We start from the raw sequence: 226,910 nt of genomic DNA on the forward strand, positions 1-226,910 counted from the left end.
TGGTCGGCGCCGTCGAGCAGGTCGTGCACCCGCCCCACCCCGGCGCCGGTCGGCCGGTCCCACGCGGTGGCCGCGTTCGCCTCGACGGCCGCCTCGATCCGCTCCTCGATCTCGTCGGGCAGCTTGTGCCCGCCGGAAGCGAACAGCTTGATCCCGTTGTCCGGCATCGGGTTGTGCGACGCGGAGAGCATCACGCCCAGGTCGGCCTTGGTCTCGGCGGTGAGGAACGCCACGGCCGGGGTGGGCAGCACGCCGACCCGGACCACGTTGGCGCCGGCACTGGTGAGCCCGGCCACCACGGCGGCCTCCAGCATCTCGCCGCTCGCCCGGGTGTCCCGGCCGACCACCGCCAGCGGCGGATGGCTCCGGTCCGTCTCGGCGAGTGTGTGGGCGGCGGCGACCGCCACCGCGAGTGCCAGCTCGGGAGTGAGATCCGCGTTCGCCCGCCCGCGTACGCCGTCCGTGCCGAACAACCGGCCCATACCCGCCAACCTCCGAGGAAATGGTGCACAACAGGAAAGCGAAACGGCCGGGCCACCTCCCGTCGAGGGGAGGTGGACCCGGCCGTTCGTCAGAAGTACAACGTGCCGCTGATGATCAGCGCTTCGAGTACTGAGGAGCCTTACGGGCCTTCTTGAGGCCGTACTTCTTGCTCTCCTTGACCCGGGCGTCACGGGTCAGGAAGCCGGCCTTCTTCAGGGCCGGGCGGTCGTCCGGCTCGTTCACGATCAGCGCCCGGGCGATGCCCAGCCGGAGCGCGCCGGCCTGGCCGGTGGTGCCGCCGCCACGCAGGTTGGCGATGACGTCGAAGGTCTCGGGCTTCTCGGCGGTGACCAGCGGGTCCTTGATGAGCTGCTGGTGCACCTTGCTCGGGAAGTACGCCTCGAGGTCACGGCCGTTGCAGGTGATCTTGCCGCTGCCCGGGACGATGCGCACCCGGACGATGGCCTGCTTGCGCCGGCCGACGGTCTGGATCGGCCGGTCGCCACGGGGGGCGCGGGCGACGGGCGCCGGCGCCTCGGTGGCCTCGGGGGCAACCTCGGTCTCGGTGATGTCGGTCATGCTGCTTCCTTCGCCCGCGCTCACTGCGCGATCTGCTTGATCTCGAACGGCGCCGGCTGCTGCGCGCCGTGCGGGTGCTCGGCACCGGCGTAGACCTTCAGCTTGTTGATCAGCTGACGGCCGAGCTTGTTGTGCGGGAGCATCCCCTTCACGGCCAGCTCCACGGCCCGCTCGGGACGCTTGCTGAGCAGCTCCTCGTAGCCGACCTGCTTCAGGCCGCCCGGGTAACCCGAGTGGCGGTAGGCGACCTTGGTCTGACGCTTGTTGCCGGTCAGCGCGACCTTGCCCGCGTTCACGATGACGACAAAGTCGCCCGTGTCGACGTGCGGCGCGAAAGTCGGCTTGTGCTTACCACGCAGCAGCGTGGCGGCGTGGGTCGCCAGGCGGCCCAGCACGACATCAGAGGCGTCGATAACGTGCCACTGACGCTCGATCTCACCCGGCTTCGGGCTGTACGTACGCACAGGTCTACCTTGTCTCGTCGTCGGTCTGGGGTCGCGCGCCGAGGTGACCAGGCGCGCACGAACGACCAAGCGTACCTGATGCGGCACGCCTCTGGATGTCGTACAACAGCAGGCAACGATACTCGGGGGTACCTCCGCAGGTCAAAACGGGGGGGGCGTTCCCACTCTCCCACACCGCCGTCATGATCTCGGTCACACGTGCGGCGCGCGTTGTTCCTGGCGGCGCGCGGAGCCCCGGTCAGAGCTCCTGGAGGATGCGCAGTGCGCGCCCCACCCGGAGCATCGTGCCGGTGTCGGCCACCTCGACGCACTCGGTGAACCACTTCTTCATCGGCGAGGAGAGCCGGTCGGGCATCACCACGTACCCGCCCATCGGCACGGCCAGCGGGGAGTCGCGCAGCAGCACCGTCTCGACCACCTCGGCCACGATCACGATCGGCACGTCGGTGGAGTTGTAGACGTCGGAACTGAGCACCAGACCGAGCCGCTCCCGGGCGCCCTCGATGCGCCAGACCTCTCCCCTACGCAGCACGTGGACGCCCGCCGAACAGCGCGTCGTCGACCATCGCCACCTCGCGGGCGTCCGCCAGGGCGGCCGTCTCCAGGTCCAGCCCGGCGCGACCGACGGCGGCGGCATGCGCGGTGAAGACCTCGCGCAGCGCCTTCTCACGGGCGGCCTGGTCCATCCAGGCGGAGAGCGACAGCCCCTCCCGCTTGGCGAACCGGCGCGCCTCCTCGATCGTCTCGTCCGAGAACGACAACGTCACCTTGGCAGTCATGCCGCCCAGACTACCCCCGGTATGACCACTGGTCATCCCATCCCCCCACCACCCACCGCCCACCGCCCAACCCCCCAAACCACCACACCACACCCCCACCCACCCCACACCCCCGACCTCCGCGCAGTTTCGGGGAAAGTGTTGCCTCCTCACGCTCCAAGGCCACACTTTCCCCGAAACTGCGCGGGCTTTGGGCGGTCGTCGGGCCCGGGGGGGTAGGCCGGGTCGGGAGGCGGTGGCCGGGGGGACGCGGGTGGGGCGTGTGAGGTGCTCTTGACAGGACCGAAACAAACGGGACCCGGAGCCGAAACTGCCCGGCGGCACGCTTTCCCGACATGACAGACGGTGAACGGCCGGCGACTCGACCGGGGAGCCGAGCCCGGGAGGCGGCGCCACACTGCCCGCACTTCGCCCTCCAGTGCGGGATGTCGCTGCGCGAGACCGCCGGCCGGGGCGAGGGCGGGCTCCGCCGGGAGGGCCGGACCGTCGCCGAACTGCTGGACCGTCCCGGCCGGCTGACCACCCCGCTGAAACGCGACGCGGTCACCGGCGAGCTGCGCCCGGCGGGCTGGGACGAGGCCGACGGGGCGTACGCGCGGGCCCGGAGGACCCTGGCCGGCCCGGGCGGGGCACCCACCGTCGCCTCCCCCCTGCACAGGCGGGCGTACGAGCTGCGTACCGGCGCCTGCCTCGACCTGCCCGGGGTGTCCGTCGCCCGGCACGACGGGCGGTGCCGTGACGTCCTGGTCGAGGCGCGGCTGAGACGGGAGGGGTGATGCCCCACGAACTGGCCGGCTTCACCATCGGGGTGACCGCCGACAGCCAGCGCGACGAGTTGGCCACGCTGCTGCGACGGCGCGGGGCGCGGGTGGTGATCGCGCCGGCCCTGCGGATCGTGCCCCTGACCGACGACACCGAACTGCGCGAGGCGACCCGCGCCTGCCTGAGCCGCCCGCCGGACGTGCTGGTGGCCAACACCGGCATCGGAATGCGCGGCTGGCTGGAGGCGGCCGAGGGCTGGGGGCTGAGCGAGCCGCTGCGTGGCGTGCTGTCGCGGGCGTACGTGGTGACCCGGGGGCCGGAGGCGCGGGGTGCGATCCGCGCCGCCGGCCTGCGCGACCGGTGGTCACCGGGCGCGGAGAGCTGCGAGGAGGTCGTCGAGCACCTGGTCCGGCGCGGGGTGGCCGGGCAGGTGGTCGTCGTGCAGTTGCACGGTGACCGGCAGCCCGAGTACGCCGCCGCGCTGGAGGAGGCCGGTGCCACGGTCATCGAGGTGCCGGTCTACCGGTGGGCCCCGCCGACCGACCCCGCGCCGCTGCACCGGCTGATCGACCTGGTCGCCGGGCGGCTGGTCGACGCGGTCACCTTCACCTCCGCCCCGGCCGCCGAGGCGCTGCTGCACGCCGCCGGGGACCGCACCGAGACGGTGCTGGAGGCGCTGCGGGGCGACGTGCTGGCGAGTTGCGTCGGTGCGGTCGCCGCCGAGCCCCTGGTCCGCCGCGGGGTGCCGGTCAGCGCGCCGAGCCGCGCCCGGCTCGGCGCGCTGGTGCGGACAATCGTGGACGAGCTGCCCCGGCGCACGGTCACCATCAGGGCGGACGGGCACCTGCTGACCCTGCGCGGGCACGCGGCTGTGATCGACGAGGAGCTGCGTCCGCTGGCCCCCGCCCCGATGGCGGTGCTGCGGGCGCTGGCCACGTCACCAGGGCGGGTGCTCTCCCGTACCGCCCTGCTGCGGACGCTGCCGCGCGGCGCGGACGAGCACGCGGTGGAGATGGCGGTGGCCCGCCTCCGGGCCGGCCTGCGCGCCCCCCGGGTGGTGCAGACGGTGATCAAGCGCGGCTACCGGCTCCGGGTGGACTGACCCCTGCGGCAGGTGACCCGGCGTGCCCCAGTGCGCGCGGTCGGCAGCCGGGCCGTTGACGACGACCACGCCGGCAGGTGGGCCGTGGACGAACGACCACGCCGGTAGCCCGGCCGTGGACGACCAGGTCGGCGGCCGGCCGTGGACGATCACGCCGGCGGTGGCCCGGACTGTCCGGGCCACCGCCGACATACGTCAGCCGACCGGGGTCGGGTAGCCGCGACCGTGCTCGGCCTGGAGGCGCAGCATCGCGTGCTCGACGACCGTGACCAGCACCTGCTTCACCGAATCCCGGTGCCGGGCGTCGGTCATTATCAACGGTACGTGGGGCGAGATGGCGAGGGCCTCGCGGACCTCCTCCAGCTCGTACTGCGGCGCGTTGTCGAACCGGTTCAGCGCCACCACGTAGGGCAGGCGGCGGTTCTCGAAGTAGTCCAGCGGGGCGAACGCGTCGGTGATCCGGCGGGTGTCGACCAGCACCGCCGCGCCCACCGCGCCTTTGATGATCTCGTCCCACATGAACCAGAACCGGGTCTGGCCGGGTGTGCCGAAGAGATAGAGGATCAGGTCCTCGGCCATGGTGATTCGGCCGAAGTCCATGGCGACCGTGGTGGTCTGCTTCCCCGGCACCTTCGACGGGTCGTCGATCCCGACGCCGGCCGCAGTCATCACCGCCTCGGTGGTCAGCGGAGTGATCTCCGAGACCGCGCCGACCAGGGTCGTCTTGCCCACGCCGAAGCCGCCCGCAACCACGATCTTCGCGGAGGTGATCCCGCGGTTGCGGCGTGCCCCAGCGGGGTCATAGCCTGCGAAGTCCACTTAGCACCCTTCCAAGAATTTCCATCCGCTCCTCGTACCCTTCGGGCGGAGCGGCAGTGTGTAGCGTCAGCAGGCCCTCGGCCACCATGTCGGCGATGATCACCCGGGCGACGCCCAGCGGCATCCGGGTGTACGCGGCGACCTCGGCCAGCGACTGGGGTCGGCCCTCGCAGATCGTGGCGATCCGGTGCTTGTCGTGGCCGGCGAACCGGGACTCGGCGACCGCCGTGGGGCTGGCCGTCAGCACCGCCTCCAGCGCGATGTCCTGCCGTGGCTCGGTACGGCCACGGGTGACCGCGTACGGACGCACCAACGCGCCGCGCGGGTCTTCCCGTCGTTGGTCCATCCGCGATCACCTCCTCGGGCGGGTGCCGTCCCTCGACACCCGGTCAGTCCGTCCGTGTGGCCAGGCGCGCTAGGAGCGCACCGCGTCCCGCCGCAGCGGCACCAGTGCGGCGCCCACCCGTTCGACCAGCAGTGCCATCTCGTACCCGACCTGGCCGACGTCGCAGCTGCGGGCGGCGAGCACGGCCATCGACGAGCCGTCGCTGATCGACATGAGGAACAGGTAGCCGCTGTCCATCTCGATGACTGTCTGGAGCACCCCGCCGGCGCTGAACATGCGGGCCGCGCCCTCGGTAAGGCTCACCACACCGGAGGTGATCGCCGCGAGCTGGTCGGCCCGGTCCGTGGGGAGGTCCCGCGACGAGGCCAGCAGCAGCCCGTCCGCGGACACCGCCACCACGTGGGCGATGCCCGCCACGCTGTCGGCGAAGTTGGTGAGCAGCCAACCCATGTCCTGCATGGCCGCTGGCCTGTTCATCGGCTCGTCTCCTTGGTCGGGGTGCTGTTCTGGTCCGCGCCGACCGTCCGTCCGCGCTGTACGCCGCGGTGGTATGCCGACAGCAGGCCGCGTACTTCGTCGGGGGTGCGCCGGCTGCGGTCCTTGCTGCTCTTCTGTTCGATCCCGCCGGGAACGAGCTGCGCCTGCGGGACCCGCTTCGGCAGGCCGGAGCGGGTGGTCCCGGACGCGGTCGGTTCGGCCGCCCGACTGGCCCGCGACCAGCCATCGTCGGCGGCTGTCCGCCAGGCCTCGGGGTCGGTCGCCGGCGGGGTGGCTGCCGCCGGCCCGCTCGGCACGGTCGGCCCGGTCGGCCGGGTCGCGGCGGGCGGGGCCACCGGCGGGGTGTACGCCGGCGGCGGAGTCGCCGTGGCCGTACCGTCCGCGGGGGTGGCCCCCGGCGTACGGGTGGGAAGCGGTGGCCGGGGCGCGGCGGGAACCTTGGCCGGCGGCGGCTCCTCGTCGAACTTGGGCCGCTGGAAGATCGCGGTCACGTCGTCGCCGTGCGACCGGAACCAGACCGCCTCCATCTCCCGGAAGATCGGCGCCTCGGCCGGCTGGGCCGGACGGGCGACCACCGGGGTGGCCGGGGCTGCCGACACGACGGGAACGGTCGGCGTCGTCCCGGCGACCGGGCCACCGGGCAGCACCGGCGGGGCGGGGGCCGCAGCGGTGGGGGTTGCCGGCTGGGCGGCCTCCCCGCCGGGGGTCCGCCGGGGCAGCGGATCGATCGTCGGGAACGCCACGGTCGGGCTGCCCACCGAGAACCCGCCGCCGGGCGTGAACGCCGGCTGCGTCGGGGCGGGCGGCTGCGTCGGGGGTGCCGGCGCGATGGCCGGTGCCGCCGGCTGGGCGACGGCCGGCATGCCGAACGGCGTGGCCGGCGCGGCATCCCGGGAGTCGCCGGGCACCTGCCAACGGGCCGGCGTCGGGGCGGAGGTCCGCCACTGGTCGTTCAGCGTGGCGGTGCGGCCGGCACCGGTGAGCGGCGAGTCGAGGCCCATCGGGGTGAGCGGCGTCTGCTCGATCTGGGCGGGCTGGCGCGACGGGGTCAGCGGCGCCGGGGCCGGCTCGCGACCACGCAGCGACGGCAGCACCACGGTCGAGCTGGGCAGCGTCACCTGGGCGACGGTGCCGCCCTCCACGTTGCGCCGCAGCTCCACCCGGATGCCGTACCGGGACGCGAGGCGGCTCACCACGGCCAGACCCATCAGCCGGAACGCGGCCACGTCGACCGTGGACGGGCCGGCGAGCCGGCGGTTGAGCGAGTCGAGCTGCTCGTCGGTGAGCCCGAGGCCCCGGTCCTCGACCTGGATCAGCACGTAGTCGCGGATCCGCCGGCCGTCGGCGACCACCACCGTGTTCGGTGGCGAGAAGCGGGTGGCGTTGTCGAGCAGCTCGGCGACCAGCCGGACGACGTCGTTGACGGCGTGCGCGGCCACCGAGATGTCGGTGTCGACGGTGCCGAACTCGATGCGGTTGTACTGCTCGACCTCGGACTGGGAGGCCCGCAGGACGTCGATCAGCAGGGCGTCGTCGCGGCGCGGCACCGCCGAGTCCGCACCGGCGAGCACCAGCAGGTTCTCGTCGTTGCGGCGCATTCGGGTGGCCAGGTGGTCGAGTTCGAAGAGCTGGGCGAGGCGCTTCGGGTCCTCCTCGCCGCGCTCGATCGCGTCCAGCTCGCCGATCATCCGGTCGACCAGGGTCTGACTGCGCCGGGCCAGGTTGAGGAACATCGCCGAGACGCTGGTCCGCAGCGCGGCCTGCTCGGCGGCCACCCGGACCGCCTCCCGGTGGACGACGTTGAACGCCAGCGCGACCTGGCCGATTTCGTCTCGGTTGTTGAGTTTGATCGGGTCGCGGACCTGCCGGACGATCTCCTCCACGCCGCCGTCGCCGACGCTGCCGATGTTCTGCAGTCGGGCGACCGCGTCGGGCAGGTCGTGGTTGGCCACCGACAGGGCCCCCTCGCGCAGCCGGCGCAGCGAGTGGTTGAGCGACCGGGCCAGCACCACGGCCAGCGTGACGGCGACGATCAGGGTCAACAGCACCAGCACCGACTCGATGATCGCCTGCTGGATGACGTTCGAGCGGGCTTCCTCGGTCTGGGCGAGCAGGCGGTCCTGGAGCCGGATCTCGGCCCACCGCATCAGGTCGTTGACCGCACCGATGGAGGCGGTGGCGTCGCTGGGGGAGACCAGCGGGGCCTGCCCGACCGACCGGGTCAGGTCGGCGGCCACCCGGTCGGCGAGCGTCACCGCGTCACCGGAGACCGTGCTGTCGACGAGGGCCCGCTGGCTCGGGTCGGCGGCCAGCGAGAAGGAGAGCAGGGCCTCCTGCTGGCTGGTCAGGGTGGCCACGAACGAGGAGAACTGCTCCTCGTCGAGGCTGCCGGCGGTGAGCGCGGTGTAGGCGACCGCCTCTTCCTCGGCGACCGCCGCCTTGGCGTGGGCGAACGCGGCCACCGCCCGGCGGGTGTCCGCCAGGCTCTCCTGACCGGGAAGCTGGGCCAGCGTGTCGCCGTAGGAGACCAGGTCGGTGAGGATGACCCCGTAGCGCAGCGCGGCCTCGGCCACCGCCATCTGCTGACGGTCGAGGACCTCCTGCCGGGTGCTGTTGAGCGTCGTCAGGTGGTCCTCGATGACCTTGAGCCGGTCCCGCACCGTGGCCGGGACGTCGCCGACCCGTCCGCGCTCGGCCTTGTACTCCTCGATCCGGGCGTCCGTGCTGCGCACCAGCAGGTTGTACGTGTCGGGTCGCAGCCCCGGCGTGGCCAGGTAGCTGGCTGCGGCCATCCGTTCCTTGTGCAGGTCCTGGGTGAGTGCGGAGACGTCGATCGACAGCTCGGTCAGCGACCGCAGCCGGGTCGCCTCGATCGCGCCCTCACCGGTCGAGATCAGCCGAACGGTGGCGAGCGCGATCACCGCCGCGACCGGCACCACCAGGATCAGCGCCAGCTTCGAGCGGATCCGGGCGTCGCGTAGGCGCGGCAGCCGACGACGTCGACTCCGCTCGTCCGACTCGCTGCTCTCGGGCAGGGTCGTAGGTCCGGTGCTCACGACATCGCCTCCGTCGTATCTTCCACGCCTGAACCGCCGACCCGTGGCCGGTGCAGCGGACAGCGCCGCGCGCGGCACGGCCGCGATTTCATCAGAGATGATCGTGTTTGGGAAGCCGCGGTGAGGTAGGAAACGGTCGCACGGCACTCATCGCGTGATCCGGTCAACTAATACCTTCATTTTCTCAAGCCCCTGATCAGGGCATGTAACTCCAAGGTGGTCACGTGCTTATGCAAAGTAAGCGTTTGCAAAGATTGGGTTACCCCAGCATGTGGGACGGCAGTCCCGAAACGCTTCGGCGCATCCGCGCTTGACCACAGGGCCCGGCATTGGCAAGGTTTTGCAGGCTTCGCGCATACCGTACGGCAGACCAATCCCGTTTCTCCACTGAGGACGGAACAAGCGGCGGTGACCGGGCAGCCGCCCGCGCCGCACCTGGAGGACTGAGTTGATCACCATCCGCTCCGTGACCATCACGGCGCTCGCCTCGGCCGTCCTGGCCACCTCGCTCACCGGCTGCCAGTTCGGCGAGGCGGAACAGGACACGAGCCCCATCGTGATCGCCGTGGACCTGGAGCTGTCCGGCTCCGCGGCCCCGGTCGGCAAGGCGTACCAGCGCGCCCTGGACCTGAAGGTCGAGCAGCTGAACGCCTCGGGCGCCCTGGGCGCCCGGAAGATCAAACTCAAGGTGAAGGACAACCGCTCCGACGCGAGCGAGTCGCTACGCAACGTGGACGACTTCAGCAACGATTCGCAGGTCAGCGCGCTCATCATGGGCGGCTGCAACGAGTGCGCCGTCCGCGCCGTCCGCACGATCAACGAGAAGAAGCTCCCGACCGTCGTGCTCGCCCCGTCCAGCGCCGTCGCCAGCCCGGTGGCCGACCGCCGGTACGTGTTCAAGCTGGCCCCGAACGCGGTGGACAGCGCCGCCGCCCTCACCGGTGAGCTGCGCCGACGCAGCATCAAGAAGGCCTCGGTGCTCAACAGCGAGGACAGCTACGGCCGGGAAGGGCTCGCCGCCCTGCGCAGCGAGTTCGCCAAGGCCAACATTCGGCTGATCAACGACCAGGGGATCAAGGCCACCGAGACCGACGTCAGCCAGCCGGTCAAGGCGCTGACCGACGACAAGCCGGGGGCGCTGGTCGTGTGGACCCCGCCGGAGCAGGCGATGCTCGCCGCCGCCGCCGCCCAGCAGGCCAAGTTCAAGGGCGCGCTCTTCTTCGACGCGGTGGCTGCCGGGGACCTCTTCCTCGGCGCGTCGGCCCGGTCGACCGAGCAGGCAACCCTGATCTTCACCCAGACCATGGTGATCGACGACGTCATCGCCACCACCCCCGCCAAGGCGGCCCGCCGCCAGTGGTTCCAGAACTACACGGCGCGGTTCGGCGGCTACAACGGTTTCTCCTCGTTCGGCGCGGACGCCGTGCAGCTCATCGTCGACGCCGAGCTGCGGGCCGGTGGCGAGGCCGGCAAGGCCGGCCGGGACGACCTGCGCGACGTGCTCGAGACGTCCCAGATGGACGGCCTGTCGGGCCCGATCCGGATGACCCCGGACAACCACTCCGGGCTGATGCCGCAGGCCCTGACCACCCTGGTCGCTCGGGGCGGCCGCTGGCGGCTCGCCGGCTGACCAACGGTTTGCCGTGACCGGCGTCGTCGGGCCCGGGCCCGACCCGGTCACCGCGGCGAACCGGTCGGCCGACCAGGTGAGCCTGGTCGGCCGACCGGGCTCACCTGGTCGAGGTGGTCTCCCTGACCCACGGCAGGGCCAGCCGCTCCAGGAAGACCAGCGCCGAGTACAGCAGGATGCTGATCAGCGCCACCAGCATGATGGCCGCCCACGCGGTGGCGGTGTCGCCCATGCCGGCATACTGGGTGATGACGTATCCGAGCCCGCCCTCCCCGGCCTGGAACTCGCCGATCACCGCGCCGATCGCGGCCAGCGGCATGGCCACCTTCAGGCCGACGAAGATCTGCGGCAGCGCGGCCGGGAACCGCACCTTGCGGAACGCCTGCCACCAGGACGCGTTCCAGGAGCGGACCAGCTCGGCGAGGTCCGCCGGGGTGGTGGTCAGGCCGGTCGCCGTGGACAGCACGATCGGGAAGAAGCACAGCAGGAAGACCATGGTCAGGATCGGCTTCTGACCCCAGCCGAGCGCCACCACGAGCAGCGGCCCGAGGGTGATCTTCGGGACCGCGTTGACCGCGACGAGCAGCGGGGTGAACATCCGCTCAACCGTTCGCGATGCGGCCAGCGAGAGCCCCAACAGGACCCCGGCCGCGGCGGAGAGCGCGAAGCCGATCACGATCTCCAGCAGGGTAGCGGCGGTGTGTTCGAGCATCTTGGCCGGTTTGTCGGTGAACGCCGACAGCACCGAGCCGGGGGTGGGCAGCGCGGCGGGGTGCACCAGCTCCAGCCGGGCGGTGACCCACCAGACCGCGAACGCGATCAGCAGGCCCGAGGCGGGCAGCAGGGCCCCGTTGAGTCCGGACCGCACCCCGGCGTTGGGGCCGGAGTGACCAGGCGTGGGGACGGGAGCGGCGGGCCGGTGCGCGACCGCCGGCTCCGGTGACCGGAGGTCGGTCATCTTCTCCTCCTCTCCTACCGGCACGGTGGCCGGGGATGGAACGGGGGTACGCCCCGCCGGAGGCCGGCGGGGCGTACCCCTGGGACAGTCGGACCGGTCAGGCCTTCGGCGCGAGGTCGAAGTCGATGATCTGGTCGGGGGTGAGGTTCTGCTTGAGCTGGCCCGCGCCCTGGAGGATCGCGATGCTCTTGGCGACCCGCCCGCTGTCCAGCGTGCCGATCTGGGTGCCCGAGTTGCTGGACCGGACGTACCCGGCCATGAGCTGGAGCTCGGCGGCGGCGGCCGCGGGGTTGCTGGCGTCGACGTTCTTCTTCAGGATGTCGCCCGCCTCCTGCGGGTTGGTCAGCGCGTGCTCCAGGCCCTTCATCAGGGCGGCGGAGAACCGCTTGACCATGTCCGGCTTCTCCTTGGCGATCTTGCTGGAGGTGATCAGCACGTTGCCGTAGAGGTCCTGCATCACGTTGCTGTAGGGCAACATGACGGCCTTCTTCTTGGTCACCGCCTCGATGGTCGGCTGACCGACGACGAACTGGCCGATGCCGTCGACCTTGCCGGCGGCGAGCGTGCCCATCAGCTCCTGCGCCTGGCCGTTCTGCCAGGTCACCTTGCTGGCGTCCACGCCGGCCAGCTGGGCGTACGTCGGGAAGAGGTTGCGGACGACGGAGCCGGGGGTGTCGGCGAGCTTCTTGCCCTCCAGGTCCTTTGGAGAGGCGATGCCGGTGCCCTCGACGGTCGCGATGCCCGCCATCGTGCGCTGCTGGATGGCGGCCACTGCGACAAAGTCCTTGGCCTGGCCGTTGCCGAGCTGGAGCAGACCACCAGTGAGGTCGATCGGGCCGAACTGGGCCTGGCCGCTGACGATGGTCTGGATCACGGAATTGGTGCCCTGCCCGGGCTTGATCTCGACGTCGAAGCCGGCCTCCTTGAAGAAGCCCTTCTCCTTCGCCACCCAGGCATAGGAGTCACGCCCGAAGTTGCCGAACGAAGTGAGGTACGTCACTTTTTCCAGCGACTTGCCGTCGCCGCCCTTGGCGCCGGACGAGTCCGCGTCGCTGCTGCACGCGGACACCAGGGTGAGTGCGGTGGCCAGAGCGGCCGCGGCGACCGTGCGGGTCAGCCTTTTCATCTGTGCACCATGTCCTTTCCGACCGGGGGCGATGCGCCACCGGAGGGGTTGTCGAGAGGGACGGCGTCGACAGAGGGGGGAGTCGACGCCACCGTCGTGAGGGGACTTCTCGCCGGCACAGACTACGCAAGGGACCTGCCGGTGTAGCCAGGAGTGTCGGTTGCGGAACGGAAACGAACTGAAGTCCACCCCGGACCCCCCGGGCCGCAGCGCGGCGGGCTACCCTAGCTGCGCTCCTGACCGCTTACTCAGGGAGAACACCGGCGATGATTCGACTGTCCGGCGTGTCCCGCACCTTCGACGGCCGCTCCGGCCGGGTCGAGGCGCTGCGGGGCATCGACCTCGACGTGGCCGACGGCGAGTTCGTCGCCGTGCTCGGCCGCTCGGGCTGCGGCAAATCCACCCTGCTGCGCATGATCGCCGGGCTGCTGCCGGTCACCGCCGGGCAGATCACCGTTGCCGGTACACCGATCACCCGCCCCCGCCAGGACATCGCCATGCTGTTCCAACGGCCCGCCCTGCTGCCGTGGCGCTCGGTGCTCGACAACGTCCTGCTGCCGGTGGAGATCTTCGGCTGGAAGCGGGCCAGGCATCGCGCCCGCGCCCGGGAGCTGCTCGAACTCGCCGGGCTGGCCGGGTTCGAGAAGCGGCTGCCGCACGAGCTGTCCGGCGGCATGCAGCAGCGGGTTTCGCTGTGCCGGTCGCTCATCGGCGACCCCCGGGTGATGCTGATGGACGAGCCCTTCTCCGCCCTCGACGCGCTGACCCGGGAGGAGCTCTCCGGCGAGCTCCAGCGGGTGCACACGACCAGCGGAGCCACCATCGTCTTCGTCACCCACTCGATCGACGAGGCCGTGCTGCTCGCCGACCGGGTGGTGGTGCTGAGCCCCCGCCCCGGCCGGATCCGCTCGGTGGTCGAGGTGGACATCCCGCGTCCCCGCACCCTCGGCCGCAACGCCCACCTGGCCGACGTGGCCCGGGTCAGCGCCGAGCTGCACGAACTGCTGATGGAACGTGACGCCCCGACCGGGCCGGCTCCGGTGCCACTCGGCCCCGGCACCCACCGGCAGTCCCCGGCGCGGGCCGGCGCGGAGGGCCGCTGACCGTGCGGGTGGCCGTCTTCACCGAGCCGCACCGCGGTGCCAGCTACGACGACCAACTCCGCTTCGCCCGGACAGTCGAGGCGGGCGGCTTCGAGGGCTTCCTGCGGGCCGACCACTATCAGGCCATGGACGCCGACTCCGGGCTGCCCGGCCCCACCGACGCCTGGCTCACCCTCGCCGCGCTGGCCCGGGAGACCTCCCGGATCCGGCTCGGCACCCTGGTCACCTCGGCCACCTTCCGGCTGCCCGGGCCGCTCGCGGTGATGGTCGCCCAGGTCGACCAGATGAGCGGCGGCCGGGTGGAGCTGGGCATCGGAGCCGGCTGGTACGAGCGGGAGCACACCTCGTACGGCATCCCGTTCCCCGCCGTCGGGGAGCGTTTCGACCGGCTCGACGAACAGCTCGAAGTGATCACCGGCCTGTGGCGAACCCCGGTCGGCGAGACCTACAGCTTCCTCGGCGACCACTACCGGCTGGTCGACGCGCCCGCCCTGCCCAAGCCGGTGCAGCAGCCCGGCCCGCCGGTGATCGTCGGCGGGCGCGGCCCCAAGCGCACCCCGGAGCTGGCCGCCCGGTACGCCGACGAGTTCAACCTCCCGTTCAAGAGCGTCGCCGAGACGGCCGCCGCATACGACCGGGTCGTCGAGGCGTGCGACCGCCACGGCCGTACGGACTCGGGGCGGACGCCGCTGGTGCTCTCCGCCGGGATCGTGGTGGCCATCGGGCGCACCGACGCCGAGGTGCGGGAGCGGGCCGCGCCGCTGCGCCGCAAAAGCGCCCTGCCGCCGGAGGACCCGGTGATCGGCTCCCCCGCCCAGCTCGTCGACCGGATCGGCGAGTTCGCCGCGGTCGGGGCCACCCGGGTGCACCTGCGACTGATCGATTTGGCCGACCTGGACCACCTGGAGCTCATCGCCGCCGAGGTGCTCCCGCACCTCTAGACGGGCCGGCATGATCGGCGGACCGTGCCGGGTGGACCACGCCCGGCGCCGACTAGCCGGCCGGTGGGGTGGTGGTCCGCCACGGCACCGGGGCCGTCCGCCCCTCACCACTGTCGGAGACACGACGTACCTGGGCCGGCTGGTCGGGCTGGAGTAGTCGCAGGTCGGGCGCGTCGCCGCGCCGCGCTGTGCCAAGGTGGCGATCGGGGGCACCGGGCCGTAACGTGCCCGACATGGCCTTTCGGACGTGGGGCAAGCTGCTGCTCACCGCGCTCGGGGTGAGCGTGCTCGCCGGGGCCGGTCAGCTCGGCGTCGCGTACGGGTTCGGCATCGTCCGACTCGCCGGCGACTTCACCGACGCCACCGTCAACCGGTGGCCGGCCCAGTTGGTCTGGGTGAGCTGGTTCGCGACGGTCGCCGCCGTGGTCGGGGCCGTGGTGGCCGAGCGTATCGCCCGCGCCGAACCCGTCGCGGCCACCACGACGGGGCGGCTCGGAATGGCCGGCGCGGCGGCGCTGGGCGCGACCGTCGTCGCCCCGCTGTGCATGCAGCCGGCCCGCGCCACCGAGCTGAGCGGCGTCGACCCGGTCTGGGCGGTCGGCATCTGCGCCGTCCTCGGCGCGGTGGCCGGCGCCGGGGCGGCGCTCGCCGTGCTGCTCCGCCCGCCGCTGGGCTGGAACCTGACGATGGTGGCCGGCGCGGTGTGGCTGGTCGCCCTGTTCTCGTCCCTGCCGGCCCTGGTCGGCACCGGCCCGCTGCCGACCATGCGGCTGGGGGTGTTCGAGCCGGGCTGGCTCGACGCCGCCGCGGCGCAGCGGCTGGCCATGGTGCTGCTGCCGCTGGTGGCCCTGCTCGCCGGCGCGGCCTCGGGCGCACTGGCCCGCTGGCGGGGCCACCCGCCGCTGATCGGCGGCGCGTCCGGCGCGTCCGGCCCCGTGCTGGTCGCCTTCGCCTACCTGGCCGCCGGCCCGGGAGACTCCGTCGACCGGTACCAGCTCGCCCCCTACTACGGCGCCCTGATCGCGGTCGCCACCGGCGTGCTCGGCTCCGCCGCCGCCACCCTGGCCCGCTGGCCGCTCGTCACCTCCGGCCACCCCACCGACCAGCCGGCCGACCGACCCGCGACGCCGGTCGAGGCCGTCGGCGACCCGGCGATCGAGCCCACGGACATCCTCCGGCCGCTGCCTGCCGGCCCGACCGTGCCGGTGACCGGCGACGCGGACGGCGCCGACCCCGTCGGCCCGCCCGCCTCGGACACCGCCTCGGCCCGTCGGGTCCCCGCGACCGTCGGCGATCCGCTGCCGGACGGCCGCCCTGCGCCGGGCACGCCGGCCGGCGGGAGCACGCCGGCGCACTGGGAGTGGCCGACGGCCGCCGGCACGGCATCCTCCGCCCAGGGCGCCATGCCCCGCACCGCCGACGGGCCCGCCACCGCCGACGGGCCCGCCGTCTCCGGGACCCCCGACGCGCCCCGCACCCCCGACACCTCCCCCGTCGCCGAAGCCCTCCCCGCCGAGGCGCCTCCCGCCACTGACGCCTCCCGCCCCGGCGGCGATGACGCCGGGGTCACGGTCGCCCCGGTGCCCCGGCCGAAGCGGGCCCGGAAACCGAGGGCCGGCACCCCACCGGCGCCGGCCACCGAGACACCCCCGCCGGCCGACAGCCCAGATCCGGCCGGCACCCCAGACCCGGCAGCCTTGACGGGTCGGAGCGCCGCCGGCAGTGCGGGCGCGAGCCGCCCCCGCGCGGCCGACACCGCCGACACGACGGACAACGCCCGCCCCGGCAGCCCTCGGGACAAGGGAACCGCCGCCGACCCGACGGGTCCGGCCGGCCCCGGGAGCGTGCCGGGGGTGGAGGAGGTCACCGACGGCGCCTCCGGTGGCTCCGGAACCGCCGCACCGGCGGCCACCCCCGCCCGACGGCAAGCCAGGCCCACGTTCTTCGAGGCACCCTCGTTCGAGGACATGGTGCAACCCGCCCCGCCGGAGCCGACCTGGACGAGCGACGCCACGCGCGACTGGTCGCCCCCGGCCGAACCGGACAGCCGGCCGGCCCCCGCCGATGCCGACCCGCGGCCCCGGCCCCGGCGGCCCCTGCCCGACCTGGGCCGGGTGGCGAGCTGGGACGCTTTCGGCAACACCGTCCGGCGGGCCGGCCCCACGGCGACCGTCGGCCACGGCGGGGTCGGGCCACAGCCTCACGCCCCCCGGCCGGCCGATCCCGGGCCGAGCGAGCTGGACCGGACCGACAGCGGACAGACCGACAGCGGACGGACCGACAGCGGACGGACCGCCGGCCGCCCGCCTGTCGACGGCGGCCGAACCGACACCGGGCCGAGCGACACCAGGCCGGCCAACACCGGGCAGGGCGACGGCGAGCCGGGCACCGCGACCCCGGTGGCGGCCGGTGACGCGATCGAGGACCCCGCCACCGGCCGGTCCCGCCTACGGCGCGCCCTGTTCCGGCGCAACCGGGCCCGGACCCCCGACGACGCGGCGCCCACGGCCGAGCGGGACGACCGCCGGGAGCAGCAGGACGAGGAGTACGTCGACTGGGTCACCGGCCTGGCCAGTCCCGTGCCGGACCAGGACGGCGGGCCGGAGAACGCCGGGCAGCGGTCGCTGCGTCCCCCCGGCCGCCACCACCGGGACTGACGGCGAGGTTCGACGACGGAACGCCGACGTGGCGGGGTCTCGCCCACCATGCGCCGCGACGTCGCCGGCCGGAGGCGACCCGGGCCCGCCGGCCCGGAGGTGACCCGGGGCCGGTCGCGGCTCAGAGGATCGCGTCGAGGGCGTCGAGGTCCGCGTCGGTGGGCTGCCAGACGCCGGCCTCCGCGTTGGCCCGCACCTGCTCGGGCGTGGTCGCACCGGCGATCACCGAGGTCACCGCCGGCCGGGCGGCCAGCCCGCCGATGGCCACCTGGAGCAGGGACAGCCCTCGCTCGGCGGCGTACGCCTCCAGCGCCTCGATGACGTCCCACCGCGCGGCGGCCAGGCGCTCGGCGTACCGGCCGCCCCCGGAGAGCCGACTGCCGGCGGGTGCCGCCTCGCCGCGCTTGTACTTGCCGGTGAGCAGCCCGTTGGCCAGCGGGAAGAACGGCAGCATGCCCAGGCCGAACCGCTCGCAGGCTCCGATGACCTCGGCCTCGACGCCCCGCTCCAGCAGCGAGTAGTGGTTCTGCGCGCTGATGAACCGGGCCCGCCCGCTGGACGAGGCGACCCAGTCGGCGTCGGCGATCTGCCAGCCGGCGAAGTTGGAGTTGCCGAGGTAGCGCACCTTGCCGGCGCGGACCAGGTCGTCCAGGGCGGCGAGGGTCTCGTCGATCGGGGTGCCCGGGTCCGGCTCGTGCATCTGGTACAGGTCGATGTGGTCGGTGCCGAGCCGGCGCAGCGACGCCTCCACCGCCCGGGCGATGTACCGCCGGGCGCCCCGGGCCCCGTGGTCCGGGCCGTTGCGCCCCTGCATGTCCATGCCGAACTTGGTGGCCACCACCACGTCGTCCCGGCGGCCCTTGAGCACCTGGCCGAGCAGCTCCTCGGAGCCCCCCGGCTCATCGCCGTAGATGTCGGCGGTGTCGAAGAGGTTGATGCCGGCGTCGAGGGCGGCGTCGACCACCACCCGGGTGCCGTCGAGGTCGAGCTTACGGCCGAAGTTGTTGCAGCCGATGCCGACCACGGACACCACGAGCCCGGAGTCGCCCAGCCGGCGATAGGTCATCTCAGTCACGTGATCCACCCTATGCCCGCCCCGGTGGGGCCACCGGTCGGACGCCCCACCGCCCCGGCGTAGCCCGCCCGCCCCGGCAACAGCGGCTCACCCCGGGTGCCGCCGGAGAGACGGCCACCCCGGCTCAGCGGGGCGACCCGGCACGGCCCCGTCGAGCGGCGGATCAGCGGAGCGCCTCGGCGACCAGCCGATGCGCGTCGGCGACGGTGGCGGCCAGCTCGGCCGGGGTGCGGCCGACCGCGCCGAGTAGCCCCTGTGCCCGGCGGGCGAAGTCCACCGGGGCGCCCGGCAGCCTGCCGGCCGAGGCGATCATGCCCTTCTCGTTCACCAGCCACCGCCCGGCCCGGCCGTGCAGCGCCTGGACGACCACGCCGACCGCCCGAAACAGGCAGCCGGCCACGTAGCCGCCATCCCCCGCCGCCGCGCCCTTGGCGGCTGCGTCGAGCAGGAACCCCGCCTCCCAGCCCCCGGCCAGCAGGGCGGTGGCCAGCGCAGCCGGGTAGCACCCGGTCTCCGCCCGCAGCGCGGTCAGCTCCCCGGTCGGGTCGCCGAGCACCCGGCACAGCGCCACCTCGCCGGCGTAGGCGTGCGAGTAGAAGCCCAGCGGGTGACCGGCCTGCACCTCGACGGTGTACCGGCCGGCCCGGCAGTCGGCCCAGACCCGGCCCACCCGGTCGAGGTCGCGGTAGATCCAGTCCACCGCCACCCCGCCGACGCGCAGCCAGCCGCCGCCGTCCACCCACGGCCCCCAGCCGCCCGGCGCGGTCAGTTCCGCCTCCGCCCCGGCCACCGAGGCGGCGACGGCGCGCAGCGCCGGCACGTCCAGGCCACCCCGGTAGTAGAGGCCCACGTCCCAGTCGGAGTCGGGCCGGTGTTCGCCCCGGGCCCGGCTGCCGCCGAGAGCCACCGCGACCACCCCGTCCACCCCGCAGAGCCGGTCGACCAGCTCGTCGCCGATCACCCGACGTCCCAGACCGGCTCCGGCGTCTGCACCACCTCGCCGTCGCTGCGGAACAGCACGAACCGGTCGAAGGAACGGGTGAACCACCGGTCGTGGGTCACCGCGACCACCGTCCCGGCGAACGCGGTCAGGCCCGCCTCCAGCGCCTCCGCGCTGGCCAGGTCCAGGTTGTCGGTGGGCTCGTCGAGCAACAGCAGCGTCGCCCCGGACAGCTCCAGCATCAGCACCAGGAAACGGGCCTGCTGGCCGCCGGAGAGGGTGCCGAACCGCTGGTCGCCCTGCCCCGGCAGCTCGTACCGGCTCAGCGCCGCCATCGCGGCGTGCCGGTCCATTCCGGCCCGGTGCTCGTCGCCGCGCCAGAGGATGTCGACGAGCGTGCGGTCCACCAGCTCGGGGCGGTCGTGGGTCTGGGAGAAGTGGCCGGGGCGGACCCGGGCGCCGAGCCGGACCGTCCCGCCGTGCGCCACCGGGGCGAGCGCGGCGGCCCCGTCGACCGGGCCGTTGGCCGGCTCCGGGTCGGTGCCACCCCGGGCCAGCAGCCGCAGGAAGTGCGACTTGCCGGTGCCGTTCGCGCCGAGGACCGCGACCCGGTCGCCGTACCAGATCTCCAGGTCGAAGGGGTAGGTCAGGCCGTCCAACTCGAGCTGCTCGGCGACCACCGCGCGCTTGCCGGTCCGCCCGCCGGTCAGCTTCATCCGGATGTCCTGGTCCTTCGGGGGTACGGGCGGCGGCCCGGCCTCCTCGAACTTGCGCAGCCGGGTCTGCGCGGCCTGGTACCGCGAGGCCAGCCCGTCGTTGTACGCCGCCTTCTGCTTGTACATCAGCATCAGCTCGCGCAGCTTCTGGTGCTCCTCGTCCCAGCGGCGGCGCAGCTCGTCGAGGCGGGCGTGCCGGGCCACCCTGGCCTCGTGCCAGCTCGCGAAGCCGCCGGGGTGCACCCAGGCGCTGCCGCCCTCCACGGCGACCACCCGGCCGGCGGTGCGGGCCAGCAACTCCCGGTCGTGCGAGACGTAGAGCACCGACTTCGGCGACTCGCGCAGCCGGTCCTCCAACCACCGTTTGCCGGGCACGTCGAGGAAGTTGTCGGGCTCGTCGAGCAGCAGCACCTCGTCGGGGCCGCGGAGCAGCAGTTCGAGGGCGAAGCGCTTCTGCTGGCCGCCGGAGAGGGTCCGCACCGGACGGTCCCGGGCGGCGTCCCAGGGCAGGTCGAGCACGATGGTGGTGACGGTGTCGAAGAGCACCTCGGCGTCGTACCCGCCGGTCTCGCCCCAGGCGGCAAGCGCGTCCGCGTACGCGAGCTGGGCCCGGCCCGCGGCGGTGCTGAACTTGCCGCGGGCCTCGGCCGCCCGCATGGCCGCCTCGGTCTCGGCGAGCCGGCGGCCGGCGTCGCGCAGCGCGGGCGGGGCGAGCGACAGGGCCAGGTCGGCGAGGGTGGAGTCGTCGCCGATCATGCCGATGAACTGGCGCATCACGCCGAGGCCCCCGGAGCGGGAGACGGCACCGGTCCGCACCGGCAGGTCGCCGGCGACCATCCGCAGCAGGGTCGTCTTGCCGGCCCCGTTCGGCCCGACGAGAGCGACCTTGGCACCCTCTCCGACCCGGAACGACACGTCGGTGAAGAGTTCCCGACCGTCGGGCAGGATGTGCCCGACCATTGCCACGTCCACGTATCCCACGTCGGCATCCTGCCCGAGCAGCCGGCCGGGCGACACTCGATTACCGGGTGACCCGCAGCACCCGGAAGCCCTTCTGGCTGGCGTGCCGCCACACCTGCCAGCCCTGCTCGACCAGCCAGCGTTGCAGGGAGTCGCCGCCGAGGTGGCGGGCCACCACCAGCCAGGCCACGCCGTCCGGGGCGAGCCGGGGCAGCCAGCGCAGCAGCAGCTCGTGCAGGCCCTCCTTGCCGATCCGGATGGGCGGGTTGGACCAGATCTGGGCGAAGGCCAACTCGGTCGGCACGTCGTCCGGGGTGGCGACCCGGACCCGGTCGGCGGCGCCGACCCGCTCGGCGTTGACGGTGGTGAGCGCCCGGGCCCGTTCGTTGACGTCGACCGCCCAGACGGTGGCCGCCGGAGCGCTGTCGGCCAGCACGCAGGTGATCGGGCCGAAGCCGCAGCCGAGGTCGAGCAGCGGGCCGGCGACGTCCGGCGTCGGCAGGTCCGCCTTGCGCAGCAGCACCGCCGTGCCCGGGTCGAGGCGGGCGGCGGAGAACACCCCACCGGCCGAGGTCAGGGTGTACTCGCGCCCGGCGGCGGTGAACTCGACCTCCCGGGGGCGGGCGTCGGTTCCGGGTTCAGCGCTGAAGTAGTGGTCGCCGGTCACGTCCGGCATTCTCGCACCGCCGTTCGGGCCGGCGATGGCGCGGTGGGCGGCGGCGGCGACCCGGCACCGCGATATCCCGTTATTACCCCCTAAAGGGACAATAGGCCCTAGTCTGGGCGGCATGGTGTACCGGTACGAATCCGATGAGGACGCATTCGAGGGACGCCCTCGGCCCGGCTCGGAACTGTCGACGGTCGGCGACGCCGGCCCCGCCCATACCGGCCCCTCCCCGTCCCGCTTCCCGACGCCGTCCCTGCCCCGGGCCACCCGCCCCGCGCCGCCCGCCCCACCGCCGGGCCCGGTCCCGTCCCGCGGCGCACCCCCGTTCTCCCCGCCGCCCACCCGGGCTGCCGCCACCACCCAGCCGCTGGACCTCCCCCGCAGCCGGCGAGCCCCGGAACCCGGCCGAAGTGGCGGCCGGCTCTGGCAGGTGCTGGTCGGCGGCGCGGCGGTCCTGGTGCTCCTCGCCCTCTGCGGGCTGGCCGGCGCCGCCCTGCTGCCCGACGGGACCTCGCAACCGAAGGTCACCCCGAGCCTGCCGGCCGCCGCCCCGTCGCCGTCGCGCACCGAACGGCAGGACATCGACTCCCGGGACACCGACCCGGCGCCACTGACCGCCAAAGAGGTCTTTTCCGGCCGGAAACTGACCATCGGCGACGGCGAGGAGCCGTACGCGGTACTCAAGACCCAGTCGAGCGCCAGCTGCCCGACCGCCGCCACCGGCGAGGTGGCCGACCTGCTCGTCCAACTCGGCTGCAACCAGGTGGTCCGGGCCACCCTGCGCTCCCCCGACGAGGAGCACCTGCTCACCGCAGGGCTGTTCAACCTGACCGACGTGGCCACCGCCCAGCGCGTCCGGGACCGCCTACGGGAGTTGCTCGACGGGCGGGAGGGCCGGTTCCGCGGCATGCCGGCCGGCGACGACACCGAGGCGCTCACCGACGCACCCTCCCGGGTCGGCTGGCAGGTACGCGGCCACTACCTCGCGTACTGCCTGGTGGTCCGGGCCGACGGCAAGCCCGTGAAGGCCGGCGACCCGAAGGTCCGCGAGGTCCTGTACGACCTGATCGAGCTGCACCTGGACAAGAAGGTGCTGGAGCGTCGCGCGACCGGAGGCTCGACCGGACAGGCCACGGCCGCCCCCGGCGGAACCAACTGACCGGCCGCCCGGGGAACCTGCGGCCTCAGGCCTGCGTGGGGACGCGGAGCCGGCGGGTGAGGTCGGAGCGGCGGGCGTACTCGGCCGGGTCGTCGGGGTAGCCGACGGCGACCAGGGTCAGCCCGTGCGCCGGGGCCACCGTCACCTCGCTGGACCGGTCCCGCCGGGCCAGCAGGCCACCCGGCCAGTCCACCGGGCGCCGGCCGTCCCCGGCGACCAGCATCGCCCCGACCAGGCTGCGGACCATCGCCTGGCAGAACGCGTCAGCCTGGACGGTGGCGACCAGGATTCCGTCCGGGTCGCGCCGCCAGTCCAGCCGGGTCACCTCCCGCAGTGTGGTGGCGTTCTCCTTGCGCCGGCAGTACGCGGCGAAGTCGTGTTCCCCCACCAGCCCCGACGCGGCGGCGTTGAGCAGGCCCGGGTCGAGCGGCCTCGGCCAGGCCAGCACCTCGTGCCGGCGCAGCGGCTCGGCCCCGAACGGCGCGTCGGTCACCCGGTACTCGTACCGGCGAAAGGTCGCCGAGAACCGGGCGTCGAATTCGGCCGGCACCTCGGTCATCGTCCGCACCCGCATGTCGGTGGGGAGCAGCCGGGCCAGCCGGTGCAGCAGCGAGCCCTCCCACTCGTGCCACACGGCGGTGGGCAGATCGAGGTGGCAGACCTGGCCGGTGGCGTGCACCCCGGCGTCCGTCCGCCCGGCCACGGTCAGCCCGGCCGCCACGCCCGCCCCGAGGACCAGGTCCAGGGTCTGCACGAGCACGCCGGCCACCGTCCGCCGGGTCGGCTGGGCCGCCCAGCCGGAGAAGTCCGTGCCGTCGTACGAGACGTCCAGCCGCAGCCGGGTCCGCTCGTCCACCTCGCGTACCTCCTCATGGGTCGGGCCCGGCATCCCCGTGGGGGTGCCGGGCCCGAAGGTGCCGTTGATCAGGCCTTGTTCTCGGTGGCCTCGTCGCTGTCCTCGCGGGCGGTGTCGGTGTCGCCGGACGCCGACACCGGCGCCTCGGCGTCCTGGTCGTCGGACTTCGCCTGCGGGGTCTCCTCCGCGGGGGCGAGCGCCTCGACCTTGTCCTGCTGCGCGGCCTTGCGAGCGGCGGTCTTCTTGTTCGCCTTCGGCTCGGCGACCTGCAACTCCTCGACCAGCTCGATGACCACCATCGGAGCGTTGTCACCCTTGCGCGGGCCAGTCTTCACGATCCGGGTGTAGCCACCGTTGCGGTTGGCGTACCGGGGCGCGATCTGGTCGAACAGGGAGTAGACCACGTCCTTGTCCTTGACGACGCCCAGCACCCGCCGCCGCGCGGCGAGGTCGCCCCGCTTGGCCTTGGTGATGAGCTGCTCGGCCAGCGGACGCAGCCGCCGGGCCTTCGTCTCGGTGGTCTTGATCTTGCCGTGCTGGAACAGCGCAGTGGCCAGGTTGGCCAGCATCAGCCGCTCGTGCGCGGGGCTGCCGCCGAGGCGGGGGCCCTTGGTGGGCGTGGGCATGCTTGGTGCTCCTCAGGTGTGGCGGCAGCGGGGACTAGAGCTGCTCGGTCTCGCGGTAGTCGTCGGTGTCGTAGTCGGCCTCACCGAAGGCGTCCACGACGTTCGCCGGGTCGAAGTTCGGGGCCGAGTCCTTCAGCCCCAGACCCATCCCGGCCAGCTTCATCTTGACCTCGTCGATCGACTTCTGGCCGAAGTTACGGATGTCGAGGAGGTCGGCCTCGGTGCGCCCGATGAGCTCACCGACGGAGTTGATGCCCTCGCGCTTGAGGCAGTTGTAGGAGCGGACGGTGAGGTCCAACTCCTCGATCGGCAGAGCCAGGTCCGCCGCCAGCTGCGCGTCCTGCGGGGACGGCCCGATGTCGATGCCCTCGGCGGTCTCGTCCAGCTCCCGGGCCAGCCCGAAGAGCTCCACCAGCGTCGAACCGGCGGAGGCCAGCGCGGTGCGCGGGCCCATCGACGGCTTGGTCTCGACGTCAATGATCAACCGGTCGAAGTCGGTCCGCTGCTCGACCCGGGTCGCCTCGACGCGGTACGTCACCTTCAGCACCGGCGAGTAGATCGAGTCGACCGGGATCCGGCCGATCTCGGCGCCGGACTGCTTGTTCTGTGCCGCGGTCACGTAGCCGCGACCCCGCTCGACGGTCAGCTCCATGTCGAGCCGGCCCTTGCCGTTGAGGGTGGCGAGCTTCAGGTCCGGGTTGTGCACCGAGACGCCGGCCGGGGGCTGGATGTCGCCCGCCGTCACGTCGCCCGGGCCCTGCTTGCGCAGGTACATGCTGACCGGCTCGTCGTGCTCGGAGCTGACGCACAGCTCCTTGATGTTCATGACGAGCTCGACCACGTCCTCCTTGACACCGGGGATCGTGGTGAACTCGTGCAGCACGCCGTCGATCTTGATGGAGGTGATCGCCGCACCCGGGATGGACGACAGCAGCGTACGCCGCAGCGAGTTGCCCAGGGTGTAACCGAAGCCCGGCTCCAGCGGCTCGATGGTGAACCGGGACCGGGTCTCGTTGATCGACTCTTCGGACAGAGACGGTCGCTGGCTGATGAGCATGTCTTCTCTTCTCTTCCGGGACGCCCGCTATTTGACGTCCGCGACACAAACTGTTCCGGTGGCCCGCCCCGCAGGACGGACCACCGCAACGAGCCCGACTACTTGGAGTAGAGCTCGACGATCAGCTGCTCCTGGACCTGGGTGTCGATCACCTGGCGGGCCGGGAGCGAGTGCACGAGAACCTTCATCTGGCTCGGGATGGCCTCCAGCCACGCCGGGACAGTCTTCGAGCCGGCCTGAGCCTGCGCCACGATGAACGGGGTGAGCTCCTTGCTCTTGGCCCGAACCTCGATGATGTCGTGCTCCTTCACCCGGAACGACGGGATGTCGACCTTCTTGCCGTTCACCGTGAAGTGGCCGTGCTTGACCAGCTGACGGGCCATGTCACGCGAGTGCGCGTAACCAGCCCGGTAAACGACGTTGTCCAGCCGCGACTCGAGGATCTGCAGGAGGACCTCGCCGGTCTTGGCCTGCTTGCCCACGGCCTCCTCGTAGTAACCGCGGAACTGCTTCTCCAGCACGCCGTAGACGCGGCGGGCCTTCTGCTTCTCGCGGAGCTGGAGCAGGTACTCCGTCTCCTTGGTGCGGCCGCGGCCGTGCTGCCCGGGCGGGAACGGCCGGGACTCGAACGGGCACTTCGGGCCATCGCACTTGCTGCCCTTGAGGAACAGCTTCATCTTCTCCCGCCGGCAACGGCGGCAGTCAGCACCGGTGTAACGAGCCATCTCTCTCTACCTCTCAGACCCGGCGACGCTTCGGCTGACGGCATCCGTTGTGCGGCTGCGGGGTGACGTCGGCGATCTGGCCGACCTCCAGCCCGACGGCCTGCAGCGAACGGATCGCGGTCTCCCGGCCGGAACCGGGGCCCTTGACGAACACGTCGACCTTGCGCATGCCGTGCTCCATCGCCCGACGCGCGGCGGCCTCGGCGGCCAGCTGTGCGGCGAACGGAGTCGACTTGCGCGAGCCCTTGAAGCCAACCTGGCCGGCGGAGGCCCAGGAGATGACCGCACCGGTCGGGTCCGTGATGGACACGATGGTGTTGTTGAAGGTGCTCTTGATGTGCGCCTGCCCGTGGGCGACGTTCTTGCGTTCCTTGCGCCGGACCTTCTTGACAGCGGCTCCGGCACGAGCCTTCGGTGGCATAAGTCTGTGCGCTCCTAGTTACTTCTTGCCGGGCTTCTTCTTGCCGGCGACGGTCCGCTTCGGGCCCTTGCGGGTCCGCGCATTGGTCTTGGTCCGCTGGCCACGCACGGGCAGACCCCGGCGGTGCCGGATGCCGGCGTAGCAGCCGATCTCGACCTTGCGGCGGATGTCAGCGGCGACCTCGCGGCGCAGGTCGCCTTCAACCTTGTAATTGCCCTCGATGTGGTTCCGGAGCTGGACCAGCTCCTCGTCCGTGAGGTCCCGAGCGCGCTTGTCCGGCGAGATGCCGGTGGCGGCGAGCGTCTCCAGGGCGCGGGTACGACCCACGCCGAAGATGTAAGTGAGCGCGATCTCCATCCGCTTTTCGCGGGGGAGATCCACGCCGGCTAGACGTGCCATGTGCGGGCGTACTCCTTGTGGTGTTCTGCGGAGGTCTGAACCCGTCCCACCCCACTCCGGTCGGCCCAGCGCCGTGGCGCCGGGAGGATCGACCGCTGCCCGAGCGGGCCCCGGCCTCCGACCGGGGGTCAACCACGCAGAGGTACGCGCTACGCGCACCGCTCGTGGCTGGGACGAGCTGATGATGTGTTGGCTGGACCTGCTGCCCGGACCGGTTCGACTGGCCGTGACCAGTAGGTCACGGTCGATCGGACTAGTTCAGCCCTGGCGCTGCTTGTGACGCGGGTCGCTGCAGATGACCATGACCCGGCCGTGCCGACGGATCACCCGGCACTTGTTGCAGATCCTCTTGACGCTCGGCTTGACCTTCACGGTTGCCTTACTTCCCATCCGGCCCGGAGACGCGACACGCGCGACGCCGGACGTCGAAGACGGACACGGGGACTACCCGGCCGCCGTCAGGTCGCTTACTTGTAGCGGTAGACGATGCGCCCGCGGGTCAGGTCGTACGGCGAGAGTTCGACGACGACCCGGTCCTCCGGCAGGATGCGGATGTAGTGCTGCCGCATCTTGCCGCTGATGTGAGCCAGCACCTTGTGACCGTTCGCGAGCTCCACCCGGAACATGGCGTTCGGCAGGGGCTCGATGACCCGACCCTCGATCTCGATGGCTCCGTCTTTTTTCGGCATGTCCTCCGCTGTCCTGACGTCGGTTGCTCCGGACGGCCCACAACGTCTTACACGGGCCCCGAAACGGGACCCGAGCCAGCCGCGGCTCCGACTCCCACCGAAGCGCAGGATGGGCATGCCGGAGTGGACGCTGTGCGCCGATCAGAAAGTCTACGCCCGCTTGCCGGCCGTCGCCAAACCGGGCTCGGTTCGGTGCGCCGGACCGGACAGAACCGGCCGTTCAGACCTCGGCATCGGCCTCGCCCCGCCGGCGTTCCCGCTCGCCGACCGGCAGCTCCCCCGTCGGCCCCCGAGGGTCCTCCCCGCTCGACGGCCCCAGGCCCGGATGCTGCGGATTCCCGGCGGCCGACGGCCACCGCCGCTCGTGCTCCTCGGCGGCGGCAGCCAGCTTCCGCGCCCGCTTGCGGGCCCGCTTCGCGAGCCGGTACTCACGCCGTCGCTCCTGCTCCACCGCCCACCGCCGCGGCTCCCCGGCGGTGAGGCCGGCGACCGTGCGCACCAGGAGCACCGCCCCCCACGGCCCGGCCACCCAGGCGGGCCAGAAGTAGAGCAGGTCGGTGGCGAGGGTCGAGGTCACCGCCCAGACGGTCACCACGATCGCGACCACCCGCAGGTACGGAAGCCAGACCTCGGCCAACCACCGGACGGTCACCGACGACTGGGCGCGTTCCGCCGCCGAAGGGACCGCGGCCGGCACCGTTGCTAGTTCCGACGCCGCCGGGGCGGCCGGCATCGGCAGATCGGTCACCAGCGCGTCCAGTTCGCCGTACGTGCGCGAGGTGTACGCCCGCTGCAACCGCTCGTCGTACTCGTGCAGGTCGAGCCGGCCCTCGTCGACTGCCGCCCGCAGTTGGTCCGCCACTACCTGCCGGTCCGTGTCGGCGGCCCGCATTCCGTCGCGTCCCTCCATGCCCGTAAGCATGCCACCGCCCCACCAGCACCGTCCGCCGCTACCGGCTCCTCGCGTCGGGCTGGAGCCGGGCCGGCACCCCGTGCCGGCGTCCGGGACACCTCAAGAGGCCACCGCGCGAGCCTCAGGCGGGGCGGTGGGAGCCGTAGCGGCCCGGGTGCGCGGACGCCCCAGCGGGACGCGGAGGAGGGCTCAGCGGGTCGGAGAGCCCGCGGGCTGGCGGGAGGTGACCAGGTCGCCGAGCCGCCCCCGGCCCCCGTCGAACGCGGTCAGCACCCACACCCCGTCGGGCAACAGCGCCATCGTGTGCTCGACGTGCACCGCCATCGAGCCGTCCCGGGTGACAACCGTCCAGCCGTCGGCCAGCTCGGCCGTGCGCGGCGAGCCCTTGGTGATCATCGGCTCGATGGCCAGCGCCATGCCCGGCACCAGCCGGGGGCCCTTGCCGGGTCGGCCGTGGTTGAGCACGTGCGGGTCCTGGTGCATCTCGGTGCCGATGCCGTGCCCGCCGTACCCGTCGACGATGCCGTACCGGCCGCCCTTGCGGACCGCGTTCTCCACCGCGTGCGAGATGTCGGTCAGCCGGCCTTTGCCGCTGGCAGCCCCCCGCGCCGCAGCGGCGATCCCGGCCCACATCGAGTCCTCGGCCACCGCGGCCATCTTCAGCAGCGCCGGGTCGACCTCCCCCACGCCGACGGTGATCGCCGCGTCGCCGTGCCAGCCGTTCAGCACCGCGCCGCAGTCGATCGAGATCACGTCGCCGTCCTGGAGCACCTGGGCGGGCGACGGGATGGCGTGCACCACCTGCTCGTTGACCGACGAGCAGATCGAGGCGGGGAAGCCGTGGTAGCCCTTGAACGAGGGCACCGCCCCGGCCTCCCGGATCGTCGACTCGGCGATCGCGTCCAGGTCTGCGGTGCTGACCCCGGGGGCGACCGCCTCTCGCATCCGGCGCAGCGCCTCGGCGACCACCAGCCCGGCGGCGCGCATCATCTCGATCTGGTCGGGGGTCTTCAGCTGGATGTCCAGCTGGGGACGACGCATGGAGCAGTTACCTTTCGTCGCGCGGATCAGCGGGGCACGTCACACGTACCCCGCTGTTCGCACTCTATCCGCCGGAGCCCCGGCGGTCGTCAGCCGCCGTATGAGCGGAGGGCGTCGATGGCGCGGACGGTGACGTCCTCCACCGGGCCGGTGGCGTCGATGCCCACCAGCTTGCCCTGGGCGCCGTAGTAGTCCACCAGCGGCGCGGTCTTCTCGGCGTACTCCCGCAGCCGGGCCGCGATGGTCTCCGGCTTGTCGTCGTCGCGCTGGAACAGCTCCGCGCCGCAGCGGTCGCAGATGTCGTCCCGGGTCGTCGCGTCGAACTCGACGTGCCAGATCTTCCCGCAGCCCCGGCAGGTACGCCGGCCGGAGAGCCGCCGGATCACCTCGTCGTCGTCGACGACCAGCTCCAGCACCAGGTCCAGCGCGGTGCCGAAGTCGGCGAGCAGCTTGTCCAGCGCGGCGGCCTGCGGCGTGGTGCGCGGGAACCCGTCGAGCAGGAAGCCCTCGCTGGCGTCCGGCTCGGCGAGCCGGTCCCGGACCATGTTGATGGTCACCTCGTCCGGGACCAGCTTGCCGGCGTCCATGTACCGCTTGGCCTCGATGCCCAGGGGCGTGCCCTGGGAGACGTTCGCCCGGAAGATGTCACCGGTCGAGATCTTCGGCACCGAGAGGTGAGCGGCGACGAACTCCGCCTGTGTGCCCTTGCCCGCGCCCGGCGGGCCAACCAGAACGAGTCGCATCTACCGCAGGAACCCTTCGTAGTTCCGCTGCATGAGTTGGCTCTCGATCTGCTTCACGGTCTCCAGACCGACGCCGACCATGATGAGCACAGCGGTGCCGCCGAACGGGAAGTTCTGGAACTGCTGGCTGTTCAGCCAGATGAAGAAGAAGTTCGGCAGGACCGCCACGATGCCCAGGTAGAGCGCGCCCGGCAGGGTGATCCGGCTGAGGATGAAGTCGAGGTAGTCGGCGGTCGGCTTGCCTGGGCGGATGCCCGGCACGAAGCCGCCGTACTTCTTCATGTTGTCCGCGACCTCGGTCGGGTTGAACGTGATCGACACGTAGAAGTACGTGAAGAAGATGATCAACAGGAAGTAGGTCACGATGTACAGCGGCTTCGACGGGTCCACCACGTTGTTCTGGATCCAGGCCTGGGTCTTGCCAGGGTTGTTCTGGTCGAAGAACTGGAGCGCCAGCTGCGGCAGGTAGAGCAGCGAAGAGGCGAAGATGACCGGGATGACACCCGCCTGGTTGACCTTCAGCGGGATGTAGGTCGAGGTGCCGCCGTACATCCGCCGGCCGATCATCCGCTTGGCGTACTGCACCGGGATCCGGCGCTGTGCCTGCTCGATGAAGGTGACGGCGGTGATGACCACCAGGACCAGCGCGAGCACCAGGAAGAACTTGCCCCAGCCCTGCTGAGTCTTGATCTTCCAGCCCTCGCTGGGGAGGCGGGCCGCGATCGAGGTGAAGATCAGCACCGACATGCCGTTGCCGACGCCCCGGTCGGTGATCAGCTCGCCGAGCCACATCACCATGCCCGTGCCGGCGGTCATCGTCATGACCAGGATGGTCAGCGTCAGCCAGTTCGGGATGCCGGTGCCCTCGGGGACAATCGGGAACTGGTCGCACTTGTTCTGGAAGAGCTGCCCGGAGCGGGCCAGCGCCACGAACGCCGACGACTGGAGGATGCCCAGGCCGAGGGTGAGGTAGCGGGTGTACTGGGTGATCTTCGCCTGGCCGGCCTGACCCTCCTTGCGGAGCTGCTCCAACCGCGGGATGACCACGGTGAGCAGCTGCAGGATGATCGACGCGGTGATGTAGGGCATGATCCCCAGCGCGAAGACCGAGAGCTGGAGCAGCGCCCCGCCCGAGAAGAGGTCGAGCAGGTTCAGCACCCCGGTGGTGTCCCCCTGGATGCTGTCGAGACACTTCTGAACGTTGCCGTACGAGACACCCGGGCTGGGCAGGGTCGCGCCGAGCCGGTAGACCGCGATGATGCCTACCGTAAACAGCAGCTTCTTGCGCAGGTCAGGCGTACGGAACGCACTGAGAAAGGCGGACAGCAACTTTCTTCCTCCTGCGCGAGGCGGGCCGCCGGTGGTGGTCCCTGGCGGTCGGGGTGGGTGCCGGGCGAGCGCCCGATATCCATAGCTGGGATGGGACTCTAACAGCCCGATCCCGGTCTGGGCAGGTGTGCCCAGCTACATAAACCGAATCCGATATTACCCGGTGCACACGTTCGGGGTAGACCGTGGCGCCCGCCCAGTCACAGACAACTGAGCGGGCGCCACAGGTTCTGCCCTACAGCTCGGTGACGGAGCCACCGGCGGCGTTGATCTTCTCCTTGGCCGACGCGCTGAACGCGTGCGCCGACACCTGGATGGAAACGCCGCTCAGGTCGCCGGTGCCGAGGACCTTGACCGGCTGGCCCTTGCGGACCGCGCCGGCCTCGACCAGCTCCAGCGGGCCGACCTGGCCGCCGTTCGGGAACAGCTCGGCGAGCCTGTCCAGGTTGACCACCTGGAAGACCACCTTGAACTTGTTCTTGAAGCCCTTCATCTTCGGCAGGCGCATGTGGATGGGCATCTGCCCACCCTCGAACGCCGCCGAGATGTTCTTGCGGGCCTTGGAACCCTTCGTGCCGCGACCGGCGGTCTTGCCCTTGGAGCCCTCACCGCGACCCACACGGGTCTTCGCGGTCTTGGCACCGGGCGCCGGGCGCAGGTGGTGGACCTTGATCGTCATTACTCGACCTCCTCGACCTTCACGAGGTGGTTGACCGCGAAGATCATGCCCCGGATCTCCGGCCGGTCCTCCTTGACCACCACGTCGTTGATCCGCTTGAGACCAAGCGAACGCAGCGACTCACGCTGGTTGTGCTTGGTCCCGATCACGGACCGGAGCTGGGTGACCTTCAGGCGAGCCATCAGGATGCCACCCCCGCCCGCGACGCGAGCATGGCGGCCGGCGCGACGTCCTCGACCGGCAGGCCACGACGGGCCGCGACGGCCTCCGGGGACTCGAGCCCCTTCAGCGCCGCCACCGTGGCGTGCACGATGTTGATCGGGTTCGACGAGCCGAGGCTCTTGGAGAGCACGTCGTGAATGCCGGCGCACTCCAGCACGGCACGCACCGGGCCACCGGCGATGACGCCGGTACCGGCCGAGGCCGGCTTGAGCAGCACCACGCCGGCGGCGGCCTCACCCGTGATCGGGTGCGGGATCGACTTACCGATCCGCGGCACCTTGAAGAAGTGCTTCTTGGCCTCCTCGACGCCCTTGGCGATCGCCGCGGGCACCTCCTTGGCCTTTCCGTAACCCACGCCGACGGTGCCGTCGCCGTCGCCCACGATCACCAGGGCGGTGAAGCTGAAGCGACGACCACCCTTCACGACCTTGGCGACGCGGTTGATCGCGACGACCCGCTCGAGGTGCGGGGTCTTCTCGACGGGCGCGTTTCCGCGGCCGCCCTCACGGCGGTTGTCGCGGCGACCACCCTCGTTGCCACCGGACCCGCCGCCACGGCGCTGTTGACCTGGCATCAGCAGCCTTCCTTCTCTCTCGTGACGGGGTTTCTAGAACTCGAGCCCGGCTTCGCGGGCGGCGTCGGCAAGCGCGGCGACCCGCCCCGCGTACCGGTTGCCACCGCGGTCGAAGACGACCTTCGAGATGCCGGCAGCCTTGGCCCGCTCGGCGAGCAGGGTGCCGACCTTGCCGGCCAGGGCGCTCTTGTCGCCCTCGGTGCCGCGCAGCGAGGCGTCCAGGGTCGAGGCCGACGCCAGGGTGTGACCCTTGGTGTCGTCCACGATCTGGGCCACGACGTGGCGCAGCGACCGGGTGACGACCAGACGGGGACGCTCGGTGGTGCCGCTGACGTTCTTGCGGACCCGGAAGTGCCGACGCGCACGGCCGACGGCGCGCTTGGCGGCAACGCCGCGGCGGCGCTTGAGCAGCGTGGCGCTCACTTCTTACCTGCCTTTCCAGCCTTGCGGCGGATGACCTCGCCCTGGTACTTCACGCCCTTGCCCTTGTAGGGCTCCGGCGGGCGGATCTTCCGGATGTTGGCGGCGACCTCGCCGACCTGCTGCTTGTCGATGCCGGCCACGTGGAACACGGTCGGCTTCTCCACCGTGAAGGTGATGCCGTCCGGCGCGGGGACCAGCACCGGGTGCGAGAACCCGAGCGCGAACTCCAGGTCCTTGCCCTTGGCCGTGACCCGGTAACCGGTGCCGGCGATCTCCAGGCTCTTACGGTAGCCCTCGGTTACGCCGACGATCATGTTGGCGACCAGCGTACGGCTCAGGCCGTGCAGCTCCTTGGCCTTGCGCTCGTCGTTGGGCCGGTTGACGTGCAACTGGCCGTCCTCGGCGCGCTCCGCCTTGATGGGCTCGGCGAGCGTGTGCGACAGCTCGCCCTTCGGGCCCTTGACCTTGATGGTCTGGCCGTCGATCGTGATGTCGACGCCGGCAGGCACCGGGATCGACTTACGTCCAATACGCGACATTTCTACCTGTCTCCCGTTACCAGACGAAGGCGAGGACTTCCCCGCCAACGCTCCGCTTGCGGGCCTGCCGGTCGGTGAGCAGCCCCTGGGACGTCGAAATGATCGCCACGCCCAGCCCGCCGAGCACCCGCGGGAGCCCGTCCGACTTGGCGTACACCCGGAGACCGGGCTTGGACACGCGCTTGATGCCGGCCAGGCTCCGCTCGCGGCTCTGGCCGTACTTCAGCTCGACGACCAGTCGCTTGCCGACGGCGCCCTCCTCGGGCTCCTCGACCGACCAGGTGGCGATGTAACCCTCGGTCTTCAAGACCTCGGCGATGTTCGCCTTGATCTTGGAGTAGGGCATCGTCACCCGGTCGTGGTACGCCTGGTTGGCGTTACGCAGACGCGTGAGCATGTCTGCGATCGGGTCGGTCATCGTCATGGATTTCGTCAGCCTTTCTCGCCGGGGTTCCCGGGGCGGTGAGCCCCGGGCCTACGGCGAAGAGCAATACATGATCGGTGCAAGGGGCCCCGGCCGGCAGCCGGGGCGCGGTCGCCCTTACCAGGAAGCCTTGGACACGCCCGGCAGCTCACCGCGGTGGGCCATCTCCCGGATGCAGATCCGGCAGAGACCGAACTTGCGGTAGACCGCCTTCGGACGCCCGCACCGCTGGCAGCGGGTGTACGCGCGAACCGAGAACTTCGGCTTCGCGGCCGCCTTGAGGATCAGCGCCTTCTTGGCCATCTCAGTTCTCCTTGAACGGGAAGCCCAGGAGCTTGAGCAGCGCCCGGCCCTCGTCGTCGGTCGTGGCGGTCGTGACCACCGTGATGTCCATGCCCCGCTGGCGATCGATCTTGTCCTGGTCGATCTCGTGGAACACCGACTGCTCGGTCAGACCGAACGTGTAGTTGCCGTGCCCGTCGAGCTTGCGCCCGTCCAGACCGCGGAAGTCCCGGATACGGGGCAGCGCGATGGACAGCAGGCGGTCCAGGAACTCCCACATCCGGTCGCCGCGCAGGGTGACCTTCGCGCCGATCGGCATGCCCTCGCGGAGCTTGAACTGCGCGATGGACTTGGTCGCCCGCCGCACCTGCGGCTTCTGGCCGGTGATGGTGGCCAGGTCCCGGACGGCGCCGTCGATCAGCTTGGCGTCCCGGGCGGCCTCGCCGACACCCATGTTGACGACGATCTTGACCAGCCGCGGCACCTGCATGGGGTTGCCGAAGCTGTGCTGCTCCTGCAGCTTGGCCACGATCTCGTTGCGGTACCGCTCCTTGAGGCGCGGCATGGTCTTGGTTTCGGTAGCCGTGGTCATCACAGGTCCTTACCGGTGCTACGCGCGATGCGGACCTTCTGGCCGTTGTCGTCGAAGCGGTACCCGACGCGGGTCGGGTTCCCCTCGGAATCCAGGACCTGCACGTTGGAGACGTGGATCGGGGCTTCCTGGGTGACGATGCCACCGGTCTTGGCGCCACGCTGGGTGGTGCTGATACGGGTGTGCTTCTTGACCCGGTTCACGCCCTCGACCAGGATCTTGTCCTGCCGCGGGTAGGACGCGATCACCTTGCCCTTGGCACCCTTGTCCTTGCCGGCGATGACGACGACCGTGTCGCCCTTCTTGACCTTCACGGTCACAACACCTCCGGCGCGAGGGAAATAATCTTCATGAACCGCTTGTCCCGCAGCTCCCGGCCCACCGGGCCGAAGATACGGGTACCGCGCGGGTCCCCACCGTCCTTGATGATGACGGCGGCGTTCTCGTCGAAGCGAATGTACGAGCCGTCCGGCCGCCGCCGCTCCTTGGCGGTGCGGACGATGACGGCCTTGACGACGTCGCCCTTCTTCACACCGGCACCCGGGATCGCGTCCTTGACCGTGGCCACGATGACGTCGCCGATGCTCGCGTAGCGCCGACCGGAGCCCCCGAGAACCCGGATGCACAGGATCTCCCGGGCACCCGTGTTGTCGGCGACGCGCAGTCGCGACTCCTGCTGAATCACGTCTATCTCCTATGTCTGCCGGTTCTCCGGCCGCACTGCCGCGGCCGGAGCCTGGCGGAACCCGCGCCCGACTGAAGCCGGGCGAGATCGAGCCTTCGCTACTTGGCCTTTTCCTGGATCTCCACGATCCGCCAACGCTTCGTGGCGGACAGCGGCCGGGTCTCCATGATCAGAACCCGGTCGCCGATGCCGGCGGCGTTCTGCTCGTCGTGCACCTTCAGCTTGCGGGTACGGCGCATGATCTTGCCGTACAGCGCGTGCCTGACCCGGTCCTCGACCTCGACCACGACGGTCTTGTCCATCTTGTCGCTGACCACGAGGCCCTCACGCACCTTGCGGCGGGTCCGCGCTTCGGCGGTGGTGGTGGTGTTCTCGCTCATGATGCAGTCACCTCAGTCGGCGCGGCGGAGAGACCCAACTCGCGCTCACGCATGATCGTGTAGATCCGGGCGATCTCCCGACGGATGACCTGCAACCGCCGGTTGTTGTCCAGCTGCCCGGTTGCGCCCTGCACGCGGAGGTTGAACAGCTCCGCCTTGGCCTCGCGCAGCTTCGTGACCAGCTCCTCGTCGGAGAGCTCACGCAGCTCGGAGGCCTTAACGCCCGCTGCCATCAGGATTCACCCACTTCGCGCGTAACAATGCGGCACTTCATCGGGAGCTTGTGGATCGCGCGACGCATCGCTTCTCGCGCGGTCTGCTCGTTGGGGAACGACATCTCGAAGAGGATCCGTCCCGGCTTGACGTTGGCGACCCACCACTCGGGCGAGCCCTTACCGGAACCCATCCGGGTTTCGGCCGGCTTCTTGGTCAGGGCCTGGTCCGGGAAGATCGAGATCCAGACCTTACCGCCACGCTTGATGTGGCGGGTCATCGCGATACGCGCCGACTCGATCTGCCGGTTCGTCACGTACGCCGGCTCGAGAGCCTGGATCCCGAACTCGCCGAACACCACGCGGTTGCCACCCTTGGACGCGCCACTGCGGTCCGGGTGGTGCGGCTTGCGGAAGCCCTTCGGGGGCTTGCGCGGCATCAGCATCTGTCAGCCCTCCTGCTGCGTTTCTGCCGGAGTCGAAGCGACCGAGGCGACAGCAGCGCTGTCGATCGGCTCGCCGCTCGGCGTCTCAGCCTGCTGCGCGATGGTCGTCGCTGCAGCCCGGCCGGCCTCGGTGCCACCGGCGGTCGTGCCGGACGAACCGGACCGACCACGGCGCGGACGCTCCGGACGGTCGGCGCGCTCACGACGCGGGCGCGACGGCGCCTCGGCCGGGGTCTCCCGACCCGGCACCGCGTCACCCTTGTAGATCCAGACCTTCACGCCGATGCGGCCGAAGGTGGTACGGGCCTCGAAGAAGCCGTACTCGATGTTGGCCCGCAGCGTGTGCAGCGGGACGCGACCCTCGCGGTAGAACTCGGTCCGGCTCATCTCGGCGCCGCCGAGGCGACCCGAGACCTGGACCCGGATGCCCTTGCACACCGGGTTCTTCATCGCCGACTGCATCGCCTTGCGCATCGCCCGACGGAAGCTGACCCGGCTGGAGAGCTGCTCGGCGACGCCCTGGGCGACCAGCTGCGCGTCCGACTCGGGGTTCTTCACCTCGATGATGTTCAGCTGCACCTGCTTGCCGGTGAGCTTCTCCAGCTCGCCGCGGATCCGGTCGGCCTCCGCACCCTTCCGGCCGATGACAATGCCCGGCCGGGCGGTGTGGATGTCGACGCGGACCCGGTCCCGGGTGCGCTCGATGTCGACCTTGGAGATGCCGGCGCGCTCGAGGCCCTTGGACATCATCCGGCGGATCTTGACATCCTCGCCGATGTAGTCCTTGTAGAGCTTGTCCGCGAACCAGCGGGACTTCCAGTCGGTCGAGATGCCGAGCCGGAACCCAGTGGGGTGAACCTTCTGACCCATTACTCGGCGCCCTCCGTCTTGCTCTCCGTCTCAGCGGCCTCAGCCTGCTTCGCCGGGGCGACCTTCTTCGCCGCGGACTTCTTCGGCGCAGCCGGCGCGACCGCCTCGACCGCCACAGTGATGTGGCAGGTCCGCTTGCGGATCCGGTACGCCCGGCCCTGCGCCCGCGGCCGGAACCGCTTCATCGTCGGGCCCTCGTCGACGAACGCCTCGCTGACCAGCAGCGCGTCGGGGTCCAGCCGCTCGTTGTTCTCCGCGTTCGCGATCGCGCTCGCGAGCACCTTGTACACCTGCTCGCTCGCAGCCTGCGGCGCGAACTGCAGCACCGTGAGCGCCTCCTTCGCGGGCAGGCCGCGGACGAGGTTGACCACCCGGCGCGCCTTCATCGGCGAGATGCGCACGTGCCGCGCAATCGCCCGCGCGCCCGGAAGCACCGGAGCGTCGCCCTTTCCTGGCATCGCTGTAACCCCTTGTTCCTCTATCCGTATGCCCGCGGCGTCAGCGCCGGCGGCTCTTCCGGTCGTCCTTCTCGTGACCCTTGAACGTGCGGGTCAGCGCGAACTCGCCGAGCTTGTGCCCGACCATCGCCTCGGTAACGAACACCGGGACGTGCTTGCGTCCGTCATGCACGGCGATCGTGTGGCCGAGCATCTCGGGGATGATCGTCGAGCGCCGCGACCAGGTCTTGATGACGTTCTTCGTGCCCTTGTCGTTCTGCGTCTCCACCTTCTTGAGCAGGTGGTCGTCGACGAACGGGCCCTTCTTCAGGCTGCGAGGCATGTCTTATCTCCCTCAGCCGCGCTTACGCGTGGCGTAGCGGCGGCGAACGATCAGCCGGTCACTCGGCTGGCCCTTGCGACGGGTGCGGCCCTCGGGCTTACCCTGCGGGTTGACCGGGTGACGGCCACCTGAGGTCTTACCCTCACCGCCACCGTGCGGGTGGTCGACCGGGTTCATGGCGACACCGCGGACGGTCGGGCGCCGGCCCTTCCACCGCATCCGGCCGGCCTTGCCCCAGTTGATGTTCGACTGGTCGGCGTTGCCGATCTCGCCGACGCTGGCGCGACACCGCACGTCGACCCGCCGGATCTCACCGGACGGCAGACGCAGGGTGGCGTACACGCCCTCCCGGCCGAGCAGCTGGACGCCGACGCCGGCCGAGCGGGCCAGCTTGGCGCCGCCGCCCGGACGCAGCTCCACGTTGTGGATGGTGGTACCGACCGGGATGTTGCGCAGCGGCAGGTTGTTACCCGGCTTGATGTCGGCGCCCGGGCCGGACTCGACCGCGTCGCCCTGCTTCAGGTCCTTCGGCGCGAGGATGTAGCGCTTCTCGCCGTCGGCGTAGTGCAGCAGCGCGATGCGCGCGGTGCGGTTCGGGTCGTACTCGATGTGCGCGACCTTCGCCGGGATGCCGTCCTTGTCGACCCGCTTGAAGTCGATCAGACGGTACTGGCGCTTGTGGCCGCCACCGTGGTGCCGGGTGGTGATCCGGCCGTGGACGTTACGCCCGCCCTTTTTCGGCAGCGGCGCGAGCAGCGACTTCTCGGGCTTCGACCGGGTGATCTCGGCGAAGTCGGCGACGCTCGAGCCACGCCGGCCCGGCGTCGTCGGCTTGTATTTACGGATAGCCATTGTCTACACCCCTCAGCTGACCGGGCCGCCGAAGGCCTCGATACGGTCACCGTCAGCCAGCTTCACGATCGCCCGCTTGGTGGCCTTGCGCTGACCGAAACCGGTCTTCGTGCGCTTGCGCTTACCCTCACGGTTGAGCGTGTTGACCGTCAGGACGCGGACGTTGAAGATCTGCTGGATAGCGATCTTGATCTCAGTCTTGTTGGCGTCCGGGCGCACCAGGAAGGTGTACCAGTTCCGGTTCAGCTCGCTGTAGCTCTTCTCCGAGACGACCGGCGCGACGATGATGTCCCGCGGATCGGCGATCGTGCTCACTTGCCACCCTCCTCGGTGGTCTCGGCGGGCTCGGTCGCCCGGCCGACTACCGTCGGCAGCCCCAGGAACTCGTCCAGGGCGTCCTTGGTGAAGACCACGTCGTCGGCCACCAGCACGTCGTACGTGTTGAGCTGGCCGGCCTCGATCAGGTGCACCCGCGGCTCGTTGCGCAGCGACACCCAGTTCAGCTCGTCGGTGCTGCTCAGCACGACCAGGACCCGGTTGGCCTCGGTCAGCTTGACCAGCGTGGCCAGTGCGGCCTTGGTCGACGGCTTCTCGCCCGAGACGAAAGCCTCGACGACGTGCACCTGGCCAGCGCGGGCCCGGTCGGAGAGAGCGCCACGCAGGGCGGCGGCCTTCATCTTCTTCGGGGTCCGCTGGCTGTAGTCACGCGGCACCGGGCCGTGCACCACGCCACCGCCGGCGAACTGCGGCGCGCGGATCGAGCCCTGACGGGCCCGACCGGTGCCCTTCTGCTTGTACGGCTTCTTGCCGCCACCGGCGACCTCGCCGCGGGTCTTGGCCTTGTGCGTGCCCTGGCGGGCCGCCGCGAGCTGAGCCACCACGACCTGGTGCATCAGCGCGACGTTGGCCTGGACGTCGAAGATGTCGGCCGGCAGCTCCACGGAGCTGCTCTTGGCGCCTTCGACGTTGAGGACGTCAACGGTGGTCACTTGGCCACACCGCCCTTCTTCACCTTGGTCTTGGCCGCGCTGCGGACCAGGACCAGCGCGCCCTTGGGACCGGGAATGGCCCCACGGACGAGCAGGAGGTTGTTCTCGGTGTCGACCGCCTGGACGGTCAGGTTCTGGACGGTGTAGCGCACGCCACCCATCCGGCCGGCCATCCGGGTGCCCTTGAAGACGCGACCCGGGGTGGCGCAGGCGCCGATCGAGCCGGGCGAGCGGTGCTTGCGCTCGACACCGTGGCTGGCGCGCAGGCCGTGGAAGCCGTGCCGCTTCATCGGGCCGGCGTAGCCCTTGCCCTTGGTCTTGCCGGTGACGTCGATGCTGACGCCGACCGGGAACTCCTCGACCGTGACCTCCTGGCCCAGCGAGTAGTCCGCGGCGTCCGCGGTGCGCAGCTCGACGATGTGTCGGCGCGGCGCCACGTCCGCCTTCGCGTAGTGCCCGCTGACCGGCTTCTTCACCTTGCGCGGGTCGATCGTGCCGTAGGCGAGCTGGACCGCGGAGTAACCGTCCTTCTCGGCGCTACGAACCTGGCTGATGACGCACGGGCCGGCCTGAACCACGGTCACCGGGACAACACGGTTGTTGTCCCAGACCTGGGTCATGCCGAGCTTTGCGCCCAGGATCCCCTTGACTTGCCTGTCCATTTGTCCGGTCCCTACAGCTTGATCTCGATGTCGACGCCAGCCGGCAGGTCGAGGCGCATGAGCGAGTCGACCGTCTTCGGAGTCGGGTCGATGATGTCGATCAGCCGCTTGTGCGTGCGCATCTCGAAGTGCTCGCGCGAGTCCTTGTACTTGTGCGGCGAGCGGATGACGCAGAAACGGTTGATCTCCGTGGGCAGCGGCACCGGGCCAGCGACCTGCGCCCCGGTACGCGTCACCGTCTCGACGATCTTCCGCGCCGAGGAGTCGACGACCTCGTGGTCATAGGCCTTGAGCCGGATGCGGATCTTCTGTCCCGCCATGGTGGCTTCTGTTCCTTCTCTCGATGCCGCTGTGTCGCGGGCACCTGCACCGGCTGGCACAGGCCCACTTCCGCCGACCCCCGCGGTCGGGCGTGTCGCGCCCTCGGACCAGGCTCCGCCCCGGGACTCCGGAGCTCTGCTGACCGCGCGGTGGGTCATGGCGCCGATCGCGTCACCGCGACCTGGGCGCCGTGCGAGGGTGGTTGGCCGCCAGGGACAGGCCAACCACCCTACGCGCGACTGTTCAACGACCCGGAGGTCCAGCGGACGCCGGACACGGGCGACGAACTGTCGTTACGCAACCTGACTAGTATGCCCCACTACCGGCAGCAACGCTAATCGGGGTTACCCAGCTCACTTGAGGATCTTGGTGACGCGACCCGCGCCGACCGTACGGCCACCCTCCCGGATCGCGAACTTGAGGTTGTCCTCCATCGCGATGGGCTGGATCAGCTTCACGGTCATCGTGGTGTTGTCGCCAGGCATGACCATCTCGGTGCCCTCGGGCAGCGTGACGACGCCGGTGACGTCCGTGGTCCGGAAGTAGAACTGCGGACGGTAGTTCTGGAAGAACGGGGTGTGCCGCCCGCCCTCTTCCTTCGAGAGGATGTAGACGGTCGCCTCGAAGTCCGTGTGCGGGGTCGTGGTGCCCGGCTTGACGACGACCATGCCGCGCTCGACGTCCTCGCGCTTGGTGCCACGCAGCAGGAGGCCGACGTTCTCGCCTGCGCGGGCGTCGTCCAGGGTCTTCCGGAACATCTCGATCGCGGTGACCTTGGTCTTGAAGCCCTTCTCGCGGATGCCGACGACCTCGACGTCCTCGTTCGGGAGCAGCACGCCACGCTCGACACGACCGGTGACGACGGTGCCACGACCGGTGATCGTGAACACGTCCTCGACGGGCATGAGGAACGGCTTCTCGGTCTCGCGCTCCGGCTGCGGAATCGCGGTGTCGACCGCGTTCATCAGCTCGAGCAGCTTCTCGGTCCAGACCGGGTCGCCCTCGAGCGCCTTCAGCGCGGAGACCTGGACGACCGGCAGGTCGTCACCCGGGTACTCCTGCGTCGAGAGCAGCTCGCGGACCTCGAGCTCGACGAGCTCCAGGAGCTCCTCGTCGTCGACCATGTCGCTCTTGTTGAGCGCCACGACGATGTACGGCACACCGACCTGACGGGCCAGCAGCACGTGCTCGCGGGTCTGCGGCATCGGGCCGTCGGTCGCCGCGACCACCAGGATCGCGCCGTCCATCTGCGCGGCACCGGTGATCATGTTCTTGATGTAGTCGGCGTGCCCGGGGCAGTCGACGTGCGCGTAGTGCCGAGACTCGGTCTGGTACTCGACGTGCGCGATCGAGATCGTGATGCCGCGGGCCTTCTCCTCCGGCGCCTTGTCGATCTGGTCGAACGGCGTGTAGGGGTTCAGGTCCGGGTACTGGTCGTGCAGGACCTTGGTGATGGCCGCCGTCAGCGTCGTCTTACCGTGGTCGATGTGACCAATGGTGCCGATGTTGACGTGCGGCTTAGTCCGCTCGAACTTAGCCTTCGCCACTGGTGTCCTCCTGTGGACTTCTTGGTTCGTTCGCCCCGGCGCGCCAGGTCGGCGCTTAGGACTCTGTCGACAGCCCTTCCGGCCTCGCGGCCGGATAGCTTTGGTGGGTTCTGCGGCGATGAAGCCTACAGGCCCGGTCTCACGCAACCCGACCGAGGTGGCCGCGGGCGGGGATACCCTCCCGCGACCAGCCCCGGTTCATCCGGTCAGCTCAGGTGAGCGTCACTCACCCGTCGCCTTGGCGATGATCTCCCTCGCCACGCTCTGCGGAACCTCGGCGTAGGAGTCGAACTGCATGCTGTAGCTAGCCCGGCCCTGGGTCTTCGACCGCAGGTCGCCGACGTAGCCGAACATCTCCGACAACGGCACCAGAGCCTTCACGATGCGGGCGCCGCTGCGCTCCTCCATCGCCTGGATGATGCCACGGCGGGAGTTGAGGTCGCCGATGACGTCACCCATGTTCTCCTCAGGAGTGGTGACCTCAACGGCCATCATCGGCTCGAGCAGTGCGGGGTCGGCCTTGCGGGCCGCCTCCTTCATCACCATCGAGCCGGCGATCTTGAACGCCATTTCCGAGGAGTCGACCTCGTGGTACTGGCCGTCCAGCAGCGTCAGCTTGACACCGACCAGCGGGAAGCCGGCCAGGATGCCGTACTGCATCGCGTCCTGGGCACCCGCGTCCACCGACGGGATGAACTCCCGGGGGATACGGCCACCGCTGACAGCGTTGGCGAACTCGTACGTCGGGGAGTCGTTGTCCAGCGGCAGCGGCTCCACGCTGACGATCACGCGGGCGTACTGGCCGGAACCACCGGTCTGCTTCTTGTGGGTGTACTCGATCTTATCCACCTTGCGGCGGATCGTCTCGCGGTACGCCACCTGCGGCTTGCCGATGTTCGCCTCGACGTTGAACTCGCGGCGCATCCGGTCGACCAGGATGTCCAGGTGCAGCTCGCCCATGCCGGAGATGACCGTCTGACCGGTCTCCTCGTCCAGCTTGACGCGGAAGGTCGGGTCCTCCTCCGCCAGCCTCTGGATGGCGGTGCTGAGCTTCTCCTGGTCGGCCTTGGTCTTCGGCTCGATGGCGACCTCGATGACCGGCTCCGGGAAGGTCATCGACTCCAGGATGACCGGGTTCGCCGGGTCGCACAGCGTGTCACCGGTGGTGGTCTGCTTCAGACCCTGCACCGCGATGATGTCGCCAGCCTGGGCAGAGCCGCGCTCTTCCCGCTTGTTGGCGTGCATCTGGTAGATCTTGCCGATCCGCTCCTTGCGGTCCTTGGTGGAGTTGACCACCTGGTTGCCGGTCTCGACCACGCCGGAGTAGACCCGGACGTAGGTGAGCTTGCCAAGGTGCTTGTCGGTCTGGATCTTGAAGGCGAGACCGGCGAACGGCTCCGACTTCGACGGCTTCCGCTGCAACGGCGTCTCACCGTCGGTCGCGGTGCCCACGATCGCAGGGACGTCCAGCGGCGACGGCAGGAAGTCGACCACGGCGTCGAGCATCGGCTGGACGCCCTTGTTCTTGAACGCCGAGCCGCAGAGCACCGGGTTGGCCTTGCTGGCGATGGTCGCGCGCCGGATGGCGGCCTTGATCTCCTCGACGGAGATCTCCTCGCCCTCCAGGTACTTCTCCATCACCGCGTCGTCGACGTCGGCCAGGGTCTCCACCAGCTTCTCGCGCCACTCGGTCGCGGAGTCGGCCAGGTCGGCCGGGATCTCCTCGATCGCGTAGTCCTCACCCTTCTGGGTCTCCCCGCGCCAGGTGAGGGCGCGCATGCCGATCAGGTCGACGACCCCGATGTGGTCGCCCTCGAGCCCGATCGGGATCTGGAGCACCAGCGGGGTGGCGTTGAGCCGGTCGATCATCATCTGCACGCAGCGGAAGAAGTCCGCGCCGGTCCGGTCGAGCTTGTTGACGAAGCACATCCGCGGGACGTCGTACTTGTCAGCCTGACGCCAGACGTTCTCCGTCTGCGGCTCCACGCCGGCCACACCGTCGTAGACCGCGACCGCACCATCCAGCACCCGCAGCGACCGCTCGACCTCGACCGTGAAGTCGACGTGACCGGGCGTGTCGATGATCTGGATCGTGTGGTCCTTCCACTCACACTTGGTAGCAGCGGAGGTGATGGTGATACCACGCTCCTGCTCCTGCTCCATCCAGTCCATGACGGCAGCGCCCTCGTGGACCTCACCGATCTTGTACGTGATACCGGTGTAGAAGAGGATCCGCTCGGTGGTGGTGGTCTTACCGGCATCGATGTGAGCCATGATGCCGATGTTGCGTACGTTGGCGAGCGCGTCTGCGGCGGCCACTTCAATCCCTACTTATCGTCGTCTCGACACAACTGGTGGCGGTTCCGGCGCCGCCAGGGCGCCGGAACCAGGGTGTTACCAGCGGTAGTGCGCGAAGGCCTTGTTCGACTCAGCCATCTTGTGCGTGTCCTCGCGCCGCTTCACGGCGGCACCCAGACCGTTGCTCGCGTCCAGCAGCTCGTTCATGAGCCGCTCGACCATGGTCTTCTCGCGCCGGGCCTTGGAGTACGTCACCAGCCAGCGCAGACCGAGGGTGGTCGCGCGGGTCGGGCGGACCTCGACCGGCACCTGGTAGGTGGCGCCACCGACACGGCGGCTGCGCACCTCGAGGGTCGGCTTGACGTTGTCCATCGCCCGCTTGAGGGTGACGACCGGGTCGGTGCCGGACTTCTCGCGGCAGCCCTCCAGGGCGGCGTACACGATACGCTCGGCGAGCTGGCGCTTGCCGCGCATGAGGATCTTGTTCACCAACTGGGTGACCAACGGCGAGTTGTACACCGGGTCAGCGACCAGCGGCTTCCGCGGAGCGGGTCCCTTACGCGGCATCTCAGCTCTTCTCCTTCTTCGCGCCGTAACGGCTGCGCGCCTGCTTGCGGTTGCGGACACCCTGGGTGTCCAGCGAACCGCGGACGATCTTGTAACGCACGCCAGGGAGGTCCTTCACGCGGCCGCCGCGGACGAGCACGATCGAGTGCTCCTGCAGGTTGTGACCCACGCCCGGGATGTAGGCGGTCACCTCGATCTGGCTGCTGAGCTTGACACGAGCGACCTTGCGGAGCGCCGAGTTCGGCTTCTTGGGGGTGGTGGTGTACACGCGGGTGCACACGCCGCGCCGCTGAGGGGAACCCTTCAGCGCCGGGGTCTTGGTCTTGGTCGTCTTGGCCTGGCGGCCCTTTCGGACCAGCTGCTGAATCGTGGGCACCGGGTTTCTCCGCTCCCTTCGGCCGCCATCCGGCGGCCGCGCCGTCTACTCGTAACCAACCCTGATGGGGAGGCTCTCCTACATTCCGGCCAGGCCCACCTTGCGGAGGTCCCGGCACCCGCGGTCGGGCGTGTCGCCCAGCCCACGGCCCCGGTGCCGTCGCTCGCGCGCGCACCGGATCGTCTGTCACCGGCATGCGATCACCCGCGCCGGGTCTTTGGCTCTGTCGTGTCGCCGCATGATCACCAGGTCGCCCGGGTCCAGCGCACGCACGAGTTGCCCGGGCAGGCCCGGGCACAAGGGGAAAGAGTACCTATCACAGCCGCACAGGTCAAAACGGAGGGGCCCGGAGATCGGCGTCACCGCCTGCCGGCCGAACCGTCGTGCCTGCCCATCCGCGATGAGCACCTACGGAAACAAGTGTAACGGCTTCCGCCGGGTACGCCCCGGTCGCCCCCGCCCGCACCCGCCGTCGGCCGCCCGGCGGGCCCGGGCGCCTCTGGCCGGACGTCTGACGCCGTCGATCACCGGGCCCGGCAGGCCGCAGCTCAACCGAGGCCGAGAAGCAGCGCCAGGCCCAGACCGAGCAGGCTGAGCGCCAGGCCCGTCGCGCCGCAACTGATTCCGGCCAGGGCCAGGCCCCGGCCGGTGAAGCGCACTGCGGGCGGCGGCGCGGGCCGCCGGATCTGTCGCCTGCCGAGCAGACCGGCCACCACGGCCGCCGCCCCGGCCAGCACCCCGAGGAACGTGAACACGCCGGCGGCCCAGACCCCCTGCGAGTCCGCGGTCACCCCCAGGCAGATCACCAGGACCGAGACCAGGGCCGACACGATCCCGGCCACCAACGAGCCGACCGCAAGCCCGGAGGTGACCGGGGGGACGTCGAGGTGCACCACGCCGAACGGGGTGCCGGGCACCCGGTCGACCCGCTTCGGCGGCCGGGGGGCCTCCCTGGGCGGCGGGGGCACCCGCCCCCAGCCGGCGCCCGGCCCGCCCCAGCCGACACCCGCCTGCTGGCCCGGGTACCCCGCCGGCCCCGCCCCGGGATGAGCCCCGGCCGGCTGCCCGGACCAGGGTGCCTGCGTCGGGTACGGACCGGCCGGCGACGACCAGCCGGCCGGCGGCGCGGTGCCCGGGTGCGGCGCGGGACCGGCCGGCGGGAACGGGCCCTGAGGAAGACCCGCGCTCCCGGCCCCCGGGGGCGGGGAGACCGGCGGGGGCGCGTACTCCACGGAGGCGACCTCCGGGACGATGCGGGGCCCGGCGTCCGCGTCGGCAGCCGGCCTGGCCCACAGGCTCTCCCCCGGCGAAGCGGGAGGCCCGGTCGGGTCCGGGGGCGCGGCGGGTCGCTCCGCCGAATCGCCCGAGGGCCGCGCCGGTTCCGTCACGAGGGCCTCCTGTCGCCGGTCGGTGTCCACCGCCGCGCGACGGACACCGGTCAGGCTACCGCCGCCGCCCCAGCCCTCGTGGGTGGGCGGGGACGCATCCCCCGGGACGGTCAGTCCACGTTCGGCGCGTAGTCGTGCCCGAACGGCTGCCCGGCCAGCCGGACCAGCCCGATCACCACCGCCACCACGACCGTCGTCGCGACCAGGACCAACCCCGTCCAAGCCAGCCGTTCCCCCCGCCGCAGCCAAACGCCGCCGGTGAGGAACCCCCCTGAGGCGTACGCCTCCCGGCGGGCCTGACGGGCCAGCACGAGGGCGAGCGTGGCCGGCACCACCCCACCGACGAAGAGCCCGGTGAGCGCGCCCATCAGGCCGAGGGCGAAGACCGCGCGGGCCTTGCTGGACCGGACCGGGTCAGGATCGAGCGGATGACGCGGCCCCTGCTGCGCGACGGGCACCTGCCCGGGTGCGGTCGTCATGCCCACCATCATGCCCCTCCGGCCCGGCCGCTCTCTTCCCCCACCGGAACCACGGCCGGCGGGACGGGGGTTTGGCGCACGACACGACACCCGGCCGAGGGATTCCCTTCATCGATTCTCGGTCCGAGACGCGACGAGGCCCCCGGCGGCTGCCGGGGGCCTCGTCGTTCCTACTGCTTAGCGGTACGACCCGAAGTCGAAGTCGTCCAGCGGCACGGCCTGCCCGCTGGCCGGCCCGAAGCCGTAGTCGCTCTCCGGGTAGCCGGTCATCGAGTAGACCTTGGCCTTGGCCTCCTCGGTCGGCTCGACCCGGACGTTGCGGTACTTGCTGATGCCCGTACCGGCCGGGATGAGCTTACCGATGATCACGTTCTCCTTGAGGCCGACCAGCGAGTCGCTGCGCGAGTTGATCGCCGCGTCGGTCAGCACCCGGGTGGTCTCCTGGAAGGAGGCCGCCGAGAGCCAGGAGTCCGTGGCCAGCGAGGCCTTGGTGATACCCATCAGCACCGGACGACCGGCGGCGGGCTCGCCGCCCTCGGAGACGAGCCGGCGGTTCTCCGACTCGAACAGCGCCCGGTCGACCAGCACGCCCGGCAGGAACTCGGTCGAGCCGGAGTCGATGACCGTCACCCGCTTCAGCATCTGGCGGATGATGATCTCGATGTGCTTGTCGTGGATGAGCACACCCTGCGAGCGGTAGACCTGCTGGACCTCCTGGGTCAGGTGGACCTGGACCGCGCGCGGGCCGAGGATGCGCAGCAGCTCGTGCGGGTCGATGGTGCCCTCGGTGAGCTTCTCGCCGACCTCGACGTGGTCGCCGTCGTGGGCCCGCAGACGAACCCGCTTGGAGATCTTGTCGTAGACGATCTCCTCGCTGCCGTCGTCCGGCACCACGATGATCTTCCGCGACCGCTCGCCGTCCTCGATCCGGATCCGGCCCGGGGTGTCGGCGATCGGCGCCTTGCCCTTCGGGACCCGGGCCTCGAAGATCTCCTGGACACGGGGCAGACCCTGGGTGATGTCCTCACCCGCGACACCACCGGTGTGGAACGTACGCATCGTCAGCTGCGTACCGGGCTCACCGATCGACTGGGCGGCGATGATGCCGACCGCCTCGCCGACGTCCACGGTCTTGCCGGTCGGCAGCGAGCGGCCGTAGCACGCACCGCAGACGCCCAGCTTCGACTCGCAGGTGAGCACGCTGCGCACCCGGATCGTCTCCACCCCGGCGGCGACGATCCGGTCGACCCCGATGGAGTTGACGTCCTGGCCGCGCTCGGCGACGACGTTGCCGTCCGGCCCCTTGATGTCGTCCGCCAGGGTCCGGGCGTGCACGCTGGTCTCGGCGTGCTCGTGGACGTACAGCTTGCCGTCGCGCCGCTCGCCGATCTGCATCGGGATGGCCCGGTCGGTGCCGCAGTCCTCCTCGCGGATGATGACGTCCTGCGACACGTCCACCAGACGACGGGTCAGGTAACCCGAGTCGGCGGTCCGCAGCGCGGTGTCGGCGAGACCCTTGCGGGCACCGTGCGTGGAGATGAAGTACTCCAGCACGGACAGACCCTCCCGGTAGCTGGCCTTGATCGGCCGGGGGATGATCTCGCCCTTCGGGTTGGCCACCAGACCACGGATCGCGGCGATCTGACGGAGCTGGAGCAGGTTACCGCGGGCACCCGAATTGATCATCTTCCACAGCGGGTTCTCCTGCGGCAGCGCGGTGTCCATCTCCTTGGCGACCTCGTTGGTCGCCTTGGTCCAGATCTCGATGAGCTCGCCGCGACGCTCCTCGGCGGTCATCAGACCCCGCTGGTACTGCTTGTCGATCCGGTCGGCTTCCTTCTCGTACTTCTCCAGGATCTCCCGCTTGCGCGGCGGAGCGATGACGTCCTCCATGCCGATCGTCACGCCGGACCAGGTGGCCCAGTGGAAACCGGCCTCCTTGAGGCCGTCCAGGGTGGCGGCCAGCGCCACCTTCGGGAAGCGCTCGGCCAGGTCGTTGACGATCGCGGAGAGCTGACCCTTGCGGATCTCGTAGTTCACGAAGCGGTAGCCCTGCGGCAGCGTCTCGTTGAACAGCACCCGGCCCAGGGTGGTCTCGACGGTGAGCGGGTCACCCTCGACCCAGCCCTCAGGCGCGACCCACGGCTCGGCGCCGGCGCCGTTGTCGACCCCGACCAGCCCGCGCAGGCGGATCTTCACCGGCGCCTGCAGGTGCAGCTCGCTGGCGTCGAAGGCCATCCGGGCCTCGGCGTCCGAGCTGAACGGCCGGCCCTCGCCCTTCTCACCGGCCCTGAGGTGGGTGAGGTGGTAGAGGCCGATGACCATGTCCTGGGTGGGCATGGTGACCGGCTTGCCGTCGGCCGGCTTGAGGATGTTGTTCGACGACAGCATCAGGATCCGCGCCTCGGCCTGAGCCTCGGCGGACAGCGGCACGTGCACCGCCATCTGGTCACCGTCGAAGTCGGCGTTGAACGCGGTGCAGACCAGCGGGTGGATCTGGATCGCCTTGCCCTCGACGAGCTGCGGCTCGAAGGCCTGGATGCCCAGTCGGTGCAGGGTCGGCGCGCGGTTCAGCAGCACCGGGTGCTCGCCGATGACCTCTTCCAGCACGTCCCACACGACCGGCCGCTGCCGCTCGACCATCCGCTTGGCGGACTTGATGTTCTGCGCGTGGTTGAGGTCCACCAGCCGCTTCATCACGAACGGCTTGAACAGCTCCAGCGCCATCTGCTTGGGCAGGCCGCACTGGTGCAGCTTCAGCTTCGGGCCGACCACGATGACCGAACGGCCGGAGTAGTCGACGCGCTTGCCGAGCAGGTTCTGCCGGAACCGGCCCTGCTTGCCCTTGAGCATGTCGGACAGCGACTTGAGCGGGCGGTTGCCCGGACCGGTGACCGGCCGGCCGCGGCGGCCGTTGTCGAACAGCGCGTCGACGGCCTCCTGGAGCATCCGCTTCTCGTTGTTGACGATGATCTCGGGCGCGCCGAGGTCGATCAGCCGCTTGAGGCGGTTGTTCCGGTTGATCACGCGGCGGTACAGGTCGTTCAGGTCGGAGGTCGCGAAGCGGCCACCGTCGAGCTGCACCATCGGGCGCAGGTCCGGCGGGATGACCGGGACGCAGTCCAGCACCATGCCGAGCGGCGAGTTGCGGGTGTTCAGGAACGCCGCGACGACCTTGAGCCGCTTGAGCGCCCGGATCTTCCGCTGGCCCTTGCCGGAGCGGATGGTCTCGCGCAGGCTCTCGGCCTCGGTGGCGAGGTCCATGTTCTGGACCAGCGCCTTGATGGCCTCGGCGCCCATCGCCCCGGTGAAGTACTCGCCGAACCGGTCGCGCAGCTCCCGGTAGAGCAGCTCGTCGGTGACGAGCTGCTTCGAGTCCAGCTTGCGGAAGGTGTCGAGCACCTCGTCCAGGCGGTCGATCTCGCGCTGGGCCCGGTCGCGGATCTGGCGCATCTCGCGCTCTCCGCCCTCCTTGACCTTGCGCCGGACGTCCGCCTTCGCGCCCTCGGCCTCCAGCTCGGCCAGGTCGGCCTCGAGCTTGGCGGCCCGCTTCTCGATCTCCGAGTCGCGGCTGTTCTCGGACTGCCGCTTCTCGGCCAGGATCTCGTTCTCGATGGTCGAGAGGTCGCGGTGACGCGACTCGGCGTCCACGCTCGTGATCACGTACGAGGCGAAGTAGATGATCTTTTCGAGGTCCTTCGGGGCGAGGTCCAGCAGGTAACCCAGCCGGCTCGGCACGCCCTTGAAGTACCAGATGTGGGTCACCGGAGCGGCCAGCTCGATGTGACCCATCCGCTCCCGGCGGACCTTGGAGCGGGTCACCTCGACGCCGCAGCGCTCGCAGATGATGCCCTTGAACCGGACCCGCTTGTACTTACCGCAGTAGCACTCCCAGTCCCGCTGCGGGCCGAAGATCTTCTCGCAGAAGAGCCCGTCCTTTTCCGGCTTGAGGGTGCGGTAGTTGATCGTCTCAGGCTTCTTGACCTCGCCGTGCGACCACTGACGGATGTCGTCGGCGGTGGCGAGACCGATGCGCAGCTCGTCGAAGAAGTTGACGTCGAGCACTATGTCCCCTATGTCGTCGTCTGTACTGCTTAGCTATTGGGTGGGGTCGGGAGCCGGCGGACCGGCTCCCGACCGCTCACCTCAGACCTCTTCGACCGAGCTCGGCTCGCGCCTGGACAGGTCGATGCCCAGCTCCTCCGCGGCCCGGAACACCTCGTCGTCGGTCTCGCGCATCTCCAGGGCCACACCGTCGCTGGAGAGCACCTCGACGTTGAGGCACAGCGACTGCAGCTCCTTGAGCAACACCTTGAACGACTCCGGAATGCCCGGCTCCGGGATGTTCTCGCCCTTGACGATCGCCTCGTAGACCTTGACCCGGCCCAGGACGTCGTCGGACTTGATCGTGAGCAGCTCCTGCAGGGCGTACGCGGCGCCGTACGCCTGCATCGCCCAGCACTCCATCTCACCGAAGCGCTGGCCACCGAACTGCGCCTTACCACCCAGCGGCTGCTGCGTGATCATCGAGTACGGGCCGGTCGACCGGGCGTGGATCTTGTCGTCGACCAGGTGGTTGAGCTTCAGGATGTAGATGTAGCCGACCGCGATCGGGTCCGGCAGCGGCTCGCCCGAACGGCCGTCGAACAGCTGCGCCTTGCCGGAGGAGCCGATCAGCTGCTTGCCGTCCCGGTTGGGCAGGGTCGACGAGAGCAGGCCGGAGATCTCCTCCTCGCGGGCGCCGTCGAAGACCGGCGTGGCCACGTTGGTGTCCGGCCCGGACTCGTGCGCCTCGATGGAGCGCAGCTGGCGCTTCCAGTCGGTGTCGTCGCCGTCCACGCTCCAACCCGTCTTGGCCACCCAGCCGAGGTGCGTCTCCAGCACCTGGCCGATGTTCATCCGGGACGGAACACCCAGCGGGTTCAGCACGATGTCGACCGGGGTGCCGTCCTCCAGGAACGGCATGTCCTCGATCGGCAGGATCTTCGAGATGACGCCCTTGTTGCCGTGCCGGCCGGCGAGCTTGTCGCCGTCCTGGATCTTCCGCTTCTGGGCGACGTAGACCCGGACCAGCTCGTTGACGCCCGGGGGCAGCTCGTCGCCGTCCTCCCGGGAGAAGGTACGCACGCCGATGACCGTGCCGGTCTCACCGTGCGGCACCTTCAGCGAGGTGTCCCGGACCTCGCGCGCCTTCTCGCCGAAGATCGCGCGGAGCAGCCGCTCCTCCGGGGTCAGCTCGGTCTCGCCCTTGGGCGTGACCTTGCCGACCAGGATGTCACCGGGGACGACCTCGGCGCCGATCCGGATGATGCCGCGCTCATCGAGGTCGGCAAGCATTTCCTCGCTGACGTTCGGGATGTCGCGGGTGATCTCCTCCGGGCCGAGCTTGGTGTCCCGGGCGTCGACCTCGTGCTCCTCGATGTGGATCGAGGTGAGCACGTCCTGCTGCACGAGGCGCTGCGACAGGATGATCGCGTCCTCGTAGTTGTGGCCCTCCCAGCACATGAACGCCACCAGCAGGTTGCGCCCGAGCGCCATCTCGCCCTCGTCGGTGCACGGACCGTCGGCGATGACCTGACCGGCCTCGACGCGGTCGCCCTCGAAGACGACCGGCTTCTGGTTGACGCAGGAGCCGGCGTTGGAGCGGCGGAACTTGTGCAGCAGGTACGTCCGGCGGTGGCCGTCGTCCTGGTGGATGGTGACGTAGTCGGCGCAGAGGTCCTCGATGACACCGCCGACCTCGGCCACGACCACGTCACCGGCGTCGACGGCGGCGCGGTACTCCATGCCGGTGCCGACCAACGGCGACTCGGCCTTGACCAGCGGCACCGCCTGGCGCTGCATGTTCGCGCCCATCAGTGCCCGGTTGGCGTCGTCGTGCTCAAGGAACGGAATCATCGCGGTCGCGACCGAGGTCATCTGCCGCGGCGACACGTCCATGTAGTCGACGGCGGCGGGAACCACGTCCTCGGTCTCGCCACCCTTACGGCGACACAGGACCCGGTCCTCGGCGAACGTGCCGTCGGCCTTCAGCCGCGCGTTGGCCTGCGCCTTGACGAACCGGTCCTCCTCGTCCGCGGTCAGGTAGTCGATCTGGTCGGTGACCCGACCCTCGACGACCTTCCGGTACGGCGTCTCGATGAAGCCGAACGGGTTGACCCGGGCGAAGGTGGAGAGCGCGCCGATCAGGCCGATGTTCGGGCCTTCCGGCGTCTCGATCGGGCACATCCGGCCGTAGTGGGACGGGTGCACGTCGCGGACCTCGAAGCCGGCCCGCTCCCGGGACAGACCACCCGGGCCGAGCGCGCTCAGCCGGCGCCGGTGGGTCAGGCCCGCCAGCGGGTTGGTCTGGTCCATGAACTGGGACAGCTGCGACGTGCCGAAGAACTCCTTGATCGCCGCCACGACGGGGCGGATGTTGATCAGGGTCTGCGGCGTGATCGCCTCGACGTCCTGGGTGGTCATCCGCTCGCGGACGACCCGCTCCATCCGGGACAGGCCGACCCGGACCTGGTTCTGGATCAGCTCACCCACGGTACGCAGGCGCCGGTTGCCGAAGTGGTCGATGTCGTCGGCCTCGTAGCCGTCCTCGCCGGCGTGCAGCCGGCAGAGGTACTCCACGGTGGCGACGATGTCGTCCTCGGTCAGGGTGCCGGTGGTGATCGGCACGCCCACTTCGAGCTTCTTGTTGAACTTGTACCGACCGACCTTGGCGACGTCGTACCGCTTCGGGTTGAAGAAGAGGTTGTCGAGCAGGGTCTGGGCGTTCTCGCGGGTCGGCGGCTCGCCAGGGCGGAGCTTCCGGTAGATGTCGAGCAACGCCTCGTCGGCGCCGGCGATGTGGTCCTTCTCGAGCGTGGTCATCAGCAGCTCGGACCAGCCGAACTTCTCGCGGATCCGCTCGGCGGACCAACCGATGGCCTTGAGCAGGACCGTGACGGCCTGCCGGCGCTTGCGGTCGATGCGGACGCCGACCGTGTCGCGCTTGTCGATGTCGAACTCCAGCCAGGCACCCCGACTCGGGATGACCTTGACGCTGGAGAGGTCGCGGTCGGAGGTCTTGTCCGGCTCTTTCGAGAAGTACACGCCCGGCGAGCGGACGAGCTGGCTGACCACGACACGCTCGGTGCCGTTGATGATGAAGGTGCCCTTCGGCGTCATCATCGGGAAGTCACCCATGAACACCGTCTGGCTCTTGATCTCGCCGGTGGTGTTGTTGGTGAACTCCGCGGTCACGAACAGCGGGGCGCAGTAGGTCAGGTCCTTCTCCTTGCACTCCTCGATCGAGGCCTTGACCTCGTCGAAGCGCGGTGCCGAGAAGGAAAGCGACATGGTGCCAGAGAAGTCCTCAATGGGACTGATCTCTTCGAGGATTTCCGCGAGACCCGAGCGTGGGTGCGGGTCGTCCGCCGACCGGCCCTGCCAACCCTCGTTGCCGACGAGCCAGTCGAAGGACTCGTTCTGGATGGCGAGGAGGTTGGGGACCTCGAGGTGTTCGGTAATCCTGCCGAAAGAGACTCGGCGGGGAGCGAAAGCGCTCGACGTACGACTGGTCTTCGCAGGGCGGGAAGCTGCCAAGATGCGTCCTTCCGAGGACCGGTGCTGCAGAACGGCTGGTACGCGTGCACTCCAATATCCCCACCAGAAATACCCGCAATCGGACATTTCTGCGCAGGGGTCAAGTCGGAAGGCAGCGCAAACTAGCAGTGTAGCCGAGAGGCTAACCGCTGTCCAGCCCAGCCCGCAGGTCGTCGCGGAACGCGCCTCGGCATCCCTCGAAAGAGGGACAACCGGGCCGCTCGGAACGCGGCGGACCTACGGATCCGCTCGGGTGCGGCGGCCGGTGGTGGTGCCGCTGCCAATACCCAAGAGGTGGCCGTTGCAAGCGCGGAAGGTCTTGCAGGTGTCAGCGTGCCTGGCGGCCCGGGGCCGCGTCAAGGGCCGGTCTCGCTGGCGACACGTGTTTCCCACCGACGGGCGACCTCCGCTCCGGCCGTACCGCCGGGCGCCGGGCGCCCGAGCCCTGCTCAGAACGTTGCTGGCGGTCCCAGCACGAACACGGCGGGCGACGATCCAAAATTTGGATCGTCGCCCGCCGTGTCGGAGTGTGCCCCGGCTCACGTGCACCTTGAGCCGGGCGCGCGCCCGGTCAGCCCCAATTACTTGAGGGTGACCTTGGCGCCTTCGCCCTCGAGCTTGGCCTTGGCCTTCTCGGCGGTCTCCTTGTTGACCTTCTCCAGGATGGCCTTCGGCGCGGACTCGACCGCGTCCTTGGCCTCCTTGAGGCCCAGGCCGGTCAGCTCACGCACGACCTTGATGACCTGGATCTTCTTGCCACCGTCGGCCTCGAGAACGACGTCGAACTCGTCCTTCTCCGGCTCGGCCTCGGCGGCGGACGGGGCAGCGCCCCCGGCGGCGACGGCGACCGGAGCCGCGGCGGTGACCTCGAAGGTCGTCTCGAACTGCTTCACGAACTCGGAGAGCTCGATCAGCGTCATCTCCTTGAACGCGTCAAGCAGCTCGTCGGTGCTGAGCTTCGCCATATCTGGCGTCCTTTCCTAAGGTTTGACTAAGAACGTGGGTGCGCCGCGGGGCCTCAGGCCGCCTCGGCGCCCTCCTTCTCGCGCTTGTCCTGCAGGGCTGCCGCCAGACGGGCGGTCTTCGACAGCGGGGCCTGGAACAGGGCCGCGGCCTTGCTCAGGTTGCCCTTCATCGCGCCGGCCAGCTTGGCCAGCAGCACCTCACGGGACTCCAGGTCGGCAAGCTTCGTGACCTCGGCCGCGGAAATGGCCCTGCCCTCGAAGACGCCGCCCTTGATGACAAGCTTCGGGTTGGCCTTCGCGAAGTCGCGAAGCCCCTTCGCCGCCTCGACGACGTCGCCCGAAACGAAAGTCAGCGCGGTAGGACCGGTGAACAGCTCGTCGAGCCCGGAGATCCCCGCGTCGGTCGCGGCACGCTTCGCCAGCGTGTTCTTCGCGACCGTGTAGGTGGTCTCCTTGCCGAGCGAGCGCCGCAGCTGGGTGAGCTGGGAAACCGTCAGACCACGGTACTCGGTCAGCACCGTAGCTCCCGCGTTGCGGAAGTTCTCGGTCAGCTCGACGACGGCCGTGGCCTTGTCGGCCCGGATCGGCTTGTCCGCCATGTCCCTCCTCTCTCGTTGCTCCAGGCTGGTCGACCGGGAAGCCAGCAGGCTTCCGCGGTACCGGAGGGCCGCGACAACGAGAAACGCCCCGGCGCAGGGCGCACGGGGCGAGGGTCGGCCGATCCCACCGCAGTCGGCGGACCACGGGAACACGGCCAAGTTTCGCTTGCCGCCCTGCGCGGGTCGCCCGTCGAAGCGGGACCTTCGACCGTGCCGAAGCACGGTGACCAGCGGTCTCTGGGTGTTACTTCGTCCCAGAGGTTACGCGACACGCCCCGTGACCGCCAAATCGCCCCCGGGTGCGCCCCATCACTCCCCCGCCGGTGATCGACCCGTTCACCAGGCTCCGGGCCCTCAGCGGCACGGAGGACGCAACGTGCGGCGCCCGGCGGCCGCCGGTCAGACGCGGACCCGCCGGCGCCAGGCGTACGCGGCCAGGGCCGTCGCGCTCCAGGCGACCCCCCACCCGCTGAGCAGGGCCAGGGTGCCGCCGGACGGTCCGGCGGCGGCAGCCCGGGCAGTGGACATCACCGGCGGCGCCAACCACGGGATCACCGAGTCGGAGAGACCCAGGACCAGCGTGCCGACCACGCCGAGCGCCAGCACCGCGACGCCGTACCCGGCGCTGCCCGTGACGGCCCGGCTGGCCAGCGCGCCGAGCGCCACGGCTGCCGGCAGGGCGAGCAGGTGCGCCCAGACGCCGAGAGCGACACCGGCGGCCAGCGACCGGCCGCCCGGCGTCACCTGGCTGGTCACCCCGCCCACCAGCCACGGATAGACCAGCCCGGCGGCGACCGTGCCGAGCCCGGCAACGACCGCCGCGAGCAGCCCGGCGGCCCGCTCCCGGGCCGCCCCGGCGAGCACCAGGGCCAGCCGGCGCTGGACGTCCGGCTCGACGTCGAGCAGGATCTTGGTCTGCCAGGCCAGCACCGGGAACAGCACCACCGCCGAGACGCCGTACGCCTCGCCCGGCTGGGCTCGCCCGCCGCCGTAGAGGACACCGAGGGCGAGCAGGCCGGCCAGCAGGGGCGCGACAGCCCGTCCGGTACGCAGGAAGCCGGCCAGCCTCATCCGGACCAGCGCGCTCACCGGCTCACCCGCCCTGCCGGCCCCGAGGCCGGCACGCCCCCGCCCGCCCCGTCGGCAGGGCCCGGCGGACCACTGATCGGGAGCGCGACGGGTACGGCCGCCCCGTCGGCAGGGCCCGGCGGACCGCCGATGGGCGCGACGGGTACGGCAGACGCGCCGGCGACGGGAGCCGCCGGCCCCCCGACGGCAGCAGCGCCCGGCTCTCCGGTGCCGGAGGCGGACGCGCCACCGGCGACGAGGGCGGCCGGCTCCCCGGCAACCGGTGCGACCAGTTCCCCGGCGACGAGGGCAGCCGGCGTCCCGACGGGCGGGGCGGCGTCGGAGCGTACCCGTAGGACGTGGTGGCCGTCGGCGCGCAACCGGGCGACGGTGCCGGCCACCCGCGTGGCCGACACCGCGACCTCGACCACGACGAGCGCGTCGGCCGGCGGGGCGGCCGACGCCTGCGCGGTGACGGTGCCGTCGGCGACGGCCCAGCGGGCCGCGCCCGGCAGCCGTGCCGTCTCGCCCCGATGATCGCTGACCAGCACCGACCCGCCGGACGCCAGCACCTCGCCGATCAGCCCGGGGACCAGTTCCCGGGCGGCGGCGTCGAGGCCTTCCCACGGCTCGTCGAGGATGAGCAGGTCGGGCCGGCGCAGCATCGCCTGGGCCAGGCCCACCTTCTGGGCCGTGCCCTTGGACAGCTCGGGAAGGCGCACGCCGTGGAACCGCGTCAGGCCCAGCCGCTCGGTCCACCGGTCGACCGCCAGGTCCGCCTCGCTACCACCCAGCCCGGCAACCCGGGCCATCCCGGCCAGGTAACGCCTCACGGTGAACGGCTGGTCGACGGGGAACCGCTCCGGCACCCAGCCGACGTGCCGCGGGCGGTCGACGACCCGGCCCCGGGTCGGCCTGAGCACCCCGGCCGCCAACTGGAGCAGAGTGGACTTGCCGACGCCGTTGCGGCCGAGCACCACGGCCGCCTCGCCCGGGTCGAGCCGCAGGCTGGCCTCCCGCAGCACCCACGGACCGCGCCGGTGGTACCGCAGCCACACGCCCTCCCACCGCATGCCGCGAGCCTGCCACACCCGTGAGACGGAAAGGGCCCCGCCACGAGAGTCGTGGCGGGGCCCCGTCGAGGCAGCGGTGCTCAGGCCTCGGTCGTGCCCTCCTGGAGGTTCTTGACCAGGTTCGGGTCGACCGGAACGCCCGGGCCCATCGTGGTGGTGAGGGTGACCTTCTTGAGGTACTTACCCTTCGACGACGACGGCTTGGCCCGCAGCACCTCGTCGAGGACGGCGGCGTAGTTGTCGATCAGCTGGGACTCGGAGAACGAGGCCTTGCCGATGATCAGGTGGAGGTTGGAGTGCTTGTCCACCCGGAAGGTGATCTTGCCGCCCTTGATGTCCGCGACGGCCTTGGTGACGTCCATCGTCACCGTGCCGGTCTTCGGGTTCGGCATGAGGCCGCGCGGGCCCAGGATCCGCGCGATCCGGCCGATCTTGGCCATCTGGTCCGGGGTGGCGATCGCCGCGTCGAAGTCGAGCCAACCGCCCTGGATCCGGGCGACGAGCTCGTCGGTGCCCACCTCGTCCGCACCGGCGGCGGCGGCCTCCTCGGCCTTCGCGCCGGAGGCGAAGACGATCACGCGGGCGGTCTTGCCCGTGCCGTGCGGCAGGTTGACCACGCCACGGACCATCTGGTCCGCCTTGCGGGGGTCGACGCCGAGGCGCATGGCGACCTCGACCGTGGCGTCGAACTTGGCGTTGGTGGTGTCCTTCGCGACCTTGACAGCCTCGGCCGGGGTGTAGAGCTTCGACCGGTCGATGACCTCGGCGGCCTTGCGGTAGGTCTTGCTGCGCTGCATTTCTAGCTACTCCTGTGGTCTATGGCGGGCCGCGGTGACCGCGCGCCCTCCCACGAAATGACGGGGAAGCGGTGACCGAGGTCAGTCGGCGACGGTGATGCCCATCGACCGGGCGGTGCCGGCGATGATCTTCTGAGCCTGGTCGATGTCGTTGGCGTTGAGGTCCGACATCTTCTTCTCGGCGATCTCGCGCAGCTGAGCCCGGGTGACGGAGCCGACCTTCTCGCTCTGCGGCACGCCGGAACCCTTCTCGACGCCGGCGGCCTTGATCAGCAGCCGGGCGGCGGGCGGGGTCTTCAGCACGAAGCTGAAGGTGCGGTCCTCGTACACGCTGATCTCGGCGGGGACGATGTCGCCCCGCTGGGACTCGGTCTGCGCGTTGTAGGTCTTGCAGAACTCCATGATGTTCACGCCGTGCTGGCCGAGCGCGGGGCCGACCGGCGGCGCCGGCGTGGCCTGGCCCGCCTTCAGCTGAAGCGTGAACGTCTTGACGAGCTTCTTCTTCTTCGGAGGCATGTCACTTCCTGGGGCTTGGAGCTGGGAAAGGTGCCGGCCGGGGGCGCGCACGGTCAGCGCGATGCGACAGCCGACGTTCTAGAGTAGCGCAATGCTCCGCCGCCCCCTACGCCGAGGTCCGGCGAGGGGGCGGAATGGATACGCCGGCGGCAGGCTGCTGCCCCACCGCCGGCGCCCGGGAACGTCAGATCTTGGTGACCTGGTTGAAGTTCAGCTCGACCGGGGTCTCCCGGCCGAAGATCGACACCAGCACCTTGAGCTTCTGCTGGTCGGCGTTGATCTCGCTGATCGTCGCCGGCAGCGAGGCGAACGCGCCGTCGGTGACGGTGACCGAGTCGCCCACCTCGAAGTCCAGCACCCTGATCTCGGTCTTGGCCTTCTTCTGCCCGGTCTCGACCGCCGGGGCGAGCCACTTGAGCACCTCGTCGAGGCTCAGCGGCGCCGGCCGGTCGGCCCGGTCGGTCGCCCCCACGAACCCGGTGACCCCGGGGGTGTTGCGCACGCAGGAGTAGGACTCCGCGGTCAGCTCCATCCGGACCAGGATGTAGCCGGGGAACACCTTGGCCTGGATCTGGGACCGCTTGCCGTTCTTGACCTCGATCTCTTCCCGGGTCGGCACCTCGACCTGGTAGATGTAGTCCTCCATGTCGAGGGAGGTGATCCGGGTCTCGAGGTTGGTCTTGACCTTGTTTTCGTAGCCGGCGTACGAGTGCACCACGTACCAGTCGCCCGGCGCGTAGCGCAGCTTCTGACGCAGCTCCGCGACCGGGTCGAAGTCCTCTTCCGGGGCGGGCTCGGTGGTCGGAAAGTCCGGCTCGCTGGCGGCCTCGACCGACTCATCGTTGGCCGCCGTCGCCACCGCGGACTGCTCGTCCGTGGTCTCGGCGGTCTCGTCGTACTCAGGCACGCTCGCTCACTTCCGTCACTATCGGCTTGAGTCAGCCGGTCAGCTGGGGTTGCCGAAGACCCACAGCACGCCCTTCGCGAAGGCGTAGTCCAAGCCGGCCACGATCGTCAGCATCACCGCGACGAAGGTGACGACCACGGCGGTGTAGGTCAGCAGCTCCTTGCGGGTAGGCCAGATGACCTTACGCAGCTCGGCCACGACCTCGCGGAAGAACCGCGCGATGCGGGCGAACAACCCCACCCGCTCGGTGTCCTTGCGGGTCTTCCTCTCGTCGGCCGACTCAGCCTTGGCCCGCGCCCGGGTCGCCGTGCCGCCACGGGAGACCGGCTCGTCCGCGTCGGTGGCGTCGTCGGCGGCCACGTCGTCAACGACATCGTCGTTCAGACGATCGTCGTCGCCGGCGTCTTCGCTGTGCCGCTTGTTCTCGGCCACTTCGCCCTCCGTCGCGGGAATCGGGTCACACGCCGGTGCGGCGTGCGCGGCGCTGGTCGCGCCGGCCGGACCAACCGTCCCGCGACGGGCCGCGGGCCGGCGGATCGACGGACGGGCCCGATGCCTCGGAACCACCCCGCCGATGCCACCACCACGGGCCGGACACCGCCGGTTGGCGGCGCGACCCACGGGAACGGTCAGGCCTGAGGCGCAGGGGTGACAGGACTTGAACCTGCAGCCTGCGGTTTTGGAGACCGCTGCTCTGCCAATTGAGCTACACCCCTATGCGGCAACGCTCGCCCGACCCGGTCGTGCAGCACCGGGCGGGGTCACTTGCCCCACGGCGGACCAGTGTACGGGTAGCAAGGCCACTTTCCCAACTGGTCCGCCTCCTCGCGTGGCGGAACCCCCTCAGCGGGGCGTCCGGATCACTGCCCGGGCCTGCGAGAGCACCTTCTCGCCACGGCACTTCACGGTGATGTCGAGCCTGGTCAGGCCCTCTTCGGTGGTGTCCTTGACCTTGGCGGTCACCTCGACCTCGGTGCCGTCGTCATCGTCGGGAACGGCCACCGGACGGGTGAACCGGACCCCGTAGTCGACCACCGCGTCGGGCGCGCCGGCCCACTCGGTCACCGCCCGGCCGACCAGAGCCATGGTGAACATCCCGTGCGCGATCACCCCGGGCAGGCCGACGCCGGTGGCGAACCGGTCGCTCCAGTGGATCGGGTTGAAGTCGCCCGAGGCGCCCGCGTAGCGGACCAGGTCGGCCCGGGTGATCCGGAAGGTCTTGGTGGGCAGCTCCATGTCAGGCCTCCCCGCGTACGACGAGCTTGGACCAGACGGCGACCACGGGGTCGCCGGCGGCGGTGGTGACGTCGGTGCGGGTGGTCAGGAAGTCGTGCCCGCCCCGGCTGCTGATGTCCTCGATCGTGTTCGCACAGACCAGCTCGTCACCGGCCACCACCGGGCGGGTGTAGGCGAACCGCTGGTCGCCGTGGACCACCCTGCTGTAGTCGATGCCGATCGCCGGATCGTCGATGATCTGCCGGCTGGCGGCCATCGTCAGCACCACGGGGAAGGTCGGCGGGGCGACCACATCCGGGTGACCGAGCGCCCGGGCGGCCTCGGGGTCGTGGTACGCGGGGTCGGTGGCGCCGATCGCCGTGGCGAACTCGCGAATCTTCTCTCGGCCCACCTGATAGGGGGCGGTCGGCGGATAGGTTCGGCCGACGAAGGACTGGTCCAAGGGCATGCCCGAGAACCTACACGGGAAGCACGAAAGCCGACCCGGGGGCGGACGTGCGGCAGAAGCCGCGCATCCGTTCCGGATCGGCGATCGAGTGTCGTGCGGCCGGCTCGCGCCGGCGACGGGTCAGCGGGTCTCGCGGTGAGCCGTGTGCCGGCCGTCCCGGGGGCAGAACTTCTTCAGCTCGATGCGGTCCGGGTCGTTGCGGCGGTTCTTGCGCGTGATGTAGTTGCGCTCCTTGCACTCCACACACGCCAAAGTGATCTTCGGCCGGACATCGGTAGCCTTCGCCACGGCGGAGTGCCTTCCTCGCTAACGGTCAACAACTACAACGCCTCAGCCTATGTGCTGGAAGCGCGAACATGCAAAGTGGGCGCCTATGGCGCCCATCCCAACGTCCACCGGGAACGAGCCCGAGGGACGAGAGTAGCGGTGGCCGGAATTGAACCGGCGACACAGCGATTATGAGCCGCTTGCTCTGCCATCTGAGCTACACCGCCGCGGCGGGCCCAACCGGACCCTTTGAGCCCCCTTACGGAATCGAACCGTAGACCTTCTCCTTACCATGGAGACGCTCTGCCGACTGAGCTAAGGGGGCCTGCACGATCACCCGGTGGCCGCGCAGAGGTAAGACTACACGGCCCCGCCCCGGAGGTGAAATCGGATCCCCCCGCCGTCAGACAGGTAAACGTCCGCCCAGGTCAGCGGCTTCGGGCCGGCCCGTCAGGGGACGACGCGCAGCCGACGGACGTCCGGGCCGACGAGCGCCTCGGACTCCAACTGGGCCCCGAACCACGCCTCCAGCCGCTCGTACGGCAGCGGGCGGCTGAACAGGAAACCCTGGCCGATCTCGCAGCCGATGTCCTGGAGCAACTCCAGGGTCAGCTCGCTCTCCACGCCCTCGGCCACCACCGCCAGGCCGAACTGCTGGGAGAGGGTCACCACCGCGTTGACGATGGCCAGGTCACTCGGGTCCGTCGCCATTCCTTGCACGAACGACCGGTCGACCTTCACCTCGTGCACCGGCAGCCGGCGTAGGTAGGCCAGCGAGGACGACCCGGTGCCGAAGTCGTCCACCGACAGGCGGACGCCGAGGTCGCGCAGCCGGTGCAGGGTCGGGATCGGGCGGTCGGTGCCGTCCAGCACCCCGGCCTCGCGGATCTCGAACGTGAGCAGCTGCGGCGGGACGTCGTACTCGGCCAACAGCTCGCGCACCTGGTCGGGGAAGTGCCGGTCGGTGAGCGTACGGGCGGAGAGGTTGACCGCGACGGCGAGCGGCTGCTCGGTGTGCGTCCAGTCCCGGCTGCGCCGCAGCCCCTCCCGCAGCACCACCTCGGTGAGCCGGCCGAGCTGGCCGGTGTGCTCGGCCACCGCCACGAAGTCCTCCGGGGCGACCTCGCCGTGCGCGGGGTGCTCCCAACGGGCCAGGCACTCCACCCCGACCAGCCGGCGGTCCCGCAGCGTCACCTTGGGCTGGAAGTAGACCTCCAGCGCGCCGTCGTCGAGGGCCTTGCGCAGGTCGCCGGCGAGGCCGAGCCGGCGCAGGGACCGGGACTCCAGGGCCGGGTTGAACAGCTGGATGCTGCCGGGCATGGACTTCGCCGCCGACGCGGCCAGGTCGACCCGCTGCAGCAGGGTCGCCGCGTCGCTGCCGTGGTCGGGGTGCACGGCCACCCCGACCGCGGTGTCCACGTCGAGGGTGAACGCGTCGAAGACCATCTCGGCGCGGATCTCCTCGCGCAGTCGCGCGGCCAACTCCAGCGCCGCCTCGGCGTTCTCCAGCCGCAGCGTCACCAGGAACTCGTCGCCGCCGGCCCGACCGACCAGGGCCGACGACGGCGCGGAGGCGCGCAGCCGGACGGCGACCTCGGCGAGGACCTGGTCCCCGGCGGCGTGGCCGAGCGACTCGTTGACCTGACGCAGCCCGTCCACGTCGAACAGCAGCACGGCGACCACCTCGCCCGGGGCCCGGATCTTCACGGCCTCGTCGAGCGCGCCGCTGATCCGCCGCCGGTTGGGCAGCTTCGTCAGCGTGTCGTGGTACGCGTCGTGCCGCAGCCGGTCGACCAGCCGGGAGTTCTCCAGGGCCACCGCCGCGTGCGCGGCCACCGTCTCGATCACCGGCACGTCGGCCGGGGTGAAGTGACCGAGGCTGCTGAGCCGGTTGACCACCTCCAGGGTGCCGATCACCGCCTCCCCCGAGCGCAGCGGCACGATGATCGCGTCCTTCGCTGACGCGGCCCGCAGCATCGTCAACTGCTCCCGGTCGCCGCCGAGCCGGGCGCCGAGCGCGGCGGTCTGTCGCTGCTGCACGACCCGCTCCCGGACCGCCCCCGGGATCTTGGAGAAGTCGAGCAGGCCGCGCCCGTCGACCCGGGCGGTCAGCAGCACCTCCGGGTGCCGGCCCTGGGCGGGGAGCCACAGGGTGGCGTACTCGGCCTGCATGAGCGCGCGGACCCGGCCGAGCAGCGCATCCGGCAGCGTGCCGTCCTGGCCGCTGCGGGTCATGGCCCGGGTCAGCTCGTAGATGTCGGCGAGGGTGCGGTGCTGCCGGAGGAAGTGGGCGTAGGCCCGGTAGACCACGGCCACCGTCACCGCGAGCGCCCCGAGCACCAGCAGCGACCAGTAGGTGGCGGTCAACGCGAGCAGAATGATCAGGCCGACGGTGGCGTTCACGCCGGCGACCAGCAGCGGCACGGTGGACGTGCGGACCACTTCGAGCCCGGCCTGCCAGCCCTGGAGCAGGGTGATCACGCCGACCACGGCGGCGAGGGTGACCAGGGTGATGGTGCTGACCGCCGCGAAGAGGATGCCCCAGGTGCCGGGCCCCACTCCCCGGATCGGGGGGAGCGCCAGCAGGACCAGGGCGGCGAGGGAGGTCGCTGCGGCGGAGCGGGCGACGTTGAAGGCGAACTTGGCCGGACCGAGTCGGCGCCGGAGCTGGGCGATCAGCGCGGCGAGGGTGGCAACCAGCACCAGGGTCAGCGGCGGCAGATAATACAGCGCCAGGACCAGCGGAATCTCGGTGATCGTGACCGAAAACGTCTGACGCCGGACGACGAAGCTCAGGACCGGCAGGTGGGCGGCGACCAGGGCGGTGAGTAGCAGCAGGCCCAGGCCCCACTCGCCGTATGGCTCCCGCTCGACCAGCGCGACCAGCAGGCAGCAGACGACAGCCAGGAACGCCAGAGGCCCGGTTATCAACCAGGCGAGGTCAGTCCCGCGTCGTCGCACGGCTGTCGCACGGCTCGTCATCCTGCTCCCTTGTCATCACCGAGAGTGAACTCCGCGCCGATGCCCGGTCGCTACCGCCGTCGCCCGGGTCCCCGGGCGACGGCGGGTGTCAAACGAACCGCGAAGAACCTAGTTCCACTCGAACTCGAGGGTCGCCCGGTCACCGGCGGCCGAGTCACCGGCGGCGGAGGCGGCCGAGGCGGCGCCGGAGGCGAGCGCGAAGAGCATCAGGGTCATGCCGAGCAGCCGACCCAGCTTTTGAGTAGGCATCTGTGGGGCTCCTCTGTCACGAAACGGGCAGCACGGGGGGCGTGAAGATTCCATGATGGTGCCACACGCACTGAGGGCAACAAAGCCCTCGGTGCCCTGACTCCGCCTGGACGGCAGCAAGTCCGACCGATCGGCAGGACGCCCTGCCTGGCGGGGTGATACCCCCGCGTTCCCGGGTTCCACGCCCTGCTTCATTTGGCGAACACTCGGACCAAGTGCGCCAATCACGGAAACACATTGAGTGCGTCTAAAGTCGCATGGCGTTTTACTTCGGGACAGCGCACCACAGTGGAGCAGATATCGAAAGGGACCTTCATTTCCCGGACCCCCACCCGGTCGTTCCCCACCCCTGGTCGGCGGTCCGCCCCTTTCAAGGCGCTGACGGGCCATCGACGCGATCGCCCCCGGCCGACTCGAAAGCCAGGCCGACGGCCGCCGCGCATCCCAGCTCAGCTTCACGACATCGCAGTCTCTCAGTCGTCCTCCGGCATGGGCCGCTGTCTCACCGACGGCTTGGCTCGGGCGGTCGGGCGTGCACCATCGACGGGCCGCGTGCGCCGTACTGCCGGACTGACCGGCCTCCCCCGTCACCTGCTGATCGTCTCCAGCCGGGCCCGGACGCTGCCCTTCTCGTCGGCGACACCGACCCGGCCGCCCGACCGGGGGTAGTTCAGGCGCGCGACCGGGTCGAGGTCGGCCAGTCGGCGGTAGGGGTTTCCCCACCACCGAGATCATGGGTCGCCGTGTGTTCCGGAAACGCCGCCTCGACCAGGCTTTCCGCTATGCGAAACAGCGATGTGACCCCCGCTCGCGGGCCGGTCGTCGAGGTGCTCGACGTGACGAAGACCTATGCCGGCGGGGGCGGTGTCCGGGCGTTGGACGGCGTGTCGGTCGCCTTCGAGGCCGGTTCGTTCTGCGCGGTCATGGGCCCGTCGGGCTCGGGGAAGTCGACGCTTCTGCACTGCGCGGCGGGCCTGGATCGGCCGGACAGCGGACGGGTGCTCCTCGCCGGTCAGGACATCGGCGGGCTGAGCGAGCCGCGGCTAACCCAGGCACGGCGGCAGCGGGTCGGGTTCGTCTTCCAGTCGTACAACCTGATGGACTCGCTGTCGGTCTGGCACAACGTCCTGCTGCCGCAGCGGCTGGCCGGGGTACGACCGGACCGGGACTGGGCGCGGGAGGTGATGTGCCGCGTCGGGCTCACCGGACGGGAGAACGACCGGCCCGGCCAACTGTCCGGCGGTCAGCGGCAGCGCGTCGCGCTCGCCCGTGCCCTGGCCGGCCGGCCGGAGGTCATCTTCGCCGACGAGCCGACCGGGGCGCTGGACCTGTCGACCGGCCGCGAGGTGCTCGGGCTGCTGCGCGAAGCGGTGGACGGCATCGGCACGACGATCGTCATGGTGACGCACGACCCGGCCGCGGCGGCGTGGGCCGACCGCGCGGTGTTCCTCGCCGACGGGCGGATCGTCACGGAGCTCGCCGACCCGACCGCCGAGAAGGTCGCGGCGCAGATGATGGCGGTGACCGTCCGATGATCCGGCTCGCTCTCGGCACCCTGCGCCAGCACCGCGGCGCCTACGCCGGCACGTTCTTCGCGGCGCTGCTGGCCGTGGCCCTGCTCGCCGGCGGCGGTCTGCTGCTCGCCTCCGTGCTCACCGCGAAGCCGCCGGCCGACCGGTTCGCGGCAGCGCCGATCGTCGTGTCGGGCGACCGCGACGTCACCCTCGAGATGGTCACCACCAAGCAGAAGAAGGACAAGGTCAAGCGCAAGGTCAAGTCCGAGCGGCTCACCGGTGCCGGCTCGCTGCCGGCGGACCTCGTCGGCCGGCTGGGCAACCTTCCGGGTGTCGCGGCCGCGGTCGCGGACGTCGCCTTCCCGGTCCAGGCGGATACGCCGGACGGACGTCAACTGCGTGGTGCCGACGACGCTCCCGTGATCGGACACGGGTGGGCCTCCGCGCCGCTGACCCCGTACTCACTGCGCACCGGCGAGTCACCCGGTTCGGGCCAGGTCGTCATCGACGCCGATCTTGCCAACCGCTCGGGAACCACGGTGGGCGGACGTCTCGTCGTCACCACGAAGACCGGCGTCCGCACCATGTTCGTGTCCGGTGTCGCCGCACCGGCCGGGCGGGACGGGCTGCCCGCCCAGGGCGCGCTGTTCGTCGCCGACAGCGAGGTGGCATCGGTGTCGGGGCTGTCCGGCCCGACCGCGGTGGCCGTCCTGGCCAGACCCGGCACCGACCCGGTCGCGCTCCGCAATGCCGTCGAAGGGGTCGCCGGGGAAGCGCCCGTGCTCACCGGCGCCGACCGGGTCCGGGCCGACCTGCCCGGCGCCCTGCCGGACTACATCGGTCCCATCTCGATCTTCGGCTTCGTCATCGGCATCACGGCGTTCGCGGCCGTCTTCGTCCTCACGGGCACGGTCACGCTCGGCGTACGCCAGCGCCTGCGCGAGCTGGCACTGCTGCGCACCGCCGGCGCGACCCCCGGTCAGCTGCGCCGCCTCCTCGGCGTGGAAAGCCTCCTGCTCGCCGGGGTCGCCGCGCTGCCGGGCGCGCCGCTGGGTGTGGTGTTCGCCCACGTGGTGGCCGCCCGGTTCCGGGAGCTGGGCGCGGTGCCGGCCCAGTTCGTCGTACGGACCAACGTGATCGTACTCATCGCCGCCACGGCGGCCGGGATGCTGGTGACCTTCGTCGGTGCCCGGATCGCCGGCCGCCGAGCGGTGCGGATCGCCCCGACGCAGGCACTCGCCGAGACCGCGAACGCACCGACCGGTGGGTTCGCCCTGCGGACCGCCGTCGCGGTGGTGACCACGGCCGGCGCGATCGCCCTGCTCGTCTTCGTTCCGCTCGACGGGCCGCTCGGGATGGGCATGAGCTTCGTGTCGTCCGCCCTGTTGCTGTGCACGGTCGCGGCCCTGGGCCCGCTGCTGGTCCGGGTGCTGACGGCGCCGGTGTCCCGCCTCGTCGGCGCCGGCGGCGCGATCGGCTGGCTGGCCGGCCTGGTCACCCGGGCCGAGCGGCGACGGGTCGCGGCGGTCGCGGTCCCGCTCGTGCTCATGTTCGCGATCAACGCCACCATGCTGCTCAACAGCGCCCTGCTGGACGAACTGACCGCGCAGGAGCAGGCGGACCGGACGGCAGCCGCGACGGCGCAGGTGACCGCACCGGGCGGGCTTCCGCTCAGTACCGTCGAAGGGCTCGTCGCTCTCGACGGGGTGACCGGCGCGTCGGCGACGTTGCCGACGCGGGCGATCGTCGAGCAGGGTGGCAAGCCCGAGGACTACGTGGCGCAGGGTCTGCTGGTCGCCGGCACCGAGGCGGCGCTCGATCTCGATCTCCGCGCCGGGACGCTGCCGGGCACGGGCACGTTCGCCGCCAGCGAGTACGTGACCGGCCAGTACGGCTGGCGGGTGGGCGACGACGTGCGGATCTGGCTCGCCGACGGCCACCATGTCCAGCTGCGCCTCGCCGGGGTGTACGCCCGCGCCCGGGGCTTCGGCGACCTGGCGCTCCCCGCGGACCTGGTGGCGGCACACGACCCGCGCGGACTGGTCAGCACGGTCGGGCTGCGCTACCACGGCGACGTACCGGACCGGATCGCCGCCTCGTGGCCCGGCCTGCGGCTGACCCCCACGCTCGGTGCGGCACCCGCCGGTGACGCGCAGAACCAGCAGGGCGCCTGGGAGCTCATGGTCATCATCTCCCTCGGCTTCACGGCGATCGCGGTCGTCAACACCTTCGCCATCGCCACCGCCGCGCGCCGCCGCGAGTTCGCCGACCTGCGGATGGCCGGGGCGACGACCGGGCAGCTCCACCGGCTCGCCGGACGCGAGGCGATGATCACGGTCACCGTCGGGCTCGTGCTGGGCGTCCTGGTCACCGCGATCGTGGTCGGCGCGTTCAGTACCGCGCAGGACGGCACGTTGCGGGTGTTCGTCGACGCTGGCACGTACGCGGGGATGCTCGGCGGTGTCACGGCACTGGGACTGGTCGCGGGTGCCGTGCCGGCCCGGGTCCTGCTTGGGCGGCGCAGCCTGCCGGCCCTGAGCGACGGGCGCTGACCGTACTCACGGCCGGATCGCCGCTCGGACCCGTCCTCCGGATCGCCGAGGGCCGGGTCCGGTCGGCGGCCGCCGTCCGGTGCCTGCGCGCCGCCGGTACGATCGCCGCGATGATCCGCACAACGGCGTCGGCGCTGGCGTACCTGGTCAGCAGCCTCGTCGCCGGTGTCGTCGGCCTGGCCTGGGCCCTGGCGTCCACCCTCGGCGTCGGTCTGCTGGCGATCACACAGCTCGGCGGCCCGGCGTTCCTCGGCGCCGCCTGGGTGACCCGGCACCTCGCGGACCTGGAGCGGCACCGGGCCCGTTGGGTGCTCGGAACCGCGATCGCCGCGCCGTACCTGCCGATCGAGGGCGGCACCGTCCGGCAGCGGGTCAGCGCGGTCGCCGTACAACCGGCCACCTGGCGCGACGTGGCCTGGCTGCTCGCGCTGTTTCCGCTGGGCCTGGCAGGCGGGATCGCCGCCATGGTGGTCACCGTCGTCGATCTCGCCGCCGTCGTGGCGCCGGCATGGGCGTGGGCGGTGCCGAACCCGCACGCACCGTTCCCGATGCGTCCGCTCATGACGACGGTGTCGGGCCGGTTCGGCCTGACCGTCCTCGGCGTGCTGCTGTTGCCGGTCACCGCGTGGTTCCTGCGGACCGCCGGACTGGCCCAGGCCCGTGCGGCCCGGGCCCTCCTGGCGCCCGGCGCACACCGGCACCTGGTCGAGGAAGCCGACCGCCTCGCGCAGACCCGCCGTCGGGTCGTCGATGCCCAGGCGGCGGAGCTGCGTCGGATCGAGCGGGACCTGCACGACGGCGCCCAGGCCCGGATCGTGGCCGCCGGCATGACGCTGGCACTGGCCGCCCGCAAGCTGCGCAACGGTGCGGCCGCCGCATCCGACGTCGACCTCGCCCGCCGGCAGCTCGACGACGCCCTCACCGAGCTGCGCCGGCTGGTACGCGGCATCCATCCACCGATCCTCACCGACCGGGGGCTGCACGCCGCTGTCGCCGCCCTGGCCGGCGACAGCCCACTCGCCGTCGAGATTCGGGGCGCCCCGGACGACCGCTACCCGCCGGCGGTCGAGTCGGCGGCCTACTTCGTCATCGCCGAGGGTCTCGCCAATGCGGGCAAACACGCCGACGCCCGGACCTGCGTCGTCACCCTCGCCCGAACCGCCGGCACGGTCACCGTCACGCTCGCCGACGACGGACAGGGCGGCGCCGACCCGTCCGGCTCCGGGCTCGACGGTCTGCGCCGCCGCGTCGAGGCACTCGACGGCCGGCTCACCATCACCAGTCCACCCGGCGGTCCCACCGTCCTGTCCGCGGAGCTGCCCCACTGATGCGCATCGTGATCGCCGAGGACCTGCTGCTGCTCCGGGAGGGCATGGTGCGGCTGCTGACCGACACGGGCCACACCGTCGTCGCCGCCGTCGACACCGCACCCGACCTGCTGGCGGCCGTCACCGAACACCGACCCGACCTGTCCATCGTCGACGTTCGGCTGCCACCCGGCTTCCGCGACGAGGGACTCCGCGCCGCTCTGACGCTGCGTGCCACGGACCCGGACACCAAGGTGCTCATCGTCTCCCAGTACGTCGAACGGGCCTACGCCGTGGAACTGCTCGCCGACGGCCGGGGCGGTGTCGGCTACCTCCTCAAGGACCGCGTGACCGCCCTCGATGATTTCCTTGACGCGGTGGAACGGGTTTCCAACGGTGGCACCGCCCTGGACCCGGAGGTGGTGCGGCAACTGTTCACCCGCAACAGCCGCAACCACGGGGTCGACGGGCTCACCGCACGGGAACGGGAGGTGCTCGGCCTCATGGCCCAGGGCCTGTCCAACGCGGCCATCTGCGCGGCGCTCGTCCTGGCGCCGGTGTCGGTGGAGAAGCACATCACCAACATCTTCGCCAAGCTCGGCCTGCCGCCGGCCGAGGACGCCAACCGGCGTGTCCGTGCGGTCCTCGCCTACCTCAACCACTAGCGGCTCCCACAGCCCACCGCTTCATCGAAATTTTCTGGTGCTGACCCCTCGCACCTGCCCTCGCAGAGCGGATTCCTGGACGTAACGTATTTGCCGATCGACCCCTACGTCGCCAGTAGCGCGACCCGGACGCCGGTCTTCACCGTGGTGCCCGTCGGCGCACGGCGGTAGTGGAACGCACCGGCGAGCCCACCCGCTCACCGGTGCGCCAGCCGTCCTGACTGCGCTGAAGCGACAGGCTAATCCGCAGCGTCGCCCCAGGTGAGCCGGCCGGCGGCAAACCGCCCCCCGGTTTGCCTTCGGAGCCGGACCGCCGCCCCGAGCCCGCTGGTCCAGAGCGGCCGATTGCGGACAGGCGGCACGGAAGCCGAACGGGTCGGCCAAATCACGCCTCAAGCTTCCGACTGCCACGCCAGTCCAACCCCCGGGACTGGCTTGCCACCGGCCCCACCTGCCGCAGGCGAGTCAAACCGGTGCGCCCCTCAGCCGCCCACAACCAGTCGTCAACGGCTGGAACGAGCCGGACCCCGCCGGACAAACGAAAGCAGCCCCGATCAGCATCTCTGCTGGTCAGGGACCGTTTTCGCACCTGGTGGCGGGTGAAGGATTCGAACCTTCGAAGCTTTCGCGACGGATTTACAGGACGCCCGTGATCTCACTGCGATCGGTGGCGCTGAGCTGCTACTTCTTGTCGCCAAGCCCGAGCCATCCGACCAGCCGCCCGCCATCTGCCCATGCTCACAGGAACAGCCCGTCGGGAGGATAGGCAACAGGCAAAGCGACGAACTCGAACGGCAGGACGATAGCCGCCCTATCAAGCCGCACCTGCCCCCCACTGAATCTCGTCCCGTCGAAGGAGACCTCCCCGCCACTGAACTCCGCCCCATCGAAGACCACCCGCCCGCCACTGAACGCCGCCACGAAGAAGGAGACCCGCCCACCACTGAACCTCGCCCATTGGAAGGACACCACCGCGCCACTGAACTTCGCCTCGAGGAAGACCACCCGCCCGCCACTGAATCTCGTCCCGTCGAAGGAGACCTCCCCGCCACTGAACTCCGCCCCCTCGAAGGACACCTCCCCGCCACTGAACTCCGCCCCGCCGAAGGACACCTCCCCGCCACTGAACTCCGCCCCGCCGAAGGACACCTCCCCGCCACTGAACTCCGCCCCGCCGAAGGACACCTCCCCGCCACTGAACTCCGCCCCGCCGAAGGACACCAACCCGCCACTGAACCTCGCACCGTCGAAGGACACCAACCCGCCACTGAACTCCGCCCCGCGGAAGGACACCAACCCGCCACTGAACCTCGCACCGTCGAAGGACACCAACCCGCCACTGAACTCCGCACCGCGGAAGGACACCAACCCGCCACTGAACTCCGCCCCGCGGAAGGACACCAACCCGCCACTGAACGTTGCATTTGAAAAGTCGGCACCGTCGAAAACGGCACCAGTGAAGTCAAAGTCGAGGCCGCCCCAGGATGTTGTTTCCTCCGCAGAACTTAGATGGCTGCCGATGAGTCGGGTAACCGTATGACGCACCTCTCGCTCCTCCCGAGCGGCCCGGGTCGCCTCCGCGTCCGCGATCGGCACTTGGTCGTCAGCCTGCGTTGGCCCCTCGCTCAGAGTCTTTGGCGGCGGCGTGTAGGGCAATCGGAGGTACCCGCAGAGGACGTCGATGCAGGTCTGCCGCCCCTCCCGCCAGTCATCTGCGAGACCAGCCATGGCGTAAACCCCGGCCAGTCGGACCGCCGCCTTCTCCGACCCGAGCTGCTCGGACGCCTTGGCGAAGCGTTCGTTGAACAGGCGGACAACGTTGCGGTCAGTCTCGACCTTTGCCCGTTCGTCGGCCGCCTCTGCGAGAGCCTTGGTCACTTCGGCACGCAGATCAGCGGCCTGCGCCAGTTGATGAGCGAATTCCGCCAGCGCGTTCGTGTGCTCCGCTACCCGCTGCCGACGGTAGGCGACCACCAAGGCGGCGACACCACCGATGCCCGCCACAACGGCGAAGACGAGCTTCAAGAGGTCGAACAGCGTGGCCGCTGTGACGCTTGCACCCGCTCAAGGCCAGGCCAACCGGCGAAGCCGAGCGCCGCAGCAATCAGGCCACCGACTAGCAGCAAGGCAGTTGCGACAGCCAAAGCGATTGACCGACGGATACCCCAGAGGCGCAGCTCTGGCACGCGACTATCACTGGCTGGAATCGAACCAACCGTGACGCGGACCTCGGACCGGGTTGAGTCATGCGGTGCGGGCAACTCCACCCCCTCCTTTTAGCGCACCTCGTCCACAACAGTTCTCAGCGGGACGCTGTCCAGGCCAACAACAACGTCATCCGAGGGCATCGCCGATTTTGTCGTTCATGGTGTCGTCGCCGCCGTCGATGCAGTTGGCGTAGACGCGGAGCAGGACGGCGACGCCGTGGCCCAGGCGCCGGGCGACCTCGGTCGGTGGGACGCCGGCATTCAGCCAGAGCGAAGCCGCCGCGTGGCGCAGGTCGTAGGGCCGGCGGACGAGCGGCGAGGCGACCTGCGATTCGGTCAGCGCCTTCTCGCGGGCGAGCTTCCACCACCGGTCGTAGACCGACTCAGAGAGCGGCCCCCCATGCAGCCCCCGAAAGAACCGACCATCCTGACCAACGCCGTGATTCTCGACGTGCGCGCAGAGCAGCTCGACCAGTCGGGGCGGGATCGGGACCGTACGGGTCTCCGACCTACCCCGATGTTTGAGTCCACGCCGCTCGTGGGAGCCACCGTCGTCGGTCCAGTGCGACCCGGCGCGCGGCGAAGTGCCGGCCAGCACCAGGCGGCCCCAGCGGTATTCAATTTTCTCGTGGTCGCATGACCGGGAAGGCTTCACCGCCGCCAGGTCGTCGAAGTCAGTACCGCAGTCGGCGCACCGGCCGGGAAGGTCGCAGTCTTCCCGCCGTAGGTCTGCGGCTTCCGAGGGACGCATGCCCGCGTAGTAGAGGCAGCCGAAGAAGGCCGTGACCTTGTCGGCGCGTTTGCCGAGAGATTTCACCGCCTCCAGCAGCATGGCGACCTGGGCCGGGTTCGCCACCACCCGCCGGTCGATCGACTGCGCCACCTCGGGGGCGGTCCACTGGACCCGGTCGACCGGGTTGGAGGCGATCAGCTCCAGCTCGACGGCGTACCCGAGGGCGTTGTAGAAGGTGGCCCGCTTGCGCTGGACGGTGGAGGCAGCCGCGGGCTTGCCGTCGAGGCGTACGCACAGGCTGTCGAGGAGCCGGCGGATCATTGCGGGCGAGTCCAGCTCGACGACCGGGAGCGAGGCGGTTTCCAGCCAGGCGAGGGCCGCCGCGTGGGCGGGCGGGATCTCGTCGGACCAGCGGCGCGGGTTGAGGCCGTAGAGGTACAGCGCCTCACGGAGTAGGGCGGCATCCGGTCGGCCCCGCTTCGTCGGCCGGGTCAGGGTCACCGTGATCGAGGTCAGCGCCTCGACGATCGACCGCCGGGTCTTGGCCGCCGCCCGGGGCCACTTCATCTCGACGTACGCGCGGCTGTGCGCGTACCAGGTGGTGGGGTTCTTGGTTCTCGCCTCGGAGACCGGGCGGCCGGTGGCCGGGTCGAAGGGCTCCCCCGCGTTGGCCGCCTGGACCAGATCGGCGCGGAACGAGTGCGCCAGGGCCTTGGTACGGAACATTTCCTCGAAGCGCTGGTTGCTCACCGCCCAGCGGACCCGCCAGGGTCGAGCCTTCCGGTCGGCGCGCTTGCCGATCTCCCAGATCTGGACCTCGTAGCTCTTCACGCCGCGTCCTGCTCCAGGTCCCCGAGCCACCGGCCCAGCGCTGACCGGCGGACCCGCAGTTGCCCGTTCGGGAGCTTGATGACCCGTGGTCCCTTGCCGGTCTGCCGCCAGTAGAACCAGGTCGAGCGCGGTACGCGCAGCTCGGCGAGCACTTCCGGCACGGTCAACAGCTCCTCGTTCAACGTGATCCCTCCCCGTGGTGCTGTGCGCTGTGCTCAGTTGCCGAAAGATCTGGTGGACCATGGGCGGCCCGGTCCTTTGCGGCGAGCAGTTCGGACCGCCAGCGGGCGCGTTCGCTGATCGACCGCATGAGCCGGTGGGACAGGGGTCCCACGTCGGGGTCGTCGGGTCGGGCGAGTTCCCAGGCGTGCCGGACCCGCTCGGGTGTGTCGGCCTGGTCGTCGACGAGCTGAGCGCCGTCGGTGGTCGTGCCGAGCAACGCGCGGACCCAGGCGCGGGCGTCGTGCTTGTGGTCGGCGAGGGTCTTGCCGGACCAGTCGCGGGAGACGAGGATGCGCCGGCCGCCGATGCCAAGGGTGTCCCGCTGATGGACCTTTCCCTTGCAGCGCCCCGGTTTGAGCCTCGCGTGTGCCTTCTTCGGCTGGACGCCGTAGAGCAGCCAGTTGGCGCACCGGTCGGTGCACGGGGTGACCCGCAGCGCGTGCCAGAGCCGGTCGAGGTGCTTGCGCTGCCGGTCGGTGGTGGCTTTGTGGCAGTCGCCGGTGTGCTTGGTGATGTACTTCGTGACGTACCGGATGGTGCGCTCTGCGTCGGCGGTGCCGGGCATGACGCCTCGGGCGTCGACCTGGGCGCCGAAGCGGGCGACGTGCGCGGGTTCGGCGTCCGGGTCCTCGTCGAGGGCGTCGAGGGCTTCCGTCCAGGTGGTCAGCGGGTGGTGGGTGTCCGGGTCGACCCACGTGGAGGCGTCCGCGTCCCAGACCGGGGGTCGGTCGGCGGTGTACCGCTGGACGTCCACGCTCGGCCACCACACCTGGTGGTAGGTGGCCGCCGCCACGGTGCGCAGGGTGTCGCGGGGAATGGTGCCCCGGATGGCGAAGTGCGCGTGTGGGGCGAGGCGGCGTTGGGGCTCGACGCAGCCGGCGTACTGGACGTTCCAGCCCTCACAGCGACGCAGGTTCTGCCAGAACCGGTCGAGGAGCCGGGGGAAGTGGACGGCGTCCCAGGCTGCGCGGCGGTAGTCGTACCGGTCGGGGTTGACCGGGGTGCCGTCGGGGCGGACCGGGCCGTAGGAGTCGAGGGTGAGCGTGAGCCACATCGACGGCCGGTAGGTGGAGCCGTCCGACGCGGTGTAGGTCTTGCCGACGGTGCGCCGCTCGACCTTGCGCCGGGGCAGCTCGGGGGCATCCTGGCGCCGCTTGGTGGAGCGCTTGCGCCGGCGGCCGGTGTCCTCGTCGCCCTGGTCCTCGTTGACGGCCGCGTGGGGTGGTCCGACGCGACCGCGTAGACCTTCGGCGGCGATGGCTTCTTCAACCTCGCGGATGGCCTCGTCGAGGTCGGCGACTTGGTCCCACTGGCTCGCTCGTACCGCCTCGTCGCGGGAGAACTCCAGGTGTGCCCGGAACAGGATCAGTGACTTCTGCGCCTCGGTGGCGGGTTGCGGGCCGGGTAGCGGTTCGTCGTCGCGGTGCCAGCCCTCGCGGATCTGGGCCTGCCGCAGCCGGCGGTTCTTCTTGGCGCACGGCGCACACTTGTCCTCGCGGGTGGCGCCGCAGGGCAGGTCGATGACTTCGGTCAGGCCGGTGTCGAGGTCGGTGCGTCGCATGGCCAGGGGGCGGACGCAGACGCCGTACTCGGCGGCGATCTGCTTGAGTACGTCGACCGAGCGGGGTAGCGCCATGCGGGCCGCCCGCGACCCCGGTCGGGGAGCAGCAGCCGGGGTCGGGGCGGGTTCGAGGCCGGGCAGGGTTGCGGCGGTCATCGGATGATCCCGACGACGTGTGGCCGGTTCGAGTGGATGACGCCGCGTGGAGGCAGCACCACTGCCGGGGCGGGGACGACAGCCGGGGCCGGGACAGTCGGCGGCGCGGGGGCGGCCGGACGCTCGGGTTCGGGGTCGGTGGTGACCTGCTCGGGCACCTCGTACCGGTCGGCCGGAGGTTGGTCCGGTTCGGGAGCCGGCGGGGTGGCCGGGGTGTTGGACAGGACGACCTTGACCAGGGCGAGGAACGCCAGGGAGGGCACGGCCGCCACGGTCCAGCCCCACACCGAGGGTTCCGCTTCGGCGACCTGGGCGGCGAGGGAGAGCAGCGCGAACCCGACGAGCAGCGAGGCGACCAGGCCGACCGGGCGACGTGCACGGCGGCGGGCGCGGAGTTCCAGGCCGAGGTAGATGGCCATCAGTTCGACGGCGACGGCGTTGGCCCAGCCGATCCAGTCGGGTTGGCCGTGGGCTACGGACAGGTCGTGGACGTGGGTGAAGGCGGCGGCGCCGGCCATCGTGCCGATGGCGAGCAGGATCACCAGGCGTACGGCGGATTCGGTGCGCTCGGTCATCGCCACTCCTGCAACGGCTTCTCGCGGATGGTCAGGTCGATGCGGATGCGCCGGTCGGCCATGTCGGGTCGGCGGTTGACCATGTGCGCCAGGCCGTGCAGGGCGGCGGCGGTCTGGTCGGCGGGGCCGACGAGCCGGATGCGCAGCGGACGCCGGAGCCGGTTGATGAGGCGGGTGAGGGGGTTCATGGTGGTTACCTCCGGGCCGGTCGGATGTCGGTGCGGATGTAGTCGGGAGGGGTGCCGAGGGCGGCGACGGCTTCGGAGAGGCAGCGCCACAGTGCCCACGCCTCGTCGGGGGTCAGGGACATGCGGCGCCGGCCACCGCCAACGGCGAGATAGACCGGGTACGGGTCCGGTCGCTCGGGGTCGACGCGCACGGAGACAGCCGTACTGCTCGCTCCGTCGGTGGCGGGGGCACGGAGCCGGTAGAAGGTCGAGGTGGTCACTGCGGCTCGCCCCCGTCGGCGTCGAGGATGTCGCGCAGCGCGTCGGGCAGCAGTGGCCCGCGATGTGGCCGGGGCAGTGGCCGGCGGATCGGTTCGGGGGTCGACTCGCGGGCGACCTGGGCGAGGATGTCCGCCGCGTCGACCGGGGCCGGGTACTGGCGGGCGAGGTCGCGGATGTGGTCGTCGGTGACGTACGAGAACCGGACCCGCAGGGGTTCGGGGGTGCCGTCGAGGATCACGTAACCGACGCCTTTGGCCCAGCGGGGCATCTGGTCGGCCAGGGCACCCCGGTTGCGGGCGCCGTCGCCGAGGACCATGTCGACCTGAGACGCCTCGGTCAGCCCGAGCGCGATGCGGGTCGGGAACAGGTCCCGGAACGGCAGCACCTCCTTGCGCGGGTCCTGCAACGCGGCCACCACCAGGACCCCGACCCCGGCCCCCTGCGACAGCAGCAGCCCCAGCGAACCGGCGATGCGCTTGCGCAGGTCGACGTCTTGCAGGTACGCGGTGAGCGCCGCCATCTCGTCGATGACGACCACGACCAGGGGGTCAGCCTCGGTCGGGGTGTGGACGCGGACCGTTCCGGCGAGCCGGGCCTGACGTTCCCGCATGACGGTCACGGCCTCGTCGAGGAGGTCGGCCATGGCCTCGAAGGACTTGCAGGCGAACCGGGCGAACATCGGCCGGCCCATGGCAAACTCCATCCCGCCCTTGGGGTCGATCACCCAGAGCCGGACCAGGCCGGAGGTGATGCCGCCGGTCAGCGAGCGGACCAGGGACCAGAGCACCGAGCCCTTACCGGAGCGGGTGGCCCCGCCGATGAGGACGTGTGTGGCGAGCAGGTGCAGTGACCATGTGCCGAGGTCTTCCCGCCGGGCCAGGGGCAGGGCGGTGAGGTCGGGGACGGCCGGGGCGTCGAACGGTGCCACGACCGGCCGCAGGGCATCGGTGCGGACGAGCACCAGGTAGACCACGGTCGGCCGGTCCCGGAACCGGACCCGGTCGACCAGGCCGAGCAGCAAAGCCCCGTAGCCGGTACGGGTCGGCGGGTCGTCGGGCCGCTCGGAGTAGACGCGGGCGTGTCGTCGGCCGAAGGCGTACGCGAGGTTCGCCGTGACCTTCTGGAAGTTGGCCGGGGTCTGACCCCGGACCATGCGGATGGTCAGCACGTCGAGGGCCTGATCCGAGCGCACGCGCAGCAGCTCGGGCAGGACGGCCCGATGGTCGTACGTCTCGGCCAGGCCGCACAGGGTCATGGCCTCGTGCCACGCCCGCCGGTACACGAAGACCTGCCGGAACCGGCCGAGCAGCGGCCCGGCGCACCACCGCCACCAGGACGCCTCATCACGCCACCGCCAGATGGCTGACACAGCCGAGGCCAGGGCCAGCGGCACGACCAGGCCCGGCCAGCCGTGGTCGGCGTAGAGGACGACGGCGAGCACGGCCAGGGCGACGGTGAGCGGGTGGCGCAGGCACCACCAGCAGCCCTGGGCCAGCCAGCGCAGCACCAGGGCGAGCACGACCAGCCACCTGGGCAGCGCGATCCGCTTGGGCCGGATCACCAGCAGATCCCCAGCGGTCGTCATGAGCACCTCACCGCGAGGCCGACGCATCATCGCGCACCCCGCAGCGACACGAACCGGCCCGACGAGTCCCGGACCGGGGGAAACGGGAGGACCAACTGCCCGATACAGCCGTCACACCGGCCGTCGGCACCGGTGGCCGGGTCGAACCGGGACTGACACACGCCGCACCGAGGCTGGGCCGGGGCAGGCGAACGCCTACGCTTGGACACGTCACTACCTCTCTCGTCAGAGCAGGGGGAAGAGACAGAGGGCGGGGCTGCCGTCCGCCAAGACCTGACAGCCCCGCCCCCACCTGATGCGGCTACGCCGCCGCCTTGTTGGTCACGCCCGCCGGGGCGCGCATCCCGGTCGCCCGCAGCGAGTACGCCATCCGGCCGGTGTTCGACACGTACGGCGTGACCGTCATGCCCTCGAACTCGACGCCCTCGAACGGGGCGCCCGTCGGCGGGACCGGCTGGTAGTCCGCCGAGATCTTCACCGTGGTCTCCCGGGAGCGCTTGCCGAGGTCCGGGTCTAGGTCCATCACCCGCACCTGCCACACCCGCTGGCCGGTCAGCTTGTCCTTCGCCGGGGACCGCCGGCCCGTCTTCTCGTCGTAGTCCTCCACCTCGCCCAGGGACTCGGGCACCAACGCGCACCCCGCCGGGAACACGTCCTCACAACGCACGGCGAACCTCGTACCGCCACGCAGAGCCATCGCTCAACCTCCAGGTCGTTGACATGTCTGCCAAGTTGAGACTCCAAGGTAGACGGCACTTGGCAGACAAGTCAACAACCTTACTGGCGACGCTTTGCCCGAATAGAGCATGATGCGCCTATTGCCTGCTATTCTCAAACTTCAGCAGCTAAATAATGAGACCGTGAGGTATCGCATTCGCGTCGACCGAGAGTAGAAATAGCGGGTTCGAGTGCCGACAATCCGCTACCCAAATGACAGTCATCAATCTAATTGATGCCGAGTCTGGCACTTGCGCTCGAATCGACTACCCCTGTACCTTCCTGGGTGTCGCAGGGGCGACGTTATCGGAGTTCCACGCAAGGGAGAGTTACATGCTTTCGGTCAACGTCTCGTTTACCGCGCCCATCATTGTCGTGGTTTGCATTCTGTTGCTGCTCATCAGCCTGTGGCCGGCAGCACATGGGGCCATCTAGGCGGCAGGTTGGGCGTTCCAGAGGTGGGTAGGGATAAGGCATGGAGAACGGCAAGAATGAGGACCACTCACGCCCGGTCGGAATGAGCGATAAGACTGTGGAGGCGCTGGGCGAGTTGAGTAAGGCGCTGGAGACGATTCACCGGGTGCGCGGGCACTTGTACTCGGCGCACCAGCTCGTTGGCGGCGCGGATCTCACCCTCGATCGGGTGGTAAAGCTGCTCCGCGAGGCAGGACACGACGAGGTGGCCGACCGGGTTAAGCACGAACTGTTGGGGCGCAACGTGCTACCGGGCCGGTGGACGTTCCAGATCGTGGAGGAGTTCGACGACGGGTACTACGCGGCGTTCCAGGAGATCGAGCGGGACGCCCGAGAGAAGCTAGCCAGCGGACGGCGGCACATCTACGAGGCGGAGATGAAGGAGCGGCGGCGTACCCACGGGATGCCGGGGCACGAGGCTACGCCGTAGCGCCGCGCTCGAAGCCGTTCGGGACCATCGAGGCCAGGGCGTTGGCTCTGGCCTCGATGATCCTCATCCGCGCCTGATACTCAGCCGGTTCCCGGTGCGCGGCCTGGCTGGTCACCTGGCCGGGCCACTTGCGGTAGAGCAAGCCGTACTCCCGAGTGAAGTAACCCTCGCTGACCGCGTTGGCGGCGAGCAGAAGGCCGGTGTCCTCGGAGGCGGGCAGGGCCATCCAGCCGCCCAGGGCGAAGACGAGATCCCGGCGCAGGCACAGCGTCGCCGGGTGCACCGATGCCCGGTAGTCGTTCGCCTGCCAAAACGACAGGACCGCACCGCGGTCGATGAGCCCGCCAGCGGGGTCCTTGTCCCAGCCGGCGGTAGACCCGTCGGGCAGCAGATCGAGTACCCGCGAGGTGGTCCAGCCGATCTGCGGGTGCGCGTCGAACGCCGCGATGTCCCGGGCGAACGAACCGGGGGTCAACTGGTCGTCAGCGTCCAAGACCTTGATGAGTTCCCCGGACACTCGGGAAAGCGCGAGGGTACGAGCAACACCAGGCCCACCGGGACGGCCAGTGCCGAGACTGATCCGGGGATCATCGGGCAGCGCGTCGACCAGTGCGCCGGTCTGTCCGTCTTCCTGGACGAGCCATTGCCAGTCCCACCCGGCCGGCATCTCCTGCGTGACCAGGGAGGCGTACGCGCCAGCGAGGTACTCGATGCTGGGCACGTGGACGGGGGTGATGACCGAGACGAGCTGCGTCAAGCTTTCCACCGCTGAAGTTTGTGGGAGTAGACAAGCTCGGTGCGGTCACCCGGCATCACCACGTCGGCGACCTCGACGACCCGGCCGGTGGTGTCGACCGAGGTCTTCCGCACGGTGAGCACGGAGACGCCCGGGTCGATGTCCAGCAACTCCGCCTCATCGGGCGACGGCGGACGCGCCCGGATCTCGTCGTCGATCCGATCCAACTCGATGCCGAGCGTGTAGAGCTGATGTTGCGTCCCGCCCGGCCACGGTTCCTTGCCCTCGTCGAGCAGGTCGGGGTTCGCGGCCACCAGGTCGTACGGCAGGTAGGAGTACGACACGGTCAGCGGCGCGTTCTCGTGCCGGGAGGACGTCCAGTAGACCCGGCGCAGCAACGGCGTGCCCGGCTCGACGTGCAGGGCCGCCGACATCTCCGCATCCGCGTCCACCCGGGAGTACTCGGCGTGGAACTTGAGGTCATCGACGGTCAGGCCGGTGTCGTGCTCGGTGGCGCCGGTCTTCAACCGCTCGGCCTCGTCGAGCAGGACCCGATCCTTCTCCCACTGGTACCGCTCGGTGTTGCGACGGCGTACCCGCTGGCGGGGTGCCCGCACGTAGGTGCCGCGCCCCTGCTCCGCCCGGACCAGGCCCCATTCCCGGAGCTGCCGGATCGCATTGCGCACGCTCGTGCGGGACAGGCCGGACGACTCGGCCAACTCAGTCTCGCTCGGCATCAGGGTGCCGGGCGCCATCTCCCCGCCCATGATCTTTACCCGCAACTCTTCCGCGAGTTGCAGGTAGCGAGGGCGCCAGTCCCGGCCATGCACACCGGCCACCGTACCGCCTAGACGTTCCAACGTCTGCCAGGCGGTCCCCCCGGCCGGCCGCTCGGGAACCGGAGGAACCGTTACCGCTGCTCGCGGTGACTGCGCCCGGCGTGGGCCAGGAGTACGAGGGGCAGCTACACCCCGGCGGTTGCTCGCGTTCACCGCGTCTCCCCCGTCTGTCCGCGACCACCGGCCGGCGCCCGCATCATCTGTCGCGCGTGCGTCAGCTCCTCGATGAGCCGGTCTACCTGCGCCGCCGACAGGAGGACGGCTTGGGTTGCGCCGTAGCGGGTCGCGTCGAGCTTGACCGCCAGGTCCCGCCGCGCGAACCGGTCGACGAGCAGTTGAACGCTGATCCAGCCGGTCCGCTCCCGCCCGATGGTCGCGAGAAGCCCTCGGTGCATCGGGTCGTTCGGCCCGCAGCCCCGGCACCACACAGGGCACACGACCGGCGCGATCGACGACGGCGGCCGGCCCTCCGTCACGGGCTCACCTTCACTCATCGTCGGCCCCCTGGTGGCTGGCGGCTTGCGCTAACAACCCGCGAAGCTGCTCGACAAGCTCAGCCGCTTGGAGCAAGGACAACTCCGCCCAGGCGTTCCCGCCCCGGCACGTCGCGTGAACCCCAACCATGGGACCCAGAGCATCGCAACCGATGAGGTAGGTAGCGACGAGTCCGCCTGCCCGTTTGTCGCCGACGCGGTGCATCGGGCCGCGATGACGGCGGGCCATGTGCGCCATCACTGGCGGCACCAGGTAGCCGCAGCGATCCGGGGTGCACCAGTCAGGGTGGCTCGTGACATCGGCCGGCTTACTCGTGCGCCTCATCGCGGCCACCGCCCACCGTTGCCCCGCTCAGCCTGGGCCAACGTCATCAGCGGCGCGTACCGCAGCACGGGCAACTCACGCGTAGGACCCACGGACCACCACGGCGAGGGCAGGACGGAAGCCGTGCGTGGACTTGACGGGGTGTTGCTTGCGGCCCGGATCGGCGTACGTCTCCGAGGCCACCAGGACGAGAGCCAGCCGCGCCGACGATGAGAGCCGGACATCGCACCTCCACAGGTAGGGGGGCCGGTGGCCAGTCACGGGGGAGGCGGCCGGCCACCGGCCCGGATGAAGGCACGGCGCACCGTCCGACACAGACGGGTCGGGTATCGCCGAGCCAACTTGTACGCGCGGCTACCGCAACCGGTCCAACAGGACGCCGCGCATCAGATGCGACCAGGGCCGGCACGAGGCCACCCCTGACACGAGCCGTCACCCTGGCCGCACACCAGGAAACGTACCTACAAGTGGATGAGTTGTCCATACAACAAAACGGGTGGCTTGGTTGGCACTTGGTAAGACAAGTGCCAGGTACGGTAAGCAGGTGCCCACCCCGCACTACGGACAACCCCGCTACCGGGTAATCGCCGACGAGCTCAGGAAGCGCATCGAGAGCGGCGCCATCCCGCCCGGAGCTCTTTTGCCCGCCGAGAGCATGCTCACCGCCGAATTCCGAGCAAGTCGCGGCACAATCCGGCAGGCCATAGCCGTTTTGCGAGAGGATGGCGTGGCGACCACCGAACACGGTAGGGGCACTTACGCAAACGCCTACACCTACGATCACAGCCCGGATCGAAGTAGCGACCTAGAAACCAGGCAACGCGAGGTTGCTGCCAATGCAGAGCTAGCAGCCCTATTCGGTGTCGAGGTTGGAGCGGCTTTGATCGAGCGCGAAAGTGTTAGGCGGAATGGAACAACGGTGGTAACGGTCGTCAGGGCCTATCGGCCGCGTACGACAGGTCATTAGAAGTATCGGGTCTCAGCAACCTCCGTAACAGCTCATCTGGGTTTCGTGAGCATCTTCCATACGTTGTCAGGGGCGACCGACGCCCGGGCCGATCGAGCCACCGCTAGGGCGGGGCCCGCACTCCCCTGCGCTCCGCTTCGGCCAACGCAACAAGCCCAGCGGCTGGCGCAGACAGGCAGGGAAGCGCGCGCCGGCCGCGTCAGCGAACGGGTAGGCAGTCACGGAAGTGCCGGCGGGGGTGTCCCGCATCCAGGATGGCGGAACACCGCAGGCTGTCGCCCCTCATGGATGGCCATCCCGCCGCCAATGCCCGGGACAAGTCAAGCAAACCACCGCCCAGCCAACCAGCCTACAAACCTGCGCCAATGCCCGCTTAACATGGCGGAGGGGGCGGCGGCCCGCTCCCGATAGGGCGGGTTGACGGCAGACAGGGATGACTAGGTTGCGACTAGGTGAACACCTAAGGCGCGATTGATGATACCTTGGGAGGCCGCTGTCCACTTCGGACCATTCCAAGCGTGAAATCTCCCGCCAACCTCATGGAGGATCTCGTGAGTGAGAGTGCCATTCAGCAGACGTCGCTCTGGAAGCACTCCTTTGAATCGGACACATACTCGGCTTCCCAGGAGGCTGCGAACCGCCTGCGCCAGGGCTTCACCGACATGCGCATCAAGGCCCGACTGCTGGCCAACGAGATAGCTCGGGATCTGCCAGACTTCACCGGCCACGACATCGATCACATCGACTCAATATGGGAGACTGCGGACACCCTAGCAGGACAATCGGTCGAGCTTAACCCTGCGGCTGCGTTCGTATACGGTGCGGCAGCACTGACACATGATCTAGCAATGAGCCGTGCTGCATACGTAGTGCTGGGAGAGGGTCTCAGAACTCAGCCTGAGTGGCCTGACCGCTTAGCATCCAAGCTGCGACAGGAGTACGGTCGTCCTCCGCATCCCTTTGAGTTAGTGCAGCCACCAGAAGAACTTGCTAAATCTGCTGAGAACGGCATGCTTCGCGAACTTCACGCGAAACAAGCGGAGAATCTACCGCTGGGCCACTGGCGAGGACTCGATGGGTCCGAGCATTACCTCATCTCTGATTCTGACCTTCGATCGACCTTCGGGCGCCTAATTGGCCGACTCGCCGCCAGCCATCATTGGCCCCGCGACATAGCAGTCAAAGAATTCTCCAAATTTGTCGGGGCACCTGCCTTTGCTCCCGCTGGCTGGAAAGTTGATCCACTGCTAATCGCGTGCATGCTGCGTACCGCTGACGCAGCGCACCTCGATGCCTCAAGAGCCCCGGACATTCTTGCGGCCGTGAGGGGGGTCGCCGGCAGCAGTCGCGATCATTGGATCTTTCAGCACAAAATGCAGAAACCGTACCTAGAGAACGGGAAGCTAATCTTCACCGCTCCCGCAGGGTTCAGTGACGAGGAGATAGACGCTTGGTGGCTAGCCTTTGACATGATCCGCATAGTGGATGAGGAACTACGCGGAGTGGATAGCATTCTGGCGGCAAGCGGAAGGCCCCGACTCTCAGCGAACGCGGTCGTTGGCGCAGACTCTCCCCGGTCCTTTGGAGAGCTAGCAGAATGCATAGGCTGGGAACCTGTTGAAACGCATGTCCAAGTGACGGACGTAGCTGGTCTTGTGCGCCGTCTAGGGGGCACGGAACTGTACGGACAGGACTCTCTCGCGCCACTACGAGAAATTCTGGCTAATGCGTGCGACGCGGTAAAAGCTCGCGAGGCGCTTCAGAACTATCGTGGCGGCCATTTTGGCCAATCGCACGTCCGAATCAGTCTAGAGTCGGCCGAGGACGAAATTTGGCTAGAGATTCGAGACAACGGTATCGGGATGTCGCCAGAGGTGATGAGTGGCCCGCTACTAGATTTCGGGTGTTCGTCGTGGCTCTCTCCCACCGTGACGCGAGAGAATCCCGGCCTACTTGCGAGCAGATTTGCACCAACCGGCCGATTCGGTATTGGGTTTTTCTCGGTCTTCATGTTGGGAAACAGAGTGAGAGTCGTCTCCCGTTCGCTTTCGGCGGCGCGAGAGTCAACGTGGATCCTAGACTTCGGCAGCGGCCTGGACAGACGGCCAACGCTCCGTATAGCAAAAACAACAGAGGTCCTCGACGAGCCGGGAACACTGATTCAGGTACTGCTCGACGGTGATCTACTGGATGAGGAGGGGCGGCTTACATTTGAAGTTGAGCGTACATTTGACGAACACGTGTTTACATCTATTGCGGGAGGATCATTAGCGAGAATCGTGCGCTACGTAATGCCAGCTCCCGAGGCGAACATTTGGGTTAAAGAGCGCTCTTCCGGTCAAGCAGTTCAAATTATGGCAGCTAATGACTGGACCGCTGTAGATGGCGAGACGTTGTTGTATCGAATCTTAGGTGGTTGGGCTGACGTAGACGAGATGACAGAGGATAATAGCGATAGAAAGCTCGTTAGCGTAGTCAAACGTTACGGTTCGATGCTTGAAAACATTGCTAACCCAGACGGCACGGTAGTCGCACGCATTTGCGCCGTAGATGAGATCGCGATATCGGTTATCGGGTGGGCCGGTCCGCAGTTGTCATGTGTAACTGCCGGGGCAGCGAGGACCGCGACCGGAGCATTCGGCATTGTGGGCCTGATGCTAGGGTCACCGACGCGCGCGGCTCGCGACTCTGCCCTCCCTGTGATCTCGACCGAGCGAATAGCGGAGTGGGCGTCACAAGAAGTCCAGAAGGTGGAGACTCGGCACCTCGATCGCCGGCAATTGTGGTGGATCGAAACCTTTGCTGAGGCTATGCGGGTTCTGGGCGGAAGTTATGAGTCTCTTCCGTTCTGGAAAGTATGTCAGGATCGACTTAACGAAGAAGAGCTACGCCATTGGCTGCGCTCCCGTAACGATATTTACGTCGTACATCCTGTGCACAAGTTGATCAGGGTCGGGATGACGGACCAATACGCCGACCCAATCTCTGGGACAATTTGGTTTGAGGATGGGTCGCGACCGGCATTGAGGAATGCCACACGTCGCTGGCCCCTCCCGAACGCAGACGAAACCCTCGATCCTGGAACGCTTTTTGAAAGAGCAGTATCGGACGCTTGGGGCATATCTTTGGGAACCGTCGCCGCCTATCGCAAAAAGCTCGAAGCTGTAATAGTCAAAGTAGCCGAGCACGACGGAAAGGACATCGTCGGCGAGGCAGAGCATCTTGTCCGGAGTGACCTTGTGGAAGCCGATGCTAGTACTGAAGAACACGTCTCTGTCCAGGAGAGGCGGCAGTAATGCCATCCGACGCTTCGAATACAACCGAGTTTCAGGTTGAACGCTACAGGTTCATTCTGCAACAAATTCATGCAATCAATGAGAACGTCTATCGCTTCCTAGCAATCTACCAAGCGCTTACAGTCAGCCTTGCCTCTGCCGCTCTCGCGCTTATGATTGGATACAAGAAATGGGGCATCGATGCCGGGTTAGCCAGAAAGGGGGTCGTCGGCCTGGCCGCACTGGTCACAGTGGTCGCATTATTTGTGATCTTTTTGATTGTCGTTGGTATCGCATCGTGGATTGATTATCGGCGCGAGGAGTGCACTCTCTCAGAGAAGGTGGTTGGGCCAGGCTTCCGCGCTGCCCCGAGTCTTCGAAACTGGTACAGGTGGTATGAAACCTTTGTAGTTCTGTTCGTACTCACCACGACGCTGTCAGCCTGGATCGGTGTACTCGCTTTCATACTGCCTGCAATGAAATGAGGTATTGTTGCTTTCGGTTAGGACGGCCGCAGGAACAACTCTCGCTGATGCGGATATCAGTATCCAAAGTGCGGGTGGGGGTAGCGGACGTAAAAGAGGATTAGTTTAGGGCGTCACTTGTTGCTCCCTAAACGGGCAGCAGGGGCCCGGAGGAACTGCTGCGCCTCGCCTGCCCGGAGGAATTGACGGACGGCAGCCGGTTGACGAGACCTAGGCTAACCAGATCGCACCAGCGGACCCAGAGGCTGCCATCAGGTGCCCCGCTGTTTGTACAGCTCGGAGAGCCGGATCTAACGTTTTTCTGGAAAGGCCGATAGGCTGGCAAAAGCTCATCGGTATATGCCGATCACGCGTCGCATTCTTTGCCGGAAGTCCATAGTATTCAGGTAGAGATGTGCGTCTAGTCCCACCACACTGCTGCCGATTTCTTCTGTTCTGGATCAAGGCGCCGCGCTCCGCGCGGCGCGGGCGGGAAGCCGGCCGGCGGCAATCCGCCCCGGCCGCCTCCGGCACCGGGGCGGTGAGCCACCGACACCCGCCGGCCGCCGCCCCGTACGGCAGCACAGACGCCTCGACGACCACCAAGCGGTACGGAAGCCGAAGCGGTCGGTCTGATCGACGGTCGGGGCTTCCGACTGCCGCGCCAGTCCAACCCCGGGACTGGCTTGCCACCGTCCCGCCCACCGCAGCCGAGTCGCACCGACGCGCCCCTCAGCCGCCCACAACCCGCCCGGGGCGCGCAAGCCCACACGCTCCCACCAACCCCGGCCGAAGAAGCCTCAGCGGCAAGATCGACCTGCCCACTATCTGCCCACAACCAGTCGTCGATGGCTGGACTCAGCCGGACTTCGCCAGACAAACGAAAACGACCCCCGATCAGCATCTCTGCTGGTCAAGGGCCGTATTCACACCTGGTGGCGGGTGAAGGATTCGAACCTTCGAAGCTTTCGCGACGGATTTACAGTCCGCTCCCATTGGCCGCTCGGGCAACCCGCCAGGGCGTCACCACCACGCTATGCGCGGCAGCGGAGCCAAGGATAGCGGTTGCTCCCGGGTCCGGCGCAACCGGGTACCGTCAGGGCGTCGTGCCGCTGGTCGGCGGGCGACGCGTACGAGCACTGACCGCCCGGACAGCAGGAGCATGAGCATGGCAGCGAATCCGTCGTTCGACATCGTGAGCAAGGCCGACCGGCAGGAGGTCGACAACGCCCTCCGCCAGGCGGAGAAGGAGTTCGCGACGCGGTTCGACTTCCGGGGCACCGGCGCGGAGATCTCCTGGTCGAGCGAGGAGGCGATCAGCCTCCGGGCAGAGACCGAGGAGCGGGTCCGGGCGGCCCTGGACGTCTTCAAGGAGAAGCTGGTCAAGCGGAACATCTCGCTGAAGTCGCTCGACGCCGGCGACCCGCGTCCCTCCGGCAAAATCTTCAAGATCGACGCCAAGGTGATCCAGGGCATCGACTCGGACAAGGCCAAGGTGATCAGCAAGAAGATCCGGGACGAGGGCCCCAAGGGCGTCCAGGCGCAGATCCAGGGCGACCAGCTCCGGGTCACCGCCAAGAAGAAGGACGACCTCCAGGCCATCATCACCCTGCTCAAGGGCGATGACTTCGGCGTCGCCCTTCAGTTCACCAACTACCGCTGACGCGGTGGCGACCGGCCACCACCCTCGGGGGCCGGCCGCCATCGGTACGCGGCGACAACTGCGCGCCCGGTAGCCGCCAAAGGCGTGGCTCGCGAGTACCGCATCCCGTCCGATCCAGGTTCTGAGCCGAAGCGGCACGGGTCGGGACGGAGGCCGTAGCCCGTAGCCCGTGTCGCCGGTCCGGGGCCTCGGGGGCCTTTGGTCCGGTGTCGACGGGCTCGCCGCGCACGAAAAGACTCACGCGGGCCGTCGTCCTCGGGACCTGGATGGGGTAGCCGAGGCGATTTGGTGGCAGAAGCGCACCTTTTTCCATCTAGCGGGGGATTTCACCTTCCCCTGCGTGACGCGCATCTTTTACTACTCGTTGCCCCCCTTGTCAACAGTCCACGACACGGGGGAACACATGAGCAAGACCTCTTCGCCGCGCATACGAGCCGGCGTCCGCGTACGACTGGCCGCCTTCACGCTGCTGGCCGGCGGCCTGCTGCTCGCGGCCGGCTCGCCGGCCGTTGCGGCGCCGCCGATCAACATCGACCCGGGCAACGTGCCGACGACGGCAGCCCAGTTCACCCAGAACTGCGACCCCAAGCTCGGTGGTGGGCCCTTCCCGAACGAGGACGCGTGGGTCTTCAACCTGCCGGGCAACCCGCACACCAGCGGCACCTTCCAGTCGGTCACGGCGACGTTCAGCACGCCGAGCGGCACCGTCACGAGGACGATCCCTGCCGCTCCCGACAGCGGCATCGTCAATGACATGGGCACCAGCAAGGCGTGGGTCCGGCTCCCGGCTGGTGGGACGCTCACCGGCGCCAGCGCGGTGCTGGTCTCCGGAGGCGCACGCTCCTTCGAACTGGTCAGCACCTGTGGGGCGAGGCGACCGGCGGACCTGAAGCTGGGGCTGACCAAGACCGGAACCCCGTCCACCGGCGTACAGGCCGGTGACAAGGTCACCTACACCTACACGGTGACGAACCAGAACACGGGTATGACCTACCCGATCACCGTCACCGACATCACTGTCACCGACGACACGGTCACCGGCATCACCTGCAAGGCCACGTCGCTCAAGCCGGGGGAGAGCACCACCTGCACCGGCACGTACACCGTCACGAAGACCGACGTGACCAAGGGCAAGATCGTCAACACCGCCCAGGCGACCGGGTTGTTCCACCGGCAGAAGGTGCTGTCCGACTACGCGACGTTCACCGTGACCACCGAGCGGGTCGCGCCGAAGCAGAGCAGCCTGTCGATCGACAAGAAGGCTCGGGTCGAGTCGGACTGCCGCAACAAGTGTGAGAACGACGGCTTCGCGGCGAAGGGCGACAAGATCTTCTACACCTACCGGGTGGCCAACACCGGCACGGTCGCCATCACCGACGTAGCCGTTTACGACCGGAAGGCCGGTCGGGTGGTCTGCAACAGCACCACGCTGGCACCGGGCACGAGCACCGACTGCCACGCCGTCAAGCCGCATGTGGTGACCTCGGCCGACGTCAAGGCCGGAAAGGTGGTCAACACGGCCCGCGCCATCGGCAAGTTCTACCGCAAGGTCGTGGTCTCCGACCCCGTGACCGTCACCGTCTGCATCCGGGATGGCAAGTTCGACCACCGGCACGACGGCAAGGACGACGACCACGGCAAGGACGACGACCACGGCAAGAACGACGACCACGGCAAGAACGACAAGGGCGGCAAGGAACTGCCGGTCACCGGTGACAGCTCCGCCGGTGTTCTCTCCCTGGGTGGCGGCCTGCTGGCCGCCGGCGCGCTCCTGGTCGGGGCCAGCCGGATCCGCCGCAGGGTGGGCATCCAGGTCTGACCGGTACGTCAATCAGGCACTCCGGGCACCGCACGCGGTGCCCGGAGTGTTTCCTGGGGGATCGAGGCGGGGAGGGTCAGGCGGCGAGGGTCTGCTCGACGCGTACCGCCGTGGCCTCGGCCCGGGCGATCGGGCCGGCGGGGAGCGCGGCGACCGTGGCCCCGACGGCGACCGCGGCCCCGGCGAAGAGGAACGCCCAGGACACGCCGCCGCTGTGGTCGACGATCAGCCCGGCCACCGCGCCGCCGGCGGCGCTGGCCGCCACCGACATGGTGACCACCCAGGTGTACGCCTCGTTCAGCATGCCGGCGGGGGCGATCCGCCCGACCAGGGTGTTCTCCAGGGTCAACGCGGGCGCGATGGTGGCCCCGCCGATGATCAGGGCCACGCCCAGCGGCAGCGGCCCGGGCATCACCGCGAACACGGCGAAACTGCCGGCGACGGTGGCGAGCAGCCAGGCGAACTGGCGGGTCATGTTCGCCGCCGGCTTGCGGACGCCGAACCAGAATCCGCCGGCCGCGCTGCCGATCCCCCAGACCGCGAGCAGCAGCCCGGCCAGGCTCTCCGGGTCGTCGGTCGGCTGGCTACCGGCGAAGGCCGGCACGATCACTCCGGCGGCGCCGAACGCGATGCCGAGGCTCGCGACGCAGAGCAGCAGTGCGGGGAAGCCGCCGACCCGCAGCGGGCCGAGCCCCTTGGCCTGGTGCTCGTGCGCGTGCGGGCGCCAGCCGCGCATCACCCGGCCGAGCGCCACGGCGGTGGTGCCGGCCAGGGTGACCACCGCCGCGCCGATCAGGGCGGCCGTCGCGTCGGCGAACAGGACGAACGCGGCCACCAGCAGCGGGCCGAGCACGAAGACCACCTCGAAGAGCGTGGTCTCCGCGGCCAGGGCGGTGTTGCGCAGGTGGTACCGGCCGGAGGCGGGGCCGGTCAGGTCGTTCCAGGCGCCCCGGATCGCGGCGGTCAGCGGCGGATATGTGGCGCCGGCGACCCCGGCGGCCACGTAGATCAGGGCCAGGTTGGCAGCGTCGGAGCGGCTCGCCATGAGCAGGCCGGACAGCGCGAGGGGGTGGGCGACGGCGGTGGCCAGCAGCACCGGTGTCGGGCCGACCCGGTCGGCGACCCGGCCGGCGATCGGGCTCAGCGCGGCGCTGGAGAGGGCGTAGATGCCGCCGGCGACCGCGGCGAGGGAGTACCGCCCGGTCACCTGTTCCACGACGAGCAGCAGCGCCAGCGGCGTCATGCCGATCCCGAGCCGGCCGAGGACGCCGAGGACGAGCAGCATCGGCGCGCCGGGGATCCGCCAGACGCCCAGGTACTGGCGCAGTCCGGCCACGGGGAACCTCCAGAGATGTAATGAGCGGAAGACGTTGCGACCCTAACGCCGCGACTGCCGGGAGTGAACCGGATATGGCCGGAGTCTCGTCGCGTACACGACGATCCGCCCGGGCCCGGTGGGACCGGGCACGGGCGGATCGGGTGGTGCGGGCGCCAGGTACGGGCGTCAGCGCTGGAACTGCACCGGGCCGGCGCTGGCGGCCATCTGCTCCAGCCGGGCGACCCGCTCCTCCATCCGGGGGTGGGTGGAGAAGAGGGCGGCGATGCCGCCGCCCCGCTTGAACGGATTGTCGATCATCAGGTGGGCGGTGCTGGTGAGCTGCCCCTGGGCCGGCAGCGGGCGGGCCTGCGTGCCCATGTGGATCTTCTTCAGGGCGCTGGCCAGGGCCAGCGGGTCCCCGGTGAGCCGGGCTCCGGACGCGTCGGCCTGGAACTCCCGGCTGCGGCTGATCGCGAGCTGGATGATGCTGGCCGCGATCGGGCCGAGGATCAGGGTGAGCAGCAGCACGGCCGGGTTCGGGCGGTCGTCGTCGTCGGAGGAACCCAGCGGGATGAACCACGCCAGGTTGGCCAGCATGGTGATGATGCCGGCCAGACCGGCCGCCACGCTGGAGATGAGGATGTCCCGGTTGTAGACGTGTGACAGCTCGTGCCCGATCACCCCGCGCAGCTCGCGGTAGTCGAGGACCTGGGTGATGCCCTGGGTGACGCAGACCGCCGCGTGGGCCGGGTTGCGGCCCGTGGCGAACGCGTTGGGCTGCGAGGTGGGGCTGACGTAGAGGCGGGGCATCGGCTGCCGGGCCTCGGTGGCCAGCTCGCGGACCATCCGGTACAGCTCGGGGAACTGTGCCTCGCTGACCGGTTGCGCCCCCATCGAGCGCAGCGCGAGCTTGTCGGAGTAGAAGTAGGTCACGCCGTTCATCACCAACGAGATGACGACGGCGATGACGAGCCCGCCGCTCCCGCCGAACCAGTAGCCGACCGCGAGGATCAGCGAGGTCAACAGGCCGAGCAGCGCTGCGGTCTTCAGACGGTTGTGATGCACGATCGCTCCTTCGGTGCGCGGATCACGCGGGACCCGCTGACCGGTCCAACAAACCGGTACCCACCAACCATCCGCCTAATGACTGTGAGTTACCTGAAAAGCTGAGCGACGACTGAGCCCCAGGTCAGGAGCGATCCGGCCGGGCCGCTCCCGGGGGCGCGATCTACGCAGGGTCAGCGGGCCGCGAGGTCCAGCAGGAGCTGCGGGGCGAAGCCGACGACCACCGCGACGCCGGTGGCGGCGGCGAGCGCGACGGCGACCGCCCCGGCCGGGCGGGCGAGGACGGGCGGGGCGTCGGCCGACGGGGCGTACAGCAGGGCGGCGACGCGGAGGTAGTAGGCGAGGCCGATCACCGCGTTCACCGCCACGACCAGGGCCAGCCAGGCCGCGCCCCCGTCCAGCAGGGCCCGGACCACCGTCACCTTCGCGAAGAGGCCGGCCAGCCCCGGCGGGAGACCGGCCAGCCCGACCAGGGCCAGCGCGAATGCGGCCCCCACCCAGGGCCGCCGCCGGGCAGCGCCGCGCAGCTCGACGAGGGCGCCGCCGTCGGCGTCGGCCGGCCGCAGCGCCACCAGTGCCGCGAACGCGGCCAGCTCCAGCACCACGAAGAAGACCGCGTACGCGACGGCGGCGGCGTACGCGGCGGCACGGGCGTCCGCGGTGCGGCCGGCGGCCAGCGCGAGCGCGCCGAGCGGGGCGAGAATGTAGCCGGCCTGGGCCACCGACGACCAGGCGAGCAGCCGGACCGCCCGGCGCTGGCGCAGCGCCACCAGGTTGCCCACGGTCATGGTGAGCACGGCGAGCACGGCGAGCACCGGGCCGGTCACCTCCGTCGGCAGGGCCCGCTGGACCACCGCGAGCAGGGCCACCACCCCGCCGAGCTTCGAGGCGGTCGACAGGTACGCCGCCACGGGCAGCGGAGCGCCGTCGTAGGTGGCCGGGGCCCAGGCGTGGAACGGCACGGCGGCCACCTTGAACGCCAGCCCGAGCAGGACCAGCGCCACGGCCGCCGTGGTCAGCGGCACGTCCAGCAGGTCGGGGCGCTCGGCGAACAGCGCGCCGACCCGACCCAGGTGCAGTCCGCCGGTGACCGCGTAGAGCAGGGCCGCGCCGAGCAGGGTGAGGGTGGTGGCGACCACGCTCACCACGAAGAACGTCACCGCCGCCTCGGCGCTGGCGAGGCTGCCCCGGCGCAGGCCGACGAGCACGTACAGCGGCAGGGTCAGCGTCTCCAGCGCCACGACCAGGGTGATCAGGTCGCCGGCCGCGCCGAGCACCACGCCGCCGGTCATCGAGCAGGCGAGGAGGAAGCAGTACTCGCCCACCGGGGACCGGCCGGCCCGCAGCAGCGGCCCGGACAGCGCCAGCACCCCGAGGGTGAGCAGGGCGAACAGCGCCCCGACCAGGGCCGCCCGGCCACCGAAGACGTACGAGCAGTCGGCGCCGACGCAGAACGTCGAGCGCTCGCCGCCCGCCCCGACGACGGCGCAGCCGACTGCGGTGGCGGCCGACCCGGCGGCGGCCACCGCCACCGTCGCGGCGGCCCGCGCCACCAGCAGGTCGGTCAGCAGCACCAGGACGGCGGTGCCGGCAGCGAGGTACGCCGGGAGCAGCGCCACGCTGTCGACGCTCTGTACCACGCTCATCTGAGCCCGCTCTCGTTCACGACTTCCGCCACGGGGCTCATGGGAGGACCGCCACCAGGGCGGCCACCGGGTCGGCGGCGACGCCGAGGACCAGGGCGGGGGCCAGGCCGACGGCGAGGGCGAGCAGCACCAGCGGGGCCCAGGCGGCCAGCTCGGCGGCGGCGAGGCCGGGGGCGACCCGGCCGACCGCGGGGCTGGGCCGACCGTGGGTGACCCGGCGCAGCAGCCGCAGCAGGTACGCGGCGGTCAGCGCGCCGCCGATCGCCGCCAGCACGCCCAGGACGGTCCAGAACACTCCGCCCCGCCCGATCGCGGCGACCACGGCGAAAGCCTCGCCCCAGAACCCGGCCAGGCCGGGCAGGCCCAGCGAGGCGACGGCGGCGAAGCCGAGCAGCCCGGCGAGCCGGGGCGCGGTCTCCCGCAGCCCGGACAGCTCCGCGAGGGCCCCGGTGCCCGCCCGGTCCTTGACCGCCCCGGCCAGGAAGAAGAGCAGTCCGGTGATCACCCCGTGCGCGATGTTGCCGATCAGCGCGGCCTGGATGCCGGTGGCGGTGAGGGTGGCCACCCCGAGCAGCACGAACCCCATGTGCCCGACGCTGGAGTACGCGATCAGCCGCTTCAGGTCGCTCTGCGCGAGGCAGACCAGGGAGCCGATCGGGATCGCCGCGACGGCGAGCACCCCGAGCACCGGGGCGGCCCAGCGGGCCCCCTCCGGCGCCACCCCGACGGCGACCCGCACCAGCCCGTACGTGCCCATCTTGAGCAGCACCCCGGCGAGCACCACGCTGCCGACGGTGGGTGCCTGGGTGTGCGCGTCGGGCAGCCAGGAGTGCAGCGGCCAGAGCGGGCTCTTCACCGCGAACGCCAGCCCGAAGAGGGTGAACGCGGCGAGCTGGGTGCCCCGGGGAAGCCCGGCCCCGCCGGTCAACGCGACGAGGTCGGCGGTGCCCGCGGCGGCCACCACGACGTACACGCCGACCAGCAGCAGCACCGAGCCGAGCAGGGTGTAGAGGACGAACTTGCGGGCCGCCCGCCGCCGGTCCGGGCCGCCCCAGCCGGCGATGATCGCGTACATCGGGAGCAGGACGACCTCGAAGAAGCAGAAGAACAGCACCAGGTCGAGGGCGAGGAAGGTGCCGAGGATGCCGACCTCGACCACCAGCAGCAGCGCCACGAGGGCCCGGCCGCTGCCGCCGCCGGCGGGCACCTTCCACACCGTGTACGCGCAGCAGAGCAGGGTGAGCAGCGCGGTCAGCACCACCAGGGGGTACGAGATGCCGTCCACGCCCAGGTGGAAGCGCAGGTCGAGGCCGGGCACCCAGGACAGGTCGAGCTGGTGCCAGGGCCGCACGGCGGGCGGCGCCCCGTAACCGGTCCAGAGCTGGTCGCCGGTGACCAGCGCCACCGTGACCGCCAGGGTCAGCCCGGCCGCCGCCGTGCCGACCAGGCGGGCCGCCCGGTCGGCGGGGACGGCGGCGACCACGGCCGCGCCGACCGCCGGCACGGCCAGCGCCGCGACGAGCAGGATCTGTCCGAGCGTCATGCGGCCCCTCCGATCAGCACGGCGGCCAGCCCGATCAGCAGCGCGCCGGCCAGCACCCCCGCCACCGCCCGGGGCAGCGCGGCGCGGTGCAGCCCGGCCAGTGCCCCGCCGAGGCCGCGTGCGCCCCGGGCGGTGCCCTCCACCGCGCCGTCGATCACCAGCTCGTCGCCCGCACGGGCGACCCGGGCCAGGGCGGCCACCGGGCGCACCACGAGGGCACGCTGGACGTCGTCGAGCCGGAAGCCGGCGGCGAACAGCGGCCCCAGCGGGCCCAGCGCGCGGGCCGGGTCGGCGGTCCGGTCCCGCCGCCAGCCGGCCCAGGCCAGCCCCGCGCCGAGGGCCAGCAGGGCCAGCGGCAGCAGCAGGGCCGGGCCGAGGTGCACCAGCTCCCCCTCGCCGACGGCGAGCCGGTCGGTGAACGGGGGCAGGAACGCGGCCAGCCCGAGCAGGGCGGCCGGGACGGCGAGCAGCAGCACCGGCCAGCGCATCAGCGCGGGCGGGTCGTGCGGGTGGACCAGCGGCATCCGGGTCTCGCCGAGGAACGCGCGCAGCAGCAGCCGGGTGGCGTACCAGGCGGTGACCGCGACGCCGGCCAGCCCGGCCAGCCAGACCAGCCAGCCCACCCAGGCGGGGGCCGGGCCGGCCCCGTCCAGCGCGGCGGCCTCGGCGGCGGCGAGCACGCCGTCCTTGCTCCAGAAGCCGGACAGCGGGGGGACGCCGGCCAGCGCGCCGAGGCCGACCACCGTGCACCAGAAGGTCACCGGCATGGTGGCGCGCAGGCCGCCCATCCGGGACATCAGGGTGGTGCCGACGGCGTGGATCACCGCCCCGGCGGCGAGGAACAGCAGCGCCTTGAACGCGGCGTGACTGAGCAGGTGGAACAGCGCGGCGGTGGGTGAACCGACGGCGAGCGCCCCGGTCATGTACCCGATCTGGGAGACCGTGGACCAGGCCAGCACCCGCTTGAGGTCGTCCTGGGCGGTCGCGGCGAGCGCGCCGAGCAGCAGGGTGACCGCGGCCATCACCCCGAGCACGGCGAGCGCGGCCGGGGCCCGCTCGAACAGCGGGTAGAGCCGGGTCACCGCGTACACGCCGGCCGCGACCATGGTGGCGGCGTGGATCAGCGCGGAGACCGGGGTCGGGCCGGCCATCGCGTCGGGCAGCCAGGTGTGCAGCGGGAACTGGGCGCTCTTGCCGGCCACCCCGGCGAGCAGCAGCAGGCAGGCGGTGGTCAGCAGGCCGGCGGAGTAATCGTGGGCGAGCACGTCGGCGATCCGGAAGCTGCCCGCCGAGACGCCGAGCAGCGCGATGCCGAGCAGGAAGCCGACGTCGCCCACCCGGGTGACCAGGAACGCCTTCATCGCGGCGGCCGGCGCCTCGGGCAGCCGGCGGTCGTGGGCGATGAGCAGGTAGGAGCAGAGGCCCATCACCTCCCAGCCGACCAGCAACATGATCAGGTCACCGGCGACCACCACCAGCAGCATCGCGGCGGTGAAGAGGCTGATCTGCGCCGCGTACGGCGGGTAGCGGTGGTCGACCTCGACGTCGTCGTGCGGGCCCCGCCTCAGGTAGCCGACGGAGTAGACCTGCACCGCGAGGGCCACCGCCGCGACGGCGACCGCGACCAGGGCGGCGGCCCCGTCGAGCCGGACCCCGAGGGTGACCCGCAGCCCGCCCAGGTCGACCCAGGTGGTCGAGGTCTGCACCGGCTGGCCGACGCGGACCAGCAGGACGACCGCGATCAGCAGCGCCCCGGCCGCCCCGGCCACGCCCAGGCCGATCGCCGCCCGCCGGGCCGGGCCCTCCCCGGCGGTCGCGCCGCGCGGCGAGGGCGGCAGCAGCAGCCCGACCAGGCCCGCCACCAGGGGTACGGCCGGCAGCAGCACGCCGAGCAGGCCGGTCACCGGGTCACCTCGCCGGCCGACCCGCCCGGGGACGCCGCCGCGCCCGCCCCAGCCGGCGGCCCGGTCGGAGACGGCCCGGTCGGAGACGGCCCGGTCGGAGACGGCCCGGTCGGAGGAGGCTCGGCCAGCGGCACCTCGTCGACGGCGACGCTGGCCCGCATGCGGTAGAGCTGGAGCACGATCGCCAGCCCCACGCCGATCTCGGCGGCGGCCAGGACGATCACGAAGAGGGCGAAGACCTGGCCGGCGTGCGGAAGCTGCGCCCGGACCGTGGTGTCGGCGGTGACCAGGACCAGGTTGACCGCGTTGAGCATCAGCTCCACCGCCATCAGCACCAGCACCGCGTTGCGGCGGCGCAGCACGCCGTACACGCCCAGGCCGAACAGCAGGGCGGCGGTGACGTACGGGATGACCGGTCTCACCGGCGGCCCCCCGGTGCCGGCCGGTCGGCCGCAGGGCGGCCGATGTCGGGGCGGGAGAGCACGATCGCGCCGACCAGGGCGGCCAGCAGCAGCACGGAGAGCACCTCGAACGGCAGCACCCACCCGCCGAACACCTGCTCGCCGAGGCGCTCGGCGGTGCCCGGCTCGGGCAGGTCGACCCGCGTCCAGCGGAACGCGTCGACCAGCAGGGCGGCCAGCCCGAGGCCGGCGCCGCCGCCGATCAAAGCGGCCGGCCAGCCGGGCCGGTCCAGGTCGTCGGAGACGCCGATCGGGGCGCGGGTCAGCATCACCGCGAACAGCAGCAGCACCACCACGGCGCCCACGTAGATCAGCACCTGCACCCAGGCCACCAGCTCGGCGGTGAGCACTAGGTAGAGGCCGGCCAGGGCGCCCAGGCAGACCACCAGGTAGAGCCCGGCCCGGACCAGGTGCCGGGTGGTCACCACGAGCACTCCCGCGCCGACCGCCACCGCGCCGAGGGCGAGCAGCAGCGCGTCCACGCCGGTCACAAGGCGGCACCCGGCTCGGCCGCGCCCGGCCCGGGGTCGAAGCCGGGCTCGGGGCGTACCCGTGTGGGGGCCGGACGGGCGGCGGGGGCGGCCGGGACGGCGGCCTTGCGCGCGGCGGTGGCCTCCTCCTTCGCCGGCTCGCCGTTGCGGTCGTGCGCGGGCGGCGGCGGGACGGTGCCCATCCACTCGCCGAGGTGGTCCTTGTCGTGCAGCAGGTTCCTGATGTCGTACTCGGCGTACTCGAACTCCGGCGACCAGTAGAGCGCGTCGAACGGGCAGACCTCGACGCAGATGCCGCAGTACATGCAGAGCGAGAAGTCGATGTCGAACTTGTCGAGCACGTTGCGCTGGCGGGGACGGGCGGCGCCGGGCACCGCCACCTCCTCCTTGTGCGAGTCGATGTAGATGCACCAGTCCGGGCACTCGCGGGCGCAGAGCATACAGACGGTGCAGTTCTCCGCCAGCAGGGCGATCACGCCCCGGGACCGGGGCGGCAGCTCGGGGGCCACGTCCGGGTACTGCTGGGTGGTCGAGCGGCGGGTCATCGTCTTCAGCGTGACGGCCAGCCCCTTCGCCAGCCCCTCGCCGGGCACGCTCCGCTCGCTCACGCCGCCACCCCACTTCGCCCGCCGACGCCGTGCGGCACCCTCCCGCCGAGCTGGCCGACCCGCTCGCTCCGCTCGCTCATGCCGCCCATCCTGCCCTGTGCCCCCGGTGCGCGCGACCACCACCCGGCGCGTTGCGTTGGTACGGTGACCGCGGGGAGAACGACGCACCGGGAAGGACCTTTCCCATGACCGCCGCGCTGCAGAGCGACCAGCCGCCCGAGGGCGGGTGGACGACCGACGACCTCGACGCGCTGCCCGAGGACGGTCGCCGCCGCGAACTGCTCGATGGAGTGCTCCTCGTGTCCCCCTCCCCCACCCGCGTCCACCAGACCATCGCCGGCCGGCTCATGGTCGCGCTCGAAGAAGACTGCCCCGACGAGTACGACGTCACCCAGGGCGTCGAGGTGCGCATCAACCGCACCCGCTCCTTCATCCCGGACGTGCTGGTCACCACGTCGGTCGCGGCGCGGCGTCAGCCGTCGCGGTACGAGGCGCACGAGGTCGTGCTCGCGGTCGAGATCGTCTCCCCCAGCACCCGCTCCATCGACCGGGTGCTCAAGCCCGCCCTCTACGCGCAGGCCGGCATCCCGTACTTCTGGCGGATCGAGGTGGAGGACGACGGGTTGGTCGTCCACACGCACCGGATCGACCCGGTGGACGAGGTCTACACCGAGACTGGGCGCTGGACGAAGGTCGTGGACACCGGCGAGCCGTTCCCGGTCAACCTGCCGGTCGGCCGGATCACGCCCCGGCACCTGTGACCGGCGGGAGCACCTCGACGCCGAGCTGCTGGAGGAGCTGGAACAGCTCGGTGCAGTGCCACACGTCGGCGATCCGCCCCGCCGGGTCGAAGCGCAGGAACGACGCCCCCGAGAAGCTGACCACCTGGCCGGTGGGCGGCACCGGCCCGAACGCGCCGGCCTGGGTGCCTGCGGCCCGCCAGTGCACGGCCACCCGCTCCTCGGACGCCACCACGTCCACAATCTTGTAACGCAGGTCCGGGAAGGCCGCCCGCCGCTCCCGGTGCCAGGCCAGCACGGCCTCCGGGCCGGTCCCACCCAGCCCCGGGCACTCCGCCGCGACCAGCTCGTGCGCGGACTCCTCGCGCCGGCCGTTCCACACGTCGGCGATGAAGCGTCGGGCCGCCGCCTCCACATCGTTCACCCGGGCAGCCTAGCCACCGGGGACCGGGCCGCCCCGGGGCACGCGCGCGGGCCTCCGGAGGGCCGCCCGCCGACCGGGCCCCGCCCGCGCGGGCCGGAGATCGGCCAAGATGGGACGGACGGAGACGACCGGCGGACACCAGGAGGCGACGTGGGCGACGAGGCAGAGGCGACGACCGGCGGGAAGTACGTCGAGCCCGGCAGGGAGTTCACCCGCGACCAGCGGTACATCGCCACCCGGATCACCGCCGACGAGCGGGACGGCTGGCCGGTCGAGCCCGGCCGGTACCGGCTGGCGGTCAGCCGCGCCTGCCCCTGGGCCAACCGGCTGATCATCGTGCGTCGGCTGCTGGGCCTGGAGGACGCCATCTCGATGGCCGTGGCCGGGCCGACCCACGACGCCCGGAGCTGGACGTTCGACCTGGACCCGGGCGGGCGGGACCCGGTGCTCGGCATCGAGCGGCTGGCCGACGCGTACTTCGCCCGGTTCCCCGGGTACGAGCGGGGCATCACCGTGCCGGCCATCGTGGACGTGCCGACCGGGCAGGTGGTCACCAACGACTACGCCCAAATGAGCCTGGACCTGTCGACCGAGTGGACGGCGTACCACCGCGAGGGCGCGCCGGAGCTGTACCCGGAGCGGCTGCGCGACGAGATCGACGAGGTCAACGCGGTGGTCTTCGCCGACGTCAACAACGGCGTGTACCGGTGCGGCTTCGCCGGCAGCCAGCAGGCGTACGAGAAGGCGTACCACCGGCTGTTCGACCGGCTGGACTGGCTGGCCGAGCGGCTGGCCGGGCAGCGGTACCTGGTCGGCGACACGATCACCGAGGCGGACGTGCGGCTGTTCACCACGCTGGTCCGGTTCGACCCGGTCTACCACGGCCACTTCAAGTGCAACCGGCAGAAGCTCGCCGAGATGCCGGTGCTGTGGGCGTACGCCCGGGACCTGTTCACCACGCCCGGCTTCGGCGACACGATCGACTTCGACCACATCAAGCGGCACTACTACGAGGTGCACGGGGACATCAACCCGACCGGGATCGTTCCGCTCGGCCCCGACCTGGCGAATTGGCTCACCCCGCACGGCCGCGAGCAGCTCGGCGGCCGCCCCTTCGGCGACGGCACCCCGCCCCCACCCCCACCCCCCACCGAACGGGTCGCCCCGCCCCACACCCCACTCCCCTAACCTCCCTCCCCTCCCCCGCTCCCCGCCCCCTCTCCCGCGATCTTGCAGTTGCGGCCCCGACACAAGGTGCGAAAGGTGCATCACGGGGGCCCAAAGTGCAAGATCGCGGGGAGCGGGAGGGGGAGGGGAGGGGAGTGTGAGAGGCGGGGTGGGGAGCGGGGGGCGGGGGGTGGGGTTAGAGGGTGAGGCGGATGGCGGCCGTCAGGACCAGTTGGGCCAGGGAAGCGGGGACCAGGACCAGCCAGCAGAGGCGCTGGAGCTGGTCCTCGCGCAGCCGGGGGTACGCCACCCGGAGCCAGATGATCACGAACGCGACGGCGAAGACCTTGAGCAGCGTCCACAGCCAGCCGAGGTGCTCGTCGGCGAACGGGCCCCGCCAGCCGCCGAGGAAGAGCACGGTGGTCAGCGCGGCGATCACCACGATGCCGACGTACTCGGCGAGCAGGAAGAACGCGAAGCGCAGGCCCGTGTACTCCGTCATGTACCCGAAGACCAGCTCGGAATCGGCGATCGGCATGTCGAACGGTGGCCGCCGGATCTCGGCCAGCCCGGCGACGAAGAAGACGATCATCGCGGGCGCCTGCCAGAGCAGCCACCAGGGCCGCCACGCCTCGACGATCCCGGACAGGCTCAGCGTGCCCGCCGCCATGGCCACCGACGCGGCGGCCAGCACCAGCGGCAGCTCGTAGCCGAGCAGTTGGGCCGCCCCGCGCAGCCCGCCGAGCAGGCTGTACTTGTTGGCCGACGCCCACGCCGACATCAGCACCGCCAGCACGCCCACCCCGACCACGGCCAGCACGAAGAACAGGCCGATGTCCAGCGGCTGCCCGACCAGGTCACCGGGGCCGAGCGGGATCACCAGCAGAGCGAGCAGGTACGGCACCAGGGCCACCACCGGGGCCAGCCGGAACACCGCCCGGTCCGCCTCGCGCGGGGTGACGTCCTCCTTCTGCACGAACTTGACCCCGTCGGCGACGAGCTGAGCCCAGCCGTGGAAGCCGCCCGCGTACATCGGGCCGAGCCGGCCCTGCATGTGCGCCATCACCTTGTGCTCGGCCTGCCCCACGACCAGCGGCAGGACGAGGAAGGCGGCCAGCACGCCGACCACCCGCAGGACTGCCTCCAACCAGTCGGGCATCAGGCCGTACCCCCGTTCCCGCCGGCGTCGTCGCCCGCCGAGCCCGGAGCCTGATCCGGGTGGGCCGGTGGCTCGGCCGGGGTGGGGGGGTCGGGACGCTCGGCGGGGGCAGGGCGGGGCGGGCGTTCCCGGGCCGGTCGGGCGGGCGTGCCGCCGCGCGGCCCCTCGCCGGCCCCGGCCGCGCCAGCCGGCGTCGGCGTCGTCCCCCACTCCCCCGGAGCCGGTACGCCCGGCGGGCGGATCGGGCGCCGGCCGCCGCCGGCCCCGGACTCGCCGGGCTCCTTCGCGCCCGGCCAGGGCTTCGCCACCCGGGAGGCGAGCACGAACTCCTTGCGCAGCGGGTGCCCCTCGAACTCCGGCGGCAGCAGCAGCGGCCTCAGCTCGCCGTGCCCGGGGAAGTCGACGCCGAACATCTCGTACGTCTCCCGCTCGTGCCAGGCCGCACCCGGGTAGAGGTCGACGACCGAGGCCACCTGTGGCTCGTCCCACGGGACCCTGGTGCGCAACAGCAGGCCGTGCCGGTGGCCGGTCGACCAGAGGTGGGACACCACCTCGCAGCCGTCGGCGAGCTGGTCGACGGCGGAGAGCCAGTCGAAGAAGTCGCAGGCCAGGTCCGCGTCGTCCCGGGCGGCGGCCAGCGCGTCCCGCCAGCTTGCCGGGGGTACGTCGACGGTGGCCCGGGCGTACGCCTGGCCGCCGGAGACCGACGCGGTGGCCTCGACGGGGGCGAGCAGCGCCACCAGCCGCCGGCCGACCTCTTCCGGAGTCATGCCGCTGATCCTATGGCCGACGCCGGCCCCACGCGGCGGCCCGCCCCCGCGACGGGCCGCGCGGAGTCCGCGTGCGCGCGGCCCGACGGACCGGATGACCGCTTTGCCCGACGGCGGTGGACCGGATGCCGCTTTGCCCGGCGGCGGCCGGCCCGGCGGGGAAAGATGAGGTCGTGCGCGCCGTGACTGTCACCCCCGGGATCCCGAACTCACTGTGCCTGGTGCACGACCATCCCGAGCCGCCCGCCGAGGAGGGCGCGATCCTGGTCGAGGCGCTCGCCGTGGGGATCTGCGGCACCGACCACGAAATCATCGCCGGGGACTACGGCGAGGCCCAGCCCGGCGCGTCGACCCTGGTGCTCGGGCACGAGTCGCTGGGCCGGGTGCTGGAGGACCCGAGCGGCACGCTGCAACCCGGCGACCTGGTCGCCGGCATCGTCCGGCACCCCGACCCGGTGCCCTGCCCCAACTGCGCGGTCGGCGAGTGGGACATGTGCCGGAACGGCGAGTACACCGAGCACGGGATCAAGGCGCTGCCCGGCTTCGCCCGGGACCGGTGGCGGGTGCAGCCGAGGTTCGCCGTCGGCCTGGACCCCGCCCTGGCCCCGGTCGGGGTGCTGCTGGAACCGACCGCGGTGGTGGCGAAGGCGTGGGACCACATCGAACGGATCGGCGCCCGCGCCGAGTGGCAGCCGCAGACGGTGCTGGTCACGGGGGCCGGGCCGATCGGCCTGCTGGCGGCGCTGCTGGCCGCCCAGCGCGGGTTCTCCGTGCACGTGCTCGACCGGGCCACCAGCGGGCCGAAGCCGGACCTGGTCGGGGCGCTCGGCGCGACGTACCACACGGAGTCGGTGGCGCAGCTCGACTTCGACCCGGACGTGATCGTCGAGTGCACCGGCGCGCCGGTGGTCGTGCTGGACGCGATGTGCAAGGCCGGGCCGACCGGGATCGTCTGCCTGACCGGGGTGTCCAGCGGCGGCCGGCGCATCGAGTTCGACGCCGGGGCGCTCAACCGGGAACTGGTGCTGGAGAACCACGTGGTGTTCGGCTCGGTGAACGCCAACCGCCGGCACTGGGACCTGGCCGCCGAGTCCCTCGCCCGGGCCGATCCGGCCTGGCTGAATTCGCTGATCACCCGACGGGTGCCGGTGGAGGCGTACACCGAGGCGTACACCTCCACCCCCGACGACATCAAGGTGGTGCTCGACTTCACCGCCTGAGCGGCGGCCGACCGGGCTCAGATGCCGGGGAGGCGGCCGTTGCGGAACAGGTCGACGAAGAGCTGGTGGTCCTCGCGGGCCCGCAGCCCGTACGCGTGCGAGAACTCGACTAGCCCGGTGACGAACCCGTCGGGGTCGGCGTCCACCGCGGCGACGATCGCTTCCTCGGTGGAGTAGTCGACCAGGTCGTGGCTGGACTCGTCGTCGGCCACCGAGTGCATCCGGGCAACCGCCCGACCCAGGTCGGCCAGCACCCCGGCCAGTTCCTCCGGCTCGTTGACGTCCGCCCAGTTCAGGTCGGCCGCGTACGGGGAGACCTCGGCGACGAGCTGCCCGGCCCCGTCCAGCTCGGTGAAGCCCAGCCACGGGTCGGCGTGCGCCTGGAGCGCCCGCTGCGACTCGGCCGTACGGTGCCCCTGGTGCCGGAAGTAGCCGCGCACCCGCTCGTCTTCGATGTGCCGGGCCACCGCGGGCACCTGGGCCTGCTTCATGTAGATGACGACGTCGTTCTCCAGCGCCTGGGTGTGCCCCTCCAGCAGCAGGTTGTACGACGGCAGCCCGGCCGAGCCGATGCCCACCCCCTTGCGCAGCACGACGTCCTTGATGTGCGCGGCGACCGGGCGCAGCCGGGCCGAGGACTCGGGCAGGGTGCCCAGGTAGTCCTGGAAGGCGGCGCAGACCTTGGCCCGGGTGTCGTCGTCGATCTCGAAGACCCCGTCGCCGAGGGAGAACCGGCGCTCGTAGTTGTCGACGGTGGTCTGCGCGGTGAGCAGGTCGACCCGGGTGTTGAGCCGGGCCTGCTGGAGCACCCGGCGCAGCACCCCGTCGGCGTTGTCCAGGGTGATCGAGCCGATCGCGTCGTCCCCGCCTGCGGCGATCGCCCCCAGCTCGGTCAGGTACGAGCGGGCGAAACCGGTGACCAGGTCACTGATCGCCCGGTCGGAGAGCGCCTTGGCGTACCCGAGCAGGGCCACGCTGGCGGCGAGCCGCCTCAGGTCCCAGGAGAACGGCCCGACGTACGCCTCGTCGAAGTCGTTGACGTTGAACACGAGCTGCCCGGAGGCGTTCATGTAGGTGCCGAAGTTCTCCGCGTGCAGGTCCCCGTGGATCCACACCCGGCTGGTGCGCTCGTCCAGGAACGTGTCGTCGGCGAAGTCGCCGCGCTGGTCGGCGTAGAAGAGCGAGGCGCTGCCCCGGTAGAAGGCGAACGGTGAGGCGGCCATCTTGCGGAACTTGCGGCGGAACGCCGCCGGGTCGAGCGCCATCGACGCGCCGAACTCCTCGGTGAGCACGTCGACGATGAAGGCGGAACGCTGGTCCGCGGACTGGGTCATGGACCGCAGGCTAGCCCCCGGTCGCCACGAGGCGGCCTACCCGCGGGCGCGTGCCCAGCCGGTGAAGCGTTCGGCCAGCCTGGCGGGCGGGACGACCTCAGCCAACTCCCGGGCCGCCTCCACCTGAAGGGCGGCGAGGTGGACCAGCAGGCCGGCGCGATCCTCCCGGTACTCGCCGAGGAGGCGCAGCTTCGACGGGGAGCGGGGCCAGGCGATCCCGCACGCCCGGCAGCGCCAGGTGGGCCGGCCCGGAAGGTGCTCCCGCCGTCTCATGCCGGCACCCGCGCACCGCGAGCGGCCGAGTTTTGACGGCGGGTCGCCGGGGCGGGCGGACCGGGGGTCAACCAGCGCAGCCCGGCGCGCAGGACGAACAACTCACGCTTGGCGACCGCCAGGCCCCGGGGGTCCAACTCGTACGCCTCGATCCAGGTCCAGCCGTAATAGGTGTGCCGGTCCGCCAGTTCCCGGATCACCCGCACGACGATCGGGTGGACGAACTGCGGGCTCGCGGCGCGGGTCAGGTGCAGCAGGTCACCCGCCCTGATCGCGCGCTCCGTCACCAGCCTCCCCCGTTCCTGGGCCGACACGAGGTGGACCCGTGCGGCATGGACCCGTGCGGCATGGACCGGCACGGGGTGGACCCGGTCGCCAGCAACGTGGAGCGAGCTGGCACGGACGCGAAGCGGTCTGGGCAGGGCGCTGGCAGGCCGCACGAGCAGCGACGCCAGAACGAGCGCCACGTCCGGCGGTGGCGAGGGGCGAGGGGCACAGGTTTGGGAACACGGCGGCTGACCATGCGAGCAAACTCGCGGATCGGCGGCAGACAGGTCGTCAACACCTCCGGTGACAGGTTGCCTACCCATGGCACCGAGACTGCGCCGGTGCGAGTCGTGGCGCTGTCCCAGGTCGCCGCCCATCTGGGCGTCTCGCGCCAGCGCGCCGCGATCCTGGTCGACCGGCCGGACTTCCCCGCCCCCATCGACACGCTCACCGTCGGCCGCATCTGGGATGCCGCCGAGGTCCGGGCGTACACCGAACGGCGCAGCCGGCGACTGGCAGACGAAGAACCCACCTAACGGCGCGACCACACCCACTCCCACACGCCGTCGCCGCACTCCGATGCGCCGATCTTGCACTTACGGCCCCCGGCATGGGCGTTTCACCCCCTTTGCCCGGGCCATAACTGCAAGATCGCGCAGAGTGGGGTGGGGTGGGGTTGAGGCCTGCGTCGGAGTCATCGTTGCAGCCACCCCTTAGCGGCGACGATGTGCGCGGCGGTGGCGGGGTGCACGGCAGGCTGTCGTGATCGTCTGCTGATTTATGAGACGACACGCCGGGCGAGGTCTCCAAAATCAGCAGACGATCATGAAGTCCCACCTTAGGGGCGGGAACGCCGACGTCGTCGCCGGCCGGCGGGCAACACCGCAGCGCCCCCTTTGCTCTGCTGCCCCCGGTGCAACGCTCGCGGAGCGTGATGGTTCTGCCGACCTCTCATGCCGGCACCCGACGCGAAGCGGCTGCGCGATGCTGGTGCTGGTGCTGCACGGCGGTGCCGGTGTTGCGGTGGCGGCAGCAGAGCAAAGGGGCGAGGTGGCGTTACCCGCCTGGCACCCCGGCCGGACCCGCCTGGCACCCCGGCCGGACCCGCCCGGCACCCAGGCGCATGGACGGCTGGCCCGCTGTCCCACCTCACACGCCCACCCACATCGGCCAGGGCCTGCAACATGGTCAGGGCCTTCGCCGCAATCTATCGATCAAGCCGCAGCCACGGCACTCACACCCATGACGGTGGATGTCACTACACCTAGCCGGCCGGCGGACGGACCGGCGGGGCGGTCAGCGACTCCACCGGGCGTGGCGGGTGCGCGCCGGCCGGGGAGGCGGGAGCGCCGGCCGGGGAGGCGGGAGCGTCGGCCGGGGAGGCGAGCGGGTCGGTGCGGGGGACGCCACCGATGCCGGACTGCTCGGCGGCGATCTTCTCCTGGAGGCGCAGGATGGCGTGCAGCAGCGCCTCCGGCCGGGGCGGGCAGCCGGGCACGTAGACGTCGACGGGGATGATCTGGTCGACGCCCTTGGTCACCGAGTACGAGTCCCAGTACGGGCCGCCGCAGTTGGAGCAGGCACCGAACGAGATGACGTATTTCGGCTCGGGCATCTGGTCGTAGAGCCGCTTGATCGCCGGGGCCATCTTGTCGGTGACCGTGCCGGAGACCACCATCAGGTCGGCCTGGCGTGGGCCGTGGGCGAACGGGATCACCCCGAGCCGCATGAAGTCGTGCCGGCCCATGCTGGTGGCGATGAACTCGATCGCACAGCAGGCCAGGCCGAAGTTGAACACCCAGAGCGAGTAGCGGCGGCCCCAGTTCAGCACGAACCGGATCGGCTCTCCCAGCACTGCCGGCAGTTGCACGACCGGCCCCCTCTCTCCCAGCGCCAGTCAACCACAGCCACCGGACGGCCCGGCCGGGCCGCTCAGTAGGTCGGGCGTTGCAGCAGGCCGACGAACTCGACCAGCAGCCGCTCCCGCAGGGCCGGCGGGGCGGCGTCGAGCAGGGCGTTGACGGTGGCGTCCGGCGCGAAGGCCCCGGGGCCGGACGGCGCACCGCCGGACGCCGCGCCGCCCGGGCCGGACGGCGTACCGCCGAGGCCGAGGCCGGCGGCCAGGCCGGCGACCAGCTCCGGGGTCAGGGCGTCCGGGGTCAGGGTCGCGGCGAGCGCGGTCAGCTCGGGGGGCAGCTCGACCGGCCCGGCGGCCCGGGCCGCCGCCACCGCGTCGGCCAGGTCGGGGCCGAACTCCGCCACCCGGGGGGCCACCGAGGCGGTCACCGTGAGGTGCACGCTGGCCGGCAGTTCGCCGTACGCGAGCTGGGGCTGGGTGTGCCAGCCGCGCACGGTCAGCTCGTCGACCAGTACGAACAGGTCCAGCCCCGGGTCGACGGAGGTGAAGCAGACCACCGTCGACTCGGGCTCGGCCATCAGCCGCAACCCGTCGACGCCCCGCACGGCGTCGGCGAGCCCGGCCACCGCGTCCCGGGTGGCCCCGGCCAGCCGCAGGTAGCCGTCCTCGCCGAGGTGACGCAGGGTGGCGTACGCGGCGGCGATCGGCCCGCCGGAGCGGGTGGAGGCGATCACCGGGTTGATCATGGTGTACCCGGGCCAGTCGGCGTACGCGAAGTACTGCGGGGCGCGCAGCGCCGGGTCGCGGTGCAGCAGCACCGAGACGCCCTTCGGGGCGTACGCGTACTTGTGCAGGTCGACCGAGATCGAGGTGACCCCGTCGACGGCGAAGTCGAACGGCGGCACCGGGGCGCCGAGCCGGCGCAGCCAGGGCAGGGTCCAGCCGCCGAAGCAGGCGTCGACGTGGCAGCGCACCCCAGCCGCCTCCGCCACCGCCGCGATGTCGGCGACGGGGTCGATCACGCCGTGCGCGTACGAGGGGGCGGAGCAGACCACCAGCACGGTGTCGGGGCGGATCGCGGCGGCCACGTCGGCGGCCGACGGGCGCAGCGTGTCCGGGTCGACGGGCACCGGGTCGAGGGCCACCCGCAGGTAGTGGGCCGCCTTGGCGAACGCCGCGTGCGCGGTCACCGGCACCGCGATCCGAGGTTCGGCGACGTCGGGGCGGGCGTCCCGGGCGGCCTTCACGGCGAGGATCAGCGACTCGGTGCCGCCGCTGGTGACGCTGCCGACGACGTCCGGGGCGGTCGTGCCGGGGCCGCCGCCGAGCAGCCGGGCCGCCGCCCCGACCAGCGCGTTCTCCATCGCCAGCAGAGACGGGAAGGCGGTCGGGTCGAGCCCGTTGACGTGTGCGCTCCCGGCGTGGGCGGCGGCGGCCAGCTCGTCCAGCCCCGGCACGGCGGGGTCGTACACGTACGCGAACAGCCGCCCCCCGTGCGTCGGCCGGTCCCCCTCGCGCAGCCCCCGGATCTCCCGGAGCACCCGCTCGGCCGGCACCCCGCGCTCCGGCAGCGCCCGGCCGGTGTCCTGGTCGTCGATCATCAGGTGGTGGTGCCCTTCTCGTGGCGGTCAGCGACTTTTCTCCCCCAGCACAACTCCATGATCGGCGGAGCGGTGCTGGGGGGCGGCGGTGGTCAGGTCGGCCGGGGTGAGGGTGTAGTGGCGCAGGAGGAGCAGGGGCGGGGCCACCAGGAGGGCCGGCAGGATCGTGAAGCCGAGAAGGACGCCGAGACGGGCGGTGCCGGACTGGGCGGCCGCCGCGCCGGTGTCGGACGAGACGTAGCCGCTGAGCTGGAGCACCAGGCCGTAGATGCCCGGGCCGAGGGCGAGGCCGAAGGTCTCCCCCGCCGTCCACAGGCCGGTGAACACGCCGGCCTGCCGACGGCCGGTGCGGGCGGTGTCGTACGCGATGCAGTCGGGCAGCATGGCCAGCGCGAAGACCTGCTGGCCGGCGTACCCGACGCCGATCACCGCGACCACCAGGTAGACCGCGACGGCCGGCAGCACCGGCGCGGCGACCAGGACGATCGCGCCGGCCGCGAGCAGCACCGACGCGGCGACCAGGGCGGCCCGCTTGCCGACCCGGGCGCCGACCCGGGTCCACAGCGGCATCACCAGCAGCGCCGGGCCGACGAAGCAGGCGAACAGCACGGTCGGGCCGGTGTCCGGGTCGCGCAGCACCTGGCCGGCGAAGTAGCTGACCCCGGCCAGGATGGTGGCCACCCCGGCCGACTGGATCACGAAGCAGACCAGCAGCGCCCGGAACGGCCGGTTCCGCCCGGCGACGGCGAGCTGGGCGCGCAGGGTCGGCTCGCTCTCGCCGACCGTGCCGGTGGGCGCACCCCGGGTGCCGAGGAACGCCCCGACCGCGCCGAGCACGATCAGCGCGGCGACGAACAGGCCCATCCAGCGGTGCCCGGGGACGCCGTCGCCACCGGCGGTCACCACGGCCGGGGCGACCGCGCCGGAGACCAGGATGGCCACCGCCAGCACCGCGATCCGCCAGCTCATCAGCCGGGTACGTTCCGCGTGGTCGTCGGTCAGTTCGGCCGGCATCGCCACGTACGGGACCTGGAAGAAGGCGAACGCCGTCGCGGTGGCCAGGAACGCGACGGCGACGTACCCGGCGGCGGCCGGGCCCGACCCGAACGGGGCGGCGAAGATCGCGGCGAACAGCACGGCGAGGGCGAGCCCGCCGAGCAGCAGGTACGGCCGGCGGGCCCCCCAGCGTGACCTGGTCCGGTCGGAGATCCGGCCGACGACCGGGTTGACCAGCACGTCCCACGCCTTCGGCAGGAGCACCAGCAGGGCCGCCGCCCCGGCGGCGACGCCCAGGGTGTCGGTCAGGTACGGCAGGAGCAGCAGCCCGGGCACCGTGCCGAAGGCCCCGGTCGCCAGGGAGCCGAGCGCATAGCCGAGGTGCACCCGGCGGGGCAGCCCGCCGTTCGCCCGGTGGGTCGGCTCCCCGGGCGGCGTGCCGGGTCCGGCCGGCGGCAGCGTCATGACGCCGAATGTTACTCACGTTATGGCCGAGGTCACATCCCCTCTTCCGGCGACCAGCTCGCCGCCATGTCCACCCCGGAGGGACGCAGCGGGGCGCCCTCGGCACGCAACCGGGCCCGCGCCTCGACCTCGTGGCCGGGCGGCAGCCGGCCGGCGGAGTTCACCACCCGATGCCACGGCACCCCGCCCCCGTGCCGGGCCATGATCGACCCGACCAGCCGCGCCGACGCCCGCCCCGAGCGCTCGGCGAGCGCGTCGGCGACCGCGCCGTACGACATCACCCGGCCCGGCGGGATGCGCTCGACCAGCTCCAGCACCGCCTCGACGTACTCCTCAGGTGTCACCCGCGCCACTCCTCAGCTGTCCCGACCGGCCAGAGTATGGGAACGGCCACGGGGGCGGCGGGACCGACCGCGCAGAATGGGCGGGTGCGCGAAGCAGTCACCTCGGCCCGGCGGATCGTCGTCAAGATCGGTTCGTCCTCGCTGACCACGGCGTCCGGCGGCCTCGACGACGACCGGGTCGACGCGCTGGTCGACACCCTCGCCGCGCTCGCCGCCGCCGGCCGCGAGGTGGTGCTGGTCTCCTCCGGCGCGATCGCCGCCGGGCTCGCCCCGCTCGGCCTCACCCGACGCCCCCGCGACCTGGCCACCCAGCAGGCCGCGGCCAGCGTCGGCCAGGGCCTGCTGATCGGCCGGTACGCGGCCGGCTTCGCCCGGCACGGCCTGACCGTCGGGCAGGTGCTGCTCACCGTCGACGACGTGACCCGGCGGGCGCACTACCGCAACGCGTACCGGACCCTGCGCAAGCTGCTCGACCTGCGGGCCGTGCCGATCGTCAACGAGAACGACACGGTGGCCACCGAGGAGATCCGGTTCGGCGACAACGACCGGCTGGCCGCCCTGGTCGCCGCGCTGGTCCACGCCGAGCTGCTGGTGCTCCTCTCCGACGTCGACGCGTTGTGGACCGGCGATCCGGCCCGACCCGAGTCGACCCGGATCACCGAGGTCCGCGACGAGCGGGACCTGGCCGGCGTGCAGGTCGGCGGGGCCGGCCGGGCCGGGGTCGGCACCGGCGGCATGGTCACCAAGGTCGAGGCGGCCCGGATCGCCACCGGCTTCGGCATCCCCGTCGTGCTCACCGCCGCGCCGCTGGCCGCCGGGGCGCTGGCCGGCGAGGAGGTCGGCACCCTGTTCCACGCCGGGCGGCGGCGCCCCACCGCCCGGCTGTTCTGGCTGGCCCACGCCACCACCCCGCGCGGGCGGCTGCACCTCGACGAGGGTGCGGTCGCGGCCGTGGTGGGCCGGCGCAAGTCACTGCTGCCCGCCGGGATCACCTCCGTCGACGGGACGTTCACTGCGGGCGACCCGGTCGACCTGGTCGACGCCGGGGGCGCGCCGGTCGCCCGGGGACTGGTCAACTACGACGCCGTCGAGCTGCCCGGCCTGCTCGGCCGGTCCACCGGCGAACTCGCCGCGGCCCTCGGCCCGGCGTACGAACGTGAGGTCGTCCACCGCGACGACCTGGTACTGCTGTAGACAGGGGCCTTTCCCCCACACCGTGAGGAGTACGTGATGAGCGTCGACGAGCAGGCCCGGCGGGCCCGGGGCGCGGCGGAGGCGCTGGCCGTCGCCACCCGTACCGTCAAGGACGGCGCGCTGGCCGCGATGGCCGACGCGCTGGTGGCGCGTACCCCCGAGATCCTGACCGCGAACGCGGCGGACCTGGCGGCCGGGCGTGCGGCCGGGCTGAGCGCGGCCGTGCTGGACCGGCTCGCCCTCGACGCGGGCCGGGTGGCCGGCATCGCCGACGCGCTGCGCGAGATGGCCGCCCTGCCCGACCCGGTGGGCGAGGTGGTCCGCGGTTCGACCCTGCCCAACGGCCTGGAGCTGCGGCAGGTCCGGGTGCCGTTCGGGGTCGTCGGCATCATCTACGAGGCCCGCCCGAACGTGACCGTGGACGCCGCCGGGATCTGCCTGAAGTCCGGCAACGCGGCGCTGCTGCGCGGCTCCTCCTCGGCAGCGAACTCCAACGCCGCCCTGGTCGCGGTGCTCCGCGACGCCGTCGCCGACGCGGGCCTCCCCGCGGACGCGGTGCAGCTGCTCGACGCCACCTCCCGCGACTCGGTCAAGGAGCTGATGCGCGCCCGCGGCCTGGTCGACGTGCTGATCCCGCGCGGGGGCGCGTCGCTGATCCGCACCGTCGTCGAGGAGTCGACCGTGCCGGTGATCGAGACCGGGGTGGGCAACTGCCACGTGTACGTCGACGCCGCCGCCGACCTGGCCAAGGCCGTCGCGATCACCCTCAACGCCAAGACCCAGCGCCTGTCCACCTGCAACACCGCCGAGTCGCTGCTGGTGCACGCCGGGATCGCGGACGCGTTCCTGCCGGCGGTGCTGGCCGCGTTCGCCGAGGCCGGGGTCACCGTGCACGGCTCCCCCGAGGTCGCCGCGCGCTCCGACGCGGTGGTGCCCGCCACCGACGAGGACTACGCCACCGAGTACCTGTCGGCCGACATCTCGGTCGCCGTCGTCGACTCGCTCGACGCGGCGGTCGCGCACATCCGCCGGTACGGCAGCGGCCACACCGAGGCCATCGTCACCGACTCCCAGTCGGCGGCCCGGGAGTTCGTGGCCCGGGTGGACGCGGCGGCGGTCATGGTGAACGCCTCGACCCGGTTCACCGACGGCGGCGAGTTCGGCTTCGGCGCGGAGATCGGCATCTCGACGCAGAAGCTGCACGCCCGGGGCCCGATGGGCCTGCCCGAGCTGACCAGCACCAAGTACGTCGTCACCGGCGACGGCCACCTGCGGGGGTAGGCACGGGTGCCGGCCCGGTCAGCGACGGCGACGGCGACCCGACCGGCGGGGCTTTTCGCGCTGACCGCGGGGGCGTCGCCGGCCCGGTGTACCCCCGGCCGGCGGCAGCGCGCCCTCGCCCCAGAACCGCAGCGCCACCAGCGGAGCGGCGACCACCAGGAAGACCAGTATCTGGAACCAGCCGTACTCCAGCAGCTCCACGTCCCAGGTTCGCCAAACCACCAGCAGGACGACGGCGAGCACCGCGAGCACCAGGAACATGAGCAGGTCGCCGTACCGGCCGACGAACCGCCGGAAGCTCCCGCCGTGGGCGGCGGGCGGGTCAGCGGCAGGCACGGATGGCCGCGAGGGTGGTGTGCACGTCGAAGTGGTGGCCGTCGTCGCTCTCCCAGCCGCCGTCGCTGCGCTGGGTCCCGGCCAGCCGGCGCCGCGCCGCGACCAGGGTCCAGTGCTGCTCCTCGACGCCGACCCGGCGCAGTGCGGCGGCCAGCCAGGCGGCGTCGGCCGGGGAGATCCCCGGCATCCGGTCGGCGAGCACCACCTGGATCCGGGCCGACTCGTAGAACATCTCCTGCCGGTGGAACACCGCCGCGCTGAGCCAGCCGACAGCCAGGTACGACGGCCAGGTGCCGTCCGGCTTCAGCTCGGCGCCGAGCGCCTGGGCGGCGGTGTGCACCACCCCGGCGTACCCGCCACCGACCCGGTGGTCCAGCGGCCCGGCGGCGCGGGCGTCCAGGCCGGCCACGGTCAGCCAGAAGGCGGCGGTGGCGGTCAGATAGAGGCGGGCCTCGGGGTCGCCCGGCCGGGCCCACGCCGGGGAGGCCTCCGCCAGCGCGGGAGCCTCCTCCCAGCAGCCGTCGGCCTGCTGCCGGGACGCCAGCCAGTCCAGCGCCCGGCGGGCGGCAGGACGACCGAGGGCGCCCAGGTCGTCCAGCTCGGCGAGGCGGAAACAGGTGGCGTCGACCGAGGCTACGTCGCCGCCCCAGACCGCCGGCCAGCCGCCGTCGGGGGTCTGGCCGACCTCGGCGATGTCGAGCAGTTCCGGCGACGGTGCGGCCCCGGCGCGCAGCCAGGACAGCCGGGCGCGGTCCACCGCGTCGCCGTGCGCCACCACGAAGCCGATCGCGGCTTCCAAGTCGACCACGGCAGCCACGCTACCGGCGCAAACGCGATCACGCCTCGGACGGTCGGCCTAGCGACAGGAACGGGTAGGTGCCCCTTCCGTCGGGAAGGGGCACCTACGCCAGGCTCAGTACGCGGGGAGCGAGGGATCGATCTGCTTGATCCAGGACAGCACGCCACCCTGGACGTGCACCGCGTCGCCGAAGCCGGCCGCCTTGAGCGCGGCGAGCGCCTCGGCGGACCGGACGCCGGACTTGCAGTGCAGCACGATCTGCTTGTCCTGCGGCAGCCTCGCCAGCGCCTCGCCGGAGATGATCTCGCCCTTGGGGATCAGCGTCGAGCCGGGGATCCGGACGATCTCGTACTCGGCGGGCTCGCGGACGTCGACCAGGAAGAAGTCCTTGCCGGCGTCCTGCCACTCCTTGAGCTCGGCCGCGGTGATGGTCGCGTCGACGACGGCCTCCTGGGCCTCCTCGGAGACCCCGCCGCAGAAGTCCTCGTAGTCCTCCAGCAGGTCGGTGACCGTCGGGTTCTCGCCACAGAGCACGCAGTTCGGGTCCTTCCGGACCTTGATCTTGCGGTACTCCATCTCCAGGGCGTCGTAGACCATCAGCCGGCCGACCAGCGGCTCCCCGATCCCGGCGAGCAGCTTGATCGCCTCGTTGACCTGGATCGAGCCGATCGACGCGCAGAGCACACCGAGCACGCCGCCCTCGGCGCAGGAGGGGACCATGCCGGGCGGCGGGGGCTCCGGGTAGAGGCAGCGGTAGCAGGGGCCGTGCTCGGCCCAGAACACCGACGCCTGGCCGTCGAACCGGTAGATCGACCCCCAGACGTACGGCTTGCCGAGCAGCACCGCCGCGTCGTTGACCAGGTACCGGGTGGCGAAGTTGTCGGTGCCGTCGACGATCAGGTCGTAACTGGAGAAGATCTCGCGGACGTTGTCCCGGTCCAGCGCGGTGTTGTGGATCTCCACGTCGACCAGTGGGTTGATCTCGCGGATCGACGCGGCGGCGGACTCGGCCTTGGACCGGCCGATGTCGGAGACGCCGTGGATGATCTGCCGCTGGAGGTTCGACTCGTCGACGGTGTCGAAGTCGATGATGCCGAGCGTCCCGACGCCTGCGGCGGCCAGGTACATCAGGGCCGGCGAGCCGAGGCCGCCGGCGCCCACACAGAGCACCCGGGCGTTCTTCAGTCGCTTCTGCCCCTCGACCCCGACGTCGGGGATGATCAGGTGGCGGGAGTAGCGACGGATCTCGTCAACGGTCAGCTCGGCGGCGGGCTCGACGAGCGGGGGCAACGGCACGGTGGACTCCCCGGGATCGGCGGTGGCAACCGCGCCATTGTTGCTCGCCGCGGCGGCTTCGGCCATGAGCAGGGCCACGTCGCCCGAAATGCGGGAGCGGGAATATCTCAGACGCCCGGGATCGGCTCCCCGGCGTACCGGTCCCCGTCGAGGTAGGGCCAGGCGTTGGCGACGCAGCCATCCAGGCCGTACGTCTGCTGCTGCATCACCGGCGCGGCCTGGCCGGGCCCGGGGCAGGCCTCGTGCAGCTCACCGAACTCGTGCCCGACCTCGTGGTTGACCACGTAGCTGCGGTAGACCGCCAGCGGCGCGCCGTAGTCCGGGACCGCCTCCATCCAGCGGGCCAGGTTGATGATCACCTGGCCGGGGAGCCGGCAGGAGGTGTACCGCTCGGTGCTCAACCCGCCGAGCGCGCACATCCGCTCGGAGGTGACCGGGGTGGCCAGGTAGACGGTGAAGTCGGCGTCGGCGGCCTCGGCCACCCGCTGCACCCGCAGTTCCCCGGAGGCGATCCAGCTCCGCGGGTCGCCGAGCGCCTCGTCGACGGTGGCCGCGAACGCGTCCGCGTCCTGGCCGGTGCCCTGCTCGACGAGCACCTGATAGCGGCGCACCGGGCCGTCCGCGCCCCGGACCGGGGTCTGGCCCGCCGCCGGGGCGAACCGGCCGGGGCCGCTGCTCGGCCAGCCGGCCGACGCGGCCGGGCCCGCCGGAACGCCCTGGTCCCCCGCGCCGCCGCCGGGCAGGACCCACCTTCCGCCGGTGCCGGCGGGGCCGGCCGCAGGACCGCCGCCGAGGACCAGGGCCGCCGCCCCGACGAGCGCCACCAGCCCGGCGAGGCCGCCAAGACCGGCGAGCAGCGTACGCGGGCGGAGCCGACCCGCCCGCCGCCCGGCCATGTCGGGACACGGACGGGCGGGGCGGGACGACCCGGAAGAGGACGCCGAAGTCACGCCACCAGCCTGCCAGACCAGCGGGCCATTTCCGGGCATTTACCGCATCCACCGTGAAAAGCCCTCGCGTTGCCGGCTCGCGTCGCCCGGTCGCCGGCCCCCGGTCAGAGCGGTGGGCCGGAGTACCGGCGGCCGTCCAGGTACGGCTGCGGGTTGGCCACGCACCCCCGCAGGAACAGGGTCTGCTGCATCATCACCGGCGCGGGCCGGCCCGGCTTCGGGCAGCGCTCGTGGTGGTGCCCGAGCTCGTGCCCGACCTCGTGGTTCACCACGTACGTCCGGTAGACCGACAGCGGTACGCCGGCCGACACGAAGTGCGGCACCGAGTTCCGCCACCGGTCCAGGTTGATGATCACTTTTCCGGGCGCCCGGCAGGAGGTGTACGGCCGGCCGCCCACCCGGATGTCGACGCCGCCGGCCGCGCACATCCGGCCCGCGGTGCGCGCCGTGGCCAGGTAGACCGTGAAGTCGTGCGGGGCCCCGCCCGGCACCCGCTGCAACCGCAGCCGGCCGCCGTCCACCCAGCTCCCCGGCCCGGCCAGCGTCTCCTGCACCGCCGTGCCGAACGCCGACGCGTCCTCGCCCGTCTCCGGCTCCACCGCCACTCGGTAGCGGCGCAGCCGGCCGGACGTGCCGAGCACCTCGCCGGCCCGGTCGTCGTACCGGAAGCCACCCCGGCCGGCCGACGGCACCGGGCCGGGCAGCCGCAGCACCGGCGACGCGGAACCGCCGGAGGTCGGCGTGGCCGGGTGGGTCGACACCGCCCCGGAGGACGCGACGGCCGGGCCGAACGGGTCGAACGGGCCGGCCGGGCCTGAGGGGTCGGCCGGGGCGGAAGGGTCGGCCGGGGCGGTCGCCGGCTGGTCCATGGCCGCCCCCGCCACCCTGCCCGCCGACCGCTGCACCGGGCCGGCCGTCGGCTGCCCGATCAGCCCGGCCAGCACACACCCGGCGAGCGTGACCAGCGAAAGGACCGTCCGCCACCGGCGACCGGCCGGGCGCGCGAGAGGAGCCGCCGGGAGGCTCGTACGAGGAGCGCGGCGGGAGAGGGATCGGGGCATCCCGGTCAGCCTGCCATGTCGCGGCGGGCCACGGCGTCCTCCGTTTCGGCGAGGAGCCCGAGCACCGCCCGGGCCACCGTGCGGGGCACCTCCATCTGGGCCACGTGGCCCACCCCGTCGAGCATCAGCAGCCGGCTGTCCGGGATCACCCGGGCGGCCTGCGGCGCCACCCGCACGTCGACCAACCGGTCGTGGGAACCGCCGATCACCAGCGTCGGAGTGGGCACCGCCGCGGCCATCCGCCACAGTGACTCCGACCCCCGCAGGTACGAGCGCAGGAAGCTGGACACCAGTCCCCGGAAGCTGCGCACGTACGCGGCGGCGTGGTGCTCGGCGTGGTAGCGCGCCCGGATCTCCTCCAGCGCCTCCCGCCGACGCTGCTCGCTGATCCGGGTCAGGTCGGCCACAGAGGACTCCATCATCTGCTGCTCCATCACCTCGGGGGCCACCCGGGCCAACTGCCAGCCGACGAGGCGTTCCCCCCGGGGGATGGCCAGCACCGGCAGCATCCGCCCCTGCAACGACCGGCGGAAGTCGAGGAAGGGCAGCGCCGGGGAGACCAGCGTCAGGGTGCGCACCAGATCGGGGCGCAGCGCCGCGACCCGTACCGAGATCGCCCCGCCGAGCGAGTTGCCGAGCAGGTGCACCGGCCCTCGGCCGGCGTGCTCGATCAGGCGGACCAGCCGGTCGGCGAAGGCCGGGATCGTGTACCGGCGCCCCGGCTCGCTGTGCCCGAACCCGGGCAGGTCGATCGCCTGGCCGTCGAGGCGGTCGGCGAGGAGCCCGGCCAGGTCGGTCCAGTTCTGCGACGAACCGCCGAGGCCGTGCACGTAGAGCGCCGGCTCCGCGCCGGGGGCGGTGGCCGGGGTGTCCCGAACGTAGGTGACCGAGCCGTCGAGGCGTACCTCCCGGCCTGGCCACGGCGGCGGATCCTCGTGCCCGGGTAGGAGGTGGTCCGGCCCGAGGGTGGCACGTTTCATGGCTCAATTCTGCCCGGCCCGGCACCGGGTGGCAGCGGACCCGAGGTGTGTGCCACGCCCCAACCTTCGCGCCGTCGCACCTGGACCCTCGCACCGGCCCGCCCACCTTCCAGCCCGGTCAGGCCAGCCGCGTGACCGGTCAGGCCAGGCCAGGCCAGCCGCGTGACCGGTCAGGTCAGGCCAGCCGCGTGACCGGTCAGGCCAGCAGTGCTTCGAGCCGCCGGTTGACCGCCGCCAGAGTCGCCCGGACCACGGCCTGCCGCGGATCGCCGGCGACCAGCGCCGACCCGGCGAGCTGCTCGACCCAGCCGTCGCAGACCAGCAGCACCACGACCGTCGCCACCTCGCAGTTGCCGAACGGCACCACCGCCGCGTGCTCGACGAAGCACCGCCCCTGATCGGCGTCCTGCTCCTCGCCACGCAGCAGCTTGTCGACCGCCGCTGCGGCGGCGACCGCGCAGAGCCGCAACACGTAGCCGTCCACGGCCGGCCCGGTGGCGTGCCCCGCCGCGCTCTCCGCGCCGGCGAAGAGCCGTACCTCGACGGTGGCGTCGAGGCCGAACGTGCTGACCTGGACGTGGTCGATCACCACTCGGGGGCCCGGCACGCCGCCGGTGTCCAGCGGTCGCGACGGCGCGGTCTCCGTCGTGGTCATCTGCCCGCCCGAGTACGAGGCGCCGAGCGTCGCCGGGCTGCCGGTCGCGGCGCCGGCCGTCGTGACCTGGCCCGGCTCCTCCACGACGGCCCGGCCACGATGCCCGGCCGGCTGGCGGCGGCGGCGCGGCGGCTCACCCGCCGGCTCGGGTCGGTGGTCGACCCGGTACGGCGGGGCCTCGGCCGGCGCGCGGCCCTCGGGCGCTCGCGGCCCGGCACCCCTGGCGTCGGGGACCCGGGCGTCGGGCAGCGGGTCCGCCGAGCGGCGCCGCACCGGCGGGGGCGGCGGGGTGTTGGGAATCCCGGGGACGTTCTGCGGCGCGGCGGCCAGCCCCATCCGCTCCTGGAGCAGGCGGGCGACGTGCCGGCTCACCTCGGCCGGGTCCGCGCCGTCGGCGAGGTCGAGGCGGAGGCTGTGCGCCCCGGCCGGGGTACGGCGCAGCGCGGCGTCCCGCACCCCGGCGACCCCCCGGACGGCGTCGAGGATCGCGTTGACGTCGAACCCCTCGGGCCGTTCCTGCGGCGGCGCGGGCTCGTCGTCCCTGCGTAGATGGGTGGCGATGCGGGCGAGTTCCGGGGTTTCGGCGGGTGGCTCCACGGCTGGCAGCTCCGGCACGACGGGCACGTCCGGCTCGGCGGGGACGCGCTGCGGCAACACCGCCGAGGTGTGGTCCGACTGCCGGTCCTCGTCGACCGGGTTGGCCGGGGATCCCGGTTCGGGTGCGGATCGGCGGGCCGCGTACGGGGATGCGCCCGTCGGGACGGGCGCGGGTGGGGTCCGGATGAGCCGTCCGATCGCGCTCGTGGCGGGCACGGCGGCGGGCCCGGCGCTGGTGGTGGCCGGCGATTGGCCGGGGGCCGGCGGTTGGCCGGGGGCCTCGGCGGGCGTGGTGTCATCGAGGACGGGACGTAGCCGGAACGGCCGGGCGGCGCGCAACTCGGCGGAATCGACGGCCCCTGTGGCTGCCGCGTCGTGACCGGACGCGGGCTGCCCGGGTGGGGCGAACGGCCCAGGTGGGACAGGTGGGGCGGACGGTGGTGGGACAAATGGGGCCGACGGCCCCGGTTGGGCGGGTGGGGCCGACGGCCCCGGTGGGACGGGTGGGGCCGAGGTGGGGCGCCCACCGGCCCAGGCGGGGCGCTCGACCTGGTCAGGTGTCGGCCGGGCGACCGGCTCGTAGCCGGGCCGGGGGAACTCGTACGACGGGCCGGCCTCGGGACGCGGCGGCTGGTAGGGCCGGGCGGGTTCGGCCCGCGCCGGCTCGTACGGCCGGGCCGACTCGGCCGCGTAGGGGCGACCAGGGTCAGCGACGTGGGGGCGACCCGGGTCAGCGTCGTGAGGGCGACCGGGGTCAGCGAGGTGGGGGCGGCCCGGGTCAGCGGCGTGGGGGCGGCCCGGCTCGGGCTGGTAGCCACGACTCTGGTCCGGGGCCCAGTCGACGGCCCGGTCCTCACGGGACCGGCGACCGGGCGGCTGGCTCTCCTCCTCGCGGGACCGGCGGGTGGCCGGGTCCTCGTCCCCATGGGACCGACGACCGGCGGTGTCCTCCTCCACACTGGTGGGGCGGCCGGCCGGGTCCTCCTCCTCGCGGGACCGGCGACCGGGGCCACCACTCTGTTCGCGGGACCACGGCGGCGCCCAGCTGCCGCCCCAGCTCGGCCGGTTCCAGTCGGGGCCGGCAAAACCCGGCTCGGGGGCCGTCGCGTGCTCGGCGGCTCGCTCCCACGCGGCTCGGCGGTCGTCGACACCCGGGGGGTCGTCCGGAGTCGGGTGGTCGTCGACACCCAGGCGATCGTCCGGGGCTCGGCGCTCGCCGGCAGCACCCGGGCGGTCGGCGGCGGCCGGCAGGTAGCCGGCACGGTCGGCGGCGGCCGGCAGGTAGCCGGCACGGTCGGTGGCGGGCGACCGGGTGGGGTGGTCGGCGGAGGGCGGGCCGCCCCCGCCGGGCGGATCGGCGGCCTGCGCGGGCCCCTGCTCGGCCGCCGGACGACCGCCCTGCGCCGCCCCGGACGGGCGGACCGCCCGGTCGGCGCCGGACGGTTCTGCCAGTGGGTAGCCATGCGGTTCTGCCACTGGGTAGCCGCGTGGGTCTGCCTGCGGGTGGCCGCGCGGGTCGACGTCGGGTGGGAAGCGGTCGGCCCAGTCGGACGGCCGGTCGGCCCAGTCGGACGGCGCTCCGGCGGACGCGCTCGGCTCGGGGACGGAGCGGTCGGGGATGGGGGCGTGCAGCCCGGATGGCACCTCGAAGCCGGAGGCGGCCGTGCCGGGCGGCGGCACCTGCACAGCGGGCGGCGCGGACGACGGGACGCTCCCGTCCGACCAGCGGCCGGCACGGGCCGCCGGAGCCTCCTCGGAGGCGTGTCGGGCGGCGGCGTCCGCCTCACCCTCGTGCTGCGGGCCGGCCAATCGTTCCAGCGCCGGGGCGGGGCGCTGCGCTGGGACGGCCAGCCGCTCGCCGTCGCCGACCCGGCCGGGCTCCCCTCCCAGGGGCGGCGCGCTGACCGGCGTCTGGCGGCCCACTGGCGACTCCGCCCCGGCGTGGGTCGCCCCGTTGACGTGCGGGGGGTGGCCGTTGACCCGGGCCGGTGGCCCCGGCTCGGGGGGCAGGCCGGGCAGCGGTGCCGGAAGATCGCCGTAACGCGGTGACGAGGCGCCCCAGCCGGAGACAGGCTCGGACCGGCGCCAGGGGATCGACGACTCCCGCGACCCGTCGCCGCCGGCGGACCAGCCGGCCACCGGGGGCGCCCACCCGCTGACGGAACGGGCCAGGTCATCCTGCTGACCCGTCCCGTCGCCGTGCTCTCCCGGGGTGGCGGCACCGGGTTGCCCTGTTTCAGTCACCGCGCGCTCCTTGGTCGCCCCCGCTGAGGCTACCGTGTGGTGACAGTGGCGATAAGTTACAGCAGCGGGCCAATTCCGCGAGGGGTTCACGAACCCCGACCGGTTCGGGCGATAAGTGCCAGCTCGTACGAACAGTTTCGGAGGTTCCCATGACGGCTGTGGGGAACGGTGCCCAGACCGCCGGCCGGCCCACGCGCCTGCCCCGCTCGGCGCGGCGCAAGCAGCTGCTCGCGGCGGCGCAGGAGGTGTTCGTCGCGCAGGGCTACCACGCCGCCGCGATGGACGACATCGCCGAGCGGGCGGGGGTCTCGAAGCCGGTGCTCTACCAGCACTTCCCAGGCAAGATGGAGCTCTACCTGGCGCTGCTGGACACGCACTGCGACGCGATCGTGGCCAAGGTGCACGACGCCATGCGAAGCACCAACGACAACAAGGAGCGGGTCAGCGCGTCGGTGCGCGCCTACTTCGACTTCGTCGACCACGAGAGCGAGGCGTTCCGTCTGGTCTTCGAGTCCGACCTGCGCAACGACCCGGCCGTGCGGCAACGGGTGGAACGGGTGGAGCAGGGCTGCATCGCGGCGATAACCGACACGATCATCTCCGACACCGGGGTCAGCCGGGCGCACGCCGAACTGCTCGCCTCGGGGCTGGTCGGCGCGGCGGAGACGGCGGCGCAGTTCTGGCTCGCCGATGGCCGGCAGGTGCCCAAGGCGGAGGCCGAGGCGCTCGTGGCCGCGCTTTCCTGGCGGGGCATCGCCAGCTTCCCGCTGCAGGGTGAGTCAGCCTGAACATCCGGCTGCGGGATCGGATAGCCTTCCCTCGGCGGCTTTTTCGCCCCAGTTGAGGAGGCACCGTGGAGGTCAAGATCGGCGTGCAGTACGCGCCGCGCGAGCTGGTTCTGGAGAGCGCGCAGTCGCCGGCCGAGATCGAGCAGACCGTGACCGACGCCATGGCCAAGAGTGAGGGGACGCTCTCCCTGACCGACGAGAAGGGCCGGCGGGTCATCGTGCCGGTCGGCAAGGTGGCCTACGTCGAGATCGCCGAGGCGTCGCCGCGGTCGGTCGGCTTCACCGTCCGCTGATCCGTCCGGCGTCCGTGGCGGGGTGCGGCATGTCGTGCACCGTCCGCCACGGACGCCGTCGTGCGGTCCGGTGGTGGCAGCGTCCCCGCCCGATGGGCCGTGGCGTCAGTTGTTGAGACCGACCGCCGCCGTTCGTGCGGTGTGCGCGGCGGTCAGCCGGTGGGACAGCGTCGACGTGTCCACCCGCTCCCCCGCGTGACCAGTGCGGCGAGCGCGCCGGCGACCTCCCGGAGGAGGTCGTCGCCACCGCGTCGCCCCGGTACGCCTTGGTCACCGCCTCCAGCCAGTCCTTCGGCTCGCCACCGCTCCCTTCCGGGGCTGCGGGGTGCCCGATATCGCCCCGGCTGACCGGGCGACCGGAGGGTGATCTGTGTCCCAGGTCACACTTGGCACCCCCGAATGTCGGGGCACACCCCTGAACAGGGACGACATAGCGGCGGCTCAGGTAGTATTGGGCAGTTGCCGCTGGGCGCCCCGATCTGACCGAGGTCCGGTCGACCCGAAGTACTGCCCATCGGCGCGCGTGCGGCCCGGTCCGGCTCGGCGATTCCGCCCCCGACCGTGTGGCCCGCGCAACTACCGACCGCGCCCTGAGGACATGAGGGGCGCACCACGAGAGGGCACCCCCAAATCCATATGAGCGAGCAGATTCTCGATCTCACAGGCGGCCACGAGCTGGCCCCGACCGCTCCGGTCCGCCCGGAGGCCCCCACGTTCGCCGAGCTCGGCGCCCGGCCGGAGACCGTCGAGGCGCTGGCCGCGGCCGGCATCACCCGCGCCTTCGCCATCCAGGAGTACGCGATCCCGATCGCGATGCGCGGCACCGACATGATCGGCCAGGCGCCGACGGGCACCGGCAAGACCCTCGGCTTCGGCGTGCCACTGCTGGAGCGGGTCTTCGCCCCCGCCGAGGGCAGCGACGGCGTGCCGCAGGCGCTGGTCGTCGTCCCCACCCGCGAGCTGGGCATCCAGGTCGCCAAGGACCTCGCCGCCGCCGGCCGGACCCGGGGCGTCCGGGTGCTGCCGATCTACGGCGGGGTGGCGTACGAGCCGCAGATCGACGCCCTGCGCAAGGGCGTGGAAATCCTGGTCGGCACCCCCGGCCGCCTGATGGACCTGCAGAAGCAGAAGCACCTGCGGCTCGACCGGGTGCGCGCACTGGTCCTCGACGAGGCCGACCGCATGCTCGACCTGGGCTTCCTCGACGACGTCGAGAAGATCCTCGCGATGCTGCCGGAGGACCGGCAGACGATGCTCTTCTCGGCCACCATGCCGGACCCGATCGTGACCCTGTCCCGGCGCTTCCTGCGCCGCCCGATGACGATCCACGCCGGGCACACCGCCGAGACCGGGCCGTCGCCGCAGACCGAACAGTTGGTCTACCGCACCCACTCGATGAACAAGGTCGAGATCGTCGCCCGGATCCTCCAGGCGGAGGGTCGCAGTCTCACCATGATCTTCACCCGCACCAAGCGGGCCGCCGACCGGGTCGCCGAGGACCTCGACTTCCGCGGCTTCGCCGTGGCCGCCGTGCACGGCGACCTGGGTCAGGGCGCCCGGGAGCGGGCGCTGCGCGCGTTCCGGGCCGGCAAGATCGACATCCTGGTCGCGACCGACGTGGCCGCCCGAGGGCTGGACGTCAGCGGCGTCACCCACGTCATCAACTACGACTGCCCCGAAGACCAGGACACCTACACCCACCGGATCGGTCGTACCGGGCGGGCCGGCGCCACCGGCGTCGCGGTGACCTTCGTCGACTGGGACGACATGCCCCGCTGGCGGATCATCGACAAGACGCTCGGGCTGGACATGCCGGAGCCGCCGGAGACGTACCACACCTCGGCGCACCTCTACACCGACCTGGACATCTCCCGCGACGTCACCGGCACGCTGCCGTCGGCGGAGCGGACCCGGGCCGGGCTGTCGGCCGAGGTCGAGGAGGACCTCGGCGGCCGGCCCCGGCGCGGTGACAGCGCCGGTGGCGGCCGGGGCTCCCGGCGTGGCGAGGGTCGCGGGCGCGACGAGGCACGCGGGCACGACGAGGGTCGCGGTCGGGGCGAGCGCCGCCAGGGCCGCTCCGGCCCGGCCGCCGAGCCGGCCGCCGCCGAGGTCCCGGTCGACCAGGCCACCGAGGAGGGCACCCGGACCCCGCGCCGCCGGCGTCGCCGCCGGGTCGGCGATGCGGTGGCCGGCGAGCCGACCGCGGTGATCTCCGCCGAGACGACCGACACCGAGCCGGTCGGCGCCGAGCCGGCCACAGCCGCCGACGGGGAGCCGGGCAAGCCGCGTCGCCGCCGGCGCCGTCGGGGTGGCTCCGGCGCGGGTACGCCCGCAGAGGCGACCGCCGACTGACCCACGTCCCAGACGTCGACATCCCCCGCCCCGGCCCGCCCGGCGCGGGGGATGTCCCGTTCCGGCCGGCCCGCCCTCCGACGGGACCCGCCCGACAGGACCGGCCGCCCGACGGGACCGCTCGGGCGGCGAGGAAGATGGAGAGATGCCCGAACCGCTGGACGCCGCCCTGACCGAGGTCCGGGCGCTGCTGCTCGACCCCGCGCTGACCCGGGCGGTCGCCGCCGGCCGCCGCCGAGGACACCGCCCCTCGGTGATCCGCGCCGAGCTGCGCCCGGTCGCCCTCAAGGGCGGTCCCCGACTACAGGTCGCCACCTCCGACGGGGCCCGCCCGTACACCCGCAATGTCGCGCCCGGGGCGGAGGCCGACGCGGCCGTGGACGCCCTGCTGGCCGAGCCGTTCGGCAACTGGCACGTGGAGACCGCCGACGTGACGCTCCAGCTCCGGGTGACCAAGTCCGGTGAGGCCCAGGTGCACCGGTCGGCCGCTACCCGGCCGGCGGTCGAGCCGGGCGGCCACGACCGGGCCAAGGAGTGGCTGCTCGACCCGGGCGACGAGATCTTCGCCGAGATCGGCGGGTCGGCGGCGAAGCGGCGACAGGTGGACGCGTTCCTGCGGGCGCTGGCCGCCACGCTGCCGGACGACCTCACCGGCCCGCTGCGGGTGGTCGACCTGGGGTGCGGCAACGCGTACCTGACCTTCGCCGCGTACCGCTACCTCTCCCAGCGGGGGCTGGACGTGCGGCTGGTCGGCGTCGACGTGCGGGAGGACCAGCGGCGGCGCAACACCGAGCTGGCCGAACGGCTGGGCTGGGCCGACCGGGTGAGCTTCGTGGCCGGCACGATCGCCGACGCGGCCGTCGAGCCCGCGCCCGACCTGGTGCTGGCGCTGCACGCCTGCGACACCGCCACCGACGAGGCGCTGGCCCGCGCCGTGCGGTGGGACGCCCGGTGGGTGCTCGCCGCGCCGTGCTGCCACCACGACCTCGCCGCCCAGCTACGCGCCCGGCCGGCCCCGTCCCCGTACGAGCTGCTGACCCGGCAGGGAATCCTGCGCGAGCGCTTCGCGGACGTGCTGACCGACTCGCTGCGGGCCGCGCTGTTGCGGCTGCACGGGTACCGGACCGAGGTGGTGGAGTTCGTCGACTCCCGGCACACCCCCCGCAACCTGTTGATCCGGGCCCGCCGGGTCGGCACCGCGCCCGGCCCCGAGCAGCGGGCGGAGTACCGCGCCCTGCTCGACCAGTGGCAGGTCACCCCGCGCCTGGAGACGCTGCTCGTCAACCGGGAGGGCTGACCCCGCCGGGGCGCCGACGGCCCGTCAGCGGCGACGTTCGCCGTTGCCGCCCCGGTCCCGGTCCGACGCCCGTTCGTTGGTGGAGCTGCGGTCGAACGCCGACACGCGGCCCCCGGTTCCCCGGCCGAAGCGCTCGCCGTCGGCCGACACCGTCGGGAAGGGCACCACCTTGCCCGGGGTCTCGGCGTTGCCGGCGGCGGCGAACGCGTTCCAGGAGATGTCGACCAGCAGCCGCTTGAGCTCGGCGTGCCGCACGGCCGCGTTGCGTTGCAGGGCCATCCGGGCCCCGAGCACCACGCCGGCGAGCGTCGTGGTGACCGCGCCGGCGGCGGCCAGGACGTGGGTTCCGTCGGCCTGGTCGGTGCCGAGCACGAGGACCAGGAGCCAGCTCCAGAAGCCCGCGGCGAAGACGCCCGCCTTGGCCACGAAGAAGAGGCTGACCGCGCCCGGACGGTACGGCGGGGGACGGCTCGGATCGGCCATGCTGCTCCTCATCGACGCGGCCGATGGGGACGGGCGACCGCGGACGGTAGGTGGACGGGCATCGAGCTTAGTTGACGTCCGGCAAGCACTGACAGGCGCGATCCCGGACGCCCGGAACCAACCCCGACACGTCCGCCAAGAGAACGTGAGCAATTTTCGCAGGTCATCCGGGTTCGGCGGCGCGGACGACGATCAAGGGGCGGCCGATGGCTTGCTTCCCTCATCGGGAGTACTACGCTCCAAGGGCACCGTCCGGTGCTCCAGCCGGGAAGGAAGACCCCGCAGGGATGGCCGCGTCAGAGGTTTCGCCGCAGATGGCCTTCGCACGATTCGTGCGGCGGGCCATCGACGACGCTCGGGAAGAGCGCGGCTGGACCGTCAGCGACCTCGCGGGGCACACCGGGGTCGGCCGTTCCACCGTGTTCCGCTGGCTGGCCGGCGACTGGCACGACTATCCCGAGCTGGCGAAGGTACGCGGCTTCTGCGCGGCCCTCGACCTGCCCGTGACGGCGGCCTTCCGGGCCCTCGGCCTGCCCGACGCGGGCCCCGCCCCACGCCGACGCGGCGACGAGGGGCCGGTCGAGGCCGACGTGCGGGTCATCCTCCAGCGGCTTGCCGACCCGGCCGTGCCCGCCGAGGAGAAGCACCACATCCGCGACCTGCTGCGTTACCTGGCCCGCCGCCCCGTCCGCCGCGCCGTCTGACCGGCACCGCCAGGCGGTCCGTCGGTCACGCCGGCTGATGGGGGGACGCCAAGGCGGTCCGGCGGTCGCGCCGGCTGACGGGGTGGACGCCGACGGTCAGGGCGCCGTGAGGGTGAACTCGGCGGTCCGCACCTCGCCGGCCACCTGGAAGTCGAAGTACAGGCGGTAACGCCCCGGCCCCGGCACGGCCAGTTGGAAGGTGACCCCGTCCGCGGCCGGCCCCGGCTCCGGGTGCACGTGCAGGTAGCCCAGGTCCCCCTCGCGCAGGGCCACCAGATGCCCGTACGCGCCCAGGTAGCGCTCCAGCGTCGGGGTGGCGTCACCGGCGCGGACCGCGAACCGGAGCGGCCGGGTCGCGCCGATCCGGGGGTCACCGGACCAGCTCACCGTGAACCCGTCCACGGTGGCGGTGCGGGCCGGCTCCGGCAGCGGCCGGGGCGTCTGGTCGCCGGGAACGGCGAGGTCGACGCCGAGGGTACGGGCGCTCTGCCCGCCGTCGTCGGTGACGAGAGTGAAGTCCGCGTACGCCCGCCACGCCCCGGCCTGCGGCAGGGTCAACGGGACCGACCAGGTGCCGTCGGCACCCATCGTCGGGTGCAGGTGCTGGTAGCCGCCGAGGTCCCGGCGTACCACGATCAGATGCATCGGCTTGTCGTGCACGATCGCGAACCGGGTCACCGGCCGGCCCTGGACGTCCCGGATCTGGAACCGGAACTCGCCCGGCCGCCCGGCGGCGAGGCCGGTGGACAGCGGGGTCAGGGTCCAGCCACCGGAGCTGACCGCGAGGCCACCGACCTCGGTCGCTCCGTCGATGCCGGTGCCGGTGCCGTGCTCGTGCGCCCCGGTGCCGGGCGCGTCGGTGTGGTCCGTGGCTGCGGCCGAGGCCCGCCCGGTCGCGTCGGCGGGCGCCGGGTTGAGCCGCCCGAGGCCGAAGCCGAGCAGCACCGCGAGGATCAGCCCGCCCACCACCAGCGCGAGCCGCAGCGTGCCCCGGTCCACCAGCACCCCGGCAGCCTCCGGCACGCCGCCAGCCTCCAGCACCCCGGCAGCCTCCGGCACGCCGCCCCCGGGCGGGGAGGACGGCGGCGCGGGCACCTCAGCCGGGCCGGGTCGCTGGTCGGTCATGGGGCCCACGGTACCGCCGGGTTCCCCACCGGCCGGCCAGCAACCGCGCGGCGTGGCACCGGTCGCAATCCGCCCCGCCTGGGAACTTTCCGTCCCGATCGCATCCGGGTCGCCGCCCTGGCCACCTCCCGACGCGGGAACCCCGCCGCCTCCGCCCACCCCCGCCCGAGAGGCCGCCGGCCGGCGCCGGTCAGGGACCGAGCAGCACCGACCGCCGACGGCCAGGGGTCACGCGTCCGTCAGCCGGCGGACGGCCAGGAACCGAGCCACCGTCAGCCGGCGACGGCCAGGGCGAGGGGGAGCACGTCGGGCGCGCCGGCCCGACGCAGCAGCCGGGTCACCATGGTCAGGGTCCAGCCCGTGTCCACCAGGTCGTCGACGAGCAGCACCGGGCCGTCCAGCCCGGCGAGCACGCCGGCCAGTTCGTCCGGCACCGCGAAGGCGTCGTGCAGGGCGCGTACCCGCTGGGCGCTGTTGCCGCGCGGCCCGTCCGGGCCGGCGGGCCCGGCGGGGACCACCTGGCCGAGCAGCGGCAGCCGGCCCACCGCGGCGATCCGCTCGGCGAGCGAGCCGACCAGCGCGGGCCGCCGCCGGGAGCCGACCGCGACCACGCCCACCGGGCGGCGCGGCCACGGGTCGTCGCCGTGCGCCCACGCCTTCAGGATCTCGACCACCGCGCCGGCCACGTCGTCGGGGATCGGCCCGTCCGCCGCGTCGGGGCCGACCAACTCGCGCAGCCGACCGCCCCAGCCCAGGTCGGACAGCCGCCCCACGGCCCGCCCCGGCAGCGCCTGCTCCGTCGGGGGAATCCGGCCCTTCAGCGGTACGCCCACCGCGTCCAGCCCGGTCGGCCACAGCTTCTTCGGCGCGATCTCCACCCCGGGCCGCCCGAGGTACGCCTGCGCGGCGCCCTGCGCCGGCCCGGACACCTCGGGCGTGAACAGCGGCCCCGCGCACCGGTCACACCGGCCGCAGTCGCCCGCCCCGACGTCGTCCAGGCACTCGCGCAGGTACCGCATTCGGCAGCCGGGCGTGGTCGCGTACTCGCGCATGGCCTGCTGCTCGGCGGTGCGGGCCTGGGCGACGCGGCGCAACCGGGCCTCGTCGTAGGCCCAGGGCTCCCCGGTGGCGAGCCAGCCACCGCGCACCCGACGCACCGCGCCGTCCACGTCGAGCACCTTGAGCATCAGCTCCAGCCGGGCCCGGCGCAGGTCGACGACCGGCTCCAGGGCCTGCGTGGACAGCGGGCGGTCGGTGTGCAGGGCGGCCAGCACGGCCCGGACCTGCTCCTCGGGCGGGAACGCGAGCGAGGCGAAGTACCGCCAGATGGCGGCGTCCTCGGCGCCGGGCAGCAGCAGCACCTCGGCGTGCTCGACGGCGCGGCCGGCGCGGCCGACCTGCTGGTAGTACGCGATCGGCGACGGCGGGGCGCCGAGGTGCACCACGAAGCCGAGGTCGGGCTTGTCGAAGCCCATGCCCAGCGCGCTCGTGGCGACGAGCGCCTTGATCTTGTTGTCCAGCAGGTCCTGCTCGGCGGCCCGCCGGTCGGCGTCCTCGGTCTGCCCCGTGTACGAGGCCACCGGGTATCCCCGCGAGCGGAGGAACTCCGCCGTCTCGCCGGCCGCCGCCACGGTCAGCGTGTAGATGATCCCCGAGCCGGGGAGCCGGTCCAGGTGGTCGGCGAGCCAGCCGATCCGGTGCGCCGGGCTGGGCAGGTCCAGCACGCCCAGCCGCAGCGACTCCCGGTCCAGGGTGCCGCGCAACACCAGCACGTCGGGGCGCTCGCCGGCCGGCTCGGTGCTAAGCCGCTCACCGCCGGCCGGCTCGGTGCCGAGTTGTTCGGCGACGTCGGCGGTGACCCGGGCGTTGGCGGTGGCCGTGGTGGCGAGCACGGGCGTGCGCTCGGGCAGGTTGCCGAGGAACGTGCGCAGCCGCCGGTAGTCGGGACGGAAGTCGTGCCCCCAGTCGGAGACGCAGTGCGCCTCGTCGACCACCAGCAGGCCGGTGGTGGCGGCCAGCCTCGGCAGCACGGTGTCCCGGAAGTCCGGATTGTTGAGCCGCTCGGGGCTGATCAGCAGGACGTCGACCGTGCCGTCGTGGATCTCGGCGGTGATCTGGTCCCACTCGTCCAGGTTCGCCGAGTTGATGGTGCGGGCCCGGATGCCGGCGCGGGCTGCCGCCTCCACCTGGTTGCGCATGAGCGCCAGCAGCGGCGACACGATCACGGTCGGCCCGTGCTCACCGCGCTCCCGCAGCAGCGCGGTCGCCACGAAGTAGACCGCCGACTTGCCCCACCCGGTGCGCTGCACGCAGAGCACCCGACGCCGGTCGACGACCAGCGCCTCGATGGCCCGCCACTGATCTTCCCGCAGCCGAGCGTGCTCCCCGGCCAGCCGGCGCAGCACCGCCTCAGCCCGTTCCCGTACCGCCGCCCGATCCTGACCCATCCGACATGTCTACCAGCGCCACCCCTCCCACCCCCGCACCCCTGCCCCACCCCCGCCACGTTGATCAAGAGGTTTCGGTCACGATCCGGGCCGAACCTGACGCAAAGCTCTTGATCACCGGCGCGGGCATCGCCCGGCACCGCCGGCCGGGCGGCAATCGCCGTCGTGGTGGGCCCGCAGGGGGCAGCGCCGGCGGCCGTCGAGCAGCCGGTCGCAGAAGACCCGGTGGCGTACGTGCTGGGCGTCCTCCTCGGAGACCGTCGTCTCCGCTCGGTCCACGTCGGCCAGGAAGGCAAGCGCCCGGGTGATCGCGCGGGCGAACCCGCGGGCGGCGTCGAGGTCGGTGGCGAGCACCGGCAGGTGCACCACGAACCGCTCCCGGCTCACCACCGGCCACCGTCCCGGCGCGGGCCGGAACCGGCCGGCGGCGCGAAGCGCGAGTGCCAACTGCGCAGCGCCCGCTTGATCCGGGCGTTCTCCTCGGCCGTGTGCGCCAACTCGCGGCGGGTGGCGGCCAGCTCGCCGGCCACCAGGTCGAGGAACGCGTGCACCTCCGCCGGGTCCAGGCCGCGCCGCACCGTGGCGAACCGTCGGTCCCGGACCTGCCCGGCGGTCAACGGCCGGGTCGCCACCGGCCGGTACCAGCCGGCGTTTGGCGACCGGGTCGGCCGGCCCTGCCGATTCACGTCTCTTCTCCGGGTTGCGGACCGGACCAGATTCAGCAGTTTGCGCACGGTCACTCCTCTCGTCGAGCCGCACGGTGGAAGGCGGTCCGGTCCGCAGACAGGGGATGCGGACCGGACCGCCGGCCCCGCGACCGCAGCCCTCCTCGGCGGTACGACCCCGGAGCCAACCTGGGCGTCCGCCCCCGGGGTTTGCCGAACCAACCGGAGCCGAACAGCCAGAAACCTACTACAGCAGCTACAGCAAGTCGACCCCGAAGAGTCGCGTCGCCAGCACTTATTGCAGTTGCTAGTGCAGGTCGGGCATGATCGGACTGCCGAACCGACCGGAGTCCTCACCATGCCCACAGCACAGCCGTCATTCCGCCGCATCGTCGACGAGATCGCCAACAAGATCCGAACCGGCGAACTCAAGCCGGGCGACAAGCTGCCCTCGACCAGCGAGCTGGCAAAGATCCACGACGTCAGCACCGGCACGGTCTACCGTGCGCTCTCGTTGCTGCACGACCGCAACCTGATCATTGGGCAGTCCGGTCGCGGGACCTACGTGGCCGACCGTCCCGGCCAGCCCACATAGCAGCTCGCCCGCTGAGCAGGAGCCAGGTTGACTCGATGTCGGATCAAGGACTCGCAGAGGGCGGCCTGATCCGAGCTTCTCGACATAACACCTGCTCAGATCCGCGCAAGCCGCATGGGGCAGCGAACCACCCCTCGTTTGGGACAGCGCAAGGTCGAACGTAAAGCTACCTTCGCATCACATTCAGTGACTGCAAGGGAGCTGCGGTGTCCGCCAACGAGGACTTCTTCCGTTCCAAGAAGGCCGCTGCCGTGCTCAAGCACGGCATCCTAAAGCGTTACCCGGTGGTCTTCGCCGCCAAGACCGGCAGAGGCAACCCGGTCGTCTTCCTCGACGGTTACGCGGGTCCTGGCGAGTACCGGGACGGGGATCCGGGATCACCCCTGCTGCTGAGCCAGTGCGCGGACTTCGTCAGCGGGTACCGGGATGTCCGTGGCTTCTTCGTAGAGCAAGATCCCGAGAACTTCGCCAACCTGAGCCAGGTCCTCGCGGAGAAGGGCGGCGCAGCCCGCTACGAACTCAGACAGGGAAGCCTCGATCAACATCTGCCCGACCTGCTGGCACTCGCCAAGAGCGCGTCCCTCTTCGCCTTCCTGGATCCGTTCGGGCCCGCACTGGACTTCAACCTGATCAAGACCCGACTCCTGGGGCGCGGCTCGTGGCCCCCCACGGAGGTGCTGCTCCATTTCAGCGTCTCCTCGGTTGCCAGGATGGGAAGCGCGGTGTACGCCGCCGAGCACAAGCACGGCAGCCTGTCGGATGCCGACCGGAAGGTGGCCGAACGGCTCGACCGCTTTCTGGGCGGCAGTTGGTGGCGGCAGCACTTCGCGAAAGTCACCGACCAGGATGACGAGCGCCGGGCCACGGACATCGCCCTACAGGTGTGGCAGGAGTACGAGAAGAAACTGACCGCCAACAGCAGGTACCGCGCGGTCCGGATGCCGGTCCGACCGCGGCCGGACCTGGTGCCCAAGTACGTGCTGGCCCTGTTCACCACGCACAGCGAAGGGGCCTGGCACTTCGCGGACTCGTTGGGCAAGGCCGGAGTGGAGTGGCAGCAGGCCTGGCAGGAAGAGAGATGGCGACGGACAGGCCCTGACGCACCGACACTCTTCGACGACGCCCTCGTATTCGACGCTCGCAAGTACGTTGCCGACAACGCTCCGGGCTGGATCGCCCTCATCAGGCAGAATCTTGCCCGGCTGCTCGACGAGGGGCACCCTTTCAAGCCGGCCGATCGCGTCCCGGACGTCTACGGCAGCACCCTCGGGCAGGCATCAGCGACGCACGTGGGGTCGGCCATCAAGGAGATGCACGCCTCCGGCATGGTGGCGAACACGGGGACCGGCGACTTCTGGAGAACTTCGCTTCGACGCCCGTAGTGGCGGGGGAGCCGCATCCTCGCGACTCCCCCGCCGACGTCGCTACGCCGCCACGAGCGACCGGGGCGTGGGCATCTCGTCCCAGGTCCGGCCGTCCAGGAGCCGCCCACCGGCCTTGGGCGTGCGGCCACCCCACTGCTTGAAGAAGAACGCCGTGCCGGCCTGCCCGCACTGGTCGCGTAGGTCGGCGACCCAGGCCGGCTCCATCGGCCGACAGCCGGAGCCCGACTCGCCCCCGGCGATCAGCCAGTCGATGCCGTCGAGTTCGAGATCCGGCAGGGGACCGAGCAGGGGCTCTGCCGAGATGAATCGGACAGCGGCCGGCACCTCACGCAGGTGGTCGATCCGGGCCCGCTGGCCGCCGTCCTCGACGCTGACGCCCATCCAGACGTTGGGCGGCCAATCGAGCTGCGAGGACACCTTCGCCAGCCGCGCCGCGCGCTTGGTGAGAACCTGGTACGTGTGCCGGGGCGTCTCGTGCATCACCGCGAAAACTCTCTGCACGTACTCCACCGGCACTCGCGCGTGAAACAGATCCGACATGGAGTTGACAAAGACCGTCCTCGGCTCTCGCCAACGGCGCGGGACGTCCAGTGAATCGGGGTGCAGGGTGACTCCGAACCCCGGGCCCGAGGTGCGGGGGTCGCCGTCCACCTGGTACTTCCCAGACCCCATTGCCTTGAGGCGTCTGGCGAGAGTCAACGCGTAGCAATTGTCGCAACCCGCCGAGATCCGATCGCACCCGGTGGTGGGATTCCACGTCGCCTCGGTCCACTCGATGGCACTCTTGTCGGCCACGGGCCCTCCTTCCGACTGAAGAGCCAATCCTGTCGAACATCCGTACGGGTGTGAAGCGACTCGACGCATGTCGGCCAATCGCTTTTTCACCCGAAGGTGCTGGCACCCGGACAGGGGCGGAGCCGTCCTCAATTTTCCGACCCTGCGCCGCGCTGGAAGCGGGGGCGGAATCGGGCGGGACGGGGCAGCGGATCAGCGGCCGAGGACGGAGCCGCCGTTGACGCCGAGCACCTGGCCGGTGACGTACCCGGCGTCGGGGCCGGCCAGGTAGCGGACCGCCCCGGCGATGTCGTCGGGCACCCCGGCCCGCCCGACCAGGGTGGCGGCCACCCGCTTGGCGTGCCCCTCGGGGGTCATCCGGTCACCGAAGAACTCGGTCTCTGCCACGTAGCCGGGGCTGACCACGTTGACCGTGATCTGCTCCGGGCCGAGCTGTGCCGCCAGGTCGTACGCCCACCCGTGCAGCGCCGCCTTGGCCGCCGAGTACGCCCCACCGCCACCCCGCTGGGCGGCGATCGAGCTGAGCAGGATCACCCGGCCCCCGGGACGGCGCAGGACGGGCCGCAGCGCCTCGGTCAGCAGCACGGCCGTCAGCACGTTGGCGTCCAGGTTGGCCCGCCAGTGTGCGGCGACCCCGGCCAGCGTGCCGGTGTCCCCGCCCAGGTATCCGCCGGCGTTGTTGACGACAGCGTCGACAGGCCGGCCGGCGGGACCCGGCGGCGTGGTCGAGTGGGCGTTTGGGCACCGGTGCGGCGGACGGAAAAGGAAGATTGGCTGGTGCGCCGGTTTTTCCGTCATCCCGTGCGGCTGGTGCCGCTCGGGTTCCTGGCGATGATCATGATCGGCACCGTCCTGCTGATGCTGCCGGCCGCGACCAACGAAGCCCGCTACACCCCGTTCACCACGGCGCTCTTCACCTCCGCCTCGGCAGTCTCCGTCACCGGCCTGACCGTGGTCGACACCCCGGACTACTGGAACGGGTTCGGATTGGTGATGATCACCGTGCTGACCCAGGTCGGCGGGCTCGGCATCCTGACCGGCGCGACCCTGGTGATCCTGGTGGTCGCCCGGCAGCTCGGGCTGCGCAACCGGCTGCTGGTGCAGGCCGAGACCGCGGAGTTCGGCGTCGGCGACGTACGCCGGCTGCTGCTGCGCATCGCCGCCACCGTCGGCGCCTGCGAGGCGGTGATGACCGCCGTCCTCGCCGGCCGGTTCTGGCTCGGCTACGACTACCCGCCCGGCCGGGCGCTCTGGTACGGCCTCTTCCACGCCGTGCAGGGGTTCAACAACGGCGGGTTCGCGCTCTTCTCCGACAGCCTGATCGGTTTCGCCCGGGACCCGTGGATCTGCCTGCCGATCGCGTTCGGCACGATCGTCGGCGGGCTGGGCTTCCCCGCGCTGTTCGAGGCGACCCGGGAGTGGCGCCGCCCGGGCCACTGGGCGATCGCCACCAAGCTCACCGTCTGGGGCAGCGCGGCACTGCTGGCGGTCGGCTTCGTCGGCCTGCTGGCGGCCGAGTGGTCCGACCCGCGCACCATCGGCACGTACGACGTGCCCGGCAAGATGCTGGCCGTCTTCACCCAGGACGCGGTGCTCCGCACCGGCGGGTTCGCCACCCTCGACATCGCGGCGCTGGACGAGGAGAGCGTTCCGCTGCTGATCGCTCTGATGTTCATCGGCGGCGGCAGCGCCAGCACCGCCGGCGGGATCAAGGTCTCCACGTTCTTCCTGCTCGGCTTCGCCATGTGGGCCGAGCTGCGCGGCGAGCCGGACGTCACGGTGGGCCGCCGCCGGGTGGCCACGGCGAGCCTGCGGCAGGCGCTGACCGTGGCGCTGATCAGCGTCGCGCTCGTGGTCGGCGGCACGGTCGTCCTGCTGCTGCTGACCGAGGGACTGCCCTACCACCGGGCGCTGCTGGAGGTGACGTCGGCGTTCAGCACCACCGGCCTGTCCACGGGCGTCGCAACGACCGTCGCCGACCCGGAGAGGCTCGTCCTGACCCTGCTGATGTACGTCGGCCGGGTCGGACCGCTCACCCTCGGGTCCGCGATCGCGTTGAACACCCGACGACGCCTGTACCGCTACCCGGAGGAGCAACCCATTGTCGGTTAGGAACACGGACGACAAAGGAATCGTGGTGATCGGTCTCGGGCGGTTCGGCTGCCACCTGGCCACGTCGCTGACCCAGCTCGACCACGACGTGCTCGCCATCGACCGCGGCGCCGGCCAGGTGCAGAGGTGGTCCCAGTACCTGGACCGGGTGGTGCAGGCGGACGCCACCGAGGAGGCAGCGCTGCGCCAGCTCGGGGTGACCGGCTTCCGGCGGGTGGTGGTGGCGATCGGCGCCTCGGTGGAGGCCAGCGTGCTGACCGTCCTCGCGCTGACCGAGCTGGGCGTACCGCAGATCTGGGCCCGGGCGACCTCGGACAAGCACGCCAAGATCCTCGGCTCGGTCGGTGCCCATCATGTGATCTTCCCGGAGGCGGAGACCGGTGAGCGGGTGGCGCACCTCATCGTCAGCAAGATGCTGGACTTCATCGAGTTCGGCGACGACTTCGCCATCGCCAAGGTCCGGGTGCCGGAAACCCTGGTCGGGCGGCCACTGCGCGAGCTGGCCCTGGCGGACCGCTACGGGGTGATGGTGGTCGGCGCGAAGCTGCCCGGTGAGCGGTTCCGGTACACGGACCCCGCCACCGTGCTCACCGCGGGCAGCGTGCTGGTCGTGGAGGGGAGCGTCGCCCAGGTGCAGCGCTTCGCCTCGCTGACCTGACCGGTCACTTGCCCTTGGCCTTGCCGGCCTTCTCGGCCTTCGCAGGCTTCGCGGGCTTCTCGGCCTTCGCGGGCTTCGCCTTGGACCCGCCACCGGAGCCGCTTCCGCCCGAGGAGCCCGAAGACCCGGCACCGGCCTTCGCGACCGTCGCCTTCTTCTTGGTGGGCTTCGCCGGGGCCTTGGTGGTCGGCACCGACCCGGCCACCCCGGAGACCTGCACCCGGCAGGCCGCGCCGCCGAGGCGGAACTCCACCGGCAGCGGATTCGTCCCCGTGTACCGGCCGGCGAGGGCGAGCTTGCGGGCGGCGCCGGGGGCCAGCGCAGCCTGCGTCGCGGCGGGCCGGACCTCGACGGTGCGGCCCTGCTGCCGGACAGCCGGGTCGGCCTTCGTCACCGTCTGCTGGCCGGGGAAGGTGAAGCTCATCGTCCAGTCCCGCAGCTCGCGGTCGCCGCTGTTGGTCAGGGTCAGCTCGGCCGAGAAGTCCTTGCCGGAGTCCCTGCGCAGCGCGTAGTCGACGGCGCAGGTGGGCGGCCCGGTCAGCCCCATCCGGGCCTCCGTGGGCTGGTCCACGCCGCCGCTGGCCGGGCTGCGGGAGGTCACCCCCCACATCGTCGCGGTCACCGCGACCAGGCCCGCCGCCGCCACCCCCGCCTCGACCCTGCGCCGCCGGGTGGCGGCCCGGCGGCTGCGGGTACGCCCGGAGAACGGCAGCGCGTCGGTGTCGGTCGACCAGGGCAGGATCGTGGTGCCGGCGTTGGCCAGCGCGGCCGGGTCGAGCTGGCTCCCGTCGACCGCCCCGGGGGCCGGCGACACCGGCACCGCAGCCAGCATCCCGGCGGCCTCGGCGAGCGTACGGGCCACCTCGGCGGTGGCCGGGCGGTCCACGGGGCTCTTGGCCAGGCAGCGGCGCACCAGCCCGGCGACCTCGTCGGGCAGCCCCGGCACCGCCGGCATCGGCTCCGGTTCGGCGTACATGTGCGCGCGGAGCATCTGGGTGGTGGTGCTCGCCTGCCAGGGCAGCCGGCCGGTGAGCATCCGGTACAGCAGCAGGCCGACGGCGTACACGTCGGTGGCCGGGGAGACCTGGCCGTTGTCCAGCCGCTCCGGCGCCAGGTACGCGGGGGTGCCGAGCAGGGTGCCGTCCGGCCCCTTCTCGCTCTCCCCGGTCAGCGCCGAGATGCCGAAGTCGACCACCTTCACCCCGGTCGAGGTGAGCATGACGTTGCCCGGGGTCACGTCCCGGTGCACCACGCCCCGGGCGTGCGCGGTGGCCAGCCCCGAGGAGACCTCCGCACCGATCGTCACCGCCTCCCGCCAGGGCAGCGTGCCGTCCCGGCCGAGCCGGGCGCTCAGCGGGCCGCCGTCGATCAGCTCCATGACGACGTACGGGACGGTCAGCCCGACCTGCTCGGACTCGCCGTAGTCGTACACTCCCGTGATGTTGGGGTGGCAGAGCCGGGCGGCGGCCTGCGCCTCGATCCGGATCCGGTGCCGGAACGCCCGGTCGCTGGCCAGCCGGGAGGCGAGCACCTTCACCGCCACCTGCCGGCCCAGCACCTCGTCGTACCCTCGCCACACGACGGACATGCCGCCCGCGCCGAGTTGCTCGATCAGCCGGTATCGCTCACCGAGCAGCTGTGCGCCGTTACGGACCGCTCCACCCATGGTCGGAGTTTTTGCCCGACCCGGGCATTCCTAACCCTTGGCGGCCAGATTCGGTCGACCAATCACCCGATCAGGCGGTCGCGAGCAGTTGGTCCACCGGGGCGTAGTCGTCTGTGAGCACCAGCGCGTCGCCGACGAACGCGGCCAGCACCTCGCCGGAGAGCACGCCCGCCGCCTCGGGCAGCCCGGACACCCGCTGTTGCAGCGGGGCCAGCGGCAGCGGCGCGTCGGAGGCGACGATGAGGAAGTTGGACCCCACCAGCCCGGCGACCGCGTCGGGCGGGGCGACCAGGGCGACGTGCCGGAACGCGGCGGCGACGGTGGCCAGCTCGCTGCGGACGAACCGGCCGGGCGGGTAGTCGATGACGTTCTGCACGTAGATCCCGCCCGGGCGCAGCACCCGGTCGACCTCGTCGGCCATCTCCCGGGTGGCCAGGTGCCAGGGCACCACGAGGTGCCCGAAGGCGTCGCCGACCACCAGGTCACGGCTGTCGGTGGCCTCCCGGCCGATCAGCATCCGGGCGTCACCGATCTCGGCGCGCAGGCCCGGGCCGGAGCGCACGCCGAGCTTCTCGCGGTCCAGCTCGACCAGGCCGCCGTCGATCTCGAAGACCAGGTTGCCGGTGCCGGGCCGGGTGGCGGTCAGGTAGCGCGGCACGGTGAAGCCGCCGCCGCCCAGGTGCAGGGCGTCCAGCCGCTGCCCGGCCGGCGCGGCCACGTCGGCCGCCGCGCCGATCCACTGCGTGTACGCGTACTTCAGGTAGGTCGGGTCGTTCAGGTCGACGTACGAGTGCTGGGCGGAGTTGAGCAGCAGCGTCCGCCCGGACGGGCGATCCGGATCGGTCTCCACCGACGCGCAGTGGTACGCCGTCTCCACGTCGCACGGGTTCGGGGCGACCGTGGTCAGCCCTGCCCCGACCAGCCCCAGCACCGCCACCGCGACCTTCGCCCGGCCGGGACCGGGCAGCCCGGCACGCCCCAGCCGGTGCAGGTACGCCCCCAGGCCCAGCCCGGTGACGCCGAGCAGCACCGCCAGGGCGAGCACGATCGCGGTGCTGGGCAGCGCGGCCACCAGCACGAACCCGGTCGACAGGGTGGCCGTGATGCCGCCGAGCGTGCCGATGCCGGAGAGCCGGCCGACCACCTGACCGGTGCGCCGCAGGTCGGCGAGCTGGAGCTTGACCACCAGCGGGGTGACCGCCGAGAGCAGCGCCGCCGGCACGAACACGGCGAGCGCGGTGAGCAGCAGGACGGCGCTGGCCGCCCCGCCGCGCAGCAGCTCGCCGGCGTACCGGACGACCGGGAGGGTGATCGCGGTGGCGATGCCGGCGAGCACCAGCGCCGGGGCGATCAGGGTGCGCGGGTCCCGCCGGTCGGCCAGCCAGCCGCCGGTCCACGCCCCGTACGCGATCGCGGCCAGCGCGATGCCGATGACGGAACTGGTGACCTGGAGGGTGACCCCCACGTAGGGGCCGACCAGGCGCAGCGAGACGGTCTCCAGCACCAGCACCGCGCCGCTGGAGAGGAAGACCAGGAACGCGGCGAGACCGTTGGGCAGGGCGTGGCCTGCGGGCGACGCGGGCCGCGCCGGCTCCACCGCGACGTCGGAGGATGAGCTGCTCACCGTCGCGATGGTACGCAGCGGACCGGGCAGTCCGGGTCAGTACATCGAGAGATGAACATGGTTCGTGTGGTCGGCGGCGGGACTGCCGCTGCCGCCGTACGCCCGCCATCCGGTGTTCGGCGTCCAGATCTGCCGGTACCAGATCACGTAGAGCACCCCGAGCCGGCTGGCGTTGTTCTTGTAGTAGCTGGCCAGGCTGTCGCCGTACGCCTTGTCGCCGCCGCTGGCCGTCTCGTCCTTGAAGCCGCTGGTGGCGGCGGCGAAGTCGCAGGCCCGCCCCTTGGGGTGCTCGCCGCCGCCGCCGCTGCGGTGGCAGGAGACGTACCGCTTGTAGCCGGCGGCCTTGGCCTGTTGCATGGCGTGCAGGGTGCGCGGGGTGATGCAGCCGGAGGTGGTCGGGTCGTTGACCGAGCAGGACTCCGAGGGCCAGGACCCGTCGGAGTTGCGCGGGGCCGGCTTCGCCGAGGAGGAGCCGCCGCTGAACCCGGCGCCGCTGCCGGAGCTGACCGCCGCCAACGCCTTCTCGGCCTCCTGCTTCTTCTTCGCGAGCGCGGCGAGCTGCTTCCGCTGCTCGCGAACCTCGGTGTCGATGCCGATCTGGGCGCGGGTCGCCTCGTCCCGGGCCTGGGCCAGGTCGCGCAGCCGGCGGCTGTCCCGCTGGGCCATCACGTCCAGCTCGGCGGCGCGACGCAGGAACGACTCCGGCGACGCGCTCTGCAGCAGCAGCGCCGGGGCGCTCACCCGCCCCATTCGGTACGAATGCACGGCCACCTCGCCGACCTGCACGGTCAGCTCCACCAGCCGGGTCTCCACCGCCTTGAGCTGGCCGGTCAGCAACTGCTGCCGGCGCTTGGAGTTGTCCAGCTTCGCCTTGGCCTCGATGTGCCCCTTGGCCGCGGCCTCCAGCGCATCGCGGAGCTGCTTCGTCCCGCCCTCGTTCGGTTCGGCCGAGGCGGGCACCGCGCCGACGCCGAGCAGCAGCGCGACGGCGACCAGCAGCACGGTCAGCGGCCCTCGGCCGCGACGGCCCGGCAGCGCGGTCAGCGGCCCGTTGCCGCGGCGCCGGATGAGGCTGGTACTGGGCACGGGCAGCGTCCCTTCCCTCGACCGCCGGCCCGGTCGTCCTCGGCACGGCGGCGTCCTCCACCGGCGCCGGGTGGCGGCCTGCTGGGCGGAGACCGCCGGTCAGGATACCGGACCGGCGGCCGGCCGCCAGCCCCGCGACATCGCCAGATGACGATGTCGATGCAGCGTCGCCAACCGGCCGCGAATCGGGTCGGTCGGACCGGCCGGATCGCCGCCCGGTCGTGCAGCGGGTCGGGCAGGCCGGCAGGGTCGCCGACCCGCCGCGAAGCGGGCCGGTCAGCCCATGCCGAGGGCGTCGAGGGCCTCGGCCCAGACCTGCTCGTTCGCGGCGACCAGCAGGCCCCGGCCCCCATCGGCCGGGTGGTACTCACTGCCGTCGAACCGGCGGGCCACCCCGCCGGCCTGGCGGACCAGCAGCACCCCCGGGGCGTGGTCCCAGGGCAGGGTTCGCCAGAAGAGCACGAACTGCTGGGAGCCGACGAGCAGGTCAAGATATTCCCGGCCGGCGCAGTGCTGGCCGGGCAGCAGCTCGCCGATTCGTTCCCCGCCGGCCTCGGCACGCCGCCGGGCCTCCGGCGACAGGAACCGGGTCATCGCGGTGCCGCGCAGGCTGCCGAGCGGCGGCACCTCCTCGGCGGTGCGCACCGGGCCGCCGTTCACGAGGGTCCCCTCGCCCGCCCGGGCGACGGCCAGCGTTCCCGCCAGCGGGTCGAGCACCCACGAGGCGACCGGCGCCCCATCGGTCAGCAGCGCCACCATCAGGGCGAACGGCCGCTTCCCGGCGGCGAAGTTGGAGGTGCCGTCGATCGGGTCGACCAGCCAGACGTCCCCGTCGTCGCGCAGGTGATCCAGCAGGCCCGGGTCCTCGGCCGCAGCCTCCTCGCCGACCACCAACGAGCCGGGGCGCAGCCGGCGCAGCCCGGCGCTGATCAGCTCCTCGGCCCGCTGGTCGGCGACGGTGACCAGCTCGCCGGGCGCCTTCTCGGCGACGTCGGCGACGTCCAGCTTTCCGAACAGTGGCAGCACGACGTCCGCCGCGGCCCGGTGCAGCAGCTCCGCGACATCGTCCAGCAGGGTGTCAGCCACGCGGCGGCAACTTCACCACGCTGACGAAGAACTCGTCGATCTGCCGGACCACCGAGATGAACTGCTCGAAGTCCACCGGCTTGGTGACGTACGCGTTCGCGTGCAGCTGGTAGCTGCGCAGGATGTCCTCGTCGGCCTGGGACGTGGTCAGCACCACCACCGGGATGCGGCAGAGCTGCTCGTCCTGCTTGATCTCCTCCAGCACCTCCCGGCCGTCGCGGCGGGGCAGGTTGAGGTCGAGCAGGATCAGGTCCGGCGCGACGGCGTCCGCGAACTGACCCTCCCGCCGCAGGTAGGCCAGCGCCTCGTCGCCGTCGGAGACGACGGTCAGCCGATTGCGCAACTTGTGCTCCTCGAACGCCTCCTGGGTCATCAACACGTCACCCGGGTCGTCCTCGACGAGCAGGACCTCGATCGGGCTCCTGCCGTCCGCTGGCGCGGTCATGTCATCGTCTCCTTGACGCCCGAGGCCTCGTCGGCCGTTTCCGCCCGTGACCCGCCCTGACGGGGCGGCTCCACCCCGGCAGCGCCCTCGACTGCCGGGTCCGCCGCGGCGGCCAGCTCACCGGCGTCCGCCGCCTCGCCGGCCGGGGCCTCGGCGGCCTGCTGCTCGACCGCCCGCGCCGCCTCCACGTCCTCGGGCAGGGCCGGCAGGGTGAACCGGATCGCGGTGCCCTCGGCGGTGTCGGTGTCCACCCAGACCCGGCCGCCGTGGTACTCGACGATCTTCTTGACGATCGCCAGGCCGATGCCGGTGCCCGGGTACGCGTCCTTGGAGTGCAGCCGCTGGAAGATCACGAAGATCTTGTCGGCGAACTCCGGCTCGATCCCGATGCCGTTGTCCTGGCAGCGGATCTCCCACTCGTCGTCGACCAGCCGCGCGGAGACGTGCACCTTCGGCGGCACGTCCGGGCGGCGAAACTTGATCGAGTTGCTGACCAGGTTGGCCAGCAGGTTGGTCAGCAGCGGCTCCTCACCGCGAATCGTGGGCAGCTCACCCCAGGTCAGCTCGGCATCGGCGTACTGCCGGGCGGACTCGGTCTGCCCGGCCACGTCGCCCATCACCTTGTTCAGGTCGACCTCGGTGAAGCCGGTGGTGAGCCGGCCGATCCGGGAGAACGCCAGCAGGTCGTTGATCAGGCGCTGCATCCGCTGGGCGCCGTCCACGGCGAACGCGATGTACTGGTCGGCCCGCTCGTCGAGCTGCCCCGCGTACCGGCGCTGGAGGAGCTGGCAGAAGCTGGCCACCTTGCGCAGCGGCTCCTGAAGGTCGTGCGACGCGACGTACGCGAACTGCTCCAGGTCTCGATTGGAGCGGACCAGCTCCTCGGCCTGCTTCTGAAGCTGGCTGTTGACCCACTCGATGCTCTGCCGGGCCTCGCGCACCTCCGCCAGGTCCTTGGCGATCTTCTGGCGCATCGCGTCCACGTCGCCCGCGAGCTGCTGGAACTCCGGGGGGCCCGAGCCGGCGATGCGATGCTGGTAGTCGCCCTCGGCCACCTCGCGGACCTGCTCGGCGAGGCTGGTCAGCGGCCGGACCACCATCCGGTTCAGCGAGTTCAGCAGCACCACCCCGGCCGCGACCACCACCAGCGCCGCCGCGATCAGCAGCATCACCAGGATCGAGCTGGTGCGGTAGATGTCGTCCGCGCCCTTCTCCCGCTGGTCGAGGATGCCCTGCTGGAGCTCGGCCATGGAGGCCCGGATCGCGTCGAAGCGCTGCCGGGCCTGGTCGGTGATCAGCGCCTGCCCGGCCGCCGTGCCGTCCCGCTCGGTGGCGACGACCACCGGCTCGGCGATCGTCCGCCGCCAGTCGGCGGCCTCGGCCTTGACCGTCCCGAGCTGCCGGGCCAGCGCCGGGTGGACCTCGATCAGGGGCTCCATCGACCGGTAGAGCTGCTGCTCCCGCTCGCTGCCCGCGTTGTACGGTTCGAGGTCCTCGCGGTCGCCGGTGACCGCGTAGCCGCGCATCGCGGTCTCCTGGTCGACCAGCACGCTGAGCAGTTCCTGCGACTGGATGCGCAGCGGGCCGGTGCGGTCCAGCAGCGTGTGGATGTGCTCCCGGTTCTTCGCCGCGACGGCGATCTCCGCCACGACCGAGGCGCCGAGCAGCACGCCGACCACGACGAGCAGCGCGACGACCCGCCGGTGCAGGGTCCAGCTGTGCGGCCTCGTGGTCACCGGCCACCGCCCCGGGTGAGCAGGAGCATGGCGACGTCGTCGGCGAGCGGCCCCCCGTTGATCTGCTCCGCCCGCCCCACCAGCCAGGCCGGCAGCTCGGCCAGCGGCACGGCGAGGTTGCCCGGCTCGCCGAGCAGGTCGGTCAGGCCGGCGACGTCGAGCCGTTCGTCGCCGTCGCCCACCCGACCCTCGATCAGGCCGTCGGTGTACATCAACAGGGACCAGTCATCGGTGTCGAACTCCAGGTCGAAGGCTATGGGCCGGCGCGGTCGGACGCCGAGCAGCAGGCCGCCCGGCGCCGGCACCGGCGCGACCTTACCCCCGGACAGCAGCAGCGGCGGCGGATGCCCCGCGAGCCGCACCGTGGCGGCGTTGCGGGCCAGGTCGAGCCGGGCGGTGGCCACCGTGGCGAAGATCTCCTGGAGCCGGCGCTCGCTCATCAGCACCTGCTCCAGGGCGGGCAGCACCTCGTCGTCGGGCACCCCGGCCAGCACCAGGGCCCGCCAGGCGACCCGGAGCTCCACCCCGAGGGCCGCCTCGTCCACCCCGTGCCCGCAGACGTCGCCGACGATGAAGTCGACCCGGTCCGGCCGGGTCTGCACCACGTCGTAGAAGTCGCCGCCGATCAGCGCCGCGTGCCGGCCGGGGCGGTAGAAGGTGTGCACCGCGACCTGGTCGGTCGACATCAGCGGCTGGGGCAGCAGGCCCCGCTCCAGCCGGGCCGACTCGGCCTGGCGCAGCTCCACCTCGCGCAGCCGCCGGGCGTTCTCGTCGGCCCGCTTGCGTTCCACGGCGTAGCGCAGCGCCCGGGTCAGCAGCACGCCGTCGACCTGGCCCTTGACCAGGTAGTCCTGTGCGCCCTCGGCGACCGCGACGATGCCCAGGTGCTCGTCGGAGCGGCCGGTCAGCACGCACACCGCGGCCCCGCTGGACATGTCCAGCACCTGGCGCAGCCCGTCCAGCCCCTGGGCGTCCGGCAGGCCGAGGTCGAGCAGGACGCAGTCCACGCCCATCACCCGCTGGCGGGCCTCGCTCAGGCTGCTGGCGACCGACAGCTCGATCATCGAGTTGGTCTCGGCGAGCAGCTCGCCGACCAGGAAGGCGTCGCCCTCGTCGTCCTCGACCAGAAGCACCCGTAGCCGCTCGCCGGGCGGCAGGTTGGGGTGCCGACCGAGGCCACCGTGCGGGTACGGCCCGACGGAGGGACCGGCAGAACCGGACCCCCGGTACGGCCGGGTCACCGCCGCGAGGCGCGGAAGATCGCTGGTGATGTCGGGCTCCTTCCGAGTGCCCTGCTGATCCTGTATTAGACAACGGTCGCACACAAACCGACGGGCTCGGCACGGGCGGCATGCCCTCCGTCACGAACCCGGCGGGCAAAGGGAACAAGTGACCCGACGGGCAGTCCCGCCGCAGGCTCCGGCGGTGCAGGATGGTGCCCCACCCTGGCCACACCCCCGAGGAGACCCCGTGGGCGCACCGCCCCCCACCCGCGCCGCCGACCGGGCGTTGACCCGGCCCCGCCGCCGGTCGCTCGCCGCCCTGGCCGCGCTCGCCGCCCTGCTCGCGGTCGGCAGCACCGTCGCGTACGACCTGGCCACCCCCGACCCGACCCCCGCCGACGCCCCGGCCGACACGTTCAGCGCCGGACGGGCGTACCAGAACGTGCAGGCCATCGCGGCCCGGCCGCACCCGGCCGGCAGCCCGGCCAACGACCAGGTCCGCGCGCACGTGGAGACGGTGCTGCGCGGCCTCGGCCTGGAGACCACGGTGCAGGACACCGTCGCCGAGGAGGCCGGCCAGCTCAGCGGGGCCGCCGCCGGGGCGACCCTGGCCCGGGTCCGCAACGTCGTCGCCCGGCTGCCCGGCACCGACCCGACCGGGAAGGTGTTCCTGGTCGCCCACTACGACTCGGTGCAGTCCGGGCCCGGCGGCAACGACGACGCGGCCGGCACCTCCACGATCCTGGAGGTGGCCCGGGCGCTGGCCGCCGGCCCCCGCCCCCGCAACGACGTGGTCTTCGTGCTCACCGACGCCGAGGAGGCGTGCCTGTGCGGGGCGTCCGCGTTCGCGGCGGACCACCCGCTCGCCGCCGACGGCGGGGTGGTGCTCAACCTGGAGGCGCGCGGCTCCACCGGCCCGGTGATCATGTTCGAGACGTCCCGGGACAACGCGAAGCTGGTGGACGTCTTCGGCCGGGCCGCCCCGCACCCCGTCGGCACCTCGTTCGCGGTGGAGATCTACCGGGCGCTGCCCAACGACACCGACTTCACCGCGTTCCTCGACCGGGCCGGGTTCGTCGGGCTGAACTCGGCGTACATCGACGGCGGGGCGATCTACCACACCCCGCTGGACACCCCGGCCGCGATGGACCGGGCCAGCCTCCAGCAGCACGGCGACAACGCGCTCGGGCTGGCCCGCGAGTTCGGCCGCACCGACCTGACCGACCTGCGCTCCGGGCACGACGCCACGTACTTCCCGGTCCCCGGCGGACTGGTCCACTACCCCAGCTGGCTGGTGCTGCCGCTGGCGCTGGCGGCGCTGGTCGCCGTGGCCGCGCTCGGCTGGCTGGCCCGCCGGCGGGGCCGGACCACGTACGGGCGGCTGGCCGCCGGGTTCGGGCTGGCGCTGGTGCCGATCGTCGCCGCCCCGCTGGCCGCGCAGCTGCTCTGGGCGGGGATCACCGCCGTGCGGCCCGGCTACGCCGAGCTGCTCGACCCGTACCGGCCGACCTGGTACCGGCTCGCGGTGGTGGCGCTCGCCGCCGCGATCCTGGTCGCCTGGTACGCGCTGACCCGCCGCCGGATCGGCCCGGCCGCCCTGGCGATCGGCGGGCTGGGCTGGCTGGCCGTGCTCGGCGTGGTGCTCGCGCTGCTGGTGCCCGGCGGGGCGTACCTGACGACCCTGCCGGCCCTGGCCGGCGCGGCGGCCGGGCTGATCGCGCTGGGTACCCGGGTCGACGGCCCCTGGCCGGTGGTCGCGGCGACCCTGGCCGGCGCGGTCGCCGTGGTGATCCTGCTGCCGATCGTGGTGCTGCTCTTCCCGGCGCTCGGCATGGCGATGGGCGGCGTCGCGGCCCTGTTCGCGGTGCTGCTTGGGCTCGCCGCGCTGCCGGTGCTGGACCTGCTGCACCCGGAGGCCGGCGGGCAGCGCGGCCTGGTCGCGGCCCGGGCCCGCCGGGCGGGCGCGCTGCCGGCCGTCGCCGCCGGGCTCGCGGCGGCGGTGTTCGCCGGGGTCGGGCTCTCCGTCGACCGGTTCGACGCCGCCCACCCGGTGCCCACCCACCTGATGTACGCCCTGGACGCCGGCACCGGGCAGGCCCGCTGGCTCAGCCGCGAGACCGACCCCCAACCCTGGACCGACGGGTACGTGGACGGGGTGGCCGAGGTCGGCGACTTCCCCGGGCTGGGTGACGCCGAGCTGCGGGGCGGCCCGGCCCAGGCGGCGAACGTGCCCGCGCCAAAGCTGGACATCCTCGCCGACACCGGCTCTGGCTCTGGCTCTGGCTCTGGCTCGGGTTCCGGCACCGGCACCGGCACCGGCACCGGCGAGCGGCGCACCGTGCGGGTGCGGCTCACCCCGCAGCGGCCGGTCCGGCTCGCCACCCTGCACGTCGACGGCGCGACCGTCGTGGAGTCGGCGACCGTGAACGGGCGGCGGATCGACGGCGACCGGCCCGCCGACGACGCGGCCTGGGGCTTCGGGGTGGTCTTCCACGCCCCGCCGCCGGAGGGGATCGAGATCACGCTGGTGCTCGCGCCCAACTCCCAACCGACGACGCTGCGCGCGATGGACGCCAGCGACGGCCTGACCGCCATCCCCGGCTTCCGCCCCCGCCCGCCGGGCGTCGGCGTGGTCGGCTCACACAGCTCGGAAATGCTCGCGGTGGCCCGCACCTACCCCCTCTAGACCCAACACCGCCACGCAAATTCACGGAAAGAGGGGCCATTCCGCGCGGAATGGCCCCTCTTTCCGTGAATTTGGCGCGGGGTGGTGCACCCCCCGGGCTGGTCTACCGCCTGGTGTGAGCACTCGCCTTCAGGGTGTAATGCCCTCGTGTCGAGACTTCCCGCTCCGTCCTTCCACTACTACCTGCGGTTCCCTCTGTGGCTTTTCCTGTTGCCCGTGTTCTTGTTCGCCGGTCTTCCCGCCCTGTTGTTGTCGGGCCAAGGCAATCTGGGCGCAGCCTTCCTGATCCTCGTGAGCAACATTTACGCGCTCCTCCTCGGCCGCATGCTCCTCGCCAGACAACTTCTCAAGGAGGGAAAGGTGAAGCCTGAGGATCTGTCCTGACCGGCCTGCCCAACCGCTGACGGCGATGGCACTGTTCGGGGCGCGCCCTATGCCTACTGGTCCTTCACGAACCTACTGGTCAAAACTCGGGCGTAGCCGGTGCACCACATCGTTGATGATCGGCAGGAGGCGTTCGGCTCAGGCCAGCGCGCGGGCGACCTCGCTCCCCGGGTCGTCGCTGGCGTCCCGCCGGGACGGGTCAGCGGCCTTCCCGCCGCGCCTGGGCGAGGTCTCGCCACGCACGGGGATGAGGGCGGCGATCACGGCAGCCGCCACCGCGACGCCGGTGCCGATGAGGAGAGCGACGCGCAGGCCGGACAGCGACGGCAGCGGGTGACCGCCGAAGTCGGTGGTCATCTGGGCCAGCACCACGCCCATGACGGCTGCGGCGATCGCGCTGCCGACCGAGCGCATGACCGAGTTGAACCCGTTCGCCGCACCGAGCTCGTGGTGCGGCACGGCCCCCATGATGAGCGCCGGCATCGCGCCGTAGGCCAGACCGACACCGGCGGCGCAGAGGATCGTCACGACCAGCAGACCCCACGTGGAGCCGAGCAGCGCCTGCGCGGAGCCGTAGCCGATCGCGATGGTGAGCCCGCCGAGCGCCAGGGTGACCTTGGCGCCGAAGCGGGCGGTGATCTTCGCGCCGACCGGCGAGAACGCCATCATGAACACGCCCGCCGGAGCCATCCACAGGCCCATGGCGACCATGGACTGGCCGAGTCCGTAGCCGGTCCGGGTGGGCAGTTGCAGGATCTGCGGGATCACGAGCGACTGCGCGTACATGGCGAAGCCGACGAGGATGGAGGCGGCGTTGGTCCAGAGCACCTGCGGGCGCGCGGTCACGCGGAGATCCACGAGCGGGTGCGGCGTACGCAGCTCCCACCAGCCCCAGACGAGCAGGATCACGACAGCCGCCACGAAGAGGCCGAGCACCGTACCGCTGGACCAGCCCCAGTCGGACCCCTTGGAGACGGCGAGGAGGAGGCACACGAGGGCGGCGCCCAGGCCGAGCGCGCCGAGCAGGTCGAAGCGACCGCGCTCCTCCGCGTCGGGCCGCACCGCCGGGATCAGGGTGGCGACCAGGACAGCGATGAGAACGCTCATGCCCGCGGTGACCCAGAAGAGCACCCGCCAGTCGGCGTTCTCGGCGACCGCGGCCGCGAACGGCAGACCGAGCGCGCCACCGACGCCCATCGAGGCGCTCATGAGGGCGATCGAGGAGTGCAGGCGGCGCGGCGGCACCACGTCCTTGAGCAGGCTGATGCCGAGGGGCACGATGCCGATTCCCAGGCCCTGGAGGCCGCGGCCCACGACCATGGGCACGACCGACGACGACAGGGCGCAGACGGCCGAGCCCACGACCATCGGTGCCGTCAGGATGAGGATGACGCTGCGCTTGCCGTACATGTCGCCGAGCTTGCCGGCCACGGGCGTTGCGACCGCGCCCGTGAGCATCGTGATGGTGATGATCCACGAGGCGTTCGACGCCGTCGTTCCCAGCATGGTCGGGAGCTGGGCGATGAGTGGAACGACAAGCGTCTGCATGATTGCGGCGACGATGCCTGCATAGGCAAGGACGGCGACGACGCGCCCCTCGTGCGCGGCAGACGGGATTCGCTTCAACAAAACTCCTCGTGTGGGATGCACTACACATGCATCCTACATGCTATATGTATCCTGCATATTGTGTGGTCGGCGCACATCGCCGAGTACGCTGGGAGCGTTCCTGTGCCGAGCCGGACCGCAGCCCTCAGGGAGACCCGCGATGGACGACGCCACCCGCCGAGCGGAGTTCGAGGTGATGCTGCTCTCGCGGCACGCGATCCTCAGCAGTCCCGGGTCGCGGGGGCTCGGGAACCGGCTCGACCGGAGCGCCTACATACTGCTGACCCGCCTCGACACCGAGGGGCCGATGTCCATCCCGCAGTTGCAGGACGCGTTCGGCCTCGACGCCTCGACGCTCAACCGCCAGACCACCGCGATGCTGCGCGCCGGCATCGTCGACCGGATTCCCGACCCCGACGGCGGAATCGCCCGAAAGTTCCGGATCACCGAAGAGGGTAAGGCCCGGCTGGACGCCGACCGCGACGAGATGCTCACGGCGCTCAGGAAGATCGTGCGGGACTGGACCGAGCAGGAGGTGGACGACCTGGCCGCCACGCTGCGCCGCTTCAACGAGAGTGTCGAGCGGATCGACGGGCGGCCCTGGCCCCGCGACTAGGCCGGTCGCTGCGGCCGTCAGGCGTCCCACGAGGGACCAGACCGGTTCGGCGTCGCTACTTCCAGCGGAAGTGGATGAACAGGCGGCCGAAGTTCTTCGAGTCCTTCTCCACCCGGTGGTAGAGCTGCTTGACGTCCTTCTGGTCGAGGAATCGCAGCACCCGCTTCTTGAGCTGGCCGGAGCCCTTCCCGGGGATGATCTCCACGAGGGTGGCCTTCTTCGCCACCGCCTCGTCCATGATCCCGCGCAGCGCGCGGTCGATGTCCTGGCCCTTGTTGAAGATGTCGTGCAGGTCGAGCTTGAGCTTCATGCCGCCTCCACCGCCTGCGCAGCTCCCATGGCAGACCATGGTAGGCCCGCAGCCGCCGGAAAGGTTCTCTCGGGCTTCGCCCGGGGATGTTCCTGGCCTGGACGAGGCGGAGGGCCGCGCAAGGGGAGGGTGTGTTCCCCTCCCCTTGCGGGCGCGGTCAGTGACCGCCGCCGACCCGGTTCTCCACCCGGTGCAGCGCGGTCACGTAGTCGGTGTTCGTCGAGTGCATCGCGGCGGCGATGCGCAGGTGCCGCAGCGCGTCCGCCGGGCGGTTCATCCGCTCCAGCGTCCGGCCGAGCACGTGGTGCGCGTAGTGGTCGCTGGGGTCCCGGTCGACCAGCTCGCGCAACTGCTCCTCGGCGCGGTGGAGCTGGGCGGTCTGGAAGTACGCCCGGGCCAGCAGCTGTCGCACCGCGGAGTTGCCGGGCTCGGCCTCGACGATCGGCTCCAGCAGCCGGACCGCTCCGGACGCGTCACCCATCTCGAAGAACATGGTCGCCCGTCGGTACTCCGCCAGAAGATCCATGACTCACCTCCCCGTCTCGCGCCGTCACTGATCCGACGCTGGCACAACACCACGCCGGACGCGAGTGTTCCTGCGGCGAAACCGCCGGACCGGGCCGACGAGGGCCCGGTCAGGCCGGCGTCCTTCCCCTGTGCAGGTCCCAGGCGCGGACGCCGCCGACGATGCCGGCGGTGTTCGGCACCACCACCACGTCGTCGCCCATCCGGGCGAGCTGCTCGGGCCGGATCAGCCGGGAGTTGCCCCCGCCCAGGTAGAGCCGGTCCCAGTGGAACACCGGGCGCAACCCGTCCACCACCTGCCGGATCCGGCGGGACCAGAACGCGTCGCCGAGGCGGCGGCGCTCCGGCTCCCCCACGTACGTGTCGTAGGTGGTGCCCCAGCGCACCGGGGCGTGGGACAGCTCCAGGTGCGGGGCGAGCACGCCACCGTCGAAGACGGCGCTGCCCAGCCCGGTGCCGAGGGTCAGCACCAGCTCCAGGCCGGTGCCGGCCACCACCCCGGCGCCGTGCACCTCGGCGTCGTTGAGCACCAGGGCGGGCACCCCGAAGGCGTCGGCGACCGCCGTGCGCGCGTCGAAGCCGGACCACTCGGCCAACAGGTCGGGGTCGACCCGGCTGCGGGGGCCGGCCCGGGTCACGTAGTGCGGGGTGGCCACCACCACGCCGTGCCGGAGCATGCCGGGCATCCCGACGGTCACCCGGTCCGCCGTGGGCAGCCGGCCGCCGAGGTCCAGCAGGGTCTTCACGAACAGCGCGGGCGGCAGGGGGTACGGGGTGGGCTCCCGCAGCGGCCGGGCCCGCATCGTCCCGGCCCCGTCGAGCACCGATGCCTTGATGCCGCCGCCGCCGCAGTCGATCGCCAGAGTCGTCGCCACGCCGGTGAGTCTGCCCCGCGTGGAGCGGGCGCGGGTGCCGGGTGCCGGAACCGGCCGCCGGACCGGCCGCCGAACGCCGGCGGGCACGACCGATAGGCTCGCTTTCTCATGAGCGCGACGATGGTGGTCAAGGATCTCGCGGCCGGGCACGGGGAGCGGCTGCTCTTCGCCGAGCTGGACCTGGTGGTCGCCCCGGGCGACGTGGTCGGCCTGGTGGGGGTGAACGGGGCGGGGAAGTCGACGCTGCTGCGTACCCTCGCCGGGCTGCTGCCGGTCGAGGCCGGCAGCGTCACACTCAGCCCGCCCACCGCGGCGGTCGGGCACCTGCCGCAGGAGCCGGAGCGCCGGCCGGGCGAGACGTTACGTGACTTTCTGGCCCGGCGGACCGGGGTGACGGCCGCCCAGGCGACGCTGGACGCGGCCACCGAGGCGCTGACCGCCGGGTCGGCGGGGGCCGACGACGCGTACGCCGACGCGCTGGAGCGCTGGCTGGGCCTCGGCGGGGCGGACCTGGAGGAGCGGGCCGAGCAGGTGGCCGCCGAGCTGGGCCTCGCCGTCGACCTGGACCACCCGATGACCGGCCTCTCCGGTGGGCAGGCGGCCCGCGCCGGGCTGGCCTCGCTGCTGCTCAGCCGGTACGACGTCTTCCTGCTCGACGAGCCCACCAACGACCTCGACCTGGCCGGGCTGGACCGGCTGGAGCGGTTCGTCACCGGGCTGCGCGCCGGCACGGTGCTGGTCAGCCACGACCGGGAGTTCCTCACCCGGACGGTGACCCGGGTGCTGGAGCTGGACCTGCACCAGCAGCAGGTCCGGCACTACGGGGGCGGCTACGCGGCGTACCTGGAGGAGCGGGAGGTGGCCCGCCGGCACGCCCGCGACGAGTACGCCGAGTACGCCGACACCCGGGCCGGGCTGGAGGCCCGGGCCCGCACCCAGCGGTCCTGGATGGAGAAGGGCGTGAAGAACGCCCGGCGCAAGGCCACCGACAACGACAAGATCGGCCGCAAGTTCCGCTCCGAGGCGAGCGAGAAGCAGGCGGCGAAGGCCAAGCAGACCGCGCGGCTGATCGAGCGGCTGGACGTGGTCGAGGAGCCGCGCAAGGAGTGGGAGCTGCGGATGGAGATCGCCGCCGCGCCCCGCGCCGGCGCCGTCGTGGCCTCGCTCCGCGACGCGGTGGTACGCCGGGGCGACTTCACCCTCGGCCCGGTGACCCTCCAGGTCGACTGGGCCGACCGGATGGCGATCACCGGGGCGAACGGGTCCGGCAAGACCACCCTGCTCGGGGCGCTGCTGGGCCGGCTGCCGCTGGACGCCGGGCACGCCGCGCTGGGCCCCGGCGTGGTGGTCGGCGAGGTCGACCAGGCCCGGGGGCTGTTCCTCGGCGGCCAGCCCCTGCTGGACGCGTTCCAGCTGGCCGTACCGGAGCTGGCGCCGGCCGACGCGCGGACGCTGCTGGCCAAGTTCGGCCTGCGGGCCGACCACGTGCTGCGGCCGGCGGCGTCGCTGTCGCCCGGCGAGCGGACCCGGGCGGCGCTGGCGCTGCTCCAGGGGCGCGGGGTGAACCTGCTGGTGCTCGACGAGCCGACCAACCACCTCGACCTGGCGGCCATCGAGCAGTTGGAGGCGGCGCTGGCCGAGTACCCGGGGACGCTGCTGCTGGTGACCCACGACCGGCGGATGCTCGAAGCGGTGGCCGTCAACCGCCGGGTGCGGGTGGACGCGGGACGGATCGCCGAGGACTGACGGCGTGCCGACCGGCGTTCCCGGGGTGACAATGACCCCATGCTCAAGTGGGAGTACGCGCTGTTGGTCCGCCGTCGCCAGGCGGCCAGCACCGACACCGGCTGGGAGATCGTCTTCGTCTGGTACGGCCCGGACGGGTCGATGGTCGACGTCACCCCGTACGGCGACACGTCGCTGGCCCACCTGAACCGGGCCGGCGACCAGGGCTGGGAGTTGGTGGCGATGAGCGAGGACCCGTCCATGCCGGGCAGCAGCGAGCTGCACCGGTACCACCTCAAGCGGCCCAAGGCGGCCACCCCGTCGCCCCGGCAGCGCATCCGGGGCCCCGGCCGCCCGGCCCGTCGCCTCCCCGGCTGACGCATAGTCCTGGCGGATCCGGGTAACGCGGCCGGCGGAGGTGGCCCATGGTCGCGCTGGCCCTGACCCCGCCCTCGGCCGAACGGCTGCGGGCGGTCGACGACTTCCTCACCGAGGCGTGGGCGGATCAGGCGTCCCACGACGACCGGCTGCGCGACCTCGCGGTGCGGGTGCGCTTCGACCGGGGCGTGGCCCACCTGACCGGCGAGGTCGACGACGCGGCGCAGCTACGGCTGGTCCGGGACCTGGTCGGCCGACTCGCCGGGGTGTTCGGGATCTGGGGCCGGGTCAGGGTGGCCGGCCGGGACCCGGTCGTGGTCGACCTGGGCTGCGGCGGCACCAAGCAGTACCCGGGCAACCTGGGGCTGGACCTCTTCCCCGCCCCGGGGGTGGACACGGTGGCCGACCTGTCCGGCTCGCTGCCGCTGGCCGACGACTCGGTGGACGTGCTCTTCGCGGTGCACATCCTGGAGCACCTGATCGACTTCCTGCCCCTGGTGGACGAGTGTCACCGGGTGCTCCGGCCGGGCGGCGTGCTGCACGTGATGAGCCCCTGGTGGGGACACGTGAACGCGGTGGCCGACCCGACCCACGTCCGGCTGCTCGACGTGCAGACGTTCAAGGGCATCTGCCTCCAGCGCCCGCCGGGCACCCCGCGCTGGTACCCCCTGCACGTGGGCTGCGACGGGGCCAGCATCTTCGCCGACCTCACCCCCCTCCCCCCGAACGCCACCCCGCCACCCACCCGCCACCTTGCCCGCTTCTTCACCTGACCCCACCCACCCCACCCCACCTCCGCCCTCACCTCACCCCGGCCCGCCTCACCCCGCCCCGCCCCACCTTGCCCCGCCTTGCCCCGCCTCGCCTCGCCTTGCCCCGCCTCGCCCCGCCTCGCCCCGCCTGGCCCCGCCTGGCCCCGCCCCGCCCCGCCCCGCCCCGCCTCGCCTTGCCTCGCCCCGCCTCGCCTTGCCCCGCCCCGCCCCGCCCCCGGTGATCAAGAGGTTTGCGTCAGATCTGGGCCGGGTCCTGACGTAAACCTCTTGATCAACCGGGGCGCGGGGCCCGGGGCTCGATCCGGGGCCGGGGCCGGGGCCGGGCCCGGGTGGGGTGGGGTGGGGCGTGAAGGCAGACCGTCGGTGTCGGTGAGGTCACGGTCCGGCGGGCGGGTCGGGTCGCGTCCGGGGCGATCGGGTGGCCGGTCGGCGCGGATCTGGCCGGGGGGCTTGCGCCACCCCCACCCAGTGTGAAAATTTCCTACCAGCGACAGATTCCCATCGGCGAATGTTGCCGAGGGTGCGTGCCACGCGCAACGGCCGGGGTCGGCCGCGCGGGGTCCGTCGCCACCCGACCCCGTCACCCCGAGCCCCAACGAAGGGACGCACCGGATGAAGGCAACTCGGCTCAGAGCCGCCGGGCTGGCCGTAGCTCTGCTCGGGGCGCTCGTCGCCGTCTCCCCCACGGCCGCCAGCGCGGCGGGGACCGACGCGAACGACGCCGCCACCACCTCCTGCACCACCGACCCGGCCACCCCGAAGCGACAGTTCCGGGCCATGTGGATCTCGTCGGTGGTCAACATCGACTGGCCGAGCAAGGCGTCCCAGACCGCCCCGGACCGGGTCGCCGCCCAACAGGCGGAGTACCTGGGCCTGCTCGACCTGGCGAAGAAGCTGAACCACAACGCGGTGGTGGTGCAGGTCCGGCCCACCGCCGACGCGCTCTGGCCATCGCCGCACGAGCCGTGGTCGGAGTACCTGACCGGGGTGCGCGGGCAGGACCCGGGCTGGGACCCGCTGGCCTTCCTCGTCGCCGAGTCGCACAAGCGCAACCTGGAGTTCCACGCCTGGTTCAACCCGTACCGGATCTCCATGCCGGCTCCCGGCGGCGCGGGCGCGGACATCGCGCAGCTCGCCCCCAACCACCCGGCCCGGCAGCACCCGGACTGGACCTTCGCGTATCCGCCGGCCGGGGTCGCCGGCAGCCGGCTCTACTACAATCCCGGCATTCCCCAGGTCCGCGAGTTCGTCCAGACCGCGATGATGGACGCCGTCAACCGGTACGACGTCGACGGCGTGCACTTCGACGACTACTTCTACCCGTACCCGAGCGGCACCCACCAGGTGCCGGACGACGCGGCGTTCGCCGAGTTCAACCGGGGCTTCACCGACCGGGCCGAGTGGCGGCGCGACAACATCAACCTGCTGATGCAGGAGATGAACACCAAGATCAAGGCAGCGAAGTCGTGGGTGAAGTTCGGGGCCAGCCCGTTCGGCATCTGGCGGAACAAGTCGGCGGACCCGCTCGGCTCGGACACCACCGGCAGCCAGTCCTACGACATCATCTCCGCCGACACCCGCAAGTGGGTGAAGGAGGAGTGGATCGACTACATCATTCCGCAGCTCTACTGGCACATCGGCCAGTACCCGGCCGCCGACTACGCCCGGCTGGTGCCGTGGTGGGCCGAGACGGTGCGCGGCACCCGGGTGCAGCTCTACATCGGCCAGGCCGACTACAAGAGCGGCGACCCGGCGTACGGGGCGTTCTGGCAGAACCCGCGTGAGCTGTCGGACCACCTGACGCTGAACCGGTCGTACCCGGAGGTGCTCGGCAACTCGCACTTCTCCGCCGTGCAGGTGAGGGCGAACCGGCTCGGCGCGACCGACATCTACGCCGCCGAGCACTACTCCCGCCCGGCCCTGGTGCCGGCGATGCCGCACCTGCCGGCGAAGCCGCTGCTGCCCCCGGTGGTGACCGGCGCGCAGCGGCAGGACGACGGCGTGCGGCTGAGCTGGCGGCAGCTGGCCGACGGCGTGGGCCCGCTCGGCAAGGCGGCCTCGTACGCGATCTACCGGTTCGACGGGAACGGCCTGGTCGGGAAGTGCGGCTTCGCCGACGCGTCCCACCTGGTCGGCACGGTCCGGGCCACCCCCGGCTCGGTGCAGTCCTGGGTGGACGCCACCGCCGAGGCCGGCCAGCGGTACACGTACCACGTGACCACGCTGGACCGGTTGTACAACGAGAGTTTCGTCAGCCTGCCGCGCTTCGTGCGCTGACAGCAGGAGCGAATGCCCCGGGCCGCCTCCAGCGACCCGGGGCATTCGCCTGTCTCAACTGATGTCACCGGCTGTCGGCGGGCGGGCGGCCCGGGTCAGACGCGTTCCGGGCGGCGGTTTTGTCCGGGAGCCGAGTGGGCGCGGGGCGACCGGGCCGTTGCTCCGGAACCGGGTCGAGTCCGCGCCCAGGTCGGGGTGCTCCACCGCCAGCGCCAGCGCCGCCGCCTCCGCCAGCCCCAGCCCGCCGCCCTCGCCGTACGCGTCGTCGAAGGCCGCGTCGCCCAGCGTCCGGCGCAGCCCGGCCTGCTGCTCCAGCCAGTACGGGCCACAGATGCCGGGCGTCGACCGCATGCTCGCCCGAATCGCCTGGGCCGCGCCGAAGAGCCGGGCGCCGGTCAACGGATCGCCCCCGGCGGCGCACCGCACCGCGATCGCGTTCAGGGTGTCGCAGGCCCGACGGTGGAAGCCGTGGGTCATTCGGGACCGCAGCGCGACCAGCAGGTGCTCGTGCGCCGCGACCAGATCATGCCGGGCCAGCGCCACCATGCCGAGCAGCATGTCGACCGACCGGCGTCCCCGGTAGGCCGGGCGGGCCGCCTCGACCGGGCGGGCCGCGCCGAGCAGTTCCGCCGCCTCCGCCAGGGCGCCGCGCCGCCACAGCAGCTCGGCGAGGCTGAACACCGCGAGCAGCGCGTCGGGGACGACGTCCCGCTCGTGCGCCCAGTCGATGACCTCCCGGCAGACCCGCTCGGCCTCGGCGAACTGTCCCATGTCGATCAGCGGCCCGGCCCGCCCGGCCAGCACCCGGGCCAGCAGGCCTGCGTCGCCGGCCTGCCGGGCCGCCGCCTCGGCCCGCTGGGAGTAGCGCAGCTCCTCGGTGAACTCGCCGTCCGCGCCGGCATGCAGCGAGTGCATGTGGTACGCCGCCGCCAGCTCGTCCTCCGGGACGGCCTCCCCGGTCTCGGCCATCCGGCCGTACAGCCGGAACAGCCAGAGCCGCCCTTCCCGGGCCAGCCCACGTTCCCGCCACCACTGGTCCAGCCCACCGGCCAGGCGCAGCCCCGCCCGGGCGCTGCCGCCGGTGGCGCACCAGCGCAGGGCGGCCCGCAGCTCACCGGCGAGCGGGTCCAGGGCGTACAGGGAGAGGGTGACCGGTCGGCCGTCGGGGCCGAGGTGCGCCCGCCGCAGCGCATGCGTCGACCACGCGAGGTGCCGGTCCCGGGCGGCCCGCTCCTCCCCGGCCTGCACCAGCCGGCGCGCCGCGTACGCCCGGATCGGGTCGAGCATCCGGTAGGTGCCTCCCGCGGCGTGCGGCTCGGCCTGGATCATCGACTTGTCGACCAGCACCGACAGCGGATCGAGCGGGTCGTCGTCGAGCAGCCACTCCACGGTCGACAGGTCCACCGGCCCGGCGAAGACCGCGAGCCAGCGCAGCAGCCGGGCCGACCGGGGCCCGAGCGTCCGGTACGACCAGGTGACGGTGGCCTGCATGGTGAGGTGCCGCTCGCGGGCCGAGCGCCGCATCGCCCGGACGGCCGGGCTGGGCGGCGCCTTGCCCCGGGCCGCCGCCACCAGGTCGACGGTGTCCTGCTGGTTGCCCGTCCAGCCGGGCTCGGTCCGGGGCGGGCCGAGGTCGTCCCGGCCGGCGTCCAGGGTGCCCAGCACGTCGTCCAGGCGCTCGGCGAGCTGCCCCACGGAGAGCACCCGCAGCCGGGCGGCGGCCAGCTCGATGGCGAGCGGAAGACCGTCCAGTCGCTGCACCACCCGCCGCAGGTCCGTCGCCTCGGCCGGAGCCGGCTGCCGTCCGCCCCGGGCCGCCATCGTGCGGTCCAGCAGCAGCGCCACCGCGTCGCTCTCCGCGCCGTCGGGCCGGGGCTCCACGGACAGCGGAGGGATCCGCCACACCACCTCGCCGGGCAGGCCGAACGACTCGCGACTGGTGGCGAGCACCCGGGTCCCGCTCCCTCCGGCGAGCAGCCGGGAGATCAGCTCGGCCGAGGCGGACGGCTGGGCGTCACAGGTGTCGAGCAGGACCAGCATCCGGCGGGAGGCGGCGTACTCGACGAGGGTGTCCACCATCGGGCGGCCGGGCTCCGGGCGCAGCCCGAGCACGGCGGCGACCGCGAACGCCACCAGCCCGGGGTCGGTGACCGAGGCGATGTCGACGAACCAGACCCCGTCCGGGTGGTCCTCCACCATCCCGGTGGCCAACTCGACGGCCAGCCGGGTCTTTCCCGCCCCGCCCGCGCCGAGCACCGTGACCAGCCGGTGCCGCTCGACCAGGCGGCGCAGCTCGGCCCGTTCGGGCTTTCGGCCGACGAACGAGGTGACCTGGGTCGGCAGGTTGTGCGCCACCGCGTCGGCGGTACGCGGCCGGGGGAACTGCCGCTCCAGGCCGGGCGCGACGAGCTGGAACAGTCGTTCCCGGTCGTCGAAGCCACGCAGCCGGTACAGCCCCAGGTCGATGAGGGAGGCGCCCGCCGGCAGCGGGTCGGCGTACCGGGCGGTGGACCCTGAGCAGAGCACCTGCCCGCCGTGCGCGGCGGCGGCGACCCGGGCGGCCCGGTGCACCTCGGGGCTCGCGTACTCGCCGTCGCACGGCTCGGCCCAGCCCGTGTGCAGCCCCATCCGGACCCGGGGCGCGGCCTCGGGCGCCGGCCAGTCGTGGGTGGCCAGCGCGCGCTGTGCGGTGAGGCAGGCGGTCAGCGCCGCGCCGGCGTCGGAGAACGCGATGAAGAACGAGTCGCCCTCGGTCAGCAGCTCCGCGCCGTCGGTGCCGGCCAGGGTGTGGCGCAGCAGGCGGCGGTGTTCCCGCAGCACCGGGCGGTACTCCGGGCCGAGCAGCTGGGCCAGTCGTGTCGAGCCCTCGATGTCGGTGAACATGAAGGTCACCCAACCGCTCGGGAGGTGGTTCCCTGGCGACATATGTCGAACCTCCGCCCCCGGTGACGACGGGTTCATGCTGCCCCATGTCCGCGCCGTCACGCATCGTGAGAACGGCCGGGCCGCATCAGACCCAAGGTGCCATCGGTGGCCGCAACCGGCAGGTCGGGCGGTACGCCCGCGCGAGGAGCACGACGAGCGTCGACGCCGCGCCGACTGTGCCGACGGGTGGAACCGGCGGCCGGAGCGGACGGGATCAGCAGCCGCAGCCCCCGCCGCAGCAGCCCCCGCCGGAAGGGGCCGGCGTGGACGTGCCGGCGGCGCCCCGACCGGTCACGGCCACCGTGGAGAGCAGCTTGACCGTGTCGTCGTGCCCCTGCGGGCAGGGAGCCGGCTCACCGGACCGCGCCATCGGACGGTTGATCTCGAAGGTGTCACCGCAGGCGCGGCAACGGAACTCGTACCGGGGCATGGCACAAGAGTACGACCGGTCCTGACGGGACGCGGGACATGGGTGATACTCGACGGGTGGTGGACGGCGAGGACAGATCGACGGTTCGACCCCTACGGCCGGCCGCGCCGCCCGAGGACCCGGGCGGGCGCCCGACGGGCGGCTGGCTGCCGCGCCCCCGCCGGCCCTGGCTGCGGTCGACGGCACCCGCCGACACCCCGAACGCCCGGCCAGCCAACGCCCAGCCTGCCGACGCCCAGCCCGCCGACGCCCAGCCCGCCGACGCCCAGCCCGCCGACGCCCAGCCCGCCGACGCTTCCGGGCCGGCGGTCGTCGGCCAGGCCGACGCCGGCCAGAACGACGCCGCAGCGGTGGCCGGGCCGGAAGCCGGCACGACGGCGACGGCCGCGACCACGGCTGGACAGCCCGACCCCACCGGCCCGGCAGAGAAGCCGGAGCCCGGCCCGCTGGCGTCGGCCGCCACCACGGCAGCGACGACCGACGCCGCCGACCTGACGGGAAGAACGGCCGGTCCCACAGAGGAGGCCGACAGCACCGCGAGGGCTGACGCGTCCGAAAAGGCTGACAGCACCGCGAAGACCGACGCCGCCGGGAAGACCGACGCCGCCGAGAAGGTCCCCGGGACCGACAAGGCCGACGCGCCCGAGAAGACGGACGGAACCCACCAGGCCGACGCCGCCCAGAAGACCGCCGGGACCGCCAAAGCCGAGGGGGACAAGAAGGCCGACGGGACCGACGGGGACGAGAAGGCAGACGCAGCGGTCGCGGCCGGCGGCGGGCGGGCGAGGAGGTCCCGGCGGCGGGTGCCGTTCGCCCACGCCGTACGCATGCCTCCGCCCCGGCAGGCGGCGGTCGCCGCCGCCCGGGCCACCCGGGCCTGGTCCCGGCGCCCGAGCGGCCGGCTCACCCTGCCCGGGCTGTTCCTGCTCGCCCTGGTCGGGGCGACCGCCGCGGCCGGCGCGCTGCTGGTGCCGGCGACCGCGCCGAAGTCCCGACCGGTCGCGGTCGACGCGACCGTCACCCCCCTGGGGGGCGGCACGGCGGCGCCGGAGGGCGGGATGGTGCCCGGTGCCACCGGCACCGCGCTGCCACCCGGCGTGACCCCGGGTCCGGGCGACCTGCCGGGCGCGCCGGTGATGACCGGCCGGCCCGCCGACGCGCTCGCCGCGTGGGCGCAACAGACCGGGGCGAAGGCCGGCATCGCGCCGGTGGCCGTGCAGGCGTACGGCTACGCCGAACTGGTCCTCGCGCAGAGCAACCCCGGCTGCCGGCTGAGCTGGACCACGCTCGCCGCCATCGGGTACGTCGAGTCGCGGCACGGCCAGGCCAACGGCGCCAGCCTCGGCCTGGACGGGCGGGCGCTCCCGGAGATCATCGGCGACCCGCTCGACGGCAACGGCGGCCGGTCGAAGATCCTGGACACCGACCGGGGGCTCTACGATCGGGACACCGTCTACGACCGGGCGATCGGGCCGATGCAGTTCATCCCGACCACCTGGCAGGAGATCGGCGCGGACGCGGACAACGACGGCCGCAAGGACCCGCACGACATCGACGACGCCGCCCTGGCCGCCGGCAACTACCTGTGCAAGGGCGGCCGGAACCTGACCGTCCCGGGCGACTGGTGGGGGTCCATCCTGTCGTACAACGACGTGCGACGGTACGCCCAGGACGTCTTCGACAAGGCCAACGAGTACGGGTTGGCCAGTCGCACATGACGTGATCATCCCCATACATTGGCGAACTGGACACTTCCGTCACGCTGCCGTTAGCGGCAAGCTAGACGGGTGATGGTGCGCGAGTGGGATCCCCGGACCGCGTCGTCCGCCGAGATCGCGTCGCTGGTGGACACGCTGAACGCGGTTCTGGCGGCTGATCTCCCGCAGGATCCGCCCTGGCGGGAGAGTTCCCTGCGGGAATACCTCTCCGAGGTGATGCCCGGCGAGCGGCGGATCTCCTGGGTGGCCCATGCCGAGCCGACCGCCGGGGGCGGGCCCGGCGCGATGCTCGGCCACATCCACGTGCTGCTGCTCGGCGACATCGGCGTGCTGGAGGTGCTGGTGCACCCGACGGCGCGCCGCACCGGCCTGGGCCGGGATCTGGTCCGGCTGGCCGCCCGCCGGGTCTACCAGGAGGGGTTCCGGTCGATCGGGGTCGAGGTGGTCGGCGAGACCCCCGCGGTGGCGTTCTACGAGGCGCTCGGTTTCTCCCGGGAGTACGTGGAGACCCGCAGCGTGCTGGACCTGGCCGCAGTGGACTGGACGACGCTGGCCGAGATGGCCACCGCAGTCAGCGCGGGGTACCGGGTGGAGTTCTGCCCCGGCGGCCCGCCCGACGACCTGATCGACGCGTACGCGCGGGCCAAGGCCGAGGTGCGCGACCTGGACGACGGGCTGCGCCCCAGCTCGTACGACCCGCAGCGGCTGCGGGACAGCCTGGACACGCTGCACCGGCGAGGGATGAAGCCGTACATCGTGCTCGCCATCCACGAGCGCACCGGCGAGGTGGCCGGGCTGACCGAGGTCGTGGTGCCGGCGCAGCACCCGACCCGCGCCGACCAGTACGACACGATCGTGGTGCAGGACCACCGGGGCTACGGCATCGACCGGGCGATCAAGGCGCGGATGCTGCTGGAACTGCGCTCGGCCGAGCCGACGCTGGCCGAGGTGCAGACCTGGAACGCGCAGGCCAACGAGGCGATGCTCAAGGTCAACGCCGAGCTGGGGTACCGCTCCGACCGGGAGTGGTGCGAGTACAGCGTGGACGTGGCCGAGCTGGTGCACCGGCTCGACCCGGCCCGCTGACCTGGCTACCCGGCGCGGAGGGGCGTGGGTCGGGTATTCGCCAATGCGCCCTCGGGGGATGGACGGCGGACAGCGCCGCGCCTTAACGTGCGTTGGTTCCCGTCCACCCATTGTGGAGGCCCCATGCGCCCGCGCCGCAGATACGCCGCGCTAGCGACCGCCGCTGCCGTCACCATCCCGGTCATCGGCATCGCACCCCCCGCGGCCAGCGCCGCGCCCACCGACCTGTTCATCTCCGAGTACGTCGAAGGCTCGTCGAACAACAAGGCGATCGAGCTGTACAACGGCACCGGCGCACCTGTCGACCTCGGCGCCGGTGGCTACCAGCTCCAGCTCTACTTCAACGGCAGCACCACGGCGACCACCCTGGCGCTGAGCGGCACCGTGGCCCAGGGCGACACGTTCGTGTTCGCCGCCGCCTCCGCCGCCCCGGCGATCCTCGCCCAGGCCGACCAGACCACCACCGCGAGCCTGTTCAACGGCGACGACGCGATCGTGCTCCGCAGGGGCGCCGCCGTGGTCGACTCGATCGGCCAGGTCGGCGTCGACCCGGGCACCGAGTGGGGCAGCGGCCTCACCAGCACCGCCGACAACACGCTGCGCCGGCTGCCCACGGTGACCTCCGGCGACACCAATCCGTCGGACGCGTTCGATCCGGCCGCCCAGTGGGCCGGCCTCGCCACCGACACCTTCGACGGGCTCGGCTCCCACACCGTCGACGGTGGCGGCCCGGTCGACCAGCCCGCCACCGTCACCTGTGGCGGAGCGCTGACCACGGCGGCCGGCACCGCCGCCAGCCGCGAGGTCACCGCCACCGACCCCGACGACACGATCGTCGACCTGGCGGTCACCTCGGTCAGCCCGGCCCCGGCCACCGGCTCGATCACCCGGACCGGGTTCACCCCGGCCGACGCCGCCGGCGGCACCGCCCGCGCCACCGTCGCCACCAGCACCGACCTGGCCGCCGGGGCGTACACGGTGACCCTGACCGCCACCGACGCCGACGGCGGCACCGCCAGCTGCGCGCTGGCCGTGACCGTGACCCGGGAGCTGACCGTCGGCGAGGTGCAGGGCCCGACCACCGACGCCGAGTCCGGCCCGGCCGACCGGTCGCCGCTCGCGCCGGCCTCCGGCAACGGCACCAGCAGCAGCCTGTACGACGTCCGAGGCGTGATCACCCAGCTCACCCTGGCCCGCACCTCGGCCGGGGCGGAGCAGCGCGGCTTCTTCCTGCAGAGCCGCGCCGACGCCACCGACTCCGACCCGACGTCCTCGGACGGCATCTTCGTCTTCATGGGCTCGTTCACCTCACTGCTCGGCGGCTACGTGCCGACCGTCGGCGACGAGGTGGTGCTCCGGGCCCGGGTGTCGGAGTACTTCAACTTCACCCAGCTCTCCGGTGCCTCCCTGGTCCGCAGGGTCGCCTCGGGGCTGGACGTCAACGCCGTCGTCGCGGTCGACGACGCGGTGCCCCCGGCGGACATGGCCGCCGCGCAGCGGTTCTGGGAGCGGCACGAGGGTGCCCGGCTGCGGGTCCGCGCCGGCAGCGGCGCGGTGAGCGGCCGGAACGTGTTCGCGTCCACGGCCGACGCCGAGACCTGGGTGGTCGACCGGGACGACCCGCTGCTCGACCGCGCCGACCAGTACGCCCGCCGGGTGTTCCGGGACGCGCACCCGCTGGACAACGACCCGACCCGACGCTTCGACGACGGCAACGGCCAGCGGATCATGCTGGGCAGCATGGGCGTCAAGGGCACCGCCGGGGACAGCACCGCGCTCCTGCCGCCGTCGAGGACCTTCGACACCCTCGGCGAGGACGCGTACGGCGCGATCTACTACTCGTTCGAGAAGTACGGCGTCCAGGTCGAGAGGGCCGTCTTCGCCGCCGGGGCCGACCCGTCGCGGAACAACCCGCCGAAGCCGGCCGACCGGTCGCAGGAGATCGCGATCGCGACGTACAACGTGGAGAACCTGTACGACCACCGGGACGACCCGTTCGACGGCTGCGACTTCACCGGGAACCCGGGCTGCACCGGGGTCCGCCCGCCGTTCGACTACGTGCCGGCCAGCGAGGCCGACTACCGGGAGCACCTCTCGGCGCTCGCCGACCAGATCCGCACCGACCTGCACGCGCCGGACCTGATCCTGGTGCAGGAGGCCGAGGACCAGGACATCTGTTCCGTCTCCGGCACGGAGCTGGTCTGCGGGGAGACCGACAACGCCGACGGCGCCCCGGACACCCTCCAGGACCTGGCGCTGACCATCGCCGCCGCAGGCGGCCCGGCGTACGCCGCCGCGTACGACCGGACCGGCGCGGACGCCCGGGGCATCACCGCCGGATTCCTGTACCGCACCGACCGGCTGTCGCTGGCCGCGGCGACCGCCGCGGACCCGCTGCTCGGCTCCGCGCCGGTGGTGCCGTACCGGTCGGCGGGGCTGCCGGCCAACGCGGACGTGCAGAACCCGAAGGCGCTCAACGCGGTGCTGCCGGCCGACACCGACACCTCGACCGGCAAGGATGGCGACAACGTCTACACCCGGGCCCCGCAGCTCGGAAAGTTCCTGGTCCGGGCGACCCCCGGCGGCGCCGAGGGGTACCACCTGTGGGCGCTGAGCAACCACTTCTCGTCCGGGCCGGACAGCCGGGTCGGGCAGCGCGCCGAGCAGGCCGCGTACGGGGCCGCGCTCGTCACCGCGATCCACAATTCGGACCGGAACTCCCGGGTGGTCTACGGCGGCGACCTAAACGTCTTCCCCCGCCCGGACGACCCGATCGCCACCGGGGCGGACCCGACCCCGTCGGACCAGCTCGCCTCGCTGTACGACGCGGGCCTGCACAGCCTCTGGGACGACCTGGTCGCCGACGTGCCGTCGTCCGCGTACTCGTACAGCTTCGAGGGGCAGGCGCAGACGCTGGACCACCTGTTCGTCAACGACGCGCTGCGCGACGACCTGGTCCAGGTGCGGGCGGCGCACATCAACGCCGACTGGCCGGCGGAGTTCACCGGGGACGGGTCGCGGGGCTCCAGCGACCACGACCCGCAGGTGGCCCGGTTCCGGTCCCGGGCGTCGCTGAGCGTCAGTGACGCGACGGTCGTCGAGGGCGACAAGGGCACCCGCCCGCTGACGTTCACCGTCACCGTGTCCCGGCCGCTGTCCCAGCCCGTGCTGGTCTGCGCCGCCACGTTCGGCACCACGGCGCAGGCCGGGTCGGACTACGACCCGTACGTCGGCTGCAAGACCCTCGCGGCCGGGCAGACCTCGCTGACCTTCGCGGTGACCGTGCGCGGTGACCGGAAGCGGGAGGCCGACGAGAAGGTGAACCTGCTGGTGGCCGGGATTCCGGGCCTGCGCCTGGCCGACCCGCTCGCCGTGGGCACCATCGCCAACGACGACTGACAGAGATGATGTTCATGAGCACCTCCCGCCAGGGTCTGACCCAACGACTGACTGACTTCGGGTCCTCAACGGGATTTGTCGGCCCTGGTCGGGAGGCGCTCGTGCACTCACTGGACGTGGCGTTGTGACTTCATAGGAGCCTGGCTAGAGGCCCCATCTCTGTCTTGTCCGCGTTGCCCGGCTGGTGCGTGCCGCCCTGCCCCCAGTCACGAACGACAGGACGACGATGCCTCCTATTACACCTGACGTCGCCTCGATCATCGAGGTCACCGGTGGAGTCGACACCCATCTGGACACCCACACCGCTGCGGTGCTCGACCCGATCGGACGAGTGCTGGGCACCCAGCAGTTCCCTGCCACGGCAGCCGGCTACGCCGCCCTGCTGGCCTGGATGCGAGGGTTCGGCCGACTGCAACGGGCCGGGATCGAGGGCACCGGCGCCTACGGAACAGGACTCGCCCGCCGACTCCGCGACGAACGCGTCGCGGTGATCGAGGTCGACCGCCCCGACCGCAAGACCCGCCGCTTCCAGGGCAAGTCCGACCCGATTGACGCCATCCAGGCCGCTAAGACCGCTCTGGCACACGAACGCACCAGCATCCCCAAGCAGCGCGACGGCAGCGTCGAGGCCCTCCGCAACCTGCGGGTGGCTCGCCGCAGCGCCGTCGACCAGCGCGCCGACGCCCAGCGCCAGATCAAGACTCTGATCGTCACCGCCCCCGACGATCTGCGCGCCCAGCTACGCGGCCTTGCCGTCAAGCAGCTGATCAGCACCTGCGCGAACCTACGACCCGACCGCACCGACGCCGCCACCCCGGGCACCGCCGCCAAGATCGCCCTACGGTCTCTGGCCCGCCGCCACCAGCAGCTCGCCGTCGAGATCGCCGACCTCGACGAACTCCTCGAACCCCTCGTCGCCGCCATCAACCCCACCCTCGTCGCTGTCAACGGCGTCGGTGCCGACACCGCCGGCCAGTTACTGGTCACGGCCGGCGAGAACCACGGCCGGCTCACCTCAGAGGCAGCGTTCGCCATGCTCTGCGGTGTCGCTCCGATCCCCGCCTCGTCCGGCAAGACCAACCGCCACCGCCTCAACCGCGGCGGCGACCGGCAAGCCAACAAAGCGCTCTACCGCGTCGTACTCTGCCGCCCGCGCTGGGACCCGCGCACCCGCGCCTACATGGAACGACGCACCAAAGACGGCCTGTCCAAGAAAGAAATCATCCGGTGCCTCAAGCGCTACGTCGCCCGCGAGATCTACCAACTCATCACAACAAACGATCTTGAACTTGCCGCTTGACATCCATAGGAGCATCCCTGCTCCGGCCGACGGCGGCCCCCGCCCGGGTACCAGCCCGGGCGGGGGCCGTCTCGGTCCTGTCACCCGGGCGGAGGACGGTCTCAGTACCGCTCCCGCATGTCCTTCGGCGGTGGCACGTTGCGGTACTGCGCCACCCTCACCTCCCACTGGCTGCGCCGCCGACGCGCCTCGCGGTCCACCGGGCAGCGATGGAACGTCTCTGGTGGCCGGGCCAGGCCGTAAATGTCGGCCCACCAGTCGCCCGGCTCGGGGTCGAGGATGGTGTCCAGGTGGGAGGGGTAGCGTCGCCCCGCACCGTCGCGGGTGTCGTCCCAGTCCGCCATCGGCTGGATCACCCGGCCGTCCTGGTCGACGACGGCGAGGTAGAGGCCGGCCGCGCCAAAGAGTCGCTCCAGCACCGCGAGGCTGGGCGTCATGGCACCGGTCTCCACCCGGCCCACGGTCGACGGCGCCACCTTCGCGAAGCGCGCCATCTGGCGCTGCCCCAGGCCGGCGATGCGCCGGGCCTTGCGCACCAGCCCGGCGATGGGGAACGGCCCGACCGTCGGACCGGTCGGTGGTGGATCAAGTGCGGAAGCCATACCGGGAGCCTGCCGACCCTGGGATCCAGCCAACAACCCCTGTGGACAAACCTGTGGATAACTTGTCCTCGCCCAACGCGTCGCCTCCGCGTCGCGAGGCCAACTTCCAGCACTTTGGGTAACGGAAGGCCGGCCGAGTCGGCAAACTACTCTACGTCATGCCAGCCGTGCCCTCCACCACCCCCCGCGCACCCTTTGCTCTGCTGCCATCCAGGCAACACCAGCCGCCACCAGGCTCAATGCCGAATCGGCCGCGAGGACCTTTTCGCGCGAGCGTGAACACTGGGTGACTGTTGCCCCCGCTGCAGCAGAGCAAAGGGACTGAGGAGGAGGGTAGGCGGAAACAGGTTAGGTAACTCCCAGTAATCGCGTGCCACCGGCATCCACGACGCGCCCCGCTCATCGGTTTCCAGCACCCGCCCGTCAGGGTGCTGATCCATCTCCTGCCCGCGTCACCCGGAGGCCGCGGCTGCCGTGGAGGGGCGGCGGGCGGCGCGGCTCAGGAACGCTGGCGGAGCAGCCCGGCGGCCTCGACCGCCCAGTAGGTGAGGATGATCTGCGCGCCGGCCCGACGGATAGAGGTGAGCGTCTCCAGCATCACCCGCTCCCGGTCGATCCAGCCGTTCGCGGCGGCGGCCTCGACCATCGCGTACTCGCCGGAGACCTGGTAGGCGGCGACCGGGACGTCCACGGCGGCCCGGACCGCCGCCACCACGTCGAGGTACGGCAGGGCCGGCTTGACCATCACCAGGTCCGCGCCCTCGGCGACGTCCAGCGCGACCTCGCGCAGGGACTCCCGCAGGTTCGCCGGGTCCTGCTGGTAGGTACGTCGGTCCCCCTCCAGGGCCGACTCCACCGCGTCCCGGAACGGGCCGTAGAACGCGGAGGCGTACTTCGCCGCGTACGCGAGCACGGCGACGTCGGTGTGCCCGGCGGCGTCCAGGGCCCGGCGGACCACGCCGACCTGGCCGTCCATCATCCCGGACGCCCCGACCATGCCGACCCCGGCGGCGGCCTGGGCCACCGCCATCTCGGCGTACGCGGCGAGGGTCGCGTCGTTGTCCACCGCGCCGTCTCCGGTGAGCAGCCCGCAGTGCCCGTGCGAGGTGAACTCGTCCAGGCACAGGTCGCTCATCACCACGGTCGTGTCGCCCACCTCGGCGACCACGTCCCGGATGGCGACGTTGAGGATGCCCGCCGGGTCGACGCCGCCCGAGCCGCGCTCGTCACGCGACGCCGGCACCCCGAACAACATGATCCCGCCCACGCCGGCCTGGACCGCCTCGGCCGCCGCCTTGCGCAGCGAGTCCCGGGAGTGCTGGAGCACCCCCGGCATCGCCGCGATCTGCCGCGGCTCGGTCAGCCCCTCCTTGACGAACATCGGCACGACCAGCTCGGCCGGGTCGACGCGGGTCTCGGAGACCAGCCGCCGCACGGCTGCGGTGCGGCGCAGCCGGCGGGGCCGGATCTCGGGGTACGACATGGGGGGCCTCCCTAGCGACTAGCGGAACCTCAGGGCGGTCGGCCCCTGCACCTTCGAGCCACGACGCTGCTTGGCCGGCATGGCGGCGAGCTTCTCGCGCAGCTCGACGGCGTAGGCGGCGAGCGCCTCCACCAGGTCGGGCACCGAGGCGTGCGGCGGCTGGACGTCGACCCGCAGGCCGAACTCCGTCGCGGTCTCCGCAGTCTTGGGCCCGATGACGGCAACAACGGTACGCGCGTGCGGCTTCCCGGCGATGCCGACCAGGTTCCGGACGGTGGAGGACGAGGTGAACAGCACCGCGTCGAACCCGCCCGACTTGATCGCGTCCCGGATCTCGGCGGGCGGCGGGGCGGCGCGGACCGTCCGGTACGCGGTCACGTCGTCGACCTCCCAGCCGCGCTCGGTGAGCCCGGCGGCGAGCGTCTCGGTGGCGATGTCGGCGCGTGGCAGCAGCACCCGGCCCACCGGGTCGAGGATCTCGTCGTGCGGCGAGAACTCGGCCAGCAGCCCCTCGGAGGACTGCTCCCCGGCGGGGACCAGCTCCGGCTGGATGCCGAACGCGCGGACCGCGTCCGCGGTGGCCTCGCCGATACAGGCGATCTTGACGCCGCCGAAGTGCCGGGCGTCCAGCCCGTGCTCGGCGAACTTCTCCCAGACCGCCCGGACGGCGTTCACCGAGGTGAAGATCACCCAGGCGTACCGGCCGTCGACCAGGCCCTTGACCGCCCGCTCCATCTGGGCGGGAGTGCGCGGCGGCTCGACCGCGATCGTCGGCACCTCGCACGGGATCGCCCCGTACGCGCGCAGCCTGGCACTCATCGCGCCGGCCTGCTCCTTGGTCCGGGGGACGAGCACCTTCCAGCCGTACAGCGGCCGGTTCTCCCACCAGCTCAACTTGTCCCGCTGGCCGACGCCCTCGCCGACGGTGAGCACCACCCGGCCGGTGAAGCCGAGCGCCGCCGCGACGAACGAGTCGACGGTCGACGTGGTCGTGTACTGGGTATCCCCGGTGCCGTCGCCGGTCACCCCGACGCCGGTGGTGCCGTCGATCCCGGCGGCGAGCAGGCCGTCACGGACCGCGGCCAGGTCGCCGGCGTCCACGGCGAGCGCGAGCGAGCCCCGGCCGACGGCTGCGGCCAACGCGTCGAAGTCCAGCGTGGTGACGTCCTCGACGTCTGCGGCGGTGCGGACGCCCGGCAGCGGCACGCCCGCGTACGTGGCGACGCCCTCGGCCTGGCCGACGCCCGGGACCACCTCGAAGTGCGCGGCGGTACGCGCGACCGCCTGCACCTCCTTGACCACCGAGTCGTGGCCGAACGGGTCACCGGCGACCAGGTGCACCGCGTTCTGTCCGGAGCGGGCGGCTGAGATCAGCACCTTCGCCACGTCTCCCGGCACGCCCTCCGCCGGGGTGAACTGGGCGTCGGACCGGGCCTGGGCGCGGACGGCGTCGAGCAGCGACTCGGGGACTCCCCGGTCGTACACCACCTGGTCGGCGTCCACCAGGGCGTCGTGCGCCCGGCGGGTCAGCAGGCCCGGGTCGCCGGGACCGGCCCCGACGAACGCGATGCGGCCGACGGGCTTACGGGTGCGGGTCATTCTGTGCTCCCAAATTGCTGGGTCCCCGGGCCGGCGTGTCCGTCTAGGCCGAGGATCGAGTCGGCGCCGAGGTCGAGGAGTTCGGCGGCGAGTGCCTTGCCGATCTCCGCCGCGTCGGCGGGCGTTCCGGTGCGGGACAGCCGAAGGTCTCGGGAACCGTCCGGGCTGATCACCGCCCCGCGCAGGTAGATCTCCTCGCCGACGTCACCTTCGGCGAGTTCCGCATAGGCGGCCACGGGTGCGCTGCACCCTGCCTCCAGGGTGGCCAGCAACGCCCGTTCCGCGGTGACTGCGGCTCGGGACGGTGCGTGGTCGAGCACAGCGAGCAGCTCGACCAGGCCCGGGTCGTCGACCCGGCACTCCACGGCCAGCGCGCCCTGGGCGGGCGCGGGCAGCATGAGCATCGGGTCGAGCGTTTCAGTGATCACGCCGGCCCGGTCGAGCCGGGCCAGCCCCGCCCGGGCGAGGACGACCGCGTCGAGGTCGGCGTCCGGGCCGAGGACCCGCGCCAGGCGAGTGTCCACGTTGCCGCGGATCGGGGTGACCTCAAGCTGGAGCCCGAGCGCGTGCAGCTGGGCGATGCGGCGCAGCGCTCCGGTGCCGATCACCGCGCCGGGCGGCAACTCGGCGAGGGTGCGCCCGCCTGTGGCGACCAGCGCGTCGCGCGGGTCCTGCCGGGCCGGCACCGCCGCGATGTGCAGCCCGGGGGGCGGCGCGGTGGGCAGGTCCTTGTAGGAGTGCACCGCGAAGTCGATGGTCCGGGCGGCCAGGGCGTCGCGCAGCGCGGAGACGAAAACGCCGACGCCGAGCCGGTGCACCGGGGCGGCCGAGCGGTCACCGGCGGTGACCACCTCGACCAGCTCCACCTTTCGGCCGGTCGCTTCGGTGAGCGCCGCCGCGACGTGGCCGGACTGGGCCATCGCCAGTGCGCTGCCCCGGGTGCCGAGGCGCAAAGGGGCGGTCATCTGTCGCCTCCGGGGTACGGGGTGGTGTCGGTGTCGACCACGTCGGGGACGGTGTCGACCGGGGAGGTCTGTGGGACCTGGAGGTCGAACAGCTCGCGCAGCAGCGCGGCGTACTGGTCGCCGCCGGGTTCGGCGGCGAGCTGGCGGACCTTCACCGTGGGCTGGTGCAGCAGCCGCTGCACCACCCGGTGCACCGTACGGGCCACCTCGGCGCGCTGGTCGTCGCTGAGGTCGGGGCGGCGCTGGGCCAGCCGGCGCAGCTCGACGGTCACCACGTCCTCGGCCCGGCCGCGCAGCGCGGCCACGGTCGGGGCGACGTCGGCGCCGCGCAGCCAGGTGAGGAAGGACTCGACCTCGCCCACCACGATCCGCTCGACGGCCGCTGCGTCGGCAGCGGCCGGCCCGTCGGCGAGGATCGCCGCCATCCGGTCGATGTCGATCACCTCGACGCCGGGCAGGGCGGCCACGCCGGCCTCCACGTCGCGCGGGACGGCGAGGTCGAGCAGCACGAGCGTCCCCCGGTCGGGGTCGCGGTCGGCGAGCGCCCGGCTGACCACGTCGAGGGTGAGGACCGGTTCGGTCGCCGCCGTGGCGGCCACTACGATGTCCACTGTGGAGAGGACGTCGGTCAGCTCGGCCATGGGCGCCGCGCTGGCGCCGTACGACTCGGCCAGCCGCATGGCCCGGTCGGCCCCCCGGTTGGTCACGGTGAGCTGGCCCACGCCGAGCCGGGACAGGCTCGCCACGCCCAGCGCGCCCATCGCGCCGGCCCCGACCACCAGGGCCGGGCGCCCGGCCAGCTCGCCGTCGAGCTGCGTGGCGGCCAGGCCGAGCGCGGCGCTCACCACGCTCTGGCCGGCCCGGTCGATCCCGGTCTCGGCGTGCGCCCGCTTACCCACCCGCAGGGCCTGCTGCATCAGCTCGTGCAGCAGCCGGCCGGCCGAGTCGGCGCCGGTCGCCCAGTGATACGCGTCACGGAGCTGGCCGAGGATCTGCGCCTCGCCGACCACCATCGAGTCCAGCCCGGCCGCGACCCGGAAGACGTGGTCCACGGCGACGGCGTCGTAGTGCACGTAGAGGTGAGTGGCCAGGCTGCTGGCCGGGGCGCCGGCCTGCTCGGCGAGAACGGAGCAGATGTCGCCGAGCCCGCCGTGGAAGCCGGACACGGCGGCGTAGACCTCCACCCGGTTGCAGGTGGAGACCAGCACCGCCTCGCTCACGTACGGCTGGGCGACCAGGAGGTCCAGTGTTCGGGTTAGGTCGGCGGGGGCGACCGCCAACTGCTCCAGGGTGGCGACGGGAGCGGTGCGGTAGGACGCGCCGACAACGAGCAGTTTCACGTGCCGATCGCCTCCTGGGGATCGGTGGCCGCGAGCCCGCCGGGCAGGGCTGTGAGGGCGGAGCCGCCGGTGGCGGGCAGCGCGGTCAGGGACGCCTTGCGGTGCTCGTGGAAGGACAGGATCTGGAGCTCGATGGCGAGGTCGACCTTGCGCACGTCGACCCCCTCCGGCACCGAGAGTACGCACGGCGCGAAGTTGAGGATGCTCGTCACGCCAACGGCCACGAGCTGGTCGGCGACCGCCTGGGCGGCGGGCACCGGGGTGGCGATCACGCCGATCGCGATGGACTCCTCGGCGACGATGGCGGGCAGCTCGTCGACGTGCCGCACGACCAGGCCGTTGATCACCTCGCCGACCCGGGACGTGTCCGCGTCGAGCAGCGCGGCGATCCGGAAGCCGCGGCTGGCGAAGCCTGCGTAGCCGGCCAGGGCGTGACCGAGATTACCCACCCCGACCAGGGCGACGGCCCGCCGCTGGGTGAGCCCGAGCACGAACTCGATCTGCTCGACCAGCAGGGCGACGTCGTAGCCGACCCCCCGGGTGCCGTACGAGCCGAGGTGGGACAGGTCCTTGCGGAGCTTGGCGGAGTTGACCCCGACCGAGGCGGCCAGGCCCTCGCTGGAGACGGTCTCGTGACCGGACTCGGCGAGGTTGTGCAGGGCGCGAAGGTATTCGGGTAGCCGCGCGACGGTCGCCTCGGGCAGGTCCGGAAGCGCCGGTACGGCACCGGCGCGGCCGGGCGCGCCAGGGTGACGGTGCTGCTGACTCATGAGACTCCGTGCGGTGCGATCCTCGGACAGCTCAAGAGGCCGGCCGTATCGGGACTCCCGCTGGCGACCGAGATTGCCGGCTGTGCTAGCAGGACGCGTCGGAACTACAGAGTAGGCGCTTGTGAAGACACGCACAAATCGCGATCTTGAAGACCGGTAACCCGCCTCCACCTGCCCCTCCGTTCCACAAGATCGATCCGGTGGCCCCGCACCGCCTCGCCGATTATTGCTCAATCCCGACTTCCCTCACTAATCGCGCGCCGGCCGGGCGGCGCCTGGTAGGGCTGGCCCTACGGGCGAAAGGCCGGACGACGGGATGGGGCCGGACGGTCCGGCTGCCTAGCCTCGAACCATGACCGCCGTTGCCGCCGCCGACCCGCCCGCCACCTCGCCCAGCGTCCCCCGCCAACTCCTGCACGACTCCAACTACGTGCTGCTCGGCCTGCCCCTGGCGCTGGCCAGCTTCGTGGTGTTGCTGGTGGGGCTGGCGCTCGGCCTGGGGCTGGTGGTGACCGTGATCGGCCTTCCGGTCCTCACCGGCACCCTCTACGTCGCCCGCGGGCTGGCCGACATCGAGCGGCTGCGGCTGCCCGCCGTGCTCGGCCAGGCCCGGATCCGGCCGGACTACCGGCAGCCCGAACCCGGCGCGGGCGTCTGGCGGCGGATCTTCATGCCGATCCGGGACGCCCAGTCCTGGCTCGACCTGGCCCACGGCATCCTCAAGCTGATCGTGTCCGTTGTCACCTTCGTGGTGACCGTCACCTGGTGGGCCGGGACCCTGAGCGGCTGCCTCTACTGGGCGTACGACTGGGCGCTGCCGCACGACCCCGGCAACCAGGACCTCAACGAGCTCCTCGGCCTGGGCGACTCCCCCGCCGCCCGGATCGGGCTGAACACCGCGATCGGGGTGTTCTTCCTGATCACCCTGCCGATGGTGGCCCGGGGGTGCGCGCGGCTCGAGGCCGGCTTCGCCCGCGCCCTGCTCACCGGGGTGGCCGAGATGCGCAACCGGATCACCGTGCTGGAGGAACAGAAGCGGGCCGCCGTCTCCGCCGAGGCCGCCGCGCTGCGCCGGCTGGAACGGGACATCCACGACGGCCCGCAGCAGCGCCTCGTCCGGCTGGCGATGGACCTGAGCCGGGCCCGCCAGCAGCTCGCCACCGACCCGGAGGCGGCCGGCCGGACCATCGACGAGGCGGTCACCCAGACCCGCGACACCCTCGCCGAGCTGCGCGCCCTGTCCCGGGGCATCGCCCCGCCGATCCTGGTCGACCGGGGGCTGCCCAGCGCGCTGGCGGCCCTGGCCGGGCGCGGGCTGGTCCCGGTCGAGCTGCGGATCGACCCCCGGCTGGAGGTTCCCGGCGGACGGCTCGACCCGGCCGTGGAGAGCACCGCCTACTTCGTGGTCGCCGAGGCGCTCACCAACGTCGCCAAGCACAGCGGGGCGACGGAGTGCGCGGTCGCGGTGACCTGGCACGAGCGCCGGCTGGCCGTCGGCGTGACCGACGACGGCCACGGCGGGGCGCACCTGGCCAAGGGGCACGGCCTGGCCGGGATCGCCGACCGGGTGCGGGCGGCCGGTGGCCGGCTGGACGTCGTCAGCCCCGCCGGCGGCCCGACCGAGGTCCGGGCGGAACTGCCGTTGTGAGCGTCGACGGTCCGGCCGCCGACCCGGACGTGGTAGACATCAGCATCATGCGGGTGGTCATCGCGGACGACGCCGTGCTGCTCCGGGAGGGGCTGGTGCGGCTGCTCACCGAACAGGGGCACGAGGTGGTGGCCGCCGTCGGCGACGGCGACGCGCTGGTCGAGGCGGTGGTGACCCACCGGCCGGACGTGTCGATCGTCGACGTGCGGATGCCGCCGTCGCACACCGACGAGGGGCTGCGCGCCGCCGTGGAGGCCCGCCGGCTGGTCCCGCGTACGCCGGTCCTGGTGCTCTCCCAGTACGTCGAGGTGTCGTACGCCGACGACCTGCTGGCCACCACCGGCGGCGCCGGCGGCGGCGGGGTGGGTTACCTGCTCAAGGACCGGGTGGCCGACATCGACGAGTTCATGGACGCGCTGGCCCGGGTGGCCGCCGGCGGCACCGTGCTCGACCCGGAGGTGGTGGGCCAGCTGCTGGTCCGTCGTCGGCGCGACGACCCGCTGCGCGAGCTGACCCCCCGCGAGCGCGAGGTGCTGGCCCTGATGGCCGAGGGGCACTCCAACACCGCCATCGCCCGCGCCCTGGTGGTCACCGACGGGGCGGTGGAGAAGCACGTCCGCAACATCTTCACCAAGCTGGGCCTGCCCCCGGACACCACCCAGCACCGCCGCGTCCTGGCCGTGCTGACCTACCTGCGCACCTGACCGGCCGCGGTCATCGGAGGGTGGCGGCGAGGGTGACCGCCTCGGTGAGGGTGTCGGCCACCGGGTGCCCGGACGCGCGCAGCCGGGCCTGGTCGGTGAACCCGCCCGTGTAGAGCACGGCCCGGCCGCCGACCGATTCGGCGGCGTCGGCATCGTCGATCGAGTCCCCGATCAGCACCACGTCGCGGCCGTCCACCCCCAGCTCGGTCAGGTGTCGCTCCAGCGACTCGGCCTTGCGGTCCCCGCCGACCGTGGCGCGCAGCCCGTCCACCCGGACGAACCGGCCGGTCAGCCCGTGGGTGTGCACCGCGGGCACCAGCTCGTCGTGGAACCACATCGACAGCAGCGACTGGCCGCCCGGCCAGGCCGCCATCGCCACCGCCGCGTCGTCGGCGAGCGCGCAGGTGGTCAGCCCGCTGCGGTACGCGTCGTGGAAGATCCGGTCCAGCTCGCCGAACGCCGCGTCGTCGACGGCCCGGCCGAGCACCTCGGCGTAGTAGTCGGCGATCGGGCGGCGGAACCGCACCCGGTGCTCGTCCGCGCTGACCGTCGGGCCGCCCACGCTGGCGAAGACGGCGTTGGTGGCCGCCACCACCAGGTCGAGGTCGTTGAGCAGGGTGCCGTTCCAGTCCCACACCAGATGGGGACGCGCAGGGGTCATCCCAGCACGATAGGACCCGCCCCGACCCGGGGGGAAGGGCGGGCGGGGCGGAGACCGGCGGCGCGGGCTTCAGAGCTGGGGGGTGGTCAGGTCCCGCAGCAGCCGCTCCTCCTCCACCCGCCAGTAGCCGTGCTCCTTGCCGTCGAGCAGCACCACCGGCAGCCGGTCGCCGTACTCGCGTTCCAGCTCCACGTCGCCGGTCACGTCCCGCTCGGTCCATCGGTCCCCCGTGACCGCCACCACCCGGTCGAGCGCCGTCTTGGCGTCCTCGCAGAGGTGGCAGCCGGGGCGGGTGATCAGGGCGAGCCGGGCGTCACTGGACATCGGGAACCTCCGTGCGGATGTCGGCCGGCACCACCGGGGACGGCGCCGGCCTGAGCTGGGTCTTGCGCACCTTGCCGATCGCCGAGTACGGCAGCGCGTCGACGGACTCGACGGCGGTCGGGCACTTGAACCGGGCCAGGTTACGGGCGCAGTGGGCGAGCAGCTCCTCCCCGGTCGCCGGGCGACCCGGCGCCGGCACCACGTACGCCCGGACAGTCTCCCCGGTCCACGGGTGCGGCACACCCAGTACCGCCGACTCGGCCACCCCCGGATGCTCGGCGAGCACCGCCTCCACCTCGTGCGGGTAGACGTTGAAGCCGTTGACGATGATCAGCTCGCCGAGCCGGTCGACCAGGCGCAGCTCGACGCCGGGCAGCGGGCGGCCGATCGAGCCGGCCTTCGGCACCCCGCCGACCAGCGTCGAGGTGAGCACCGGGGCGGTCTCGGTCAGGCCGTACCCGACGTGGAGCGCGCGGCCGGTGACCTCGGTGAACCGCGCCGCGACGGCCGGCTCCAGCGGCGCCGCGCCACACACCGCGACCCGGACGGCGGCCATGGCCGCCGTCGCCGCGTCGCGGTCCGCCGTGGACCAGCCGAGGAACATCGACGGTACGCCGACCAGCACGCTGACCCGGTGCCGGGCGATCTCGGCGAGCGCGGCGGCCGGGGCGAGGTCGTCGACCAGCACCCCGGTCGCGCCATGGTGGACGACCGCGCCCAGCCCCGCATTGAGCCCGTACGCGTGGAACAGCGGCAGGGCCAGCAGCACGGTGTCGTCGGGCCCGACCACCGGCGGGTCGATCCGGGCCACCTGCGCCTGGTTGGCCGCGAGCGCCCGGTGCGGCAGCATCGCGCCCTTCGGCCGCCCCTCGGTGCCCGAGGTGTAGAGCAGCACGGCGAGGTCGTCGCCGCCCCGCCGGGGGAAGCCGGCCCCGGGCTGCCCGGCGCCGGCCGGCGGGGAGGTGTGCACGGCGGCGAGCGCGGGCAGCTCGGCGGTGAGGCCGGCGACCAGGTCGGCCACCCACTCGGTGCAGATGAGCACGGCCGCGCCCGAGTCGGCCAGCGCGTGTCGCAGCTCCGGGCCGGTGAGGCCGGGGTTGAGCGGCACCGCCACCAGGCCGGCGCTCAGGGCCGCCAGGTAGCCGACCACGAAGTCGGGCGTGTTGGGCAGGGCGAGGGCGACCCGGGCCGGGCGGCCGGCACCGGCGGCCAGACCGCGCGGGGCGGGATTCGCCTGGGTAGGCCCGGGGCTGCCGCCGGGGGACGGTGGACGGTCGGCCGACACGGAGGGTGAGCGGGGCACCGGCTCGGTCGGGCGGCCGGGGGCGGCCAGGGCGTGCGCGACTGCGGTCACCGAGGCGTCCAGTTGCGACCATGTCAGGGTGGTGTCCCGCCAGCGCAACGCGGGACGTCGCCGTGGTCGGCCGCCGCCCGGCGGAGCCGTTCGACGAGGTTCGGCGTGGAGTCGTCGGCTGCGTGCTGCACGGTGGCAGAGTCTGGCACAGCCTCGTCTCACCGGCCACGCCCGAGCCGGGCCAGACGCCGCGCCCGGGCCCCGTCGGCACCGTCCCCGGGCACCGGTCGCACGCCGGCCGGCGGCCCACCGGAGGGGCCGACACCAGCCCGTTGACCTGGGGTTCCACTACGAACCAGCTCCCCGGGCGAAAGTCAATCACGCGCGACGGACAACCGGTCCGCCATCGGTGCGACAGGGCCGGAAATACTTCCGCCCTGTGTAACGGACTTGCCACGCACGGGTGACGTTGGCCCTATCATCACTCGGGTCGGCTCACCCCATTTGCCGTGAGTCGACACCCCTCAGCCCGAGGAGGCCCCCGTGCCTGTGAGCGCATTGGACCCACACCTCAAGGGGATCTGCCGCCTGTCGGCACATCCCGTAAGGACTCTGCCCGGCCATCCTGGCCCCGCCCACGCGGCGGCGTGTCGGCGGCCGGCGTGGGACCGGACCGGGGAGGCACGGTGACCAGTTTCAGCTACGCAGAGCGACCGGGCGGGCTGGCCGCAGCGGCCCACGCCGCCCTCAACGAACGGCTGGGCGTGTCGCGCGGCTCGGACGAAATGTGGAGCCAGCCCATGCACGGCGACGGGGCGTCCAGACGTCTGCCCAACCGCTCGCACCACAACGAGGCCCCACCTCGCCCGGCCGCGCCCGGGGGCAACGGCGGCCGGGTCGCCTCGCCGGCCAGGCCGCTGATGCCGGCCCAGGGCCGGCGCACCGGAGACACGCCGCCGACGACCGACCCGGCGGCGACCGAGACCGCGGTGCTGCCGGCGGTGCCCGCCGGCCCGCCCGCCGGGCCTGGCGGCACGCCGACCGGCTACCCGAGCCGGCCCGACCCGTCCGACCCGGCCACCGAGGTCTGGACGCTGATCGAGCGCGCCCAGGCCGGCGAGGCCGAGGCGTTCGGGCTGATCTACGACCGATACGTGGACACGGTCTTCCGCTTCGTCTACTTCCGGGTGGGCAACCGACAGCTCGCCGAGGACCTCACCTCCGACACGTTCCTGCGCGCCCTCAAGCGGATCGGCAGCTTCACCTGGCAGGGGCGGGACCTCGGCGCGTGGCTGGTCACCATCGCCCGGAATCTGGTCGCCGACCACTTCAAGTCCGGGCGGTACCGGCTGGAGGTCACCACCGGCGACGTGCTGGACGCCGACCGGGAGGATCGCGGGCCGGAGGGCAGCCCGGAGGCCGCCGTCGTCGAGCACATCACCAACGTCGCGCTGCTCACCGCCGTGAAGCAGCTCAACCCGGAGCAGCAGGAGTGCATCGTGCTGCGGTTCCTCCAGGGTTTCTCGGTCGCGGAGACCGCCCGGTCGATGGGCAAGAACGAGGGCGCGATCAAGGCGTTGCAGTACCGCGCGGTCCGGGCCCTGGCCCGGCTCCTGCCGGACGGTTTCCAGCCCTGATCCGACCGCCGCAGCGGGCCCCGACCCGGTTTCCCCCGGTCGGCCCCGACCCGGCCGCCGTGGCCCGCAGGGCTTCCGGTCGACACCCCGGCAGCGAAGGTTGCCCTGCTCACCCGCCCCCCGGACGATGGATCGACGCCCACCACAGCGTGACGGCCATCACTCTTCGTGGTTTCGCTCCCGCCGGCCCCGTAACCCGTGCCCAGCGCGGAGCGTTTCTCCGGGTGCGACCGGTGGTTGCCCCGGCATCCCCGGGCCCCACGGTCCGGACAGCGCGGCCGGCCACGGCCTTTCGTTCGTCGGCGCGCGCTGCCGCCGGTCGCTGGTGAGGACAGCGGCCGACCGGCCGTGACCAGCGAGAGGAGGTGCCTGCGGTGGACAGCTACCTCTTCTCCCGCCGGCGCGCCGAGCGCTTCGCGCAGCTTCTCGACGAAGCCAACGGCGGCCGACGTCACCACGTCAGGTCCCGGGCCGACGACCAGCTCGCCGCGCTCGTCGCGGTCAGCCGACAGCTCAACGCCGATCCCCCGACCGTCGAGATCGACACCGGCTTCCGCACCGGGCTGCGGGCGATGCTCGTCGCCACGGCCGAGCGTGAGGGTGCCGGCGCCACGGCGACCGGGTCGACCGAGGCGGGGCCGGCCGGCCACCGGGGTGCCGTCGCCGCCGGGCAGCGCGGCTCGTTCCTGCCCGCCGTGACCGCCCGCCGGGCCCGCGCCCGGGCCGCCATCCTGGTCGGGGTGGCCGCCGGCGCCATCGCCGTCTCCGGCATCTCCACCGCCAGCGAGAACGCGGTCCCCGGCGACGCCCTGTACGGCATGAAGCGCTCCACGGAGCGGGCCCAGCTCGCGCTGGCCAGCTCGGACCTCAGCCGGGGCCAGCTCTTCCTCGACTTCGCCCGCACCCGGCTCGACGAGGCCGCCGCGCTGCGCGGGGACCGGCTCGGTTTCGAGGCCGTCCTCGACGACATGGACTCGGACAGCCGCCAGGGCGTTCGGCTGCTGACCAGCGCCGCCGCGCAGCGCACCGACCCGGCCGGCCTGGACGCGGTGAACACCTTCGTCGCCGGGCAGCGCCGGGCGGTCGGCGACCTGCTCGACGGGGCCAGCCGGGCGGAGCGGGACCGGGTCCGCCGATCACTCGCCCTGCTCGACGCGATCCGGAAGCGCTCCGACGCCCTGCGCGCGGCCATCGACTGCGAGCTGCCGTCCCCGGCCGGCAGCGACGCGCTCGGCCCGACCCCCGCGGCCTGCCCCGGCGACCGCTGACCCACCCACCCCCGGCCCAGGCGCACGGCGGCTCCCGGCTCCCGGCTCCCGGCCCAGCTGCACGGCGGCTCCCGGCTCCCGGCCCAGCTGCACGGCGGCTCCCGGCTCGCGGCCCAGGCGCACGGCGGCTCGCGGCCCAGGCGCTCCCCCGTCCCGCCCCTCCCGGGGTGCCGGCGGGGCCTCTCACCAGCGGACGGGCAGTGTGCGCCACAGTTCCCGCTCGACGGTCCGGGCGGCCATTCGGTCCGGCTACGCTCGTGTGGAAGGCACTGGTCGGGGTCGTCGAGCGAGGGAGGTCGCGTGGCCCGTACCCGCAAGATGACGGTCAGCACCGACCGCCACGGTCACACGGCCGGTTGGGCGGAGACCGAGGCCGCGCCGGCCACCCCGGTCGCCCCCGACCCGGGGGCCGCCGCGTTCTTCGACGTGGACAACACGATGATGCAGGGCGCATCGATCTACTGGTTCGCCCGTGGCCTCGCCGCCCGGAAGTACTTCACCACCGGCGACCTGGCCCGGTTCGCCTGGCAGCAACTGCGGTTCCGGGTGCTCGCCACCGAGCACGCCGGGGACATGTCGCAGGCCAAGGAGGCCGCGCTGGCCTTCGTCGAGGGCTGGCGGGTGGACGACGTGGAACGGCTCGCCGAGGAGATCTTCGACGAGCTGATGGCCCCCCGGATCTGGGTCGGCACCCGCCGCCTCGCGCAGCGGCACCTCGACTCCGGCGAGCGGGTCTGGCTGGTCAGTGCCGCGCCTGTCGAGATCGGCCGGGTGATCGCGGCCCGGCTGGGCCTGACGGGAGCGATCGGCACGGTGGCCGAGGTGGTCAACGGCGCGTACACCGGCCGGCTGGTGGGCGACCTGATGCACGGCCCGGCCAAGGCCGAGGCGGTGGCCCAGCTCGCCGAGGTCGAAGGGCTGGACCTGTCGCGCTGCTCCGCCTACAGCGACTCCGCCAACGACCTGCCGATGCTCTCCACCGTCGGCCGGGCCGTGGCGATCAACCCGGACGGCACCCTGCTGCGGCAGGCCCGCCAACGGGGCTGGGAGGTGCGGGACTTCCGCACCGGCCGGCGGGCGTTCAGGATCGCCCTGCCGTCGACGGCAGCGGCCGGGCTGCTGGCCGGCGCAGTAAGCGCCGGCCTAGCCCTGCACCGCCGCCGCCACCCCCACTGACCCACCCCAACCCCACCCCAGCCCCCTGCCCCCACCCCGCCGGCACACGTTGATCAAGAGGTTTACGTCATCCCACGAGGGATTCCTGACGTAAACCTCTTGATCAACGCCTTGGGTGGGGGGTGCGGGGTGTGGGGGTTTGGGGTCAGGGGCCGAAGGGGTCGGGGCGGCGTTCCAGGAGGGTGTGCAGGGTCTGCTGGATGGTCTCCCGGACCTGGTCGGCGAGGTTGAACACGACCAGCGGGTCGTCGGCGGACTCGGTGAGGTGGGCGGTCGGGATCGGCGGGCAGAACTCGATCAGCCACTTGCTCGGCAACGGCACCATCCCCAGCGGGCCGAGCCACGGGAACGTCGGCGTGACCGGGAAGTACGGCAGCTTGAGCAGCCGGGCGAGGGGCTTGATGTCGGCGAGCATCGGGTAGATCTCCTCGCCGCCCACGATGGCCACCGGCACGATCGGGGTGCCGGTGCGCAGCGCCGCCGAGACGAACCCGCCCCGGCCGAAGCGTTGCAGCTTGTACCGGTCGGAGTAGAGCTTGCCGACGCCCTTGAAACCCTCGGGAAAGACGCCCACCAGCTCGCCGGAGCCGAGCAGCCGCTCGGCGTCCGGGTTGCAGGCGACCGTCCCGCCGGTCTTGCGGGCGACTGCGGAGAGCACCGGCATCCGGAAGACCAGGTCGGCGCCGAGCAGCCGCAGGTAGCGGTGGGCCGGGTGCTGGTCGTGCAGGGCGGCCGAGAGAATCAGCGCGTCCAGCGCCACGGTGCCGGAGTGGTTGCCGACCACCAGGCCGGCCCCGTCCGCCGGCACGTGCTCCAGGCCGGTGACCTCGGTGCGGAACCAGTCCCGGTAGAGCATCCGCAGCACCGGGTGGAAGACCGACTCGGTCAGGTCCGGGTCGAAGCCGAACTCGTCCACCGGGTAGTCGCCGGAGAACCGGCGGCGCAGGAACGCCAGCCCGGACGCGACCCGCCGGTCCCACACGTCCCCGGGCCCGTCCGAAACCGCCGGCTCCCGTGGTGCGGAAGCCGCCGGCTCACCCGTCGGGGCCGGGGTCGGGGCCGGGGCCGCGTCCGAGGTCGGGGCCGCGTCCGAGGTCGGGTGACGGCCGTTGCGCCGCGTCGGCTCCCCGTCCGGGCCGGCCACGACCAGCGGTACGTCGTACCGGCCGTTGGCCCCGGGCCGCCCGCCCTGCTCGTCCGGCCTGCTCACGGCTGCTCCCGTACGGCCGAACGCACCTGGCGGATGCCGTCGAGGACGGCCCGTTCGGCGGCGGCGAGCTGATCGCGGGTGACCACCACCCCGCCCTGGTGAGCGCGGATGAAGTCGTCGAACGCGGCGACGGTCGACCGGGGCGTGAAGCCGTACTCGCGCTCCAGCGCGGAGGTGTCGACCACCCGGCCGTGCACGAAGAGGTCGACCTGGTCCAGGCCGTACCGGCCGAAGCCGAGGTTGCGGGCCAGCGCGGCGGCCCCGGACAGGCCCGGTTCGAGCACCGGGACACCCACCCGGCCGGCCCGGCGGATCGCCTGGGACAGGGCGAGCACGCCCGGCCCGGCCACGTTGTACGTCCCCGGGTGGTCCTCGGCGACCGACCGGTGCAGCACCTCCAGCGCGTCGTCGAAGTGCACGAACTGCAGCCGGGGGTCCCGCCCGAACACCGTGGGCACGAACGGCTGGGAGAAGTACCGGGTCAGCGTGGTGTCGGCGGTGGAGCCGATGAACGGCGCGAACCGCAGCACGGTGGCGGTGACGTCGGGACGGCGGCGGCGGAAGCCGCGGACGTACCCCTCGATGTCGAGGATGTCGCGGCCGAAGCCGCCGCGCGGCACCTCGCGCGGCTCGGTCTCCTCGGTGAAGACCGCCGGGTCGCGGAACGACGCCCCGTACGCGGCGGTCGACGAGCGGACCACGAGCTTGCGCAGCCGGGGCGCCCGCTGGCAGGCGGCGAGGAGCTGCATGGTGCCGATGACGTTCTGCTCCTTCATCGCCGACCGCCCGCCCTGCTGCGCGTCGGGGGCCGTGACGAGGGCGAGGTGCACGACGGCGTCGACGTCGAGGTCGGCGAGGAGGCCGCCGAGGGAGTCGAGGTCGATCCGGATCAGCTCGACGCCGCCGAGCAGGCCGGCCAGCTCCGGGTTCGGGGCGGCCGGGTCGACGCCGATCACCCGCTCGATCCGCGGGTCGGCGGCGAGGCGGGCCGCGACGTGGGCGCCGAGGTAGCGACCAGTGCCGGTGACGACAACCACCCCCGGGGCACCTGGGGTGCCACCGGGGGTCATGTCGTGCACCTACCTCGGCAGGGGGGATCGAGCCGGGGCAACCGCGGCCTGATCACCTGAGCCTCCGAGGGTCGACAGTTGGCAAGCGACGTCGATGCCGGGCCGGGGCCCGGCCCGGGTCACTTGCCGAGACGGCGACGCTGGACGCGGGTCTTGCGCAGCAGCTTGCGGTGCTTCTTCTTAGCCATGCGCTTGCGGCGCTTCTTGACCACCGAGCCCATACGACGACAGCCTTTCGATTGCAACGTGCGGGGCGGACCGGATGACACCACGCTGTGGCGTCGACGACCGCTTGCGGACAACGGACCGGACCGACTGGCGGGCGGTGGGGCGCACCGGTGTCAGGTCACGGTCCGGTCCAGGGTAGCCGGAGAGCGTCAGCAGGACCAACGCGCCCCCGTCGATGCCCGTTACGTCGCACTCGGCAGGGTTATACCGGGGACGGATCAGGCGGTCTCCTGGAAGGCGCCCCGCAGGTACTCGTGCACCGCGTGCTCGGGCACCCGGAACGACCGGCCGACCCGCACGGCGGTCAGCTCGCCGCTGTGCACGAGGCGGTAGACCGTCATCTTGGACACCCGCATCACCGTCGCCACCTCGGCGACGGTGAGGAACTTGACCTCCGACAGCCGACCGTCGGACTGTGACCCGGCCATGGCTCACCGACCCATCCCATGCCCGGCGCGTGCCACCGGACGGGGTGCTCCCGCCAGGACGGGCTACGCGCGTGTTACCAGTACGGTAGCGGGACGGCTGTGACCGGCGCGATCCCTTCCAGTAACTGATCATGCCGAATGGCCGTTTCCTCAGCGGCCACCAGGCGTTTTCCGCCCGGACGCGCACGCCGTCACGGAGTATTCAGGGGCGCGGAAGGCGTCCGGTGGCTCCGGCGGCGCCACCGGAGCCACCGGACGGGTGCCCTGGCCCGCTTCCGGACGCGCACCAGGGCTCCGCGCTGGGAGCGCGCCTAGTGTCTCAGGCCCGCCCGGCAGCCCCGACGGCGGTCGATCATGAGGGTTGGGACGCCTCACCACCGCCGGCCACGCCTCGGCCGCAGGACTGGCCACGGCTCCCGTGACCACGGGCTGAGCTGCGTCAGTCCAGGCAGAACTCGTTGCCTTCGGGGTCGGCCATCACGATGAAGCCGGCGCCCATCGGGGGATCGGGCTCGTAGCGACGCACCCGCGTCGCCCCCAGCGCGGCGAGCCGGTCGCACTCGACCTCCAGCGCCGCCATCCGCCCCTCCCCCCGCAGGCCGGGAGCCACCGGACGTCGAGGTGGACGCGATTCTTGGCAACCTTGCCCTCGGAAACAAATAGCAAGAATCGGATATTCTGGTCGTTGTTGTGCGGGCAGAATTGACGAACCAAGAACCGATCCGAAACGTCAGCCGAGGGGCTAACGCAGGATCGCCTCGACGAAGTCTGCGCCGAGTCGGGCGCAGACGGTGAGGTCGAGTTGGTAGAGCACATATCGCCCGCGTCGGCCGACGGTCACCAAACCGGCCTGTCTGAGCACCGCCAGGTGCCGGGAGACCTCGGGCGCGGTCAGCTGCCATGCGTCGGCGAGTTCGCCGGTGGTGTGCGGTCCGCGGGCGATGGTACGGGCGAGCCTACGCCGCACCGGGTGCGCGAGGGCGTCCATACGCCGCTGCACGCCCTGCAGCGAGATCGGGTGTGGCAGGCCCGGTTCGGCGACCGGGTATTGAATCACGGGCTGCCAGCCCGGGGCGTGCACCACCAGCAGGTGGGGGTGTCCGAAGGCACTGGGAATGAAGGTGACCCCGCCGCCGTGCGCGGCAGTCGCGTTGTCCTGCAGTTTGTCGACCACGATCCGGTTGTCCTGCAGCGAGACCGACGGTGACACGGCGGTGAGCATGGCCGAAAGACCGTGGTGCGCCAGCAGGTCCGCCTTATGCCGGGAGTCCGCGGCGAGCTGGTGCTGCACTCGTGCCCATGATTCAGCGAAGAACGCCTGCTCGCAGTCCTCGAGCAGGTGCCGTACCCACGTCCGCACACGCGGCGGGTCGGCCAGCAGCCGCTCGGCGAACTCGGCCTGCCGAGGGCCGCGGGCAAACGCCAGCTCGAGCGCCTTCTCGCGCGAGAAGCGGCGGTACAGCGGCGTCGAGCCGCAGCTGGTGGTTATCAACGCCGAGAACACGTACGTCTCGTCGTCGAGCCGATCGATCTCGTCCAACTCCTCCGCCAGCGTGGCCTGCGGCCGACTGGGCACGAAGAAGTCGGCACGTGAGGACCGCCAGAGGAAGTCGGCCTCGATCATGCGCTCGCTGAGTTCCGGTTTGAGTGAGGCCGAGGTGGCCGCGATCCAGCCGTGCAGTGCCGGGTGGTGGCCGGGCTCGGACAGCGCATGCAGCATCGAGGTCAGCTCGGCCAACGGCGAGGGCGCGACCAGGAACCGCTCTTGCGCCACGCTGGTGATGTCGATCGAGATGGCCATGCTCCCCATGGTGCCCGCCCACCCGGCCCGACCGCCCGCGGGTTGACGATCCCCGTCAACCCGCGAGCGTCCCAGCCTAGCTGCGGGGACATTCGACGGCGTGCGCAGATATGTGGCGGCCTTGGTGGTCGATTCGGTGGGCGGCGGGATGTTACGGCCGTTCCTGGTGCTCTATGGCGTGACCGTGCTCGGGTTGGGGGTGGGCGAGGCGGGTGTCGCGCTGTCGGCGGGCTTGCTGATAGGACTTGCCGTGCTCCCACTCGTGGGCCGGTGGATCGACCGGGGAGCGCGGTCGGCAGTGGTCGCGGCGACGCTGTTCGTCCGCGTCGCCGGGGTAGTCGTACTGCTTGCAGGCCACGGATCGGTCGCCTTCGCCACTGCGTCGGCCCTATTGGGGATCGGCGGTCAGTCCTTCCCCGCAGCGCACGCGGCGGTGGTGGCAGCGCTCAGACAGGGCCGCGAACGGGATGCCGCGCTCGCGATGGCGCGAGCGGTGCGCAACGCCGGGCTCGGCGCAGGCGCGCTGCTTGCGATGATCGCCGTGGCCGGTGGCGGGAACGTCCTGAACGGCCTGATGGCCATCACCGCCCTCGCATTCCTTGTCGCGGGCGGGCTCGCGCTATCGACAAGAGTGACTGCCGTGGAGTCGAAGCACGACCACGGTACCGGCACTCCGCCCAGCATGGCCGTACTGCTCGTGGCCAACCTCCCCTTCGCCATGTGCTTCAGCGTGCTCGAGGTGGTGTTGCCGGCGTTGCTCGTGACCCGGATGCAGGCAAGCGCTGTCTGGCCGGCGGCTCTGTTCGTAGGCAACACGGTGCTAGTGATCTTGTTTCAGGTGCCCATCGTCAAATGGTTGTCAAAATGGGCCCGCGGCGCGGCCTACGCCGCTTCGGGGGTGGTGCTTGGCCTGTCCTATCTGGGCTTCTGGGTGGGCGAGGCGATGGGGGCGGGGGCCATCGCCGTGTTCGGCGTCGTCTATACCCTGGGCGAGATCCTCTACACCGGAAGCGGAACCGCCCTCGCGATCGCGGCCACGCCACCGGCGCAACTGGGCCGCGCCCTGGTGCGTTTCCAGCTTTCCACCGGACTTGGCATGGCATGCGCCCCGGCCGCGCTCATGGGGCTGCTCGAGGTTGACCCGGCCCTGCTGTGGGGATGCCTCACTGTAGCGACTCTTGCGGCGGCTCTTGCCGTTAGCTGGAGGCCCGTCGTTCGTGCCGACATCGGTGCGACAAGAATGTGAGCGGGAGGCCCAGCCGTCCCAGGCTGATCGACCAGCATCGAGCTGCGTCAGTCCAGGCAGAACTCGTTGCCTTCGGGGTCGGCCATCACGATGAAGCCGGCGCCCATCGGGGGATCGGGCTCGTAGCGACGCACCCGCGTCGCCCCCAGCGCGGCGAGCCGGTCGCACTCGACCTCCAGCGCCGCCATCCGCTCCTCCCCCCGCAGGCCGGGAGCCACCCGGACGTCGAGGTGGACGCGATTCTTGGCGACCTTGTCCTCCGGCACCTGCTGGAAGAACAGCCGTGGGCCGCGCCCGTCCGGATCCTCGATCGCCGACCTCGTGTTGCGCTGTTCCTCCGCCACGCCGATCCGCGCGAGGAAGTCGTCCCACGCGGCCAGCGGGTCGGCGTCCTCGGGCAGGTCGACCCCGGGCGGGCCGGGATGGACGTAGCCCAGCGCTTCGCGCCAGAAGTGCGACAGCGCCCGCGGGTCGTGGGCGTCGAAGGTGACCTGGATGTGGCGGCTCATCGGATTGCTCCGTTCGCAGCGGCCTCCAAATGCGGGTAGAGGTCACGCAGCAGGCAGACCTCGGACAGGTGGTGGATCAACTCGCGGTGGATGTGCAGCACCAGATCGGCCATGAGCAACTCGGGGAAGGGCTCCTTCGCGCCGACCGGCACCCGGAGTCCGGCCTCGCCGAGGTCGCGCACCCCGGCCAGCCAGGCGTCGAGCTGGGCCTCGAGCTGGTCGAGCGCGGTGGCCGCGCTGCCGGCGTACTCCCAGGTCTCGTACGACGCCGCCGGCGCGCCGAAGTGCGCGGCGTTGCGCGTGGCGAGCACGCCGACGAGGACGTGGCCGAGCCGCCAGGCGATCGTGGTGAACGGCGCGGGGTCCGGCGTGGGAAAGGCGTAGTCGATCGTGAAGTCCCCGGTGCCGCCCTGCACGGGCGCGGTCGAGCTGCCGCGCGGGCGCACGCTCCAGGCGCCCGGCGCCGGCGACCAGAAGTACTCCTCGTCGGTGAGGCCGGCGAGCCGGGCTCGGAGCTGATGGTTCCAGTGGAACTCGAACTGCTCGCGCAGCGTCCGGTTCCAGTCGAGTGCGTCTGCGTCCATGGAGTCACCCTGACACCCCTGGCGGACAGGATCGGTCCGCTATCCGTGACAGGGTGGGCGACATGGGCGTGGCACGCGGCGACGAGCGGGGTACGACGGAGCGGGTGCTCACCCTGCTCGGGCTGTTGCAGCAGCGCCAGGTCTGGACCGGCCCCGAGCTCGCCGCCCGGCTCGGGGTCACGCCGCGCACCGTACGGCGTGATGTGGGGCGGCTGCGCACGCTCGGCTATCCGGTGCATGCCAGCCAGGGTGTCGGCGGCGGCTACCAGCTCGGCCCGGGGCAGAACCTGCCCCCGCTGCTGCTCGACGACGAGGAGGCGATCGCCACCGCGGTCTCGCTGCTCGCCGGCGCGGGTGGCGGGGTCGCCGGCGCCGGCGACGCCGCACTCCGGGCGCTGACCAAGCTCGACCAGGTGCTGCCCGGCCGGCTGCGGCACGAGGTGCGTGCGCTCTCCGGCTCGGTGGAGTCCTTCGGCGGCGGCCGCCCGCCGGTCGACCCCGAGGTGCTCATGACGCTGGCCAGAGCCTGCCGCGACGGGGTCGAGGCCGGCTTCGACTACCCGACCGGGAGCGAGGCGCGGCGGCGGGTCGAGCCCTACCGCCTGGTCGCCTCCGACCGGTGCTGGTACCTCCTCGCCTTCGACCTCGACCGCGACGGCTGGCGCAGCTTCCGCGTCGACCGGATGACCGAGGTGTCGGCACGGACCTGGCGCTTCCGCCCACGCGCGGCGCCCGATGCGGCGACGTACGTGCAGGAGGGTGTGGCGAGCCGGGCCTATCCGCACCAGGCGCGATTCCTCGTGCACGCGCCGGCCGACACGGTGCGCGCGAAGATCCCGGCGTCGGCGGCCGTCGTACGACGGCGAGGGAGCGAGCGCTGCGAGGTGCTCAGTGGCGCCGGCAGCCTCGACTTCGTGCTCATCCACATGCTCCTGCTGGGGCACGACTTCACGGTGCTCGACCCCCCGGAGCTCGGGGGCCGCTGTCGCGCGCTGGCGGAGCGACTGCTGTCGGCCGGTGGCGCGATCTCACCGGTGCCGGACACGGAGCAGCCGTGAGCCGCGACCAGGCCGGGCACGGTCAGCCGGCCGCCGAACGGGCGTAGCCGACGCACTCGTCGTGCAACCCCGACCAGAACTCGCCGAACGCCTGCACGGACGCCTTCTCCAGCGTCCGCCGGTCGTGCACCACCGCCCTGAAGAACGCCAGGAACCGCTCCTCGCCGAACCGGTCGACGAGGTGCCGCACGGCCAGGTAGCCGACGCCGTAGCTGCCGCCGACCCGCTGGGCGGAGGCGTCGTCTGCCGGGGCCAAGTCGGCCAGCCGGCCGTTCCAACCGCCGCCCGGGGCGAGCATCCCGCGCACCTCGGCCAGCCCCTCGTACCGGCCGACCGGCGTTGCGCCGGCACCCGCGTACTCGGCGATCCCCTCCACCAGCCACCAGGTGGACGTGCCCGGGTATCCGCGCTCGGGCAGGGACGCGGCGTGGGTCAGCTCGTGCCGGAGCAGGTCGTCAGCGCCGGTGGCGGAGAGCACGTCGGCGTTGAGCACCACCTCGTAGTGGCCGCCGCCGACGGTGACGGCGTACCCGCCGGTCCACTGCGGCCGGCCGCCGCCGTACCAGCTCAACCACTCGGCGCGGCCGGCGTAGAAGACCCGGTACCGGTCGGGCGGCGTGCCCCCGACCGCGTAACCGTCGGCGACCCGGGCCGCCGCCTCGGCCTGGCGGAGCAGGCCGGGCAGCTTCCCGCGCAGCGCCGGGGTGGTGGCCACGACGGTACGCGGACCGACCGCGACCACCAGCTCGCTGACCTCCCACGGCCGGGTGCCGGTCTCGACGGACCGGGACTCCTCCATGGCGACCAGCCGGGGCGTCCCGGCCACCTCGCGCCACCGGGTGCCGATCAGCACGGGGCTCGGCCGGCAGCCGGGCACCACGAGGCAGTACTGGAAGCGGACGATGATCCGCCACTCGTCGGGCCGGCCGGGGACCGTGGTCGGCAGGCCGGTCTGCTCGGGCCGCCAGACGGTGACCCGCAGCTCCCGCAGGGCGGCGTACCGGCGGGTGAGGGCGGGGTGGGCGGCCGGCTCGGCGACGGCGAGGAACCCGGCCCGGTCGCCGCCGAGCAGTGCGGTGGCCTGGCGGTCGAGCTGGGCGGCGATCCGCTCGCCGAGCTGCCGTGCCGCCCGGGCGGCGGGGTCGTCGGCGGACGCGCCGAGCCGGCCGACCGTCGGCCGGCCCTTGGCCTCGTGCAGGACGCCGACCAGCAGCACGGCCGGGAGGCCGCAGGTGAGCAGCAGGAGGACCACGCCGAGTGCTGCCCAGAGCGGCCCGGGTCGGCGTCGCCTCGGTTCGTCCCACCCGTCCAGCCCGTCGGTCACCCGGCGAAGGTTACGACCTCCGGGCCGTTCGGGCGAGCGCCGCCCCGCCGTCCGGCGGGCGGGGCTACTTCTTCGAGACGAGGGCCCGGCCGAAGAAGGCCAGGTTGGCGGGGCGCTCGGCGAGCCGGCGCATCAGGTAGCCGTACCAGTCGGTGCCGTACGGCAGGTAGGTGCGGACCTGGTAACCCTCGCCGACCAGCCGGGCCTGCTCCTCCGGCCGGATGCCGTAGAGCATCTGGAACTCGAAGTGGTCGGCCCCCCGGTCGAACCAGCGGGCCCGGTCCTCGCCGATGGCGATCAGGCGCGGGTCGTGGGTGGCCAGCATCGGGTACCCGTCGCCGGACATCAGGATGTTCATGCACCGCACGTACGACTTGTCCACCTCGCGGGCGGACTGGTACGCCACCGACTCCGGCTCCTGGTACGCCCCCTTGCACAGCCGCACCCGGGACCCGACCGACGCCAGCTCCCGGCAGTCCGACTCGGTCCGCCGCAGGTACGCCTGGAGCACCGCGCCGGTCGACGGGAAGCTCTTGCGCAGCCTGGCCAGCACGTCCAGGGTCGAGTCGGTGGTGGTGTGGTCCTCCATGTCCAGGGTGACCGTGGTGCCCGCCTCGTCCGCCGCCGCGCAGATCGCCCGCGCGTTGTCGTACGCGAGCTGCTCGTCGAACATCTGGCCGAGCGCCGAGAGCTTCACGCTGACCTCGGCGGCGGGGGTGAGCCCGGCGGCGGAGAGCAGTTTCAGCAGCCTCAGGTACTCGTCCCGGGTCGCGGTGGCGTGTTCTGGGGTGACGGTGTCCTCGCCGAGGTTGTCGAGGGTGACCGCGAGGCCGTCGGCGACGAGTTCGCGGGTCGCGCGCAACGCGTCGTCGGTGCCGGAGCCGGCGACGAAACGACGGACGACGTCCCGGGTGAACGGGGCCGTCGCGACAAGCCGCTCGACCTGGGATGACCGGGAGGCGGCAAGGATGACGGAACGGAGCATGAGCCGAGGGTAGCGCCCGATCGTGTCCCCGCGCCGGGGGGCGGGCATCGCACGTCGACCCGTCCCCCCGGGGCTGCCGAGGTGGCGCGGATCGGCTACAACGATCCACGTGGAAGAACGTCCCCGACGCCGGCTCCGGTCGGCCACCGTGCAGCTCGGCGCGCTGACCGCCCTCGCGCTCACCCTCTCCGGCTGCAACATGTCCTCCGACGACGACGATGACTGTGCACTCGGGCCGGCCGGTGGCGGGACGACCGTGGCGCTGGCGATGAACGTGCCCGCCACCGCCACCGCCACCCGCACGGAGCCGGGGTCGGTCACGGCGGCCGTGCCGGAGCGCGGCGGGTTCGGCACCCACCTCGCCTCCTGCGGGGGCTGACGTGCGGCGCGAGGCGGCCACCCCCCGCCCGGACTGGGACGCCACCGTCCGCTCGCAGGGCCTGGTCTACATCGACACCGAGCTGCCCGACGGCGGGATCATGTCGTACTGGGACGAGACCGCGGCGTACGTCTTCGGCCTGGCGGAGGTGCTCCGGCTGGAGGAGGCGACCGCGGAGCTGCACCGGATGTCCGTCGCCGCCGCCGAGCACATCGTGGCCCGCAACCGGTACGCCGAGCTGGGCATCCCGGCCTGGGCGGCCGAGGCGGTGGCCCGGTCGCTGCGCGAGGCGCCGCCGAGCCTCTACGGCCGCTTCGACCTCCGCTACGACGGCACCTGGCCGCCGAAGCTGCTGGAGTACAACGCCGACACCCCGACCTCGCTGGTCGAGGCGAGCATCGTCCAGTGGTACTGGCTGGAGCAGACCCACCCCGAGGCTGACCAGTGGAACAGCCTGCACGAGCGGCTCGTCGCCGCCTGGGCGAAGTTCGGTGCCGACCTGCACGACAAGCAGGTGCACGTGACCTGGTCGAACGAGGAGGAGTCCGGCGAGGACCAGATCACCGCCGGGTACCTGGCCGAGACGGCCCGGCAGGCCGGGCTCGCGGCGGAGCTGCTGCCGATCCAGGACGTCGGCTGGGACGGCCGGCGCTTCGTCGACGCCGCCGACCGGCCGGTCACCACCTGCTTCAAGCTCTACCCCTGGGAGTGGATGCTCGCCGAGCCGTACGGCCCGCTGGCGCTGGCCCCGGGCACCCCGACCACCTGGATCGAGCCGGCGTGGAAGCTGCTGCTGTCCAACAAGGCGCTGCTCGCCGTGCTGTGGGAGCTGTACCCCGGCCACGAGTACCTGCTGCCGGCGTACCTGGACTCGCCGCGCGGCATGACCGAGTACGTGGCCAAGCCGCTGCTCGGCCGGGAGGGCGGCTCGGTGCGGATCGTCACCGGCGGCAAGGAGATCACCAATCCGGGCAGTTACGGCGACGAGGGATTCTGCTACCAGGAGTTCCGGGCCCTGCCGGAGTTCGCCGGCAACCATGTGGTGCTGGGCAGCTGGATCGTCGACGGGCAGCCAGCCGGCGCGGGAGTCCGGGAGAGCCGGAGTCTGATCACCGACGGCTACGCCCGGTTCCTGCCGCACTACATCGACACACCGCGACTCCCCTAAGTCGTCTACGGTTGAAGGCGTGAACTTCGACGCGTACGCCCGGACCGGGGTTGACCTCGTCAACGCCCGACTGGACGACCTCGACGACCTGCGGGCCATCTTCCCTGACGACAACGCTTGGATGCGTGACGAGGTCGCGGAGCGGGACCTCGCGACCTTCCGGCGGGCGCAGAAGCGCCTGCGCGACATCTTCGACTACGGCACCTCCGGGCGGGACTCCGAGGCGGTGGCCGAGCTGAACACGATGCTGGAGGCGTACCCGGTTCAGCCGCGCATCTCCGGCCACGACTCCAGCGACTGGCACATGCACGTGACCAGCCGGGGCGCCTCGGTGAGCGCGGAGTACCTGGCCGGCGCCGCGTGGGGGCTGTCGGTCTGGCTCTGCGAGTACGGCAGTGCCCGGTTCGGGGTCTGCGCCGACGAGCGCTGCGGCAACGTCTACCTGGACACCTCGTCGAACTGCTGCCGGCGGTTCTGCTCGGAGCGCTGCGCGACCCGCTCGCACGTGGCCGCGCACCGGGCCCGCAAGCGCGCGGCGATCGGCGAGCAGGTCGCCGCGCCGGCCGACGAGTCCCTCACCCCGGTGAGCTGACCCACCCCACCCCACCCCACCCCCACGGCCCGCCCCCGCACTTTCACGGGAAGAGTGGCCATCCGGGTCGGAATAACCACTCTTCCCGTGAAAGTGCGGAGAGGGGCGCTGGGCGGCGGCCGCGCCCGGGCGGGTCAGGCGTCGACCGGGGACGGGGCGGTGAGGTGGGCGCGGGCGAACTCCAGGGCCTCGCGCAGGTCGGCCTCGCGGACCGCGCGGCTCTTCGCGCCCCGGGTGGTGACCTCCACGGCGACCGAGCCGGTGAAGCCGCGCCCGGCGAGCGACCGGAGCAGCTCGGCGCAGGGCTGCGTGCCGCGCCCCGGGACCAGGTGCTCGTCGCGTCCCTCGCCGGTGCCGTCGCCGAGGTGCACGTGGGCCAGGGCGGCACCCATCCGGTCGGCCATCTCCAGCGAGTCGGTGTGTGACGCGGCGCAGTGCGACAGGTCGAGCGTGTACGACGGGTAGCCGGTCTCGGTCGGATCCCAGCCCGGCAGGTACGGGACGAACTGCCGGCCGGCCATCCGCACCGGGTACATGTTCTCCACCCCGATGCGCAGGCCGTCGAACTCCTCGGCGATCGTCGCCAGCCCATCGGCGAAGTTCCGGGCGTAGTCCCGCTGCCAGGTGAAGGGCGGGTGCACCACGACGGTCGGCGCCTCCAGCGTCTCGGCCAGCTCGGCGGCCCGGCGCAGCCGCTCCCACGGGTCGGGGCTCCACACCCGTTGGGTGACCAGCAGGCAGGGCGCGTGCACGGAGAGCACCGGCACCCCGTAGTGCTCGGCCAGGCCGCGCAGCGCCCCGGCGTCCTGGCTCACGGCGTCGGTCCAGACCATCACCTCGACGCCGTCGTAGCCGAGCTCCGCAGCCAACTGGAACGCCGCCGCGGTCCGCTCAGGGAAGACCGAGGAAGTGGACAGGAGCACCGGCACGCGGGAAGTCACACCAGCCAGGGTAGCCCGGTCTGGCTGCGGCATCGTGACGAGCGGCCGCAAAACGCCCCGTATCGCCACGGATGCTCACATCGGCGCGAGCTGATCCAGCCGGCGCAGGATGACCCCCTCGCGCAACGCCCACGGGCAGATGTCCAGCGACCGCACGTCGAGCCGGCGCATCACCGCCTCGGCCACCACCGCCCCGGCCAGCAGCTGGTGCGCCCGCCCGACGCTCACCCCCTCCAGCTCGGACAGGTGGCGCGGCGGGATGTGCCGGACGAAGCCGAGCACCTGCCGCAGGCCGTCCCGGGTCAGGCTGCGCCGGACCCGCAGCCCGGCACCGGACGGGGCCGCCCCGGCCAGCCGGGCCAGCATGCGGAACGTCTTCGAGGTGGCCACGGGGCGTTCCCAGCCGCTCTCGGCCATCTTCTCCGCCACCGGGTCGAGCAGCCCGTCGACGTACTCCCGGAGCTCCTCCACGGCCTCGGCGGACGGCGGGGCCGCGCTGCCGGGGTCGACCCGGAGCCGGTCGCGGGTCAGCCGGCCCGCGCCGAGCGGGAGGGACACCGCGACGTCCGGGTCCTCGTCGATGCCGGCGGCGATCTCCAGCGAGCCGCCGCCGATGTCCAGCGCCAGCAGCCGCCCGGCCGACCAGCCGAACCACCGCCGCACCGCGAGGAACGTCATCCGCGCCTCGTCCGCACCGGCGAGCACCGCCAGGCGTACGCCGGTCTCGTCGCGCACCCGGGCCAGCACCTCCGGCGCGTTGGTGGCCTCGCGCACGGCGGAGGTGGCGAACGCGATCAGGTCGGCCGCGCCCAGCCCCGTCGCCGCCGTGCGGGCCATCCCGACCGCCTTGACCAGCCCGTCGGCGCCCTCTTCGGTCAGCGCGCCGTCCGGCCCGATCTGCTCGGCCAGCCGGAGCACCACCTTCTCCGAGTGCGCGGGCCACGGGTGCGCGCCGTGGCGGGCGTCGACCACCAGCAGGTGCACCGTGTTGGAACCGACGTCGAGGACACCCAGTCGCATGCTGAAGACAGTAGGGCCTGGCCGGTTCGTCGGCTCGCCGGTGGGACCGGGAGACCGGGCGTACGCTGGGCCGGGTGACGAGCCAGATCGAGATCCAGGTCCTGGTCGACGACCCCGACGACCCGCGCAGCCGGGAGGTCGGGCTGGACTTCCCCCGGGAGTGGATCGAGTTCGTCGACCCGGCCGACGCCACGCACGTGGTCCGCGCCGACCTGACCTGGCTGCTGTCCCGCTGGACGTGCGTGTTCGGCAAGGGCTGTCACGGCATCGTCGCCGGCCGGGCCGCCGACGGCTGCTGCTCGCACGGCGCGTTCTTCACCGACTCGGACGACGAGAAGCGGGTCCGCGCGGCGGTCAAGCGGCTCACCCCGGGGACCTGGCAGCACTTCCGGCGCGGGTTCAAGAACTGGACCTCCAACGACACCATCGACGGCAAGAGCCCGGCCCGGCGCACCGCCACCCGCGACGTCGACGCCCCGTGCGTGTTCCTCAACGACGCAGACTTCCCGGCCGGCGGCGGCTGCGCGCTGCACGCCCAGGCGCTGCGCGACGGGGTGCACCCGCTGGAGTACAAGCCGGACGTCTGCTGGCAGCTCCCCGTCCGCCGGGACCAGGAGTGGCACAAGCGCCCGGACAACACCAAGGTGCTGGTCTCCACCCTGGCCGAGTTCGACCGCCGGGGCTGGGGCGCGGGCGGGCACGACCTGGACTGGTGGTGCACCTCGTCGACGGACGCGCACGTCGGCGCCGAGTCGATGTACGTCTCGTACGGCCCGGAGCTGACCGCGCTGATCGGCGCGCCCGCGTACGCGAAGCTCGCCGAGCTGTGCGCGGCCCGGCTCCGCCAGGGCCAGGTCGCCCCGCACCCGGCCAGCGGCTGAGGCCCTTCGGCGGTCAACCGGCCGGGAGCGGCGCTTCCGCCGGGCGGCGGCCGACCGGGCCGACCGCACGTCGGGCCCCACGGTGGGGGCCCGGCCCGGTCACGGCTCGAACTTGTAGCCCAGGCCGCGGACGGTGACGATGAACCGCGGCGCGGACGGCTCCGGCTCGATCTTCGAGCGCAGCCGCTTCACGTGCACGTCCAGGGTCTTGGTGTCGCCGACGTAGTCGGCCCCCCAGACCCGGTCGATGAGCTGCCCCCGGGTCAGCACCCGGCCGGCGTTGCGCAGCAGCAGCTCCAGCAGCTCGAACTCCTTGAGCGGGAGTTGCACGCTGCCCCCGTCCACGGTGACCACGTGCCGCTCGATGTCCATCCGCACCGGGCCGGCGGCCAGGGTCGGCGTGCCCGGGTCGGTCGCCTCCTGGCTCTGCCGGCGCAGCACCGCCCGGATACGGGCGACCAGCTCCCGGGGCGAGTACGGCTTCGTGACGTAGTCGTCGGCCCCGATCTCCAGGCCGACCACCTTGTCGATCTCGCTGTCCCGCGCCGTGACCATGATGATCGGCACGTGCGAGCGCTGGCGGAGTTGCCGACACACCTCGGTGCCGGACATCTCGGGCAGCATCAGGTCGAGCAGCACGATGTCGGCGCCGGTCCGGTCGAACTCGGTGAGGGCAGCCGGGCCGGTGGCCGCGACCGAGACCTCGAAGCCTTCCTTGCGGAGCATGTACGACAGGGCGTCGGAGAACGACTCCTCGTCCTCGACCACCAGAACGCGGCTCAACGGGTTTGTCCTTTCATCGCGGTCAGGCCTGCCGGAGCTCGGCCGGGCCGCCCTCGATCCCACCGGACGGCGTTGTCGGCAGGAGGTCGTCCGGTGGACGGGCGGGCAGCCGGAGGGTGAACGTCGACCCACCCCCCAGAGTGCTCGACACCTCGACCCGGCCGCCATGGTTGCTGACGATGTGTTTGACGATGGCCAGGCCCAGCCCGGTGCCGCCGGTGGCCCGGGACCGGGCCTGGTCGGCGCGGTAGAACCGTTCGAAGACCCGCTCGACGTCGGTCGGCGCGATCCCGATCCCCTGGTCGGCGACGGAGATCGCGACGTGTCGGCCGTCGGCCCGGGCGGTGACCCGGACAGTGGTGTCCTCGCCCGAGTAGTTGATGGCGTTCTCGACCAGGTTGGCCACGGCGGTGGCGATCTGGGAGTCGCTGCCGTACACGGTCAGCCCGCCCTCCCCCTCGGTGACCACCTCGACGCGGTGGGCGGCGGCGCTGGTGCGGGTGCGGTCGAGGACCTCGGCGACCACCCAGTCCACCGCGACCGGCTCGGGCGCGGGCTGCGGCTCGGCCCCCTGGAGCCGGGTCAGCTCCAGCAGTTCCTGCACCAGCCGGCCCAGCCGGGTCGACTCGTGCTGGATGCGCTCGGCGAACCGGCGGGCGGCGACCAGGTCCTCGGGGAGGTCGAGGGCCGCCGAGCCGGCCGGCTCGGTGGCGTCCAGCAGCGCCTCGGCGAGCAGTTGCAGCGCCCCGATCGGGGTCTTCAGCTCATGGCTGACGTTGGCCACGAAGTCCCGGCGGACCTGGGCCAGCCGGTGTGACTCGGTGACGTCGGCCGCCTCGACCGCCACGTGCCCGCCGCCGATCGCCATCGCCCGCAGGTGCACGCCGAGCGGGCCCGGGCCGGCGTACTCGCGGCCACGCGGCAGGTCCAGCTCGATCTCGCGCCGCGCGCCCGTGCGGCGCACCTGCCCGGCCAGCGTACGGATCAGCGGGTGGGCGGCGATCGTGCCGGGGGTGGCCCCGGTGCGCAGCAGCCCCATCGCCCGGGCCGCCGGGTTGACCAGGACCGGCACGTCGTCGGTGTCGAGCACCACGACGCCGGCGCGCAGCGAGTCCACCGTCCGGCGGCCGAGGCTGGAGAGGCCGGTCTGCTGCTCGTCGGCCATCCCGGGCCTCCCCCTGGTCCGGAGCAGGCGGCCGAGCCCGCTGCTCCCGGCGGCCGGGCCGCGGCGGCGCCACGCCCCCACGAGCCGGGGCAGCAGCGCCCCGATGGCCAGCCCGGCCACCAGTGCCACGACCACCGCCGCCGTCACCGCCCATTCCACCCGGCGATCGTAGGGTCATTGTTCACCGGGGGATCACCATAAATGGGATGAAGCGCCCTCGCTTCCAGCAATGTTCACTCCTCGGTCCCGTGCCGTTCACCGGCGTTCACCTCCGGGTATCTCCCCCGACCTACGGTGGTCGCGCACCTGCTCGACCCCTGCGCCGACGCCCGGCCGACCGGGCCGGCGACCACCGACCACAGGACGTGATGATGCGCGACGAGTTCCGGGCCGACCTCCAGATCGTCAGCCAGTTGCTGGTGGACATGGCGGAGGCCATCCGCGCCGCCATGCGCCAGGCCACCCGCGCCCTGCTCACCGCCGACCGGCAGGCGGCCGAGACCGTCATCGAGCGGGACGCCGAGATCGACGACCTCTACCGACACGTCGAGGAGCGGGTCTGCGACCTGCTCGCCCGGCAGGCACCCGTCGCCTCCGACCTGCGGGCCATGATCACCGCCCTGCACGTCGCCGCCGACCTGGAACGCATGGGCGACCTGGCCGACCACGTGGCGAAGACCGCGCTGCGCCGGCACCCGTCCCCCGCCGTCCCGGCGGAGCTGCGGACGGTCTTCACCGACATGGCGCTGATCGCCGACCGGATGGCCGAGAAGATCGGCAAGGTGCTGGCCAAGCCCGACGCCGACCTCGCCGCCGAGCTGGACCGCGACGACGACACGATGGACGACCTGCACAAGAGCCTGTTCGCGGTGCTGCTCGGCGACGACTGGCCGTACGGGGTGGAGACGGCGATCGACGCCACCCTGCTGGGCCGCTTCTACGAGCGGTTCGCCGACCACGCGGTCAACGCCGGCGAGCGCGTCGTCTACCTGATCACCGGGGAGCCCGCCGCGTCGGCCGAATGAGCGGGTGAGCCGGGTCGGAAGGGGCCCCTGCCGCACGCGAGGCGTCGGCAGGGGCCCCTTCCGGCGTCGTCAGCGGCCCTGGTTGGCGACCGCGGCGGCAGCGGCCTTGGCGGCGGCCGGGTCGAGGTACGTCCCGCCCAGGGTGAGCGGGCGCAGCTGCGGGTCCAGGTCGTAGCGCAGCGGGATGCCGGTCGGGATGTTCAGCTTGGCGATCGCGGAGTCACTGATCTGGTCGAGGTGCTTGACCAGGGCGCGCAGCGAGTTACCGTGCGCGGCCACCAGCACCGTCCGGCCGGCCAGGATGTCCGGCACGATCGAGTCGTACCAGTACGGCAGCATCCGGTCGACGACGTCCTTGAGGCACTCGGTGCGCGGCATCAGCTCGGTCGGCAGCAGCGCGTACCGGGGGTCGCCGACCTGCGACCACTCGTCGTCGTCGGCGATCGGCGGCGGCGGGGTGTCGTACGACCGGCGCCAGAGCATGAACTGCTCCTCGCCGTACTCGTCCAGGGTCTGCTTCTTGTCCTTGCCCTGCAACGCGCCGTAGTGACGCTCGTTGAGCCGCCACGACCGGCGCACCGCGATCCAGTGCCGGTCGGCGGCGCTCAGCGCCAGCTCGGCGGTGCGGATCGCCCGGCGCAGCAAGCTGGTGTGCACCACGTCCGGCAGCAGGCCGTGCTCGCGCAGCAGCTCGCCGCCGCGCCGCGCCTCGACCTCACCCTTGGCGGTCAGGTCGACGTCGACCCAGCCGGTGAAGAGGTTCTTCGCGTTCCAGTCGCTCTCGCCGTGCCGCAGCAGGACCAGCGTCCCGATGGTGGGCCCTTCGCTCGCAGTCATGCCGATCATCCTGCCGTACGCCTGCGACGGACACGCGGGGACCGGCGGTGACGACCACCACGTGGAAAAGCTGGTGACCGGCGATCATGGCCGGGACTAGGTTGTAAGGCGCTTTGAATAGATCGGTCATTACTGAGGCGGGGGCGCGAGCGTGCGGACGATGCGGGGCTGGTTCCGGGACACCACCGGCGGGCTGCCGAGGACCTTCTGGTATCTGTGGACCGGCACGCTGATCAACCGGCTCGGCTCGTTCGTCCTGATCTTCCTGGCCATCTACCTCACCCAGGAGCGCGGCTTCGACGAGCTCGCGGCCGGCCTGGTGCTCAGCCTCTGGGGCGTCGGCGGCGCGGTCGGCACCACGCTGGGCGGGACGCTCGCCGACCGGTGGGGCCGGCGACCGACGCTGCTCGCCTCCCACCTCGGCGCGGCGAGCATGATGCTCGCCCTCGGCTTCGCCCGGGAACTCTGGGCGGTCGCCGTCGGCGCGCTGCTGCTCGGCCTGTTCGCCGAGGCGGCCCGGCCGGCGTTCGGCGCCATGATGATCGACGTCGTACCGGAGCGGGACCGGCTGCGCGCGTTCTCGCTCAACTACTGGGCGATCAACCTCGGCTTCGCCAGCGCCGCGATCCTCGCCGGGCTCGCCGCCGAGGCCAGCTACCTGCTGCTGTTCGTGATCGACGCGATCACCACCCTGACCACCGCCGTGATCATCTTCGTCAAGGTGCGGGAGACCCGGGTCCCGGCCGTCGCCGTCGCGCTCGCCGCCGGGGCGCCCCGCCCCCGGGGCGCGCTGCGCACCATCGGAACCGACCGGGTGTACCTGGGCTTCGTCGCGCTCAACCTGCTCGGCGCGCTGGTCTTCCTCCAGCACATCTCGATGCTGCCGATCGCCATGGGCGACGACGGCCTGAGCCCGTCCACCTACGGCACCGTGATCGCGCTCAACGGGGTGCTGATCGTGGCCGGGCAGCTCTTCGTCCCCCGGCTGATCCGGGGGCGCAGCCGCTCGCACGTGCTCGCCCTGGCCTCCGTGGTGATGGGGGTCGGCTTCGGGCTCACCGCGTTCGCGGACGTCGCCTGGTTCTACGCGCTGACCGTGCTGGTCTGGACCGTCGGCGAGATGCTCAACTCGCCGTCCAACTCCACCCTGATCGCCGAGCTCTCCCCCGCCGACCTGCGCGGCCGGTACCAGGGGGTGTTCTCGCTGTCCTGGCAGCTCGCCGGGGCCGCCGCCCCGCTGCTCGGCGGCCTGGTCCGGCAGCAGGCCGGCAACGGCGCGCTCTGGCTGGGCTGCGCGGCGATCGGCGCGGTGATGGCGGTCGCCCACCTGGTCTCCGGTCCGGCCCGGGAGCGGCGGGCCGTCGCGCTGCGCCCGTCGGCCACGCCGGTCGAGCCGGTCACCGTCGTCCGGCCCCCGGCGCCACAGGCGGCCGAGGCCGCGGCCATCGCGCCCGCCGAGCCGGTCGGGTCCGCCACCGACGGGTACGCCCCGGAGCCCGACCGGGACCGCCAGGCCGCCCCGGCCCGGTGACCAGGGACACGCTGGCGCACCCGGCCCCGACTTTCCTACGGTCGACGCCGGAATTGTCGACAAGACCTACCGGGAGGTCGGGTGCATCCCCTGCGGCGCTGGTGGCATGACTCCGCAGGCGGTCTCCCCGCCACGTTCTGGTACCTCTGGGCGGGCCTGCTGATCAACCGGGCCGGCGCGTTCGCCATGCTCTTCCTGCCGCTGTACCTGGCCGAGGCGCGCGGGGCGAGCACCTCGCTGGCCGGCGCGGTGGTCGGGGCCTACGGGGCCGGCGGCGCGATCGGCGTGCTGCTCGGCGGGGTGCTGGCCGACCGGTGGGGGCGGCGGGCCACCCTGCTCGCCGCGCACCTGGCCACCGCCGGGCTGATGGTCGGGCTGGCCTTCAGCCGGCACCTGGCCGCCATCGCCGCGCTGGCCGCCCTGGTCGGGGTGGTGCACTCCATGGCCAGCCCGGCCTTCGTCGCCGCGATCGTCGACGTGGTGCCCGAGCACCGCCGCTCCCGCGCGTTCAACCTCCAGTTCTGGGCGTTCAACCTGGGTATGGCCGTGGCCTCGCTGCTGGCCGGCCTGCTCGCCGAGGCGAGCTTCCTGGCGCTGTTCCTGGTCGACGCGGCGGCCACCCTGACCGCCGCCGTCGTGATCGGGTGGAAGGTCCCCGAGACCCTCACCCGCACCCGGGCAGCGGGGTCCCCGGACGACCACCGGGCCACCCGGACGGGAGGCGACCGCAGGCCGCGCCGGCCCGGGCTGCACACCGCGCTCACCGACCGGACGTTCCTGGTCTTCGTCGGGCTCACCTTCGTGCTGGCCGTGCTCACCATGCAGACCTCGACGATCATGCCGCTGGCGATGCGCGCGGACGGTCTCGGGCCATCGGCGTACGGAACGGTGGTGGCGCTCGGCGGCACCCTGATCGTGCTCGGTCAGCTCTTCGTGCCCCGGCTGGTCGACCGGCACCGAAAGGGCGTCGTCCTCGCCGCGTCGACCACGCTGCTCGCCCTCGGCTTCGGCGCCCTGGCCTTCGCCGGGACGCTGCCGGCGTACCTGGCCGCCGCGGTGGTCTGGACGGTCGGCTCGATGCTCGCCGCCCCGCCGAACGCGCAGATCAACGCCGACCTCGCCCCGCCCGAGCTACGCGCCCGCTACCAGTCGGTGTTCTACCTGGCCTTCCCGGCGGCGTCGTTCGTCGCCCCGGCCCTGGGCGGGCTCAGCCTCCAGCACCTCGGCGACGGGCACTGGCTGATCGTCGGCGCGCTGGGCCTGCTGGCCGCCGGGGGCCACCTCCTGGCCGGCCCGCCCCGGGAACGCCATGTGGCCACCCTGCAACAAACCAAACACCCTCTCCCAAACCGGACACCAACCCCTGCCTCGCCCCGTTGATCAAGAGGTTTACGTCTGCGGGGCCCCCGCCGCATGCGCTGTTTCATGATCGTCTGTCGTTGAGCGGCAGTGGGTCCGGCGTGTCGCGTCGGTATTCAGCAGACGATCATGCGACACCGGCCACGCGGGTCTGGGGCGGGCTGGGGAGAGGGGCGGCCGGTTGGGCTCATGGAACGCGCAAAGCGTCCACCTCGACCCTGGGTCGTGGTGGACGCTCGCAACGTGCCCGGCGGCGGCGGGCGACACTCACCCCCGTAAGCGTCGCCCGCTCGCGCCGCCGGATCCCCCGGATGGCACCGTCCCCCAACGGTGTGACCCATCCGTTCCCCTGCGCCTCGCCCGTGCACGGATCTGATCGATCCGCCGCTCCCCCGAACGTTTCCGAGCGTGGCGCGGTGCAATAAAGCTAGTTCGCCCAGATTGCGGATTCAACCCAGATCGGTTGTCTCGCCGGTCACAGCACCATCGTCCGGAACCGGGACCCCGCCCTCTGCGGCCTCGCCTTGAGCCAACAGGGTCTACCCGCCGGGCATTCCCGCAAACCCTCAGGCGTCCGCCCGATCGGGCGACTCCGTGCGGAAGAAGTTGCTCTGCCGGCCGTCGCGCAACTGCTCCTGGTAGATGAGGTTCAGCCTGCGTACGTCGAACGTGTTGAACCACTCGTCCCAGGTGATCTCGCGCATCCGGCTGCTCTCCCGGTAGCCCGGCATGTTGAACGTCAGCACCCCGGCCCGGCCCTCCCGCTCGGTCCCGGCGATCGTGGCCGGCCGCGCGCCGCGCTCCTGCGCCCAGCGGCGGATCACGTCGTGGTCGGTGGTGACCAGGCTGCGCCCCGGGCGCTCCGGCCGGTCCTGAAGCGACGTGATGACCTGCGAGGACCGCACCGAGCGGGACGTGGAACTCCCGGTCCGGACCCCCGACCGCTGCCGGTTCGCGGCACCCTGGCGAGCCGGAGCCGGCCGGGTGCCGGCCGCCGTGGCCGTCTTGCGGGCCGGGGCCGCCTTCGCCCGCGCCGGAGCTGCCTTCGCCGGCGACCCCGTGGCCTTCGCCCGCGCCGGAGCCGCCTTCCGGGCCGGAGCCGCCTTCGCCCGGGCCGGAGCCGCCTTCGCCCGCGACCCCGTGGCCTTCGCCCGCGCCGGAGCCGCCTTCCGGGCCGGAGCCGCCTTCGCCCGGGCCGGAGCTGCCTTCGCCCGGGCCGGAGCCGCCTTCGCCCGCGACCCCGTGGCCTTCGCCCGGGCCGGGGCCGCCTTGCGGGCACCCCCGGTCGCCTTGCGCGCGCCGGCTGCGGCCTTCGTGCCGCGGGCCCGGCCCGCCGGCCCGGTGCTGCCCCGTGCCGCGCCGCCGGAGCGGCCCTCGGCGCGCAGCGTGCGGGCCAGGGTCTTCACCAGTTCCGGCTTGCGCAGGGCGGAGATCCCGGAGACGCCGCGGCGACGCAACTGGCCACGGATGTCGTCTGCCCTCATCCGGGAGATCTCCGACTCGGAGACCCCCGGGGTGTTCGGGGTCTGGTTGCCCGCCTGCTGCTTCGTCCTGGTCGCAGTCCCGCCGCGACCTGAGCTGTTTCGCTGAGCCATGGGACGCTCACGCTCCTCGACAGTCCGTCCTCGGCGCGCGGTCGGTCCCAGTGCCGCACCGCGCGGTGCGGCATACCCCTCAGGACGGCTCCGAACCCCCCGCCGACGACGGCTCGAAGAGGTGCGCGAACGCGGCCAGGTTGGCGGTCGACTCGCCGCGCTTGACCCGCCACTCCCACTCCCGCCGGATGGCGGCGCCGAAGCCGATCTCCAGCATCGTGTCGAAGGACTCGTCGGCGTACGTCAGCACCGCGCCGAGCAGCCGGTCCAGCTCGGCCTCGTCGAGCCCTCCGAGGTTGACCCGGCCGGTCAGGTAGACGTCGCCGGCCGCGTCGATGGAGAAGGACACCCCGTACATCCGGGCGTTGCGCTGCAACAGCCACGACCACAGCTCCTCGCGCCGCTCGTCCGGCTGGCGCATCACGAACGCCTCGATCCGCAGCGCGTGCTCGCCGACGATGAGGTTGCAGACCGTCTTGAGCTTGTGGGTGCCGGGGAGGGTGACCGCGTACGACGCCTCGCCGGTGGACTCGGCGACCAGCTCCCGCTCGGCGCACACCGACTCGATCAGGGCGGCGACTTCGCTCTTCGCGCTGCTCATCCGCCCCACTCTACGGCCGCCCCGTCCCGCCCACCGGACGGTCGCCGCCGGCCAGGGGAGCACCGGAGGTCTCGTGAACAGGCCCCCGTCTCACCACGAGCAGCTCAGGGCGGGGTCGCTGGCGAGCTGGGCGGCCAGCCGGCCGCGCTGCTCGGCGATCGTCTCGCCGTACACGTTGAGCAGGTGGGAGACCGTCCGGTCCCAGGAGAAGTTGCGGGCGTGCCGCTCGGCGCCCCGGCCCAGGGTGGCCCGGCCCACCCGGTCGGGCAACAGGCGGGCCAGCGCGCGGGCCCAGTCGACCGGGTCGTGGCCGTCGATCAGCACCCCGCTGACCTGGTCCCGGACGGCGGTGACCAGGCCGCCCACGGCGGCGGCCAGCACCGGCGTGCCGCACGCCTGGGCCTCCAGGGCGACCAGCCCGAACGACTCGTTGTGCGAAGGCACCGCGACCAGGTCGGCGGCCCGGTACACAGCCGGCAGGTCGTCGCCCGTGCACGGCGGCAGGAAGCGCAGCCGGTCGGCGATCCCCAGCGAGCCGGCCAGCTCGATCAGGGCGGTCGGCCGGTCCAGCCCGCTGCCGCTGGGGCCGCCGACGATCACCACGGTCAGCTCGTCGGCGAGCAGCGGGTCGCGTTCACGCAGCGCGGCGGCGGCACGGATCAGCACGTCGGGGGCCTTCAGCGGCTGGATCCGACCGACGAAGGCCACCACGTACCCCTCGGCGGGCAGGCCCAGCCGGCGGCGGGCGGCGAGCGTCGCGGCGTGCCGGTCCCCGGCGGCGGGGCGGAAGCGGCCCAGGTCGACGCCGGGCTCGACCACCGCGACCCGGGCCGGGGCGGCGGCGTACCGGTGGAGCAGGTCGCGGGCCTCGACCTCGGTGTTGGCGACCAGCCGGTCGGCCTCGGCGACCACCTGCTCCTCGCCGATCACCCGGGCCTTCGGCTCGGGCCGGTCCCCCGCCGCGAGCTGCGCGTTCTTCACCTTGGCCAGGGTGTGCGCGGTGTGCACCAGCGGCACCCCCCAGCGCTCCTTGGCCAGCCAGCCGACCTGCCCGGAGAGCCAGTAGTGGGAGTGGATGAGGTCGTAGTGGCCCGGTGGGCGGGCCGCCTCGGCCCGCAACACCCCGGCCGTGAACGCGCAGAGCTGGCCGGGCAGTTCCTCTTTGGTCAGCCCTGCGAGGGGGCCGGCGGTGATGTGCCGGACGTGCACGCCGGGTGCCATCTCCACCAGCGGCGGCAGGTCGCCGGAGGTGGCCCGGGTGAAGATCTCCACCTCGACGCCGGCCTCGGCCAGCCGCCGGGCGACCTCCAGGATGTACACGTTCATCCCGCCCGCGTCGCCCGTGCCGGGCTGGTGCAGGGGTGAGGTGTGCACCGACAGGGTGGCGATACGCCGGGGCCACGGCCGGGCACCTCGCTGACGACCGATACCGGTGTGCAATTCCGCCACGTCCGCTCCCTCTGTCACGGTTTGATGCCGTCCCGCACGACCGGCGCTTCTCGGTCAACCTGCGCGCCGGGTGTCATCTTCCCCATCGGACATGGGAAATGCGTCCCGGCGACCCCCGGGCGTGACGGACCTCATCGGCGTGCGCGCCCCCCAGCCGGCCCGGAACCCGGCCGCCCGGGCGAGAATGGCCGGATGACCTCTGTCGCGATCGTCACCGGGGCGTCCAGCGGGATCGGCGCGGCCACCGCCCGCCGGCTGGCCGCCGAGGGATTCCACGTGCTCGCCGCCGCCCGCCGCACCGACCGGCTCGCCGAGCTGGTCGCAGGAATCGAGGCGGCCGGCGGGACGGCCACCGCAGTGGAGTGCGACGTCACCTCGCAGGAGTCGGTCGCCGGCCTGGCCGAGGCCGCCGCGGCGGCTCCCGGCCCGGTCACCCTCCTGGTCAACAACGCCGGGGGCGCACGCGGGCTGGACCCGGTGGAGTCCGGCTCGGTGGACGACTGGCAGTGGATGTACGACGTGAACGTGCTCGGCACCCTGCGGGTCACCCAGGCGCTGCTGCCGGCGCTGGAGGCGTCCGGCGCCGGCACCATCGTGGTCGTCTCCTCCACCGCCGGTTTCGTCGTGTACGAGGGCGGGGGCGGCTACTCCGCCGCGAAGCACGCGCAGACGGCGATCGCCGGCACGCTGCGGCTGGAGCTGTGCGGCCGGCCGGTCCGGATCATCGAGATCGACCCGGGGATGGTGCGGACCGACGAGTTCGGGCTGGTCCGCTTCGACGGCGACGCCGGCCGGGCGGAGGCGGTCTACGCCGGGGTGGCCGAGCCGCTGGTCGCCGACGACGTCGCCGACTGCATCGCCTGGTGCGCGACCCGCCCGCAGCACGTGAACATCGACCGGCTGGTGGTCCGCCCGCTGGCCCAGGCCGCCCAGCACAAGGTGCATCGGACGAACCCGTGAGGCACCCGGAGTGATCCGGTCGCGCGGCCGGGGGCGGCTCTGATGCGCCCCCGGGGCGTGGTCACCCGGGGCACGACGAACCCCAACCGGCTGCGCCGGGTGGACAACTGGATCGTCGAGACCTGCGGCGGCCCGCTCCGGGCGGCGCCGGACCCGCTGGTGGTCGACCTCGGCTACGGCGCCACGCCGGTCACCGCCGTGGAGCTGCGCGCCCGGCTGGCCGCCGGGGTCCGCGCCGACGTGCGGGTGGTCGGGCTGGAGATCGATCCGGTACGCGTCGCCGCCGCCCGCCCCGCCGCCGACCCGCCGGGGCTCACCTTCGCCCGGGGCGGCTTCGAGCTGGCCGGGCTGCGGCCCGCTCTGGTCCGGGCGTTCAACGTGCTCCGCCAGTACGACGAGGGCGAGGTCGCCGACGCCTGGCGGACGGTCACCGACCGGCTGGCCCCGGGCGGGGCGCTGGTCGAGGGCACCTGCGACGAGCTGGGCCGGCTCGGCGGCTGGGTGCTGGTCGACGCCGCCGGCCCGCGCACACTCACCCTGGCCGCCAAGCTCACCACGCTGGGCAGCCCCGCCGAGCTGGCCGAGCGGCTGCCGAAGGCGCTGATCCACCGCAACGTGCCGGGCGAACGCATCCACGCCCTGCTCCGCGACCTGGACGACGCCTGGCGGGCCGCCGCCCCGTACGCCCCCTTCGGCCCCCGCCAGCGCTGGCTGCACGCGATCGCGGCGACCCGCGCCTCGGGCTGGCCGATCGAGCACCGCCCCCGCCGCTGGCGCCTCGGCGAACTGACCGTCCCCTGGCCCGCCATCACCCCCGCCTGACGGTGGGTCAGAGGGCGCAGTTGATGAGGACCGGCTCGGGGTGGAGGGTGACCGCGAAGCGGGCGTGGACGCCGTCACGGATGTCGCGGGCCAGGGCGATCAGGGCCGCCGTGCTGGCGGTGCCGGCGCGGTTGGTGAGGGCGAGGGTGTGCTTGCTGGAGATGGCCACCCCCTCCGGGCCGGGGTGGCCCTTGGCGAATCCGGCCCGGTCGATCAGCCAGGCCGCGCTGACCTTGACCGTGTCGCCGGCCCCGGGCCAGTGCGGCGGCTCGCCGAGGTCGGCGGCGAGCTCGCGGAGCAGCTCGTAGCCCTCCCGGTCCAGCACCGGGTTGGTGAAGAACGAGCCGACCGACCAGGTGTCCGGGTCACCGGCGTCGAGCACCATGCCCTTGCCGGCCCGCAGCCGCAGCACGGTCGCCCGCGCGTCGGCCAGCGGCACCCGGTCGCCGACCTCCGCGCCGAGCGCCCGGGCCAGTTCGGCGTAGCGGACCGGGCCGGACAGCGGGGACCGGGCGAGCCGGAAGTCGACCGAGAGCACCACCCAGCGCTCGCTGTACTTGAAGATGCTCGACCGGTACGCGAAGCCGCAGTCGGCCGCCTCGACCCGGCCCACGGTGCCGTCGGCGTGGTCGTACACCTGGACGCCGGTGATCGTCTCGGCCACCTCCTGGCCGTACGCGCCGACGTTCTGGATCGGGGTGGCGCCGGCGGAGCCCGGGATGCCGGACAGGCACTCCAGCCCGGACCAGCCGTTGGCCACGGTCGCGGCGACGAGGTCGTCCCACGGCTCGCCGGCCTCCACCCGTACGGTGACGGTGTCGGCGTCCTCGGCGACCACCCGCAGCCCCCGGGAGCGCACCAGCACGACGGTGCCGGGGAAGCCGGCGTCGCCGATCACCACGTTGCTGCCCCCGGCGAGGATAAGCACCTGGTCGTCCCGTAGGCGCGCCTGGCGCACCTTTTGTACGATCTCCTCGGCGCTGGCAGCGGTCTCGACCCGTCCCGCCGCGCCACCGAGGCGCAGGGTGGTGTATCTCGCCAACCACGTCGGGTCGGCGGCGTGGGTTTCGGTGGCCGGCTGGGCACTAACGTCTGACACGCCTTTCACCCTAGGCTGAGGGGAAGCCGCGGCACCCATCTGGTGGCCCGGTCGCCCGGGAGGATCCTGATGAGCAGACTGCACGGCACGAAGGACTTCTGGATCGGCGCGCTCCGGGCGGAAGGGCCCGCGTTCGCCGCCGCCGTCGCGGAGGCGCCTCCCGAGACACCCGTGCTCTCCTGCCCCGGCTGGACGATCAACGAACTGGCCCTGCACCTCGGCGACGTCTACCGCTGGGTGCACATCGTCGTCACCTCCGGCGGCACCGCCCGCCCGGAACGCCCCGAGCCGGGCGAGCTGCCCGCCGGGATGAACCCGTTCCAGTTCTGGCAGCACGGGTACGACCGGCTGATGGCGGCCTTCGACGGGCTGGACCCGGAGGCACCGGCGTGGAACTGGGCGCCGCAGCCGAAGAAGGCGGGCTTCTGGCCCCGCCGGATGGCCCTTGAGACCGCGGTGCACCGGTGGGACGCCCAGCTCGCCATCGCCGCCGGCGAGCCGATCGAGGCCAAGCTCGCGGCCGACGGGGTGAGCGAGGTGCTGGACACCTGGCTGCCCGCCGGCAGGCGGACGGCGACCGGCCAGTGGCACGGGGTCGTGCACCTCTCCGCGCCCGACGCCGGCCAGGACTGGTACCTGCGGCTGCGCGGCGAGGGCGTCGCGCTGCTGGACACCGGCACCATCCTCGACCACGACGAGCACCACGCCCGGGTCGAGGTGACGGGGACCGCCAGCGACCTGCTGCTGGCTCTGATGGGCCGGGTCAGCTTCGACACCCTCGGCGTGGCCGGGGACCGGGCTCTGCTCAACGGCCTCCGCACCGGCTGACGCCTTGGCGGGAGCCGGACCGCGCCCACCAGGGCCGGGCCGTAGCGCCCCAGCCGGACCACACCCACCAGGGCCGTAGCGCCCAGCCGGACCGCGCCGACACGACAGGGGCCCCCGACCCGGAGGGCCCTTGTTCGGGCGGTGTCGGCACGGGGGTTGAGAGCGCTCTCTTTACATCCGCCGAGGGAGCCGCCAGGCTCCTTTGAGAGCGCTCTCTCGTATCGGTCAGCCCCATGGAACGACTTCCTCCGGCCGTACGCTGTCACCGAAGACCCGGAGAGCCCGACCCGGGCGCTGCCGGCGGGATCACGGAAGGTGCGGTCAAGGCGTGAGTGAACTCCGATTCCCCGAAAACTTCGTCTGGGGTGCGGCCACGGCGGCGTACCAGATCGAGGGCGCGGCCCGCGACGACGGCCGGGGCCCATCCATCTGGGACACCTTCAGCCGCACGCCGGGCAAGGTCTTCGCCGGCCACACCGGCGACGTCGCCTGCGACCACTACCACCGGTACGCCGACGACGTGGCCCTCATGGCGGAGCTGGGGCTGAAGGCATACCGGTTCTCGGTCGCCTGGCCGCGGATCCAGCCCGACGGCACCGGCCCGGTGAACCCGCGCGGCCTGGACTTCTACGACCGGCTGACCGACGCGCTGCTGGACCGGGGCATCGACCCGATCGTCACGCTCTACCACTGGGACCTGCCGCAGGCCCTGGAGGGCCGGGGCGGCTGGACCAATCGGGAGACCGCCGAGCACTTCGCCACGTACGCGGCGGCGGTGCACGGCCGGCTCGGCGACCGGATCCGCACCTGGACCACGCTCAACGAGCCGTGGTGCTCGGCCTACCTCGGGTACGGCAACGGGGTGCACGCCCCCGGCGTGCGGGACGCGGGCGCGGCCTTCGCCGCCGTACACCACCTGCTGCTCGGGCACGGCCTGGCGGCCCGGGCGCTGCGCGCGGCCGGCGCGGAGGTCGTCGGGATCACGCTGAACGCGGCGGACGTGCAGCCGGCGGACCCGGGCAGCGCGGCGGACGCCGCAGCGGTCCGGCTGGTCGACGGGTTGCAGAACCGGATCTTCCTGGACCCGCTCACCGGCGCCGGGTACCCGGCCGACGTGCTGGAGCACGTCTCCCGGATGGTGGAGCCGACCTTCATCCGGGACGGGGACGAGAAGCTGATCGCCGCCCCCATCGACCTGCTCGGGATCAACTACTACGCCCCGACGTACGTGGCCGGCCGGCCGGACGGCGCCGGCGACGGGGCGTACCCGGGGACCGAGCGGGCGGTGGAGTTCCTGCCGGCGACCGGGCCGCTGACCGAGATGGGTTGGATGATCGAGCCGGCCGGGCTCACCCGCCTGCTGGAGCGGCTCGCCGCCGACTACCCGGGCCTGCCGCTGATGATCACGGAGAACGGCGGGGCGTTCCCGGACCGGGGCGGCGAGGCGGGGCCGGACGGGGCAGGTCGGGTGGCCGACGCCGACCGGATCGCCTACCTCGACGGGCACCTTCGGGCGGCACACGAGGCCATCGGCCGGGGAGTGGATCTGCGCGGCTATCTCGTATGGTCGTTGCTGGACAACTTCGAGTGGGCCGAGGGGTACCGCAAGCGGTTCGGGATCGTCCACGTCGACTACCTGACCCAGCGGCGCACACCGAAGGCCAGCGCCCGGTGGTACCAGGGGGTGATCTCCCGGAACGGGCTGTGACGAGGTGGTGAGCGCTCCGATGACGACGGTCCAGCGGCCGACCCTGGAGGCGGTGGCCCGGCGGGCCGGCGTGTCCCGGGCGACCGTCTCGCGGGTGGTGAACGGTTCCACCACCGTCGCCGAGCCGATCCAGGAGGCGGTCCGCCTGGCGGTGGCCGAGCTGGGGTACGTGCCGAACCTGGCCGCCCGCAGCCTGGTCACCCAGCGGACCGACTCGGTCGCCCTGGTCCTGCCCGAGGAGGCGACCCGGGTGTTCTCCGACGACCAGGTGTTCCCGAGCATCATCCGGGGGGTCGCCCAGGAGCTGGAGGCGGCCGACAAGCAGCTCGTGCTGATGCTGGCCGGCTCGCCGGCCGGGCACGCCCGGGTGGAGCGGTACACCACCGGGCGGCACGTCGACGGGGCGATCTTCGCCTCGCTGCACGGGGCGGACCCGCTGCCGGGGAAGCTGGCCCGGCTGGGCATCCCGGTGGTGTGCAGTGGCCGCCCGCTCGGCGACGTCGGGGTGCCGTACGTCGACGTCGACCACGTCGGCGGCGTGACCCGGGCGGTGCGGCACCTGCTCGACTCGGGGCGGCGGCGGATCGCCACCATCGCCGGCCCGCAGGACATGATCGCCGGGATGGAGCGGCTCACCGGGTACCGGGAGACGGTCGCCGAGGCCGGGTTGCCGGAGCGGGTCGCATTCGGGGACTTCACCCGCGAGTCGGGGGCGGCGGCGATGCGCCGGCTCCTCGACGCCCACCCCGACCTGGACGCCGTGTTCGCCGCGTCGGACCTGATGGCACACGCGGCCATGCGGACGCTCCGCGAGGCGGGTCGGCGGGTGCCCGAGGACGTCGCGATGATCGGCTTCGACGACATCGAGACCGCCGCGTACACCGAGCCGCCGCTGACCACGGTGCGGCAGCCGCTGCTGGAACTGGGCCGGGAGGCCGCCCGCCAACTGCTGCGGATGGCGGCCGGCGAGGAGGTCGAGGTGGCCCTCGTTCTCCCCACCGAGCTGGTCGTCCGCGCCTCCGCGTGAGCTGCGGTGCTCGGTAATGCCGTGGCGGCGGGGCCGGCGGGCGCACTAGCGTCGCGCGGATGAGCGATGCCGTGGCGCTGGTGCGCGTACCCGAGCTGTCCGACGTCGCCGAGTACGCGTACGCGGCCACCGTCGACCCGCCGGCCCGGCTGGTGTTCAGCGCCGGGGCCTGCCCGCTCGACGCCGAGGGCCGCACGGTCGCGCCGGGCGACCCGGCGGCGCAGGCCCGGCAGGTGATGGCCAACCTGGAGGTCGCGCTCGCCGCCGCCGGGGCCCGCCTCGCCGACGTCGTCAAGACCACCGTGTACGTCGCGTCGCCCCGGCAGGCCGACCTGGTGGCCGCGTGGGAGGTGGTCCGGGACGCGTTCGGCGACCACGACCCGCCGAGCACCCTGCTCGGGGTGGCCGTGCTCGGCTACACCGACCAGCTCGTCGAGGTGGAGGCCGTCGCCGCCGTCCGGGGGGAGAGCCGATGACGATCCGCGTCGCTCGACCGGACGACGCCGCCGACGTGGTGGCCCTGCGGGCGCTCGTGTTCCCGTACCTCGTGCGGGGCGTGGCCTCGACCCGGAAGATGATCACCGAGCCACCGCCCGGCGAGGACTGGACGGCCTTCGTGGCCGAGGTCGACGGCGCGGTGGTCGGCTGGGTGTCGGCGTACCGCCACGGCCGGACGTCCGAGGAGGGGTTCGGCGACGTGTCGCTGCTGCACGTCCACCCGGGGCACCGGGGGCGGGGCATCGGCTCGGGGCTGCTGGCCGCCGCGCTGGCCCACCTGACCCCGCTCGGCATCCGCCGGGTACGCGGCTGGGCGCTGGCCGACGGGCTGCCGTTCGCCCGCCGGCACGGCTTCACGGCGGGCCGGGAGCTGCGCTACTCGGCAGTGGAGCTGCGCTCGGTTCCCCCGCCGCCGGCCGCGCCCCCGCACGTACGCCTGTTCCCGCTGGCCGAGCTCGATCCGTACCGGGTCTACCTGGCGCACCGCGCGGCGGCCGTCGACGAGCCGGGCGACGTGCCGACGGATGCCATGACCTACGAGAGCTTCCGGTACGAGGTCTGGGACAACCTGGGCCTGGACCGGGAGTCGAGCACGGCGGCCGAGGCCGACGGGGCGGTGCTCGCGTTCAGCCTGGTCAAGCGCGACGGCGACCGGATGTGGTCGGACTACACCGCCACGGTGCCGGAGCACCGGGGCCGGGGGCTGGCCCGGCTGGCGAAGACGGCTGCCCTGCACCGGGCCGCCGCCTCGGGGGTACGCGTCGCGTACACCTCGAACGACGCGGCGAACGCCCCGATGCTGGCGGTCAACGAAGCGCTCGGGTACCGGCCCGTGGCCACCCAGTGGTCCTGCCTGCGTGAGCTGCCCTGACGTCGGCGCGGGGATCGGCCTCCGGAGGGCGGCGACGAGGGCGTGCCGGCTGACGGCCGCTCAGGGCGACCCCGAGGGCGACGGCCGGCTGGCCGCGCAGACGCGGGCGAGCACGAAGCTGTCGGCGTCCCCGGCGATCGTCGCCGTGCCACCCACCAGCGTCCAGCCGGCCGGCAGGCGGAGCCACGCCAGACTGGCGCCATGATCGTCGACGATCGCGCCGCCCTCGGCCGGGACGGCGGTGACGACCCGCCCCTGGTCTCCGGTGGCGAACGCGGGCGTCACCGCGATGAACCGGGCCGCGACCGCACCGGCCGGCAGGCCGAACACCCAGACGTCCTCGTCGGGGTGGGGGCCGCCGCCCAACTCCGACGTGCAGGCACGCTCCCGGGTGGCCGCAACGGTGGGCCCGGCGGCGGGGTCCAGCCCGATCGTGGTCCGGGGGCCGGACGGGAGCGGCACGGGACGCTCGCCACCGGCGGGCACGGCCTTCCTCGGCGCGGACCGGGCCAGGCCGGCCGCGCCGAACACCAGCAGACAGGCCGTGGTCACCCCGACCGCGGACCTGATCCGGGCAGCTTCCACGCGACGCACTCCTGACGGCTTTGCACCCTTTGCGCCTATCAAGATACGGCTTAGGCCCTTACCCGTGTACTGGACCGCCCTGATTGCGCCAGGGCGGTTCGTCGCAATATGACCAACCCCGCCGATTGCACGAAGATCGACCGTCGCGCCACCGCGTCGCCCTTGGCGTCGAGCTGGTACCCATCGAGCCAGATCCACCCGTCGTAGGTGATCCAATTGAGCACGCGGATCACCCGGAACATGATCGGCCTGACGAACTGCACGCTGGCCGCGCTGGTCACGTGCACCAGGTCACCGGCCTTGGGCGCATTCATCGCCAGCCGAACACGGAGCGGCACCTGCGCCACGCCATGATCCGATTGCGCGCGGCCTCCACCATCGGGCAGACGCCGGAATCCATGCACTTCCAGCAGCGGCTATGGCGGTGGTAGTCCAGGCAGCACCAAGCCGACTGCACCAGGAACGGCACCTCGCGGCGTGCGGTCATTGCCCTTCCCCGGCCAGTTCTTCGAGCTGATCGGGATGCGGCGCTTGGCCCGACAGGGCAGCTCATTGCCGCACTTGCAGACGTACCGCCACCTGATCCACGACCACACCGGCTTGTGTCTGCGGGCCAAGGTCATGGCAACCGCGATCACGTACTCCCTGTACTGGACCATCGGAGCCCCCTTCGGCAACCTACGTTACTGGGTACGCTGGGTGCACTGACGATACCCCGTGTCGCCCCCTACGTCCCCCTGCGTGTTGTCTGCTTGCAGGGAGGACAACCGATGGCCGAGCCGCTGTATCAACAGATTGCCAACGACATCACGCGGCAGATCGAGTCGGGCGTGTTGAAGCCCGGGGACCGGCTGCCCAGCACCCGCCAACTCTGCGAGATCTACGAGGTCAGCGAGACCGTCATCCGATTCACCATGATCCAGCTCAAGGCTCGCGGCCTGGTGTACGGACAGCCCGGCCGAGGTGTCTACGTCAAGAAGGACTGAGGGCGACAGCCAGCCGAAGCCAGCTACCGCCCCTGCAACCCGGTCAGCGACGCCAGCGGTCGCCCAGTGTGCGAAACGGAAGCATTTGGTTAGGAAGCGAGCCGGCTGGCCACCGCATACGTCTCGGCCCCGAAGAGGACCAGGCGGGCCTCGATGACGTGCGTCGGGGACGCGGCACGGAGCACCACCAGGGCCTGGCGTACGGCGTCCTCCACCGGCCAGCCGTAGACGCCCGCCGAGATCAGCGGGAACGCCACCGTGGCCGCGCCCAGCCCGTCGGCGACGCCGAGGCTGTTGACGTAGCAGTCCCGCAACAGCGCCGACCGGTCCTCGGTGGCCGAGAAGACCGGCCCGACCGTGTGCACGACCCAGCGGGCCGGCAGCTCACCGGCGGTGGTGGCGACCGCCTGGCCGGTCGGCAGGCCCCGGCCGTACCGGGACGCGCGCAGCGCCCGGCACTCGGCCAGGATGGCCGGGCCGCCCCGCCGGTGGATCGCGCCGTCCACGCCCCCGCCGCCGAGCAGCGACGAGTTGGCCGCGTTCACGATCGCGTCGACCCGCTGCGCGGTGATATCCCCCTCGACCAGGATGATCTCCACGTCAGCCCTCCTCGACGGATCGGTGCGGTGCCTCGAAATGCCGGTGCGGCTGCCCGGCCGGCCCACCGGCGGACCGGTGCGGCTCCTCGACGGACTGGCCGAGGGCGCGGCGGGTGAGCAGGGCCGCGCCGGCCACCGCCGCCGGCATCACCAGCACCGCGCCGAGCGGGATCAGGAAGCAGACGAAGACGGCCACCCCGAAGCCGAGGGTGGTGGGCCGGTCGACCTTCAGCCGGGCCCGGCGGTCCGGCAGCCGCAGGCCGCGCCGGGAGAACGGCGCCCCGGTCAGCTCCAGGGCGAGGAGCCAGCCGCCCACCGCCGCCCCGATCACCGGCACGACCGTCTGGCCGACCACCGGGATGAACCCGGCCGCGAAGAGCGGGATGCCGACCAGCGCGGAGATCGCGACCAGTCGCAGCGAGTCCACGACGCTGCGGCGCAGCGACGGCCAGAACGGCACCTCCACCGCGCCGGGGGTGCCGCCGTACCGCTCCTCCACCCGCTCGGAGATCTTCTCGTAGAACGGGTCGCCGATGACGAGGGTGACGGCGGTGAAGGTGAGCACCCCGAGCAGCCCGCCGACCCCGAGGAAGGCCAGCCCGGCGACCACCCGGACCAGGCCTCGGGCGGTGGTGGACCAGTCGTCGGCGAACGGCGTGACCAGCGCGGCCAGGTCGTCCACGAAGTACACCAGGGTGGCGAACGCTCCCACGAACAGCGCCCCGGAGAGCAGCGCCGGGACGATGCCGAGCAGCATCAGGCGGGGGCTGCGCAGGCAGAGGACGAAGCCGCGCAGGAGCAGCCCGACCCCGGAGAAGAACCGACCGACGGCACCGGTCACCGGCGCGGTGATATTGCTGGGTACGTTCACGACCGCTGAGCCTAACGGCGACCGGCGCATCCGGCCCGTCGTCCCTGCCCGACACAATGGGTGGGTGCGGGCCTCTCGGTTGATCTCGTTGGTGCTGTTGCTCCAGTCCCGGGAGACGATGACGGCCGCCGAGCTGGCCCGGGAGCTGGAGGTCTCCGAGCGGACCGTGTACCGGGACGTGCTGGCGCTCTCCGCCGCCGGGGTGCCGGTCTACGCCGACCGGGGGCGGGCCGGCGGGTACCGGCTGCTCGGCGGTTACCGGACCCGGCTGACCGGGCTCACCCGCGACGAGGCGGAGGCGCTCTTCCTGGCCGGGCTGCCCGGCCCGGCCGGGGACCTGGGGCTGGCCGACGCGGTCGCCTCCGCCGAGCTGAAGGTGCTGGCCGCGCTGCCGCCCGCACTGCGCGACGCGCCGGCCCGCGTCGGGCAGCGGTTCCACCTGGACGTGCCGGGCTGGTTCCGGGACGCGACGCCGCCGCCATGGCTGGCCGAGCTGGCCCGGGCGGTGTGGCGGGACCGGGTCGTCGAGCTGCGCTACCGGCGCGGCGAGCGGGAGGTCGTCCGGCGGCTGGAGCCGTACGGGCTGGTGCTCAAGAGCGGGGTCTGGTATCTGGTCGCCCGGGTCGGCGACGCCACCCGGACGTACCGGGTGGACCGGGTGGTCGGCGTGCTGACGGCCGAGGAGGCGTTCGCCCGGGACGAGGGCTTCGACCTGGGCGGCCACTGGCAGGATCAGGC

Annotated in this window: 222 protein-coding genes, 4 tRNA genes and 3 pseudogenes (2 of these 229 only partly in view); 67 read left to right on the forward strand and 162 right to left on the reverse strand. The window is 72.2% G+C overall.

The window, feature by feature from the left end:
* The 5 genes from glmM to GVV04_RS07215 all read right to left on the reverse strand — a co-directional run.
* A protein-coding gene (gene glmM / locus GVV04_RS07195) for a phosphoglucosamine mutase (protein WP_161685832.1) crosses the window boundary here: on the reverse strand, positions 1–482 show its 5' end (the start). Its footprint begins 874 nt before the window's first position; only the first 482 of its 1,356 coding nucleotides appear in the window; it begins with the start codon at positions 480–482; the stop codon falls past the left edge of the window.
* 115 nt (positions 483–597) lie between these two features.
* Positions 598–1,062, reverse strand: coding sequence for a 30S ribosomal protein S9 (gene rpsI, locus GVV04_RS07200; RefSeq protein WP_161685834.1), 465 nt, complete (start codon positions 1,060–1,062; stop codon positions 598–600).
* A gap of 20 nt (positions 1,063–1,082) precedes the next feature.
* Entirely contained in the window at positions 1,083–1,526 is a 444-nt protein-coding gene (gene rplM, locus GVV04_RS07205) for a 50S ribosomal protein L13 (RefSeq protein WP_161685836.1), read from the reverse strand.
* 238 nt (positions 1,527–1,764) lie between these two features.
* A complete protein-coding gene (locus tag GVV04_RS07210) occupies positions 1,765–2,058 on the reverse strand; it encodes a hypothetical protein (RefSeq protein ID WP_161685838.1) in 294 nt (97 codons plus the stop codon).
* A complete protein-coding gene (locus GVV04_RS07215; protein ID WP_161685840.1) occupies positions 2,048–2,305 on the reverse strand; it encodes a DUF6364 family protein in 258 nt (85 codons plus the stop codon). The genes GVV04_RS07210 and GVV04_RS07215 overlap by 11 nt, the downstream gene beginning before the upstream one ends.
* A 335-nt stretch (positions 2,306–2,640) precedes the next feature.
* On the opposite strand from GVV04_RS07215, the gene GVV04_RS32905 reads away from it, so the two are divergent.
* Together GVV04_RS32905 and GVV04_RS07225 are read left to right on the forward strand one after the other, a co-directional pair.
* Positions 2,641–3,081, forward strand: coding sequence for a nitrite reductase (NAD(P)H) small subunit (locus tag GVV04_RS32905; RefSeq protein WP_235965726.1), 441 nt, complete (start codon positions 2,641–2,643; stop codon positions 3,079–3,081).
* Complete coding sequence (locus GVV04_RS07225; RefSeq protein WP_161685842.1) at positions 3,081–4,169, forward strand: uroporphyrinogen-III synthase; 1,089 nt, start codon at positions 3,081–3,083, stop codon at positions 4,167–4,169. Before GVV04_RS32905 ends, GVV04_RS07225 begins: the two co-directional genes overlap by 1 nt.
* 195 nt (positions 4,170–4,364) lie before the next feature.
* On the opposite strand, the gene GVV04_RS07230 is transcribed toward GVV04_RS07225, so the two are convergent.
* From GVV04_RS07230 to GVV04_RS07245, 4 genes are all read right to left on the reverse strand, one after another.
* The gene (locus GVV04_RS07230; protein ID WP_161685844.1) at positions 4,365–4,988 is read right to left on the reverse strand and encodes a GTP-binding protein; all 624 of its coding nucleotides are present in this window, start codon (positions 4,986–4,988) and stop codon (positions 4,365–4,367) included.
* Positions 4,969–5,334 (reverse strand): DUF742 domain-containing protein, encoded by a 366-nt coding sequence (locus GVV04_RS07235; RefSeq protein ID WP_117665135.1) that lies wholly within the window; start codon positions 5,332–5,334, stop codon positions 4,969–4,971. Before GVV04_RS07235 ends, GVV04_RS07230 begins: the two co-directional genes overlap by 20 nt.
* Positions 5,335–5,403: 69 nt before the next feature.
* Positions 5,404–5,811, reverse strand: coding sequence for a roadblock/LC7 domain-containing protein (locus GVV04_RS07240; protein WP_161685846.1), 408 nt, complete (start codon positions 5,809–5,811; stop codon positions 5,404–5,406).
* Complete coding sequence (locus GVV04_RS07245) at positions 5,808–8,888, reverse strand: sensor histidine kinase (RefSeq protein ID WP_161685848.1); 3,081 nt, start codon at positions 8,886–8,888, stop codon at positions 5,808–5,810. The genes GVV04_RS07240 and GVV04_RS07245 overlap by 4 nt, the downstream gene beginning before the upstream one ends.
* A gap of 448 nt (positions 8,889–9,336) precedes the next feature.
* Here GVV04_RS07245 and GVV04_RS07250 point away from each other — a divergent pair, with 448 nt between their 5' ends.
* Positions 9,337–10,518: an ABC transporter substrate-binding protein gene (locus GVV04_RS07250; RefSeq protein ID WP_161685850.1), complete on the forward strand. Its 1,182-nt coding sequence runs from the start codon at positions 9,337–9,339 to the stop codon at positions 10,516–10,518.
* Between the two features lie 100 nt (positions 10,519–10,618).
* Here GVV04_RS07250 and GVV04_RS07255 read toward each other — a convergent pair whose 3' ends face one another.
* On the reverse strand, positions 10,619–11,476 hold the full coding sequence (locus tag GVV04_RS07255; protein ID WP_161685852.1) for an ABC transporter permease: 858 nt from the start codon (positions 11,474–11,476) through the stop codon (positions 10,619–10,621).
* A 97-nt stretch (positions 11,477–11,573) separates the two neighbouring features.
* On the reverse strand, positions 11,574–12,602 hold the full coding sequence (locus GVV04_RS07260) for an ABC transporter substrate-binding protein (protein WP_161685853.1): 1,029 nt from the start codon (positions 12,600–12,602) through the stop codon (positions 11,574–11,576).
* A gap of 266 nt (positions 12,603–12,868) precedes the next feature.
* On the opposite strand from GVV04_RS07260, the gene GVV04_RS07265 reads away from it, so the two are divergent.
* The 3 genes from GVV04_RS07265 to GVV04_RS07275 all read left to right on the forward strand — a co-directional run bounded on the left by GVV04_RS07265 (position 12,869) and on the right by GVV04_RS07275 (position 17,303).
* Positions 12,869–13,705 carry an ABC transporter ATP-binding protein gene (locus GVV04_RS07265; protein ID WP_161685854.1) on the forward strand — a complete coding sequence of 279 codons (837 nt, stop codon included), beginning with the start codon at positions 12,869–12,871 and terminating at the stop codon, positions 13,703–13,705.
* A gap of 2 nt (positions 13,706–13,707) precedes the next feature.
* Positions 13,708–14,646 carry an LLM class F420-dependent oxidoreductase gene (locus GVV04_RS07270; protein WP_161685856.1) on the forward strand — a complete coding sequence of 313 codons (939 nt, stop codon included), beginning with the start codon at positions 13,708–13,710 and terminating at the stop codon, positions 14,644–14,646.
* Between the two features lie 233 nt (positions 14,647–14,879).
* Positions 14,880–17,303: a hypothetical protein gene (locus GVV04_RS07275; protein WP_161685858.1), complete on the forward strand. Its 2,424-nt coding sequence runs from the start codon at positions 14,880–14,882 to the stop codon at positions 17,301–17,303.
* 121 nt (positions 17,304–17,424) lie between these two features.
* Here GVV04_RS07275 and GVV04_RS07280 read toward each other — a convergent pair whose 3' ends face one another.
* The 4 genes from GVV04_RS07280 to GVV04_RS07295 form a co-directional block, all read right to left on the reverse strand.
* On the reverse strand, positions 17,425–18,387 hold the full coding sequence (locus GVV04_RS07280) for an aldo/keto reductase (protein ID WP_328822247.1): 963 nt from the start codon (positions 18,385–18,387) through the stop codon (positions 17,425–17,427).
* Positions 18,388–18,541: 154 nt separating this feature from the next.
* The gene (locus tag GVV04_RS07285) at positions 18,542–19,339 is read right to left on the reverse strand and encodes a nucleotidyltransferase domain-containing protein (protein ID WP_161685860.1); all 798 of its coding nucleotides are present in this window, start codon (positions 19,337–19,339) and stop codon (positions 18,542–18,544) included.
* A complete protein-coding gene (locus GVV04_RS07290; RefSeq protein WP_161685862.1) occupies positions 19,336–21,015 on the reverse strand; it encodes an ABC-F family ATP-binding cassette domain-containing protein in 1,680 nt (559 codons plus the stop codon). Before GVV04_RS07290 ends, GVV04_RS07285 begins: the two co-directional genes overlap by 4 nt.
* A 40-nt stretch (positions 21,016–21,055) precedes the next feature.
* Entirely contained in the window at positions 21,056–21,661 is a 606-nt protein-coding gene (locus GVV04_RS07295; RefSeq protein WP_161686754.1) for a class I SAM-dependent methyltransferase, read from the reverse strand.
* Between the two features lie 121 nt (positions 21,662–21,782).
* On the opposite strand from GVV04_RS07295, the gene GVV04_RS07300 reads away from it, so the two are divergent.
* The gene (locus tag GVV04_RS07300; protein ID WP_161685864.1) at positions 21,783–22,820 is read left to right on the forward strand and encodes a hypothetical protein; all 1,038 of its coding nucleotides are present in this window, start codon (positions 21,783–21,785) and stop codon (positions 22,818–22,820) included.
* Between the two features lie 25 nt (positions 22,821–22,845).
* On the opposite strand, the gene truA is transcribed toward GVV04_RS07300, so the two are convergent.
* From truA to GVV04_RS07585, 57 genes are all read right to left on the reverse strand, one after another.
* Positions 22,846–23,676, reverse strand: a complete 831-nt coding sequence (truA, locus tag GVV04_RS07305; protein WP_161685865.1) for a tRNA pseudouridine(38-40) synthase TruA — start codon at positions 23,674–23,676, stop codon at positions 22,846–22,848.
* A gap of 68 nt (positions 23,677–23,744) precedes the next feature.
* Positions 23,745–24,302 (reverse strand): 50S ribosomal protein L17, encoded by a 558-nt coding sequence (gene rplQ, locus GVV04_RS07310; RefSeq protein ID WP_161685867.1) that lies wholly within the window; start codon positions 24,300–24,302, stop codon positions 23,745–23,747.
* A gap of 34 nt (positions 24,303–24,336) precedes the next feature.
* Positions 24,337–25,359 (reverse strand): DNA-directed RNA polymerase subunit alpha, encoded by a 1,023-nt coding sequence (locus GVV04_RS07315; protein WP_161685869.1) that lies wholly within the window; start codon positions 25,357–25,359, stop codon positions 24,337–24,339.
* Between the two features lie 98 nt (positions 25,360–25,457).
* On the reverse strand, positions 25,458–26,084 hold the full coding sequence (gene rpsD / locus GVV04_RS07320; RefSeq protein ID WP_161685871.1) for a 30S ribosomal protein S4: 627 nt from the start codon (positions 26,082–26,084) through the stop codon (positions 25,458–25,460).
* A gap of 13 nt (positions 26,085–26,097) precedes the next feature.
* A complete protein-coding gene (gene rpsK / locus GVV04_RS07325) occupies positions 26,098–26,505 on the reverse strand; it encodes a 30S ribosomal protein S11 (protein ID WP_161685873.1) in 408 nt (135 codons plus the stop codon).
* An 18-nt stretch (positions 26,506–26,523) separates the two neighbouring features.
* Positions 26,524–26,904: a 30S ribosomal protein S13 gene (gene rpsM / locus GVV04_RS07330; protein ID WP_089012515.1), complete on the reverse strand. Its 381-nt coding sequence runs from the start codon at positions 26,902–26,904 to the stop codon at positions 26,524–26,526.
* 258 nt (positions 26,905–27,162) lie between these two features.
* Positions 27,163–27,276, reverse strand: a complete 114-nt coding sequence (gene rpmJ / locus GVV04_RS07335) for a 50S ribosomal protein L36 (RefSeq protein ID WP_043965539.1) — start codon at positions 27,274–27,276, stop codon at positions 27,163–27,165.
* 95 nt (positions 27,277–27,371) lie between these two features.
* Positions 27,372–27,593: a translation initiation factor IF-1 gene (gene infA, locus GVV04_RS07340; RefSeq protein ID WP_007073013.1), complete on the reverse strand. Its 222-nt coding sequence runs from the start codon at positions 27,591–27,593 to the stop codon at positions 27,372–27,374.
* Between the two features lie 220 nt (positions 27,594–27,813).
* The gene (locus GVV04_RS07345; RefSeq protein ID WP_161685875.1) at positions 27,814–28,503 is read right to left on the reverse strand and encodes a DUF1707 SHOCT-like domain-containing protein; all 690 of its coding nucleotides are present in this window, start codon (positions 28,501–28,503) and stop codon (positions 27,814–27,816) included.
* Positions 28,504–28,695: 192 nt separating this feature from the next.
* Positions 28,696–29,547 (reverse strand): type I methionyl aminopeptidase, encoded by an 852-nt coding sequence (map, locus tag GVV04_RS07350; RefSeq protein ID WP_161685876.1) that lies wholly within the window; start codon positions 29,545–29,547, stop codon positions 28,696–28,698.
* A gap of 89 nt (positions 29,548–29,636) precedes the next feature.
* Positions 29,637–30,290, reverse strand: a complete 654-nt coding sequence (locus tag GVV04_RS07355) for an adenylate kinase (protein WP_161685878.1) — start codon at positions 30,288–30,290, stop codon at positions 29,637–29,639.
* Positions 30,291–31,619: a preprotein translocase subunit SecY gene (gene secY, locus GVV04_RS07360; RefSeq protein ID WP_161685880.1), complete on the reverse strand. Its 1,329-nt coding sequence runs from the start codon at positions 31,617–31,619 to the stop codon at positions 30,291–30,293. It abuts the gene before it with no gap.
* A 235-nt stretch (positions 31,620–31,854) separates the two neighbouring features.
* On the reverse strand, positions 31,855–32,298 hold the full coding sequence (gene rplO / locus GVV04_RS07365; RefSeq protein ID WP_161685882.1) for a 50S ribosomal protein L15: 444 nt from the start codon (positions 32,296–32,298) through the stop codon (positions 31,855–31,857).
* The gene (gene rpmD / locus GVV04_RS07370; protein WP_161685884.1) at positions 32,298–32,480 is read right to left on the reverse strand and encodes a 50S ribosomal protein L30; all 183 of its coding nucleotides are present in this window, start codon (positions 32,478–32,480) and stop codon (positions 32,298–32,300) included. The genes rplO and rpmD overlap by 1 nt, the downstream gene beginning before the upstream one ends.
* Positions 32,480–33,094: a 30S ribosomal protein S5 gene (gene rpsE, locus GVV04_RS07375; protein ID WP_161685886.1), complete on the reverse strand. Its 615-nt coding sequence runs from the start codon at positions 33,092–33,094 to the stop codon at positions 32,480–32,482. Before rpsE ends, rpmD begins: the two co-directional genes overlap by 1 nt.
* Before the next feature lie 33 nt (positions 33,095–33,127).
* Positions 33,128–33,517 (reverse strand): 50S ribosomal protein L18, encoded by a 390-nt coding sequence (gene rplR / locus GVV04_RS07380; RefSeq protein ID WP_161685888.1) that lies wholly within the window; start codon positions 33,515–33,517, stop codon positions 33,128–33,130.
* A complete protein-coding gene (gene rplF, locus GVV04_RS07385) occupies positions 33,514–34,056 on the reverse strand; it encodes a 50S ribosomal protein L6 (RefSeq protein ID WP_161685891.1) in 543 nt (180 codons plus the stop codon). Before rplF ends, rplR begins: the two co-directional genes overlap by 4 nt.
* Before the next feature lie 16 nt (positions 34,057–34,072).
* Positions 34,073–34,480, reverse strand: coding sequence for a 30S ribosomal protein S8 (gene rpsH, locus GVV04_RS07390; protein ID WP_161685893.1), 408 nt, complete (start codon positions 34,478–34,480; stop codon positions 34,073–34,075).
* Between the two features lie 117 nt (positions 34,481–34,597).
* Entirely contained in the window at positions 34,598–34,783 is a 186-nt protein-coding gene (locus GVV04_RS07395; RefSeq protein WP_161685895.1) for a type Z 30S ribosomal protein S14, read from the reverse strand.
* Position 34,784: 1 nt separating this feature from the next.
* A complete protein-coding gene (gene rplE / locus GVV04_RS07400) occupies positions 34,785–35,354 on the reverse strand; it encodes a 50S ribosomal protein L5 (protein WP_117665105.1) in 570 nt (189 codons plus the stop codon).
* Positions 35,354–35,674 carry a 50S ribosomal protein L24 gene (gene rplX / locus GVV04_RS07405; protein ID WP_161685897.1) on the reverse strand — a complete coding sequence of 107 codons (321 nt, stop codon included), beginning with the start codon at positions 35,672–35,674 and terminating at the stop codon, positions 35,354–35,356. The genes rplE and rplX overlap by 1 nt, the downstream gene beginning before the upstream one ends.
* Positions 35,671–36,039 carry a 50S ribosomal protein L14 gene (rplN, locus tag GVV04_RS07410; protein ID WP_023358185.1) on the reverse strand — a complete coding sequence of 123 codons (369 nt, stop codon included), beginning with the start codon at positions 36,037–36,039 and terminating at the stop codon, positions 35,671–35,673. The genes rplX and rplN overlap by 4 nt, the downstream gene beginning before the upstream one ends.
* 98 nt (positions 36,040–36,137) lie before the next feature.
* Positions 36,138–36,419: a 30S ribosomal protein S17 gene (rpsQ, locus tag GVV04_RS07415; protein WP_161685899.1), complete on the reverse strand. Its 282-nt coding sequence runs from the start codon at positions 36,417–36,419 to the stop codon at positions 36,138–36,140.
* Positions 36,416–36,652, reverse strand: a complete 237-nt coding sequence (rpmC, locus tag GVV04_RS07420; protein ID WP_161685901.1) for a 50S ribosomal protein L29 — start codon at positions 36,650–36,652, stop codon at positions 36,416–36,418. The genes rpsQ and rpmC overlap by 4 nt, the downstream gene beginning before the upstream one ends.
* Positions 36,652–37,077 carry a 50S ribosomal protein L16 gene (rplP, locus tag GVV04_RS07425; protein ID WP_161685903.1) on the reverse strand — a complete coding sequence of 142 codons (426 nt, stop codon included), beginning with the start codon at positions 37,075–37,077 and terminating at the stop codon, positions 36,652–36,654. Before rplP ends, rpmC begins: the two co-directional genes overlap by 1 nt.
* A 3-nt stretch (positions 37,078–37,080) precedes the next feature.
* A complete protein-coding gene (gene rpsC, locus GVV04_RS07430; RefSeq protein ID WP_161685905.1) occupies positions 37,081–37,947 on the reverse strand; it encodes a 30S ribosomal protein S3 in 867 nt (288 codons plus the stop codon).
* Entirely contained in the window at positions 37,947–38,405 is a 459-nt protein-coding gene (rplV, locus tag GVV04_RS07435; protein ID WP_161685907.1) for a 50S ribosomal protein L22, read from the reverse strand. The genes rpsC and rplV overlap by 1 nt, the downstream gene beginning before the upstream one ends.
* 40 nt (positions 38,406–38,445) lie before the next feature.
* Entirely contained in the window at positions 38,446–38,727 is a 282-nt protein-coding gene (gene rpsS, locus GVV04_RS07440; RefSeq protein ID WP_161685909.1) for a 30S ribosomal protein S19, read from the reverse strand.
* A gap of 12 nt (positions 38,728–38,739) precedes the next feature.
* On the reverse strand, positions 38,740–39,579 hold the full coding sequence (rplB, locus tag GVV04_RS07445) for a 50S ribosomal protein L2 (protein ID WP_161685911.1): 840 nt from the start codon (positions 39,577–39,579) through the stop codon (positions 38,740–38,742).
* A 12-nt stretch (positions 39,580–39,591) separates the two neighbouring features.
* Positions 39,592–39,894, reverse strand: coding sequence for a 50S ribosomal protein L23 (gene rplW, locus GVV04_RS07450; protein ID WP_161685913.1), 303 nt, complete (start codon positions 39,892–39,894; stop codon positions 39,592–39,594).
* Entirely contained in the window at positions 39,891–40,568 is a 678-nt protein-coding gene (gene rplD / locus GVV04_RS07455) for a 50S ribosomal protein L4 (protein ID WP_161685915.1), read from the reverse strand. Before rplD ends, rplW begins: the two co-directional genes overlap by 4 nt.
* Positions 40,565–41,230: a 50S ribosomal protein L3 gene (rplC, locus tag GVV04_RS07460; protein WP_161685917.1), complete on the reverse strand. Its 666-nt coding sequence runs from the start codon at positions 41,228–41,230 to the stop codon at positions 40,565–40,567. Before rplC ends, rplD begins: the two co-directional genes overlap by 4 nt.
* An 11-nt stretch (positions 41,231–41,241) precedes the next feature.
* Positions 41,242–41,550 (reverse strand): 30S ribosomal protein S10, encoded by a 309-nt coding sequence (gene rpsJ / locus GVV04_RS07465; protein WP_007073037.1) that lies wholly within the window; start codon positions 41,548–41,550, stop codon positions 41,242–41,244.
* A 354-nt stretch (positions 41,551–41,904) separates the two neighbouring features.
* Positions 41,905–43,098 carry an elongation factor Tu gene (tuf, locus tag GVV04_RS07470; protein ID WP_161685919.1) on the reverse strand — a complete coding sequence of 398 codons (1,194 nt, stop codon included), beginning with the start codon at positions 43,096–43,098 and terminating at the stop codon, positions 41,905–41,907.
* Between the two features lie 222 nt (positions 43,099–43,320).
* A complete protein-coding gene (fusA, locus tag GVV04_RS07475) occupies positions 43,321–45,417 on the reverse strand; it encodes an elongation factor G (RefSeq protein ID WP_161685921.1) in 2,097 nt (698 codons plus the stop codon).
* Between the two features lie 75 nt (positions 45,418–45,492).
* The gene (gene rpsG / locus GVV04_RS07480; protein WP_161685923.1) at positions 45,493–45,963 is read right to left on the reverse strand and encodes a 30S ribosomal protein S7; all 471 of its coding nucleotides are present in this window, start codon (positions 45,961–45,963) and stop codon (positions 45,493–45,495) included.
* Position 45,964: 1 nt separating this feature from the next.
* The gene (gene rpsL / locus GVV04_RS07485) at positions 45,965–46,339 is read right to left on the reverse strand and encodes a 30S ribosomal protein S12 (RefSeq protein ID WP_007465318.1); all 375 of its coding nucleotides are present in this window, start codon (positions 46,337–46,339) and stop codon (positions 45,965–45,967) included.
* 548 nt (positions 46,340–46,887) lie between these two features.
* Positions 46,888–47,256 carry a hypothetical protein gene (locus GVV04_RS34310; protein WP_161686756.1) on the reverse strand — a complete coding sequence of 123 codons (369 nt, stop codon included), beginning with the start codon at positions 47,254–47,256 and terminating at the stop codon, positions 46,888–46,890.
* 581 nt (positions 47,257–47,837) lie between these two features.
* The gene (locus tag GVV04_RS07495; RefSeq protein WP_161685925.1) at positions 47,838–48,206 is read right to left on the reverse strand and encodes a hypothetical protein; all 369 of its coding nucleotides are present in this window, start codon (positions 48,204–48,206) and stop codon (positions 47,838–47,840) included.
* Between the two features lie 177 nt (positions 48,207–48,383).
* On the reverse strand, positions 48,384–52,271 hold the full coding sequence (locus GVV04_RS07500; RefSeq protein WP_161685927.1) for a DNA-directed RNA polymerase subunit beta': 3,888 nt from the start codon (positions 52,269–52,271) through the stop codon (positions 48,384–48,386).
* A gap of 81 nt (positions 52,272–52,352) precedes the next feature.
* Entirely contained in the window at positions 52,353–55,784 is a 3,432-nt protein-coding gene (gene rpoB / locus GVV04_RS07505) for a DNA-directed RNA polymerase subunit beta (RefSeq protein WP_161685929.1), read from the reverse strand.
* 581 nt (positions 55,785–56,365) lie between these two features.
* A complete protein-coding gene (gene rplL / locus GVV04_RS07510) occupies positions 56,366–56,749 on the reverse strand; it encodes a 50S ribosomal protein L7/L12 (protein ID WP_161685931.1) in 384 nt (127 codons plus the stop codon).
* A 53-nt stretch (positions 56,750–56,802) separates the two neighbouring features.
* A complete protein-coding gene (gene rplJ, locus GVV04_RS07515) occupies positions 56,803–57,348 on the reverse strand; it encodes a 50S ribosomal protein L10 (protein ID WP_161685933.1) in 546 nt (181 codons plus the stop codon).
* Between the two features lie 399 nt (positions 57,349–57,747).
* Positions 57,748–58,437, reverse strand: coding sequence for a hypothetical protein (locus GVV04_RS07520; protein WP_161685935.1), 690 nt, complete (start codon positions 58,435–58,437; stop codon positions 57,748–57,750).
* The gene (locus GVV04_RS07525; protein ID WP_161685937.1) at positions 58,434–59,489 is read right to left on the reverse strand and encodes an ATP-binding cassette domain-containing protein; all 1,056 of its coding nucleotides are present in this window, start codon (positions 59,487–59,489) and stop codon (positions 58,434–58,436) included. Before GVV04_RS07525 ends, GVV04_RS07520 begins: the two co-directional genes overlap by 4 nt.
* A gap of 80 nt (positions 59,490–59,569) precedes the next feature.
* Positions 59,570–60,286 (reverse strand): 50S ribosomal protein L1, encoded by a 717-nt coding sequence (rplA, locus tag GVV04_RS07530; RefSeq protein ID WP_161685939.1) that lies wholly within the window; start codon positions 60,284–60,286, stop codon positions 59,570–59,572.
* 81 nt (positions 60,287–60,367) lie between these two features.
* The gene (gene rplK, locus GVV04_RS07535) at positions 60,368–60,802 is read right to left on the reverse strand and encodes a 50S ribosomal protein L11 (RefSeq protein ID WP_161685940.1); all 435 of its coding nucleotides are present in this window, start codon (positions 60,800–60,802) and stop codon (positions 60,368–60,370) included.
* Positions 60,803–60,986: 184 nt separating this feature from the next.
* Complete coding sequence (gene nusG / locus GVV04_RS07540) at positions 60,987–61,709, reverse strand: transcription termination/antitermination protein NusG (RefSeq protein WP_161685942.1); 723 nt, start codon at positions 61,707–61,709, stop codon at positions 60,987–60,989.
* Between the two features lie 39 nt (positions 61,710–61,748).
* On the reverse strand, positions 61,749–62,141 hold the full coding sequence (secE, locus tag GVV04_RS07545; RefSeq protein WP_161685944.1) for a preprotein translocase subunit SecE: 393 nt from the start codon (positions 62,139–62,141) through the stop codon (positions 61,749–61,751).
* Positions 62,142–62,352: 211 nt separating this feature from the next.
* Positions 62,353–62,425, reverse strand: a tRNA-Trp gene (locus GVV04_RS07550).
* 127 nt (positions 62,426–62,552) lie between these two features.
* Positions 62,553–62,945 (reverse strand): MaoC family dehydratase, encoded by a 393-nt coding sequence (locus tag GVV04_RS07555; RefSeq protein WP_161685946.1) that lies wholly within the window; start codon positions 62,943–62,945, stop codon positions 62,553–62,555.
* 1 nt (position 62,946) lies between these two features.
* On the reverse strand, positions 62,947–63,393 hold the full coding sequence (locus tag GVV04_RS07560) for a MaoC family dehydratase N-terminal domain-containing protein (RefSeq protein WP_161685948.1): 447 nt from the start codon (positions 63,391–63,393) through the stop codon (positions 62,947–62,949).
* Positions 63,394–63,513: 120 nt separating this feature from the next.
* Complete coding sequence (rpmG, locus tag GVV04_RS07565; protein WP_092378713.1) at positions 63,514–63,681, reverse strand: 50S ribosomal protein L33; 168 nt, start codon at positions 63,679–63,681, stop codon at positions 63,514–63,516.
* Between the two features lie 133 nt (positions 63,682–63,814).
* A tRNA-Met gene (locus GVV04_RS07570) sits at positions 63,815–63,887 on the reverse strand.
* Between the two features lie 25 nt (positions 63,888–63,912).
* A tRNA-Thr gene (locus tag GVV04_RS07575) sits at positions 63,913–63,985 on the reverse strand.
* 125 nt (positions 63,986–64,110) lie between these two features.
* Complete coding sequence (locus GVV04_RS07580) at positions 64,111–66,642, reverse strand: putative bifunctional diguanylate cyclase/phosphodiesterase (protein WP_161685950.1); 2,532 nt, start codon at positions 66,640–66,642, stop codon at positions 64,111–64,113.
* 108 nt (positions 66,643–66,750) lie between these two features.
* A complete protein-coding gene (locus GVV04_RS07585) occupies positions 66,751–66,891 on the reverse strand; it encodes a hypothetical protein (RefSeq protein WP_161685952.1) in 141 nt (46 codons plus the stop codon).
* A 782-nt stretch (positions 66,892–67,673) separates the two neighbouring features.
* Here GVV04_RS07585 and GVV04_RS07590 point away from each other — a divergent pair.
* From GVV04_RS07590 to GVV04_RS07605, 4 genes are all read left to right on the forward strand, one after another.
* Positions 67,674–68,426: an ABC transporter ATP-binding protein gene (locus tag GVV04_RS07590; RefSeq protein ID WP_161685954.1), complete on the forward strand. Its 753-nt coding sequence runs from the start codon at positions 67,674–67,676 to the stop codon at positions 68,424–68,426.
* Positions 68,423–70,957, forward strand: coding sequence for an ABC transporter permease (locus GVV04_RS07595; protein WP_161685956.1), 2,535 nt, complete (start codon positions 68,423–68,425; stop codon positions 70,955–70,957). Before GVV04_RS07590 ends, GVV04_RS07595 begins: the two co-directional genes overlap by 4 nt.
* A 110-nt stretch (positions 70,958–71,067) precedes the next feature.
* On the forward strand, positions 71,068–72,285 hold the full coding sequence (locus GVV04_RS07600; protein WP_161685958.1) for a sensor histidine kinase: 1,218 nt from the start codon (positions 71,068–71,070) through the stop codon (positions 72,283–72,285).
* Positions 72,285–72,929, forward strand: coding sequence for a response regulator transcription factor (locus GVV04_RS07605; protein WP_161685960.1), 645 nt, complete (start codon positions 72,285–72,287; stop codon positions 72,927–72,929). The genes GVV04_RS07600 and GVV04_RS07605 overlap by 1 nt, the downstream gene beginning before the upstream one ends.
* A 738-nt stretch (positions 72,930–73,667) precedes the next feature.
* On the opposite strand, the gene GVV04_RS07610 is transcribed toward GVV04_RS07605, so the two are convergent.
* The 9 genes from GVV04_RS07610 to GVV04_RS07650 all read right to left on the reverse strand — a co-directional run bounded on the left by GVV04_RS07610 (position 73,668) and on the right by GVV04_RS07650 (position 81,945).
* Entirely contained in the window at positions 73,668–74,954 is a 1,287-nt protein-coding gene (locus tag GVV04_RS07610; protein ID WP_201752999.1) for a pentapeptide repeat-containing protein, read from the reverse strand.
* Positions 74,955–75,263: 309 nt separating this feature from the next.
* Positions 75,264–76,700, reverse strand: coding sequence for a tyrosine-type recombinase/integrase (locus tag GVV04_RS07615; RefSeq protein WP_161685963.1), 1,437 nt, complete (start codon positions 76,698–76,700; stop codon positions 75,264–75,266).
* Positions 76,697–76,882, reverse strand: coding sequence for a helix-turn-helix transcriptional regulator (locus GVV04_RS07620; protein WP_030329852.1), 186 nt, complete (start codon positions 76,880–76,882; stop codon positions 76,697–76,699). The genes GVV04_RS07615 and GVV04_RS07620 overlap by 4 nt, the downstream gene beginning before the upstream one ends.
* Positions 76,879–78,639 carry a replication initiator gene (locus GVV04_RS07625; protein ID WP_161685965.1) on the reverse strand — a complete coding sequence of 587 codons (1,761 nt, stop codon included), beginning with the start codon at positions 78,637–78,639 and terminating at the stop codon, positions 76,879–76,881. The genes GVV04_RS07620 and GVV04_RS07625 overlap by 4 nt, the downstream gene beginning before the upstream one ends.
* A complete protein-coding gene (locus tag GVV04_RS07630) occupies positions 78,636–79,214 on the reverse strand; it encodes a DUF2637 domain-containing protein (RefSeq protein ID WP_161685967.1) in 579 nt (192 codons plus the stop codon). Before GVV04_RS07630 ends, GVV04_RS07625 begins: the two co-directional genes overlap by 4 nt.
* A complete protein-coding gene (locus GVV04_RS07635) occupies positions 79,211–79,402 on the reverse strand; it encodes a hypothetical protein (RefSeq protein WP_161685969.1) in 192 nt (63 codons plus the stop codon). The genes GVV04_RS07630 and GVV04_RS07635 overlap by 4 nt, the downstream gene beginning before the upstream one ends.
* A 5-nt stretch (positions 79,403–79,407) precedes the next feature.
* Complete coding sequence (locus tag GVV04_RS07640) at positions 79,408–79,662, reverse strand: hypothetical protein (protein ID WP_161685971.1); 255 nt, start codon at positions 79,660–79,662, stop codon at positions 79,408–79,410.
* On the reverse strand, positions 79,659–81,248 hold the full coding sequence (locus GVV04_RS07645; RefSeq protein WP_161685972.1) for an FtsK/SpoIIIE domain-containing protein: 1,590 nt from the start codon (positions 81,246–81,248) through the stop codon (positions 79,659–79,661). The genes GVV04_RS07640 and GVV04_RS07645 overlap by 4 nt, the downstream gene beginning before the upstream one ends.
* Positions 81,249–81,549: 301 nt before the next feature.
* Positions 81,550–81,945: a transcriptional regulator gene (locus tag GVV04_RS07650; protein WP_161685974.1), complete on the reverse strand. Its 396-nt coding sequence runs from the start codon at positions 81,943–81,945 to the stop codon at positions 81,550–81,552.
* A gap of 495 nt (positions 81,946–82,440) precedes the next feature.
* Here GVV04_RS07650 and GVV04_RS07655 point away from each other — a divergent pair, with 495 nt between their 5' ends.
* Positions 82,441–82,869 (forward strand): hypothetical protein, encoded by a 429-nt coding sequence (locus tag GVV04_RS07655; RefSeq protein ID WP_161685976.1) that lies wholly within the window; start codon positions 82,441–82,443, stop codon positions 82,867–82,869.
* On the opposite strand, the gene GVV04_RS07660 is transcribed toward GVV04_RS07655, so the two are convergent.
* The 3 genes from GVV04_RS07660 to GVV04_RS07670 all read right to left on the reverse strand — a co-directional run bounded on the left by GVV04_RS07660 (position 82,859) and on the right by GVV04_RS07670 (position 84,920).
* Positions 82,859–83,635, reverse strand: coding sequence for a glycosyltransferase family 2 protein (locus GVV04_RS07660; RefSeq protein ID WP_328822253.1), 777 nt, complete (start codon positions 83,633–83,635; stop codon positions 82,859–82,861). The genes GVV04_RS07655 and GVV04_RS07660 overlap by 11 nt on opposite strands.
* Positions 83,623–84,435, reverse strand: a complete 813-nt coding sequence (locus GVV04_RS07665; RefSeq protein WP_328822254.1) for a GntR family transcriptional regulator — start codon at positions 84,433–84,435, stop codon at positions 83,623–83,625. The genes GVV04_RS07660 and GVV04_RS07665 overlap by 13 nt, the downstream gene beginning before the upstream one ends.
* Before the next feature lie 158 nt (positions 84,436–84,593).
* Positions 84,594–84,920, reverse strand: a complete 327-nt coding sequence (locus GVV04_RS07670; protein WP_235965727.1) for a precorrin-4 C11-methyltransferase — start codon at positions 84,918–84,920, stop codon at positions 84,594–84,596.
* Between the two features lie 887 nt (positions 84,921–85,807).
* Here GVV04_RS07670 and GVV04_RS07675 point away from each other — a divergent pair.
* The 3 genes from GVV04_RS07675 (at position 85,808) to GVV04_RS07685 (ending at position 89,990) form a co-directional block, all read left to right on the forward strand.
* A complete protein-coding gene (locus GVV04_RS07675; protein ID WP_161685982.1) occupies positions 85,808–86,230 on the forward strand; it encodes a GntR family transcriptional regulator in 423 nt (140 codons plus the stop codon).
* A 518-nt stretch (positions 86,231–86,748) separates the two neighbouring features.
* A complete protein-coding gene (locus tag GVV04_RS07680) occupies positions 86,749–89,526 on the forward strand; it encodes an HD domain-containing protein (RefSeq protein WP_161685984.1) in 2,778 nt (925 codons plus the stop codon).
* Positions 89,526–89,990, forward strand: a complete 465-nt coding sequence (locus tag GVV04_RS07685; RefSeq protein ID WP_161685986.1) for a hypothetical protein — start codon at positions 89,526–89,528, stop codon at positions 89,988–89,990. Before GVV04_RS07680 ends, GVV04_RS07685 begins: the two co-directional genes overlap by 1 nt.
* Positions 89,991–90,902: 912 nt before the next feature.
* Here the strand turns inward: GVV04_RS07685 and GVV04_RS07690 are convergent.
* Positions 90,903–90,986: transfer RNA gene (locus GVV04_RS07690), tRNA-Tyr, on the reverse strand.
* Positions 90,987–91,137: 151 nt separating this feature from the next.
* On the opposite strand from GVV04_RS07690, the gene GVV04_RS07695 reads away from it, so the two are divergent.
* The gene (locus tag GVV04_RS07695; protein WP_161685988.1) at positions 91,138–91,632 is read left to right on the forward strand and encodes a YajQ family cyclic di-GMP-binding protein; all 495 of its coding nucleotides are present in this window, start codon (positions 91,138–91,140) and stop codon (positions 91,630–91,632) included.
* Between the two features lie 403 nt (positions 91,633–92,035).
* Positions 92,036–93,451 (forward strand): DUF7507 domain-containing protein, encoded by a 1,416-nt coding sequence (locus GVV04_RS07700; protein ID WP_161685990.1) that lies wholly within the window; start codon positions 92,036–92,038, stop codon positions 93,449–93,451.
* 76 nt (positions 93,452–93,527) lie between these two features.
* Here GVV04_RS07700 and GVV04_RS07705 read toward each other — a convergent pair whose 3' ends face one another.
* The 8 genes from GVV04_RS07705 to GVV04_RS07740 form a co-directional block, all read right to left on the reverse strand.
* On the reverse strand, positions 93,528–94,787 hold the full coding sequence (locus GVV04_RS07705) for an MFS transporter (RefSeq protein ID WP_161685992.1): 1,260 nt from the start codon (positions 94,785–94,787) through the stop codon (positions 93,528–93,530).
* Between the two features lie 168 nt (positions 94,788–94,955).
* Positions 94,956–95,834 (reverse strand): zinc metalloprotease HtpX, encoded by an 879-nt coding sequence (gene htpX, locus GVV04_RS07710; protein WP_161685994.1) that lies wholly within the window; start codon positions 95,832–95,834, stop codon positions 94,956–94,958.
* 173 nt (positions 95,835–96,007) lie between these two features.
* Positions 96,008–97,480, reverse strand: a complete 1,473-nt coding sequence (locus tag GVV04_RS07715; RefSeq protein ID WP_161685996.1) for an NADH-quinone oxidoreductase subunit N — start codon at positions 97,478–97,480, stop codon at positions 96,008–96,010.
* A gap of 37 nt (positions 97,481–97,517) precedes the next feature.
* Positions 97,518–99,023, reverse strand: coding sequence for a complex I subunit 4 family protein (locus tag GVV04_RS07720; RefSeq protein WP_161685998.1), 1,506 nt, complete (start codon positions 99,021–99,023; stop codon positions 97,518–97,520).
* On the reverse strand, positions 99,020–100,927 hold the full coding sequence (locus GVV04_RS07725) for an NADH-quinone oxidoreductase subunit 5 family protein (protein WP_161686000.1): 1,908 nt from the start codon (positions 100,925–100,927) through the stop codon (positions 99,020–99,022). The genes GVV04_RS07720 and GVV04_RS07725 overlap by 4 nt, the downstream gene beginning before the upstream one ends.
* Positions 100,924–101,349 carry an NADH-quinone oxidoreductase subunit NuoK gene (nuoK, locus tag GVV04_RS07730; RefSeq protein ID WP_161686002.1) on the reverse strand — a complete coding sequence of 142 codons (426 nt, stop codon included), beginning with the start codon at positions 101,347–101,349 and terminating at the stop codon, positions 100,924–100,926. Before nuoK ends, GVV04_RS07725 begins: the two co-directional genes overlap by 4 nt.
* Positions 101,346–101,879 (reverse strand): NADH-quinone oxidoreductase subunit J family protein, encoded by a 534-nt coding sequence (locus GVV04_RS07735; protein WP_161686004.1) that lies wholly within the window; start codon positions 101,877–101,879, stop codon positions 101,346–101,348. Before GVV04_RS07735 ends, nuoK begins: the two co-directional genes overlap by 4 nt.
* A complete protein-coding gene (locus GVV04_RS07740) occupies positions 101,876–102,487 on the reverse strand; it encodes a NuoI/complex I 23 kDa subunit family protein (RefSeq protein WP_328822255.1) in 612 nt (203 codons plus the stop codon). Before GVV04_RS07740 ends, GVV04_RS07735 begins: the two co-directional genes overlap by 4 nt.
* A gap of 185 nt (positions 102,488–102,672) precedes the next feature.
* On the opposite strand from GVV04_RS07740, the gene GVV04_RS07745 reads away from it, so the two are divergent.
* Positions 102,673–103,248, forward strand: a complete 576-nt coding sequence (locus GVV04_RS07745) for a Uma2 family endonuclease (protein ID WP_161686006.1) — start codon at positions 102,673–102,675, stop codon at positions 103,246–103,248.
* Here GVV04_RS07745 and GVV04_RS07750 read toward each other — a convergent pair.
* Positions 103,229–103,651, reverse strand: coding sequence for an ester cyclase (locus GVV04_RS07750; RefSeq protein ID WP_161686008.1), 423 nt, complete (start codon positions 103,649–103,651; stop codon positions 103,229–103,231). The two genes, GVV04_RS07745 and GVV04_RS07750, sit on opposite strands and share 20 nt — an antisense overlap.
* A gap of 150 nt (positions 103,652–103,801) precedes the next feature.
* On the opposite strand from GVV04_RS07750, the gene GVV04_RS07755 reads away from it, so the two are divergent.
* On the forward strand, positions 103,802–104,839 hold the full coding sequence (locus GVV04_RS07755) for a glutathione S-transferase family protein (protein WP_161686010.1): 1,038 nt from the start codon (positions 103,802–103,804) through the stop codon (positions 104,837–104,839).
* Positions 104,840–105,014: 175 nt separating this feature from the next.
* Here the strand turns inward: GVV04_RS07755 and GVV04_RS07760 are convergent, their stop codons facing one another.
* Both GVV04_RS07760 and GVV04_RS07765 read right to left on the reverse strand, forming a co-directional pair.
* Positions 105,015–105,977, reverse strand: coding sequence for a complex I subunit 1/NuoH family protein (locus GVV04_RS07760; RefSeq protein WP_161686012.1), 963 nt, complete (start codon positions 105,975–105,977; stop codon positions 105,015–105,017).
* Positions 105,977–106,747: an NADH-quinone oxidoreductase subunit C gene (locus GVV04_RS07765; RefSeq protein ID WP_235965728.1), complete on the reverse strand. Its 771-nt coding sequence runs from the start codon at positions 106,745–106,747 to the stop codon at positions 105,977–105,979. The genes GVV04_RS07760 and GVV04_RS07765 overlap by 1 nt, the downstream gene beginning before the upstream one ends.
* Before the next feature lie 173 nt (positions 106,748–106,920).
* Between GVV04_RS07765 and GVV04_RS07770 the strand changes: the two genes are divergently transcribed.
* Positions 106,921–107,967, forward strand: a complete 1,047-nt coding sequence (locus tag GVV04_RS07770; protein ID WP_161686014.1) for a glucose 1-dehydrogenase — start codon at positions 106,921–106,923, stop codon at positions 107,965–107,967.
* A 17-nt stretch (positions 107,968–107,984) separates the two neighbouring features.
* Here the strand turns inward: GVV04_RS07770 and GVV04_RS07775 are convergent, their stop codons facing one another.
* Genes GVV04_RS07775 through GVV04_RS07785 form a run of 3 tightly spaced genes read right to left on the reverse strand, consistent with a single transcriptional unit; the run spans position 107,985 to position 109,861 of the window.
* Positions 107,985–109,301 (reverse strand): DUF2252 domain-containing protein, encoded by a 1,317-nt coding sequence (locus tag GVV04_RS07775; protein ID WP_161686016.1) that lies wholly within the window; start codon positions 109,299–109,301, stop codon positions 107,985–107,987.
* Positions 109,302–109,337: 36 nt separating this feature from the next.
* The gene (locus GVV04_RS07780; protein ID WP_161686017.1) at positions 109,338–109,574 is read right to left on the reverse strand and encodes a flavin reductase; all 237 of its coding nucleotides are present in this window, start codon (positions 109,572–109,574) and stop codon (positions 109,338–109,340) included.
* Positions 109,571–109,861 (reverse strand): hypothetical protein, encoded by a 291-nt coding sequence (locus GVV04_RS07785; RefSeq protein ID WP_328822256.1) that lies wholly within the window; start codon positions 109,859–109,861, stop codon positions 109,571–109,573. The genes GVV04_RS07780 and GVV04_RS07785 overlap by 4 nt, the downstream gene beginning before the upstream one ends.
* Positions 109,862–110,182: 321 nt before the next feature.
* On the opposite strand from GVV04_RS07785, the gene GVV04_RS07790 reads away from it, so the two are divergent.
* Complete coding sequence (locus GVV04_RS07790) at positions 110,183–110,377, forward strand: DNA-binding protein (protein WP_161686019.1); 195 nt, start codon at positions 110,183–110,185, stop codon at positions 110,375–110,377.
* A gap of 728 nt (positions 110,378–111,105) precedes the next feature.
* Here GVV04_RS07790 and GVV04_RS07795 read toward each other — a convergent pair.
* From GVV04_RS07795 to GVV04_RS07810, 4 genes are all read right to left on the reverse strand, one after another.
* Positions 111,106–111,711 carry an NADH-quinone oxidoreductase subunit B gene (locus tag GVV04_RS07795; protein ID WP_161686021.1) on the reverse strand — a complete coding sequence of 202 codons (606 nt, stop codon included), beginning with the start codon at positions 111,709–111,711 and terminating at the stop codon, positions 111,106–111,108.
* Between the two features lie 62 nt (positions 111,712–111,773).
* A complete protein-coding gene (locus GVV04_RS07800) occupies positions 111,774–113,300 on the reverse strand; it encodes a pyridoxal phosphate-dependent decarboxylase family protein (RefSeq protein WP_161686023.1) in 1,527 nt (508 codons plus the stop codon).
* A 27-nt stretch (positions 113,301–113,327) separates the two neighbouring features.
* Positions 113,328–114,761, reverse strand: a complete 1,434-nt coding sequence (locus GVV04_RS07805; protein ID WP_161686025.1) for an MFS transporter — start codon at positions 114,759–114,761, stop codon at positions 113,328–113,330.
* Positions 114,762–114,793: 32 nt separating this feature from the next.
* On the reverse strand, positions 114,794–115,105 hold the full coding sequence (locus GVV04_RS07810; RefSeq protein WP_161686027.1) for an MGMT family protein: 312 nt from the start codon (positions 115,103–115,105) through the stop codon (positions 114,794–114,796).
* Positions 115,106–115,141: 36 nt separating this feature from the next.
* On the opposite strand from GVV04_RS07810, the gene proB reads away from it, so the two are divergent.
* Together proB and GVV04_RS07820 are read left to right on the forward strand one after the other, a co-directional pair.
* Positions 115,142–116,299: a glutamate 5-kinase gene (gene proB / locus GVV04_RS07815; RefSeq protein WP_161686029.1), complete on the forward strand. Its 1,158-nt coding sequence runs from the start codon at positions 115,142–115,144 to the stop codon at positions 116,297–116,299.
* A gap of 36 nt (positions 116,300–116,335) precedes the next feature.
* The gene (locus tag GVV04_RS07820) at positions 116,336–117,580 is read left to right on the forward strand and encodes a glutamate-5-semialdehyde dehydrogenase (protein WP_161686031.1); all 1,245 of its coding nucleotides are present in this window, start codon (positions 116,336–116,338) and stop codon (positions 117,578–117,580) included.
* An 18-nt stretch (positions 117,581–117,598) separates the two neighbouring features.
* On the opposite strand, the gene GVV04_RS07825 is transcribed toward GVV04_RS07820, so the two are convergent.
* From GVV04_RS07825 to GVV04_RS34735, 7 genes and pseudogenes are all read right to left on the reverse strand, one after another.
* Positions 117,599–117,916, reverse strand: a complete 318-nt coding sequence (locus GVV04_RS07825) for a hypothetical protein (protein WP_161686033.1) — start codon at positions 117,914–117,916, stop codon at positions 117,599–117,601.
* Entirely contained in the window at positions 117,903–118,724 is an 822-nt protein-coding gene (locus GVV04_RS07830; RefSeq protein WP_161686035.1) for a prenyltransferase/squalene oxidase repeat-containing protein, read from the reverse strand. Before GVV04_RS07830 ends, GVV04_RS07825 begins: the two co-directional genes overlap by 14 nt.
* A 105-nt stretch (positions 118,725–118,829) precedes the next feature.
* Positions 118,830–120,117: pseudogene (gene moeZ / locus GVV04_RS07835) on the reverse strand (adenylyltransferase/sulfurtransferase MoeZ).
* Position 120,118: 1 nt separating this feature from the next.
* The gene (locus GVV04_RS07840) at positions 120,119–120,907 is read right to left on the reverse strand and encodes a DUF3152 domain-containing protein (RefSeq protein WP_161686037.1); all 789 of its coding nucleotides are present in this window, start codon (positions 120,905–120,907) and stop codon (positions 120,119–120,121) included.
* 158 nt (positions 120,908–121,065) lie between these two features.
* Positions 121,066–121,905: a DUF3152 domain-containing protein gene (locus GVV04_RS07845; protein WP_328822258.1), complete on the reverse strand. Its 840-nt coding sequence runs from the start codon at positions 121,903–121,905 to the stop codon at positions 121,066–121,068.
* A gap of 122 nt (positions 121,906–122,027) precedes the next feature.
* Positions 122,028–123,002: an alpha/beta fold hydrolase gene (locus GVV04_RS07850; protein WP_161686041.1), complete on the reverse strand. Its 975-nt coding sequence runs from the start codon at positions 123,000–123,002 to the stop codon at positions 122,028–122,030.
* A gap of 196 nt (positions 123,003–123,198) precedes the next feature.
* Positions 123,199–124,629: pseudogene (locus GVV04_RS34735) on the reverse strand (hypothetical protein); the annotation flags it as partial.
* Positions 124,630–126,647: 2,018 nt separating this feature from the next.
* On the opposite strand from GVV04_RS34735, the gene GVV04_RS07860 reads away from it, so the two are divergent.
* The 4 genes from GVV04_RS07860 (at position 126,648) to GVV04_RS07875 (ending at position 131,228) form a co-directional block, all read left to right on the forward strand.
* Positions 126,648–127,286: a TetR/AcrR family transcriptional regulator gene (locus GVV04_RS07860; RefSeq protein ID WP_161686043.1), complete on the forward strand. Its 639-nt coding sequence runs from the start codon at positions 126,648–126,650 to the stop codon at positions 127,284–127,286.
* 65 nt (positions 127,287–127,351) lie between these two features.
* Positions 127,352–127,579 (forward strand): DUF3107 domain-containing protein, encoded by a 228-nt coding sequence (locus GVV04_RS07865; RefSeq protein ID WP_161686045.1) that lies wholly within the window; start codon positions 127,352–127,354, stop codon positions 127,577–127,579.
* Between the two features lie 636 nt (positions 127,580–128,215).
* On the forward strand, positions 128,216–129,931 hold the full coding sequence (locus tag GVV04_RS07870) for a DEAD/DEAH box helicase (RefSeq protein ID WP_161686047.1): 1,716 nt from the start codon (positions 128,216–128,218) through the stop codon (positions 129,929–129,931).
* Between the two features lie 145 nt (positions 129,932–130,076).
* Positions 130,077–131,228 carry a class I SAM-dependent methyltransferase gene (locus GVV04_RS07875; RefSeq protein ID WP_161686049.1) on the forward strand — a complete coding sequence of 384 codons (1,152 nt, stop codon included), beginning with the start codon at positions 130,077–130,079 and terminating at the stop codon, positions 131,226–131,228.
* 24 nt (positions 131,229–131,252) lie between these two features.
* On the opposite strand, the gene GVV04_RS07880 is transcribed toward GVV04_RS07875, so the two are convergent.
* Entirely contained in the window at positions 131,253–131,711 is a 459-nt protein-coding gene (locus GVV04_RS07880) for a hypothetical protein (RefSeq protein WP_161686051.1), read from the reverse strand.
* A gap of 287 nt (positions 131,712–131,998) precedes the next feature.
* Between GVV04_RS07880 and GVV04_RS07885 the strand changes: the two genes are divergently transcribed.
* Positions 131,999–132,415, forward strand: coding sequence for a helix-turn-helix transcriptional regulator (locus GVV04_RS07885; RefSeq protein WP_161686053.1), 417 nt, complete (start codon positions 131,999–132,001; stop codon positions 132,413–132,415).
* A gap of 96 nt (positions 132,416–132,511) precedes the next feature.
* Here the strand turns inward: GVV04_RS07885 and GVV04_RS07890 are convergent, their stop codons facing one another.
* The 4 genes from GVV04_RS07890 to GVV04_RS32915 form a co-directional block, all read right to left on the reverse strand.
* On the reverse strand, positions 132,512–133,540 hold the full coding sequence (locus GVV04_RS07890) for a hypothetical protein (protein WP_235965729.1): 1,029 nt from the start codon (positions 133,538–133,540) through the stop codon (positions 132,512–132,514).
* Positions 133,541–133,812: 272 nt separating this feature from the next.
* Positions 133,813–135,987, reverse strand: a complete 2,175-nt coding sequence (locus tag GVV04_RS07895) for a RecQ family ATP-dependent DNA helicase (RefSeq protein ID WP_161686055.1) — start codon at positions 135,985–135,987, stop codon at positions 133,813–133,815.
* A 114-nt stretch (positions 135,988–136,101) separates the two neighbouring features.
* On the reverse strand, positions 136,102–136,374 hold the full coding sequence (locus tag GVV04_RS07900) for a hypothetical protein (protein WP_161686057.1): 273 nt from the start codon (positions 136,372–136,374) through the stop codon (positions 136,102–136,104).
* A complete protein-coding gene (locus GVV04_RS32915) occupies positions 136,371–136,673 on the reverse strand; it encodes a DivIVA domain-containing protein (RefSeq protein WP_328822260.1) in 303 nt (100 codons plus the stop codon). The genes GVV04_RS07900 and GVV04_RS32915 overlap by 4 nt, the downstream gene beginning before the upstream one ends.
* A 337-nt stretch (positions 136,674–137,010) precedes the next feature.
* On the opposite strand from GVV04_RS32915, the gene GVV04_RS07910 reads away from it, so the two are divergent.
* Together GVV04_RS07910 and tcmP are read left to right on the forward strand one after the other, a co-directional pair.
* Positions 137,011–137,247 carry a GntR family transcriptional regulator gene (locus GVV04_RS07910; protein WP_161686061.1) on the forward strand — a complete coding sequence of 79 codons (237 nt, stop codon included), beginning with the start codon at positions 137,011–137,013 and terminating at the stop codon, positions 137,245–137,247.
* A gap of 206 nt (positions 137,248–137,453) precedes the next feature.
* Positions 137,454–138,629, forward strand: a complete 1,176-nt coding sequence (gene tcmP / locus GVV04_RS07915) for a three-Cys-motif partner protein TcmP (RefSeq protein WP_161686063.1) — start codon at positions 137,454–137,456, stop codon at positions 138,627–138,629.
* A 42-nt stretch (positions 138,630–138,671) separates the two neighbouring features.
* On the opposite strand, the gene GVV04_RS07920 is transcribed toward tcmP, so the two are convergent.
* Together GVV04_RS07920 and GVV04_RS07925 are read right to left on the reverse strand one after the other, a co-directional pair.
* Positions 138,672–139,496 (reverse strand): DUF5131 family protein, encoded by an 825-nt coding sequence (locus GVV04_RS07920; RefSeq protein ID WP_201753181.1) that lies wholly within the window; start codon positions 139,494–139,496, stop codon positions 138,672–138,674.
* Positions 139,497–139,619: 123 nt separating this feature from the next.
* Positions 139,620–140,132 (reverse strand): annotated as a pseudogene (locus tag GVV04_RS07925) (SDR family NAD(P)-dependent oxidoreductase); the annotation flags it as partial.
* Between the two features lie 126 nt (positions 140,133–140,258).
* Here GVV04_RS07925 and GVV04_RS07930 point away from each other — a divergent pair.
* Complete coding sequence (locus tag GVV04_RS07930) at positions 140,259–141,539, forward strand: TrkH family potassium uptake protein (RefSeq protein WP_201753182.1); 1,281 nt, start codon at positions 140,259–140,261, stop codon at positions 141,537–141,539.
* A gap of 28 nt (positions 141,540–141,567) precedes the next feature.
* On the forward strand, positions 141,568–142,197 hold the full coding sequence (locus GVV04_RS07935) for a potassium channel family protein (RefSeq protein ID WP_328822291.1): 630 nt from the start codon (positions 141,568–141,570) through the stop codon (positions 142,195–142,197).
* Positions 142,198–142,201: 4 nt separating this feature from the next.
* On the opposite strand, the gene GVV04_RS07940 is transcribed toward GVV04_RS07935, so the two are convergent.
* From GVV04_RS07940 to GVV04_RS07970, 7 genes are all read right to left on the reverse strand, one after another.
* Positions 142,202–143,863, reverse strand: coding sequence for a serine/threonine-protein kinase (locus GVV04_RS07940; RefSeq protein WP_161686071.1), 1,662 nt, complete (start codon positions 143,861–143,863; stop codon positions 142,202–142,204).
* A 70-nt stretch (positions 143,864–143,933) separates the two neighbouring features.
* Positions 143,934–145,487 carry a fused MFS/spermidine synthase gene (locus GVV04_RS07945; protein WP_161686073.1) on the reverse strand — a complete coding sequence of 518 codons (1,554 nt, stop codon included), beginning with the start codon at positions 145,485–145,487 and terminating at the stop codon, positions 143,934–143,936.
* Positions 145,488–145,523: 36 nt separating this feature from the next.
* Positions 145,524–146,486 (reverse strand): coiled-coil domain-containing protein, encoded by a 963-nt coding sequence (locus tag GVV04_RS07950; protein ID WP_407938778.1) that lies wholly within the window; start codon positions 146,484–146,486, stop codon positions 145,524–145,526.
* Positions 146,487–146,849: 363 nt separating this feature from the next.
* The gene (locus tag GVV04_RS07955) at positions 146,850–147,659 is read right to left on the reverse strand and encodes an inositol monophosphatase family protein (protein ID WP_161686075.1); all 810 of its coding nucleotides are present in this window, start codon (positions 147,657–147,659) and stop codon (positions 146,850–146,852) included.
* Positions 147,652–148,104 (reverse strand): response regulator, encoded by a 453-nt coding sequence (locus GVV04_RS07960; RefSeq protein ID WP_161686077.1) that lies wholly within the window; start codon positions 148,102–148,104, stop codon positions 147,652–147,654. The genes GVV04_RS07955 and GVV04_RS07960 overlap by 8 nt, the downstream gene beginning before the upstream one ends.
* Entirely contained in the window at positions 148,101–149,840 is a 1,740-nt protein-coding gene (locus GVV04_RS07965) for a sensor histidine kinase (RefSeq protein WP_328822261.1), read from the reverse strand. The genes GVV04_RS07960 and GVV04_RS07965 overlap by 4 nt, the downstream gene beginning before the upstream one ends.
* Positions 149,837–151,081 carry a PP2C family protein-serine/threonine phosphatase gene (locus GVV04_RS07970; RefSeq protein WP_407938768.1) on the reverse strand — a complete coding sequence of 415 codons (1,245 nt, stop codon included), beginning with the start codon at positions 151,079–151,081 and terminating at the stop codon, positions 149,837–149,839. The genes GVV04_RS07965 and GVV04_RS07970 overlap by 4 nt, the downstream gene beginning before the upstream one ends.
* A gap of 229 nt (positions 151,082–151,310) precedes the next feature.
* On the opposite strand from GVV04_RS07970, the gene GVV04_RS07975 reads away from it, so the two are divergent.
* Both GVV04_RS07975 and GVV04_RS07980 read left to right on the forward strand, forming a co-directional pair.
* Positions 151,311–153,749 carry a M28 family peptidase gene (locus GVV04_RS07975; RefSeq protein ID WP_161686079.1) on the forward strand — a complete coding sequence of 813 codons (2,439 nt, stop codon included), beginning with the start codon at positions 151,311–151,313 and terminating at the stop codon, positions 153,747–153,749.
* A 216-nt stretch (positions 153,750–153,965) separates the two neighbouring features.
* The gene (locus tag GVV04_RS07980) at positions 153,966–154,133 is read left to right on the forward strand and encodes a hypothetical protein (RefSeq protein WP_161686081.1); all 168 of its coding nucleotides are present in this window, start codon (positions 153,966–153,968) and stop codon (positions 154,131–154,133) included.
* 138 nt (positions 154,134–154,271) lie between these two features.
* Here the strand turns inward: GVV04_RS07980 and GVV04_RS07985 are convergent, their stop codons facing one another.
* Positions 154,272–155,783, reverse strand: a complete 1,512-nt coding sequence (locus GVV04_RS07985; protein ID WP_328822263.1) for an MFS transporter — start codon at positions 155,781–155,783, stop codon at positions 154,272–154,274.
* A 118-nt stretch (positions 155,784–155,901) separates the two neighbouring features.
* Between GVV04_RS07985 and GVV04_RS07990 the strand changes: the two genes are divergently transcribed.
* Positions 155,902–156,357 (forward strand): MarR family winged helix-turn-helix transcriptional regulator, encoded by a 456-nt coding sequence (locus tag GVV04_RS07990; RefSeq protein WP_161686085.1) that lies wholly within the window; start codon positions 155,902–155,904, stop codon positions 156,355–156,357.
* A gap of 55 nt (positions 156,358–156,412) precedes the next feature.
* Here the strand turns inward: GVV04_RS07990 and GVV04_RS07995 are convergent, their stop codons facing one another.
* From GVV04_RS07995 to GVV04_RS08005, 3 genes are all read right to left on the reverse strand, one after another.
* Positions 156,413–156,667: a Smr/MutS family protein gene (locus GVV04_RS07995; protein ID WP_117664998.1), complete on the reverse strand. Its 255-nt coding sequence runs from the start codon at positions 156,665–156,667 to the stop codon at positions 156,413–156,415.
* 157 nt (positions 156,668–156,824) lie between these two features.
* Positions 156,825–157,193: a tetratricopeptide repeat protein gene (locus tag GVV04_RS08000; protein ID WP_161686087.1), complete on the reverse strand. Its 369-nt coding sequence runs from the start codon at positions 157,191–157,193 to the stop codon at positions 156,825–156,827.
* A 109-nt stretch (positions 157,194–157,302) separates the two neighbouring features.
* On the reverse strand, positions 157,303–158,067 hold the full coding sequence (locus tag GVV04_RS08005) for an ROK family protein (RefSeq protein WP_161686089.1): 765 nt from the start codon (positions 158,065–158,067) through the stop codon (positions 157,303–157,305).
* A gap of 108 nt (positions 158,068–158,175) precedes the next feature.
* Here GVV04_RS08005 and GVV04_RS08010 point away from each other — a divergent pair, with 108 nt between their 5' ends.
* The 4 genes from GVV04_RS08010 (at position 158,176) to GVV04_RS08025 (ending at position 163,220) form a co-directional block, all read left to right on the forward strand.
* Entirely contained in the window at positions 158,176–159,813 is a 1,638-nt protein-coding gene (locus tag GVV04_RS08010; protein WP_161686091.1) for an ABC-F family ATP-binding cassette domain-containing protein, read from the forward strand.
* Positions 159,814–159,852: 39 nt separating this feature from the next.
* Positions 159,853–160,170: a hypothetical protein gene (locus tag GVV04_RS08015; protein WP_161686093.1), complete on the forward strand. Its 318-nt coding sequence runs from the start codon at positions 159,853–159,855 to the stop codon at positions 160,168–160,170.
* A gap of 47 nt (positions 160,171–160,217) precedes the next feature.
* On the forward strand, positions 160,218–160,943 hold the full coding sequence (locus GVV04_RS08020) for a methyltransferase domain-containing protein (RefSeq protein WP_161686095.1): 726 nt from the start codon (positions 160,218–160,220) through the stop codon (positions 160,941–160,943).
* A gap of 612 nt (positions 160,944–161,555) precedes the next feature.
* On the forward strand, positions 161,556–163,220 hold the full coding sequence (locus GVV04_RS08025) for a glycoside hydrolase family 10 protein (RefSeq protein WP_161686097.1): 1,665 nt from the start codon (positions 161,556–161,558) through the stop codon (positions 163,218–163,220).
* Between the two features lie 54 nt (positions 163,221–163,274).
* Here the strand turns inward: GVV04_RS08025 and GVV04_RS08030 are convergent, their stop codons facing one another.
* Together GVV04_RS08030 and GVV04_RS08035 are read right to left on the reverse strand one after the other, a co-directional pair.
* Positions 163,275–166,145, reverse strand: a complete 2,871-nt coding sequence (locus tag GVV04_RS08030) for an ATP-binding protein (RefSeq protein ID WP_161686099.1) — start codon at positions 166,143–166,145, stop codon at positions 163,275–163,277.
* A 214-nt stretch (positions 166,146–166,359) separates the two neighbouring features.
* The gene (locus GVV04_RS08035) at positions 166,360–166,575 is read right to left on the reverse strand and encodes an FmdB family zinc ribbon protein (RefSeq protein WP_161686100.1); all 216 of its coding nucleotides are present in this window, start codon (positions 166,573–166,575) and stop codon (positions 166,360–166,362) included.
* A gap of 38 nt (positions 166,576–166,613) precedes the next feature.
* Between GVV04_RS08035 and GVV04_RS32920 the strand changes: the two genes are divergently transcribed.
* The 4 genes from GVV04_RS32920 to GVV04_RS08055 all read left to right on the forward strand — a co-directional run bounded on the left by GVV04_RS32920 (position 166,614) and on the right by GVV04_RS08055 (position 174,078).
* Positions 166,614–168,293 carry a lytic murein transglycosylase gene (locus GVV04_RS32920; RefSeq protein WP_235965730.1) on the forward strand — a complete coding sequence of 560 codons (1,680 nt, stop codon included), beginning with the start codon at positions 166,614–166,616 and terminating at the stop codon, positions 168,291–168,293.
* Positions 168,294–168,365: 72 nt separating this feature from the next.
* Positions 168,366–169,379 (forward strand): GNAT family N-acetyltransferase, encoded by a 1,014-nt coding sequence (locus GVV04_RS08045; RefSeq protein ID WP_161686774.1) that lies wholly within the window; start codon positions 168,366–168,368, stop codon positions 169,377–169,379.
* Positions 169,380–169,502: 123 nt separating this feature from the next.
* Positions 169,503–172,778, forward strand: coding sequence for a lamin tail domain-containing protein (locus tag GVV04_RS08050; RefSeq protein ID WP_161686102.1), 3,276 nt, complete (start codon positions 169,503–169,505; stop codon positions 172,776–172,778).
* A 226-nt stretch (positions 172,779–173,004) separates the two neighbouring features.
* Positions 173,005–174,078, forward strand: a complete 1,074-nt coding sequence (locus GVV04_RS08055; RefSeq protein WP_161686776.1) for an IS110 family RNA-guided transposase — start codon at positions 173,005–173,007, stop codon at positions 174,076–174,078.
* 101 nt (positions 174,079–174,179) lie between these two features.
* On the opposite strand, the gene GVV04_RS08060 is transcribed toward GVV04_RS08055, so the two are convergent.
* The 6 genes from GVV04_RS08060 to GVV04_RS08085 form a co-directional block, all read right to left on the reverse strand.
* Complete coding sequence (locus GVV04_RS08060) at positions 174,180–174,680, reverse strand: helix-turn-helix domain-containing protein (RefSeq protein WP_161686104.1); 501 nt, start codon at positions 174,678–174,680, stop codon at positions 174,180–174,182.
* A gap of 499 nt (positions 174,681–175,179) precedes the next feature.
* Positions 175,180–176,163, reverse strand: coding sequence for a porphobilinogen synthase (hemB, locus tag GVV04_RS08065; protein WP_161686106.1), 984 nt, complete (start codon positions 176,161–176,163; stop codon positions 175,180–175,182).
* A gap of 18 nt (positions 176,164–176,181) precedes the next feature.
* A complete protein-coding gene (locus GVV04_RS08070; protein WP_161686108.1) occupies positions 176,182–177,762 on the reverse strand; it encodes a bifunctional uroporphyrinogen-III C-methyltransferase/uroporphyrinogen-III synthase in 1,581 nt (526 codons plus the stop codon).
* Complete coding sequence (gene hemC, locus GVV04_RS08075) at positions 177,759–178,727, reverse strand: hydroxymethylbilane synthase (protein WP_161686110.1); 969 nt, start codon at positions 178,725–178,727, stop codon at positions 177,759–177,761. The genes GVV04_RS08070 and hemC overlap by 4 nt, the downstream gene beginning before the upstream one ends.
* On the reverse strand, positions 178,724–180,067 hold the full coding sequence (locus GVV04_RS08080; protein ID WP_161686112.1) for a glutamyl-tRNA reductase: 1,344 nt from the start codon (positions 180,065–180,067) through the stop codon (positions 178,724–178,726). The genes hemC and GVV04_RS08080 overlap by 4 nt, the downstream gene beginning before the upstream one ends.
* Entirely contained in the window at positions 180,064–180,837 is a 774-nt protein-coding gene (locus tag GVV04_RS08085; protein WP_161686114.1) for a redox-sensing transcriptional repressor Rex, read from the reverse strand. The genes GVV04_RS08080 and GVV04_RS08085 overlap by 4 nt, the downstream gene beginning before the upstream one ends.
* Positions 180,838–181,189: 352 nt before the next feature.
* On the opposite strand from GVV04_RS08085, the gene GVV04_RS08090 reads away from it, so the two are divergent.
* Both GVV04_RS08090 and GVV04_RS08095 read left to right on the forward strand, forming a co-directional pair.
* Positions 181,190–182,485 carry a sensor histidine kinase gene (locus GVV04_RS08090; protein ID WP_161686116.1) on the forward strand — a complete coding sequence of 432 codons (1,296 nt, stop codon included), beginning with the start codon at positions 181,190–181,192 and terminating at the stop codon, positions 182,483–182,485.
* Between the two features lie 47 nt (positions 182,486–182,532).
* Complete coding sequence (locus GVV04_RS08095; RefSeq protein ID WP_161686778.1) at positions 182,533–183,189, forward strand: response regulator; 657 nt, start codon at positions 182,533–182,535, stop codon at positions 183,187–183,189.
* Between the two features lie 10 nt (positions 183,190–183,199).
* Here GVV04_RS08095 and GVV04_RS08100 read toward each other — a convergent pair whose 3' ends face one another.
* The 3 genes from GVV04_RS08100 to GVV04_RS08110 all read right to left on the reverse strand — a co-directional run bounded on the left by GVV04_RS08100 (position 183,200) and on the right by GVV04_RS08110 (position 185,528).
* Complete coding sequence (locus GVV04_RS08100; RefSeq protein ID WP_161686118.1) at positions 183,200–183,850, reverse strand: HAD family hydrolase; 651 nt, start codon at positions 183,848–183,850, stop codon at positions 183,200–183,202.
* Between the two features lie 69 nt (positions 183,851–183,919).
* Positions 183,920–184,174 (reverse strand): glutaredoxin family protein, encoded by a 255-nt coding sequence (locus GVV04_RS08105; protein ID WP_161686120.1) that lies wholly within the window; start codon positions 184,172–184,174, stop codon positions 183,920–183,922.
* Complete coding sequence (locus GVV04_RS08110; RefSeq protein WP_328822264.1) at positions 184,164–185,528, reverse strand: AMP-binding protein; 1,365 nt, start codon at positions 185,526–185,528, stop codon at positions 184,164–184,166. The genes GVV04_RS08105 and GVV04_RS08110 overlap by 11 nt, the downstream gene beginning before the upstream one ends.
* 725 nt (positions 185,529–186,253) lie before the next feature.
* Here GVV04_RS08110 and GVV04_RS08115 point away from each other — a divergent pair.
* From GVV04_RS08115 to GVV04_RS08125, 3 genes are all read left to right on the forward strand, one after another.
* On the forward strand, positions 186,254–187,105 hold the full coding sequence (locus GVV04_RS08115) for an ECF subfamily RNA polymerase sigma factor, BldN family (RefSeq protein ID WP_235965864.1): 852 nt from the start codon (positions 186,254–186,256) through the stop codon (positions 187,103–187,105).
* A gap of 374 nt (positions 187,106–187,479) precedes the next feature.
* A complete protein-coding gene (locus GVV04_RS08120) occupies positions 187,480–188,373 on the forward strand; it encodes a DUF5667 domain-containing protein (RefSeq protein WP_161686124.1) in 894 nt (297 codons plus the stop codon).
* Positions 188,374–188,691: 318 nt separating this feature from the next.
* Entirely contained in the window at positions 188,692–189,549 is an 858-nt protein-coding gene (locus GVV04_RS08125) for an HAD family hydrolase (RefSeq protein WP_201753190.1), read from the forward strand.
* Between the two features lie 145 nt (positions 189,550–189,694).
* Here the strand turns inward: GVV04_RS08125 and GVV04_RS08130 are convergent, their stop codons facing one another.
* The 6 genes from GVV04_RS08130 to GVV04_RS08155 form a co-directional block, all read right to left on the reverse strand.
* Complete coding sequence (locus GVV04_RS08130) at positions 189,695–190,531, reverse strand: lysophospholipid acyltransferase family protein (RefSeq protein WP_161686780.1); 837 nt, start codon at positions 190,529–190,531, stop codon at positions 189,695–189,697.
* 224 nt (positions 190,532–190,755) lie between these two features.
* A complete protein-coding gene (locus GVV04_RS08135) occupies positions 190,756–191,829 on the reverse strand; it encodes an NAD-dependent epimerase/dehydratase family protein (protein WP_161686128.1) in 1,074 nt (357 codons plus the stop codon).
* A 119-nt stretch (positions 191,830–191,948) separates the two neighbouring features.
* On the reverse strand, positions 191,949–192,050 hold the full coding sequence (locus tag GVV04_RS08140; RefSeq protein WP_007465623.1) for a 30S ribosomal protein bS22: 102 nt from the start codon (positions 192,048–192,050) through the stop codon (positions 191,949–191,951).
* A 225-nt stretch (positions 192,051–192,275) separates the two neighbouring features.
* Positions 192,276–192,485, reverse strand: a complete 210-nt coding sequence (locus GVV04_RS08145) for a helix-turn-helix domain-containing protein (RefSeq protein ID WP_007465625.1) — start codon at positions 192,483–192,485, stop codon at positions 192,276–192,278.
* Between the two features lie 439 nt (positions 192,486–192,924).
* A complete protein-coding gene (locus GVV04_RS34740; protein ID WP_235965731.1) occupies positions 192,925–193,065 on the reverse strand; it encodes a VOC family protein in 141 nt (46 codons plus the stop codon).
* 162 nt (positions 193,066–193,227) lie between these two features.
* Positions 193,228–194,286 (reverse strand): DUF5937 family protein, encoded by a 1,059-nt coding sequence (locus GVV04_RS08155; protein WP_161686130.1) that lies wholly within the window; start codon positions 194,284–194,286, stop codon positions 193,228–193,230.
* Positions 194,287–194,386: 100 nt separating this feature from the next.
* On the opposite strand from GVV04_RS08155, the gene GVV04_RS08160 reads away from it, so the two are divergent.
* Positions 194,387–195,532 (forward strand): MFS transporter, encoded by a 1,146-nt coding sequence (locus tag GVV04_RS08160; RefSeq protein WP_161686132.1) that lies wholly within the window; start codon positions 194,387–194,389, stop codon positions 195,530–195,532.
* Positions 195,533–195,579: 47 nt separating this feature from the next.
* On the opposite strand, the gene GVV04_RS08165 is transcribed toward GVV04_RS08160, so the two are convergent.
* Entirely contained in the window at positions 195,580–196,041 is a 462-nt protein-coding gene (locus GVV04_RS08165; protein ID WP_161686134.1) for a VOC family protein, read from the reverse strand.
* Entirely contained in the window at positions 196,038–196,625 is a 588-nt protein-coding gene (locus GVV04_RS08170) for a DinB family protein (protein WP_161686136.1), read from the reverse strand. The genes GVV04_RS08165 and GVV04_RS08170 overlap by 4 nt, the downstream gene beginning before the upstream one ends.
* Positions 196,626–196,687: 62 nt before the next feature.
* Between GVV04_RS08170 and GVV04_RS08175 the strand changes: the two genes are divergently transcribed.
* Positions 196,688–197,683 carry a helix-turn-helix transcriptional regulator gene (locus GVV04_RS08175; protein WP_161686138.1) on the forward strand — a complete coding sequence of 332 codons (996 nt, stop codon included), beginning with the start codon at positions 196,688–196,690 and terminating at the stop codon, positions 197,681–197,683.
* A 22-nt stretch (positions 197,684–197,705) separates the two neighbouring features.
* On the opposite strand, the gene GVV04_RS08180 is transcribed toward GVV04_RS08175, so the two are convergent.
* Together GVV04_RS08180 and GVV04_RS08185 are read right to left on the reverse strand one after the other, a co-directional pair.
* Positions 197,706–199,007, reverse strand: a complete 1,302-nt coding sequence (locus GVV04_RS08180; protein WP_161686140.1) for a M1 family metallopeptidase — start codon at positions 199,005–199,007, stop codon at positions 197,706–197,708.
* Positions 199,008–199,071: 64 nt separating this feature from the next.
* Positions 199,072–199,992, reverse strand: a complete 921-nt coding sequence (locus GVV04_RS08185; RefSeq protein ID WP_161686142.1) for a proline dehydrogenase family protein — start codon at positions 199,990–199,992, stop codon at positions 199,072–199,074.
* A 109-nt stretch (positions 199,993–200,101) separates the two neighbouring features.
* Here GVV04_RS08185 and GVV04_RS08190 point away from each other — a divergent pair, with 109 nt between their 5' ends.
* From GVV04_RS08190 to GVV04_RS08200, 3 genes are read left to right on the forward strand one after another with little or no spacing between them, the layout of a single operon-like run.
* Entirely contained in the window at positions 200,102–200,371 is a 270-nt protein-coding gene (locus tag GVV04_RS08190; protein ID WP_328822267.1) for a hypothetical protein, read from the forward strand.
* 1 nt (position 200,372) lies between these two features.
* Complete coding sequence (locus tag GVV04_RS08195) at positions 200,373–201,539, forward strand: glutathionylspermidine synthase family protein (protein WP_161686144.1); 1,167 nt, start codon at positions 200,373–200,375, stop codon at positions 201,537–201,539.
* A gap of 19 nt (positions 201,540–201,558) precedes the next feature.
* Positions 201,559–202,131, forward strand: a complete 573-nt coding sequence (locus GVV04_RS08200; protein WP_161686146.1) for a CGNR zinc finger domain-containing protein — start codon at positions 201,559–201,561, stop codon at positions 202,129–202,131.
* 134 nt (positions 202,132–202,265) lie between these two features.
* Here the strand turns inward: GVV04_RS08200 and GVV04_RS08205 are convergent, their stop codons facing one another.
* A complete protein-coding gene (locus GVV04_RS08205) occupies positions 202,266–203,072 on the reverse strand; it encodes a sugar phosphate isomerase/epimerase family protein (RefSeq protein WP_328822268.1) in 807 nt (268 codons plus the stop codon).
* 75 nt (positions 203,073–203,147) lie between these two features.
* The gene (locus tag GVV04_RS08210; protein WP_161686148.1) at positions 203,148–204,092 is read right to left on the reverse strand and encodes a Ppx/GppA phosphatase family protein; all 945 of its coding nucleotides are present in this window, start codon (positions 204,090–204,092) and stop codon (positions 203,148–203,150) included.
* A gap of 74 nt (positions 204,093–204,166) precedes the next feature.
* Between GVV04_RS08210 and GVV04_RS08215 the strand changes: the two genes are divergently transcribed.
* A complete protein-coding gene (locus GVV04_RS08215) occupies positions 204,167–204,973 on the forward strand; it encodes a hypothetical protein (protein ID WP_161686150.1) in 807 nt (268 codons plus the stop codon).
* Positions 204,974–205,072: 99 nt separating this feature from the next.
* Here the strand turns inward: GVV04_RS08215 and GVV04_RS08220 are convergent, their stop codons facing one another.
* Both GVV04_RS08220 and GVV04_RS08225 read right to left on the reverse strand, forming a co-directional pair.
* Positions 205,073–205,756, reverse strand: coding sequence for a response regulator transcription factor (locus GVV04_RS08220; RefSeq protein ID WP_161686152.1), 684 nt, complete (start codon positions 205,754–205,756; stop codon positions 205,073–205,075).
* Between the two features lie 22 nt (positions 205,757–205,778).
* A complete protein-coding gene (locus GVV04_RS08225) occupies positions 205,779–207,080 on the reverse strand; it encodes a sensor histidine kinase (protein WP_328822269.1) in 1,302 nt (433 codons plus the stop codon).
* 212 nt (positions 207,081–207,292) lie between these two features.
* Between GVV04_RS08225 and phoU the strand changes: the two genes are divergently transcribed.
* Entirely contained in the window at positions 207,293–207,946 is a 654-nt protein-coding gene (gene phoU / locus GVV04_RS08230) for a phosphate signaling complex protein PhoU (protein ID WP_161686154.1), read from the forward strand.
* A gap of 69 nt (positions 207,947–208,015) precedes the next feature.
* Here the strand turns inward: phoU and GVV04_RS08235 are convergent, their stop codons facing one another.
* Entirely contained in the window at positions 208,016–208,783 is a 768-nt protein-coding gene (locus GVV04_RS08235; RefSeq protein ID WP_161686156.1) for a phosphoglyceromutase, read from the reverse strand.
* A 151-nt stretch (positions 208,784–208,934) separates the two neighbouring features.
* On the opposite strand from GVV04_RS08235, the gene GVV04_RS08240 reads away from it, so the two are divergent.
* On the forward strand, positions 208,935–210,314 hold the full coding sequence (locus tag GVV04_RS08240) for an MDR family MFS transporter (protein ID WP_161686158.1): 1,380 nt from the start codon (positions 208,935–208,937) through the stop codon (positions 210,312–210,314).
* Positions 210,315–210,395: 81 nt separating this feature from the next.
* Positions 210,396–211,694, forward strand: a complete 1,299-nt coding sequence (locus GVV04_RS08245) for an MFS transporter (protein ID WP_161686159.1) — start codon at positions 210,396–210,398, stop codon at positions 211,692–211,694.
* 545 nt (positions 211,695–212,239) lie between these two features.
* Here the strand turns inward: GVV04_RS08245 and GVV04_RS08250 are convergent.
* The 3 genes from GVV04_RS08250 to mshA form a co-directional block, all read right to left on the reverse strand.
* Positions 212,240–213,268: a hypothetical protein gene (locus GVV04_RS08250; protein WP_161686161.1), complete on the reverse strand. Its 1,029-nt coding sequence runs from the start codon at positions 213,266–213,268 to the stop codon at positions 212,240–212,242.
* Between the two features lie 79 nt (positions 213,269–213,347).
* On the reverse strand, positions 213,348–213,869 hold the full coding sequence (locus GVV04_RS08255) for a type III secretion system chaperone family protein (protein ID WP_161686163.1): 522 nt from the start codon (positions 213,867–213,869) through the stop codon (positions 213,348–213,350).
* 90 nt (positions 213,870–213,959) lie between these two features.
* Positions 213,960–215,318, reverse strand: coding sequence for a D-inositol-3-phosphate glycosyltransferase (gene mshA, locus GVV04_RS08260; RefSeq protein ID WP_161686165.1), 1,359 nt, complete (start codon positions 215,316–215,318; stop codon positions 213,960–213,962).
* Positions 215,319–215,510: 192 nt separating this feature from the next.
* Here mshA and GVV04_RS08265 point away from each other — a divergent pair, with 192 nt between their 5' ends.
* Both GVV04_RS08265 and GVV04_RS08270 read left to right on the forward strand, forming a co-directional pair.
* Entirely contained in the window at positions 215,511–216,278 is a 768-nt protein-coding gene (locus GVV04_RS08265) for an SDR family oxidoreductase (protein WP_161686167.1), read from the forward strand.
* A 42-nt stretch (positions 216,279–216,320) separates the two neighbouring features.
* Positions 216,321–217,100 carry a class I SAM-dependent methyltransferase gene (locus tag GVV04_RS08270; RefSeq protein WP_201753005.1) on the forward strand — a complete coding sequence of 260 codons (780 nt, stop codon included), beginning with the start codon at positions 216,321–216,323 and terminating at the stop codon, positions 217,098–217,100.
* A gap of 7 nt (positions 217,101–217,107) precedes the next feature.
* On the opposite strand, the gene GVV04_RS08275 is transcribed toward GVV04_RS08270, so the two are convergent.
* Complete coding sequence (locus GVV04_RS08275) at positions 217,108–218,238, reverse strand: UDP-N-acetylmuramate dehydrogenase (RefSeq protein ID WP_201753006.1); 1,131 nt, start codon at positions 218,236–218,238, stop codon at positions 217,108–217,110.
* Between the two features lie 30 nt (positions 218,239–218,268).
* Between GVV04_RS08275 and GVV04_RS08280 the strand changes: the two genes are divergently transcribed.
* The 5 genes from GVV04_RS08280 to GVV04_RS08300 all read left to right on the forward strand — a co-directional run bounded on the left by GVV04_RS08280 (position 218,269) and on the right by GVV04_RS08300 (position 223,131).
* Positions 218,269–219,027 (forward strand): maleylpyruvate isomerase family mycothiol-dependent enzyme, encoded by a 759-nt coding sequence (locus tag GVV04_RS08280; RefSeq protein WP_161686170.1) that lies wholly within the window; start codon positions 218,269–218,271, stop codon positions 219,025–219,027.
* A 328-nt stretch (positions 219,028–219,355) separates the two neighbouring features.
* On the forward strand, positions 219,356–220,735 hold the full coding sequence (locus tag GVV04_RS08285; protein WP_161686172.1) for a GH1 family beta-glucosidase: 1,380 nt from the start codon (positions 219,356–219,358) through the stop codon (positions 220,733–220,735).
* 19 nt (positions 220,736–220,754) lie between these two features.
* On the forward strand, positions 220,755–221,762 hold the full coding sequence (locus GVV04_RS08290; protein WP_161686174.1) for a LacI family DNA-binding transcriptional regulator: 1,008 nt from the start codon (positions 220,755–220,757) through the stop codon (positions 221,760–221,762).
* 59 nt (positions 221,763–221,821) lie between these two features.
* A complete protein-coding gene (locus tag GVV04_RS08295; protein WP_161686176.1) occupies positions 221,822–222,238 on the forward strand; it encodes a RidA family protein in 417 nt (138 codons plus the stop codon).
* Positions 222,235–223,131: a GNAT family N-acetyltransferase gene (locus GVV04_RS08300; protein WP_161686178.1), complete on the forward strand. Its 897-nt coding sequence runs from the start codon at positions 222,235–222,237 to the stop codon at positions 223,129–223,131. The genes GVV04_RS08295 and GVV04_RS08300 overlap by 4 nt, the downstream gene beginning before the upstream one ends.
* Positions 223,132–223,191: 60 nt before the next feature.
* On the opposite strand, the gene GVV04_RS08305 is transcribed toward GVV04_RS08300, so the two are convergent.
* Together GVV04_RS08305 and GVV04_RS08310 are read right to left on the reverse strand one after the other, a co-directional pair.
* Positions 223,192–223,716: a hypothetical protein gene (locus tag GVV04_RS08305; protein ID WP_161686179.1), complete on the reverse strand. Its 525-nt coding sequence runs from the start codon at positions 223,714–223,716 to the stop codon at positions 223,192–223,194.
* 50 nt (positions 223,717–223,766) lie between these two features.
* Positions 223,767–224,030: a hypothetical protein gene (locus GVV04_RS08310; RefSeq protein ID WP_161686789.1), complete on the reverse strand. Its 264-nt coding sequence runs from the start codon at positions 224,028–224,030 to the stop codon at positions 223,767–223,769.
* Between the two features lie 163 nt (positions 224,031–224,193).
* On the opposite strand from GVV04_RS08310, the gene GVV04_RS08315 reads away from it, so the two are divergent.
* Entirely contained in the window at positions 224,194–224,424 is a 231-nt protein-coding gene (locus GVV04_RS08315) for a hypothetical protein (RefSeq protein ID WP_161686181.1), read from the forward strand.
* 62 nt (positions 224,425–224,486) lie between these two features.
* Positions 224,487–224,702 carry a winged helix-turn-helix domain-containing protein gene (locus GVV04_RS08320; RefSeq protein ID WP_161686183.1) on the forward strand — a complete coding sequence of 72 codons (216 nt, stop codon included), beginning with the start codon at positions 224,487–224,489 and terminating at the stop codon, positions 224,700–224,702.
* Positions 224,703–224,791: 89 nt separating this feature from the next.
* Here GVV04_RS08320 and GVV04_RS08325 read toward each other — a convergent pair whose 3' ends face one another.
* Both GVV04_RS08325 and GVV04_RS08330 read right to left on the reverse strand, forming a co-directional pair.
* Entirely contained in the window at positions 224,792–225,301 is a 510-nt protein-coding gene (locus GVV04_RS08325) for an O-acetyl-ADP-ribose deacetylase (protein ID WP_161686185.1), read from the reverse strand.
* A gap of 1 nt (position 225,302) precedes the next feature.
* A complete protein-coding gene (locus GVV04_RS08330; RefSeq protein WP_328822271.1) occupies positions 225,303–226,172 on the reverse strand; it encodes an EI24 domain-containing protein in 870 nt (289 codons plus the stop codon).
* Between the two features lie 64 nt (positions 226,173–226,236).
* Here GVV04_RS08330 and GVV04_RS08335 point away from each other — a divergent pair, with 64 nt between their 5' ends.
* On the forward strand, positions 226,237–226,910 hold the 5' portion of the coding sequence (locus GVV04_RS08335; RefSeq protein WP_161686189.1) for a helix-turn-helix transcriptional regulator. 331 nt of this gene lie beyond the right edge of the window; the window shows 674 of its 1,005 coding nt (coding positions 1–674); the start codon lies at positions 226,237–226,239; its stop codon lies beyond the right edge, outside the window.

This window comes from Micromonospora rubida (assembly GCF_009908295.1).
In the GTDB taxonomy this organism is placed as follows: Bacteria; Actinomycetota; Actinomycetes; order Mycobacteriales; family Micromonosporaceae; genus Micromonospora; species Micromonospora rubida.

Coding starts and splice junctions, on each gene's coding strand:
- rpsI (WP_161685834.1), bottom strand. CDS start 1,062: ATGACCGACATCACCGAGACCGAGGTTGCCCCCGAGGCCACCGAGGCG.
- GVV04_RS07215 (WP_161685840.1), bottom strand. CDS start 2,305: ATGACTGCCAAGGTGACGTTGTCGTTCTCGGACGAGACGATCGAGGAG.
- GVV04_RS32905 (WP_235965726.1), top strand. CDS start 2,641: ATGACAGACGGTGAACGGCCGGCGACTCGACCGGGGAGCCGAGCCCGG.
- GVV04_RS07225 (WP_161685842.1), top strand. CDS start 3,081: ATGCCCCACGAACTGGCCGGCTTCACCATCGGGGTGACCGCCGACAGC.
- GVV04_RS07235 (WP_117665135.1), bottom strand. CDS start 5,334: ATGGACCAACGACGGGAAGACCCGCGCGGCGCGTTGGTGCGTCCGTAC.
- GVV04_RS07240 (WP_161685846.1), bottom strand. CDS start 5,811: ATGAACAGGCCAGCGGCCATGCAGGACATGGGTTGGCTGCTCACCAAC.
- GVV04_RS07255 (WP_161685852.1), bottom strand. CDS start 11,476: ATGACCGACCTCCGGTCACCGGAGCCGGCGGTCGCGCACCGGCCCGCC.
- GVV04_RS07260 (WP_161685853.1), bottom strand. CDS start 12,602: ATGAAAAGGCTGACCCGCACGGTCGCCGCGGCCGCTCTGGCCACCGCA.
- GVV04_RS07265 (WP_161685854.1), top strand. CDS start 12,869: ATGATTCGACTGTCCGGCGTGTCCCGCACCTTCGACGGCCGCTCCGGC.
- GVV04_RS07275 (WP_161685858.1), top strand. CDS start 14,880: ATGGCCTTTCGGACGTGGGGCAAGCTGCTGCTCACCGCGCTCGGGGTG.
- GVV04_RS07300 (WP_161685864.1), top strand. CDS start 21,783: ATGGTGTACCGGTACGAATCCGATGAGGACGCATTCGAGGGACGCCCT.
- rplQ (WP_161685867.1), bottom strand. CDS start 24,302: ATGCCCACGCCCACCAAGGGCCCCCGCCTCGGCGGCAGCCCCGCGCAC.
- GVV04_RS07315 (WP_161685869.1), bottom strand. CDS start 25,359: ATGCTCATCAGCCAGCGACCGTCTCTGTCCGAAGAGTCGATCAACGAG.
- rpsD (WP_161685871.1), bottom strand. CDS start 26,084: ATGGCTCGTTACACCGGTGCTGACTGCCGCCGTTGCCGGCGGGAGAAG.
- rpsK (WP_161685873.1), bottom strand. CDS start 26,505: ATGCCACCGAAGGCTCGTGCCGGAGCCGCTGTCAAGAAGGTCCGGCGC.
- rpsM (WP_089012515.1), bottom strand. CDS start 26,904: ATGGCACGTCTAGCCGGCGTGGATCTCCCCCGCGAAAAGCGGATGGAG.
- infA (WP_007073013.1), bottom strand. CDS start 27,593: ATGCCGAAAAAAGACGGAGCCATCGAGATCGAGGGTCGGGTCATCGAG.
- GVV04_RS07345 (WP_161685875.1), bottom strand. CDS start 28,503: ATGGAGGGACGCGACGGAATGCGGGCCGCCGACACGGACCGGCAGGTA.
- map (WP_161685876.1), bottom strand. CDS start 29,547: ATGCGTCGTCCCCAGCTGGACATCCAGCTGAAGACCCCCGACCAGATC.
- GVV04_RS07355 (WP_161685878.1), bottom strand. CDS start 30,290: ATGCGACTCGTTCTGGTTGGCCCGCCGGGCGCGGGCAAGGGCACACAG.
- rplO (WP_161685882.1), bottom strand. CDS start 32,298: ATGACGATCAAGGTCCACCACCTGCGCCCGGCGCCCGGTGCCAAGACC.
- rpmD (WP_161685884.1), bottom strand. CDS start 32,480: ATGGCTCGCCTGAAGGTCACCCAGCTCCGGTCCGTGATCGGGACCAAG.
- rpsE (WP_161685886.1), bottom strand. CDS start 33,094: ATGCCAGGTCAACAGCGCCGTGGCGGCGGGTCCGGTGGCAACGAGGGT.
- rplF (WP_161685891.1), bottom strand. CDS start 34,056: ATGTCGCGTATTGGACGTAAGTCGATCCCGGTGCCTGCCGGCGTCGAC.
- rpsH (WP_161685893.1), bottom strand. CDS start 34,480: ATGACGATGACCGACCCGATCGCAGACATGCTCACGCGTCTGCGTAAC.
- GVV04_RS07395 (WP_161685895.1), bottom strand. CDS start 34,783: ATGGCCAAGAAGGCGCTGATCCTCAAGGCGGCCGCGAAGCCGAAGTTC.
- rplE (WP_117665105.1), bottom strand. CDS start 35,354: ATGACCACGGCTACCGAAACCAAGACCATGCCGCGCCTCAAGGAGCGG.
- rpsQ (WP_161685899.1), bottom strand. CDS start 36,419: ATGAGCGAGAACACCACCACCACCGCCGAAGCGCGGACCCGCCGCAAG.
- rpmC (WP_161685901.1), bottom strand. CDS start 36,652: ATGGCAGCGGGCGTTAAGGCCTCCGAGCTGCGTGAGCTCTCCGACGAG.
- rplP (WP_161685903.1), bottom strand. CDS start 37,077: ATGCTGATGCCGCGCAAGCCCCCGAAGGGCTTCCGCAAGCCGCACCAC.
- rpsC (WP_161685905.1), bottom strand. CDS start 37,947: ATGGGTCAGAAGGTTCACCCCACTGGGTTCCGGCTCGGCATCTCGACC.
- rplV (WP_161685907.1), bottom strand. CDS start 38,405: ATGCCAGGAAAGGGCGACGCTCCGGTGCTTCCGGGCGCGCGGGCGATT.
- rpsS (WP_161685909.1), bottom strand. CDS start 38,727: ATGCCTCGCAGCCTGAAGAAGGGCCCGTTCGTCGACGACCACCTGCTC.
- rplB (WP_161685911.1), bottom strand. CDS start 39,579: ATGGCTATCCGTAAATACAAGCCGACGACGCCGGGCCGGCGTGGCTCG.
- rplC (WP_161685917.1), bottom strand. CDS start 41,230: ATGGACAGGCAAGTCAAGGGGATCCTGGGCGCAAAGCTCGGCATGACC.
- rpsJ (WP_007073037.1), bottom strand. CDS start 41,550: ATGGCGGGACAGAAGATCCGCATCCGGCTCAAGGCCTATGACCACGAG.
- rpsG (WP_161685923.1), bottom strand. CDS start 45,963: ATGCCGCGTAAGGGACCCGCTCCGCGGAAGCCGCTGGTCGCTGACCCG.
- GVV04_RS07495 (WP_161685925.1), bottom strand. CDS start 48,206: ATGACGACCGCACCCGGGCAGGTGCCCGTCGCGCAGCAGGGGCCGCGT.
- rplL (WP_161685931.1), bottom strand. CDS start 56,749: ATGGCGAAGCTCAGCACCGACGAGCTGCTTGACGCGTTCAAGGAGATG.
- rplJ (WP_161685933.1), bottom strand. CDS start 57,348: ATGGCGGACAAGCCGATCCGGGCCGACAAGGCCACGGCCGTCGTCGAG.
- GVV04_RS07525 (WP_161685937.1), bottom strand. CDS start 59,489: ATGCGGTGGGAGGGCGTGTGGCTGCGGTACCACCGGCGCGGTCCGTGG.
- rplA (WP_161685939.1), bottom strand. CDS start 60,286: ATGCAGCGCAGCAAGACCTACCGCAAGGCCGCCGAGGTCATCGACCGG.
- rplK (WP_161685940.1), bottom strand. CDS start 60,802: ATGCCTCCGAAGAAGAAGAAGCTCGTCAAGACGTTCACGCTTCAGCTG.
- GVV04_RS07555 (WP_161685946.1), bottom strand. CDS start 62,945: ATGGAGCTGCCCACCAAGACCTTCCGGATCACCCGGGCCGACCTGGTC.
- GVV04_RS07560 (WP_161685948.1), bottom strand. CDS start 63,393: ATGCCCTTGGACCAGTCCTTCGTCGGCCGAACCTATCCGCCGACCGCC.
- GVV04_RS07580 (WP_161685950.1), bottom strand. CDS start 66,642: ATGACGAGCCGTGCGACAGCCGTGCGACGACGCGGGACTGACCTCGCC.
- GVV04_RS07585 (WP_161685952.1), bottom strand. CDS start 66,891: ATGCCTACTCAAAAGCTGGGTCGGCTGCTCGGCATGACCCTGATGCTC.
- GVV04_RS07590 (WP_161685954.1), top strand. CDS start 67,674: ATGCGAAACAGCGATGTGACCCCCGCTCGCGGGCCGGTCGTCGAGGTG.
- GVV04_RS07595 (WP_161685956.1), top strand. CDS start 68,423: ATGATCCGGCTCGCTCTCGGCACCCTGCGCCAGCACCGCGGCGCCTAC.
- GVV04_RS07600 (WP_161685958.1), top strand. CDS start 71,068: ATGATCCGCACAACGGCGTCGGCGCTGGCGTACCTGGTCAGCAGCCTC.
- GVV04_RS07605 (WP_161685960.1), top strand. CDS start 72,285: ATGCGCATCGTGATCGCCGAGGACCTGCTGCTGCTCCGGGAGGGCATG.
- GVV04_RS07625 (WP_161685965.1), bottom strand. CDS start 78,639: ATGACCGCCGCAACCCTGCCCGGCCTCGAACCCGCCCCGACCCCGGCT.
- GVV04_RS07630 (WP_161685967.1), bottom strand. CDS start 79,214: ATGACCGAGCGCACCGAATCCGCCGTACGCCTGGTGATCCTGCTCGCC.
- GVV04_RS07635 (WP_161685969.1), bottom strand. CDS start 79,402: ATGAACCCCCTCACCCGCCTCATCAACCGGCTCCGGCGTCCGCTGCGC.
- GVV04_RS07645 (WP_161685972.1), bottom strand. CDS start 81,248: ATGACGACCGCTGGGGATCTGCTGGTGATCCGGCCCAAGCGGATCGCG.
- GVV04_RS07650 (WP_161685974.1), bottom strand. CDS start 81,945: ATGGCTCTGCGTGGCGGTACGAGGTTCGCCGTGCGTTGTGAGGACGTG.
- GVV04_RS07655 (WP_161685976.1), top strand. CDS start 82,441: ATGGAGAACGGCAAGAATGAGGACCACTCACGCCCGGTCGGAATGAGC.
- GVV04_RS07685 (WP_161685986.1), top strand. CDS start 89,526: ATGCCATCCGACGCTTCGAATACAACCGAGTTTCAGGTTGAACGCTAC.
- GVV04_RS07695 (WP_161685988.1), top strand. CDS start 91,138: ATGGCAGCGAATCCGTCGTTCGACATCGTGAGCAAGGCCGACCGGCAG.
- GVV04_RS07700 (WP_161685990.1), top strand. CDS start 92,036: ATGAGCAAGACCTCTTCGCCGCGCATACGAGCCGGCGTCCGCGTACGA.
- GVV04_RS07715 (WP_161685996.1), bottom strand. CDS start 97,480: ATGAGCGTGGTACAGAGCGTCGACAGCGTGGCGCTGCTCCCGGCGTAC.
- GVV04_RS07720 (WP_161685998.1), bottom strand. CDS start 99,023: ATGACGCTCGGACAGATCCTGCTCGTCGCGGCGCTGGCCGTGCCGGCG.
- GVV04_RS07745 (WP_161686006.1), top strand. CDS start 102,673: ATGACCGCCGCGCTGCAGAGCGACCAGCCGCCCGAGGGCGGGTGGACG.
- GVV04_RS07760 (WP_161686012.1), bottom strand. CDS start 105,977: ATGCCCGACTGGTTGGAGGCAGTCCTGCGGGTGGTCGGCGTGCTGGCC.
- GVV04_RS07765 (WP_235965728.1), bottom strand. CDS start 106,747: ATGACTCCGGAAGAGGTCGGCCGGCGGCTGGTGGCGCTGCTCGCCCCC.
- GVV04_RS07775 (WP_161686016.1), bottom strand. CDS start 109,301: ATGACCCAGTCCGCGGACCAGCGTTCCGCCTTCATCGTCGACGTGCTC.
- GVV04_RS07780 (WP_161686017.1), bottom strand. CDS start 109,574: ATGAGACGGCGGGAGCACCTTCCGGGCCGGCCCACCTGGCGCTGCCGG.
- GVV04_RS07800 (WP_161686023.1), bottom strand. CDS start 113,300: ATGATCGACGACCAGGACACCGGCCGGGCGCTGCCGGAGCGCGGGGTG.
- GVV04_RS07805 (WP_161686025.1), bottom strand. CDS start 114,761: ATGACGCTGCCGCCGGCCGGACCCGGCACGCCGCCCGGGGAGCCGACC.
- proB (WP_161686029.1), top strand. CDS start 115,142: ATGGGAACGGCCACGGGGGCGGCGGGACCGACCGCGCAGAATGGGCGG.
- GVV04_RS07820 (WP_161686031.1), top strand. CDS start 116,336: ATGAGCGTCGACGAGCAGGCCCGGCGGGCCCGGGGCGCGGCGGAGGCG.
- GVV04_RS07840 (WP_161686037.1), bottom strand. CDS start 120,907: ATGGCCGGGCGGCGGGCGGGTCGGCTCCGCCCGCGTACGCTGCTCGCC.
- GVV04_RS07850 (WP_161686041.1), bottom strand. CDS start 123,002: ATGAAACGTGCCACCCTCGGGCCGGACCACCTCCTACCCGGGCACGAG.
- GVV04_RS07860 (WP_161686043.1), top strand. CDS start 126,648: ATGACGGCTGTGGGGAACGGTGCCCAGACCGCCGGCCGGCCCACGCGC.
- GVV04_RS07870 (WP_161686047.1), top strand. CDS start 128,216: ATGAGCGAGCAGATTCTCGATCTCACAGGCGGCCACGAGCTGGCCCCG.
- GVV04_RS07875 (WP_161686049.1), top strand. CDS start 130,077: ATGCCCGAACCGCTGGACGCCGCCCTGACCGAGGTCCGGGCGCTGCTG.
- GVV04_RS07880 (WP_161686051.1), bottom strand. CDS start 131,711: ATGGCCGATCCGAGCCGTCCCCCGCCGTACCGTCCGGGCGCGGTCAGC.
- GVV04_RS07885 (WP_161686053.1), top strand. CDS start 131,999: ATGGCCGCGTCAGAGGTTTCGCCGCAGATGGCCTTCGCACGATTCGTG.
- GVV04_RS07890 (WP_235965729.1), bottom strand. CDS start 133,540: ATGACCGACCAGCGACCCGGCCCGGCTGAGGTGCCCGCGCCGCCGTCC.
- GVV04_RS07895 (WP_161686055.1), bottom strand. CDS start 135,987: ATGGGTCAGGATCGGGCGGCGGTACGGGAACGGGCTGAGGCGGTGCTG.
- GVV04_RS07910 (WP_161686061.1), top strand. CDS start 137,011: ATGCCCACAGCACAGCCGTCATTCCGCCGCATCGTCGACGAGATCGCC.
- GVV04_RS07920 (WP_201753181.1), bottom strand. CDS start 139,496: ATGCGTCGAGTCGCTTCACACCCGTACGGATGTTCGACAGGATTGGCT.
- GVV04_RS07930 (WP_201753182.1), top strand. CDS start 140,259: ATGATCATGATCGGCACCGTCCTGCTGATGCTGCCGGCCGCGACCAAC.
- GVV04_RS07940 (WP_161686071.1), bottom strand. CDS start 143,863: ATGGGTGGAGCGGTCCGTAACGGCGCACAGCTGCTCGGTGAGCGATAC.
- GVV04_RS07960 (WP_161686077.1), bottom strand. CDS start 148,104: ATGACCGCGCCAGCGGACGGCAGGAGCCCGATCGAGGTCCTGCTCGTC.
- GVV04_RS07990 (WP_161686085.1), top strand. CDS start 155,902: ATGGACGACGCCACCCGCCGAGCGGAGTTCGAGGTGATGCTGCTCTCG.
- GVV04_RS07995 (WP_117664998.1), bottom strand. CDS start 156,667: ATGAAGCTCAAGCTCGACCTGCACGACATCTTCAACAAGGGCCAGGAC.
- GVV04_RS08000 (WP_161686087.1), bottom strand. CDS start 157,193: ATGGATCTTCTGGCGGAGTACCGACGGGCGACCATGTTCTTCGAGATG.
- GVV04_RS08010 (WP_161686091.1), top strand. CDS start 158,176: ATGAGCGCGACGATGGTGGTCAAGGATCTCGCGGCCGGGCACGGGGAG.
- GVV04_RS08015 (WP_161686093.1), top strand. CDS start 159,853: ATGCTCAAGTGGGAGTACGCGCTGTTGGTCCGCCGTCGCCAGGCGGCC.
- GVV04_RS08020 (WP_161686095.1), top strand. CDS start 160,218: ATGGTCGCGCTGGCCCTGACCCCGCCCTCGGCCGAACGGCTGCGGGCG.
- GVV04_RS08025 (WP_161686097.1), top strand. CDS start 161,556: ATGAAGGCAACTCGGCTCAGAGCCGCCGGGCTGGCCGTAGCTCTGCTC.
- GVV04_RS08030 (WP_161686099.1), bottom strand. CDS start 166,145: ATGTCGCCAGGGAACCACCTCCCGAGCGGTTGGGTGACCTTCATGTTC.
- GVV04_RS08035 (WP_161686100.1), bottom strand. CDS start 166,575: ATGCCCCGGTACGAGTTCCGTTGCCGCGCCTGCGGTGACACCTTCGAG.
- GVV04_RS32920 (WP_235965730.1), top strand. CDS start 166,614: ATGGGTGATACTCGACGGGTGGTGGACGGCGAGGACAGATCGACGGTT.
- GVV04_RS08045 (WP_161686774.1), top strand. CDS start 168,366: ATGGTGCGCGAGTGGGATCCCCGGACCGCGTCGTCCGCCGAGATCGCG.
- GVV04_RS08050 (WP_161686102.1), top strand. CDS start 169,503: ATGCGCCCGCGCCGCAGATACGCCGCGCTAGCGACCGCCGCTGCCGTC.
- GVV04_RS08055 (WP_161686776.1), top strand. CDS start 173,005: ATGCCTCCTATTACACCTGACGTCGCCTCGATCATCGAGGTCACCGGT.
- GVV04_RS08060 (WP_161686104.1), bottom strand. CDS start 174,680: ATGGCTTCCGCACTTGATCCACCACCGACCGGTCCGACGGTCGGGCCG.
- hemB (WP_161686106.1), bottom strand. CDS start 176,163: ATGTCGTACCCCGAGATCCGGCCCCGCCGGCTGCGCCGCACCGCAGCC.
- GVV04_RS08070 (WP_161686108.1), bottom strand. CDS start 177,762: ATGACCCGCACCCGTAAGCCCGTCGGCCGCATCGCGTTCGTCGGGGCC.
- hemC (WP_161686110.1), bottom strand. CDS start 178,727: ATGACCGCCCCTTTGCGCCTCGGCACCCGGGGCAGCGCACTGGCGATG.
- GVV04_RS08085 (WP_161686114.1), bottom strand. CDS start 180,837: ATGAGTCAGCAGCACCGTCACCCTGGCGCGCCCGGCCGCGCCGGTGCC.
- GVV04_RS08090 (WP_161686116.1), top strand. CDS start 181,190: ATGACCGCCGTTGCCGCCGCCGACCCGCCCGCCACCTCGCCCAGCGTC.
- GVV04_RS08095 (WP_161686778.1), top strand. CDS start 182,533: ATGCGGGTGGTCATCGCGGACGACGCCGTGCTGCTCCGGGAGGGGCTG.
- GVV04_RS08100 (WP_161686118.1), bottom strand. CDS start 183,850: ATGACCCCTGCGCGTCCCCATCTGGTGTGGGACTGGAACGGCACCCTG.
- GVV04_RS08105 (WP_161686120.1), bottom strand. CDS start 184,174: ATGTCCAGTGACGCCCGGCTCGCCCTGATCACCCGCCCCGGCTGCCAC.
- GVV04_RS08115 (WP_235965864.1), top strand. CDS start 186,254: ATGTGGAGCCAGCCCATGCACGGCGACGGGGCGTCCAGACGTCTGCCC.
- GVV04_RS08125 (WP_201753190.1), top strand. CDS start 188,692: ATGACGGTCAGCACCGACCGCCACGGTCACACGGCCGGTTGGGCGGAG.
- GVV04_RS08135 (WP_161686128.1), bottom strand. CDS start 191,829: ATGACCCCCGGTGGCACCCCAGGTGCCCCGGGGGTGGTTGTCGTCACC.
- GVV04_RS08140 (WP_007465623.1), bottom strand. CDS start 192,050: ATGGGCTCGGTGGTCAAGAAGCGCCGCAAGCGCATGGCTAAGAAGAAG.
- GVV04_RS08145 (WP_007465625.1), bottom strand. CDS start 192,485: ATGGCCGGGTCACAGTCCGACGGTCGGCTGTCGGAGGTCAAGTTCCTC.
- GVV04_RS34740 (WP_235965731.1), bottom strand. CDS start 193,065: ATGGCGGCGCTGGAGGTCGAGTGCGACCGGCTCGCCGCGCTGGGGGCG.
- GVV04_RS08155 (WP_161686130.1), bottom strand. CDS start 194,286: ATGGCCATCTCGATCGACATCACCAGCGTGGCGCAAGAGCGGTTCCTG.
- GVV04_RS08165 (WP_161686134.1), bottom strand. CDS start 196,041: ATGAGCCGCCACATCCAGGTCACCTTCGACGCCCACGACCCGCGGGCG.
- GVV04_RS08170 (WP_161686136.1), bottom strand. CDS start 196,625: ATGGACGCAGACGCACTCGACTGGAACCGGACGCTGCGCGAGCAGTTC.
- GVV04_RS08175 (WP_161686138.1), top strand. CDS start 196,688: ATGGGCGTGGCACGCGGCGACGAGCGGGGTACGACGGAGCGGGTGCTC.
- GVV04_RS08185 (WP_161686142.1), bottom strand. CDS start 199,992: ATGCTCCGTTCCGTCATCCTTGCCGCCTCCCGGTCATCCCAGGTCGAG.
- GVV04_RS08210 (WP_161686148.1), bottom strand. CDS start 204,092: ATGCGACTGGGTGTCCTCGACGTCGGTTCCAACACGGTGCACCTGCTG.
- phoU (WP_161686154.1), top strand. CDS start 207,293: ATGCGCGACGAGTTCCGGGCCGACCTCCAGATCGTCAGCCAGTTGCTG.
- GVV04_RS08235 (WP_161686156.1), bottom strand. CDS start 208,783: ATGACTGCGAGCGAAGGGCCCACCATCGGGACGCTGGTCCTGCTGCGG.
- GVV04_RS08250 (WP_161686161.1), bottom strand. CDS start 213,268: ATGGCTCAGCGAAACAGCTCAGGTCGCGGCGGGACTGCGACCAGGACG.
- GVV04_RS08255 (WP_161686163.1), bottom strand. CDS start 213,869: ATGAGCAGCGCGAAGAGCGAAGTCGCCGCCCTGATCGAGTCGGTGTGC.
- GVV04_RS08265 (WP_161686167.1), top strand. CDS start 215,511: ATGACCTCTGTCGCGATCGTCACCGGGGCGTCCAGCGGGATCGGCGCG.
- GVV04_RS08270 (WP_201753005.1), top strand. CDS start 216,321: ATGCGCCCCCGGGGCGTGGTCACCCGGGGCACGACGAACCCCAACCGG.
- GVV04_RS08275 (WP_201753006.1), bottom strand. CDS start 218,238: ATGGGTGCCGCGGCTTCCCCTCAGCCTAGGGTGAAAGGCGTGTCAGAC.
- GVV04_RS08280 (WP_161686170.1), top strand. CDS start 218,269: ATGAGCAGACTGCACGGCACGAAGGACTTCTGGATCGGCGCGCTCCGG.
- GVV04_RS08290 (WP_161686174.1), top strand. CDS start 220,755: ATGACGACGGTCCAGCGGCCGACCCTGGAGGCGGTGGCCCGGCGGGCC.
- GVV04_RS08295 (WP_161686176.1), top strand. CDS start 221,822: ATGAGCGATGCCGTGGCGCTGGTGCGCGTACCCGAGCTGTCCGACGTC.
- GVV04_RS08300 (WP_161686178.1), top strand. CDS start 222,235: ATGACGATCCGCGTCGCTCGACCGGACGACGCCGCCGACGTGGTGGCC.
- GVV04_RS08310 (WP_161686789.1), bottom strand. CDS start 224,030: ATGAATGCGCCCAAGGCCGGTGACCTGGTGCACGTGACCAGCGCGGCC.
- GVV04_RS08320 (WP_161686183.1), top strand. CDS start 224,487: ATGGCCGAGCCGCTGTATCAACAGATTGCCAACGACATCACGCGGCAG.